We start from the raw sequence: 228,433 nt of genomic DNA on the forward strand, positions 1-228,433 counted from the left end.
TTCTCGTCCGAGGGCGCCATCACCACCAGGTTCGGCACGCAGCGCAGGTAGGCGAGGTCGAAGGCGCCCTGGTGCGTCTTGCCGTCGGCCCCCACCAGCCCCCCGCGGTCGAGCGCGAACGTCACCGGCAGCTTCTGCAGCGCCACGTCGTGGATGATCTGGTCGTAGGCGCGCTGCAGGAAGGTCGAGTAGAGGGCCACCACCGGCTTGAGCCCCTCGCACGCCAGCCCGGCCGCGAAGGTCACCGCGTGCTGCTCGGCGATCCCGACGTCGTAGGTCCGGTCCGGGAAGCGCTGCTTCGCCTTGATGAGCCCGGTCCCCTCCAGCATGGCGGCGGTGATGGCCACCACCCGCCCGTCGCGCTCCATCTGCTCGCACAGCGCCTCGGCGAAGAGGTCGGTGTAGCTCTTCACCGCCGCCTTCTTGGCCGTGGACTTCCCGGTCGCGACGTCGAAGAAGGAGAGCCCGTGGCCGCGGGTGGCGAGGTCCTTCTCGGCCGGCTGGTACCCCTTGCCCTTGGTGGTGATGGCGTGCACCAGCACCGGCCCCTCGCAGCTCTGGACCTTCTTGAAGGTCTCGACCAGCCCCACCACGTCGTGCCCGTCCACCGGCCCCACGTACTGGAAGCCCATCCCCTCGAACAGGATGCCGGGCGACACGAGCGCCTTGGTGGCGTTGATGGCGTGCCGGATGACCTTGATGGCGTCGGGGCCCTTCGGGACCTGGCGCAGGATCTCCTTCACCGTGCGGCGCCAGTGGTTGAAGGTGCGGGAGGCGAACTTCTTCGTGAACCACTCGGAGAGCGCGCCCACGTTGGGCGAGATCGACATCTCGTTGTCGTTCAGGACCACGAGCAGGTCGCGCGCGAGGTAGCCGGCCTGGTTCAGGCCCTCGAAGGCGATCCCGCCGGTGAGCGCGCCGTCGCCGACGAGCGCCACCACCTTCCCCGCCTCGTTGTGCAGCCGCCGGCCCTCGATCATCCCGAGCGCGGCGGAGATGGCGGTCGAGGCGTGGCCGACGCCGAACGCGTCGTGCTCCGACTCGTGCCGCTCGGGGAACCCGGCCAGCCCGCCCTCGGTGCGGATGGTCCGGAACTGGTCGCGCCGCCCGGTGAGCAGCTTGTGGGCGTAGGCCTGGTGCCCCACGTCGAAGACGAGCCGGTCGAGCGGCGAGCTGTAGACGTAGTGCAGCGCCACCACCAGCTCCACCGCGCCGAGCGACGAGCCGAGGTGGCCGCCGTTCTTGGCGCAGGTCGCGACGATCTCGTCGCGGATCTCCTGGCAGACCTTGGGCAGGTCCTCGGGCTTGAGCCGCTTGAGGTCGAGGGGCGAGTCGATCCGGTCGAGCAGTCTGGGCATGGTCCCTCTCCGCGGCTCCCGCGCGCGGCCGGCCAGCGGCGGCGCCTCGCACCTGGCCGAGGTGACGGCGGGTCCCGGGTTTTAGCACGGCGGGGGCGGCGCGCTCACGCCTCGGCGGGGACGTGCGCTCGCCGGCCCGGCGGGGGGGCCGGTGCGCGCCCCCCCGCCTACGCCGGGGCGGTCAGCTGGACCGCCCCGCGCCCGGCGAGGATCTCCCGGATGCGCCCGACCAGCCGGTCCATGTCGAGCGGCTTCGAGAAGTAGTCGATGGCCCCGGCCTCGATCCCGGCGCGCTCGTCCTCGACGCTCTTGCGGGCGGACACGAAGATGACCGGGATGTCGTGGAAGGTCTCGTTCTTCTTGATGGCCCGGCACAGCTCGAAGCCGTCGATCCAGCTCATCATCACGTCGAGCAGGATCACGTCGGGCCGGTCCACGTGCATGGCGGAGATGAGCCGGAGCCCGTTCGCCGCCTGGCCGACGTCGAAGCCCTCGAGCTCCAGGGCGAGCGTGAGCATCTCGCGGGTGTCGCGGTCGTCGTCGACGATGATGACCTTGGGCTTGCGGGGCCGATCGTCGTCGTTCATTCACGGGCCCTTGCTGGCGTCGGGATCGAACGGGACCTCGTCCTGAGAGCCGTCCGCGTTCCGGACCAGCATCTCGATGCGCCGCTCCGCCTCGTCGAGCTTGCGGGTCGCCTCGTGCGCCAGCTTCACGCCCTCGGCGAACTTCTCGATGGAGGCCTCCAGGCTGAGGCCGCCCGCCTCGAGATCGCCCACCACGCGCTCGAGGCGCGACACGACCGCGTCGTAGGCCTCGGAGGAAGCGGGGGGCTCGGCGGGGGCGGCGCGATCGCCGGCGGGGGTCGTGCGGTCTGCCACCCGCTCTACCTAACAACCTCGGCCGGACCGATCAACCGCCACCCGGGCCCTCCCCGGGACGAGGCCCCCCGCGCGCCGGGAGCGGGTCGGCCCCGCGGTCGCGCTCCTCCACGCGGACGTCCAGCCACCCCCGGGCGAGCGCGAGACGCAGCGCGTCGCCCGGCGCGACGCCGGCGCTCGAGCGCACCAGCGTCCCGTCGCCGGCGAGGGCGAGCGCGAAGCCGCGCTCGAGCAGCTTCGCGACGTTGGCGGGCTCGAGCCGCGCCTGCAGGCGCTCCACCCGCAGCCGCTCGCGCGGGAAGGTGCTGGCCTGCCAGCGGCCGAGCCGCCGCGCCGCGTCCTCCGCCCGGCGCAGGAGCGCACGCACCCGCGCCCGCGGCTCGGCGCGCCCCAGCCGCCCGCGCAGCTCGCTCACCTGGACCGCGAAGGCGCGCGCGCGCGCCCGGGCGGCGGTCTCGGCGCGGTGCTGCAGGTCGTCGAGCCGGTGCCGCTGCTGCGAGAGGACGTGCTTCGGGTCGGCCAGCTCCGCCCGCAGCGCGCGCAGCTCGCGCCGGCGCGCCCCGACCGCCTCGCCGACGCAGCGCTGGAGGCGGGCGCGCAGGGCGGCGACGCGCTCCTCCAGCTCGGCCTTGACCGGCGCAACGAGCTGCGCGGCGTGGGTGGGAGTGGCGGCGCGCACGTCGGCGACGAGATCGGCCACCGTGAAGTCCACCTCGTGGCCGACCGCGCTCACCACCGGCACCGGGCACGCCGCGAGGGCGCGCGCCAGGCGCTCGTCGTTGAAGGCCGCCAGGTCGTCCTGCGAGCCGCCGCCGCGGGTCACCACCACCACGTCGCAGCCGGCGCGGCAGAGCCCGCGCACCGCCGAGGCGACCTGCGCCGCCGCGCCCTCGCCCTGCACCCGGCACGGCGCCACCAGCACCGGCAAGGTGGGGTACCGCCCGTGCAGCACCCGCAGGAAGTCGCGCAGGGCGGCGCCGGTAGGGCTGGTCGCCACCCCCACCCGCCGCGGCAGGAACGGCAGCCGGCGCTTGCGGGCGGGGTCGAGGAGGCCGTCCTGCTGCAGCCGCTCCTTGATCTGCTTCAGGAGCAGCGCCTGGGCGCCCGCGCCGCGCGGCTCGAGCTCCTGCAGGACGAGCTGGTACTTGCCGTGCGGCGGGTAGATCTCGATGAAGCCCCGCGCCAGTATCTGGAGCCCGTCCTCGAGCGCGAACGGGACGCGCCGCGCCTGCGAGGCCCACAGCACCGCGCCGATCGACGCCTCGTCGTCCTTGAGCGCGAAGTAGACGTGGCCGCTCGACTGGCGGCGCAGGTTCGAGATCTCGCCCGCCACCCACACGTCCTTGAAGCGGGGCTCGACCTGGGCCCGGAGCAGCCGGGTCAGCTCGCCGACGCCCATCGGGCGCGGGCGGACCTGCGCGAAGAGATCGCCGGTCTCGCCGGGCCGCTGCGCCATGGCTCAGGGCCTCTAGGCGGCGCGCTGGGGAGCCGCCAGCGCCGCCCTCGCGATCTCCGCCAGCGCGGCCACGAACTCCGGCCGCGTCCCGACCGCCTTGGCCCGGGCGTACGCGACCGCGCCGCCCTCGGCCGCCGCCTCCCGGGCCAGGATGTCGAGGTCGTAGAGCGTCTCGAGGTGCTCGGAGACGAACGCGACCGGCACGGTCACCACCGCCCGCCCCCGCGCGCCGCGCCGGAGGAACTCGACCGTGTCCGGCCCCAGCCACTTCGTCGGGCCGATGCGGCTCTGGTAGGTGACCTGCCAGCGGTCCGCCGGGAGCCCGCAGCGCTCGGCCACGCCGCGCGCCGAGGCCTCCACGTACTGCGGGTAGGGGTCGCCCTTCTCGACCTCGCTGAGGGGGAGGCCGTGGGCGCTGAAGATCACCAGCGCCTCGGCGCGCGCGCCCTCGGGCAGCTCCGCCAGCGCGTCCCGGACGGTGCCGGCGCACGCCTCGAGCCAGCCCGGGTGGTCGTGCCAGGTGCAGACCTCGACCAGCGGCTTCTCCCCGGGCCACACGCGGCGCAGCTCGGCCAGCGAGCTCCGGGTGGTGGCGTTCGCCCACTGCGGGTAGAGCGGCAGCGCCAGCGCGCGCTCCGCCCCGGCCGCCAGCGCCTCGCGGACGGCCTCGCCCGTGGCGGGGTGGCCGCAGCGCATGGCGAGGTGGCAGGAGTAGTCCGGGCCCAGCGCGGCCGCGAGCGCTCGCGCCTGCTCCTCGGTCCGCTCCACCAGCGGCGAGCGGCCGCCGATGAGCTGGTACTTCTCCGCCGAGGACGGGGCGCGGCGGTTCGCGATGAGCCAGGCCAGCGGCCGGCGCAGCGGCCCGAGGCCCCGGGGGAGCACGTCGAGGAAGAGCTCGTAGAGATACGGCTCCACCTCCGCCAGGCTGCGCGGGCCCCCCAGGTTCATGAGGAAGACGGCCGTCTTCATCGGCTACACCGTGCGCGAGAACTGCTTCTTCTTCCCGCCCTCCTGGTCGAGGTAGGCGTCGAACAGCATCGCCACGTTGCGGACCAGGAGCTGCCCGAGCGGCAGCACGCGCAGCACCTCGCCGTCGAAGGTGACGAGGCCGTCCTGCACCAGCTCCTCGACGCCCTTCTGGAGGGAGGCCTCGACGGCGGCCCGCCCCTGCGGCCCGAACCTCTGCGCCACCTCGCCGAGGTCGAGCCGGAGCAGGCACATCACCCGGTTGATGACGAAGCGCCGCATGACGTCGTCGTCGGTGACGCTGGCGCCGCGCTCGATCGGGAGCTGGCCGGCGGCGACCTGATCGCCCCAGTCCTTCAGGCGGTGCGCGTTCTGCGCGTAGGCGCCGCCCAGGTCGGAGATGGAGCTCATCCCGAAGGCGATGGTGTCCGAGGCCGGACGGACGGTGTAGCCCTGGAAGTTGCGGGTGAGGTACCCCTCGCGCTGCGCCTTGGCCAGCTCGTCCGACTCGAGCGCGAAGTGGTCGAGGCCGATGAGCCGGTAGCCGCCCTTCGTGAACGCCTCCACCGCCGCCAGGAAGAGCTCGACGCGCTGCTCGGTCTTGGGCAGCGCCTCCTGCGGGAGCAGCCGCTGGTGCGGCTTCGACCACGGCACGTAGGCGAACCCGAACACCGCCATCCGGTCGGGGTGGATGGCGAGGATGCGCTCGAGGGTGTGCGTCCAGGTGGCGGGCGTCTGGTAGGGCAGCCCGTAGATGAGGTCGAGGTTCACGCCCCGGAAGCCGAGCTTGCGCGCGTGCTCGACGAGGTCGTTCGTCTCCTTCTCGCCCTGGATGCGGCCGACCACCTCCTGCACCCGGCCGTCGAAGTCCTGCACGCCCATGGAGACGCGGTTGAAGCCGAGCCCGGCCAGCGTGTCGAGCTGCTCCTTGGCGGTGATGGCCGGGTCGATCTCGATCGCCTTCTCGGCGTCGGCGGTGAACTCGAAGTGGCGCGCCAGGATGCCGTGGCAGCGGGTGAGCTGCTTCGAGTCGAGGAAGGTGGGCGTGCCGCCGCCCCAGTGCAGCTGCGACACCGCCCGGCGGTGGGGCAGCCGGGCCGCGACCAGCGCCACCTCCTGCTCGAGCAGGTCGAGGTAGGAGTCGGCGCGGCTCCGGTCGTGCGTGGCCACCACGTTGCAGCCGCAGAAGCGGCACATCTCGCGGCAGAACGGCAGGTGGACGTAGACCGAGAGCGGCCCCACGTCGGCGTCGGCCCGGGCGAGGTGCTGCGCGTAGCGCTCGGCCTTGAAGGCGTCCGACCACTCGGGCGCCGTCGGGTAGCTCGTGTAGCGCGGCCCCGGCCGGTCGTACTTCTTGATGAGCTGGAACGACGGGATCTGGATCACGCGCGCGCTCCTACGGCCGGAAGGCGTGGACCGCCTCGACGAGCGCCTGGACGTTCTCCGGCGGCGTCGGGGGCTGGATGCCGTGGCCGAGGTTGAAGATGTAACCGGGCTGGTGCCCGACCGCCTCGAGCAGCCGGCGGGCGCGCGCCACGAGCGTCTCCTTCGGCCCGAGCAGGAGCGTCGAGTCGAGGTTGCCCTGCAGGGCGACCTCCGGCGGGAGCTGCCGCCGCGCCTCCTCGAGCGGGATGCGCCAGTCGACCGAGACGACGTCGTAGCCGAGCTTCCCGAGCTGGGCCAGGTGCGTGGACATCCCGGTCGCGAAGAAGATGGTGGGGACGCCGGTCTTGCGGAGCGCCGCCGCGATGCGCGCCAGGTAGGGGAAGCTGAACTCCTCCAGGTCCTCGCGCCCCAGCTCGCCGAGCCAGCTCTCGAAGATCTGCACCGCCTGGGCGCCCGCCGCGACCTGCGCCTCGAGCTGCACGATGGCGGCCTGGGTCAGCTTCTCGAAGAGCGCGTGCGCGCTCCTCGGGTCGGCGTAGAGCATGGTCTTGAGGCGGGTGAAGCCCTGGCTGCCGCCCTCGACCGCGTAGCTCGCGACCGTGAAGGGCCCGCCCACGAAGCCGATGAGCGGGACGCGGTCGGCGAGCACGCGGCGGATGGCGCGGACGCCGTCGAGCACGTAGCGCAGGTCCTTCTCGGGCTCCGGCACCCGGAGCGCGTCCACGTCGGCGCGCGTCTTCACCGGGTTCGCGATCTTGGGGCCGCCGTCGCCCTTCCCCTTCTCGCCCTTCTCGAACGAGAGGTCGAGCCCCATGGCCGGCAGCGCGATGAGGATGTCGGAGAAGAGGATGGCGGCGTCGAGCCCGTGCTCGTCGATGGGCGCCGCCGTGACCTGCGCGATGAGCTCCGGCGAGCGGCAGAGCTCGAGGAAGCTCACCTTGGCGCGGACCGCGCGGTAGCTGGCCTGGTACCGGCCGGCCTGGCGCATGAGCCACACGGGGATGCGATCGACCGGCTCGCGCCGGCACGCCTTCAGGAATCGATGCTGGAGAGGTGCCATGGGGGTCGCGCATCTTACCCGACAGGGAGGCGAAGCGCACACGCGCGCTGTCGCCGCAGGCGGCCGCGGAGGAGGCGGCCCGGCGAGCGCATGCTACACTCGCGCCGCCCCGCTCACCCCGAGGTGCGCCTTGGCGTTCCGCCCGACCCTGCCGCAGCTCCTGGCCGCCCTCGCCTCCGCCGGCACCCTCGCCACCGGCTACGCCTTCCTCGCGCCCGCCGGTCCGCCGGGGCCGGAGGGCCCCCGCGGCGAGGCGGGCCCCGCCGGCGCGCCCGGCGCGCAGGGGCCCGCCGGTCCGCAGGGCCCCGAGGGCCCGCGCGGCCCCGCCGGCGCCCCCGGCCCGAGCGCCGCGTTCAAGGACGCCGCCACGGCGGAGTGGGTCATGCCCGGCGCCGGCGCCGGCGAGGTGACCTCGCTCCTCACCCTCCGCTTCCGCGCCCCGTCGGACGGCTTCGCGTACGTCTCCGGCACCGGCTACTGCAACGTGCCCCCCGACGGCGGCGCCACGCACTACGCCGTGTACGTCGCGGATCGCGCCGACGCCGCGCACGACGGGGCGCTCGCCGGCGCGTCGTTCGTCCGGTTCCCGCAGGGCGCGACCCTGGCGCAGGTCCCCTTCGCCGCCAGCCGCGTGCTGCCGGTCCACGCCGGCCCGAACGCCGCGTACCTCCTGTTCCAGAACTTCAGCGGGCTCGCGGGCTACAGCTGCCAGGCGCAGCTCGTGGCGTTCTTCACGGCGACGCGGCTGCCCTGAGCCGCGCCGCGCCGGGGACCGGCGCGGCCCTCCGCCGCGGTGAGCCCGACGCAACTCCTCCCCGGCTCTCGGGTTGGAGCAGCGAGCCGCCCTCGCACGGAGCTTCATGTCAGGTCCCGCGTCCCCGGCCAGCCAGGCCCGCCGCCCCGCGCCCGCCCGCCACCCCCGCGTCGGGAGCGCGGCGGCGCTCCTGGCGCTCGCCGCGGCCGCCCTCCTCTGCCCGGCCCAGGCGACCGCGGGCGGTCGCGATGAGGCGGCGGCGCGGGACGAGCAGGAGCCGCCGTTCTCGCGCGGCGTCGTGTCGCTCTCGACCGAAGGCGAGGGCCTGCGCGAGGGCGGCGGGGGCGCGTCGTGGCGGGAGGGCTCCCTCTCGGCGCGCGGGAGCGCGACGCTCCTGCGGCGGGTGACGCTCGACGCCGAGGGGGTGCGGGCGTGGGGCCTGGTCGGCCAGGCGGAGGCCCGGGTGTTCGCGACCGACCTGGCGGTCGTGGACGGCGCCGCCCGGTTCGTGCGCCTCGGCGCGTCGCTCGCCGCCTTCCACCTGTCGTCGAGCCGGAACCTCTACTGGCTCCAGGTCGGCGCGTTCACCGCCGAGCAGGCCGCGCTGCTCGGGGATCCCCAGCTCCACCCGCAGGTCGTGGCGCTCGGGACGGCCCGGGCGAGCGACACCCTCACGCTGCGGTACGGCGCGGCGTACACCTACGACCTGGGGCGGGGCCTGCCGCTCCCGCTCCTCGGGCTCGACTGGCGCTGGGCTCCCCGGTGGCGGCTGGACCTGCTGCTGCCGGTGACGGCGCGGGTCGGCTGGAGGGCGAGCGACCGGCTCACGCTCGGCCTCGGGACGGGGGTGACCGGGGACTACTTCCGGTATCGCGCGGTGGACCCCTCGGGCGCGCGCAGCGAGCAGGCGCTCCGGATCGCCCGGCTCAGGCTCGGCGCCCAGGCCCGCTACGCCGGCGGACCGGGGACGGTCTTCGGCCTGGGGCTGGGCGTCGAGGGCGCCTCGATCGACACCGGCTTCTCCACGGAGCACGCCACCGGCGTCTACCTGCAGGCTTCGATCGCGTTCGGCGGCGGGGCCGGGCTCCCGGCGGGCGCGCCGGCGGCGGACTGAGCGCTCAGCCCGCCAGCGCGGCGGCCGCGGCGGCGGCCGTCACGCCCGCGACGCGCACCGTCTTGCGCCGGCCGGTGTCGCCGCGGACGAGGGTCACGTCCGCCTTCCTCACCCGGAGCGCGCCGGCGAGGAACTCCACCAGGGCCGCGTTCGCCTCGCCGTCCACCGGCGGCGCGGCGAGCTGGAGCTTGAGCCGGCCGTCGTGCTCGCCGACGGCGCGGGTGCGCGAGGCGCGCGGCTGGACCAGCAGGTCCAGCTCGGCGCCCCCGGCGACGTCGCGCGCCCAGGCCACCACGCTCACCTCACGCCGACGAGGGCGATGCCCGCCCGGTCGGCCCGGCGGACCATCTCCTCGCGGTCCATGACGAGCGTCGCGCCCGCCTCGACCGCCAGCACGCGCGCCTTCACCTCGCGCATGACCTCGACCGTGTCCGGGCCGACCGCGGGCAGGTCGAAGCGGCGGTCCTGCTGGGGCTTCACCGCCTTCGCCACCACCGCCCCCTCCGCCAGCCCGCCGCCGCGGCGCACGCAGGCGTCGGTGCCCTCCAGCGCCTCCACCGCCAGGGCCACGCCGTCCTTCACCACCACCGTCTGGCCCAGGTCGAGCCGGCCGATGCCGCGCGCCAGCTCGAGCCCGTAGCGCGCGTCGCGCCACTCGTCCTCCGAGGGGGCGCGCTTCCCGAGGACGCCCTCCGGGGCCACCCGGTCGGCCAGGAGCGGGGCCGGGTCGACCACCGGCAGGCCCTGCTCCTCGAACCAGCGCGCGATGGCGCGGAGCAGGTTGTCGTCGGAGCGCACCGCCACCTGCGCCAGGATCTTGAGGCCCGCCGCGTCCAGCCAGGCGTCGCGGAAGAAGCGCACCTTGGCCACGCCGCCGAGCATCACCACCTCGGTCGCGCCGCCCTGCTTCAGGGCGGCGGCGATCTTGCCGAACTCGCCCAGCTTGACCCAGGTGAGCGCGTCGACCGCCTGCTCCAGCTCGGGCGAGGTCTGGCGCACGAAGCCGGTGGCGACCACCCGGTGCCCCGCGCGCCGGGCGCTCTCGGCGAGGAGGAGCGGGAAGCGGCCGCCGCCGGCGAGGAGACCGATGGTCGACACGGGACGAGACTCTACCGGACCAGCCCCCGCTCGCCCACCCCGTCCAGGAACGCGAGGAGGTGGTCGATCTCGGGGTGGCCCCCGTGCTCGGCGCGGAGCTGCTGGCAAGCCTCGCGCAGCCCGAGCTTCTGGCGGAAGACGAGCCGGTAGGCGTCCTTCACCCGGCCGAGCTGCTCCTCGGAGAAGCCGCTGCGCTGCAGGCCGGTCGTGTTGACGCCGCTGACGCAGGCCCGATCGCCCTGGACCATGCAGTAGGGCGCGACGTCCTGGACGATCACCGAGCCCGCGGCCGAGAAGGCGAAGCGGCCGATGCGCGTGAACTGGTGGACCCCGGAGAGGCCGCCCAGGATGACGTGATCCTCGAGCGTCACGTGGCCCGCCAGCGGCACCGAGTTGGCGAGGATGCAGCGGTCGCCCACGGTGCAGTCGTGGGCGACGTGGCTGCTCGCCATGAACAGGCAGTCGCTCCCGATGCGCGTCACGCCGCCGCCGCCGGTCGTCCCGACGTGCACGGTGACGAACTCGCGGAACTGGTTGCGGTCGCCGATGACGATCCGGGTCCGCTCGCCGCGGTACTTGAGGTCCTGCGGGATCTGGCCCAGCACCGCGTGCGGGAAGACGCGGTTGCCCGCGCCGAGCTCGGTGTCGCCCTCGATGACCGCGTGCGCCCCGACGGTCGTCCCCGGCCCGAGCTTCACCTCCGGGCCGATGACGGCGTACGGGCCGATCTCGCAGCTCGGATCGAGGCGGGCGCCGGCGGCGACGATCGCGGTGGGGTGGATGGCCATGGCGGCTCGCGCGCCGGTCAGGTGCCGGCGTCCGCCAGCATGGCCATGAACTCGCCCTCGGCGACCACCTGCCCGTCCACCTTGGCCTCGCCGCGCACCTTGATGATGGTGCCCTTGTTCTTCAGCATCTCGCAGTGCAGCTCGAGCCGGTCGCCCGGCACCACCGGCTTGCGGAAGCGCGCGCCGTCGATGGCCATGAAGTAGATGACCTTCCCGGCCCGCTGCTCCTCCGGCATCGTGGTGAGCGTCATGAGCGCGGAGGCCTGCGCCAGCGCCTCCAGGATGAGCACGCCCGGCATGACCGGGTGGCCGGGGAAGTGGCCCACGAAGAAGGGCTCGTTGGCGGTCACGCACTTCACGCCCACCACGCGCTTGTTCGGCTCCAGCTCGACGATGCGGTCGACGAGCAGGAAGGGGTAGCGGTGGGGGAGCAGCTTCTCGATCTGCTGCACGTTCAGGACGACGCTCATCGGGGGACGGCCTCCAGCTCAGCGAGCTTCTTCTCCAGCTCCCGCACGCGCTTCGCCAGCTCGGGGAGGCGCGAGAGCGTCGCCTCGATGCGCAGCGCCAGGCCGCGGGAGCGGGCCGGGCTGCCGAGCACCATCTCGCCGGCGGGGACGTCGTTCGTCACGCCCGACTGCGCCAGCAGCTTCGCGCCGGCGCCGATCTCGACGTGCCCGACCACCCCCACCTGCCCGGCCGCGACCACCCCGGCCCCGAGCTTCGAGGAGCCGGAGATGCCGACCTGGGAGACCAGGATGGAGAGCGGCCCGATCTCGACGTTGTGCGCCACCTGGACCAGGTTGTCGATCTTCACCCCGCGGCCGATGCGGGTCACGCCCAGCGTGCCCCGGTCGACGCAGGTGTTGGCCCCGAGCTCCACGTCGTCCTCCACCACCACCGTGCCGGTCTGCGGCACCTTGTAGTGGCGCGGGCCCGAGCCCGCCTCGCCCTCGGGGTCGAACGCGAAGCCGAAGCCGTCCGAGCCCACCACGCAGCCGGGCTCGAGCACCACCCGCTCGCCCAGCCGGCAGCGGTCGCGCACCACCGCGTTCGGCCACAGCACGCAGTCGGCGCCCAGCCGCGCCCCCTCCCCCACGTACGCCCCGGGGTAGAGGATGCAGCGGGGCCCGACCACCGCGTCGGCGCCGACGAAGGCGAACGGCATGAGCTCGGCGCTCGGGTCGACATGGGCCGAGGGGTGGATGAAGGCCTGCTCGGCCGCGAACGGCACCGCCTGCGCCGGCGGGTGGAAGAGCGTCGCCACCTTGGCGAAGGCCAGGTAGGCGTTCTTCACCCGCAGCACCGTGCGGCCGGAGGGGACCGCCTCGTCCGGCTCCACCAGCACCGCGCCGGCCCGCGACGCCTCGAAGGCGTGGCGGTACTTCTTGTTCGCGAAGAAGGAGAGGTCGGACGGACCGGCCTCCTCGAGCGGCATGAGCCGGGCGACCACCAGCGCGCCGTCGCCCTCGACGGCGCCGCCCACCCGCTCCGCCAGCTCGCGGAGGGTGAAGGTCACTTCCCGTCCTTCTTGGCGGCCGGCTTCTTCTCGGCCTTCTTCTCCCCGCCGTTCTTGGCGGGCGCCGCGCCGGGCTTGTGGCGGGCGTTGTACTTGCGCACGAGCTCGTTGGTGAGGTCGAGCGAGGGGTCGGCGTAGACCAGCGCCTCCGAGCCCACCACCGCCGCGACGCCCTCCTGCTCGGCGATCTCGCGCACCAGCGCGTGCATCTTGTCGAAGATGCCGCGGGTCGCCTCGCGCTCGCGCTCGGAGAGCTCCTTCTGCAGCTGCACGAAGAAGCTCTGCAGCTCCATGCCCTTGCGCTCGAGCTCGCCCTGCTTCTGCTTGCGGGCCTCGTCGCTCATCACCGAGGCCTGCTTCTCGAAGTCCTGCCGCAGCCGGTCGAACTCGACCTTCTTCTCGTCGAGCAGCTTCTGCTTCTGGTCGAACTCGCGCTTCAGGCTGTCCTTCGCGATCTTGCCCTCGTCCACGCTGTTGAGGGCGCGCTGGAGGTCGACGAAGGCGATGCGGCCCTCCGCGCGGGCGCGGGCGGGCAGGGCGCCGAGCGCGAGCACGGCGACGAGGGAGAGGGCGGCGTTGCGCATGGCGTGGTTCCTCGCGGCTTGTGGCTAGAAGAAGTTGCCGATGGTGAACTGGAAGTCGAGCGGCGAGTCGATCGCGATCCCCGTGACCGGGTCCTTGCGCGGGTTGAGCGGGATGCCCCACTCGAACCGCAGCGGCCCGATGGGGCTGAACCAGCGGAACCCGAACCCGACCGACTTGAACATCGAGAGCGCCAGCCCGGGGTGATCGGGGTCGGACAGGAACTGGCCCGGCTTGTAGGCGTTCCCCATGTCGTAGAACACGACGCCCCGGATGCCCACCTTCTCGAAGATGGGGAACTCGAGCTCGAGGTTGATGGTGACCTGCTTGTTGCCGCCGCCGGCGAAGTCGAACAGCTCGGCGTCCGGGCGGGGCTGCGAGCCGGCCCGGGTGCTGGGCGAGATGGAGAGCAGCCGGTAGCCGCGCACCGAGTTGATGCCGCCCAGGTAGTAGAACTCGGAGATGGGGACGGGGTGCGCGTCGTCCCAGGGCTGGATGTAGCCGGCCGAGAGCTTGCCGCGCGCGACGACGCCCCAGAACAGCGGGTGGTAGTAGCGCGAGTCGAGCGTGTAGCGGGTGAACAGGTTCACCTGCTGGCCGAAGAGGTAGCTCGGCGCCAGCGCCGGCGGCGCGGCCTCGGCCGACAAGGCGTGGAAGAAGCCCCGGGTCGGGAAGAGCCGGTTGTCGCGCTTGTCCCACTGCAGCGAGAGGCGGAGCGCGCTGGTCGTCCCGGAGCGGAACCGGTTGAACAGCAGCATGTCGGTGGTGGTCGGGGTGACCGTCACGAACTCGTTCGTGTAGGTCGCGAAGAGGCGCATGTCCTCCAGCTGCTCCGCCCACTTCCACCACTGCGCCAGCCCGTTCAGCTCGTAGCCCCAGGTGAGCGAGCCGCCGATCGCCTTGCGCGCGAAGGTCGAGTAGTACCCCTCGGTCGCGTACAGGTCGAAGGCGAAGGTCCACTTGGTGTCGAGGAAGTACGGCTCGACGAACTGGATCTGGCCGAGCTGGCGGATCGACGAGTACTGCACCTGCAGGGAGAGCGTCTGCCCCCACCCGAAGAAGTTGTTCTGGGTGATCTGGCCGGTGAGGATGAGGTTCTCGTACGAGGAGAACCCGGCGCCGATCTGGAACGTCCCGGTGGAGCGCTCCTTGACCGTCACCTTGGCGACCAGCTTGTCGTCGGCGCTGCCCTTCTCGGTCGTGATGTTGACCGTCTCGAAGTAGCCGAGCGCGGTGACGCGGTTCTTGGACGCGGTGAGCAGGCTCTGGTTGTAGAGCTCGCCCTCGTACACGCGCAGCTCGCGCCGGATCACCTTGTCGCGCGTCTTGGCGTTGCCGGAGATCTCGATCCGCTCGAAGTAGGTCTTCTTGCCCGGCTGGACGTCGTAGGTGAGGTCGACGATGCGGGTGGCCGGGTCGACCTTCGTCTCCGGGTTCACGTTGGCGTAGGCGTAGCCCTCGTCCTTGTAGAGGTCGGCCACCGCGAACAGGTCCTTCGCCACCTTGGAGCGGGCGAAGATCTCGCCGGGCTGCACCTGGATGCGCTGGAACAGCTCCGGCTTCTCGTGGAGCAGCTCGCCCGAGAAGTCGATCTGCCCGACCCGGTACTGCTCCCCCTCCTCGATGCGCAGCGTGATGTAGAGGAAGCGCTTGTCGGGGCTGAGGGACACCGAGGGCTTGCCGATCTTCGCGTACAGGTAGCCCTTGTCCCCGTAGACGAACTGGATCGCCTGCAGGTCGCGCTGGAACGCCTCCTCGCGGTAGGTGCCGGCGCTGCTGATGAAGGAGAGGAAGCCGCCCTCCTTCGTCTGCATGACCTCGGTGAGCTCGTCCTTCGAGACGTGCGCGTTGCCGAGGATCTGGAGCTCCTTCACCTGGACCTTGGCGTGCTCGTTCACCTGGAACACGACCGAGACCTGGTTGTCGGGCTGATCCTCGAGCTTGTAGGCGACCTCCGCCAGGTAGAAGCCCTTCTCGACGTACTTCTCCTGGATCTTCTTGGCGCTCTTCTTGACGACGTTGAGGTCGAGGATGGCGAACGGCTTCACCTCGTTCGCCTCCTTGAGGTCGTCGCTGGAGAGCTCCTCGTTGCCGGTGATGCGGGTGTCCTTCACCGCCGGCCGCTCGGTGACCCGCACCACGACGGTCGGCTTCTCCGGGTCGCCGCGCCGCTCGATGGCGACGTCGGCGAAGAAGCCGAGCTTCATGACCGCCCGGACGTCGGCGTCGATCTTCTTGGGATCGAGCGGCTGGCCGGGCTGGGTGGAGAGCGCGTTCTTGACCGCGTCCGACTCGACGCGCCGGTTGCCTTCGACGGTCACGTCGCGGACGACGGGCGCTTCGTCGGCCAGCGCCGAGGCGCCGAGCGAGAGCCACAGCGCGAGGGCGAGGATGGAGAGCCGCGTCACGAGGGGGCGCAATGTATTTCAGAGGGCCGACAGGCAGCAAGGACGATGCGGCCCCGGGGGACCTACACGGCCGGCGCCGCGGCCGGCCCCTGCACGATCCGGCCCGCCGACAGGCGCAGCCGCCGCGGCAGAGCGTCGGCCAGCTGCTCGTTGTGGGTCACGATCACCATGGTGATGCCGAGCCGCGCGTTCAGGTCGGCCAGCAGCCGGTGGATGCCCTCGGCGGTGGCCGGGTCGAGGTTCCCGGTCGGCTCGTCGGCCAGGAGGAGCCGCGGCTTCAGGCAGAGCGCGCGCGCCAGCGCCACCCGCTGCTGCTCCCCGCCGGAGAGCTCCCCCGGCCGGTGGTCGGTGCGGTCGCCGAGGCCGACCAGGTCGAGCATCTCCAGCGCCGCCCGGCGCGCCTCCGCGCGCGGCGCCCGGCGGATGAGCGCCGGCATGGTGGCGTTCTCGAGGGCGGTGAACTCGGGCAGGAGGTGGTGGCTCTGGAAGATGAAGCCGACCGCCTCGTTCCGGAACGCCGCCAGGCCGGCCTCGTCGCGGCCGAAGATCGCCTCGCCCTCGAAGCGCACCTCCCCCGCGGTCGGCACGTCGAGCGCGCCGAGCACGTTGAGGAAGGTGCTCTTGCCCGAGCCCGACGGCCCGGTGAGCGCCACCATCTCGCCCGGCAGGATGTCGAGGTCCACGCCCCGCAGGACCTCGACCCGCCGCGGCGGCCGGCCGGCGTGCTCCGGCGCCATGAGGTAGGTCTTGACCAGCCCGCGCACCTCCAGCATCGGCATCACTCGGCCCTCAGCCCTTCCACCGGCTCGAGGCGCGAGGCCTTGGAGGCGGGGTAGATGGTGGCGAGGTACGAGAGCGCCAGCGCCAGCAGGGCCACCAGCAGGAACTCGACCGGGTTCATGCGCACCGGCAGGTTCGAGATGTAGTAGACCTCCGGGTCGAGCGGGATGCCGACCTTGTCGATGAGGAGGCAGGTCCCGAGGCCGAGCAGGAGGCCGAAGCCGGTGCCGACGGCGCCGATGACGAGCCCCTCGGCCACGAAGACCTTCATCACGCTCGGCCGCCCCGCGCCCATCGACTTCAGCACCGCGATCTCGCGGCGCTTGTCGAGCACCTGCATGATGAGGGTGGCGACGATGGTGAAGGTGGCGACCAGCACGATGAAGCCCAGGATCACCGCCATCACCACCTTCTCCATCATGAGCGCGGAGAAGAGGTTGCGGTTGAGCTCGCCCCAGTCGCGGACGCGGTAGGGGTACCCCTCCAGCGCCGCCAGCACCCGGCGCAGGATGGGGCGCGCCTCGTCGACGTCGCGCACCTTGAGCTCGAACCCGTGCACCGAGTCCCCCAGCCCGAAGAACCGCTGCGCCTCGGCCAGGTCGACGTAGGCGAACTTGGAGTCGTACTCGTACATCCCGCTGTAGAAGATGGCCGCCACCTTGAACGGCCGGCTCTTCGGCTGCGGCCCGGAGGGCCCCAGGTCGCCGAGCGGCGAGATCACGTTCACCACGTCGCCCACGTAGACGCGCAGCCCCCGCGCCAGCTCGCGGCCCAGCACGATCCCGGGGAGCGGCCTCGCCGCCGGCCCGGCCCCCTGCGGCGCCTCCGGCGGGGCGGCCTTGGGCGGCGGCGCCTTCGGCTCCTTCCCCGGGGGCGCGTCCTTGAAGAACGCCTCGGGGTTCGAGCGGTACTCGGGCGCCGGCGGGATCTGCTCCGGGTGGAGGAGCCAGTCGAGCTTCCCGTCGTCCACGGTGCGCGGGAGCTCGAGCACGGTGCCGACCGTGCGCGGGTCGATGCCCTCGAGCAGGGTGCCGGACAGGTTCTGGCCGGCCGAGACCATGACCTCGCTGTAGATGAACGGGGTGGCGCCGGTGACGCCGGTCACCGCCAGCACCTGCTCCCGGACCTGCCGCCACTCGGTGAAGTCGCCGTTGCCGTACTTCGTGAGCATGCCGTGGCTGCGGGTGCCCAGGATCTTGCCCTTGAGGTCGGCCTCGAACCCGCTCATCACCGACAGCACCACCGTGAGCGCCCACACGCCGATGGCGACGCCGCCGATCGAGATGAGGGTCATGAGCAGCGTGGCCGGCATGCGCGGCCGCCACACCAGCTCCCCGCTCCGCGCCGCGCGCCGCTCGCGGGCCGCGCGCCGGGCCGCGCGCACCAGCAGCACGAGGAGCCCGGGGACGACCCCGGTCACCACCAGCAGGAACCCCGCGAGCAGCGTGCGCGGCGAGAGCCGCAGGTGGCTCTTCGCCACGAACAGCTCGTAGGACATCGACGCGTCGAGCCGCCCGGAGCCGAAGAGGAGGAAGCCGAGCGACGCGCCCACGAAGGTCGCGGCGCCGGAGAGGAGCGCCGACAGGAGCAGCCCCAGCACCACCACCAGCGTGCCCTGCGCCTCCCAGGCCGAGAGCACGAGCCCGGTCGCGCGCAGCCGCGGCACCGCCAGGAGGACCGGCCCGAAGAAGAGCGCGAGCAGGACCAGCACCGCCGCCCCGATCTCGTAGAACCCGATGCGCCGCCCCGCAGCGGCCGCCGCCAGCCCGAACCCAACCGCCACCACCGCGCCGGCCAGGATGGCGAGCCCGGCCGCGAGGCCGGTGGCGAGCCCGAGGCGGTCGGAGAGCGCCACGTCCGCCACCGCCGCCACCAGCGGCGCCAGCAGGACGCCGGCGGCCGCGAGGCCGAAGGTCGGGGCGGAGAAGGCGCGCGCCAGGCGCACCGGCGGGCGCGCCGCCGGGGCGGGCGGGGCCTCGGGCGGCTCGGGGCTGGGGCGGGGCGAGGCGGTCACGGGCGCCCGCCCCTAGTCGCGGCTCTTGAGGAGGGGGAAGAGGATGACGTCGCGGATGGAGGCCGAGTCGGTGAGGAGCATGGCCAGGCGGTCGATGCCGATGCCCTCGCCGGCGGTGGGCGGCATGCCGTGCTCGAGGGCGCGCACGAAGTCCTCGTCGTACGGCATCGCCTCCTCGTCCCCGGCGGCCTTGGCCTTCATCTGCGCCTCGAAGCGGGCGCGCTGGTCCATGGGGTCGTTGAGCTCGCTGAAGGCGTTGGCGAGCTCCATCCCGCCCACGAACAGCTCGAACCGGTCCACCAGGCGCGGGTCGGCGTCGCGGCGCCGCGAGAGCGGGCTCGTCTCGAGCGGGAAGTCCACCACGAAGGCCGGGCGGTCCCTCGGCAGCTCGCGCTCGGCGAAGACCTCGAAGGCGATGGCGAGGATCTCGCCCGGCGAGCGGCGCGCGGCCTGCTCGAGCTTCCAGGCGCCCTCGGAGTCGTTCTCGCGGCTGGCGGCGCGCGCCACCGCCTCGGCGAGGCCGCGGCCGGCCAGCGCGTCGTCCGGCGACAGCCCCAGCGCGCGCGCGCCCTCCTCCAGCATCGAGACGCGCGGGTACGGCGGGGTGAGGTCGATGCGCTGCCCCTGGAACGAGATGATCGGCCCGCCGGTCACCTCCACCGCCAGCCGGTGGAAGAGCTCCTCGGTGAGGCGCATGAGGTCGAGGTGCGTGGCGTACGCCTGGTAGAACTCGATCGACGTGAACTCGGGGTTGTGGCGGCGGTCGATGCCCTCGTTGCGCCAGATGCGCCCGATCTCGTAGACGCGCTCCAGGCCGCCCACCACCAGGCGCTTGAGGTGCAGCTCGGTCGCGATGCGGAGCTTGAGGTCGAGGTCGAGCGCGTTGTGGTGCGTCTCGAACGGCCGCGCCGCCGCGCCGCCCGCCTCCTCCGGCTTGTGGAGGGTGGGCGTCTCGACCTCGAGGTAGCCGCGCTCGTCGAGGAAGCGGCGGATGGTCGAGACGATGCGGGCGCGCTTCACGAAGGTCTCGCGCACGCCGGGCGTGGCGACCAAGTCGACGTAGCGGCGGCGGTAGCGCTCCTCCACGTCGGAGAGGCCGTGCCACTTCTCGGGCAGCGGGCGGACCGCCTTGGTGAGGATGGTGAAGCGGTGCGCCTCGACCGTGAGCTCGCCGGTCTTGGTGCGGGTGGCCGGCCCCTCCGCCGCGACGAGGTCGCCCACGTCGAGCAGCTTGAAGACCTCGAAGCCCTGGTCGCCGACCTTGTCCTTCTTCACCCAGACCTGCAGCTCTCCCGAGCGGTCGCGCAGGCGCAGGAAGGCCGCCTTGCCGAAGCTGCGGACCGCCAGCACGCGGCCGGCGACGGACCAGCTGCCGGGGTCCTTCGCGATCTCCTCCGCCGGCTGGTCGCCGTAGCGCCGGAGGACGTCCTCCGCCAGGTGGGCCGGCGCGTGGCCGTTCCCGAAGGGGTTGACGCCGAGCTTCTTCAGCTCCTCGGCCTTGCGGACGCGCTGCGCGACGATCTCGCGCTCGGTGGAACCCAGCTCCTCTGCCATGGTCTCGGGCCTCGGCCCCCGGCAGAACCGGAGGAAATTCGGGGACGGGGAACGTAGCCCGCGCCCGGGGGGCGGTCAACGACGGCCTACCCCTCACGGAGCCCGGTACACCCGGTAGTCGATCTCCGGGAAGATGTTGTCCTTCCCCTCCACGTACCCGAGCCAGCTCGCGTCGAGCTGCCCGGAGCGGACCTGGTCGTGCAGCCGGTTGAACCGCAGCAGGTGCTCCTTGGTGCGGCGGATGGCGTACTCCACCATGGTCCCGGTCTTCATGATGAAGGCCCAGTCGGACGACTGCGCCAGCAGGAGCTCCCGGGCGGCCTGGTCGAGCGCGCGCCGGGTGAGCCCCTCCGCCTCCGGGTAGTCGCGGGCGAGCGCGATCATGCGCTCCGCGGCCTTGTGCAGGTGGCGGTAGATCCAGTCGTTCGAGCCGTCGAGCCACACCCCGGCGTAGCCGCCCGCGCCCCACGAGCAGAGCGGCGGCGTCGCCACCTGCTGCTCCGGGTTCTCGCGCAGGTACTCGCCGGGCGTGGCGAGCCGGAAGGTGCGCTGGTCGAAGGCGACCTTGCGGATGAGGAAGTCGATGAAGGTGGGGCCCTCGTGCCACCAGTGCCCGTACAGCTCCGCGTCGTACGGCGACACGACGATGGGGCGGGTGCCGCCCATCCGCGAGGAGAGGTGCTCGATCTGCCGCTCGCGGTTGAAGGTGAAGTTGCCGGCGTGCACCGCCGCCCGTTCGCGCGCCCGCGCCGGGTCGTAGGGCTGCTTGTGCGCAGTCTTGCCGGTGATGCGGAAGTACTTGATGCCGACGTTCTTCCGCTGCCCGGTCGGCTGCACGTACTCCTTCACGTAGTCGAAGTCGAGGTCCCAGCCGACGTCGCGGTAGAACTCGCGGTAGTCGGGGTCGCCCGGGTAGCCCGACTCGGCGCTCCACACCTGCATCGACGACTCCGGGTCGCGCGCGAACGCGGCCGGGCCGGACGGCGTGTAGATGGGCGCGTAGACGCCGTAGCGCGGTCGCGGGGTGGCGTCGGTGACGCCGTGGGTGTCGACGAAGAAGAAGCGGATGTTCTGCTCCGCCAGCAGCCGGTCGAGGCCGGGGTAGTAGCCGCACTCCGGGAGCCAGATCCCGGCCGGATCGCGCCCGAAGTGGCGGCGGTGGTGCGCCACCGCCACCGCGAGCTGGGCCCGCACCGCCTCCGGGTACATCTGCATCAGCGGCAGGAAGCCGTGGGTCGCGCCGCAGGTGCAGAGCTCGAGCCGGCCGGCGTCCTCCAGCCGGCGGAAGGCGCCCACCAGGTCCCGGTGGTAGCGCTCCTGGAACATCCCCGAGAGCTCGCGGAACTCGCGCTGGTAGTGGAGCGCGAGCGGGTGGAAGGTCGGGTCGCCGCGGGTGCGGTGGACCTCCTTGTCGGCGAGCTCGCACAGCTTCTCCATCCGCCGCGCGTAGCGCGTCATGAGCAGTTCGTCGCGCAGCATGGCGACGAGCGGCGGCGACATGGTGAGCGAGACGCGGAAGGGGATCCCCTCGTCCGTGGCGCGGTCGAAGACGCGCAGGAGCGGGAGGTAGGTCTCGGTGATCGCCTCGTACAGCCAGTCCTCCTCCAGGAAGTCCTCATACTCCGGGTGACGTACGAAGGGGAGGTGGGCGTGCAGGTGGAGCGAGAGGTAGCCGAGGACGTCGTGGGCCATCTAGGGGCCCTCCCCGCCGCCGTTCCCCCACGGCGAAGCCGGTGACGAGGGCGGCGCGGACGGCGAGGAGGCGGGCGAGAAGGGCCGCCCGCCCATGCCGCCCGCGCTCCCGCCCCAGACGCGGCCGGCGAACCGCGACCAGTCCGACAGCCGCCCCAGCTGCTGGCGGACGTCCTCCGGGAACGGCCCCCCCGCGCGCGGCTCGCGGAGCGGCCGCTGCAGGGGCTCGCTCCACAGGATGCGCATGAACCGGTCGTCGATGATGGGCGAGGGGCCGACCGTCGGCAGCATCATCTCGTTCGAGGCGCGCGGGACGAGCCGGTCCCGGCCCTGCCGGTCGACGAGGTGGATCTCGGCCCGGTAGACGCGCCCGGGCTCGAGGTCGTGGAGGTAGTAGCTGCGCGACTCGAGCGCGAAGTCGACCACCCGCACCCGCGTCCACCCGCCCTCCGGCTCGCGCGCGAAGAGCCAGAGCTGGGGCCGTCCGCCGTCGAGCCCCTCCCAGGCGGCGCGGAGCGTGTCCTGGGCGTGGTCCCAGTAGAGGAACAGCGTCTTCGGGTCGCGCGGCAGCGCGATGAGCGCGTCGTCCCCGTAGCCGCCCGGCAGCTCGCCCAGGTCCTCGCGGTAGGGCGCGGCGGCGGCGCGCCGCGCGCCGGCGGCCCTCGGCGCCCGCGCTGGCGGCTCCTGCTCGAGCGTGCGCTCGGTGAGCGGGTGCGGGGCGCCGTGGGCCGCGTCCTCCCCCGCGACCCGCGCCACCATGAACCCCTCGGGATCGGGCTCCGGGGTGCGCGCGGCCGCCGGCGCAGGCGGCCGCCGGGTGGGCCGCTCGCGCGCGCGCTCCGCCGGCGGCTTGCGCGAGGCGGCCTTGGCCCGGGCGGGGGCGCGCTTCGGCTCGCGCACCGCCTCGACCGCCCGGCTGGTCGCGCGCACGGCCCGGCTCGTCGCCTCCTTGAGCTTCCCGGCAGCCCTCCCGGCGGCGCCCGCGACCCTCTTCTCCGCGGCCTGCAGCGCCTCGATGAGCTCGCTCTTCGTCTTGAGCTTCGAGTGCCCGCGGCCGAGCGCCTTGCGGGCCAGGTCCCGGAGGGCCTGCACCGTCATGTTCTTGAGTTCTGCCATGGCTTTCTCATGGTTGAAGCAGCCGCGCTCTGGAGCGTCAAGGGACTAAGGAGGGCGCGCGCGCCGGCGCGCTCCGGGTTGGCCCGGGGCGAATTCTGCTAAGCTTGGAGATCGCGAAGTGCGGGGGAAGATCGCGTGGTTCCGACCCAGGCCGACGACGGACCGCCTTGCGCGCTCTGCGGGGGCGACCACCCCCGGGCGGCGTGCCCCTCGGCCGCGCGACCCGTCGCGCATACGCTCGGGCTCGACGAGCCCCTGCCGGTCGTACCCGATCCGCTCCTCGGCACGATGGTCGGGAGCTTCCGGGTCCAGCGCCTGCTCGGCCGCGGGGGCATGGGGACCGTGTACCTCGCCGAGCACCCGGTCATCGGCAGCAAGGTGGCCATCAAGTTCCTGCACGAGTCGATGTGCGCCAACCCCGAGCTGGTGGGGCGGTTCTACGACGAGGCGCGCGCCGTGAACCTCATCGGGCACGAGAACATCGTCGCCATCTTCGATCTCGCGCTGCTGCCGCCCTCCCGCTACTACATCATCATGGAGTACCTGGATGGTGCGCCCTTCTCGGCGCTCCTCCGGGCGAGCCGCGTCGATCCGGCCATCTCGCTCGACGTCCTCCTGCAGCTGGCCGACGCGCTCCGGGCCGCCCACGACCGCGGGGTGGTCCACCGCGACCTCAAGCCCGAGAACGTGTTCCTCGTCCGCCGCCGCGGGCGCGCGCACTTCGTGAAGCTGATGGACTTCGGCATCGCCAAGCTGGCCGACCGCCAGACCGGCGCCCGGACCGCGGCCGGCGTCATCGTGGGCACGCCCGAGTACATGGCCCCCGAGCAGTGCGAGAACGGGCGCATCGACCGGCGCACCGACGTGTACGCGCTGGGCATGATGGCCTACGAGGCGGCCACCGGGCGGCTGCCCTTCACGGGCCAAGGCATCCCCCACATCTTGCTCGCGCAGCTCCGGCAGCTGCCGAGGCCTCCGCGCGAGGTGGACCCGACCATCTCGCCGGCGCTCGAGGCCGTCATCCTGAAGGCGCTCCAGAAGGACCCCGCCGACCGGTTCCAGGACATGGCGGCGTTCGCGGCCGCGCTGGAGGAGGTGCGCCGCGGCCCCGAGCGCGCCGCGGCGCGCCCACCCGGAGCGCCCGCGGCTCGGGCCCTCGCGCCCCAGCTGGACGTCGCCGGCCCCGGCGGCTACCACCGCCGGCTGCGCCCCTCCGAGGCGGCGCGCGGGGGGTTGTTCTTCCCCGAGGAAGGCACGCTGCCGCCGCTCTTCTCCCGGCTGGCCGTGGACGTCCCGGCCGCCGGGGGCCGCCCGGTGCGGGTCGAGGGCGAGGTGGTGCGCCACGTGTCGGCCGCCGAGGCCGCGAGGTGGCAGATGCAGCCCGGGTTCGCGCTCCAGCTCGGCGCCCTCCCCGGCGACGCCCAGGCCGCGGTCGACGCCCTGGCGGCGCAGCTCGCCTCGCGCCCCGCGCTGACGCCGCAGCCGACCGAGGTGCCCGCCCCCCTCGCCCTCGACGCCATCGCGAAGCGCGCCGCCGGCGGGCCGTACGAGCTCCTCGGCGCGCGCCCCGAGGACGGCTTCCCGGAGATCCGCGAGCGCGCCCGCGCCGTGCGGCGCCAGCTCGAGGCGCTGCAGCAGAACCTGACCTCGGGCACGCGGGCCACCCGCGTCCCGATCCTCCTCGCCCAGGTCGACGCCGCCGCGGCGCTCCTCGGCTCGCCGGGCGAGCGGCTCATGCTGGACGCCCGGCGCGGCAACTTCCACGGGGTGGCGCACTGCGTGACGGCCGGCACCCCCCCGCCGGTGCTGGAGGCGCGGCGCCAGGCGATGCTCTCGGAGGACCCGCGCCGGGCGGACGAGGCGCAGCGGCACCTGGCCCGGGCCCGGGTGGCGGAGAAGCTCGGGAACGTCGCCGCGGCGCTGGCCGAGTACGAGGCCGCCCTGCGCAGCGACCCCCTCGACCTCGAGCTGCACCGGCCGTACTGGGACCTCCGGCGGCGCCTCGAGCCGCGGTAGCCTTTCCTTTCCCCGCCGCGCCGCTCGCGTACAATCCCCGGTGGTGCCCTCCGCCGCGCTCGCCGTGCTGGCCCTCTCGCTCGCCGCCGCCGCGGAGGGCGTCGCCCCGCCGCCGGCCGCCGCCCCTGGCCCCGCGCCCGTCTCCCCCACCGCGCCGGCCAGCGCCCCCCGTCCCCCTCCCCTCTCCGGGGAAGAGGGCCAGGGAGAGGGGGCCGCCCCCGCGGGCCCGCTCGCGTCCCGCCGGTACGTGGTCGAGCAGATCCGGTTCGAGGGCCTCACCCGCACCCGCCCCTCCGAGGTCCGGCGCCACCTCTCGATCGCCGAGGGCGAGCTCCTCGACGACCAGGCGGTGCTGCTGTCGCGGCTGCGGCTCCTCCAGCTCGGGTGGTTCTCGCGCGTCGAGACGCGCGTCGAGCGGGGCCGCGAGCGCGGGCTGGTGACGCTGGTCTTCGACTTCACCGAGCGCAACACGCTCATGATCACGGACTTCGTGCTCGGCTCGACCGGGCCCCAGCCGCTCTACGGCGGCCTGGGCGTGTCGCAGGGCAACTTCCTCGGGCTGGGGCTCGCGCTGGGCGGCGCCTTCGTCTACGGCGGGACCCCCGCCGATCAGCCGCTCGCGCCGGCCCGCTTCGCGCTCCGCGGGTCGTTCTTCGACCCCGATCTCGACCTCGGCGGGCTGCCGCTCGTGTTCGGGGTCTCGGCGCTCGCGCTGCACGGCGAGGAGCTCGCCTGCGGCGATCCCGAGTGCAGCGCCTACCAGGGGCGTTACGGGTCCGCGCCGCGGCTGCGCTACGACCGGCTCGGCGGCGAGCTCACCTTCGGCCTGCGGCCCGGCCCGTTCGAGCGGCTGCTGGCGGGTTACCGGGTGGAGCGCGTCGGGTCCTCGCGGCTGTCGGGCGCGGGCGGCGACCCCATCAGCCTCGCCCCGTACACCGCCGCCGCGCTCGCCCACCCGGGCCGGTCCTGGGTCTCGGCCCTCACCGCCACCTACGACCGCGACACGCGCAACGACCTCTTCTTCCCCACCGACGGCTCGCGCCTGGCGGTGAACATCGTCCTCGGGACCGAGGCCCTCGGCGGCGACTACGAGTACAGCCGCTACCTCATCCAGCTCGAGAGCGACCACGCGCTGCCGCGCGGGCACGGGCTGCGCCTCCTCGCCGCCGCCGGCGCGGTGCAGGGCGACGCGCCCTTCTTCGACCGCTTCTACGCCGCCGACTTCGCCTACTTCTCCATCGGCCCGGCCCTCGGGCGGGCGCTCGAGCTCAACTTCTCCACCGACGCGCGCTACGACGCCTACCTCGCCCTCGCCGGCGCCGAGTACGGCGTGCCGCTGTGGGGGGACGGCGCCTTCTTCCACCGGGGCTACCTGGCCCTGGGCGGCCGCTGGGTCTACACCGCGGCGCGGGCGCGGGCGGGGCGCACGCGCGCCTCGAGCACCCCGTTCTCGGGCGACGTGGCGCTCCGGCTCGACACCCCGGTCGGCAGCTTCAACGTCTCGCTCGGCTACGCGCTCGACAACTTCCTGTGAAGCTCGCCCGCCCCTCGCTCGCGCTCCTCGCCGCCCTCGCCGCCGCCGCGGCCGGCGCCCACGACGCGCCGCGCTCGCTGCCGACCGCGCTCGCCGCGGAGGGGGGGCGGCTGGTCGCCACCGTCGACCTCGGGGCCGCCTACCCACCGGACCTCCGCAAGCGGCTCTCGAGCGGTCTCACCAACGTCATCGCGCTGCACGCGGCGCTCCTGCCCGAGCCGGGCGGCGATCCGGCTGCGCTCTTCGGGCGCACCGTCGACGTGCTCTACGACGTCTGGGAGGAGCGCTGGACCGCCACCGTGAGGGACCCCTCCGCGCCGCAGGGACGGACGCGGACCTTCCAGCGCTGGGAGGACCTCCGCGCCTTCCTGCGCGAGGCGCGCGGGCTCGACCTGGGCCCCGCCGCCGAGCTCGGCGCCGGGAGATGGGTGGTGCAGACGCGCCTCGAGCTCAACCCCGTGTCGAAGGAGCTGCTCGACCGGACCCGCGAGTTCATCGCCAACCCGGCCGCCGCCGGGCGCAGCGGGGCCCCGTCGCGCAGCGTCCTCGGCGCCATGGCGAGCTACCTGCTGCGCGGGGCCGATCCCGGCTCCGACGTCCACCTCTTCCGCTCGGCACCCTTCACCGCGCAGGACGTGAGGCCGCGGTGAGGCTCGCCCGCCTGCGCCCGTCGCGCTTCGAGCTCAAGATCGCCGCCGCGCTGGTGCTGGCGGCGCTGGTGCCGCTCGGCGCCGCGCTCTGGCTCGCCCGCACCCTGACCGCCGAGAACCTCGCGCTGGCGCTCAACCCCCGGGTGGTGGCGCGGCTCGAGGCGACGCCGGCCCTGTACGGCGACCTCTTCCAGGCGCGCAAGCAGCTCTACGCCGAGCAGGCGCGCGAGGTGCTGCGGCGGCTGCCCGGCGACCCGGCGCGGCTCCGCGCGTACCTCGCCGCCGCGGTGGCGCGCACCCCGCGCCTCCGGCGCGCCGCGGTGCTCGACGCGAGCGGCGCGGTGCTCGCCGAGGCGGAGGCGACCGGGCCCAACCCCGACGGCGAGTGGCGCCCCGCGCCGGCCCGGGTGGCGGTGCCCGACCCGGAGCGGCTGCGCCTGCCCCCGGGGGCGACGCTCGAGTGCACCTTCGCGGTCGAGGCGCGCTTCTTCGCCGACCTGTCGGAGGCGCGCGACCTGGGCGAGGTGTACCACTCGGCCGACGCGCTCCGCGCCGACATCCAGCGCAGCTACGTGCGCGCCTTCGCCGCGCTGCTCGGGGCCTGGGCCCTGGCGGCCGGGCTCGCCGGGGCGCTGCTGGCGCGGCGCACCACCCGCCGCCTCTCGGAGCTGCTGCGGGCGGTGAGCGACCTGGCCCGGGGGGACCTCTCGGTCCAGGTCGACCCGGGCCGGGCGCACGACGAGGTGGCCTCGCTGGCGCGCGCGTTCAACCGCATGGTGCGCGAGGTGCGGGAGAGCCGCGATCGCCTGGTGTACCTCGAGAAGATCTCCGGCTGGCAGGAGGTGGCGCGCCGGCTCGCCCACGAGATCAAGAACCCGCTCACGCCCATCCAGCTCGCCTTCCAGCAGCTCGAGGCCGCATACGCCGCCAGCGACGCCCGGACGCCCAAGTTCACCCGGCTGCTGGCGGACGCGGGCGACATCGTGCGCGAGGAGGTCGGCACGCTGCAGCGGCTGGTGCAGGAGTTCTCGGACTTCGCCAAGCTGCCGGAGGTGCGCACCGAGCCGGCCGAGCTGGGCGCCTTCGTGGAGGAGTTCGTGCGCACGAGCCCGCAGCTCGCGGCCGAGGCGGAGCTGCTGGTGGCGCGCGGCGGCGACTGCCCGGTCGCGCTCGACCGGGCGCTCATGCGGCGGGTGCTCACGAACCTGGTCCGGAACGCCGTCGAGGCCTCGCGCCCGGAGCGGGCGCGGGTGCACCTCGGCGTGGCGCGCACCCGCGACCGCGCCGTGCTCACGGTGGCGGACGAGGGTCCCGGCATCCCGGAGGAGGTGCGCGTCCGGATCTTCGACCCTTACTTCACCACGCGTCACGAGGGCACCGGCCTCGGGCTCGCCATCGTGAAGAAGATCGTGCTCCAGCACGGCGGCGAGATCGCCGCCGGGGCGCACCCCGGCGGCGGCGCCTCCTTCGCCATCGCCCTCCCGCTGGCCGGCCCGCCCCCCGCCCCGCCCGCGTCCACCTGACGCCCGTGTCGCAGGCGCTCGCACCTCCCGCGGGCCCGCCGGCCGTGCTATGAGCCGCGCCCTTCCGAGGAGGACGCCATGGCTGAAGCCGCCCGCAAGACCGACGCCGCGACCGCCCCGACCCCGGCCCCGGCCGCGGTCCCCGCCCACAAGGACCGCTGGACGCAGTGGGTGGCGCTCACCACCACCGTGCTGGCCGTCTGCGCCGCCATCAGCGCGCTCAAGGGCGGCGGCTACTCGACCCGCGTGCAGCTCTCGACGACCCAGGAGGCGAACCTCTGGTCGTACTTCCAGTCGAAGAGCATCAAGCAGCACGCCGTCGAGCTCCACCGGGACGACCTCGAGCTGGCGCGCCTCGAGGCGCGCACCCCCGAGGCCCAGCGCCTCGCCGGCGAGCGCCTCGAGCGCGCCCGCGCCGACGCCGCCCGCTACGACCGCGAGAAGAACGAGATCAAGGCGCAGGCCGAGGCGGTGCAGCGGAGCGAGGACGGCCTGAAGCGCCACGGCGCCGCGTTCGGCCTGGCGGTGATGCTGCTCCAGATCGCCATCATGCTGTCCTCGATCGGCGCGCTGATGAAGAAGCCGCTCATGTGGGCGATGGGGCTCGCGTTCGGGGCGGTCGGGCTCGTGTACATGGCGAACGGGTTCCTGCTGTTCTTCTGAAGGCGGGCGCCGGAGACGAGGGGCCCTGACTTTCGCCGTGGCCTCCCGCGGCGCGCGCGTTTAGGATCGCGGGCCATGGCCCTCCCCCTCCACGACAGAGTCGCCTTCGTCACCGGCGCCACCTCCGGCTTCGGCCGCGCCATCGCCGAGCGCTTCGCGAAGGACGGCGCGCGCGTCGTCGTCACCGGCCGCCGCGCCGACCGGCTCCAGGAGCTCGCGCGCGCGCTCGGCGAGCGCGCCCACGCGGTCGTCCTCGACGTGCGGGATCGCCGCGCGGTCGAGGCCGCCGTGGCGGGGCTGCCCGGCCCCTTCGCGGAGGTGGACGTGCTCGTCAACAACGCCGGCCTGGCGCTCGGGCTCGAGCCCGCGCAGCGCGCCTCGCTCGACGAGTGGGACACGATGATCGACACGAACTGCCGCGGGCTCGTCACCTGCACCCGCGCCCTCCTGCCCGGGATGGTGGCGCGCCGGCGCGGGCACGTCGTCAACATCGGGTCGGTCGCCGCGAGCTACCCCTACCCCGGCGGCAACGTCTACGGCGCCACCAAGGCCTTCGTGCACCAGTTCTCGCAGAACCTGAAGGCCGACCTGCTCGGCACCGGGCTGCGCGTCACCGTGCTCGAGCCGGGCATGGCCGACACCGAGTTCTCGCTGGTCCGCCTCAAGGACCAGGGCAAGGCGAAGGCCGTCTACCAGGGGATGCAGCCGCTCACCGCCGAGGACGTCGCCGAGACCGTCGCCTGGTGCGTCACCCGGCCGCCGCACTTCAACGTCAACGTGGTCGAGATGATGCCCACCGACCAGGCGTTCAGCGCCTTCTCCGTCCACCGGAAGTAGCCGGCCCCCGCGGCGGGCGACCCCACCGGGCGTGGCGGGACGCCGCAGGGCGGCGCATCCATGCGGCCACGTTCACTGGAGGACTCATGAGGCGTTCCCTCGCAGCGCTGTTCGTGATGTGCGCCGTCCCGCTCGCCGCCGCCGCGCAGGGCGCCCCCGCCGGGAAGACGCAGGTCACCTGGTACGGCCACGCCGCCTTCGTGGTGAAGACGCCGAAGGGGACGGTGCTCGCCATCGACCCGTGGTTCTCGAACCCGTCGAACAAGGACGGCAAGGTCGCGCCTCCCGAGAAGGTCGACTTCATCCTCGTGACGCACGGTCACGCGGACCACGTCGGCGACGCGGTGGCGCTGGCGCAGAAGACCAAGGCCAAGTTCGTGGGCGCCTTCGAGCTGGCCCAGGCGCTCGCCGGCGCCGGGTACCCGGCCGACCAGGCGACGACGGCCACCGCCGGCAACATGGGCGGGACGATCGATCTCACCGACGAGGTGTCGGTCACGCTCGTCCCGGCGGTCCACAGCTCCGGGTTCAAGGCCGGGAACGAGGGCGCCGCGCAGTACGCCGGGAACCCGGTCGGCTTCATGATCCACGTGAAGGGCGGGCCGACCATCTACCACACCGGCGACACCGCCCCCGTCTCCGACATCCAGTACCCGGCGAAGCGCTGGGCGCCCGTCGACCTCATGCTGGCCTGCATCGGCGGCCACTTCACCATGGACCCCACCGGCGCCGCGCTCATGGCGAGCTGGGTCAACCCGAAGCAGCTCGTGCCCATGCACTTCGGCACCTTCCCGCTCCTCAAGGGCACGCCCGCCGAGCTGCAGCAGGCGCTGCAGCAGCGCGGCGTGAAGACGAAGATGGTCGAGATGAAGGTCGGGGAGACGCGCGCGTTCTGAAGCCGGCGGGCGAGATCCCGTATATTCCGGGGATGGACCCGGCCCGCCCCACCCTCCTCGTCGTCGACGACGAGAAGAACATCCGCCGCACGCTGCGCATGGTCCTCGAGCCCGAGGGCTACGCGGTGGCCGAGGCGGAGACCGCCGAGGAGGCGCTCCAGCTCCTCGAGGCGGAGCCGGTGGACCTCGGCATCTTCGACGTCCGGCTCCCCGGGATGGACGGGCTGGCGCTCCTGTCGCGGGCGCGCGAGCTGTGGCGCGACCTGCCCGTCATCGTGATCAGCGGCCACGCCGAGACCCCCGACGTCGTCGAGGCCATGCGCCGCGGCGCGCTCGACTTCTTCTCCAAGCCGGTGGACCGCGACCGGGTGCTGGTGAGCGTGAAGAACGCGCTGGCGCGCCGCTCGCTCGAGGAGCGGGTGAAGGACCTCTCCGCCCGCGAGCGGCGCTTCGGCGACGAGATGCTGGGCGACAGCCCCGCCCTGCGGCGGCTGCGCGAGGACATCGCCAAGGTCGCGCCGACCAACGGACGCGTGCTCATCCTGGGGGAGTCCGGGACCGGCAAGGAGCTCATCGCGCACGAGATCCACCGTCAGTCGAAGCGGGCCGCCGGCCCCTTCGTCAAGGTGAACTGCGCCGCCATCCCCTCGGAGCTCATCGAGAGCGAGCTCTTCGGGCACGAGAAGGGCAGCTTCTCCGGCGCCGCCGCCCGGCGCCGCGGCCAGTTCGAGGTGGCGCACGGCGGCACGCTCTTCCTGGACGAGATCGGGGACATGAGCGCCTCGGCCCAGGCCAAGGTGCTGCGGGCGCTGCAGACCGGCGAGGTGACGCGGGTCGGCTCGGAGCGCGCCTTCACCGTCGACGTGCGCGTCCTCGCGGCGACCAACAAGGACCTCGAGGCCGAGGTGCGGGAGGGGACCTTCCGCGAGGACCTCTTCTTCCGGCTCAACGTCGTGCCGCTCCGCGCGCCGCCGCTGCGCGACCGGCTGGAGGACGTGCCGGCGCTCGCCGAGCGCTTCCTGCAGCTCGCCATGCGCGAGAACGGCATGCGCCCGAAGCCCATCGACCCCGCCGTCTACGAGCGCCTGGCGCGCCACCGGTGGCCGGGGAACGTCCGCGAGCTGCGCAACGTGTGCGAGCGGATGGCCATCATGAGCGGCGACCGCGTCACCCCGGCCGACGTCCCGGAGGTGGCCGCGGCGCGCCCGGCGCCGCCGCCCGGCGAGGGCGCCGACCTCTCGCGGTACGGCGAGGTGCCGCTCAAGGAGCTCCGGGACCTGGTCGAGCGCGACTACATCCTGAAGAAGCTCGAGGAGCACGACTGGAACATCACCCAGGCCGCGCAGGCGCTGGGGGTCGAGCGCACCAACCTCCACAAGAAGATCAGGCAACACGGGCTCTCCCGCGCCGGCCGGTCCCCTCCCGAGGACGAGCCGGAGTGACGCGGCCGGGCCGCCAGCACGGGCCCGCGACGAATCGCCCCGTCGAGTGAACGGGTGGGGGCGCCGCGGCCCCACCGCGGCGCGCCAGGCCGGGGGCCGACCCGGGGCCCGCCCCGACCCGTCGCGGCGCGCGCCCGACTCCTCTAGCATCGCCGGCCCGTGGCCCCTTACACCACCGAGGCGACCTCTCCGGAGCGGCGCGGGTTCATGCTGCTCCTGGGCGCCACGAACGCGGTCCTGCTGGTCCTGGACGTCCTCCGCGGGCCGCCCGAGCTCGGGCTGCTCCTCGCCGGCCGCCTGCTGCTCATGGCGGTGCTCCTCGGCGCCCCGCTCGCGCTCGGCCGGGCCAGCGGCGCGGCCGCGGGCGCGGTGGCCACGGTGGGTGGCGTCGTCGCCGCCGCCGGCTTCGCGGCCGTGGCGCGCGCGACCGGGGGCGGCGCGGGGCCGTACCTGGTGGTGCTCCCCATCCTGCCGATCGTGTACCTGCTGGCGGTCCCCGACGTGCCCTGGGCGGCGCTGTCGACCGGCCTCCTGGGCGGGACCCTCGCCATCGCCATCGTGTGGTCGGAGGGGGCGCGCGGGGCGCGGCTCGCCACGGCCGTGGCGCTGAACGCGTTCGGGACGGCATACGCCACCGCGGGCGCGGCGCTCAACCGCCACCTGCGGCGGCGCGAGGCGGCGGCGCGCGAGGAGCTGGGCCGCAGCGAGGCGCGCCGGGTCCAGGCGGAGCGGATGACCTTGCTCGGGCGGGTGGTGGCGGGCGTGGCGCACGCCTTCAACAACCCGCTGGCGGCGCTCTCGGCCGACCTGCGCTGGCTCGAGCGCGTCGCCCGGGGCGCCCCCGAACCCGACGCGGCCGAGGTGGACGAGGTGGCCGGGGATGCCCGGAGCGCGCTCGAGCGCCTGCGCCGCATCGTCCTCGACCTGGGCGCGCTGGCGCGCGAGGGGCGCGGCGCCCGCGAGGCGCTCGAGCTGGCCGAGCTGGTCGCGCACGCGGCGCGGCTGGCCGCGCTGCGCGGCGTGGCGGCCGACGCCGCCGCCGTCCCTGCGGGGCTGCGGGTCCTCGGCGAGCGCGACTCGCTGGTCCAGGCGCTGGCCGGGGTCCTCATCTCGTGCTCGGAGGGCGGCGCCCGGGGCGGCGCGGCGCTGCGCCTGTCCGCCGCGGCCCGGGACGGCGCCCTCGAGCTGCGCATCGACGGCGCGGGGCGCGGCGTGCTGCTCCACGACGACGTCCTCCTGGTGGTCGCGCGCGAGCGCCTCTCCTCGCTCGGCGGCGGCCTGGAGGCCCGGCGCGACGAGGGCGGCGAGGGGATCGTGGTGCACCTCCCGCCGGCCGCGGCGGAACCGCCCCCGGCCCGCTGATAGGATGGGGCGGATGAACGCCCCCGCGCCCGTCCCCCCGGTCGAGCCCGCGCCCTTCCGCGCCGAGGCGGCCGCCCGCGAGCGGCTGGCGCGCCTCGCCGCCCGCGCCACCCCCGCCACGCTCGAGCGCCTCACGGCGCTGTGCGCGCGCGCCGCCGACCCGGACCTGGCGCTGGCCGGCGTCGAGCGCTACGCCGACGCCGCCGGGGCGCTGCCGGACGCGCCGGCGCTGCTCGAGGCGCTCGTGCTCGTCTGCGGGGCGTCGCGGATGGTGGCGAGCCTGCTCGCGCGCGAGCCCGCCCTGCTCCGGCGCGCGGCCGGCTCACGCCGGCTCGACGCCCCGCGCGGCGAGGACGAGCTCCGGCGCCTGCTGGCGCGCGCCGCGGCCCGGCTCGACCCGGACGACGTCCCGGGGCTGCACCGGCTGCTCCGGCGCGTCCGCACCCGCGAGGTGGTCCGGATCGCGCTGCGCGACCTCCGCCGCGCGCGCATGAGCGAGGTGACCGGCGAGCTGTCGGCGCTCGCCACCGCCTGCCTGGACGCCGCCATCCGGTTCCACGACCGGCGGCTCCGCGCGCGCCACGGCGCCCCGGAGGGCCTCGAGGACCGCGAGCCCGGCGCCGGCTTCTGCGCCCTCGCCATGGGGAAGCTCGGCGCCCGCGAGCTCAACTTCTCCTCCGACGTGGACGTCATCTACGTCTACGGCCCGGACGGCACCACCGCGGGGGGCGTCACCCACTTCGCCCACTACGCGAAGCTCGCCGAGCTCGTCACCGAGGCGCTCGCCAAGCCCACCGACGACGGGTTCGTGTTCCGGGTCGACCTGAACCTGCGGCCGGACGGCCGCAGCGGCCCCATCGTGAACAGCGTCCGCGCCGCCGAGCTCTACTACCAGTCGTTCGGGCGGTCGTGGGAGCGGAACGCGCTCGTCAAGGCGCGGCCCGCCGCCGGCGACGTGGCGGTGGGGGAGGAGCTGCTCCGGTGGCTCGAGCCGTTCGTCTGGCGCCGCTCGCTCGACCTCGAGATCGTGGCCGAGATCCAGGCCATGAAGGCGCGCATCGACGCGCGCGCCGGCGCCGAGGGGCGCGACAACCTCAAGCTCGGCAAGGGCGGGATCCGCGAGGTCGAGTTCTTCGTCTCGGCGCTCCAGCTGCTCCACGGCGGGAAGTCGCGCGAGCTGCGCGAGCGGGCGGTGCTGCCCGCCCTCGACCGGCTGCTCTTCGCCGGGGTGGTGCCCGCGCGGGAGCGCGACGCGCTGGCGGACGCGTACCTCTTCCTGCGCCGCGCCGAGCACCGGGTGCAGATGGAGGACGGGCGGCAGACGCACGCCCTGCCCCCGCCCGAGGAGCGGGCGTGGCTGGCGCGGGCGATGGGGTACTCCAGCCTGCAGCGGTTCGAGGAGCAGCTGGCGGCGCACCGCGAGCGGGTGGCCGCGCTGTTCGCGGACGTGCTCGGGCGCGGCGCGGAGGAGGTGAAGCTCGACCCCGAGCTCTCGCTCCTCGCCGACCCGACCGTGCCCGACGAGCGCCGGGTCGAGATCGCGCTCCGCCGCGGGCTCTCCGACCCCGACCGCGCCCTGGCCGCGCTCGACGCCCTGGGCCGCCGCCGCACCCCATTCGCCCACTCGGGCGATCCGGTCGCCGCCGTCGCGCTCCTGCAGGAGGCGCTCGCGACGCCCGACCCCGACCAGGCGCTGGGCTTCCTGGCCGACTTCGCCGCCGCCCTCCCCAACGCCGAGCCCTACTTCCGGCTCCTTTCGCAGAACCACCGGGTGGCGCGGCTGCTCCTGTCGCTGTTCGGCACCTCCGACTTCCTCTCCAAGCGCTTCCTGCGCCACCCCGAGCTGCTCGACGCGCTCCTGCGCGAGGACTCGGTGGTGCTGGCGAAGGGGCGGGACGCCTTCCAGCTCGAGCTCGAGGCGCGGCTCGCGCCGCTGGCGCGCCCGGCCGAGGGCCTCGACCAGAGCCTCGAGGACCAGCTGGGCGAGCTGCGCCGCTACAAGAACGAGGAGGTCCTGCGCATCGCGGTGCACGACATCGCCGGCGCCCTCCCGCTGGCCGGGGTGGCGGCCCAGCTCTCCGACCTGGCCGAGGTGTCGCTCGAGCGGTGCCTCGCGCTCGCCGAGCAGGAGGCGCGCGAGAAGGGGCGGCTGCCGCAGCACCGCCTGTGCGTCATCGCCATGGGGAAGCTGGGCGGGCGCGAGCTCGGCTACCACTCCGACCTCGACCTCGTCTTCCTCTACCGCTCGCCCCCGGGCGACGAGGCGGCGCCGCACTCCTCGCACGGCGACTACGCGCGGCTGGCCCAGCGGCTCATGTCGTTCCTGCAGATGCCCCTGCGCGAGGGCTTCCTGTGGAAGATCGACACCCGGCTCCGCCCCTCCGGCAACCAGGGGGCGCTCGTCACCAGCGCGGCTGGCTTCGCCCGGTACCACGTCGGCGGCGAGGGCGTGGCGCCGGTGCGCAGCCAGCTCTGGGAGCGGCAGGCGCTGCTCCGGGCGCGCTTCGTCGCCGGCGACGCGGCGCTGTTCGAGGAGGTGCAGGCCCGGGTGCTCGTGCCGGCGCTGTGGAGCCGCCCCGCCGACCCGGCCCAGCTCGCCCACGAGATCCGGCGCATGCGCGAGCGGATCGAGGCCGAGATCGGGAAGGAGGCGGAGCGCGGCCCGAACCCGAAGTCCGGCCGCGGCGGCCTCATCGACGTGGAGTTCGCCGCCCAGTTCCTCCAGCTCGCGCACGGCCACGCCCACCCGTCGGTGCGGACGCCCTCGACCCCGGTCGCGCTGCGGCGCCTGCGCGAGGCGGGCCTCCTCGCCGACGCCGAGCACCAGGCGCTCGCCAGCGGCTACGAGTTCCTGCGCCGGCTCGACCTCCGCCTCCGCATCGTCCACGACTACACGGTGGACCACCTGCCGCAGGGCCGCGGGCTCGTCCAGCTGGCGCGCCGGCTCGGCTACTACGGCGAGGACCCCTCCGCCCGCTTCCAGGCCGAGTACCGCCGGGTCACGGCCGAGGTGCGCGCCGCCTTCGACGAGGTGGTGCGGTAGCTCGGGAGGGTGGGGCCCACCGCAGGTGGGGAGGGGCGAAGCCCCTCTCAGGCGGGGCAGGCGCGCGCAGCGCGCCGCAGGGTCCCGCCGAGCAGGGGTGGGGCCCCGGCCAGCTTTGCTGGACGGGGCGGGGGCGCAGCCCCCGCTACAACTGTATCTGCCCGCCCATCTCGACGACGCGGTTCGGCGGCAGGCCGAAGAAGGCGCTGGCGGTGATGGAGTTGCGGGCCATGATGATGAAGAGGCGCTTGCGCCAGTGCGGCAGGCGCGACGGGCCGGTGGGGAGCAGCGTGTCCCGGCCGAGGTAGTAGGTCGTCTCCATCGTGGTGTCGCGCAGCGGCGGCCCGGGGATGGAGGACGGCGGGAGGGCGGCCAGCATCGCGGGGACGCGCGGCGTCTGCATGAACCCGTAGCGCGCCACCACCTGCACGAACCCGGCGCGGAGCACGCGCACGGTGGCGCGCGCCTGGGACGGCACCGTCGGGATGTCCTCGGTCAGGATGGAGACGAGCAGCACGCGCTCGTGCAGCACCTTGTTGTGCTTGAGGTGGTGCAACAGGACCGGCGGGACCGATCCCAGGTTGGAGGTCATGAAGACGGCGGTGCCCGGCACGCGGTGCGGCCCGCGGCGCTCGAGGTCGTCGAGGAACAGCTCGAGCGGCAGCCCCGCCTCGCGGAGCTGCTCGGAGAGCGCGCTCCGGCCGCGCTTCCAGGTGGACATGAGCGTGAAGACCAGCGCCGCCGCCGCCAGCGGGAACCAGCCGCCCTCCTCGATCTTGACCAGGTTGGAGGCGAAGAAGGCGAGGTCCACCGTCAGGAACACCGCCGTGAGCGGCCACGCCACCCGGCGGCGCCAATGCCAGAGGTCGCGCATCACCCGGTGAAAGAGGAGCGTGGTGATGGCCATGGTGCCGGTCACCGCGATGCCGTAGGCGGAGGCGAGCGCGGAGGAGGAGCGGAAGCCCAGGACGAGCGCCAGGCACGCCACCGCCAGGGCCCCGTTCACCTCCGGCACGTAGATCTGGCCGAACTCGGTGCGCGAGGTGTGGCGGATGGTGAAGCGCGGCGAGTAGCCGAGCTGCACCGCCTGGTTCGAGAGGGAGAAGGCCCCGGAGATGAGCGCCTGCGACGCGACGATGGCCGCAGCCGCCGCGACGGCGATCATGGGGTAGAGCGCCCACTCCGGCACGAGCAGGTAGAACGGGTTGCGGGCCGCCGTCGGGTCGCGGAGCAGCAGCGCGCCCTGGCCGAAGTAGTTGAGGACCAGCGCCGGCATCGCCACGCACAGCCAGGCGGTGCGGATGGGCTTCGCCCCGAAGTGGCCCATGTCGGCGTAGAGCGCCTCGCCGCCGGTGATGACGAGCACCACCCCGCCCAGCACCAGGAACCCGTGGGTGCGGTGCTCGACCAGGAAGCGCAGCGCGTGGTGCGGCGAGACGGCGGCGAGCACGCCCAGGTCGCCGGCCACGGCGCGCGCGCCGAGGAGGGCGATGGCCACCAGCCACAGCAGCATGATGGGCCCGAAGACCAGCCCCACCGTGGCGGTGCCGCGCCGCTGGAACGCGAACAGCCCGACCAGGATCGCGACCGTGAGCGGCACGACCAGGTGCTCGAGGGTGGGCGCGGCGACGGCGAGGCCCTCCACCGCCGACAGCACGCTGATGGCCGGCGTGATGACCCCGTCGCCGTAGAGGAGCGCCGCGCCGAAGAGGCCGAGCAGGAGCAGCACCTGGCGGCCGCGCCGCGTGGTCTCGCGCTGCCCGACGAGGGCCATGAGCGCCAGGATCCCGCCCTCCCCCCGGTTGTCGGCCCGCATCACGAACGTGAGGTACTTGAACGTGACGACGAACGTCATCGCCCAGAACACGAGCGAGAGGACGCCGAGCACGTTGGCGGGCGTCGGCGGGACCCCGTGGGGGCCGGTGAAGCACTCCTTGAGCGCGTACAGCGGGCTCGTGCCGATGTCGCCGAAGACGACGCCCAGGGCGGTGAGCGACAGCAAGGCGAGGGCGCGCCCGCGCGGCGAGTGCGGCGGCAGCGGGTGGGTGCCGGTCTGGCCCTGGGGGACGAGCGCGGGCGAGGGCGCGGGGGAGGTGTCGGGACGAGCCATTCGAGCGAGCCGCCGGGAGCCTAAGCGCGATGGCCGTTCGCGTCGAGGACCGCGTGCTCGCGCTGGCAGGTAGGCGTGGCCGGGGAGCGAGCACCCGCCTGCTCGAAGTCCTGGCATCGCCGACCCACCTGGGCTAAGAGTCCGCCCGCGCCGGCGGGGGGACCCGCCGTGTTCGCTGCTGTCCGGCTCGAGAAGGCAGAACGTACGCTCGGAGCGCGCAGGCACGACGCTTGCGACGGGCGCGCGCCGTGTCCGGCGCGACGTCCAGGACAGGAGACCGCTTGGATCCCCACGGCAAGGGCAGCCCTCCGCTCGCGACGCCCCCTCCCGCGCCGCGCGTGTCGCGCCTGCGGCGGGTGCTGCTCGGCGCGCCCCGCAACGTCCAGGATCCGAACGTCTACCACTCCATCTCGCTGGTGGCGTTCCTGGCCTGGGTCGGCCTCGGGGCCGACGGGCTCTCCTCCTCCGCCTACGGTCCCGACGAGGCGTTCCGGGCGCTGGGCGAGCACCACGAGCTGGCGGTGGCGCTGGCGCTCGCGACCGCGCTCACCGTCATCGTCATCTCGGTCGCGTACTCGCAGATCATCAAGCGCTTCCCCTTCGGCGGCGGCGGCTACGTGGTGGCGAGCCGGCTGCTGGGGGCGCGCTGGGGCGTGGTCTCCGGCTCGGCCCTGCTGGTCGACTACATCCTCACCATCTCGGTGTCGATCGCGAGCGGCGCCGACCAGGTCTTCTCGGTCCTGCCCCCCGGCTGGGCGCAGTCCAAGCTCCTCGTCGAGGCGGTGGTCATCGGCCTCCTGGTGCTGCTCAACCTGCGGGGCGTGAAGGAGTCGGTGACCGTCCTCACGCCCATCTTCCTCGTGTTCCTGCTCACCCACATCTTCCTCATCGTGGGGGGCGTGGCCGGGCACGCGGTGGAGCTGCCGCGCGTGACGGCCGAGGTGCACCAGGGGTTCTCGAGCGGCCTCGCCACCCTCGGGCTGGCCGGGATGTTCGGCATCTTCGTCCGCGCCTACTCGATGGGCGCCGGCACGTACACCGGCATCGAGGCGGTCTCGAACGGGCTCCAGATCATGCGCGAGCCGAAGGTGGAGACCGCCCGGCGGACGATGGTCTACATGTCCGTCTCGCTGGCGCTGACCGCCGGCGGGATCCTCCTGCTCTACATGCTGTTCCACGTGGTGCCGGAGGGCGACAAGACGATGAACGCCCTGCTGCTGGAGAGGTTCGCCGGCGGCTTCCGGCCGGGCGGGCTCCCCGTCGGCACCGGGTACGTGTGGGTCACGCTGGGCGCGGAGGCCGCGCTGCTGTTCGTGGCGGCGCAGGCCGGCTTCATCGACGGGCCGCGCGTCATGGCGAACATGGCGCACGACTCCTGGCTGCCGCACCGCTTCGGCCAGCTCTCCGACCGCCTCACCATGCAGGACGGCGTGCTGCTCATGGGCGGCGCCTCCATCGCCACGCTCCTCTACACGCACGGCAACATCACCGCGCTCGTGACGATGTACTCCATCAACGTCTTCGTCACCTTCTCGCTCTCGCAGATCGCGATGCTGCGCTACTGGCTGGAGCGCCGCCGCGAGGGCGGGTTCAAGCGGGGCGCGGTCGTCCACGGGGCGGCCCTCCTGCTCTGCCTCGCCATCCTCGCCGGCACCGTCTACGAGAAGTTCGGCCAGGGCGGCTGGATCACGCTGGCGGTGACCGGCGTCGTGATCGCGCTCTGCTTCACGATCCGCCGCCACTACCGGCGCGTGCAGGACAACCTGAAGCGGCTCGACGAGATCATGAACGCCCTGCCTGCCCACCCGGTCGGCGAGCACCGGAAGCTCGACCCCAAGCTCCCCACCGCCGTGCTGCTCGTGGGCGCCTACTCCGGGCTCGGCATCCACCAGCTCCTCACCATCCAGCGGCTCTTCCCCTCCCACTACAAGAACTTCGTGTTCCTGTCGGTGGGCGTCATCGACTCCGCCACCATGAAGGGCGTGGAGGAGGTGGAGGCCATCCGCGCCCAGACCGAGCAGAGCCTGCGGCGCTACGTCGACCTGGCGCGGCGGCTCGGGCTCGCCGCGGACTACCGGATGGCGATCGGCACCGAGGCGGTGGCCGAGGCCGAGCGCCTCTGCCTCGAGGTCGGGCGGGAGTTCTCGCGCGCCATCTTCTTCGCCGGGAAGCTCGTCTTCGAGCAGGAGCGCTGGTACCAGCGGCTCCTCCACAACGAGACCGCCTACCAGCTCCAGCGGCGCCTCCAGTTCGCCGGGCTGAACGCCATGGTGCTCCCGGTGCGGGTGATGGAGCCGGCGCGCGCGGCGTGAGGCGCCCCCCGCGGCCGCGCTCCGGGCGCCCGGCCGCCGTTGAATCGTCCGTCCGGTTGCGGCATGTTCGTCGGATGGACAAGGCGAACAAGATCTGGCTCGACGGGAAGCTCGTCGCGTGGGACGACGCGAAGGTCCACGTGCTCACGCACGCGCTGCACTACGGGGTGGGCGTGTTCGAGGGCATCCGCGCCTACAAGACGGCGGGCGGGCGCTCGGCCGTGTTCCGGCTCCGGGAGCACATGCAGCGGCTCTACGACTCCGCGCACGTGCTGCTGATGGAGATCCCCTACCCCATCGAGCGGCTGCACGAGGCCTGCCTCGAGACGCTACGGGCCAACGGCCAGGCGGAGGGCTACATCCGGCCGCTCGCCTTCTTCGGCTACGGCAGCATGGGCGTCGGGGCGGTGAACCCGGTCCAGGTCACGATCGCGAGCTGGCCCTGGGGCGCGTACCTCTCGGACGAGGGCCTGAAGCGCGGCATCCGGGCCAAGGTCTCCTCGTTCAACCGGCTCCACGTCAACGTGAACATGGTCCGCGCCAAGGTGAGCGGGCAGTACGTGAACTCGTTCCTGGCCAACCGGGAGGCGACCCTGTCCGGGTTCGACGAGGCCATCCTGCTCGACACCGACGGCTACGTCGCCGAGGGCTCGGGCGAGAACCTCTACATCGTGAAGGACGGCACGATCTTCACGCCGCCGCTCTCCTCGCCGGTGCTGGCCGGCATCACCCGCGACTCGGTGCTCCGGATCGCGAAGGACCAGGGCATCCCGGTGTGCGAGCAGAAGTTCACCCGCGACACGATGTACCTGGCCGACGAGCTCTTCATGACCGGCACCGCGGCCGAGGTGACGCCGGTGCGCGAGGTGGACCACCGGCGCATCGGCCGGGGCGAGCCGGGGCCGGTGACGAAGAAGATCCAGGAGGAGTACTTCAAGGCCGTCCACGGCGAGACGCCGAAGTACGAGAGCTGGCTCACGTACTACTGACGCGGCGCCCGCGAGCGCCCGCAGGCTCCCCAGGAAGATTTCGGCCGCCCGGTTGTTCTACGCGGCGGCCGAAATCGTTGACCTTTCCCGCGCGTTTCGGCTACATCGCGCACCCGCGCCGGACCCAGACGAGGAGCACATGCGGAGCCGCTATCTCGACATCGACGATCGCACCCAGGACCTCGCGGAGCTGCTCCGCGATCGGCCCGCGATCGCACAGGATTTCACCCGGATGTACGAGCTGTCGTGGATTTACCACGACAGCGCGCTGGAGGGCGTCGTCTACAGCGGGCAGGAGATCGAGGTCGCGCTCGCCGGCCAGATGCTGGCCGAGGCCGGCAGCATGGCGATGTTCCGGGACATCCGGAACGCCAAGGCGGCGGTGGAGGTGGTCCGGGCCGAGGCCTCGGCCAAGAAGCTCAAGATCACGCTCCCGCTGGTGAAGCAGCTCAACGCCGCCCTGCACGCCGGCAACGAGGCGCGCGCCAACGCCGACTTCCGCAAGGACATCCCGCTGCACCGGGCCTACTTCCACGAGATCGTCCAGCCGGCGCAGATCCCGGCGCAGCTGGCGGCGGTGCTGGAGCTGTGCGAGACGGCGGACTTCAAGGCCGCCCACCCCATCCAGCGCGCGTCGAGGCTGCAGCACGGGTTCATGCACGTCTACCCGTACACCGAGGGCTCGGGCCGCATCGCGCGCCTCCTCGCGAACCTCATCCTGCTCCACGAGGGCTACCAGCCCTGCGTCATCCACACCATCGACCGGCAGCGCTACTACGAGTCGCTGAAGCTCGCCGAGCCGGCGCTGCGGGAGCTCATGATGGACTCGATGGAGAACGCGCTCACGAGCGCCGAGAAGTACTGCCGCGAGGCGGCGGCGGCCCACCGCAAGCTCGCCCGCTGATCCGGGCCCCGCCCCGTCCCTCGACCCCAGGTCACCCGGCCCGCCGACGCCCCGACAGGGTGTAGGCGGGCGTGGCCAGGTCGCGACCTCCTATTGTATAGAAGGCCGCTTCCATGATCCTGGGTGCCCACGAAGGCGTAGCTGGTGGTGTCTCGACCGCGTTCGCCCGGGCCGAGGCCGACGGGGCGGAGTGCCTCCAGATCTTCACCCGGAACGTCCGCGGGTGGGCGGCGAAGCCGCTCGAGCCCGACGAGGTGGCGCGCTTCCGCGCGGAGTCCAGGCGCACCGGGTTCCCGGTGGCCGCCCACTCCACCTACCTCGTGAACCTCTGCTGCGCCGACGCCGACATCCGCCGGAAGAGCTGGGACGCGCTCGCGGACGAGCTCGCGCGCTGCGAGCAGCTCGGCATCCGCTGGCTCGTCTTCCACCCCGGGAGCCACGCCGACGAGGCGGAGGGGATCCGGACGGTGGCCGAGGGCATGGCCAGCGCGCTCGAGCGCTCCCCGGGGAAGGCGCGGCTCCTCGTCGAGACCACCGCCGGGCAGGGCTCGAACCTCGGCTGGCGCTTCGAGCAGGTGGCCGCCATCCGCGCCGCCGTGCCCGCCGCGCTGCGCCGCCGGGTGGGGGTCTGCGTCGACACCTGCCACCTCCACGCCGCCGGGTACGACCTCGCCACCCCGGAGGGCTACGAGGCCACCCTGGCCGAGCTCGACCGGACCATCGGCCTCGCGCGGGTGGAGGCGTTCCACCTCAACGACTGCAAGAAGCCGCGCGGCTGCCGCGTCGACCGTCACGAGCACATCGGCCAGGGCACGCTCGGCCTCGAAGCCTTCCGGCGCCTCGTCAACGACCGGCGCTTCGCCGAGGTCCCGGCCTTCCTGGAGACGGAGCTGCGGTTCAAGGAGAACCTGGCCGTGCTCCGCTCGCTCCTCCGATGAAGCCCTCCCCTCGCGGGCCCCTCCCGCCCCACCACGACGTGCGCGCCCGCCACGCCGCCGCGCTCCACCGGGCGCCGCGGATGGCGGTGCTGCGGTCGAAGCTGACCGGCGAGGTGCGGCCGGGCGCCGACCCGCACCGCGTGAAGCTGGAGCGGCTGGTCCACTACGCGAAGGGCCACGCCCGGGCGCTCGTGCTCACGCACGACAACCCCGACCCGGACTCGATCGCCTCGGCGGTGGCGCTCGCCCACCTGCTGCGCCAGCTCGCGGGGGTGGAGGCGATCGTCGCCTACGGCGGGATCGTGGGGCGCGCCGAGAACCGGGCGCTCATCCGCGTGCTGAAGCTGCCGGTGGTGCCCATCTCGCGCGTCGTCTTCGACGACCACGACCTCATCTGCATGGTCGACACGCAGCCCGAGCAGGGGAACCACTCCCTGCCGGCGCGCCACTTCCCGGACGTGGTCATCGACCACCACCCCGAGCGGCCCGAGACGCGGCTCGCGCCCATCGCCGACGTGGGGGAGCAGGTCGGCGCGACGAGCACGGTGATGGTGGAGTACTTCCGCGCGAGCGGGCTCCCCATGCCGCCGCAGCTCGCGACGGCGCTCTACTACGGGGTGAAGGCCGACACGCGCGACCTCGGCCGCCAGACCACGAAGGCCGACGTCGACGCCTACCTGTGGCTCTTCCCGATGGTCGACAAGGAGGCGCTGGGCGAGATCGAGCACCCGCGCCTGCCGCTCGAGTACTTCCAGCTCTACCACGCGGCCATCGAGCGGGCGCTCGTCTACGAGCACGCGGTGGTGTGCGACCTCGTCGAGGTGTACGCGCCGGACATGGTGGCGGAGGTGGCCGAGCGCTTCATGTTCCTCGAGGACGTGAAGTGGTCGGTGGCCTTCGGCGAGTACCAGGGGCAGCTCTACTTCTCGCTCCGCACCAGCGACCGGCGCATGAACGCGGGGCGGCTCATCCGCGACGTCATCGAGGAGAAGGGCGGCTCGGCCGGCGGGCACGGCTCGATGGCGGGCGCCCGCATCCCCCTGAGCGGCATGGGCCCGCTGGCGCGCGCCCGCTTCAAGGCGGAGCTGGTGCAGCGCTTCCTCAGGGAGTTCGGCGTGCGCGCGCGCAAGGGCCGGCGCATGGTCTAGCGGCATGCACTACCTCGACCACAACGCCATCACCCCCATGCGCCCCGAGGCGAAGGCGGCCGTGACCGCCGCGCTCGAGGTCTTCGGCAACCCCTCCTCGGTCCACGCCCCCGGCCGCGCGGCGCGCGACCTGCTCGACCGGGCCCGCGAGCAGGTGGCGGCGGCGCTCGGCGCGCGCCCGCCGGACGTGGTCTTCACCTCCGGCGCGACCGAGTCCGCGGCGCTCGCCCTGCGCGGCGCGCTCGGCGCCGCCCCGGCCGGCCGGGACGAGCTCGTGGTCACGGCGGTCGAGCACCCCTGCGTCCTCTCGCTCGCCGAGGCGCTGCGCGCCGCCGGCCGTCCCGTGACGGTGCTGCCGGTGGACGCCCGCGGGCTCCCCGACCTCGCCGCCGCCGACCAGGCGATCGGGCCGCGCACGGCGCTCGTCTGCGCGATGGTGGCGAACAACGAGACGGGCGTCCTGCTCCCGGTGCGGGAGCTGGCCGCGCTGGCGCACGACCGCGGGGCGCTCTTCTTCACCGACGCGGTCCAGGCGGTGGGCAAGATCGAGGTCGACGTGCGCACGCTCGGCGCAGACCTGCTGGCGCTCACCGGGCAGAAATTCGGCGGCCCGCGCGGCGCCGGCGCGCTGTGGGTGAAGAGCGGGCTCAGGCTCGCGCCGCTCTTCGGCGGGACCCAGGAGCGCGGGCGGCGCGCGGGGACCGAGAACCTGCCCGGCCTGGCCGGCCTGGGCGCGGCCCTCGAGGCCGCCGTCGCGCGCCGCGACGGCGAGCAGCGCCGCGCCGGCGCGCTCCGCGACCGGCTGGAGGCGGGGCTCCTCGCCGCGGTCCCGGGCGCGCGCGTGAACGGGGCCGGGGCGCCGCGCCTCCCGGGCACCCTCTCCGTCACCCTGCCCGGCGCCGACGCCGAGGCGCTCCTCATCGCGCTCGACCTGGAGGGCCTGTGCGCCAGCGCCGGGAGCGCCTGCCACTCCGGCTCGACGAAGCCGTCGTCGGTGCTCGCCGCGATGGGCCTGTCGGTCGAGGAGGCGCGCGCGACCCTGCGCCTGTCCCTCGGCTGGACCAGCGACGCCGCCGACGTGGACGCCGCGCTCGAGGCCATCCCCCGCCTCGCCGCCCGGGTCCGGGCCGAGATCCACGCCGCCTAGGGCGGCGCCGCTCGGCGCGGCACGACCCCGCGCACCAGCGCCGCGATGGCGAGCGGCGTGCCGATGGAAGGGTCGTAGAGGCTCGCCAGCGCGTCGCCGAGGGCGGCGGCGCTCTTCGGGCGATCGCCCGGGGCCGGGGCCAGCGCCTGCGCCACCAGCGCGTCGACCGCCCCCGGGACCTCGGGGCGCGAGGACGACGGGGCGCGGCGGGGCCCCGCGACGAGCTCCTGCAGCACCGCCTCCGCCTCGCTCCCGGGGAAGGCGGGCGCGCCCGTCAGGAGCTCGAACAGCACCGCGCCGAGCCCGAAGACGTCCGCCGCCGGCCCGACCGGCCCGCCGCGCAGGAGCTCGGGCGCGAGGTAGCGCACCTTGCCGAAGGCGGCGCGCTCCGCCCCCTCGCCGGCGACCCGCGCGACCCCGAAGTCGCCCAGCTTCACCTCCCCGGTGCGCGACACGAACACGTTGGAGGGCGAGACGTCGCAGTGGACGATCCCGAGCGGCTCGCCGCGGGCGTCCCGGGCCGCGTGTGCGGCCGCGAGGGCCTCGGCCACGGCGTGCGCGACGAAGAGCGCGAAGTCCACCGGCAGCCGCAGCGCGCGGGCGTTGCACGCGGCGAGCAGGCGCGCCAGGTCGCACCCGTCCACGTACTCCATGACCAGGTAGGCCGTGCCGCCCTCGGCGCCGGCGGCGAGCACCTCGACGATGCCGGGGTGCGAGAGCCGCCGCGCCAGCTCGGCCTCGCGCGCGAAGAGCGCCAGCTGGGCGGCGTCGCGCGCCAGCGCCGGCAGGAGCCGCTTGATGGCGACGGCGCGCCCGGCGCGCGGCCCCCCCACCTCGCGCCCGAGGAACACCTCGGCCATCCCCCCGCGGCCGATGCGCCGCTCGACCTCGTAGCCGCCGATCATCATCGCCGTGATTCCAGCCACTTGGCGCCGGTTCCGGGGCGCGCCGGGCCCTCGGGCCGCGCCCCGCCATCCCGCCCTTCCGCCTTGACATCCTCGCTAGCGACCGCTACCATCTACCCATAATCTCGCGTGATTGCGAGAACTTAGCTCTTTGACCGTTCTTGATCTGCCCCCTGCCGGGTTCGTGCTTCGGCTTCGCGTCGTTTGGGCCGACTTTGAAAAAAGCGGAGCGCCCGCCCACGTTCATGCGCAAGCTCCCACGTTTCGAGGGAGAAGCCTACGGATGCTGGGATCAACGGGTGCCCCACCTGTGAAATACAGGTCCAAGCAACCGAGCCACACGGCCTTCGCGGGGGGCTTTTTTTGTCCACCACCACCCTGAAGCCGAAAGGCCTGCTCCGCGAGGAGCTGGTCGCGGCGCGCCTGCGCCTCGCGCCCGAGACCCGGGCCGCGCGCTCGGCGCGCATCGCCGCCCGCGTGCTGGCCCTCGACGCGTTCGAGCGCGCCGGCACGGTCGCCCTGTACGCGGCCCTCGGCGCCGAGGTCGATCCGGCCGGCGTCGCGGCCGAGGCGGCCGCGCGCGGCAAGCGCCTCGCCTACCCCCGCTTCATCCTCGGCGAGCACGCGCTCCGGTTCGCGCGCTGCGAGCCCGGGGCGCTCGTGCCCGGCCCGCACCGGACGCTCGAACCGCCCCCCGGCGCCGAGCTGCTCGATCCCGGCGCGCTCGACCTCGTGCTCGTGCCCGGCGTGGGCTTCGACGCCGCCGGCCGCCGGCTCGGCCGCGGGCGGGGGCACTACGACGCCACGCTCGCCGCGCTCGGCCCGGCCGCGGTGAAGCTCGGGCTCGCCTTCGAGGTGCAGCTCGTCGCCGCCGTGCCGGAGGAGGCGCACGACGTCGCGCTCGACGGCGTGGTGACGGAGGCGCGGGTGCTGTGGCGGCCGCGTTGACAGGGCGCGCCGACTCGGGCATCCAACCCCCACCTTGAAAGTCCTCTTCCTGGGCGACGTGTTCGGCAAGCCCGGCCGGCTGGCGGTGAGTCACTTCGTCCCGAAGCTCATCGCGGCGCACGGGATCGACCTGGTGGTCGCCAACTCCGAGAACAGCGCCGGCGGCGCGGGCGTCACCCCCGAGAGCGCCGACGAGCTGCTCGCCTGCGAGGTGGATCTCCTCACCGGCGGCAACCACATCTGGTCGAAGCGCGAGCTCGTGCCGTACCTCGAGAAGCCCGGCTCGCGCCAGCTCCGGCCCGCCAACTACCCGCCCGGCTCGCCCGGCCGCGGCCGCGCCGTCATCCAGACCCCCGACGGCCGCCGGCTGGGCGTCATCAACCTCGAGGGGCGGGTCTTCATGAAGACGCTGGACGACCCGTTCCGCGCCGCCGAGGAGGAGCTCGCCGCGCTGAAGAAGGAGGGCGTCACGGCGGTGCTGGTGGACATGCACTGCGAGGCCACCAGCGAGAAGAACGCCATGGGGCACTTCCTCGACGGCCGCGTCTCGGCGGTGCTGGGGACCCACACGCACGTGCAGACCGCCGACGAGCGGGTGCTGCCCGGCGGGACCGCCTTCATCACCGACGTCGGGATGTGCGGGCCCTGGGACTCGGTCATCGGGGTGAAGAAGGACCTCGTGCTGCAGCGCTTCCTCACCCAGCGCCCGGTCGGCTTCGAGCCGGCGCGCCGCGAGACCTACCTGCAGGGCGCGCTGGTGGACATCGACGAGGCGAGCGGGAAGGCGCGCTCGATCGTCCGCGTCCAGGAGCGGCTGCCGGACTAGCGGATCACTCCGCGACGATCAGCGCGTAGCTCTTCCTGCCCTTCTGCAGGAGCAGGTACTTCCCGGCGAGCAGGTCGGCGGCCGCGAGCTTGCGGTCGGCGGCGGTCAGGACCTCGCCGTCGAGCGAGAAGCCCTTGCCCTGGATGCCCCGCCGGGCGTCGCCCTTCGACGAGGCGAGGCCGGTCTTCACGAGCGCGTCGGCCGCGGTCAGCGCCTCGAGCTCGGCGCGCGGCACCCGGGCGGCGGGGATCTCCTGCGCCAGCACCGCGAACGCCTCGGCCCCGGCGGCGCGCAGGTCGGTGCCGCCGAAGAGCAGCCGGGTCGCCTCGGCGACGCTCCGGGTGGTGTCGGCGCCGTGGATGCGCGTCGTCATCTCCTCGGCCAGCCGCCGCTGCGCGGTGCGCTTGCCGGGGTCCTTCCCGTGCTCCTCCGTGAGGGCCGCGATCTCCTCCATGGGGAAGAAGGTGAAGTAGCGGAGCCAGCGCTCGACGTCGCGGTCGTCGCTGCCCATCCAGAACTGGTAGAACTTGTAGGGCGAGGTCTTCTTCGGATCGAGGTAGACCGCTCCCTCCTCGCTCTTGCCGAACTTGGCGCCCGCGGCGGTGGTGAGGAGCGGCAGCACCAGCGCGTGCGCGGCGCCGCCCTCCTTGCGCGAGATGAGCTCGGCGCCGGCGGTGATGTTGCCCCACTGGTCGCTGCCGCCCATCTGCAGCTCGCAGCGCTCGGTCTTCCAGAGGTGCCAGAAGTCGTACGCCTGGATGAGCATGTACGTGAACTCGGTGAAGGAGATGCCCGCCTCCATCCGGTTCTTCACCGAGTCCTTCTGCAGCATGTAGTTGACGGTGAAGTGCCGGCCGGCGTCGCGCAGGAACTCCATCAGCCCGAGCGGCCGCAGCCAGTCGGCGTTGTTGCGCACCCGGGCCGCGCGCTCGCCGTCGAAGCGCAGGAAGCGCTCGAGCTGCGCCCGCTGGCAGGCGACGTTGTGGTCGATCTGCTCGACCGTGAGCACCGGCCGCTCGGCCCGCTTCCCGCTCGGATCGCCCACCATGCCGGTGCCGCCGCCCACCACGACGATGGGCGTCCCGCCGCAGCGCTGCAGCCAGGCGAGCGCCATCACCGGCACGAGGTTCCCGACGTGGAGCGAGTCGGCGGTGGGGTCGAAGCCGACGTAGCCGGTGATGGGACCCTGCGCGAGGCGCGCCTCCAGCCCGGGGGTGACGTCCTGCAGGAAGTCGCGCGCGCGGAGCTCCTCGATGAGCGTGGCCATGGCGGGGCAGCTTATCCGCTCCGGCCGCGGGCGACCAAGGCCAGAGCGCGCAGAAGGCGAGGCCCGGGGCCCCGACCTGCGGGACCCCGGGCCGACGCTGCCCTGGCTTCAGCCGGCTACTTCTGGCACTCGACCTCGACCGGGATGACGAGGTAGTTCACCGCCGGGACGCCGTTGGAGATGACCGCGGCGTCGGTGATGGTGAAGCGGAAGAAGAACGTCTCGCTGAAGTTCTTGAGGCCCACGTCCGTGAAGCACTTGAGGACGCCCAGGCCCGAGGAGTCACCCGGCGACTTCCAGCTGAACGCGCCGGTGGTGTTCGACTTGGGGCCGACGAAGGTCCCGAGGCTGATCGGGTCGAGGTCGAGGCCGATGAGCTCGATGGCGAACTCCAGCGGGACGGTGGGCGCCGGGTTGCGCGAGAGCGCGTTGATCTGGAAGCCGACCGTGTCGCCAGCGCCCACGCTGCCGGCGGTCGCGTAGGCGAGCGTGATGTCGGGGCCGAAGGCGACCGGGTTCACCTTGACGACGGTGAGGCCGATGGTGCCGGACTTCGCGCCGCCGATGAAGCCGGGGCCGCCGTTGGGATCGGCGCGGTAGTCGTCGACCGTCAGCGTCACCGTGCAGAGCTTCGAGGACTCGGTCTGGCCGAAGACGACGGCCGGGATGAAGTCGAAGCTGAGCTCGGCGTCGCGGTCGCAGTCGAGCTCGGGCACGTTCTGGGGGAAGCTCAGCGTCGAGCCGCCGACGCTCCTGAACTCGCCGGCGCAGTCGCTCTTGAGCGTGTAGTGGAGCGCGTCGCGGTCGAAGTCGTGCACCTTGGCCCAGATGCGCGCCGGCTGCCCGGGCACCACCTGGCCGCCGTTGCTGCCGCCGCCGAGCTGCGTCTCGATGGAGAGGACGTCAGGCCAGTGGTTGAGGTCGCCGAAGAACTTCACGATGCGCTTCGCGTCGTTGGGGTCGGCGACGGTGACGTCCACGCTGAGCTTCGTGTCGCTGTGGTCGACCTCGGCCAGCGGGCCCGTCCCTTTGTGCGAGTCCTCGATGGTCAGCGAGAGGGTCGCCTTGCCCTGGAACCCGACGGTCGGGATCCACACGATGGCCGGGAGGTTGCCGCCGGCCGGCACGTCGTACCAGTGCCCGTCGAGCCCGGGCGCCCCGAAGATCTGCTCGATCACGTTGTCGTCCCAGTCGAGCTTGTAGAACGTCCCGCCCTTGCCGCCGTCGTCGAGCTTGTACTTGATGGGATCGCCGTTCGGGTCGATCGCCTTCGCGTTCAGGATGATGATGGAGTCGGTGTCGTCCATGAAGGTCGGCCGCGGGTCCTCCAGGAACTTGAAGCCCTTGAGCGTGTCGACGCTGTTGTCGGAGATCGTGAGCCCCAGGATCTGCGGCGCCTGGTTGTCGTAGGTGGTGAACTTGTCCTGCTGCTGCAGGACCAGGATGACCTGCGGGTTCGACTCGCCCTTCGTGAACTTCCGGGTGAGGTCCGCCTTGAAGGTCACGTCGCCCACCGCGCCGCCCTGGTGCTCGGTCGCGTGCCCGCTGAACTTGCAGTCCACGTTGACCGGGACCGCCGCGAAGGTCGCCTCGAAGTACTTGGTGGTCTTGTCGGTCTCGAAGGGCCCGTTGACACCCTGCACCAGCTTGAGGTCGGTGGCCTTGTACGTCCCGCAGTCGACCGAGACGTAGAAGTCCGCGTTCGCGAGCGTGGTGATCGCGTTCGCGTTCACGCGGAGCTTGACCGAGGACGTCGCCTGGGTCTGGGATGACCCGCCACCGCACGCCGCCAGGCCAGTCGCGGCCAGCAGCCCTGCTGCCCACTTCAGATATTGCCTCATCGCGCTCCCCCATCGCCGGGATCTCCGGCTTTGTGAACTGCACCGATCGACGACACCGCGACGAACCTAGGGGTTGCTTCACACCCAGTGGTTCACTGTGCGTCGCTCGGTGTCGATGTCGTGCATTTGGCGCTGATGTGACCGCTTCATCAACGCCCGGCGAGGGTTGCGGCGACCTGCCTTTCTTGACGATGGGTGATATCAGCGCGCGGAGATGCCGAGCGCGCGGGACACGGCGGGGGAGCGCGCGTGACCCGGATCACGAATCTGGCGCGGCGAAGCTGATCGCGATCAGGAACGGCAGCCGAGCTCGGGTCAGGGTGCTCTGAAACCCCGACCCAAGAGATACACCTCGTAGCTGCTCTCGCGCGTCGCCTGCGGGCGGGCGATGTGCACGTCGTCGAAGAGCGCGGCCACCTCGCCCTTGAAGACCTGGAAGTCGCCACCCATGAACACCTTCGTCACGAAGGCGCCGCCCGGGCGCAGCGTCTCGCGCGCGATGCCGAGCGCCATCCGGCAGAGCTCGAGCGAGCGCGCCTCGTCGGTCACCTTCACGCCGATGGTCTTCGGCGCCATGTCGCTCGCCACCAGGTCGAAGAGCCCGGGGTGCAGCGCGCGGATGCGGTCGAGCGCGTCCGGCGCGAGCAGGTCGACCACCGCCGTCTTCACCCAGCGCTTGCCGAGGTTGCGGATCGGCTCCAGGTCGACGCCGATCGCCACGCCCTTCTCGCCGACCGCGTCCGCCAGCACCTGCAGGAAGCCGCCCGGGGCCGCGCCGAGGTCGAGCACCGCCTGCCCCGGGGCGAGCAGGCGGTGCCGCTTCACGATCTCGTCGATCTTGAAGGCGGAGCGCGCCCGGAGCCCCTCGGCCTTGGCCTTGCGGTAGTAAAAATCCTTCGGGTCGTAAGGCTTGGCCATGGTCCTCGGGCGCCGGTTGTCCGGGCGCGGTCGGGGCACTATCCTGGCGCCGTCTTCCCCGTCAAGCGCATGATCTCCGGAAAGGCGCTCCTCGTGTCGGTCCCGCTCGTCGTGGCGGGGGGGTTCCTCATGGCCGGCGCCCACCTGCGCGTCGGCGCGCTGCGCAGCGAGCTCTCGACCACCGACGCGCAGGGCCGGGCCGAGGGCGAGTCCTACCTGCGCACGCTGCAGGGCGCTCACGCGCAGCGGCAGCTCGACCTCCTCACCCACCGGCACGAGGTGGCGCTCCGGCTGGCGTCGGCGCGCCGCGACCGGCTGCTCGGGCTCGTGACGGCGCTGGGGGGCCTGCTCGCCTTCGCCATCGTCCGGGCGGTCCAGCGGGTCGGTCTGGAGATCGAGGAGGCCGGGCGCCTGCCCGCCGCGACTGGCGCGACCGGCCCGGACGCCCCGCCGGACGAGCGCGCCGCCACCCGGAGCCGGGGCTGAGCGCATCGCGGCGCCTCGCCCGCGCTGCGGGAAGATCGCCGCCCCGTCCCTGTGTTTCAAGGAAAGCACGCGCCGGCAGGCCCGGCCCGGCCCGCCTTGACTTCGCTCCAGGCGCGGTGGATAAGCGAAGCCCTACACCCCCTGTCCGGCAGGGCCCGAGGAGAGACGAGACCGATGGCGACGACGATCACCGAGGAGTGCATCAACTGCGGCGCCTGCGAGCCCGAGTGCCCGAACGGCGCCATCAGCCAGGGTGACGACATCTACGTCATCGACGCGAAGCTCTGCACCGAGTGCGTCGGCTTCCACGACGAGGAGGCCTGCGCCGCGGTGTGCCCGGTCGACTGCTGCATCCCCGATCCGAAGAACACCGAGACCGAGGCGCAGCTCTACGGCCGGCTCGCCACCATCCACCCGGACAAGAGCTTCCCCCCGCTGGCCGAGCTGCCGGCGAGCCTGTCGCGGTTCCGCAAGACCGCGTAGCGCCTCGCGCCCGGCGAACCCAGAATGCCCCGTGCGCCTCGGCGGCGCCCGGGGCATTTTCGTGTCCGCCGCCGTGGTCGGGCGGCGGCGGAGGAAGGCATGGGGACGCTCACCGGAGGCCAGCTCGTCGCGCGGATGCTGAGGCGGGAGGGCGTCACCACCGCCTTCACGCTCTCCGGCCTGCACGTCGCGCCCATCTACGTGGGCTGCGTGGACGAGGGCATCCAGCTCGTCGACACGCGGCACGAGCAGGCTGCCGCCCACGCGGCCGACGCCTGGGCCCGCCTCACCCGCCGCCTGGGCGCCTGCATCGTCACCGCCGGCCCCGGCGTCACCGGCACCGTCACCGCGGTCGCCAACGCCTGGGCCGCCAGCGTGCCCCTGCTCGTGCTGGGCGGCGCCGCGCCCACCTTCAACCAGGGGCGCGGCTCGCTGCAGGAGATGCCGCAGACCCAGCTCTTCGCCGGCATCACCAAGTGGTCGGACCGCGTCCCCTCCCCCGAGCTCGTCCCGAGCTTCCTCGCGCGCGCCTTCCGCGTCGCCCGCGCCGGGCGGCCCGGGCCGGTGTTCCTCGAGATCCCGTGGGACGTGCTCTCGAACGGCGCCGACGAGGAGCTGGCGGCGCAGGCCAGCGGCTACCGCACCGCGGCGCGCTCGCCGGGGGATCCGGAGCAGCTCGACGCGGCGCAGGCGCTCCTCGCGCGCGCCGAGCGGCCGGTGCTGGTGGGCGGCTCGTCCATCTGGTGGGACGGCGCGGTGGAGGCGCTCGCCGCCCTGGCGGACGCGACCGGCGTCCCCGTGTACCTGAACGGCATGGGCCGGGGCTGCCTGCCTCCCGGCCACCCCTCGTTCTTCCAGGGCTCGCGCAAGGAGGCGCTGGCCCAGGCCGACGTCGTGCTGGTGGTGGGCACCCCGCTCGACTTCCGGGTGGGCTACGGCACCGCGCCGACGTTCGCGGCCGACGCCAAGGTCATCCAGGTGGACGGGGACGCGGCCGAGATCGGCCGCAACCGCCCCATCGACGTGGGGATCGTCGGCGACTCGCGGAGCGTCCTGCAGCAGCTCGCCAGCGGCGCGCGGCGCTGGGGCGGCGACGCCTGGCGGAAGAGGCTGCGCGCGGTCGAGGAGGAGCGCGCCGCCCGCCAGCGGCGCTTCGAGGAGAGCGACCAGCGCCCCATCCACCACTTCCGGCTCGCCCGCGCCCTCGACACCGTCGCCGGGCGGAGCGACGTGACCTACGTCGGCGACGGCGGCAACGTGGTGGCGGTGGCGGCCAAGGTGCTGCGCGTGCCCAGGCCCGGCCGCTGGCTCGATCCGGGCCCCCTCGGCTGCCTGGGCGTCGGGGCGCCGTTCGCCATCGCCGCCAAGCTCCTCGCCCCCGAGCGGCCGGTGTGCGTCGTCCAGGGCGACGGCGCGTTCGGCCTGAACGGCATGGACTACGAGACCGCCGTCCGGTTCAAGCTGCCGATGGTGGTGGTGGTGGGGAACGACGCCGCCTGGGGGCAGATCCTCATCCCGCAGCGGAACCTCTACGGCGAGGACCGCTCGCCCGCCACCCGGCTCGCGCCCACCCGCTACGACCGGCTGGTGGAGGCGATGGGCGGCCGCGGCGAGCACGTCGACGACCCGAAGGACCTCATCCCCGCCCTGGAGCGCGCCTTCGCCTCCGGAACCGTCTACTGTGTGGACGTCGCCATCGACCCCGAGGCCGCCGCCGCCGCCGGCGCGGCCGGCTACGCCGTCTAGGAGGAGCGCCCATGAACCGCTTGCCCAGGCTGGACCGCGCGAAGGCCTGCGTCCTCGTCGTGGACGTGCAGGAGAAGCTCACCCCCGTGATGTGGAACTTCGCGCCGGTGGAGAAGTACTGCCGCGCGATGATCCTGGCCGGACGCGACCTCGGCCTGCCGGTGCTCGCCACCGAGCAGTACCCGAAGGGCCTCGGCGCCACCATCCCGTCCCTGCGCGAGGCGCTCGGCGCCGCCCCGCTCATCAAGATGAACTTCTCGTGCGGCGCAGACCCCGAGTTCATGCGCGCCCTCGAGGCGACCGGCCGCCGCCAGGTGATCATGGTCGGCATCGAGTCGCACGTCTGCGTCTTCCAGACCGCGCGCGACCTCCTGGAGCGCGGCTACGAGGTGTTCATCTGCGCCGACGCGGTGACGAGCCGGTTCGAGGAGCACCGCCGGGTGGCCCTGGACCAGCTCGCCGCCATGGGCGCCGTCGTCACCAGCGCGGAGACCTGCATCTTCGACCTCCTCCACGCCTGCGGGACGCCGGAGTTCAAGCGGGTGAGCCCGCTGGTGCGGTGAGCCTGAACGGTCGGGAGATGGGTCACAGTCGGGCCGGGCACCTGGGGTAACGGTCCGGCGAGGAGGGCCGCGGCACGGCGCGCCGCGCGTCAGCGCTCCGACGATCGCGGCCCGCTCCACGGCTGCCCCTTCAGGAACCACCGGAGCTCGTCCGGCGCCCGGCCGACCACGCGCAGGTAGCCGCCGTGGATGCAGCGCAGGTGGTGGAAGGCGCAGAGGCCGACCTGGTTGTCGAGCTCGTCGCCGCCGCCGTGCGAGCGGAAGAGCACGTGGTGCGCCTGGGTCGCGCGGTGACTGCAGCCGGGCACCTGGCACCAGCCGTCCCGGTCTCGCACCTTGCGCGAGCGCGACCGCGACCGCTTCACCGAGCCTCTCCAGGTGGCGATGAAGTGCCGCGCGATGGTGGCGAGGCACGCCCCGAGCCCCAGCTGGGCTCCGGCGCGCTCGCGGACCACCTGGACGGCGGCGGCGAGGAGCGCGGCGATGCGGAGCGGCAGTGGGACCGCAAGGCTCCGGCGCGCACGCATCTGCCTCTCGGCCTCGCCCTCCAGCTCCCGCCGCAGGGCGACGCACGTGAGCGCCTGCGCGCGGGGGATCCACCGGGCGATCTCCGGCTCCGGTAGCCGTGACAGGAGCCGGAGCTTCTCGAAGGGGAGCCCCTGGCGGTGCGCGTCCTGGAGCGCGGGTGACAACCACCGCCGCTCCTCGGTCCGGGCACGTTGCTCGACCGCGCGCGATGCGAGGCCGAGCCGCTCCTCGCAGTAGTGCTTGAAGCTCGTGAACCCGAGGAGCTGGTAGGCCTTGCCCTTGCGGATGGCCGCCGCGCAGTAGCCGAGGATGTCGTCCCAGGCCGAGCGCGCCCGGGCGAGCTGGCGCAAGACCCTGTCGATCTCCTGCGCGGAGTCGATCTCGCTGAAGCGCACGTCAGGCGCCGGCACCTCGGCCAGCCGCCGCAGCGCCGCCCAGCGCTCGGTTTCGTCCTCCAGGGCCGCGCGCCGGGCCGCGTCCGCAGGCTCGGTCCGGAGGGCGCCGCCGAGCGTGCGCGCCGGGTCGGGCTCGACGTCGGTGGGATGTTCGCCCAGGTACTCCTGGGCGAGGACCTCCAGCCGCTCCACGCGGCCCAGCTCCGGCGCGAGCTCTCCGGCGAGCGCGAGCGCCTCGTCCACCGCCTCGCGCTCGTCCGGGCGGAGCTGCGCGCCAAGCGGGAGCCAGGGCTCGTCCTCCTCCTCGCCGGCCGCGCCGGCGCGGCGGACTGCCGCCTCGAGCTGGCGGACCGTCAGGTGCTCGGCCCGCTCCACCCAGGCCGCCTCCGCCTCGCCCACCGCGACGCCGAGGATCGTCTGCGCCGCCCGCAGCCGGACGCGCCCCGCGCGCATCGCCTCGCGCAAGAGCGGCCGCGTGCGGAGCTCGCGGCCCAGGCGGGCCAGCGCCTGCGCGGCTCGCTTGCGCAGGCCGAGCACCTCGCGCGCGTAGTCGTCGAGGTGGGACGCGAGCTGGGCGAGGCGGTCGCCCCGCCGGAGCGCATCGAGCCCCTCGGCGATGGAGACCTCAAGGGCTCCCTGATACCGCGCGGCCCAGGCGAGGAGCCCCTCGCACTGGTCCGCGTCGAGCTCGCCGCCCCGGAACAGCTCGTACAGCTCGCCCGGCGTGAAGGGGTCGAGCGCGAGCCGGGGCGGGGCGTACGTCGCCGCGAACGACCCCGCTCGCGAGGTCGGGCGTTCGACCACGGCGGCGAGGCCAGAGCTTGCGAGCGCCTGCTCCACAGGACGAGGTCGTATCACGGATAGTCGTGCTGAACATCCGTCCAGATGGGGCGTGAGCGACGCCAGCCGCGGACGCGTGGCCGGGCGCGCGGCGCACCCGGCCGGTCCGCGGACGCAGGGAGCCGGGTCGGGCGCCGTCTTCACGGCACCGTGCGCTGCCCGAGAGGTGGCCGCGAGCGCCGGAGCGCGGGCCCCGGTTCTGCCCGGAACGCCGTTGACCCCGCCAGCGGCCGATGTTACCTATCCCTCCCCGCAGTTCCCGGGGCGTAGCGCAGCCTGGTAGCGCACTTGCTTGGGGTGCAAGTGGTCGCTGGTTCAAATCCAGTCGCCCCGACCATCTGAAGGCCGCAGAGTCGCTCGGGAAACCGGCGGTCCTGCGGCCTTCGTCTTTCGAGCCTCCGAGCGATCCCACCACCGGCTCACGAAGCCGCGCGACCGAGACTTCGCCAGCCGAGATGATCCGGTCGGCGCTCGCTTCGCTCGCCGTCGTCCGGCGCGAGCCCGGCGATGCCGGTGGCCAGGAAGGCCGTCACGTTGAGCTTCTGCCACACCGCGAGATCGTCCAGGACGAGGATCGCAACCTTCGTTTCGAACATCGAGTGTTCCTGGCTGACTTGGTTGGCCGGCGTTGCTGGCCCGGGCGCGGGTCGCCCGGTCTCGGGACCACTGCGTCGCAGCCCGCCAGCGCTTCATAGGGCGCCGCCTCATCCCGTGCATCCCCTCCGGACCAGGGTGGTGCCGAACGAGAGGCGAGCCCGATCATCGATTGCTCAGATCGGTCACGGGTTGAGCAGCAGGTGCGCCCACCTGCCTTCGTCCGCCGTTCCATGGCCCGGGCTTCGACGGCGCGGCCGACGGCGATCTCGACCGAGCGCCTCGGGCACGCACCGTGCAAACCGCCTGTCGGACGTCCTCTGCAGCGGTGCGTCGACAGGAGGCGGCGCGATGCGCGCCATGAGCAGTCGCAGCCGCGTGACGAGGGTCCTCGCCGCGCTGATGGGCCTCGTCGCGCTGGCCTGCGCTCCCATGCGCGGTGCACGAGCCGAAGATCCGGGACCTGCGAATGCAATCGACCGTGCGTGGAGGATGACCTCCTTGACGCTCGGGACCGGCAACGATCTCTTCGGGCTGCCGAGCTCCAGTCTCAGCGACGACGACGGGTTCACCGCCAGCCTGCGGGTCGCGGCGGAGCTCTCGGATGCGTACCGCGAGAGGCTACGCATCGACGCCAGCGTGCAGATGATCACCGAGCGCGGAGGGCTCGACCGCGTCGACGAGGGCAGGTTCTACGCGTCCTGGGAACGGTTGCTGGGCTCCCCGGCGGGACATGCGTTGACGCTCGGCTGGACGCTCGGGGTCGACGTCATCGGCAACCTCGGTGGGAGCGAGATCCAGGACTGGACGCACCGGTCGCTTGGCCTCCGCCGGCGCCTCGCCGGGACAGGGCCGAACGAGCTGCAGTTCCGGTACCCCGGCGGCTACGACGTCCTCGCGCTCGTCGGCGGGCTCGCGCGGGCCTCCCATCCGCTCGCTGCAGGGTGGTCGCTGAGGGGAGGCGTGGAGGGCCTGGTCGGCGCCGGGACGGGAGTGTTCAGCGAGCTGCACCCGTTCGTCGCGATCGGGTTCACCGTGCGACCCGTGGACCTCGAGCTCCGGGAAGGCGCGGGCATCTACGCGACGAACATCCGCTCTCTCACGATGAAGGGTGGGTACGTGACCGGCGTCCTGCAGAACCAGCCCTCCGCGCGGATCACGGTCGCCGGTCCGCGCTGGCTCGGGTCGTTCGTGTCCTTCGAGTGGGAGCTGAACCACGGCGACTCGCATCAGCACGTGGGCGAGATCCTCGTCGGCAAGCGGTTCTGAGCGCTCGGCACCGGTAGCGCCGGCTCACGCGCTACGCGAGCCGCCGAGCGGGCGGCCGTGCATTCCGGCAAGACTCGGGCAGGCCGATCGCCCTCGACACGGTGAGTGCACGACGTACACTGTGCGTCCGCCAAAAGTCTGGCGCCAATAGTGACCTAGCGTGTACCTTGGCGCCCTCACTCAGGGGGGGGCCACATGACCGCTTCGCGCCGGATCCCGGCAGCCAGTCTCGTCACCATCGTCGTCTGTGGCGCGCTCGCCTGCGGCCCGCAGCGGCCCACGGACGGCACCGCCGGCCACCGTGCGCCCGGGGCCTCGACGGCACTCCAGAACAGCACCGCCACGGGCGCCATGACCTCGCAGCACGTGCGCGGCGCGGGCGCGCGCCTCGCCGACGGGCGGGTGGTGGTGACCGGCGGCTGGTCTCCGGCGAGCACCGCGATGGACGTCTTCGACCCGGTGAGCGGGACGTGGGCGGCGGGGCCCCCCTCGCCGGGCGGCCGCGACGACCACTTCGCGCTCGCGCTCGGCGACGGCCGGGTGGCGCTGGCGGGCGGCACGGCCTCGAGCGTCGACGTCTTCGATCCCGCGAGCGGCACCTGGGCCCACCTCGCCGACGCCTACCGCCAGTACAGCGCGGCGGCGCTCCTCGAGGACGGGCGCGTGCTCGTGGTGGGCGGATACGACGGGGTGATCTCGGACCTGGCCTCGGTCGCGATCTTCGACCCGGTGCTCGGGACGCTCCAGCCGACCGGCTCGCTGCAGACCTCCCGCGACGCCCACCGCGTGGTGGCGCTGGCGGACGGCCGGGCCCTCGTCCTCGGTGGCCGGCACGCCTCGACCGATCTTGCCAGCACCGAGCTTTACGATCCGCAGACCGGCACCTTCTCTCCCGGCGCGCCGATGTCCACCCCGCGCATGACGCCGGCCGTCGTCCGCCTGGCCGACGGGAGGGTCCTGGTCGCCGGCGGATGGCACGGCGCGGAGCTCGCGTCGGCCGAGATCTACGACCCCGCCGCCAACACCTGGACGCCGACCGGATCGATGCTGCATGCCCGGCAGCTCCATCAGGCCGTCCTGCTCCCCGACGGCCGCGTGGCCGTGGTGGGAGGCGTGGTCGCGGGCGCCATCTCCACCGCCGACGTCGAGGTCTTCGACCCCGCCACGGGGACCTTCGCGCTCGGCGCGTCGCTCATGCAGGCCCGGTACTACGAGACGTCGGTGCTGCTCGCGACCGGTCAGCTCCTCGCCGCGGGCGGCGAGGGCTCCGGCACCTACCTCACATCTGCCGAGATCGTCGACCTGGGGCCGTGCACGCCCACGACCTGCGCCGCGGCCGGGAAGACCTGCGGCGCGATCCCGGACGGCTGCGGCGGGACGCTCGCTTGCGGCAGCTGCGCCGCCGGCGAGACCTGCACCGCCAACGTCTGCGGCGTGTGCGCGCCGGCCACCTGCGGCTCCCTGGGCGCCAGCTGCGGGGCGGCGTCGGACGGCTGCGGCGGCACCCTGCAGTGCGGCACCTGCGGCGCCGGCCAGGCCTGCGTGAGCGGCGCCTGCGTCTGCACCCCGACCACCTGCGCCGCGCAGGGGAAGACCTGCGGCACCCTGCCCGACGGCTGCGGCGGGACGCTGAGCTGCGGCAGCTGTGGCGCGGGGACGGCTTGCAGCGCCAGCAACGTCTGCGTCGCGCTGCCCGGCAACGCCACCTTCGACGCGGCGTTCGGGGCACCGCGCTGCGCGGCACCCGGCGCGAGCAGCTGCGGCTCCGGCTCGCTGCTCGTCGGCCGCGCCGCCCTGGGCCCCGAGCTCCACGCCCCGAACACCATCGACGGCTGCGCCGACCGCACCGCGGGCACCTTCCACTCCGACGAATCGCTGGACGCGCTCCGCGTCTCCACGCTCGACGGCGCCCCGTTCGCCGCCGGCAGCGCGGTCCGCCTCGAGGCGGACGTGTGGGCGTACACCGGCTACTCCTCGGACGCGCTCGACCTCTACGTCGCCGCCGACGCCACCAAGCCCGCCTGGAAGCTCGTGACGACGATCGTCCCGAGCAAGGCCGGCGCCCAGACGCTCTCGACCACGACCACCCTGCCGCGCGGCGGGACGGTGCAGGCGGTGCGGGGCGTCTTCCGGTTCGGCGGGAGCGCGCTGCCGTGCAGCACGGGTTCTTACGACGACCACGACGACCTGCTCTTCCCGGTCGTGCAGCCGCCGGACACGACGCCGCCGACCGTGACGCTCACGGCGCCGGCGGCGACCTACCTGGCGGGCACGATCACCCTCCAGGCGACCGCCAGCGACGACGTCGGCGTGGTGCGGGTGGCGTTCCTCGACGGGACGATGGAGGTCGCCAGCGCCGTCGCGCCGCCCTGGCAGGCCTCCTGGAACACCACCGGGGTGGCGAACGGCGCGCGCACCTTGAGCGCGGTAGCGTACGACGCGGCCGGCAACTCCGCGTCGGCCTCGCGGCAGGTCGTCGTCGACAACGCCAAGCCCACTGCGCAGCTCGTGAGCCCGGCGGCAGGCGCGACCGTGTCGGGCACGGTGACCATCGCCGCCGACGCGACCGACAACGAGGCCGTGGTGAAGGTCGCCTTCTACGACGGCACGGTGCTCGTCGGGACGCGCACCGCGAGCCCGTGGAGCGTGAGCTGGTCGGCCGCCTCGGCCGCGAGCGGCAGCCACGCGCTGACGGCGCAGGCGTTCGACGCCGCCGGAAACGTCGGCGTGAGCCCGGCGGTCACCGTGACCGTCGCCGGGGGGTCCGCAGGGACGGGGGTGGCGACCTTCGACTCCGTCCGCCGGGTCCCGCTCTGCGCCAGCGTCGGCGTGAGCTGTGACTCGGGCACGCTGCTCAACGGCCGGGCCGGGCTCGGTCCCGAGGTCAACGCCCCCAACACCCTGGGCGGCTCGTGCGGCGACGGGACGTCCGGCACCTACCACGTCGACGAGTCGCTGGACCGCCTCAAGATCTCCACGCTGGACGGCGGACCGCTCGCCGCCGGCAAGACCGTCCGCGTGGACGCGACGGTCTGGGTGTGGGGCGCGTCCTCGGACTGGCTCGACCTCTACTACGCGGCGAGCGCAGACAGCCCGACCTGGACGTTCATCAAGACCATCGCCCCGACCGCCTCGGGCCTGCAGACTCTGAGCACGACGTACGTGCTACCGAGCGGCGCCGTCCAGGCCATCCGGGGCGTCTTCCGCTACGGCGGCTCGGCCGCCAGCTGCGCCGCCGGGTCGTACAACGACGTGGACGATCTCGCCTTCGCGGTGCAGTGAGCGTCGCCAGCCGACTGACTTCCAGCCCCCCCGAACCAGCGCGCGCAGGCGGCCGGTTCGGGGGGCAGGTTCTCGGAGGCGCGGCGCATCGCGACGTCAAGGTCGAGGCGCCGCCCGGGGCCGCACCGAGATCAGCTTCTCGATCTCCGCGACGACCTCTCCCTGCTGGTCGACGATCGCCACGCTGAACGTCGTCTCGACCTTGCCCTGGGCTTCGACGGCGCGGCGGATCTCCACGATGCGCTCGGGCGGGACCTCGAACCGTGCGCGGACGGTGCCCCGGCCCGGACGTCGGAAGCGGATGCTCGCCGCCTTGTCCCAGACCGTGTACCCCGGACCGAGCAGCTCGATGAGGATGAGCATGTAGAAGGGGTCAGCCATGGCGAAGAGCGACCCGCCGAAGTGCGTCCCGACGTAGTTCTGGTTCCAGCGGTGGAGGCGCATCCGCACCTCGATGGCGTGGAAGTCGTCGGCCACGTGCGTCACCCGGACGCCCGCGCCCAGGTACGGCGGGTACAGGTTCACGAGGACCTGGAACCGGAGGCGCCGCCAGCCAGCCATCGCCATGGGATCGGTGCTCCTGCCTGACCGGGGGACTGGCCACGGCCGGCTTCGTGGACGACCTCCGAGTCTACAGCGCTCGCCCGAGCGAGGTGTGGCGCGGGGTGGTCGAGGGTGTGGCGCCGGATGACCGCCCGCGGTCGTGCCCACGCAGGCCCTCTGTCCGCTCGCGGCGCCGCCGGCCGTCAGCCCCCGGGCGGTCGGTTTCGCAGGTGGACGAACACCAAGTACGTGACGGAGTCCCACGTGTTGTGGATCCCGGCGAAGAGCAGGACGAGCGCCCCGCCGCCGCTCGCGAACATGCCCGCCCGCGGGTGGACGACCGCCAGGAGCGCCGCGGCGATGAGCGCGGCGTACGCCAGGGCGGGCAGCGCGACGAAGAAGGTCCAGTCCTCCAGCTCCGGGCGATACGCTCCTTGCCTCCGCATCCGCCGGGCCACGAACGCGACGTACGCGACGCCCAGCGCGCCGGTGATCCCCCACGCGGCCGCCATCGGCGCCATCGCGTGCCAGGGCACCCGCACGAGGAGCGACAGGAGCAACGCGGCGCTGAAGTGGACGATGGTCGGGGAGGAGAAGGCGCCTTGCGCATCGGCGGCGCCGCGCGTGGGCCGGTTCGCGATCAGCGTGATGACGACGAACTGAAGCCCGATCAGCGCGCCGGCGGCGCCGCCGAGGATGACATAGAAGGTGTCCCACTCCGCCAGTTCCTGCATGCGTCCTCTCCGGGGCTCCAGCCCGCCTCACCGCGTCCGGGTCAGGGGCGTAACTGCTCCTCGTCGGAGCGCCACCCCGACCGCGGCCCGGCCCCCGGTATAGTGCTCCCCCATGGACGGCCCCGCCCCGCCCCCTGCCGCGCGCTCGCGATGGGGCGTCGTCCTCGCGCTCGGGACGTCGCAGACGCTCGCGTGGGCCTCGAGCTACTACCTGCCGGCGATCCTCGCGGACCCGATCGCCGCCAGCCTCGGGATCAGGCGCACCTGGGTGTTCGGCGCGTTCTCGATGTCGCTGCTCATCTGCGCTCTGCTCGCGCCGCGCGTCGGCCGGTTCATCGATCGGCGCGGCGGCCGGGGGGTGCTGGCGCTCTCGGCCATCGTGCTGGCGGCCGGCCTGCTCGCGCTGGCCGCGGCGCGGGGACCCGCCATGCTGTTCGCGGCCTGGGCCGTGCTCGGCGCCGGCATGGCGCTCGGCCTCTACGACGCCGCGTTCGCGACGCTGACGACGATCTACGGCGCCGGGGCGCGCGGGCCCATCACCGGAATCACGCTCCTCGCGGGCTTCGCGTCCACCGTGAGCTGGCCGCTGTCCTCGGCGCTCGAGCACGCGATCGGCTGGCGCGCGACCTGCGCCGTCTGGGCCGGGCTGAACCTCGCCCTGAGCCTCCCGCTCCTCCGGGTCGCGCTCCCCGCGCCGGCGCGGCTGGCGCACCTCCGGCGCGCCGCGAGCGCGCGGGTCGGGTGGACTCCGCGCCGGGAGATGCTCCTCCTCGCGTACGCCTTCGCCGCGACGTGGTTCGTCACCGGGGCGATGGTGGCGCACCTCCCGCGGTTGCTCGAGCGCGCCGGCGCCACCACGGCGCAGGCGATCGCCGCGGCCGCGCTGATGGGGCCGGCGCAGGTCGGCGCGAGGGTCGCCGAGTTCCTCGTCCTGCGCCGCGCCCACCCGCTCGCCTCGGCGCGGGTCGCGACGACGCTGCACCCGCTCGGCGCGGCGGCCCTCGGCCTCGCGGGGACGGCGGCGATCGCTCCCTTCGCGATCCTGTACGGAGCCGGGAACGGGCTGCTGACGATCGCCCGCGGCACCGTCCCGCTGGCCGTCTTCGGCGCCGAGGGTTACGGCGAGCGGACCGGCCTGCTCAACGCGCCCGCGCGCGCGGTGCAGGCGCTCGCGCCATTCGCGTTCGGGCTCCTCGTCGAGCCGCTGGGCGTCTCGGCGCTGTACGTCTCCGCCGGGCTCTGCCTCTCTGCCCTCGTGGCGCTCGGGTTCGTGCAGTCCGCGCCCGCGCGGCCGCGAACGTCGGGGGCGTGAGGGCTCGACGCTGAGGCCCCTCGCGCCCCGACCCGGATCGCCTCCCACCCATTCATTCTCGCGCCCTCCGCCGCGTCTTTTCATTGGGCCGCAGCGCCTTCGTCGGCCGTGCGGCGGGTACGCGCCGTGCTCCACCGCCCGGGCGCATGGCGCACCCTCGCATCCTCGGGATCCTCGCAGCCGCCGCGCTCCGTCTCGCTCCCGGCGGCGCCGCTCGAGCGGCTCCGCCGCGGACGGGGTCCGGCTCTCCGGCCGACGAGGTCGTGGCGTGGCTGGGCGCGAGCGGCTTCCGCGTCGAGTCGCGGACCGGCACGCGCGTCTCGTTGAGCGGGACGGCGGGGCAGGTCGCCGCCGCCTTCCGCACCGAGCTGCGCCGGTACGAGCAGGCCGGGCAGCTGCGGATGGCCAACGCGACCGAGCTCGACCTCCGGAAGCGGCGCCACCTCGTCGGGCCGCGCTCCAGGGTCGCGCCTCCAAACCACCAGGCGGACCCAGAGTCGACCGAGCCCCAATGGCGTGCGGCGTCCTACCTGCCGCACCCGGTGCCGCGCCGCGCCGCACCGCCCATCCCCCAACGCGCGCTACAAGCCTGCATGCTTCCTGGTGCCGCAGCGTGTCGAGGGGCGACCGCCTCCGAGCCCGCGCGACCAGTCGCGACGTCGGCCGACCCATCGGTGCGGCTGATGCACTCGCGCAGCTGACGGGGCGAGGCCGCGTATCGGTCTCGAGCGTCACATCGCTGGAACGGTCGCACCACCTGCGAGAGGACGATTCATGTTCCGAGTCAAGACCCGGACCAAGCTCCTCGTAGCCTTCGCCCTCGTGGCGCTCGGCTCGGTCGTCGTCGGGGCGTTCGCGCTGTCCTCCAGTGGCCAGCTGGTCGACGCCAACGCCAAGGTCACGAAGCAGGTGCTGCCCTCGTTGCGCGGCCTGGGCCAGCTCGACGAGGGCATCACGGCGATGCGGTACCACACCACCAAGGCCATCGCCGGGACGCTGCAGGGGGATCAGCAGAAGCTGGAGGCCTCCTGGGCGCAGTTCGAGGAGGTCCGGAAGCACGTCGAGGAGGGGATGGCGATCTACGCGGGGTTGCCGAGGTCCCCGGAGGAGGACGCGCTGTGGAGCAAGATCGTCCCGGGCTATCAGGCCTTCCTCGCCGAGTCCGCCAAGATCTGGGAGGCCATCCGCGCGGGCGAGGGCGTCAAGGCGGACGGGATGCAGAACAGCGGGCACGCGAGGTTGCAGGCCGAGCTCGTCGGGCCCATCGCCGGGCTCGTGGCGCTCGATGGCTCGCTCGCCGCCAGCGTCAACGAGAGCAGCGACGCGACCGCGCGCGCGACCCGGCGCCTCCTCCTGGCGGTCATCGCCGCCACCCTCCTCGCCGGAGTCGGGTTCGGGACCTATCTCGCACTCTCCGTCAGCCGGCCGCTCGAGTTCCTGGTGCTCGAATCGCGACGCCTGCGCGACGCGGTGGAGCAGGGTCGGCTCGGGACGCGAGGCGACGTCGGCCAGGTGAGCGAGGAGTTCCGCCCGATCGTCGAGGGCATCAACGCGACCATGGACGCGTTCGTGACGCCCATCCGGATCACGGCCGAGTACATCGCCCGCATCTCCAAGGGGGACGTGCCCCCCAAGATCACGGACGAGTACCGAGGTGACTTCAGCGCCATCAAGGACAACCTGAACACCTGCGTGGACGCGGTGAAGGCGCTCGTCAGCGACGCCGACGCGCTGGTGACGGCCGCCCTCGCGGGCCAGCTCCGGACCCGGGCGGACGAGTCGAGGCACCACGGTGACTTCCGGAAGATCATCGAAGGCGTGAACGCCACGCTGGACGCGGTGATCAGGCCGATCGACGAGGCGGCGCAGGTGCTCGATCGGCTCGCCCAGCGCGACCTCCGGGCGCGCGCCGTCGGCGAGTACCAGGGCGACCACGCGCGCATCAAGGTCGCGCTCAACGCGACGGCGGAGGCGCTGCACGCGTCGCTGGCGCAGGTGGCGCAGGCGGCGAGCCAGGTGTCCGCCGCCGCCGGGCAGATCGCGTCGTCGAGCCAGGCCGTGGCGAGCGGCGCCTCCGAGCAGGCGTCCGCGATCGAGGAGACCTCCTCGAGTCTCGAGTCGATGTCCACCATGACCAGGCTGTCGGCCGAGAACGCGTCGCAGGCGGATGGGCTCGCTCAGAAGGCGAAGTCCGCCGCGACCGAGGGGACCGCGGCCCTGACGCAGATGACCGGCGCCATGGCGAAGATCAAGGCCTCGGCGGAGGGCACCTCGCAGATCATCAAGGACATCAACGAGATCGCCTTTCAGACCAACCTGCTCGCGCTCAACGCCGCGGTGGAGGCGGCGCGCGCCGGCGAGGCCGGCCGCGGCTTCGCGGTCGTGGCCGAGGAGGTTCGCTCGCTCGCGCTGCGCTCGAAGGAGGCGGCGACGCGGACCGAGGGCCTCATCCGCCAGTCGGTGCGGGAGGCGATCGAGGGCGAGACGACCGCGCGGCACGTGGGCGAGACGCTCGCGGTCATCGGCGGCACGGTGTCGAAGGTGACCGACATCGTGGTGGAGATCGCGGCGTCGGTGAAGGAGCAGGCGGCCGGCATCGAGCAGGTGAACAGGGCCGTCGCGCAGATGGGGCACGTCACGCAGCAGAACGCGGCCAGCTCCGAGGAGTCGTCCTCCGCTGCGGCCGAGCTGAGCGGCCACGCCCAGCAGCTCTCGGCGATGATCGGGAGCTTCCGCCTCGAGGGCGAGGCCGATGACGGGCCGGTGACGGGCCGGCGACGCCCACGATCTCGTAGTTCCTCGAAGAACGCAGGGCTGACCCAGGGAGACCCATCATGACGTGTCGTTCGAGAACCCTCGCCGCTGCTTGCCTGTCGCTCACCCTCCTTGCGGCCGGCACCACGGCGCGCGCCGCCGAACCGGTCAAGGTTCGCCTCACCCTCGACTGGAAGTTCGAGGGGCCCGCCGCGCTGTTCCTGCTCGCCAGCCGAGCGGGCTACTTCGCGGCCGAGGGACTGGACGTGACGATCGACCCTGGCAACGGCTCGGCCGGAGCGGTCAACCGCGTGGCCAGCGGCGCGTACGACCTCGGCGTCGCCGACCTGAACGCGCTCATCGACTACGACGTCAAGAACCCCGGGCAGGCGATGAAGGGGGTCTACATGGTCTACAACCATGCGCCCTACGCCATCATCGCCCTCAAGAAGTCCGGGATCGCGAAGCCCGCCGACCTCGCCGGCCGCAAGCTCGGAGCGCCGGGCTTCGACGCCGCGCGCAAGACCTGGCCGGCGTTCGCCCAGCACGCGAAGGTCCCCAAGGACGGCGTCAGCTGGATCAGCATGGACGCGCCGCTCCGCGAGCCGATGCTGGTCAAGGGCCAGGTCGACGCGATCTCCGGGTTCGCCTTCACCAGCCTGCTCAACCTGGGGCACGCCGGCGTCCCCGCCAGCGAGCTCGTGGTGTTCAACTACTCCGACTTCGGCGTCAAGCTGTACGGGAACGCGGTCATCGTCAGCCCCAGGTTCGCCGCCGCCCACCCGGAGCAGGTGAAGGCCTTCCTCCGGGCGCTGAACCGGTCGATCAAGGCGGTCGTCGCCGATCCGGCCGCGGGCATCAAGGCCGTCAAGGCGGCCGATCCCTCGCTCGACGAGGAGCTCGAGCAGAAGCGCCTCGGGATCGCGCTGAAGCAGAGCGTCCTCACCCCCGACGTGCGGGCCGACGGCCTGGGAGCGGTCCGCGAGGCGCGGCTCAAGGCGGCGATCGACGAGGTCGTCTCCTCCTTCGGTCTCGCCGCGACGCCCAAGACCTCGGACATCTTCGACGCGGCGTTCTTGCCCGCGAAGCCCGAGCGCCTCGCCGGGCACTAGGGTCCTGAGGTCCACCGACGGGGGGCCAGCGCCACGTGGCGCTGGCTCCTCGCCTCGTGATCTCGGTACGCCCCCAGCTCACTCACTCGACCTCTTTGAAGTCGTAAGCCCCTCCGGCCTGGATCAGCAGGTATCGCAGCGGCCTGTCCGTCGTGTTCACGACGCGGTGCACCCGCCCTGGCGCGATGTCCTGCCGCTCGCCGGGCGCCAGCGCGACGACGCCGCCGGGATCGCGCAGGCCGACCTCGAGGCCGGGCTCCAGGCAGAACACGTGGTCGGTGACCGCGGTGTGGAAGTGCCAGGGCGTGCCCTGGTGCGGCCCCAGGGTGTTCACCCGCACCTGGACCGACTCGGTCCGGGCGAGCCACTCGACGTCGGCGAAGTCCGGCATGGCTGACCCCTATCCTCCTGGCCCGTCCGCGGCGCGTCCCGCTCAGGCCTGCTTCGCGAACCTCGGCAGCCCGCCGCGCAGGGTCTCGAGCAGCTCGTCGCGGAGCGGGTCGCGGACGTCCTTCGCCCAGGCGGCGGCGAGGGGCAGCCGGTTCTTCCGGCCGGCGTCCTCGAGCATCACGTAGCGCACGCCCTGGGTCATCATCCGCGAGGTCCAGCGGGGCACGATGGCGAGGCCGATCCCGGCCGCCACCAGGTTCACGATGGTGTGCTTCTCCTCGGCCACCTGCGCGACGCGGGCGGTGAGCCCGGCCTCGGCGAAGAGCTTCATCGTCAGGTCGTGGCTGTGGGGTCGGGACCGCCGCTCGGGGACGATGAACGGCTCGCCGGCCAGCTCCTCACCCGCGCCGGGGTCACCCGGATCATGCGCTTCGCCTTCGCGCTCGCCCGCTCACGGCCGCGGAAGCTCCTGACGGTGGTGACCAAGTCGAACGCGCAGCGCCACGGGGGACGCCTCCCTCCACACGCCCGATCTCGGAGGGAAGGCGAACACGCGGCAGGTCACCGAGGCGGTGAAGGCCGCGCTGCGCGCCGAGGCGCGCTAGCCCAAGTCAAAGGGCCCTGGAGCGCTCGGCCCTCCGCGCGCTCCGGGGCCCTTCCGCCAGCCGCCCGCGCTAGTAGCCCGGGGTCCTGCCGCCCCCCTGCGAAGGCGTCTGCTCCGGCGGCGGCTGCGAGGTGCCGGAGGACCCGCTGCTGCTCGAGCCCGTACCGGTGCTCCCGCTGCTCCCGGTGCTCGAGTCTCCCGTCGCTCCTGCCTTGCTCACGCTGATGGTGACGGCCGTCGGCCCGTTCACCGAAGGCTCGTAGGCCACGCGAGCTTGCTGGCCTTCCTGGATCTGGTCCGCCGTGCTGGTCCGGCCGTGGATCTTCACCTGCGTCGAGTCGTTGATCCGGATCCGCATCGCCTGCCCGCTGGGAGGCTGCACGACCACCTCGTCCGGCCTGACCTGGGTGACGAGCCCCGCCGCCACCTGCTGCCCCTTGGAGACGTCCTGGGTCTGCTGGGACAGCGCGCTCGCGGCCCGCTGCTGCTGCTGCTGCGCCTGCTGCGTCGCCTGCTTGCTCTCCTGGTTCGCCTGGAGCTGGAGCTGCTCGGCCTTCGCCTGCTCCTGCCGCGCCGTCTCCTGGTCCTGGCGCAGCTTCTCCTGGTCGTTGCGGACGCGCGCCTGCGCCTCGGCGGACTTCTGCGACTGCTCCGTCGCGGCCTTCTGCGACTCCGCCGCCCGCTTCAGGGCCTGCTCGGAGGCCTGCTGAGAGGACGCGACCTCTCGCGTCGTGGGGTTGGGGCTCTCGCTCGCTTGTTTCGACGTGCTCGCGCAGGCTCCGATGGCGAGCAGCCCTGCGCAGGGCAGTACGTATCTGACGTTCATGGTCGTTCTCCCGTGCCTGAAAGGTGATGCACGAGGCGCCGAAGCTGCAACGGCGACGCCGTTGTCCTTCATCAAGAGCTCGGTCGCACCGCTCGTGTACGGTGCGCGCACGATGGCCTCCGGGGCCGCGGGAGGAGGAGCTCCATGCGCTGGAACGGACAGGTGAAGAGCCTCGCGAGAACCGTCGGAGCCGTCGCCCTCGTCCTCGCCGCGGGCGCGCATCGCCTCGCGCGGGCGGACGAGCTCGCGGCGTCCGTGCCCGCGGGCGGGCTGCCCCCTTCCCCCGCGATCGTCGACGCCGGCCCGGGGGACTCCCAGCGAATCCTCGGGCTCACGCTCCAGGCCGGCCCGTTCGCCGGCTTCGGCGCCGGGCTGCAGGTCGGCACGCCGGACGTCGGCGTGCGCGCCGCGGTGGGCTGGACGCCGCTCCTGCTCGTCAGCACCGGCTCCTCGGACCTCCACTTCTACAGCACGCTCCAGGTGTCCCCGGATCTCTACGTCCGCCTCCTGAGCCTCCGGACGACGACGCACCTCGGCGCTCAGATGGGCTACCGCTACAGCTCGGCGCTGGGCCACGGGCTCGCCGTCGGCGGCTACCTGCAGTTCGCGCTCTACCGCGCGGTCGACGGCCTCGTCACCGGGGGCCTCCTCCTCTATCCCGACGGGGAAGCGCACCTGCGAAGCGCTGAGCACCTGTCGAGCAGCACCGGATTCTCGTTCCCCGGCCCGAACGCGAGCCTCGGCATCAGCCTCGGCCTCGCGTTCTTCCCCTGAGCGCGCCCCCCCAGGTCACCACGCGCAGCGCGACAGCGCGTCCGCGGCGGGGGCCCGGGACGGCAGGGCGCCGGAGGGCCGCACCGCCCGCAGCGCGCCCGCGCCGTCGTACCAGCCCACTTCCACGGCTCCGTCTTCGAAACGGACGGTCAGCTTCACCACCCGCTCGCCGTCGAGCAGCGCCACCCGCTCCAGCGTTCTCCCATCGCAGGTGAGCCGCCGCCTCTCCTCACGGAGCTCGCCAGCCGCGGCGCGGCGCTCGACGTCTTCGGCGACCGCCGGCGACGCGCCAGCGGCGTGGGCCTCGACCTCGGCCTCCGCCGGTGCAGCGCGGCGCGCGGCCTCCGGGGCGCGCAGCGCCGCCGCGCGCTCCGGCGCGGCGGCGAAGGCCGGCACGGGGGGGCGCGCGGCCGGAGCCGGTGCCGCAGCAGGCGCGGCGCCGCGCTCCGCCCTGGCGAGATCCTGCTGGGAAGCCCTCGGCCGCGCGGCGGCCGCGGGGCCCGGCAGCCGCTTCGCAGCCGGCGGCCGCGCAGCGGCCGGCCCCGGCGCGAGGCTCGGCGCCGGCGCGGGACCGGGCACGGGCGCGGGCGGCCCCGGGGCGACGCGCGGAGCGACGTCCTCCATCGGCACCAGGTCGCCCTGCTCGGGAATCGCATCGCCGCCCGGCCAGGCCGGACGCTGGCCGCTCCACCGCAGCGTCACCCCCACCGCCAGCGCGACCACCGCCACGGAAGCCGCGAGGGCATAGGCGCGCGCTCGCGCCGGCCGCCCGACCGGCGCGACCGCGCGGCGCGCCGCCGCCACGAGCTCGGCCCGGCCGCGCGCCGGGACGGGCTCGGGGGCGAGCCGGGCGGCCAGCCGCCGCGCCGCGAGCAGCTCCGCCAGCTCGGCGGCGCAGCGCGGGCACCCGGCGGCGTGCAGCTCCACCTCGCGCGCCTCGCCGGGCGTGAGCTCGCCGTACGCCACGTCGAGCAGGAGCGGCTGGGCCTGGTCGTGGTTCACGGCGCCGTGCCCTCCAGCGCCGGCTCGCCCCCCGCGGTGACGCCCATCGCGGCCAGCGTCCGCCGGAGCCCCTCCAGCGCGTAGCGCATCCGGCTCTTCACGGTCGGCACGGGGGCCCCCGTGATCTCGGCGATCTCGGCGAAGCCGACCCCTTCGTACTCCCGCAGCAGGAACACCTCCCGCTGCTCCGCCGGGAGCTCGGCGATCGCCCGCTCCAGCGCCGGCTGCAGGAGCAGGTCGAGCGCGGCTTCCTCCGGCGACCGCCCGGGCGCGGGGAGGTCCGCGAAGGATCGGTCCCCGCGGGCGTCGTCGAGGGAGGCGTGGCGGCGGTGCGTCATGCGACGGGCCTCGTCGGCGGCGAGGTTCCGCGCCACCGCGTAGAGCCAGGTCCTGAACCTCGCGCGCTCCTCCCAGCGCGGCGCCGCTCCGAGGAAGCGCATCCAGCACTCCTGCGTGAGGTCCTCCGCCCGCGCGCGGTCGCGGACGAACCGGGCGAGGAACCGGTACACGCCGGCGCGGTGCCGGTCCACCAGCGCCTCGAACGCCGCGACGTCGCCTCGCTGATAACGCAGCACGAGCGCCTCGTCGGTGTCCTGTGGCACCTGTCGTCCCGGTCCTTCCCCGCTGGTCCTGGAACGCGCCAGCGCGGAGGAGGATCTACGCCATCTTAGCTCGGCCCTGCGCGGGGCGGCAGATCCGCCGGCGGGCCCGTGCGTTCGAGCGAGGAGGAGGAACCACGCATGCATCCCATGACCGTCGCCGCCGCGCTCGCCGCGCTCACCTGGCTCACCCCCACCGCCGGCCTGGCGCGCGCGCCCGCCGCGCGCTCCGGGCCCTTCCGGCTGGAGGTCCTCGACGCCGGCGGACGCCCGCTGCCGGCGTTCTCCCAGGGCGGCCGGACCTACGTCCTCGGCGCGCTCGGCGAGCGCTACCTGCTCCGGGTGCGCAACGGCGGGCCTCGCCGCGTGGAGGCGGTGGTCTCGGTGGACGGCCGCGACGTCGTCGACGGCGGCCCCGCCGGCTGGGAGAAGCGCGGGTACCTCATCGACGCCGGCGCCGAGGTCACGCTCGACGGGTTCCGCCTGTCGCGGGCGACCGTGGCCGCCTTCCGGTTCAGCAGCGTGCCGCGTTCCTATGCCGCGCTCATGGGCGATGCGCGCGACGTGGGCGTCATCGGCGTGGCCGTGTTCATCGAGCGCGAGCGCCCGCCGCGGCTGGCTCGACCGCTGCGGGAGCTGGAGTCGCGCCCCGGGCTGGCGCCGGCCCCCCGCGGCGCCGGGAGCGACGCAGGAGCCTCCGCAGCCCCCGGCGAGCGGAGCGCGCGCCGGCCCGGGCTCGGCACGGCCTTCGGAGAGGAGCGCGACTCGCCCGTGCAGCTCGTCGCGTTCGAGCGCGCCTCGTCGCGTCCCGCGACCATGCTCTCCGTGCGCTACGACGATCGCGTGGGGCTCCTCGCGGCCGGGGTCGAGCTCGACGGCCGTTGGACCCGGCGCGAGGAGGCGCGGCTGCGCGAGGAGGCCGAGCCGTTCCGCCGCAGCGGCGGCTTCGCCCAGCCGCCGCCGGGCTGGAGCTCCGAGCGGTAGCCCTTGGATCCCCGACACGCTCGCGCTCGCCCGGCCGCTCGCGCCCAGTGCGCGCCCCGACGATGCCACGTGCTACCTTTGAGGTGCGGCGCCGCGCTGGGCGGCCCGCGGCCGGGGGGCCCATGGCGCACCAGGGAGAGCGAGCCACGCTGCAGGTGCCCGGGCCGCCCGAGGCTGCTCCCGTGCTGCGGCGCGACGCCGAGGCGCTCCTCCGGCTCGTCGTCGAGAGCACGCCGGGCGCCATCGCCATCTTCGACCGTCACATGCGCTACCTCGCGGTCAGCCGCCGCTGGCAGGAGGCGTACCGGCTCCGCGGCGAGGACGTGCTCGGCCGCTCCCACTACGAGGTGTTCCCCGAGCTCCCGGAGCGCTGGAAGGAGGTCCATCGCCGCTGCCTGGCGGGCGCCGTCGAGTCGTGCGACGAGGACCCCTTCGTGCGTGCCGACGGCCGGCTCGACTGGGTCAAGTGGGAGATCCGCCCCTGGTACGACGCCGCCGGCGAGATCGGCGGCCTCGTGCTGCTGAGCGAGGTGGTGACGGGGCGGAAGCTGGCCGAAGAGGCGCTCCGCCGCAAGCACCGCGCGCTCCTCATGCTGACGCGCTGCACCGAGGCGATGCTCCGCGCCGAGACCGAGGAGGCGCTGTACGCCGAGGTCTGTCGCGTCATCGTGGAGACCGGCGGCTACCCGATGTGCTGGGTGGGCGCTCCCCAGGAGGACGAGCGCAGGTCCGTCGTCCCCGTCGCCAGCGCGGGCGACGCGGGCGACTACCTGGCCACCGTCGACGTGGTGTGGGCCGACGTCGAGCGCGGCCGCGGGCCCACCGGCACGGCGCTGCGGACCCTGCGGCCGGTGGTCGGGGTCGACTTCGTCGCCGACCCGGCCCTCGCGCCCTGGCGCGAGTCGGCCCTGCGCCACGGGCTCCGCTGCTCGTCGGCCCTGCCGCTCGTCTGGGAGGGCGAGCGGCTGGGGGTCCTCACGATGTACTCGGGGGAGGCGCGCGCCTTCGACGAGGCGGAGATCCAGTTCCTCTCCCAGCTCGCCGACGACCTCGCCTACGGCGTGCACGCGCTCCAGGAACGGGCGCGGCGCGTCGAGGCCGAGCGGCAGCGCGCGGAGGCGCTGGAGCAGCTCGCCGCCGAGAAGGAGCGGCTCCGCCAGTCCCAGAAGCTCGAGAGCGTCGGGCGGCTGGCGGGCGGCGTCGCGCACGACTTCAACAACCTCCTCACCGTCATCCTGAGCTGCAGCGAGGCGCTCCGGCGCGACCTCTCCCACGGCCAGCCGCCCGATCCGGAGGACGTGGCCGAGATCCACGCCGCGGGCGAGCGGGCGCGCGACCTCACCCGCCAGCTGCTCACCTTCGCGCGCAAGCAGGTCATCGCCCCCGCGCCGCTCGACCTCAACGCGGTGGTGCGCGGCAGCGAGCGGCTGCTGCGGCGCGTCCTCGGCGAGCAGGTCGAGCTGCACGTGGCGCTCGAGCCGGCGCCGTGGACGGTCCTCTGCGACGCGGCGCAGATGGAGCAGGTGATCCTGAACCTGGCGGTGAACGCCCGCGACGCGATGCCGGACGGCGGCCAGCTCTCCCTCGCGACCGCGAACGTCACCGTCGCGCCGGGAGGCGGGGCCGGCGAGCCCGCCCTGGCGCCCGGCGAGTGGGTCCGCCTCTCCGTGCGCGACGCCGGGCACGGGATGACCGCCGAGGTGAAGGCGCACCTGTTCGAGCCCTTCTTCACCACCAAGCGGCAGGGCCAGGGGACGGGGCTCGGGCTCGCCACGGTCTACGGCATCGTGGAGCAGAGCGGCGGCGCGATCCGCGTCGAGAGCGAGCCCGGGCTCGGTACCACCTTCGAGCTCTGGTTTCCGCGCGCGCGCGCCGCCGCCGCCGCCGCCGCGCCGGCGGCTGCTCCGGCGGCCTCGCCGGGCGCGGCGGGGGTGCGCGGCTCCGAGACGATCCTGGTGGTGGAGGACGACGCGCAGGTGCGCGAGGTCACGGCGCGGGCGCTGCGCGCGGGCGGCTACCGGGTGCTGGTCGAGGGCAGCGCCGGGGCCGCGCTCGAGGCCGCGGCGCGGGCGCAGGGCCGGATCGACCTGGTCGTCACCGACGTCGTCATGCCCGACGTCGACGGCCGCGCGCTGGCCGAGGCGCTGCGCGCCCACCACGGCGTGCGGCGCGTCCTCTTCGTGTCGGGCTACACCCGCGAGCTCATCGACCACGGGTGCGTGCTCGACCGCGGGATCGAGTTCTTGCCCAAGCCGTTCACCGCGGCCACGCTCCTCGGGCGAGTCCGGAGCCTGCTGGACGCCTGAGCCGGCGGCCGGGCGGGCGTCAGGCGCCGGCGAGGGCCTGGTGCAGCGCCTCCGCGAGCTGCTCGGCGGTGTAGGGCTTCGCGACCACGCCGCGGAAGCCGTGCCGGCGGTAGTCGCTCATCACCGGATCGCTCGAGTAACCGCTCGACACCACCGCGCGGACGCCCGGGTCGAGCGCGAGGAGCTGCCGGAGCGTCTCCTGGCCGCCGAGCCCGCCGGGGAGCGTGAGATCCATCACCACCGCCGCGAAGCGCTCGCCCGACCGGAGCGCGCTCGTGTAGAGCCTGAGCGCCTCCGCGCCGTCGCCGGCGGCCGCCGGCTCGTAGCCGAGGTGGCGCAGCATCCGCAGCGCGATCCGCCGCACCGACTCCTCGTCGTCCACCACCAGCACCCGCCCGCGGCCCTGGCGCGGCGAGCCCGGCGCGGGCCCCGCCGGGGCGGCCCCCGACGCCGCCGGCACGAAGACGTGGAAGGTCGCCCCGGCGCCCGGCGCCGACTCCGCCGTGACGTGCCCCCCGTGCCGCTTCACGATCGAGTAGACCGTCGCCAGCCCGAGGCCGGTGCCGCTGGCCTTGGTCGTGAAGTAGGGATCGAAGATCTTGCCGAGGTGCTCCGGAGGGACGCCCACGCCCGTGTCGCGGACGGTGAACTCGACGTAGCGCCCGGGCTCGAGGGGCGGGCGCGCCCCGGCCGCGACGTCCAGCTCGGCCGCGCCGATCGCGACCGTGCCGCCGCCCGGCATGGCCTGCACGGCGTTGAGGATGAGGTTGTGGACCACCTGGTCCATCTGGCCGGGATCCACCTCCACCGCCGGGAGGTCCGGCGGCAGCGCGAGCTCGCACCGCACGCTCGAGCCGTGCAGCACGAAGCGCGCCGAGGTCTCGATGATCTCCGCGATCGAGGCGGACTGCTTCACCGGCGCGCCGCCCCGCGAGAACGTGAGCAGCTGCTTCGACAGCGCGGCCGCGCGCATCGCGGCGGCCTCGATCTCGTCCACCTCCTCGCGGAAGCGGGTCGGGGCTCCGTCGAGCTTCATGACGGAGACGTTGCCGACGATGGCGGCCAGGATGTTGTTGAGGTCGTGGGCGATGCCGCCCGCCAGCAGCCCGAGCGACTCGAGCTTCTCCATCTTGGCGAGCTCCGCCTCCAGCTTCTGCTTCTCGGTGACGTCGCGGAAGACGAGCACCGCGCCGATCACGCCCCCGGCCTGGTCGCGGATGGGCGCCGCGCTGTCCGCCACCGCGCGCCGCGTGCCGTCGCGGGCCAGCAGGACCGCGCGATCGGGCAGCGCGGCGCTCCCTCCGTGCCGGACGATCCGGGCGACGAGGCTGCCCGCCGCGGGGTCGTGCGCCCCCTCCACGCGGAAGATCTCGTCGATGGGGCGCCCTCGCGCCTCGTCCTGCCGCCAGCCGGTGAGCTGCTCCGCCGCGGCGTTGACGAGCACGACCCGGCCCTCCACGTCGGTCGTGATGACCCCGTCGCCGATGCTGCGGAGGGTGACCGCGAGCCGCTCCGTCTCGGCCGCGAGCGCCTCCTCGCGGGCGCGGATGCGGGCGGTCATGTCGTCGAAGGTGGCCGCCAGCCTCCCGATCTCGTCGCGCGTCCGCACCTCGGCCCGCGCCGCGAGATCGCCCGCGGCCACCCGCCGCGCCGCGGCGGTGAGCCGCGCGATGGGGCCCGCCAGCCGGGAGGCGGACATCATCGCGAACAGGGCCGCCGCCAGCGCGAGCGGGAGGGCGAAGGTCAGGGAGCGCCGCGTCTGCTCGCGCACCGGCTCGAGGAACGCCTCCTCGGGCTGGAAGGCCGCGATGCGCCAGGGTCGCGTCGCCAGCAGCACGACGGCGCCGGCGCTCCGCCCGCCGCCCGCCTTCGCGGTGAAGTGGAGCTCGGGCCCGGCCGCCTCATCCAGCTCGGGCACCAGCGGGAGCGCCGCCTCCGAGCGCTCCGCCAGCGCGCGCGGGAGCCTGTGCTCCGCCGCCAGCGCGGCCACGCGCGCCGGCGGCAGCGGCGTGGCGAGGCGATAGGCGAGCTCGGTCGTGTCGCCGTGCGCGAGCCGCAGGCCGTTCTCGTCCACCAGCATCGCGAACGATCCGGGCCCGAGCGTCCCGCTCGCCCGGGCGACGAGGCGCTGCAGGACCGTCGCGCTGAAGCGCAGCCGGAGGACGCCGACCGGCTGCGCGGCGCGGTTCTCGACCGGGGCGCTGAAGTCGAGGTAGGCCGCGTCGCCCTCCGTGAACACGACCGAGGAGGCGTAGGCGAGCCCCGTCTCCAGCGCGCCGCGGAACGACTCCCCGCCGGACGGCGCTCCGGCCGGCGCGTCGCCGGCCGGGTCGGCCGAGTCGGCCACCACCCGGCCGCGCAGATCGAGGAGCGCGCAGGAGGCGATGAAGGTCCGGTCGCGGTGGGTGAGCGAAGCGAGGACCCGCAGGACCTGATCGCGCGCGGCGCCCTGCCGGCGCTCCGGGGGCGCCGTCAGGTACTCGACGAGGTCGGGCAGCCTCGCCTCGGTGGCGACCACGCCGAGGTTCGACGACACGAACGCGTCCAGGCCGATGGCGGTCTGGGACGCGGACGCGTGGAGCGAGCGGTACGCGGAGGCGGTCACCGCGCTCTCCAGCGCGCGCAGGTCGAGGTCCACGACCAGCGCGAGCGGGGCCAGCGTCACCACCAGGAAGCCGAGCAGCAGCCGGACGCGGATGGACGCGAGCCAGGGGCCGGCCAGCGCCTCGGCGCTCCCCCGCATCAGCGCGCCTCCGCGACGGCGCGCTCGGTGAGCCGCGCCAGGCGGGCGAGGGTCGCCCGGATGCTCTGCTGCCGCGTCACCATCTTCCCGAGCTCGATGGAGTAGTCGAAGCTCAGGGTCGCCCAGCCGGGGAAGTGCGGCTCCGTGCCCATGCGCCGCTCGATGGCGTCGCGCGTGACCTCGAAGTGCCGGGTGGTCCCGACGCCGACGACCGCCTTCTCGCGCACGCGCGGGTCCTCGTAGTTGCTCCGGCGGATGGGGCTTCCCCCGCCGCCCAGCACGCAGGCGCGCGCGGTCACGTCGCGGCTGGTGGCCCACTGCAGGAAGATCCAGGCCGCCTCCGGGTGGCGGCTGTAGCGCGACACCGCGAGGCAGCTCCCACCCTGGTGGCTGACGCCAGGGGTCTCTCCGAAGCTGCAGTCGGCGGCCGGCCGGAGCGCGAGCTCGCGCGGGCAGGGGGCGGCCTCGGCGAGCCCGACGATCTTCGACCAGCGCGGGTCGTCGAGCTTCGAGAACTGCTCGCTCCAGGAGATGTAGAGCCCGGCCCCCCCCTCCGCGAAGGAGGCGGCCTCCTCATCCCACCCCCAGCTCGTCACGCCGGGCGGCATGTACCTCCCGAGCTCCAGCATGTACGCCATGGCCGCCTCGGCGCGCTCGTCGGCGATGGCGGGCCGGCCGTCCCGTCCGAGGATCGACCCGCCGTGGCCCCACAGCCACGCCGTCATGTTGCACTCGAGCGCGATCATCTCGGGGGTCCACTGCGCGGTGGTGCCGTAGACGCGCGGGGCCCGGGCGCGGTGGACGGCGCGCACGGTCTCGAGGTACCCCGCCATCGTCGTCGGCACCGGGAGCCCGAGCTCCCCGAGCACGTCGCGCCGGTACATCATGATGAAGATGGGGATGTCGTACGGGATGCCCATGAGCCGGCCCCGGTACGTCGCCACCCCGTCGACCAGGGTCGGGAGGATGTCGTCGAACCGGTAGTCCGGATAGGCGAGGTCCGTCCGCGCGAGCAGCGCGCGGTGGTCGAGCGTGTCGTCCACGAACCGCCCGAGCCAGCCCTGGTCCAGGTAGAAGACGTCGTGCGTGCCCGCCCGTCGGGCGGTGTCCGCGCTGATGGTGGCGAGCGCGCGGTAGAGCGGGAGCTGCTCCCACACGACGTGGATCCCGGTGAGCTGCTCGAACTCCTCCTTCATGATCTCGCGCGTGGCGACCGAGGGCGGGGTGTCCTCGGTGACGACGCGCAAAGTCGTCCCCGCGAAGGAGCGCCCCACCTCGGTGAGGAACTGGCGCTGCGCCCCGGGCTCCAGCGCCGAGCCGGCGCCGGCGGTGGCGCGGACCGCGCCGGCATCCGGGGCGGTGCCGGTCCGGGAGCGGCAGGCGAACGGGCTCGCGGCTCCGAACGCGAACCCCGCCCTGGCGCACAGCGTCAGGAACTGGCGGCGGCCCATCCTGCCGCGCTCGACCTCGCGCGCGGCCTCCGCCACCGCCAGACGTGCGCGCCCGTCGTCGTTCATGCGGTCCCAGGAGCCTCGCGGGTGAACGGCTTACCGGTGAACCTGGGCGAAGCTACCACGCAGCGACGGGCGCGCCCCTGACGGCCATCACCCCGGGCGGCGGAGCCCCGGCGAGACGACCAGCCGCTCGACGAGGCCGAAGCCGGCCTCCACCGCGAGCGCGAGCAGCGCGGCCGGCACGGCGCCCTCCAGGATGAGCGGCACCGAGTCGAGCCGCAGGCCGGTCAGGATGGGCTGACCGTAGCCGCCCGCGCCGATGAGCGCGCCCAGGGTCGCCGTCCCCACCGCGATCACCGCCGAGGTCTTCACGCCGGCCAGGATCGCCGGGAGGGCGAGCGGCAGCTCCACGCGACCCAGCCTCGCCCGCCGCGGCAGCCCGAGCGCCTCGGCCGACTCGCGCAGCTCCGGCGGGATACCCACGAGGCCCGCGTGCGTGTTCCGGACGATGGGGAGCAGCCCGTACAGGAACAGCGCCGCCACCGCGGGGCGCGCCCCGATGCCGAGGAGCGGGATCATGAACACGAGCAGCGCCAGGGAGGGGATGGTCTGCACGAGCCCGACCGCCCCCAGCACGAGCCGCCCCAGCCGGCGGCGGCGCGCGGCCGCCACGCCGAGCGGGACGGCGACCACCACCGCGGCGGCGAGCGACACCCCCACCAGCGTGAGGTGCTCGCCGGTCCGCCGCGCCACCCGCCGGGTGAGGCCGTCCCGCGGGGGCGCCCACGCGGCGCCGAGCGCCTCTCGCAGGAAGCTCGCCGCCACCGCCTCCGAGGGGACGCCCTCGAGCTGGACGCGCCCGTCGAGCCGCCGCATCAGCTCCAGCGGGAGCCGGCCCTCCAGCCGGCGCAGCGCGGCGACCGCGGCCGGCGCCCGCGCCTCGAGGTCGGCCCGGTAGAGGTACACCGCCTCGTACCGCGGGAACGCGTGCCGGTCGTCGGCGAGCAGGACCAGGTCGCGCTGCTCGAGCTCCGGGTCGGTGGTGTAGGCGTCGGTGGCGTCGATCTGGCCGGCGGCCAGCGCGCGGTAGGCCACGTCGTGGTCGAGGCCGCGCACGGCGCGCTGCGGCAGCGCGTAGCGGTCGCGCAGCGCCGGCCAGCCGTCGCCGCGGTCGAGGAACTCGTTGGTGAAGGCGAGGCGCAGCTCGGGGTGGCGGGCCAGGTCGGAGACCGAGCGCAGGCCGAGCGCGGCCGCCCGGTCGCGGCGCACGGCGATGGCGTAGCTGTCCTCGAACCCGAGCGAGCGCGTGAGCTCCACCCCGCGCGCCGCCAGCGCCCGCCGCAGCGCCGCCTCGTCCACCGGGCCGGGCAGCCCGAGCAGCTCCCGCCAGGCGGTGCCGGTGTACTCGGGGTAGAGGTCGACGTCGCCGCGCTGCAGCGCCGACCAGAGGATGCGCGTGCCGCCGAGCGCGCTGCGGTGGACGGCGGCCACGCCGCTCGCGGCGAGGAGCCCGGTCGCGACGTCGCCCAGCAGCACGGACTCGGTGAACTTCTTGGAGCCGACGCGCACGGTCGGCGGCGCGGCCAGGAGCGCCAGCGCCACGAGGAGGGCGCCGGCGCTCACCGCGGCTCCGGCAGCGAGAGCCCGCGCTGGGCGCGCAGGAAGCGGATGACGAACGGGTCGGCCGGCGCGGCCAGCAGCTCGGGCAGCGCGCCCTCCTGCAGCACGCGGCCATCCCGCATCAGCACGAGGTGACGGGCGAAGAAGACCGCCTCGGCGAGGTCGTGGGTGACGAGCAGCACGGTCTTGCGCAGCCCCGCGAAGACGCCCTCCAGGTCGCCCTGCAGGTCGGCGCGGGTGAGCGGGTCGAGCGCGCCGAGCGGCTCGTCGAGGAGCAGCACCGCCGGGTCGAGCATGAGCGCGCGCATGAGCCCGACCCGCTGCGCCTGGCCGCCGGAGAGCTGCCCGGGGTACCGCGCCAGGGCGTCGTCGTCGAGCCGCGCCAGCCCGGCCAGCTCGCGCACCCGCGCGGCGACGCGCTCGCGCGGCCAGCCGAGGTGGCGCGCCACCAGGGCGGCGTTGTCGCGGGCGGTGAGGTGCGGGAAGAGCCCGCCTCCCTGCACCACGTACCCGATGCGGCGGCGCAGCGCGTCGTCTGCCGGCCCGATGGGCCGCCCCTGGAAGAGGACCTCGCCGCCGTCGGGCCGCGCGAGCCCCAGGAGCATCCGCAGCAGCGTCGACTTGCCGGCGCCGCTCGGCCCCACCAGCGCCACCGTCGTCCCCTCCCCCACCGCCAGCGAGACCGGGCCGACGGTGACGCCCTCGCGGTGGCGCTTCCACGCGGCGCGCAGCTCCAGCGCCGGCGCGACGCCCCCCGCGCCCCGGTCCCCGTCCGCCGCTCGCTCCACGCGCGCCCCTCCGCCCGGCGATCTCACCGGGCCGGGGGGCGCGCGCAACGCGACGGCGGGTGCACCACGCCCGGCGGCACGCTATCGTGGCGCCCGCGCAGCGGCGCCGCCAGGAGGATCGATGAAGCTCGCCACCTTCCGCCAGGACGGGCCACCCCGGGTCGGCGTGGTCGATCCCTCCGGCGGCCGGATCTGGCCGGCCGACGAGCTCGCCGGCGAGCCCGTGGGGGACATGCTGCAGCTCATCCGCGCCTGGCCGCGGCTGCGCGAGCGGCTCGCCCCGCGCGGGCCGGGGCTCGACCTCGCGCGCGTCGCGCTGGAGGCGCCCATCCCGCGGCCACCGCGCAACGTGCTCTGCGTCGGCAAGAACTACCGCGCCCACGCGCACGAGTTCACGCGCAGCGGCTACGACTCGAGCGCCAAGGGCGCGGCCGACGCGGTGCCCACCGCGCCCGTGATCTTCACCAAGGCGCCCGAGACGGTGATCGGCCCCGGCCGGCCCATCCCCTACCCCGAGGGCGTGAGCGAGCAGGTGGACTACGAGGCGGAGCTGGCGGTGGTGGTCGGCGCCGGCGGGCGCGGCCTCCGGCGCGAGGACGCCCTCGGCCACGTCTTCGGCTACACCATCGTGGACGACGTCACCGCGCGCGACCTGCAGGCGCGGCACAAGCAGTGGTTCCTGGGGAAGTCGCTCGACGGGTTCTGCCCGATGGGCCCCTGGATCGTCACCGCCGACGAGCTCGACCCGGCCGCCGGGGTCGAGGTCCGCTGCTGGGTGAACGGCGAGCTGCGCCAGGAGGGGAACACCCGCGACCTCGTGTTCGACGTCCCCACCCTGCTCGCCACGATCTCGGCCGGCCTCACCCTGCAGCCCGGCGACGTGCTCGCCACCGGCACGCCGGCCGGGGTGGGCGTCGGCTTCGACCCGCCGCGCTTCCTGCGCCGCGGCGACCGGGTGCGGATAGCGATCGCCGGGATCGGGGTGCTGGAGAACGAGGTCGGCTAGGGCGCGCGCGGGGCGGGCGCGCCGCCGGCCGCCAGCTGCTCGAGCTCGGGGCCCGAGACGCGCATCGTGATCCACTCGCCGAGCCGCTTCGCCCCGAGCGCCTCGTAGAACTCGAGCGCCGGGGTGTTCCAGTCGAGCACCTGCCACTGGAAGCGGCCGCACCCCTCGGCCACCGCCAGCCGCGCCAGGTGCACGAGCAGCGCCTTGCCGAGCCCGCGGCCGCGGAACGCGGGGCGGACGAAGAGGTCCTCCAGGTACAGCCCGGGCCGGCCCTGCCAGGTGGAGTAGTTGAAGAACCAGAAGGCGAAGCCGGCCACCTGGCCGTCCCACTCCGCCAGCTCGACGAAGAAGCGCGGGGCGCCGGAGAAGCCGTCGCGCAGCAGGTCCTCGGCGGTGGCGGTGGCCTGGTGGGGCTCGCGCTCGTACTCGGCGAGGTCGCGGATGAGGGCGAGGATCTCGGGCACGTCGGCGGCCACGGCGCGGCGGAGGCGGAGCATCCGGCCATGGTACCAGCCCCGCTACAGCAGCGTGGGCTGCGCGGGCGGCGGCGGCGCCGCGAACGGCGCCAGCGGCTCGCGGTAGCGGGCCGCCAGCTCGGGCGGCACCTCGACCGGGCGCCCCTCCACCAGCGAGGCCAGCATGGCGGCGTTCGCGACCGCCTGGCCGCGGAAGTGGTTGTTCGTCACCACGTAGACGTCCTCGACGCCGGGCGCCTCGGCCAGCGCGCGCGTCCGCTCCGCCCAGGGCCGCAGCTCCTCGGCCGAGTAGAGGTAGTCGTAGCGCGCGTCGCGGCCGGCGCCCTCGCGGAACCAGTCCTGGTAGTTGCGGCCGTGCACGCGGACGTAGCCCACCGCCGCCGTCGCCACCGCGCTCGGCCGCAGGGAGCTGCGGAAGAGCGGCTGGTCGACGTTGACGAAGCCCACCCCGCGCTCGGCCAGCTCGGCGTAGGTCTCGGGGACGTTCCAGGAGGCGTGGCGCACCTCCACCACCAGCGGCAGCCCCGCCAGCGCGCGGGCGAGGTCGCGCAGCCACTCCAGCGCCGCTGCGTCGCGCCGGAAGGACCAGGGGAACTGCGCCAGCACCGCGCCGAGCCGCCGCTCCGCCGCCAGCGCGTCGAGGGCGGCGCGCGCCTGGCGCACCTCCTCGGCCCCGTAGGCCTCGCGCTCGTGGGTGAGCCGCTGCCACAGCTTGGCGGTGAACCGGAAGCGCGGGCGGTCCACCACGCGCTCGCACCAGGCGCGCGCCACCTCCGGGCGCTGCGGACGGTAGAAGGTGGAGTTCACCTCGACCGCGTCGAAGAACCGGGCGAGGTGCGCGAGCGGGTCGAAGCCGCGCGGCGCCGGCTTCGGGTAGACTATGCCCTTCCAGTCGGGGTAGTCCCAGCCCGCGGGGCCGAAGCGGATCACGCGGGTGAGTTAGGCGCCGGGGGGACGGCCCGCAACCTCACCGGGGCGGCCCGGGCCATCGCCCCGCGCCTATACTGACGGCATGAGCTCGCCCGACCGCGACATCTTCACCGAGCCCGAGATGGATCCGGTGACCCTCCGCCACCTCGGCCCGCTCGCGGCGCTGGCGGGGGTCTGGGAGGGCGCCGGCCTCGACACGCACCCCGTCCGCGAGGGCAGCGCCGACGACGCTTACCTGGAGCGGATGGAGCTCCAGCCCATCGACCCTCAGCCCAACGGCCCCCAGCTGCTCTACGGGCTCCGCTACCACCTCCACATCCGGAAGCCAGGGGAGGCGGTCACGTTCCACGACCAAGTCGGCTACTGGTTGTGGGAGCCGGCCACGAACACCGTCATGCAGTCGCTCACCATCCCCCGCGGACAGGTCGCACTGGCGGGCGGGCGGGCCGAGCCTGACGCGCGGCGCTTCACCGTCCGCGCCGAACTCGGCTCGCGCACGTTCGGCATCTGCTCCGGCCCCTTCCTCGACGAGGCGTTCCGGACGCTGGCGTACACGGCGACGCTCGCCGTGAACGACGACGGGACGCTCACCTACGAGCTCGACACCGTGCTGCAGGTCGCCGGAAGGGCCGAGCCGTTCCACCACACCGACCGCAACACGCTGCGGAAGGTGGCCGAGCCGTCGCCCAACCCGGCCGCGCGCGTGGCCGCGGAGGGCTGACGCGCCCTTCAGCGCGCGAGGGCCGTCGGCCCGCCCGCGACCGGCTGCGCGCAGGCGCGGCAACGCGTCGCCGCCGCGGGCAGCACCTCGAGGCACTGCGGGCAGGTCTGCGTCGGGGCCGGCGCAGGCTTCGCCTCGCGCAGGAACGCCTTCACGATCGCGAACACGACCGCCGCCACGATGACGAAGTCGAGCAGCCGCCCGGCGAAGTCGCCCACCAGGAACGGCCCCAGCTTCACCTGCCGCCAGTCGCCGCCCGGGGAGACGAGCCCGACGATGGGCATGATGAAGTCGTCCACCAGGCCCGACACGATCCGCCCGAACGCGGCGCCGATCACGACGCCGACCGCGAGGGCGAGGGCGTTCTGCTTGAGGAGGAAGTCGCGGAACTCCCCGGCGAGGTTTTTCACCATGAGCGCGTTCTAGACACGCCGGGCGAGCGCACGCCAGGCCCCGGCTCGGGTGAGACCCCATCGCCTCCGGGCCGTCGCACCCGCAAAGGGGGGAGGCGACGGCTCAGGGCCCCGGCGAGGAGGCGGAACTGCTTCGCCGTCGGCCGTTCGCGTGCGACCCTCTCCGTCGAATGGCCGGCTCTCACCCTCGCCCGGCCCGCCACTGACCACCCGACGGAGCGACCATGACCAAGGCCACCAGCCCGGATGACCGCGCCGAGCTCCTGCGAGCGCTCGACAAGGAGGAGCTCGTCCGGATCGTCCTCGACGACGCGAAGAACTGGCTCGCGCACGACGGGCTGTGGTTCCAGGCGGTCGAGGCCGCCCACGGGATGGAGGCCGCGATCGCGGCCGACCGGGCCGCGTGGGAGCGGTTCACGGTGGTCGAGGCGAGGCGGATCATGGACCGCCTGGGGATGCAGCCCGGCGGCGGCATCCCCGCGCTGCTGGAGTGCCTGAAGCACCGCCTGTACGCGCGGCTCAACACGCAGGAGGTGATCGAGGCCACCGCCGAGCGGGCCGTGTTCGCCATGCGCGACTGCCGGGTCCAGTCGGCGCGGAAGAGGAAGGGGCTCCCCGACTTCCCCTGCAAGAGCGTCGGGCTCGTGGAGTACGCCGAGTTTGCGAAGACCGTGGACGCGCGGATCCGCACGCGCTGCCTCGCGTGTCCGCCCGACGCTCACGCCGACGACGTGTGGTGCGCCTGGGAGTTCACCCTCCCGGGCGAAGCGCCCTAGAACGGGTGCGCGAACAGCCCCGAGCGCAGCTTGGGCTCGAACCAGGTGCTCTTCGGCGGCATGAGCAGGCCCGCGTCCGAGACCGCCATGAGCTGCTCGATGCGGGTCGGGAAGAGGTGCAGCGCGAGCGACCAGCCCTCGGCGGCGACCCGCTTCTCGAGCTCCTTCGCCCCGCGGATGCCGCCCACGAAGTCCACGTTCGTGTCGCGCCGCGGGTCGGTGATGCCGAAGATGGGCCCCAGGATCTGGTCCTGGGCGATGGAGCAGTCGAGCGACGCCACCGGGTCCCGGGCGTCGTAGGTGCCGGGGCGGACGCGCGCCCGCCACCACCGGCCGCCGCAGTAGACGCCGAAGGAGAGCGGGCCGTCCGGCTCGGGCCGCGGCGCCGGCTCGAGGTCCAGGCGCTCGCGCAGCGCGGCGAGCAGCGCCTCGGGGGTGCGGCCCTGCGGATCGCGCGCCAGCCGGTTGTAGGCCAGGATCTGCATCTGGTCGTGGGGGAACACCACCGCCAGGAAGCCGTCGTGCTCGCCCGGCTGGCCCACCCGCTGCGCGTGGACCCGCGCCGCGGCGGCCGAGCGGTGGTGCCCGTCGGCCACGTAGAGCACCGGCACCTTGCGGAAGGCCGCCTCGAGCCGCGCCCCCGCCTCGGGCGGCGCCACCCACAGCCGGTGCTCGACCCCGTCCGGCGTCACGAGGTCGTACTCCGGCGCGCCGCGCTTCACCGCCTCCACCTCGCGGTCGATCTCCTGCCGCGCCAGGTAGGTGAGGAACACCGGCTCGTCGTGCGCGCCGAGGACGTCGATGTGGCGGGTGCGGTCGTCCTCCTTGTCGGCGCGCGTCTTCTCGTGCTTCTTGATGACGTCGGCGACGTACTCCTCGACCGAGGCGCAGGCGACGAGGCCCGTCTGCCGGTGCGTGCCCATCTTCTGCGCGTAGACGTAGAGGCGCGGCTCGCGCTCCTGCCGCAGCACCCCGCGCGCGACGAGCTCGTCGAGGTTCCGCCGCGCCTGCGCGTACACCTCGGGGGCGTGCTCGTCGGTGCCGGGGGGCAGGTCGATCTCGGGGCGCGACACCCGGAGGAAGCTGTCGGCGTTGCCGCGCGCCAGCTCGCGCGCCTCGGCCGTGCTCACCACGTCGTACGGTGGCGAGGCGACGCGGACGGCGTTCTCGGGGGTCGGGCGCAGCGCGCGGAAGGGGCGGAGGATGGCCATCTCGGCTCCGGGCTCGGGGGAGCGGATCTCTTAGCACCGGCGGCGATCGCGCGTGCTTACCTTTTCGGCGACCGGGCGCGCTGCGCGCCCTGGAGGGGGACGCATGACACGGCTCACGAAGGCGCTGGCGGTGGGGTTCGCGCTGGCGCTCGCCGCGCCGGCCGCCGCGGCGACGGACGAGGACGCGAAGGACACCGCCATCGAGAAGAAGAGCGACGCGAAGCGCAGCCTGCGCCACGCGAAGGCGCGCGCCACGGGGGAGTCCTCGGGCGAGGAGCGCGCCGCCAACGCGGAGGACGCCGCCAAGGGGGCCGCCGCCAAGACGAGGAAGGGCGCGCGCAAGGCGGGACGCAAGGTGAAGGCCGAGGTCCACGACGCGACGAAGTGACCCCCCCGCCCGTCCCCGCCCGTGACCTCGCCCCGGGTGAAAGCCCACCCCGGGGCGGCTCCGCGCCAGTCCGCGGGCCGGCCCCGATATCGAGCGGGAGCGGCGTAGACCCGCGACCGAACGCGCACCGTCCCGGCGCCGCGCGGCGCCCGTCGCCCGCGCGGCGCGGTCTGCGCGTTGCACGGCTCCAGCTCGTCACCGGAGGGCGGGGCTCACATGGACGCAGCGTTGCAGACACGCATCCTCGCATGTCCGACGCTGCCGAGCATCCCGGCGGTCGCGCTCGAGGTCGTGCGCACCTGCCAGGAGGACGAGGTCGATCTGCGCCGGCTGGTCGGGGTCCTGGAGAAGGACCCCGCGCTGACGGCCAAGATCCTGCGCCTGGCGAACTCCGCCTCGCTGGCGGCGCGCAGCCAGGTCACCACCCTCTCCCGCGCGCTCACGCTGCTCGGCACGAACTCCGTCCTCACCCTCGCCCTGAGCTTCACGCTGGTCTCGTCGCGCCGGCGCGGGGTCAGCGACGGCTTCGACCACGACCGCCACTGGCGCCGCGCGCTCATGGCCGCCGCCAGCGCCCGCGCCCTCGCCGCCGGGCGGGACGTGGACCGCGAGGAGCTGTTCCTGTGCGCGCTCCTGCAGGACCTCGGCATGCTGGCGCTGGCCGAGGCCGTGCCCGAGGACTACGGCCTCATCGTCGCCGCGAGCGAGGGCGACCACGCGCGCCTGGTCGAGCTCGAGCGCGAGGCGCTCGGCACCGACCACGCGGAGGTCACGGCGTTCCTGGCGGCGCGCTGGGACCTGCCCGAGCTGGTCGTCGAGACCGGCCGCGGCTCGCACGACCCCGCCCTGGCCCGCGCCGGGCGCCCCGAGGTGGTCGACGCGGTCGGCTGCGTGCACCTCTCCGGGCTGATGGCGGACGTCTTCGACGGCGCGGAGCCGGCCCGCGCCCACGCCGCGGGCGCGCGGCTGCTCGGCCTCTCGCCGGACGCCCTCCACGCGGCGCTCGCCTCCGCCGGCGAGGCGCTCCCCGAGGTCACCTCCGTCTTCGAGGTCTCGCTCACCGATGCGGCCCAGGTCGAGGACGTGCTCCGGCGCGCGCAGCAGGCGCTGCTGCGCGTCCGCGCGCTGGCGGAGGCCTGACCGCATGCCGCACGGCATCCACGCAGGGTGGGTCTCGCAGGAGGCCACGCCATGAGCACCGCCGCCGCCGCCGAGCCGGACGAGCTGGAGCGCCGCATCCTCTCCTGCCCCCGCCTCCCCTCGCTGCCCGCCGTCGCGCTGGAGGTGCTGCGCCTGTGCCACGAGGAGGAGATCGACCTGTGGCGGATCACCGACGCGCTCTCGAGCGACCCGGCGCTGGCGGCCCGCGTGCTGCGCGCGGCCAACGCGGCGACGCTGGCGGTGCGCGGCAAGGTCGGGACGCTCACGCGGGCGGTGCCCATCCTCGGCTCGGACGCGGTCGTCGCCATCGCGCTCTCCTTCTCGCTGGTGCGCGGCCGGCGTCGCGACGACCGCGGCCTCGACCGGAGCGCCCTCTGGCGCCGCGCGGTGTTCGCGGCGCTGGCGAGCCGTACCCTGGCGGAGGGCAGCGCGGGCGCCGCCGATCCGGAGGAGGCGTTCCTGGCGGCGCTGCTGCAGGACCTCGGCATGCTGGCGCTGGCCGAGGTGTTCCCGGCCGAGTACGGCGCGGTCTGCGCGCGGGCGGCGGGCGACCACGAGGCGCAGGCGCGGCTCGAGCGCGACGCCTTCGGGACGGACCACGCCGCGGTCGGCGCGCTGCTCGCCGGCGCCTGGCGCCTGCCGGACGCGCTGCGGCGCGCGGTCGCCGGGAGCCACGCCGGTCCGCCGCCGGGCGCGGCGCCGGCCGAGGAGGGCCTGCTCCGCTGCGTCGCGCTCTCCGGCCACCTCGCCGACGTGTGGGTCGCGCCCGGCGAGGCCGCGCTGCGCCCCGCGCTCGAGGCCGCCCGCGCGCGGCTCGGCTTCGCCGAGGTGGACCTCGAGGCGGTGCTCGGCCGGATGGCGCTGCTCATCCCGGAGACGGCCAGCGACTTCGACATCGACCTCCTCGAGCCGGCCCGGGTCGAGGCCGTGCTGGCCGAGGCGCGCCGGCTGCCGGCCGCGCTCGGCCTCGCCCCCGCCGCCCGCGAGGCGGCCGCCCGGGTCGAGCGCGGCGCGGCGCTCGACGGCGCGCTGCGGCTCGCCTTCGACTTCGCGCGCGGGCACGGGGAGTGGCTGGCGCTGGTCGAGGTGTCGCCGGACGCGCCGCTCCCGGCCGAGCGCGCCACCGCGCTGGTGGGCCTGCTCCGGCGGTGCGTGCGCTCCACCGACCTGGTGGGGTCCATCGAGGGCGACCGGGTGCTCCTGCTCCTGCCGCAGACCGACCTCGCCGCCGCCACCCTGGTGGCGGGGCGGCTCCTCGCGCGCATCTCGGCCGGCGGGCCCCAGCTCTCGCTCAGCGCGGGCGTCGCCGCGGCCGCGCCGGATGGCCGGAGCACGCTCGCCGAGCTCCGCGCCGCGGCGGCGGCCGGCGCCGCCACCGCGCACGGGCGCGGGGGCGGGCAGGTGGCCGCGGCGGACCCGGCGGGCGCGGAGGCGAAGCGGTGAGGCGCTCCGCGGCGCTGAGGTTCTGCGGCGCGCTCGCGCTGGCGGCGCTCACCGGCGCCGCGGCGGCGCGCGGCCGCGGCTGGGAGCTGGCGGTGGCCGCGGCGCTCCTCGCCGCCTACGTCGCCACGATGGGGCGCGCCATCGGCGGCGCCCTGCGGGCCGAGTCGGCGCTGCGCGACGAGCTGCGCTCGACGGTGGCGGCCCGCACCGAGGAGCTGGAGCGGCGCGGCGCCGAGCTGGCGCGCTCGGTGCGGCAGCTCGAGGTGGCCCGCACGCACCTCGGGGTCACGGACCGGCTGGCCGCGGTAGGCCGCCTCGCCGGCGGCGTGGCGCACGAGGTGAACAACCCGCTCGCCATCGCGCTCACCAACATCGGCTGGGTGCGCGAGCACCTCGCCGCCGCGCTCGCCGGCGGCGGCGACGGCTCCGCCGCGCCCGCGCCGGAGGAGCTCGTCACCGCGCTGCAGGAGGCGGAGGAGGCGAGCCAGCGCGTCGCGCGCACCGTCCGCGACCTGCAGGACTTCGCCCAGGAGCGAACGGGCGGCCCGGCCGCGGCCGACCTCGTCCTGGTGCTCCAGCACGTCGAGCGGCTGGTCGCGCCCGAGGTGCGCGCCCGCGGCCGGCTCTCGGTCGAGCTGCCGCGCGAGCCGCTGTGGGTGCCGGCGGCGCCGTCGCGGCTGGGGCAGCTCTTCGCCCACCTGCTCCTCCACGCGGCGCGCGCCATCCCCCCCGGCGAGCGCGGCGAGGTGCGGCTCACCGCGCGGCGGCAGGGCGAGACGGCGGTGGTGGAGGTGCAGGACGACGGCCCGTCGCTCGATCCCGAGGCGCTCGCCCACGTCTTCGACCCGTTCTACGACGCGTGGAGCGGCGGCGAGTCGAGCGGCCTCGGCCTGGCGGTCTGCCACGGGCTCACCGGCGCGCTCGGGGGCGAGATCACCGCCGAGCGCGGCGCCCGCGGCGGCACCGCCTACCGGGTGCGGCTGCCGGTGCTCGCGAACCAGGCCCGGCTGGCGATCCGGCCGCCCGACCCGAGCCGCCCGCGCGTGCTCGTGGTGGACGACGAGCCGCTCGTGTGCGCCTCGCTCTACCGGCTCCTGTCGCGGCGCTTCGACGTGGTCCCGCAGACGAGCCCGCGGCAGGCGCTGTCCTTGCTGCGCGCCGGCGAGCGGTTCGACGCCGTGCTGTGCGACCTCATGATGCCCGAGCTGAGCGGCCCGGCGTTCCACCAGGAGCTGGCGCGGGCGCGGCCGGAGCTGGCGCAGCGGGTGGTGTTCCTCACCGGCGGCGCGTTCACCGAGGGCACGCTGGCGTTCCTCGAGGCGACCGACCTGCCGCGCCTGCAGAAGCCGTGCGACGCCGCCGAGCTGGTCCGGGTGCTCTCCTCCCGCTGCCCGGGGCCGACCGCGCGCGCCTCCTGACTCAGCCTGCCCGCGTCCCGCGTCCCGCGCGGGCGCGGGCGCCGCGCCGGCTCCGGATCTAGGATGGCGCCGAAGTGACCCGCTCGCTCCCCCTCGCCCTCGCCGCCGCGCTCGCGACCGCCGCCTGCCGCACCGCGCCCGCGCCGGCCGCGCCGGCAGCGTGGGAGCTCGAGAGCCCGCTCCAGCCGCTCGCGCCCCCGCCGCCGGGCGTCCCGTTCGACCTGGCGCGCGCCCGCGGCGTGCGGGTGACGCCGGAGAAGGTGCGCCTCGGCCGCTGGCTCTTCTTCGACCCCCGCCTCTCGCGCGGGGGTACCGTCGCGTGCGCCACCTGCCACGACCCGCGCCACGCCTTCTCGGAGCTGCGCCCGCACTCCACCGGCGTCGAGGGCCGGCAGGGCACGCGCAAGGCGCCGCCGCTCGTCAACGTCGCGTTCCCGCTGTACGAGGCCTGGTTCTGGGACGGCCGGGCCGCCTCGCTGGCCGAGCAGGCGAAGGGCCCGCTCGTGAACCCGGTCGAGATGGACAACACGCTCGAGGCGGTCGTGGCCACGGTGGCGGCCGTGCCCGGCTACCGCCGCGCCTTCCGCGAGGCGTACGGGGACGGGCGGCTCGACATCGACCGGATCGCCGACGCGCTCGCCGCCTACCAGGCGACGCGGCGGTCCGGCGGCTCCGCCTACGATCGCTACCAGGCCGGCGACGACGGGGCGCTCTCCGAGGAGGCGCGGCGGGGCATGGAGGTCTTCTTCGGGCGGGGGCGGTGCAACGCCTGCCACGCCGGGCCGAACCTCACCGACGGCAAGTTCCACAACGTCGGGATCGGCTTCGACCCCGGCCCGGACGCGGTGCGGCTCGGGTTCCAGGACGCCGGACGCTACGCCGTGACGGGCGACCCGCGCGACGTCGGCGCCTTCAAGACCCCCACCCTGCGCGAGGTGGCGCGTCACCCGCCGTACATGCACGACGGCTCCTCGCCCGACCTGCGCGACGCGGTGCTCCGGTACTTCGAGATCGCGGACAACCCCTGGCTCGATCCGGCCATGCGCGAGGTGAGGATCTTCCCCTTCGACGTGCGCCCGCTGGTGGCGTTCCTGGAGGCGCTCGACGGGACCGGCTTCGAGGACGAGCCGCCCCGCAGCTTCCCGCGCTGACCGGATGGGGTGTCAGGGGGCTCTGGCACGCTGTCTCCCGTGAGACGCTACGTCGCGCTCGATCTCGAGACGGTGCCGGACGAGGAGCTCGTCTCCGCGGTGGACGGCGAGCCGTCCCGGCCCTACGCCGACAAGCTGGGCCGGCTCCTCGCCGCCCGCAAGGCGCAGAGCGGCGGCCGCAGCGACTTCCTGCCCCTGCCCTACCACCGGCCGGTGGTGGCCTGCGCCATCGAGGGGGTCGAGCGCGACGGCGCCCTCCTCGTGGCGGACGTGAGCTGCTGGACCGACCGGCGCGAGCCGGAGGAGCGGTTCCTGGCGCGCGCGTTCGCCGGCCTTCAAGGCCGGACGCTCGTCACCTTCCACGGCCGCGGCTTCGACCTGCCGGTGCTGGAGCTGCGCGCGCTCAAGCTCGGGCTGTCCTTCCCGGCCTGGTTCTCGGCCGGCCGGCAGGCCGGGAGCGAAGCCCACCAGGACCTCTTCGACCTGCTCACCGCGGGCGGCAGCACGCCCGCCGCTCCGCTCGACCTCTACGCCAAGCTGGTCGGGCTCCCCGGCAAGGAGAGCGTGGCCGGCAAGGACGTCTCGCTCCTGTACGCCCAGGGCGCGCTCGACCGCATCGCCGGGTACTGCATGACCGACGTCGTGCAGACCTGGCTGCTCTTCCTCCGGTACCGGCTGCTCGAGGGGTCGCTCACGCCGTCCGGCTACACGCTCAGCGTCGCCTCCTGCCGCGAGGACCTGCCGGCCCTCTTCGCGGCCCGGCTCGACCCGGCCGCCCGCGCCTACCTGTCGGGCTTCCTCGACCGGTGTGCGCGCTTCTTCGACGACCTGCCCGCGCTCCAGCTGCGGCAGGCGCTCTGACCGGCGGCGGGCGTGGAGCCCGCGGCGGTGCCCCGGGGTCGGCCCAACCCTACGAAGAACTCCGTGCTGGCGCGGGGTTGGGGCTGGCACCCGGTTCGCAATACGGCGCTGCGTGCGCCCCGCCGCCCACCACACCGCGCTCGCCGCCGCCATCCGGTCCCTCGCCTCGGAGAAGAGCCCGGGGTGCCTGCTCGACGCGCAGGGCACCTTCCTCTTCGTCAACGAGGCCTGGGAGCGCCACGCCGCCGAGAACGGCGGCGGGCCGGGCTGCTTCGGCGAGGCGCTCATCGGCACGCGCTGGCTCGATCACATCCACGGCGACGAGGTGCGCCAGCGCTACGCGGCGCTGCTCCAGCGGGCGCTCGACGCGAGCGTCCCGCGCCCGAGGACGGTGACGCAGGTGAGCGAGTGCAACACCCCCTCCATCGCCGCGCTGCTCTCGACCCGGCTCGACGCCGTGCTCGAGGGCGGGGAGGCGGTCGGGGTGCGGGTGGTGCACGCGCTGGTGCGGGAGCGCCCGATCGGCGAGGTCTACGAGGTGGTTTACCGGCCCCTCGCGGCCTACCGCGACGCGGAGGGCCGGCTCACCCAGTGCTCCTGCTGCCGGCGCCTGCGCGACCCCGGGGCGCCCGAGCAGTGGGACCTCGTGCTCGAGGGGCTGGCCCGGCCGGCGCCGGCCGCCCAGGCGCTCTGCGGCTACTGCGCGGAGCTGCATGTGGGCGGCGGCGCCGCGTGACCCGCTAGGCGGACTTCTTCGCGCGGCGCTTGCGCTTCACGCTCAGCGTGCGCTTGCGGGTGGCCTGCGCGCGCTTCGTCTTCGAGCGGTTCGAGACCTTGCGCTTGCTGCGATTCCCCTTCGGCGTCGGCATGTTCGTCAGCTCCTCGGTGTGGTGAGCGGGCGAGTCTAGCCGCCGCCCGCGATGGGTCAACTACTCGAGCCAGTCCTTCTCCTTCAGCTTCCGCGGCAGGTACTCCTCCGTGATGAAGCTGATCCCGCGCCGGGAGAGCGCCTCGAGCTCGAACTTCACGCCCGCGCGCACCATCTCCTGGATCTCCCGCTGCCACTGCTTGGCCTGGAACCAGGGGTACCCCAGCATCTGCTTCGCCCGCGCCTCGTCGCCCTCGTCCATCTTGATGGCGACGTTCGAGGGCAGCTGGTACGCCTCCTTGTCGAACGAGCTGAGGCCGATGAAGCGCGCGTCGGGCACCGCCATCCGCATCGACTCGTACGCCAGGTTGATCGAGCCCTGCTTCATCACCGAGTAGATGTAGAAGCCCCAGGGATCGTTGTCGACGAGCACGTAGACCGGCAGCTTCAGCTCGCTGTGCAGCCGCTGCACCAGGCGCCGGACGCCGCGCGGCGGCTGCCCCCCGCCCTGCAGGATGATGCACCGCTCGCGCTTCCAGAACTTGTCCTCGTTGAAGCGCGTCCAGACCGCGTCCTTCTCGATGAGCAGGATGTACTTCGCCTCGTGGCGGACGAACTGGATGACGTTCTCCTCCACGATCGAGGGCACCGCCCAGCCCCCCGAGCCCATCCGGCGCAGGTCGATGGTGTCGCCCGAGTCGCGGATGGTGATGGGCCCCACCATCGAGCCCTTGCGCGAGGCGAACAGGTGCAGCTCCTCGCGGAGCGCGTCCACCGCCACCTCGAGGTCCTCGATGATGGGATCCGACTCGTCCTGCTCCTCGAAGGTGTTCTGCTTGGTCTCGCCGATGGTGTGCTTGGTGATGTAGTAGAGGTCGCGGATGCTGGTGGTCTTGCCGGCGTCGATGAGCTCCTTGCAGGCGTCCGAGACGAGGAACGTCTGCATGAACTTCTTCGCCATGGCGACGTTGAAGAAGTAGCGCCGCTGCTTCTGGTTCCCGAGCTCCACCAGCCGCCGCTTCTCGTTGAACTTCACGTTGGCGAGCGAGCGGATGGGGATCTCGACGAAGGGGTTCTGCCCGCCCTTCACCGAGCGCATGACCGTCTCGGCCAGCTTCTCGATCTTGTGCGCCGTCTGCTTCGAAACCGCGTCGAGCCTGGCCATCGCTTACTCCGCCTCCTCGCGCCCGCCGCGCCGCGGCTTCTTGGTGAGCTTCTTGCTCTGCGCCTCCAGGGCCGCGTCCTGCTCCTCGAGGTCGGCCTCGGTCACCTGGTTCGCCACCCGCAGGAAGTCCCGCTTGATGGCGTCGCGCGACTTGCCGCTGATCTTGTGGAGCGCCGCCGCCACCTCCTCGATGTAGAGCTCGAAGATGCTCCGGCGCTGCGCCTGGTAGTCGGCGTGCTTCTGCTTGCGGATGTGGGTGGCGAGCTTGCGGCCGCACTCCTGCGCCGCGAGCTGGATCTCCCGGATGATCTCGGGGTAGTGCGCCACCGCCTCCTTCGACTCGCTGGTGAAGGGCACCCACACGCTGGCGATGTGGACGAGGAGCGCCATGGGCCCCACCGGCAGGGAGGCCTTCGGCTGGGAGAGGAGGTAGTTCCGCCAGTCGGTCTTGACGATGGCCTCGGTCACGCCGCAGGCGCCGCGCTGGAAGAGCAGCGGCACCCGGTTCGCGAACCGGAACAGCTCGATGGTCTTGTCGGCCGGCCAGGAGCCGCCGTAGGCGAGCCCGACCTCCACCTGGAAGGGGTTGCCGCGGTACACCTTGGGGGGACGGGTGACGGTGGCGATGAAGTAGTTGTGCCCCTTGATCTTCTCGACCCCCTCCTCGGGCGGCGCGTCGGGGACGACCGGCGCCTCGGCCTTGGCCGCCTTCTCCTTCTTCGAGGCCTTCTTCTTCCCGGCCTGGTCGAGGTCGAGCTGGGTCTCCTCCTCCGGCCCCTCCGTCTCGATCACGTTGAGGAAGCTGACGAGCCCCCGCCGCATGAGCGCGTCGCCGATGGGCGACAGGCAGTTCGTGGGCGGCGCCATGATCTTGGTGGCGCCGATGGCCTTGTGCAGCTTCTCCGCGAGCGCCCGGTCCTCGGCCAGGTCGCGCGGCCGCACCCGCCCCTTGAAGGCGCACCGCTTCAGGATCTCGTCCGCGACCGGCGGCGACACGCGCGAGAAGGCGGCCTGCAGGAAGCCCTTCACGTCGTGGCTCTTCGACTCGGCCGCCATGAGCATGAGCGCGCCGAGCTCCACGCCGTGCGGGTGCGGCTTGATCTCGAGCGCCTCCTTGGGCAGCTCCTCGGTGGCGCGGGGGAAGGCGAGCGGCTCCTGCTTCGGGCGCAGGTAGCGCACGGTGGCGTGCGGGTTCGCGAGCGCGGTGTGCTCGACGTAGCGGTTCACGAACCGCTGCCCCTGCTGCCAGTTGGCGACGATCTCGAGCTCGACCCGCGTGCCGTGCTCCTGGGTCCACTCCGCGAGCTCCCGCTCGTCGGTGACCACCGGGTTGTTCTTCCGGGTGTCGATCTGGATCTCGAAGAACTGGGCCGGCTTGCCGCGGGCGGTGCGGGTGGTGACGCGGATGGGCGCGCCGGTGGTGAGCTGCGCGTACATGGCGGCGGCGCTGATGCCGATGCCCTGCTGCCCGCGCGACTGCTTCAGCCGGTGGAACTTGGAGCCGTAGAGGAGCTTCCCGAAGATCTTGGGCGCCTGCGCCTTGACGATGCCGGGGCCGTTGTCCTCGATGGCCACCACGAAGCGCCCCTCGCCCTTGGTGAGGTCGCCGTCCTTCGACGCCTCCCAGGCGAGGTCGCGCACCTCGACGGTGATCTCGGGGAGGATGCCCGCCTCCTCGCAGGCGTCGAGCGAGTTGTCGACCGCCTCCTTGATGGTGGTGAGCAGCGCCTTCGACGGGTTGTCGAAGCCGAGCAGGTGCCGGTTCTTGGTGAAGAACTCGGAGATCGAGATCTCGCGCTGCTTCTGCGCCATCTGCTCGGCGGTGGCGCGCCGCTTCGGCGCCCGCGCCTCGCGCGGCCGCTCCCCCGCGTCGTCGGGCACCGGCACCACCACGGCCGCCGCCGGCGCCGCCGGGGGCGCCGCCACCTTGGCCGGAGCGCGCCGGGGCTTCGCCGTCTGCTCCGTCCGCACCAGCTCGAGCTGCGCTGCGCCCTTCCCCTTCACCTTCGCCGCCATCCCAGATCTCCTGGCGATATCGCCGCCTTGGCTTTAGCACGGCCCGCCGCCGCCGGGTAGAAAGCGGGCGGCCGGGGGGTCGGCGGAGACACCGTTTGACGAGGGGCCGGCGCTGGCTATGTTGCGCGCATGGCCTGGTCCGAATCGACACCCGTGCGCGGTCTCCCCAAGCCTTCCGCTGGCGTGGGGCGCAACTACCTCAAGACCGCCATGCTGATGGCGTTCCTCATCGCGGTGCTCGCCATCGGCGGCCAGGCGTGGGGCGGCTCCGGCGGCATGCTGCTCTTCGGCTCCATCGGCCTCGCCATCAACTTCTTCTCCTACTGGTTCTCGGATCGCCTGGCGCTCATGGCGCACCGGGCGCAGCCGGTCACGCGCGAGCAGCTCCCGCAGCTCTACGAGATCGTCGAGCGGCTGACGCAGAAGGCCGGCCTGCCCATGCCGAAGCTCTACGTCATCCCGTCGGAGACGCCCAACGCCTTCGCCACCGGCCGCAACCCCTCCCACGCCGCGGTCGCCGTCACCGAGGGCATCATGCGGATCCTCGACTGGCGCGAGCTCGAGGGCGTGCTGGCCCACGAGCTGTCGCACGTGAAGAACCGCGACATCCTCATCTCCACCATCGCCGCGGCGGTGGCCGGCCTCATCAGCTCGCTCGGCCACATGATCCAGTGGGGCGCCATGTTCGGCGGCCTGTCGCGCCGCGACGACGAGGGGCGCGGCGGCGGCCTCGAGATGCTGGCCTGGGCCATCCTCGCGCCCATCATGGCGATGATCATCCAGCTCGCCGTCTCGCGCTCGCGCGAGTACGGCGCCGACGCCTCGGGCGCCGCCCTCATCGGCGACCCCGACCCCCTCGCCGACGCGCTGCTCAAGCTCGAGCGCGGCAACGAGGCCATCCCCTACCAGTACGGCGGGCCGGCCACGGCGCACCTCTTCATCGTCCAGCCCTTCAGCGGGGCCGGCGGCGCCATCATGAACCTGCTCTCGACGCACCCGCCGCTCGAGGAGCGGGTGCGCCGGCTGCGCGAGATGAAGCGCGGCGTGCGGTACGCCTGACGAACCGCCGGGCTCGGCCCGGCGGAATGGGTCCCTAGAGGCTGCAGCTCGTCCCGGAGCCGATGGTCACGGTGCCGCTGTAGGTGTTGTCCGCGATGAGCCGCAGCGGCACGGACCCGGTGGTGCCCGCGGGGATGGTGAGCGAGCAGGTCGCGTGCGGCGAGGTGACGTCGCAGCCGGCGGCGATGTTGCACCCCGCCTGCTCCTGGCACTGCTGCACGGTCGGCGCGATCTCGACCTCGTTGTTCACGAACTCCGCCTGGCAGCTCGGCGAGGTGTCGGTGCACTTCCCGCAGAGCGCCACGCTGACGGTCACCGTCTGCCCGGCGGCGAGGTTGCAGCTCGGCGAGCCGGTGTTCTGCGGCGTCGCGGCGGTGGAGGTGCACGCGGTCCCCCCGCACGCGGCGAGGAGGGCGACGGGGGCGAGCGCGAGGACGAGCAGGAGCCGCTTCATGGTCATCTCCAGGGTGGGTGAGCGGACCGACGCGCGGGCCGGCCCGGAATTCACGCCTCCATCTTGCCCCAGCCGCCGCCGGGCGCCAGCGGCTCGTGCCCGGGCCCTCCCGGGCGGGGCACCTTGTCAGGGTGAGGCGGGTGCGATTGGATCCCGGCCGTGAGGGAGGTGACGCTCATCGCGGTGGCCGGCGCCGGCGAGGACGGCTGCCAGCTCGCGCGCGAGGCCGCGCTGGCGGGGGTCACGGTGCGGCTCTACCACCCGGACTCCGCCGCCCTCGAGGGCGCGCAGGCGCGCATCCGCCGCGAGGTGGAGGCCGCGCTCGCCTCCGGCGCCATCGGCCCCGCCGACAAGCAGCGGGCGCTGGACGGGATCCTCGCCACCTCCGATCTCGACGAGGCGGCGACGCACGCCGACCTCGCCGTCGAGACCGACGCCGAGAGCGAGGAGGCGCGCCGGGCGATCGTCCTCCGGCTGGGCGAGGCGTGCCGGGCGAGCACCCTCGTCGCCACCTGCGGCGGGCAGCCCGACGCGCTCATGGACTGGCTGCCGCAGCCAGGGCGGCTGGTGGGGCTGCGCCTCCGGCCGGCCGCGGTGGTGCCGGGCGTCGAGACCACGCCCGAGGTGCGCGAGCTCGCCGAGCGCTTCGCCCGGCGGCTCGCCGGGCCGGTGGCGCCGCCGCCCGGGCCGCGCTAGGAGTGGCCGACGGAGGTCTCGATGACCATGTCGCTCCTCGCCCTGCTGCTCGGCTCGGCCCCGCTGAAGGTGGGCGACCACGCCCCCGCCTTCACCCTGAGCGACACGACCGGCCGCCAGGTGACGCTCTCGCGCGAGCTCGCCCGCGGCCCGGTGGTGCTGTTCTTCTTCCCCAAGGCGTTCACCCCTGGTTGAACGAAGCAGGCCACAGCGTACCGGGACCGGTATGCCGACGTCGCGAAGAAGGGGGCGCAGGTGTTCGGGATCTCCACCGACGACCTCGAGACGCTGAAGAAGTTCAAGGAGAAGGTGGGCGCGCCCTACGCGCTCCTCTCCGACCCGGGCGGCCAGGTGGCGAGCCAGTACGTGGGGCTCATGCCGGTGGTGAAGCTGGCGAACCGCGCCAACGTGGTGGTGGGCGCCGACGGCGTCGTGAAGGAGCTCGTGACCGGGTCGGACGCCATCGATCCCTCCACGGCCATCGCCGCTTGCCCGGCGGGGGGTGGCAGCTGATCCGGCTCCCCGCCCGCCTGCGCGCCGCGCTGGAGCGGCACCTCTTCGGCCTCACCGCCGACGAGATCCGCTACACGTTCGAGGACGTGCGCCAGGAGCTGCGCGCGACCCGGGCCGAGCTGCGCGACGAGCTGGCGGCGATCCGGCGCGACCTCGACCGGCTCGCGGGGAAGGCCGACCCGATCTCCGCCGCGAGGAGCGAGGGGGACGAGACGGTCGGGACTTCGTGACCGATCGAGGCGATCGGGTGGGGAGCAGGTCCAGCGGCACCGCGACCGCGACCTCGACCGCGACCTCGACGTGCGGAAGACGACGCCCGCCAGCGGGCGGCGGGGTGGCCCTCCGAAGGAGCGGAGGCCGACCTGCGTGAGACTCCCGCCCGCCGTACGGCCGCCAGCAACGCCGGTGCCGCGCCGGCGCGCGGACCTCGTGCGCCGTGTCGGCGCGGCACGATGCGTTGCCCGGCCTCCGCGCGTTTCTGAACCGGCCGCCGTACCTACCCGGCAGGTCGTCCGGAGCGACGCCGGAGGGCCACCCCGCCGCCCGCTCGGAACCGCGGCCAGGGTACGAGGTCCTCGCGCCGGCGCAGCCGCTCAGCGACCCGCCATCCGCAGCCCCGGGGCTCTCCCTCCCGCCGGCTCCCGCTCCGCGACGAGCACTCGCCGCACGACCGCCTCACCGCCCTCGGTCTCGAGGCGCTCGCCCTCGTTCCAGTGGGCGCGCCGGAGGTAGCCGAGCCCCACCCGCCCCTCGGGCGTCTCGACCGCGCTCGTCACGGCGCCCACCTCCTGGCCGCCCGCCCGGAGCGCGGCGCCCGGGCCCGCGCCGGCCGGGAGCGCGAGCTGGACCAGCCCGCGCTGGATCTGCCCGCGGAAGGTGCCGCGGAGCACGATCTCCTGCCCCAGGTAGCACCCCTTGTCGAAGGCGACCGCGCTCGCGGTGAGGGCCGCCTCCATCACCAGCCGCGCCGGGTCGATGTCGGCGCCCTGGCGCGGGACGCCGCCCAGCACGCGCAGCACCTCGAGGTCCTCCGCCCCGAGCGGTGTCGCTCCGGCGGCGACCAGCGCCTCGCGCAGCCCCTCCGCCTCGGCGGCCGGCAGCGCCACGTCGAGCGCCGGCGCGCCCCGGCGCGGGTGCTCGAAGGCGGCCACCTGGGGCGCGCGCGCCCGCGCCAGCGCGACGCCCTCCGGCCCCAGCGCCGGCACCACCCGCAGGGCCGCCGAGAGGTCCTCGAGCTTCACGTCGTCGCGGAGCACGTAGCGGGCGAGGTGGGCGCGGAGCGGCTCCGCCACCTCGGGCTCGACCTCGAGCAGGAGGTCGCCCGGGCGCACCGCCAGCAGCGCGTCGCCGATGACGTGCGCCTTCCCGTCCAGGAACGCGAGGTGCGCCACCGCCCCGGGCTGGAGCGCCTTCACGCTCTGGGTGGAGAGGCGGTGCACGAACTCGAGCCGCTGGCGGCCGGTGAGCCGGAGGAGGCCGCGGGCGAGCGCGGGCCCCACGGCGGCGCCGCTCCGGGCGGCGGCGAGGCGATCGGCGAGGGAGCTCATGCCCCGGTCTTAGCGCCGGCCGCCGCTCGTTTCAGCCGCACCGCCGACCAGCGCGCCGCTTCGCGCACCCCCTCGTGCGCGCTCGCCAGGTGCGCCTCCACCGCGGGGAGCCGCCGCGCGTCGCCGGCGTGGCCCGCCGCCAGCACCGCGTTCCGCACCAGCCCCTCGTAGCGAGCGCGGGCGAGCGCGGTGCCGTAGAAGCGGCGCTGGTACTCCTCGAAGGTGAGCGCCAGGAGCGCGTCGAGGTCGAGGCCGCGCTGCCCGTCGCGGGCGCGCAGCTCCGGGTCGCAGCGCGCCTCGGCGCCGCGGTTCCAGGGGCAGACCGTCTGGCAGTCGTCGCAGCCGAAGGCCCACGGCCCGAGCCGGGCGGCCACCTCCTCCGGGATGGGGCCGCGCCGCTCGATGGTCTGGAACGAGAGGCACAGGCGCGCGTCCACGAACCCCGGCGCCGCGATGGCGCCGGTGGGGCAGGCCGGGAGGCACGCCGCGCACGAGCCGCAGCGCTCCGGGTGCGGCGCGTCGGGCTCGAGCGCGCGGTCGAGGAGGACGGTCGCGAGCAGCACCCAGCTCCCGAAGCGCGGCGTGATGAGGCAGCCGTTCTTGCCCACCCACCCGAGCCCCGCCCGCTCGGCCCACGCCTTCTCCATCACCGGCGCGAGGTCGGAGCTCTGGTAGGTGCGCACCTCGGGGTCGCGCGCGCGGAGCCGCGCCACGAGGTCCTTGAGCTTCCGCTTCATGACGCCGTGGTAGTCGCGCCCGCGGGCGTAGCGCGCCACGCGCCCCTCGGCCGGCTCCGGGGCGCCGTCCGGCTCGAGGTAGGAGAGCGCCAGCGCCACGACGCTCTTCACCCCGGGCAACAGCCGCGCCGGGTCGAGCCGCTCCGCGCGCTGGGTGCGGAGCCAGACCATGTCGGCCTCGGCGCCACAGGCGAGCATCCGGTCGAGCGCGGCCGGATCGAGCGGCCCGGCGGGCGCGACGCCGGCCTGGTGGAAGCCGGCCGCGAGGGCCGCTTCCTTCACGAAGGCGGAGTCGAGCGGAGCCACTCAGGCCGCGGTGACCGCCTTGCCCTTGCCGGCCGGCGTCCGGCGGGGCGCGGGCGGCACCACCTGGCGCACCAGCGCCCCGACGATCCACCCGGCCAGCGAGCCGGCCAGCCCGCCCAGCACCACGCCGCCGACCGACGGGCCGACGGCGGCCGCCGGGGTGGCGTTGTAGGTGACGAGCAGCGCGAAGGCGAGCGCCATCCCCGCCGCCACCGACAGGTTGTTGCGCTGGCCGAGCCGCGCGTCGGCGGCGCAGGCGAGCAGGAGCGCCAGGCCCGCCAGGATCCACGGGCCGCCCGCGAACGGGATGGGCTCGCGGAAGACTGCCACCGCCAGCCGGCTGCCGAGCTGGCCCTGCAGCCGCTCCAGCTCGAGGGCGCTGGCGCCTGCGGGGAGGTCCGCCGGGTAGTAGTCGGCGGTGTGGTCGTGCGCGACGCGGGCGCGCGTGCCGCGGCCCACGCGCGCGTAGCCGTAGGTCCGCTCCAGCTTGCCTTCCACCGGCTCCTTGGTGCCGCCGAGGGTGAACGTCACCGAAGGCTCGCCGCGCTCGGGCAGCTTGCCCGAGACGAGGAGCCGGACCGCGCCCGCGGCCGCGGGCGGCACAGCGATCTTGTCGCCCACCTGGCCCACGTCGCCGGCGAAGAGCGGCTCGCCCGGGCGGACCGTGCGGAGCGCCGGCAGGAGCGTCGCGACCAGCGTGGCGATCGCGGCCGCGGCGGCGAGGCCGCGCGCCAGGGGCTCGCGGCGGGCGTCGAGCGCGGGCCGGACCAGGAAGACCGCCGCCAGCGCCGCCACCACCAGCACCACCAGGGTGGCGGTCGCCTCCTCGCCGGCGAAGCCGGCCAGGTAGAGCCCGCCCACGGCGGCGACCGCCGCCAGCGCGGCCACCGGGAGGATCCAGCTGGAGAGCGCCTCGTCGAGCCAGAGGGAGAAGGTGCTGGGTGCGCGGTCGGCCATGGAGGGTCCTCGAGAGAGCTCGGCACCATAACCCAGCTCGTCCGAATTTTTGACGCGGATCCGATATCGACGCATACCGATCGTCATGGCCCGACGCCTCGATCTGCACGACTGGGACGACCTCCCCGGCACCGCCGAGCGCGGGCCCGCCTGGACCCTCGTCCAGGGCGACTGCCTGGAGGCGCTGGAGCGCCTGCCCCCCGGCTCGGTGGACCTGGTGTTCGCCGATCCCCCGTACCACCTGTCGAACGGCGGCAGCACCTGCAAGAGCGGCCGCCGCGCCAGCGTGGACAAGGGCGCGTGGGACCGCTCGGGCGGCGTGAGCGAGGACCACGCGTTCCAGGCGCGGTGGCTCGGGGCGTGCCGCCGCGTGCTGAAGCCGTCCGGCACGATCTGGGTCTCCGGCACGCAGCACGTCATCTTCTCGGTCGGCTACGCCATGCAGGAGCTCGGCTTCCACCTGCTCAACACCGTCACCTGGTACAAGCCGAACGCCTCGCCCAACCTGGCCTGCCGCTTCTTCACCCACTCCACCGAGATCCTGCTCTGGGCGAGCCCGCAGCGGCTCCGCCCGCTCGCGCACCGCTTCAACTACCGCGAGATGAAGGCGCAGAACGGCGGCAAGCAGATGCGCGACCTGTGGGCCATCGCCGAGCGCCCGGAGCCGGGCGGCGAGCAGGTGATCTGGTCGCTCCCGACGCCCGCACCCCGCGAGAAGGTGCACGGCCGCCACCCGACGCAGAAGCCGCTCGGTCTCCTCGACCGCGTCATCGCGGCCAGCGCGCGCCCCGGCGACCTGGTGCTGGACCCGTTCTGCGGCTCCGGCACCACCGGTGTGGCGGCGGTGCGGGCCGGCTGCCGCTTCCTCGGGCTCGAGCGTGACCCCGAGTACGTGGACCTCGCCGCGCGGCGCCTCCGCTCCCCCGACTAGGGGTGCGCGCCCCGGCGCGCCCCAAGGGGAACGCCCGCCCGCCCGCCTGGACGTATCGCGGGAGAGCAGCGGTGGCTAGTTTGCATGCGTGACAGCCCACGCGCTGCGGACGGTCGAGGCCTTGCTCCCGCTGGGCGGGGTCGTCCTCTTCCTCCTCGCCACCATGGCGGCCTTCGCCGGCCGCTGCGCCACGGTCGGCCGCCCGCGGACGCCGTACATCGAGGCGCGGAGCGCGGCGCCGATCTGGAAGTGGTGGATGGAGTGGTGGGTCTGGCTGTGGGGGCCGGTCGAGCGCGCCTGCCTCAAGCTCGGCGTCACCCCCAACGCCATCACCCTCGCCAGCACCGTGCTCACGGGCGGCGCGGCGGCGCTGCTCGCGCTCGGACACCTCTCCGTCGGCGGCTGGCTCTACCTCTTCGCGGCCAGCCTCGACCTCGTGGACGGCCGGGTGGCGCGCGCGCAGGGCAGCGCGTCGAAGGCGGGCGCCTTCCTCGACTCGACGCTCGACCGCGTCGCCGAGCTGCTGGTGTTCGGGGGGCTCTCGATCTACTTCCGCGAGGGACCCGGCCTGTACGCGGCGCTCACCGCGGCAGGCTCCTCGGTGATGGTCTCGTACGCCCGCGCGCGCGGCGAGGCGCTCGGGGCGGGCGCCGAGGTCAAGGTGGGCGGGATGCAGCGCGCGGAGCGCGTGGTGCTGACCGGCCTCCCCTGCGCGCTCTCGCCCCTCTTCGACGCGGCGTTCGGCCCGCCGGGGGGCGAGGTGGTGGTGGGGAGCGCGCTCGCCCTGCTGGGCCTCGTCACCGCGGTCACCGCCGCCCGCCGCGGCCACGCCATCTGGCGCGCGCTGCGCGGCCTCGAGCCGCAGGCGGCGCGCCCGGCCGGGAACGTGCGGTGGCTCGAGAACGTGCGCTGGCTGGAGACGGCGCGGCGGCGGCAGCAGCGGCTCGGGCGCTGACGGCGCGGCGGCGGGCCGGCGCACATTGATCCGGTCGCGCGCCGGCGGTAAGCCCTCTGGATGACCAGCTACCGCGATCTCCTCGCCGCCGCCCGCGCGGCCGTGCGCGAGGTCTCGCCGGAGGAGGTGCAGGGCCGCGTCGCCACGGGCGCGCCGCCCCTCCTGCTCGACGTGCGCGAGGCGGACGAGTGGAGCGGCGGGCACCTCCCCGGCGCGCGCCACCTCCCGCGCGGCCACCTCGAGGCACGGGTGGAGGCGCTCGTCCCCGACCGCGGGGCGGAGCTCGTCCTCTACTGCGCCGCCGGCCACCGCTCGGCCCTCGCGGCGCGCACGCTCGCGGAGATGGGCTACCAGCGCGTCGCTTCGATGGCCGGCGGCTACGGGCGCTGGCACGACCTGGGCTTCCCCACCGTGAAGCCGGACGTGCTCGAGGCGGAGCAGAAGGAGCGCTACCGGCGGCACCTCGTCATCCCGGAGGTGGGCGAGGAGGGGCAGGCGCGGCTCCTCGCGGCCAAGGTGCTCCTGCTCGGCGCCGGCGGCCTCGGCTCGCCCGCCGCGCTCTACCTGGCCGCGGCGGGGGTGGGCACGCTCGGGATCGTGGACTCGGACGTGGTGGAGCTCTCGAACCTGCAGCGTCAGGTGCTCCACTCGACCCGCACCCTGGGCCTGCCCAAGACCGCCTCGGCGGCCGAGGCGATCCGCGCCCTCAACCCCGGCGTGAAGGTGATCCCGTTCCAGGAGCGGCTCACCAGCCAGAACGTCCAGCGCATCCTCGACGGCTTCGACGTGGTGGTGGACGGGGGCGACAACTTCCCCACCCGCTACCTGCTGAACGACGCGTGCGTGCTCGCGGGCGTGCCCTGCGTGCACGGCTCGGTGTACCGGTTCGAGGGCCAGGTGACGACGCTCTGGCCCGGCCGCGGCCCGTGCTACCGGTGCCTCTACCCGGAGCCGCCGCCCGCCGACCTCGCCCCCTCCTGCGCCGAGGCGGGCGTGCTCGGGGTCCTGCCCGGGATCGTCGGCCTCTTGCAGGCGAACGAGGTGCTGAAGCTCCTGCTCGGCCAGGGCGCCCCGCTGGTGGGGCGGCTGCTCGCGTTCGACGGGCTCGAGACGCGCTTCCACGAGCTCAAGCTGCGCCGCGATCCGGCCTGCCCGGTCTGCCGGCCGGGCGCCCTGGTCACGCTCACGGACGAGGCGCCCGCGTGCTCCGGCGAAGTCGTTGCTGCCCCAGAACGCGCGTGGTAAGGGGGATCTCGTGAAAGGCCCACCCGCGCGGCACGAGGAGCCCAAGGAGCAGCTCCCGGCCGTCGAAGGCGTCATCACCGATGCCGGCGAGCTCGAGCCCGGCGACCGCGTCGTCTACCCGAACCAGGGCGTCTGCCGCATCACCGGGATCGAGAAGAAGGAGATCGCCGGGCAGAAGCTCGAGCTGGTCCGGATGGAGCGCGAGGAGGACGGCGCGGCCGTCCTGGTGCCGAAGGGCAAGGTCCCGACCATCGGGCTGCGCAAGGTGGCGAGCGGCGACCAGATCGAGGGCGTCTTCCACTACCTGGCCGCGCAGTACGACGACCCCGAGCTCGACTGGAAGGTGCGCCACCGCGATAACGCCGACCGGCTCATCGCGGGCGGCGTGCTGGGCGTGGCCGAGGTGGTGAAGGGGCTTCACTCCCTGTCGCGCATCCGGCCGCTCCCGGCCAAGGAGCGCGAGCAGTACGACAACGCGCGCCACCTGCTGGTGCACGAGGTGGCGGTGTCGCTGGCGGTCGAGCCCGGCCTGGCCGAGGACTACATCGACTACGCGCTCATGCCGCCGCCGGGCGTCACCTTCAAGCTGAAGCCGCCGCCGAAGCCGGTGGAGCTGCCGGCCCGCCCGCGCCGCAAGGTGGTCCGGACCGACGACGAGGACCTGGGCCTCGACGACCTCGGCCTGGGCGATCTGGGGCTCGGCGAGGGCGAGCGCCCCGCCGGCGAGGAGGCGGCGCCGGGCGCCGAGGAGGCCGCCGCGCTGCCGGGCGTCCCCTCTCCCGACGACATCCCGCTGCCCGACACCGAGAGCGACCTCGAGCCTGAGTCCGCCGAGGAGGGCGAGGTGGAGGGCGAGGAGGCGGCCGGCGGCGAGGAGCCGCTGGAGGCCGACGAGGAGCCCGCGCCCGCGCCCCGCAAGAAGGGCGCACCGGCACCCGCCAAGAAGCCCGAGCCCGTCCCGCCCAAGGCGGCGCGGAGCAAGCCCGCCGCCGCGAAGAAGCCGGCGCCGGCGCCGAAGAAGCCCGCCAAGCCGGCCAGGCCGGCCGCGGCCGCGCGCCCGAAGGCCGCGCCGAAGAAGCTCGAGAAGAAGAAGCCCGCCGCGAAGGCGCCCGCGAAGAAGCCGGCGCGAGGGGGCAAGAAGAAGTGATCCGGATCGTGACGCTCTCGCCGTTCGACCCGGGCGACATCGCCCTGCTCGCCAAGACCCTGTTCACCGCCTTCGGCCTCGGCACCGAGTACGCCGGGGAGCGGCCGCTGCCGCCCGAGGCGGAGCAGGACGACGGCCGGTACGACGCGGTGAAGCTCGTGGCCGAGGTGAACCCGGTCAAGACGTTCGCCGACGACAAGGTGCTGTTCCTCACCGACGCCGAGCTCTCCATGCGGAAGGGGCCGCTCGGCGAGCCGCCCTGCTGGTGCTTCGCGCAGTACGGGGGCGAGAAGGCGGTGGTCTCCACCTCGCGCTTCCCCGAGCGCGGCGTGAGCGAGGCCTCCATCGAGGCGTGGCGCAAGCGGCTGGCGCGCGAGTCCATCCACGCCGTCGGGCACCTGTGGGACCTGCACCACTGCTACGACGCGCGCTGCGCGATGCACCCCTCGTGGTCGCCCTCGCTGCCGGCCAGCCCCGAGGCCGAGCTCTGCTCGTTCGATCGCGACAAGAGCGAGCGGAAGGTCCGGCTGGCGAAGACGTGACCGCGTGACGGCGGCGCCGCCGGCCGGGGCCGCCCGCCCCGCCGCTCGCGCGGTGGCGGCGCTCTTCGCGGCGGGCGTGGCGGCGCTCTCGCTGTACGGGCTGGGGTTCCTGGCGGCGCTGCCGGGTCGATTGCCCTCCCCCTCCGACTGGCGCGCGCTCGAGGTACGCCTCGCGCGCGACGCACGCCCCGGCGACGCGGTGGCGCTCGCGCCGTGGTGGGCCGAGCGCGCGCGGGCGGTGGCGCCCGCGGGCCTCCCGGTGCTCGCCTTCCCCCGGCTCGAGGGCGAGGACCTGCCGGGCGTGCGGCGCGTCTGGCTGGTGTCGCTGCCGGGTGCGCCCGGCGGCGCGGGCCAGGTCGAGCAGGACCTCGCCCGGCGCGGCGTGCGCGCGGAGGCGGAGCGGCTCGGCGGCCTCGCGCTGGCGCGGTTCGACCTGGCGGCGCCGGTGCTGCCCCTGTTCCGGCTCTCGGAGCGGCTCGACGGTGCGTCCGCGTCGTTCGGCGGGCGCGCCTGCCTGCGCGAGCCCGGCGGCGGCTGGCGCTGCGCCGGCCGCGGTGGCCCGCGCGCCCGCGCCGAGGTGCGCGAGGTGGACCTGCTGCCGCGCGCCTGCCTCGTCGTGGAGCCGCCGCCGGCCGGCGGTCCGCTCACCCTCTCCTTCCCCGCCGTGCCGCTCGGGCGCACGCTCCGGATCTTCGCCGGCGCCGTGGGAGAGCCGGCGCTCGAGGGGGACCCGCCGGTCGAGGTGAAGGTCGCGCTCGACGGGCGGGAGGCCGCGGTGGCGCGGGAGCGGGGCGGCGACCCCGGCTGGCACCCCGCCGACCTCGACACCGCGGCCGAGGCCGGCCGGACCGCGGCGCTCACGGTCACCGTCCGCGCAGCGCGCGGCGGCGCGCGCCCGCTGTGCCTCGAGGCGTACGCGCTGCCATGAGGCACCTCCTCCCGCTCGCCTGGGCCGCGCTCACCTTCGCGGTGCTCGCCGCCACGGCACCGGCGCAGGGGATCGGGCGCGACGAGAGCGTGTACCTGGTGGCCGGCGAGTCCTACGCCGCGTTCTGGGGCGGGCTCCTCCGCTCGCCGCGGGCCGCGCTGGCGACGCGCGACCGCGCCTTCGCGGTGAACCACGAGCACCCCCCGCTCGCGAAGGAGCTCTACGGCGCCACCCACGCGCTCTTCACGGAGCGGCTGGGCTGGACGAGCCACCTGCAGGGCGCGCGGCTCGGCGCCTGCGCCTTCGGCGCGCTGCTCTCGGCGCTGCTCGCCTCGATCGGGCTCGAGCTCGCCGGGCTCGCGGGCGGGCTCCTCGCGCCGGCGCTCTTCTGGGCGGTGCCGCGGCACTTCTACCACGGCCACCCCGCCGCCCTGGACCTGCCCATCACGGCGCTGTGGCTGGCGGTGGTGCTCGCCTACCGCCGGAGCCTCTCGCCCGCGCCGACCCGCGCGGCGAAATTCGGCCGGGCGGCGATCGCCGGGCTCGCCTTCGGCGCCGCGGTCGCGACCAAGCACAACGCCTGGTTCCTGCCGCCGCTCCTCCTCGCGCACTGGGCGCTCTCGCGGGCGCTGGCGCGCCGCCGCGGCGAGCCGTTCGGCCCGCTGCCGCTCGCCTTCCCCGCCATGGCGATCCTGGGGCCGGCGGTGCTCCTCGCCTCCTGGCCCTGGCTCTGGCGCGACGGCTGGGCGCGGCTCGGCGCCTACCTGGCGTTCCACCTCCAGCACGAGAACTACAGCTGGCTCTACCTGGGCCGCATCCTGCGCGAGCCCCCCTTCCCCGTCGCCTACCCCTTCGTCGTGACGGCGCTCACCGTGCCGGCCGCGGTGCTGCTCGTCTACTGCGGCGGCTTCCTGCACGCGCTCGGGCGGCTGGTGGCCGAGCGGCGGACGCGCGCGGCCTCGGACGAGCTCCTCTGGCTCCTCCAGGCCGCCTTCTCCATCGCGCTCATCGCCTGGCCGACGGTGCCGATCTTCGGCGGCGTGAAGCACTGGCTGCCCTCGATGCCCTTCCTGGCGCTGCTCGGCGCGCGCGCGCTCGCCGCCGCCGGCCGCGCCCTGTGGCCCGCCCGCGCCGGCGCCGTCACCGCCGCGCTGGGCCTCGCGGCGCTCGCGCCCGGCGCGTGGGCGGTCGCCCACCTCCACCCGTACGGCACCGCCGCCTACAACGAGCTGGCGGGCGGCGCGCCCGGCGCGGCCACCCTCGGGATGCAGCGGCAGTACTGGGGCGACGCGCCGGTGGGCCTCCTCGCGGCCATCGACGCGCACGCCGCGCCGGGCGCGCGCATCTGGTGGCAGGAGACCACCGCGCTCGCCGTGCGCGCCTACCAGCGCGACGGGCGGCTCCGGGCCGACCTGCGCTGGGCGAGCGGGCCGGAGGAGGCGGACCTCTCGCTGTGGCAGTTCCACCAGGAGTTCCGGGACAAGGAGTACCGGACCTGGACCGCCTTCGGGGACGCGCGCCCGGTGGAGGTGCTCGCGCTCGACGAGGTGCCGCTCGCGACCGTCTACGCGCGCCCGGGGGCGTGGCGCTGACCCCCGGGCCGCGCCGTCAGCGGCTCGCCATGAGCGCGTCGGGGAGCGCGGTGGCGATCCCGGGGAAGACGCAGACCAGCACCACCGCCACCACCATGAGGCCGACGAACGGCACCACGCCCCACACCACCTCGCCGAGCGGGATGTCGGGCGCCACGTTCTTGATGACGAAGATGTTGAGCCCCACCGGCGGGTGGATGAGCCCCATCTCCATCACCACCGTCATGACCACCCCGAACCAGACCAGGTCGAAGCCGGCCGCCCGGAGCGGCGGCAGGATGATGGGCGCGGTCATGAGGATGATCGACACCGGCGGCAGGAAGAACCCGAGCACCACCACGAAGACCAGGATGGCGGCGAGGAGCAGCCAGCGCGAGAGGTGCATGGCCACGATCCACTCCGCGGCCGACTGGCTGATCCGCAGGTAGCTCATGACGTAGGAGTAGAGGAGCGACATGCCGATGATGAACAAGAGCATGGTCGACTCCCGGAGCGTCCCGGTCAGGATCGGCTTCACGTCGCGCGGCCGCCAGACGCGGTAGATGATGGCGATGAGCGAGAGCGCCAGGATGGCCCCCAGCCCGGCGGTCTCGGAGGGCGTGGCATACCCGCCGTAGAGCGCCACCATCACGCCGATGAGCAGGAGCACGAACGGCACGACCTTCGGCAGCATGCGCGTCTTCTCGCGCAGCGTGAGCTCGGGCTCCTCCTCCAGCGCGGGCTCCGCCAGGCGGCGGGCGGCCCGGTCGCGCTGGAAGCGGAAGGCGGTGTAGGCGGAGAAGAGCACGACCAGCAAGAGGCCCGGCCCGACCCCGGCCAGGAAGAGCCGCCCGAGCGACTGCTCCGAGGCGACCGCGAACAGGATCATGGTGATGGAGGGCGGGAGCAGGATGCCGAGGGTCCCGCCGGCGGCGATGATGCCGGTCGCCAGCCGGGGCGAGTAGCCGCGGGCGCGCATCTCCGGGATCCCGGCGCTGCCGATGGCGGAGGCGGTGGCCGGGCTCGAGCCGGCCATGGCGGCGAAGAGCGCGCAGGCGAAGACGTTGGCGATGCCGAGGCCGCCTGGGATCTTCCGCATCCAGGCGTGGATGGCCGAGTAGAGGTCCGCGCCGGCGCGCGACTTGCCGATGGCGGCGCCCTTCAGGATGAAGAGCGGGATGGAGAGCAGCGTGATGCTCGACATCTCCTCGTAGACGTTCTGGGTGACGGTGTCGAGCGCGGCGCCCGGCATGAAGAAGTACATGAACGTCACCGCCACCGCGCCGAGCGCGAAGGCGATGGGGATCCCGGAGAACATCACGACCAGGGTGGCGGCCCCGTAGAGCGCGCCGACGACCGAGACGCTCATCGGGCCACCTCCGCCCGCGCGAAGTGCTGCAGGAGCTGCACCAGGAGCTGCAGCGCCACCAGCGTCATCCCGACCGCCATGAACGAGTAGGGGATCCACAGCGGCGGCGCCCAGCTCGAGGACGAGGTCTGGCCCTCCGCGACCGCCTCGTGGAGGAGCGTCCACGACTTCCAGGAGAAGAAGGCGCAGAAGAGGAGCGAGATGAGGTCGGCCACGGCGCGGCGCCAGCGCTCCACCCGGGGCGGCAGCAGCGACGCCAGGGCGGCGATGCCGACGTGCCCGCGGTAGGACTGCACGTAGGCGCCGCAGAGGAAGGTGGCCGCCACCATCAGGAACACCGACGCCTCGTCCTGCCAGTCGGTGGGGATCTTGAAGAAGTAGCGGGTGAGGACGCTCCCGGTGAGCACGCCGGCCGCGCCGAGCAGGGCCAGCATCGAGACCCCCAGCAGCCCACGGTTGATCGCGTCGAGCGCGCGGCCCGCGAGGGCGAGCGCGCCCGTCCGCCGGAGGGCGACCGGCGCGGGGGCGGCGTGCGGCGCCAGCTCGGCGCCGGGGAGCGCGCTCACAGGGTCTTCTCCGCCAGCGCGAGGAGCTTCGCGCAGCGGTCGTTCCGCGCCGCGAAGTCCTTCCAGGCGGTGGCGCGGGCGATGTCCTGCCAGCGGCGGACGGTCGCCTCGGAGAGGTCGTGCGTCTGGGCGCCGGCCTTCTGGTAGGCCACCGCCACCTGCTGGTCGTCGGCCTTCGCCATCTCGGTGGCGAAGGTCTCCAGCTCGGCCCCGAGCTGCATCACCGTCGCCTGCACGTCCTTGGGCAGCCGCTCGAAGATCGCCCGCGACATGATGAGCGGCTCGAGCATGAACCAGTAGGCCTTGCCGCGGCCGGTGACGAGCTGCTTCGAGACCTCCTCCAGCCGGAAGGACATGAGGCTCGTCGAGGAGGTCATGGCGGCGTCGAGGGCGCCGGTCTGCATGGCGGCGTAGATCTCGTTCGAGGGCAGGGAGAGCACGGTCGCGCCGGCGGTCTTGAGGACCATGTCCATCTCGCGGCTGCCGCCGCGGACCTTCTGCGCCCTCGCGTCGTCCGGCTCGACGATGGCCTTGCTGCGGCAGGCGACGCCGCCCGCCTGCCAGATCCAGCTCACCATCAGGACGCCCTTGTCGGCGAGCAGGTCGGAGAAGTACTTGCCGACCTCCGAGCGCTTCCAGGCCATCCCCTGCTCGTACGAGGTCACCACGCCCGGCATGAGGCCGATGTTGAGCTCCGGCAGCTCGCCGCCGGCGTAGGAGATCGGCACGAGCGACAGGTCGAGGGCGCCCTTGCGGACGGCGCTGAACTGGGCGTTCGTCTTCATGAGCGAGGAGCCGGGGTAGACGGTGGCCGCGACCGCCCCGCCGGTGCGCTGCGCGAGCTCGGCGGCGAACTTCCGGCACAGGCGGTCGCGGAAGTCGCCCTCGGTGAGCGTGCCCCCCGGGAACTGGTGCGAGATCTTGAGGTCGATCTTGCCGGCCGCGCCGGCGCGCCGGGCGAAGGCCGCCGCGAGGGGGGCGCCGGCGAGGCCGAGCAGGAGCTGCCTACGCGTCATGAGAGCGTTCATGGAATCGTCTCCTCACCGATCAGCGCGGGTCGTCTTGGAAGCGAGAGGGGGGTAGCTCGTCCTGTACGCTGTATACAATGCTGGCTGAATCGTCAAACGCCCCGGCGGGGCTCCTGCGGGTGGCCCATCGCGTCATGAGCTAGCATTTTCAGTCCTGAAACGACTGTGCACCCGCCGGTTGACGCTTCGCTTCGCCATTGTATACAGTATCCACAATGCACGAACTCGCTTCGAGGCTGGACTCGGGGGGGTCACCGGCGCCCGCGGTGCCGGGCACGGCGGGCGCGCCTCGCCGGTCGTGGCGCACGCTCGCCGACGACAAGGCGCGGCGCCTGGCGCGGATCGCCTCGTTCGCCGACGGCAAGGTGCTGCGGCGGGAGCGCACCGTGGAGGCGCTCGAGGCGCTCCTCGCGCCGGGCGACCGCGTGGTGCTGGAGGGGGACAACCAGAAGCAGGCCGACTTCCTCTCCCGCTCCCTGGCGCAGCTCGACCCCGCGCGCGTGCACGACCTGCACCTGCTCATCTCGAGCATCACCCGGCCCGAGCACCTGGCGCTGTTCGAGCGCGGCCTGGCCCGCCGGGTGGACTTCGCGTTCGCCGGCCCGCAGAGCCTGCGGGTGGCGCAGCTGCTCGAGGACGGCCGGCTCGAGATCGGGGCCATCCACACCTACGTCGAGCTCTACGCGCGGATGTTCATCGACCTCTCGCCGCGCGTGGCGCTCGTCTGCGCCGAGAAGGCGGACGCGAGCGGCAACCTCTACACCGGCCCCAACACCGAGGACACGCCCACCATCGTGGAGGCGGCCGCCTTCCGGCAGGGGCTCGTCATCGCCCAGGTGAACGAGCTCTCCGACGAGCTCCCGCGGGTCGACATCCCCGGCTCGTGGGTGGACCTCGTCGTGCAGGCGGACCGGCCCTACGCGGTCGAGCCGCTCTTCACCCGCGACCCGCGCCAGATCGACGAGCTGCAGATCCTGATGGCGATGATGGTGATCCGCGGCGTGTACGAGCGCCACGGCGTCACCTCGCTCAACCACGGGATCGGGTTCGACACGGCCGCCATCGAGCTCCTCCTGCCCACCTACGGCGAGGCGCTCGGGCTCAAGGGGAAGATCTGCCGGAACTGGGCGCTCAATCCGCACCCCACCCTCATCCCGGCCATCGAGGCGGGCTGGGTGGAGAGCGTCCACTGCTTCGGCAGCGAGGTGGGGATGGAGGAGTACGTCCGCGCCCGGCCGGACGTCTTCTTCACCGGGCACGACGGGAGCCTGCGCTCGAACCGGGTGCTGTGCCAGCTCGCCGGGCAGTACGGGGTGGACCTCTTCGTCGGCTCGACGCTGCAGATGGACCGCGACGCGAACTCCTCCACCGTGACGCTCGGGCGCCTGGCCGGCTTCGGCGGCGCGCCGAACATGGGGCACGACCCCCGCGGCCGGCGACACAGCACGCCCGCCTGGCTCGACCTGGCGCAGGGCGAGGGCGAGGTGGTGCGCGGCCGCAAGCTCGTGGTGCAGCTCGCCGAGACCTTCCAGCGCGGCGGGCAGCCGGTGTTCGTCGACAGCCTCGACGCGGTGGCGGTGGGCAAGGCGAGCGGCATGCCCATCGCGCCGGTCATGATCTACGGCGACGACGTCTCGCACGTCGTGACCGAGGAGGGCGTGGCCTACCTGTACCGCGCCGGCGGCCCCGAGGAGCGGCGCGCCGCGCTGGCGGCGGTGGCGGGGGCGACGCCGGTCGGCCGCGCGGCCGATCCGCGCCGGACCGCCTCGCTCCGCGCCCGCGGCCTGGTGGCCCTGCCGGAGGACCTCGGGGTGCGGCGGCGCGAGGCGCGGCGCTCACTCCTCGCCGCGCGGAGCATCGAGGACCTCGTGACGTGGTCGGGGGGCCTCTACCAGCCGCCCGCACGGTTCCGGAGCTGGTGAGCGCGTGCCGCCTCTCGCAGCCGCCGCGCGCCTCGACGCGAGCCCCGTCCCGGACCGCCTGGCGGCGCTGGCGGTGCGCGCGCTGGTCGAGGAGGCCGAGCTCACGCCCAAGCCGGCGCTGGTGGACCGGCGCGGCCGGGGGGCGCACCACGACCTCGACCTCGCGCTCATGCGGCGCTCGGCCGAGGCGCTCCGCGGCGCCTTCGCGGCCATGGCGGAGGCGGCGGCCGGGGCGCCCGCCGGCCTCGCGCTGCGGGAGCGGCTCGGCGCGCTGGGGCGCGCCGGCGAGCGCGCCATGCTCGCCGCCACCGGGGGCGTCAACACGCACCGGGGCGCGCTGTGGGCGCTGGGCCTGCTCGTCGCGGCGGCCTCGCAGGAGGGCGGCGCCGGCGCGCCGGCGGCCCTCGGCGCCCGCGCCGCCATGCTGGCGCGGCTCCCCGACCGCTTCGCCCCCGCCGCCGGCTCCCACGGCTCGCTCGCCTGCCTGCGCTTCCGCGTGGCCGGCGCGCGGGGCGAGGCGCGCGCCGGCTTCCCGCACGCCGTGGCGGTGGGCTGGCCAGCGCTGCGCGAGGCGCGTGCGCGCGGGGCCGGCGAGGAGGCCGCCCGCCTCGACGCGCTCCTCGCCATCATGGCCCGCCTCGACGACACCTGCCTCCTCCACCGTGCCGGGCTGCGCGGGCTCCACGCCGCCCAGCGCGGCGCGGCCGCCGCGCTCGCCGCTGGCGGGGCGGGGACGCCGGAGGGGCGCCGGGCCCTCCTCGCGCTCGACGCCGCGCTGCTCGCGCTGCGGGCCTCGCCCGGCGGGAGCGCCGATCTGCTCGCGGCGGTGCTGTTCCTCGACGCGCTGGGCGGCGAGCCGCCGCCCGGGAGGTGACGATGGAGACGCTGGAGTTCCGCTACCCCGGCGCCGAGCCGGTCCCGCGCCGCGCCCACGTGGGCGTGGTCGCGTCGGGCGACCTCGAGGTCCTCTTCGAGCCGCGCCCCGGCGCCGAGGCGCTGGTGCGGGTCCGGACCAGCGTCGACGGCTACCGCGCCGTCTGGCAGAGCGTCCTCGACCGCTTCTTCGCGCGCCACCCGGCCGCGGCCGCGGTCGAGATCAACGACTTCGGCGCCACGCCGGGCATGGTGACCCTGCGCCTCGAGCAGGCGCTCGAGGAGAGCGCGTCATGAGCGGCGCCCTCCCCGCCGCCCTGGCGCGGCAGAGCTTCATCGAGCTCACGGCGCGCGAGCGCGCCCGCGCGCTGCTCGACCCGGGCAGCTTCCGCGAGCTCCTCGGCCCCTTCGACCGGCTCGCCTCGCCCTGGCTGGAGCAGCAGGGGGTGGTCCCGCAGGAGGACGACGGCGTCGTGCTGGCGCGCGGCCTCCTCGGCGGCGCGCCGGCGGTGGTGATGGCCGTCGAGAGCGGCTTCCAGGGCGGGAGCGTGGGCGAGGTGGGCGGCGCGAAGATCGCCGCCGCGCTCGAGGCGGCGCTGCGCGACCGGCAGCGCGGCGTCCCCATCCGCCCGGTGCTGGTCCTCGAGACGGGCGGCGTGCGGCTGCAGGAGGCGAACCTGGGGCTGGCGGCGGTGGCCGAGATCCACGCCGCGCTGGTGGCGCTGCGGCGCGAGGCGCCGGTGGTGGGCGTGGTGAGCGGGATGGTGGGCTGCTTCGGCGGGATGTCGATCGCGGCCGGGCTGTGCAGCCACCTCGTCGTCCTGCGCCAGGCGCGCCTCGGGCTGAACGGCCCCGAGGTGGTGGAGCAGGAGGCGGGGCTCGACGAGCTCGACGCGGCGGACCGCCCGCTGGTGTGGAGCCTGGTGGGCGGCGAGCAGCGGTACCTGACCGGCCTCGCCGACGCGCTCGTCGAGGACGACGCCGGCGCGGTGAGCGGCGCGGTCCGCCGCGCCTTCGCCGTCCCCGCGCCCGCCGCGGCCCGGAGCGAGCGGGTGGGGCTGTTCCTGGATCGGCTGGCGGCGATCGACCCGGCGGCGCCGCCCGGCGCGGCGGCGCTCCGGTACGCGTGGGGAGGCCGGCGATGAGCGGAGCGGCAGGGGTGAGCCGAGGCGCGGCCTGGCTCGCGGCGCTGGCGGGCGGAGACGGGCTCGTGCCCGGCGGGCCCGCCTCGGTGCGGATGAGGGACGCGCCGCTCGGCGACGAGCCGGCGCGCTTCCTGGCGGTCGTGCCCGATCCCGAGGGCCGCTTCCCCCGCGCGCGCGGCGGCGAGGTGGGGCTCGAGGAGGGGTGGGCGCTCGCCCGCCACGTCCGCGCCGCGATCGAGGCGGATGCTGCCGGTCCGCGGCGGGCGCTGGTGGCGGTGGTGGACGTCCCGAGCCAGGCCTACGGCCGGCTGGAGGAGCTGCTCGGGCTGCACCTCGCCTGCGCCGCGGCGGTGGACGCCTACGCCTCGGCGCGGCTCGCCGGCCACCCGGTGGTGGCGCTCCTCGTCGGCCGCGCCATGTCCGGGGGCTTCCTGGCCCACGGCTACCAGGCGAACCGGATCGTGGCGCTCGACGACGCCGGGGTGCAGGTGCACGCGATGGGCAAGAGCTCCGCGGCGCGCGTCACCCGGCGCACGGTGGCGGAGGTGGAGGCGCTGGGCGAGAAGGTCCTGCCCATGGCCTACGGCGTGCGCGCGCTGGCGCAGCTCGGCCTCGTGCACCGCCTCATCGAAGGGGTGAGCGCCGACGCGCCGTCCGGCCACGACGTGGCGCGGGTGCGCCGGGAGATCGCGGCCGCCGTGGCCGACGCGCGCTCCGGCCCGCGCGACCTCTCGCCCCGCCTCGCATCGCCCGCCGCCCGGGCGCGGCGCGCGGCGTCGATCGAGGTCCGCCGCAGGCTGGCCGAGCAGTGGGACGGCTGACGGCCGGCGACTTCCCAGCGACCGTGCCCGCCCCCTGCCCCGCCGGCGCGCCGCGCCCCCACGACCTCCTCGCCCTCGCCGGGCCGGAGGCGCTCGCCTTGGACGGGCCGCTGCCGGAGTGGGCGCGGGAGAGCCTCTCGCGCGCGCCGTGGGTGGTGGCGCGCCGGGCGGCGCCGGAGCGGGGCCGCTGGCCGGTGGGCGTGCGGGGCGCGCGGCGCGAGGAGCGGCTCGCGGCCTGGGTCGCCGAGGCGTCCGTCCTCCGGCGGCTCTCCCCCGAGGACCTCGCCGCGGCCCGCGGCTGGCGGGCGCCGGCCCGGCGCAGGTGGCCGTTCACGCCGGCGCTGGAGCTGGCGGAGGAGGCGCTCGCGCGCGCCGGGCTGGCCTGGGGCCCCGCCGGCAGCGTCGGCTTCGAGCTCGCCACCGGCGCCGCGGCGGCGGGCGCCGCGAGCGACCTCGACCTCGTGGTGCGCGCCCCCGCCCCGCTCCCGCGCGAGCTCGCGCGCGAGCTCTGGGGGCGGCTCGCCGCGAGCCCGGTCCGCATCGACGCGCAGGTCGAGACGCCGGCCGGCGCCTTCGCGCTCGCGGAGTACGCCGCGGACACCGCGGCGGTCGCGCTCCGCACCGCCGCCGGGCCGCGCCGCGTCGCCGATCCCTGGCGTGAGGGAAGCGCGCGGTGAGGAGCGCGCTCCTCTTCCCGGGGCAAGGGGCGCAGCGGCCGGGCTTCCTGTCCGCCCTGCCCCCGCATCCGGCCGTCGCGCGCACGCTCGACGAGGTGAGTGCCGCGCTCGGCGGCGGGGTGCGCGCGCTCGACCGGGCGGACGCCCTCGCCTCCACGGTGGCGGTGCAGCTCACCCTCTTCGCGGCCGGCGCGGCCTTCGCGCGGGCCCTGTCCGAGGCGGGAGCCGAGCCGGACGCGGTCGCCGGCCTCTCGCTCGGCGCCTTCACCGCCGCCGTGGCCTCGGGCGCGCTCGGGCTCACGGACGCCGCGCGGCTGGTGCGGCTCCGCGCGACGGCCATGGAGGAGGCGTTCCCGGAGGGCCACGGGCTGGCGGCGGTGGTGGGCCTGGGCGAGCCGCAGGTCGCGCAGCTCGCGGCCGAGGCGCGCGCCCGCGCCGGTCCGGTGTTCGTGGCCAACGTGAACGCGCCGGCGCAGCTCGTCCTGGCCGGCGCGCGGCCGGCGCTGGAGGAGGCGCTCCGCCTCGCCCGGGAGGCCGGCGCGCGGCGGGCGGAGCTGCTCGAGGTGAAGGTCCCCTCGCACTGCCCCCTCCTCGACGGCGTGTCCGCGCGGCTGGCGGAGGCGCTGCGCGAGGTGCCGCTCGCGGCGCCGCGCATCCCCTACGTCACGAACGTCCGCGCGCGGCTCGCGCGCGGGGCGGAGGACGTGCGCGACGACCTGGCGCGCAACGCCGCCGTGCCGGTGCGCTGGCACGACGCGACCGTGCTGCTCCACGAGCTGGGGGTGCGGCTCTTCGTGGAGGCGCCGCCCGGCCACACCCTCTCCGACCTGGCCGCGGCCGCCTTCCCCGAGGCGCGGGCGCTCGCGGCGGAGGGCGCGTCGATCGCGGCGCTGGCGGCGCGGCTCCGGCGCGCCCGGGAGGGCTGAGCCCGGCGGCGGGCGCGCCCGCCTCGGAGTTGCGTCCGGGTACAACGTTGTACCTGGATACAATTGACAGGCCGGTTCTATCCGGGTACCAAGCCCGGCGTGACCGACGACTGCCTACGCGCTTCCAAGCAGGGGGCATAGCCGTGGACGCTCCCTCGCGCCCTCCGCGCGTCTTCCACGCCGACGGGCCGGACGGGCTCCGGCTCCCGCTCATCGACCTCGATCACCCGGACTTCCGCGTGGCGCTCGACCCGCAGGCGCTGGAGCGCCTCGGCGAGGACTTCATCGCGGAGCGGACGCACGCGCAGGGTTCGCTCGTCCGGAGGCTCTTCGACCGGTTCCTGCTCCCACGGCTCCTGCGCCGATCTCGAATTGGAAGGGGGCTCGTGCGCGCCCGCGGCGAGGTCCTCGACGGCCTCACGACCTACCTCCTGAAGCTGGGCCCCGCGCACCTCGACGCGCCGTGGGCCACCGAGCTGGATCGGCGCATCGGCGGGAGCTTCGCCGGCCTCTCCCTGAGGCTCCGCATGCAGGACGTCGCCGAGCTGCTCGAGGCCGCGCTGGCGCCGCGGCTCCGGGAGGACCCTGACCGGCCGCTCTGGCTGGTGTCGCTCGCCGGCGGTCCGGCGATGGACTGTCTCAACGCGCTGCTGCGGCTGGCGCGCGCCGATCCTCCCCTGCTGAAGGGCCGCCCTGTCCGTGTGCTCGTCCTGGAGCCCGATCGCTCGCTAGCGGAGTTCGGCGGCGCGGCGCTGCGCGCATGGCGCGCGCCGGGCGGGCCCCTGGACGGCCTCGGCATCGACCTTCGACACGCGCCCTACGACTGGGCCGACGCGTCGGGCCTCGACGGCGCGCTGTCGGAGATCCCCGCCGCGGCGCTGCTCGCCCTCTCGGCGGAGGGCGGCCTGTTCGACTACGCCGACGACGCGTGCGTCGCGACCCACCTGCGCGCGATGCGGGCCCGCTGCCGGCTCGACACGGCGGTCTGCGGGACCCTCAACTCGCCCGGCCGCGCCGGCGCGCTCCTCCACCGCGGCAGCCCGGCGGCGGTGCGCCCTCGCAGCCTCGAGGCGCTCCGGACGCTGGCCGCCAGCTCGGGCTGGGCCGTGGCCGACGCGCGCGAGCGGCTGCTGAACACGGCGTTCACGCTGAAGCAGGCGGGAGGCTGATCCGGCACCTCGTCAGCCCTGGCCGGGCGCTCCCGCGGCGCTAGGAGCCCGTCCGCCCGCCCCCGGCGCCGGCCTGCTCCTTGGGCGGGGCCATCGCCTTCACGAGGTCGGCGAACCGGTTTCCCTGGATGGCCACGTGCGCGCGCAGGCGGCTCGCCGCCAGCTCGCCGTCGCCGCGCAGGATGGCCTCCACCACCTGCGCGTGCTCCTCGAACGAGGACGACATCCGGCCCGGCACCCGGAGCTGCAGGCGCCGGTAGGGGCGGAGCCGCCGGTGGAGCTGGGTGGCCTGCTCGCAGAGGAAGCCGTTGTGGCAGCTCGCGTAGATGGCGAGGTGGAACCGCTCGTTCAGCCGGTAGTAGGCGTCGGGGTCGTCCGCCCGCAGCGCCTCCTCGCAGGCGCGGTGCGCCGCCTCCAGCGCGGCGCGGTCCGGCTCGGTGCTGTGGGTGGCTGCGAGCCGCGCGCAGACCGCCTCCAGCTCGGCCATGACGTCGAACATCTCGCGCAGCCGCTCGGGTGGGATCTGCGCCACCACCGACCCGCGCCGCGGCCTCGTGTCGACGAAGCCCGCCGAGGCGAGCTGGATGAGCGCCTCGCGGATGGGGGTGCGCGACACGCCGAAGGTGCTCGCGAGCTCCATCTCGTCGAGGCGCGCGCCGGGCGGGTACTCGCCGACCACGATGCGCTCCTCGATCCGCTCCCGAAGCTGCTCCGAGAGCTTCATCCCGATGGGCTGATTCATTGAGGTTTCGGCGGGCGGCATAGGCTAGGTATACAGCATACAATCCCTGCCGCGCCCGGGGTCCGAATGGGGCTGCGTCACGGCGCCGCGCTGGCCGCCGCCGCCCGGAACTTGAGCTCGAGCACCGTCCCGCCCGAGGCGGCCGCGCGCGCCGAGCAAGAGCCGCCCTGCCGCTCGACGAGCGCCGCCGCCACGGCGAGGCCGCGCGCGCCCGCCGCCGGGGCGACGCCGCTCGGGAGCTTCAGCGCCAGGTGCCGGAGCGCGGGGTCCGCCGCGGGCTGCGGGACGTCGTCCTCGACCTCGATCACCACCGCCTCGCCGCTGCGCGCCGCCCGGACCTGCAGCGGCGCGCGCCGGCGGCCCGCCGCCGCGATGGCGCGCGCCCCGCGCGCGAGCACGTGGAGGAGCGCCTCGGTGAGCGCCCCCTGGTTGGCGAGCGCGTAGAGGCCCGGCGGCACGTCCACCAGCACCTGCGCGTGCGCGACGATCTCGGCGCGGCCGATGCGGAGCGCCGCCTGCACCGCCTCGGAGACGTCGGCCGGCGCCAGGGCCGCGGGGTCGGCGCGGAGCACCGAGCGCAGGTCGCGCGCCAGCACCTTGAGCCGCTCCGCCGCCGCCGAGGCCTCGTCGGCGGACTCGCGCGCCTGCTCGAGCGCCCGCCACGAGCCGCCGAGCGGCGTGCGCGCCGCGGCGTCGAGCCCGTCGGCCACGCCGGACATCGCGGAGAGGATCACCGCCACCGGGTTCGCGATCTCGTGCGCGAGGCCCCCCGCCAGCCGGCCCAGCTCGGCCGAGCGGCCCAGCTCGTCCGCCTCGCGCGCCGCCGCCCGCGCCATCACCCGATCGACCGCGCGCGCGACGGCGTCGCGGAGCGCCCCCGCCTCCACCGGGGCGGCGAGCAGATCGGCGGCGCCCTGGCGGAGCGCGCGGACCGCCGCCGGGAGCTCGTCCGCGCCGGCCACCACCACGAACTCGAGGTCGCGGTGCCGGCGGCGCGCCTCCATGGCCCAGCTCGCGTTGCCCGAGAAGTCCGCCAGCTCGACCACCGCCACGTCGAGGCGCTCCAGCTCGGCGGCGCCAGCGGCCGGGCCCAGCGTGACCTCGACCCCGGCTTCACGCAGGGTCTCGGCCAGCCCGTCGCTCCGCTCCGGTCCCCCCAGCGAGAGGAGCACGCTGGCGATGCGCTCGCCCAAGAGGCCTCCCCCGAGCGGCGCGCCAGCCGACCGTGCGCCGCCCTCCCACCTCGAACCTTGAAGGCAGAGGCGCCAGGAGGCACTCCCCCGGAGAAGGGAGGCGACGAATGGCCACAGCCCCGACCGGTGCCGTCCCCGCCAGCCCCTGCCGCACGAGGCGACGCCGCTTGACTCCGGACCCCCAGATCTTACTAATGACGGCAGGTTCGCAGTCTTCAAGGGGGCGAACTGGCTTCGACGGAGGATGGACTGCGTCTGGTGCGCGCCGTGGTTGGTCACGAGGCCACGTAAAAACGAGACCAAGCAGAAACGCGAACGAGCCGATGGCTCTCGCGGCCTAAAGTGCCGCGCGTCCCCCCGTGAGCGTCGGGTAACGGGTCAGGACGTCAGCTCCGACTGGACCTGGGCGGGAAGCGAGCCGCCTTGCCTGGGTCGAGACCAAAGGGCGAGGACGTGAGCGGTAGGAGGCCCGGGGCCAGCCGTTCACGTATTCACTCCGGGATACGCGCGTAGAACCTCTCGTAGAAAGTCTTTCGGACCCGGGTTCGATTCCCGGCGCCTCCACCACCTAACTACCGGATCGCACTCGATTTACCCTCCGGGGGGCGGGTGCGCCTCCAACCCGACGAGCACCTCCGACGGTGGCCGGTCGAGCAGCCGGATCGCGTCGTCCTTCGCCTCGGGCGTGAGGTGCCTGTACCGCTGGGTCACGCCGAGCGTCGTAGGGCCGGCGAGCGCCTGGATCGCGGTCGGCGTCGCGCCCCGCATCGCGAGGTGCGAGCAGAACGTGTGCCTGAGGACGTGCACACGGTCCGTGACTTCGAGGCCCGCGCGCTTCTGCGCCCGCTCCATCCAGCGCCGGACGATCTTGTTCGTCGGCGTGGAGCCGTCGTTGGCGTAGAGCACCCTCGGCCCGCGCAGATGCCGGTGTGTCCGGAGCGCCGCCGCGAGCGCCTCGGTGAGCGGGACGTAGCGGTCACGCCCGCCCTTCGGAACGGTGACCTTGCCGTTCCACTCGCTCCGCCGGACGTGAAGCCGCTTCCGGCCGAGATCAACGTCGCTCCATTCGAGCGCGATGATCTCGCCACGCCGCAGCCCGGCGTGTACCAGGTGGCTCGTAGCCAACGCAGACACTGCGCGAACGCTCCCGCAGATCGGCGCTACGAAGAAGGCGGCACACCGCAGGATCGCTCGACGAGGGATAGCAGCAAACTTGCGGCTGAGGCGCACTGCCGGTCTACTTCGGTGTCGAGCCGCTGCGCTAAAGGTACAACACGCACAGACACCGGGGGGGGGAGACTCAGTGCCCGAGACCTTCGATACATGGATGGGCTCTCAGCCACAATGGCTCCAGAGCGCCGCAGCAGACCTCCTGGCGAGCCAGAAGAGTCCAGACGAAGAGCGGATCACAAAGTTTGCAGATCTGTGCCTCCTTGAGGCGGCCGGATCGAAGGTCGACTTCCCGGCTTTTCCGGCGAACGCTTTCGACCCAGCATCACAGGGAGTCCAGGTACGCCTGAAGCGGATCGAGTCTGTGGCCGGCGTGAATGCGCTTGACCCAACCGCAAAGCTCGACTTCGCCCCCGCAGACCTTGCGATCGTGTACGGGCATAACGGCACCGGAAAGTCGGGTTTCGCGAAGCTGACAAAACACGCCGCCAGCTCTCGCGTCAGCTCGACGCTACTGACCAACGTCTTCACCGCCGAGCAGCCGGACACCAGTGCCGACTTCGTTCTTGAGCGCGACGGCGCAGAAACGAAGGTGAGCTGGAAGGCAACTGCGGGTCCCCTCCCAGAGATGAAGCAACTGCACGTCTTCGATGCGGATGTCGCTCGCTTCTACGTGACAGAGAAGGCGGAAGCGAGCTACGAGCCGCGGCGCCTGCGGTTTCTGACGGGGCTTGTAGACGTCTGCGACCGAGTGAGGGCAGAGCTGCAGCGGCGTAAGGGCAACCTAGTGTCCGCGCTCCCTGCCATTCCCGTGGCAGTGAAGCCGACACAGGCAGGGACCTACGTTGCCAACCTGAAACCATCGCTGACAGCGGACGCCGTTCAACTCAGGCTCAAGCGCTCGGCCACCCATGACGAACGCGTGAAGAGCATTCAGCAGGCGCTGGCGGCGCCGGACCCAGCAACCAGGACTGCGCAGATAGACGCTACGCTGACAACCCTCAAGAACCTAGCAGAGAAGGTAGATGCCATCGCGCTGGCTCTAGCCGACGAGCAAGCCAGCACATTGCTCAAGACAGCTAGTGCGGCTCAGAGCTTGCGCAAGGCGGCGCAGGCGTTCGCATCGAAGACGTTCGACCAAGCCGGCCTCCCGGGGGTTGGAGGGGAACCGTGGAGACTGATGTGGGAGGCTGCGCGAACCTACTCCAACACGGTAGCGTATCCGGAGCACACGTTCCCGTATTTAGAGGGAGACGGGTTGTGCCCGCTGTGCCAGCAGTCCTTCTCCCAACATGCACGTAGCCGGATCATCAGCTTCGAAGCCTTTGTGCGAGGTGAGGTGGAGGCCCAAGCACGTGCAGCCGAACACCTTCACCAGCAACTGCTTGAAGCACTCCCGTCGATCCCGAAGCCGGACGATTGGGCTGCACACTTTTCGCAGATCCCAGACTGCGGGCCAGCAACGGAGGTGTTTCGAAGCGCGGCCACCGCTAGGGTGAATGCACTCGCGGCGGCATCCGGTCCCGCGAGCGTCCCCGCCCTCGACAGCAGCACTATCAAGACGGCACTGGAAGCTCGGCGGCTGACACTGCAGAACGAACGCGAGCTGCTGCAGAGTGCTCAGAATGAGGGCGAGCGAGCCAAGCTCGAAGCCGAACTGGCAGAACTGAAGGCGCTGGATTGGTGCAGTGAGAACTTGGCCGCGCTCCTCAGCGAGCTCAATCGACTCAAGCAAGTCGCGGCAGTCGATGCAGCCGCCAAGCTAACCAACACCGCCCCGCTCACGAAGAAGAAGAACGAACTCGCCGAAGAGGAGCTGATCGGCGGCTATCGCAACCGCTTCGAAAAGGAACTGGTGGCGCTAGGGGCGCAGCGACTCCAGGTGGCGCCCGTTGAGGCTGGGAAGCTCAAGGGCCGAATCACTTTTAGCTTAGCGATCGTTGGCGCCAAGAAGCCTGCTCAGCCTGGACAGGTACTTAGCGAAGGAGAGGCTCGCGTCGTAGCACTTGCAGCGTTCCTCGCGGACGTGACCGTTGCGGGAGCGCGCACCCCGTTCGTTTTCGATGATCCCGTGTCGTCCCTCGATATCGAATTCGAGGAACGGGTCGCAGAGCGACTCGTAGCGTTGTCGAAGACACGACAGGTGATCGTGTTCACCCATCGGCTATCTCTAGTCACGCTTCTGAAAGAAGCGGCGAAGAAGGAGAGCACTGCGGCGAAGCAGATCGAGAGTGGGAAGGCAGTGGAGCTCAAAGAGCTGTCGCTCCGTCGCTTGGAAGGCCGCATCGGTCTGGTAACCGAGACCAATGTGCTCGAAAGCAGGGTCGACAAGGCCCTCAACGATCTAATCGGCAGGCGCCTGGCGGAGGCCAAGAAGCGCGCCGAAGCCGGAGACGTTGAGTCGTACTCGGCATTCATGAAGGGATGCTGCAGCGACCTGCGGATTCTGACCGAACGAACGATCGAGGAGGAGCTGCTCGGCGGCGTGGTCCTTCGCTTCCGCCGCGCGCTCGTAACCAAAGACAAGCTAACCCTGCTGGCGAAGATCACGGTCGAAGACTGCGCGCTGCTCGATAAACTCATGACGCGCTTGTCATCCTTCGAGCACTCTCAACCGCCAGAGCTGGCAGCCGGGTTGCCGAAATTCGATGAGGTGCTCGCGGATGCGAACGCCCTGAAGTCCTGGGTGGCTGCGTTCCGTGCGCGCACGGTGCCTGCTACGAAGAGCTGAAGCGCTGATGTCCGGGGCGCACTTGCCTGCACGTTTGTGACGCGGGCGTCGGAGTATAAAACGGCAACACTGACCTGAGGTTCGTCGGAGACCCCTATGGCCGCCCGCTCCGCGCGCAAGAGCCAGAAGTCAGCGCGCCCGGATACATTCGAGTTCGACGTTGCTCTGTCATTCGCCGGCGAGGACCGCCACTACGTCGAGAAGGTTGCGAGAGACCTTCGCACCATGGGGTTCAAGGTCTTCTACGATAAGTACGAACAAATCACGCTCTGGGGCAAGGACCTGTACGTTCACCTCAGCGAGATCTACTCCCGACGAGCCAGGTACTCCGTTCTGTTCATCTCGCGGCACTACGCGAGGAAAGTCTGGACGAACCACGAACGCAGAGCGGCTCAGTCGCGGGCATTCTCGGAAAGCAGTGAAACGATTCTTCCGGCGCGGTTCGACGCAACAGAAATTCCCGGCCTCTTGCCGACCGTCGGATATGTGAGCCTGCAGAACCTGCCGGCACTTGAGCTCGCGCGCATGATCCGGGACAAGATCGGGCGTTTCGAACGTGCCGAATTCCTGCCGACGCTCCCTGATCGCGTGATCGAATGGCTGCTGGCCGGAGACGATCCCGAGCACAACGGATACCTACGCGCGTTCCGAAAGTTCCTTCACAAGGAGGCCGAAGGAAACGCGGAAACAGCGGTGCATCTTATCGAGGCGGCCGTTCGCGATGCGTTCGCCCAGCTCCGACTCATGAGAGAAGAGGAACGGAAGGCACTTGGCCTGCTGCTCTACCACGCCTGTCCCGCTAGCCTTCCCCGGAACTTGCACATCGACCTGGAGCTTCTCTGCCGCCTAACTGGGCTTGACGAGCGGACCCTCCTGGGTCAATTCGAGCGCCTAGACTGCCTCGGGTTCAACGCCAAGACTGCCTACCATAAGACACATTCCCGCAAGGCAGTTCGCAAGAAGTACAACGTTCTCGAACTCGAGTTCAGGCCGGCGAAGAGCGAACTCATCGGCAACTGGACAATGGCCTTGGACGCGATTGCCTATTGTATCGCGAAAGATTTCTGCTCGCAGCACTTCCTCTCGTCATTCGTGCGTCTCGATTTTTCGTCGCTAAGCAACGCGACAAGACTCCCAGAGCGTATCGACGAGCACCCGACCGCCAAGCTTGAAGGAGCGAGCAGAGCTCCACGACGACCGGGTAAGTCGCGCGAACCCCGAGAAGGTGGGCGGAGACGTTGAGTCGCGTGCCCCACAGTCCGACCGAGGGGGCTCGAAGGCCCGATGGATGCTGGCCCCTAGGAGCGCACCGTCGCAGACACCGACGGGCACGGCATCGAGGGAGACCGGACAGCAGAACCGCGCTCGCCTCCAACCCCGCCTCCACGACTCCGGGCGATTCCTGTCAGGTCGCGTCGGCTCGCGTTGGAGGCGGAGGCGCCGGAACCGGCTGGGGCACAGCGGCTTCGATGAAAATGGCGTGCGTCATCAGACGTTTACGTCACCATGCCCCGGCAGGTTCCGATTCCCGGCGCCTCCACTTCACGTCTCCGGAAACGGAGGCTTTTTCTTTTCCCGGCCTTGGTCTCGCGTGGTCTCCGGGGCTTGGTCTCCACCCACTCGCAGTTCAACTCGGGCAGGATGAGCATGTGACCGACACCTCGAAGCCCCTCCGGTACATCGACGGCTGGTACACCGATGACCCCGACGAGTTCCGCTTCTACACGCGCGACGCTCGGCGCTGGTCGTACCGCGCTCAACTTGCCACCGATGCCCGAAGCTGGAAGGCGTGGGCGTGGTGGTGCATGGCCCTTCTGCCCACCGGCCTCGGGGCGCTCCGCAGTTCGCCGTCACTTACGATTGGCGGGTTGCTGTGGGGCGCCGTCGTTCTCCAGAAGTACGTCCACATGCTCCGAACCATCGTGCGGGGCTACCAGCATTCCGTCCTCCTCGACGGTGTCGTTCCCACCTTCGACCGCCGCCATCCTCTGCGTCGTTCTCTGCTGACTGGCGAACTCCGACATGGGGACAAGGCAGTCCAAGAGCGGGTGGTTGCCATACTTCCCGAGTGGGCCGCGAAATCGCACGCGGGTCGCGATGGTTCGCTGCGCGTGCTCGTCGCGCACTCACCGTCCGCAGAGTACAGCCCCGTCATCGGAATCCGGCCCGCCCATGAACCGGAAGGCGTGGGCCGGCCGAATGAGGCGGTTCGGTAACTGCTGGCGGGAGCCAAGGTGGCGACGAAGAAGTTCTCCAAACGCACGGCCACTCCGAAGCCGGGCCGGAGGACCGAGAACCTCGGATGTCTGGTCCTTCTCGCCATCCCGAGCGCCTTCGCTGTCGGAGCCTGGAGAGCGGGTAACTCGGTCGCGGCCGCTCTGTTGGCGGCGTTGGCAGTACCCGCTGTCGCGTACCGGATCTGGGGACGCCTCTTGGTCGCGCTGGCACTCATGCAGTGGCGCGGCCAGGCATCGAGGGGGTTCTGGTCCTATCGGACTTGCCATTACCAGCTTGACCGCCAACACCGAACCGGTTGACGCTCGCGGCACGTCATCTGCACGCGCAGAGAGAGAGCGATTGCATGATCGCCATTAGGGTCACAGTCGAGCGATTCACGGACGGAGCTCAGCCGGGCTGGGTACTGTGCCGGCTTGTCGACGCTTCGGGCACGCATCACCTGTTCGAGGAGAAGGTGCCCGTCGTGAGCCGCGATCATCTGGCCGCCGACAGCGCGTACCCGTGCGCTGCGTTCATCGACTGTACCGTCGTCGGTTCGCGACGCGCAGACGACGGCCGTGAACTCGTGGAAGTGGACACGGCATCGCCGTGGAGCATCCAGTCCACAGCGGGCGCAACTCGGTTTGTGGTCTTTCGAGAGCAGCTGACCGACTCCAACCCGTAACCGCCTGGCGGCGATGCCGTGGGCGCGGCGCGTACCGTCAAGACGGCCTCGCTCGGGCGGTTACCTCGACGGCGTCGCTTGCGCGTTCGACCGGCGGCATCCGCTGAGCCGTTCAGTTCTGGCTGGCGAACTTCGGCACGAGGACCAGAGGGTCCGAGAGCGCGTGACCGCCATGCTGCCAGACTGAGCGGTGAAGTCGCTCGCCCGACCGGACGGTTCGCTCCTCGTGCTCGTAGCCCATTCACCGACAACCGAGTTCAGCCCGGTCATCGCAATCCGGTTGGAACTGCCGTTCTACTGCTGGCGCCGGTGGCGCCAGCGGTTGCGTACTGGCTGTGGGGACGCCTCTTGGTCGCACTCGCCCTCTTGCGATGGCGCGGCCACGGCATCGAGAACCCGCCGGCGTGCTATGCCTCGCCCCCCATGCTCTTCGCCTTCCTCACCACCCTCTGCTGGTCGACGAGCTCCGTCGCCGCGCGGCGCCTGGTGGAGGCGCTCGGCACGCTGACCGCCAACCTGGTGCGCCTCGCGCTGGCCGCGGTCCTCCTGGCGGTTCTCGCCTTCACGGTGGGGCGCGGGCTCGAGGGGGCGGGGATCTGGTGGTTCGCGGCGAGCGGCGTGATCGGCTTCGGCCTCGGCGACCTGGGGCTCTACTTCGCGCTCTCCACCCTCGGCTCGCGCCTCACCGTCCTCATGACACAGACCCTGGCCGCCCCCATCGGTGCGCTGGTGGAGTGGCTCTGGCTGGGCACCTCGCTCGCGCCGGCGGAGCTCGCCTGCGGGGCCGGGGTGCTGGGAGGCGTGGCGCTGGCGCTGGTCCCTTCCGACAACCCGCACGTCGCCCCCGGGAATCTGCGGCGCGGCCTGGCCTGGGGCCTGCTCGCCGCGAGCGGCCAGGGGGTCGGGGCGGTCGTCTCCCGGCGGGCCTTCGAGCTCTCGGCGGCGGGTGGCCTGCGCGTCGATGGCCTCACCGCCGCCTTCCAGCGGATCCTGGGCGGCCTGGTCGTGGGGCTGCTCGCCTGGCTCCTCTGGCGCGCCCGGGCCGGGAAGGACGCCGCGGCCGGCGCGCTCGACGCTCCCCGCCCCCGCGCGCCGATCCCCGCCGGGCGGCTCGCGGCCCTCATCCTCGCGGTGGTGCTCCTCGGTCCGGTGGTCGGCGTGGCCTGCTACCAGGCGGCCCTCTCCTCGGCGCCGAGCGGCGTGGTGCTGCCCATCGTGGCGCTCTGCCCGGTGGTGATCATCCCCTTCAGCGCCCGCTTCGAGGGTGATCGGCCGGCGCTCCGCTCGCTCGTCGGCGCCGCGCTGGCGGTGGCGAGCGCCATCGCGCTGGCGACGGTGCGGCGCTGAGGAGGAGCTGGCCGCCAAACGCTTTCCGCCGCGTCGACGCCGACACGTCGGCGTGGGTGCCTGACAGAACCGTCTACGGGGCCCGCAGTCAACGCGTGCGTGAGGTCCGCGCCTTTCTCGCGGGACTCGCGCGACCGACCTTCGCGCCGTCCGCCGGTCCAGCGCCGTACCGCTTCAGCTTTCGCTTGAGCGTGGCGAGGCCGATCCCGAGGTCGGCGGCGGCGCGGGTCCGGTTGCCGCCGACGCTCTCGACGGCGGCGAGGATGTACTCGCGCTCGACGTCCTCGAGCGCCCTGGTCCGAGCGGTGACCCGGGGGCGCGGCATCGCGGCGCGCAGCTCCTCCGGGAGGTCCTCGATCTCGATCCGGCTCCCCTGGCTCAGCGCCACCGCGTGCTCGACCGCGTTCTGCAGCTCACGGACGTTGCCGGGCCACTCGTACCGGACGAGCTGGTCGGCGGCGCGCGGCGTGAACCCGGTGATCTTGCGCCCCATCCGGCGGGACGTGTCGGCGAGGAACACGCGGCCGAGCGGCAACACGTCCTCGGGCCGCTCCCGGAGCGGCGGGACGCGCAGCTCGATGACGCGCAGCCGATAGTAGAGGTCCTGGCGGAACGCCTTCGCGGCGACATCCGCCGCGAGGTCCCGGTTCGTCGCGGCCACGACGCGGACGTCCACCGGCCGCGGCCGGTTCTCGCCCACGCGCCGGACCTCGCGCTCCTGCAGGACCCGCAGCAGCTTCACCTGCATCCCCGGCGAGATCTCCCCGATCTCGTCCAGGAACAGGGTCCCGCCGTTCGCCGACTCGAACAGGCCGGCGTGCTCCCGGTCGGCGCCCGTGAACGCCCCGCGGGCGTGGCCGAAGAGCTCGCTCTCGAGCAGCGTCTCCGTCACCGCGCCGCAGTTCACCGCCACGAACGGGCGGCCAGCCCGCGGCGACGCGTCGTGGATGATGCGCGCGAGCCGCTCCTTCCCGACGCCGCTCTCGCCGGTGACGAGCGCGGTCGACCCCACCTTGGCGACGCGCAGCGCGAGATCGACCACGCGGTGCATCGCCTCGCTCTTCACGACGAGCCCCGCGCGCTCCTCGACGCCCGGCGCGATCCGGGCCAGCTCCTGCCGGCGCGCCTTCAGCCGGCGCTCCGCCGCGCGCAGCGCCGCCGTCGCTCCTTCCAGCGCCGCGTCGACGCTCTCCTTGCGGTAGGCGGCGAGCTGCGGCTCCACCTCCGGCCCCCACTCCTCCTTCAGCCGGCCGACGAGGTGACAGGTCGCGTCGCCCTTGCCGCGGCACCGGTCCTCGAGGCAGTAGACCTCGCGCCCGTTGGCGAAGGACAGGTAGCCGCTCGCGAACCCGGCCAGTGTCCAGCACACGGGCTCGTCGGCCTGCCCGAGGTGGAGCAGGTGCTGCTCCGCCTCGTACGACTCGTGCCAGATGGACTCGACGAAGGGCTCGGGCGACGACGCCAGGCTCGGCGCCGGCTGCTCGATCACCACGGACCCGTTGAGCATGTGCAGGCGGCCGCCCGCGACGCGCCACTCTCGCTCGCTCTGCCACGGGAACCCGGAGCGCATGCTCTCGGCGGTTCGCCACCCGTGCGCGTACCCGAACCTGGTGAGGACGCCCCGCGCCGCCGTGAGGCCGACGCTGTCGATGAGCTCCTTGCGGAGCAGCCCGAGCGCGACGGCGTCGAGGATGAGCGCGCGTTCACCGCCGAAGCGGATGATCCCGCCCTTCGACTCGAACGAGAGCAGCTCACGAAGGTCGAGGTCCTCGGCACGCACGTGCGCCTCCGCGTCGGCTCTTCCCGTCCTGATCGAACTGAGCCGGACCGTCTCATAATGAGCCACCGCGCCGAACGCCCCCGATCGTGAATGCCCCTGATCCCGGGTGATTACCCGACGCCCGCCGCTGGCCCGCGCGCTGCACACCTCTTCGCCGAGAGACGAAACCCGAACTCCCGGAGACGAACATGGCGAACGAGAGCTGGCAGGTCGATGGCGCGCACTCCTCGGTGAACCTCACCGTGCGGCACATGGTGATCTCGAAGGTGCGGGGGCACTTCGCGAAGTGGAGCGCGAAGCTGGCGCTCGACACGGCAGACCTGGCGCGGTCGTCGGTCGAGGTCGCGATCGACGCCGCGAGCATCGACACGGGCGTCGCCGACCGCGACCAGCACCTCAGGTCCCCCGACTTCCTCGACGCCCAGAAGTACCCGGCGCTCACGTACAAGAGCCGCCGCGTCGAGGTCCTCTCGCCCGAGCGCCTGCGCATCGTCGGCGACCTCACCATCCGCAACGTCACCCGCGAGGTCGCGCTCGAGGTCGAGTACGGCGGGCAGGGCAAGGACCCCTGGGGCAACCAGCGCGCCGGCTTCACCGCGACCGCCTCGCTCAACCGCAAGGACTTCGGCCTCACCTGGAACCAGGCGCTCGAGACGGGCGGCGTGCTCGTCGCGGACCGCGTCGACGTCGAGATCGAGCTGCAGGCCATCAAGCAGGCGGCCGCGCAGGTCGGGTAGCGGAGCCACCGGTGACCCTCTGCCCCCAGCTCCGGCGCCTCTCGGCCGAGCACGCGCGCTGGCTCGCGGACGTCGCGGGGCGGGCGGGCGCCGGGGAAGAGGACCGCACCTCGCGGCTGCTGGCGCTCTGGGACCTCGAGGTGCTCCCGCACTGCCGCGCCGAGGAGGAGGTGCTCATCCCCGAGCTCGCCAGGCGGCTCTCGGAGGCGGACGCCGCCATCGTGTTCACGCTCAGCGACCACGTGGCGCTCCGGCGCCTCGCTCGCGAGCTCCGGGAGGCCCGCGGCGGAGCGCGCGCAGCAGCGCGCGCCGCGCTGGAGAAGAAGCTCGAGGAGCACGCGCGGTTCGAGGAATCGACGCTGTTCCCCGCCGTCCAGGAGGCCCTCGGCTGCGACCGCATCGCCGGGCTCGCGCCCGACCTCGCCGCCGCCGCCGAGGCCTCGAGACCGCGACCGACCTCGTCGGCCGCTCACGCAGCATCCACCGCAAAGAAGGGAAGGAAGCCATGAAGAAGCTGAACCGCATCACGCTGCTCACCGGCGCGGCCCTCGCCGCGCTCCTCGCGGCGGCGCCCGCACAGGCCGCGGAGAACGCCTGGCCCGGCACCAAGGTCGGGGAGCCCACCCCGAAGCCGAAGGGAGTCCCCGCCGCGCTCGCGAAGAACCTCGCGAACTTCGACGACCTCGACTTCCGCGTCTACACCGGCCAGCAGTGGCAGGACCTGCACAAGAGCCACACCAAGGACGTGGTCGTGCACTGGCCAGACGGCCACCAGACGAAGGGCCTCGAGAAGCACATCGAGGACCTGAAGTACATGTGGACCTTCGCGCCCGACAACCGGATCAAGGAGCACCCGGTGCGCTTCGGCACCCCGGACGGCGAATGGACGGCCGTGACCGGCTGGCTCGAGGGGACCTTCACGAAGCCGATGGTGCTGCCCGACGGGAAGACCCTCCAGCCGACGGGCAAGGCCTACCGCATCCCGATGGCGACCATCGGCCACTGGAACAAGGACGGCATCATGTTCGAGGAGTACCTGTTCTGGGACAACGGCGAGTTCATGAAGCAGATCGGGCTTGCGCAGTAGCAGCGCGGACGCTGCCGCTGCGTGCCGCCTGGAATCTCGTCGCGAGGCACGGGTGACCACCGGGGAAGCACCGCGGACGCGCGGGCCGTGGCTGGCGGCGGCGCGCGCGTCCGCCGCTCGCGATCGACCGCTCAGACGTTCTCGACCAGCCGCTGCGTGAGGTCGTCGATGCCCTTCTGCGTGGCCTCGAGGAGCATCGGGTAGAGGTGGTCGAGAACTTGTACCCGCCCGCGGGGACGAAGGTGATCGTGAGGTAGCTCGGATCCTTCTCCGGCAGCGCGCGGTACGTTTTTGACCTGGGGTGAGCTTGAGAATCGGGGCCCAGCGACTAGACTGCCGCGCCTGGAAGGAGGTGAACAGCATGCGCTCCGTCGAAGCACGCAGCCCGCTCCAGCGCTGAGGCCGAAAGGCCGGGAGGCCGGCGGCTTCCCCGACACAGCCCCGACGTCCACACACCGCGCCCCGAGCCGCGCTCGGAGGGAGCACGCATGCACGCACCGTCGTTCCGCGAGAAGTACCTCGTTCGCTTCTGGTCCCCCACCCCCGCCGTCGCCGTGGCGGGGGTGCTCTCCGCCTACTACTTCGGCGTCACCGGCACGTTCTGGGCGGTCACCGGCGAGTTCACACGCTGGGGCGGCCACCTGATGCAGCTCGCCGGCGCCCACCCCGAGCGCTGGGGGTACTTCCGCGCCATCGGCCTGCAGGGGCTGCCCTGGGATCGGGTCGACGGCTGGGTGGTCCTCGGGATGTTCGCCGGCGCGTTGGCCGCCGCGCTGTGGGCCAACAACGTGAAGCTGCGCGCGCCACGCCACGGCGTTCGGTGGGTCCAGGGCTTCCTGGGCGGGTTCGTGGCCGGCTTCGGGGCTCGGCTCGCCATGGGCTGCAACCTGGCCGCCTTCTTCACCGGCATCCCGCAGTTCTCGCTCCACGCCTGGATGTTCACCGTCGCCACCGCCGCCGGGAGCTGGGCCGGGGTCCGCGTCGCGCTCCACCCGGTCTTCCGCGCTCCGGTGAGGGTGGAGAAGGTGACCGCCGCGGCGCAGGTGCGCGCACCCGCCGCGGGACGACGCTTCTGGCTCGGTGCGCTGCTCTTCGCCGCCTTCGCCGGCGTGGCGCTGGTGGTGGCGACCCGCCAGCTCAAGCTCGGCCTGGCGGGCCTGTTCGGGCTCGCGTTCGGCCTGCTCATCGAGCGGGCGCAGATCTGCTTCACCGCCGCCTTCCGCGACCTCTGGATCACGGGCCGCACGCTGATGGCCAAGGCGATCCTCGCCGGGATGGCGGCGAGCGCCGTCGGCACCTTCAGCTACGTCCTGCTCGGCGTCGCCCCCAAGATCTTCTGGGCCGGCCCCAACGCGCTGGTGGGCGGGTTCCTGTTCGGGCTCGGCATCGTGGTGGCGGGCGGCTGCGAGACCGGCTGGATGTATCGCGCGGTGGAGGGGCAGGTGCACTTCTGGGTGGTGGGCGTGGGCAACATCGCCGGCGCCACCGTGCTCGCCTGGCTCTGGGATCGGGTCGCGCCGGCGCTGGCGCTCGCCTACCCCAAGGTGAACCTGCTGCAGGCGCTCGGCCCGGTCGGCGGGCTCGCCATCACGTACGCCGGCCTGCTCACCTCGTTCCTGCTCCTCGTCTGGTGGGAGCGCCGATTCTTGACGCGCGCTGGCGGCGAGCGCGCCCGCTCCACCTCACCCGCGGCCGCCACGGGGGTGCTCGGATGAGCCCGCTGACTCCGGGGGAGCTCGACCTCCTCGTCCCCACCCACCGGCTCGACATGCACGGCGAGCCCTGCCCCTACCCGGCGGTCGCCACCCTGGAAGCACTGCCGCAGCTCGCGCCCGGTGACGTGCTGGAGGTGATCAGCGACTGCGCGCAGTCGGTGAACACCATCCCCCACGACGCCCGGAACCACGGCTACGAGTACCTGGGGATGAGACAGGACGGCCCGACGCTGCGCTACTACATCCGAGTGCCAGCCCAGCCGCGGCCGTGAGCGCGACGGCCGGGGGCGGCGCCGGCAGCCACGCCGCCCTCGGCCTCACTCGAGGCGCACTCACTTCGGCAAAGGATCGACTGGCCAGGTGCGGGCGAGACACCCCGCCGTCTTCGCGGCGGTGGCCCCTGCGGGTCTGCCGGTTGCGCGCGCCTCGATGCGGGGAAATGACAGGGCGCTCCGGAGGAGTGCCCATGCACGGGACCAAGTGGGTGATCGCCGCCTTCCTCGCGCTCGCCGGCGCGACCGCGCGCGCCGAGGTGAAGACGAAGGTGATCGACTACCGCCAGGGCGACACGGCGCTGGAGGGATTCCTCGCCTGGGACGACGCCGCCCAGGGGAGCCGGCCGGGCGTCCTCGTCATCCACGAGGCGTGGGGGGAGAACCAGCACGCCCGCGACCAGGCGGTGCGGCTCGCCAGGGCGGGCTACGTCGGCTTCGCGCTCGACATGTACGGCAAGGGCAAGGTGACGAAGCACCTGGAGGACGCCAAGGCGTTCATGGCGGAGGCCTCGAAGGACCCCGCGGTGGTCCGGGCGCGCTTCGAGGCGGCGAGGAAGCTCCTCCAGGCGCAGCCGCAGGTGGACCCGAAGAAGATCGGCGCCGTCGGCTACTGCTTCGGCGGCAACGTCGCGCTGAACATGGCGCGCGCCGGCGAGGATCTCGCCGCGGTGGCGACCTTCCACGCCGCGATCCCGTCGGCGGACCAGCCCGTGCCGGGCAAGGTGAAGCCCCGCATCCTCATCAACACGGGCGGCGACGATCCGCTGGTCCCGAAGTCGCAGATCGACGCGTTCGTCAAGGAGCTGAAGGACGCCGGCGCGGACATCAGCGTCATCACCTATCCGCACGCGAAGCACAGCTTCACCAACCCCGAGGCCGCCCAGGCGGGGATGGACGCGCTCGGCTACGACGCCGACGCCGACCGGAAGTCATGGGAGGCGTCCATGAAGATGTTCCAGGCAGCGTTCAAGGGCTGAGGCCGCTCACGCGCCGGCCGGCAGCGCGCGCCCGTTGATGGCCGCCCAGGCCCGGGCTGCCGCCGGTAGCGGCAGGGCCGGGAGGCCGGCGAGGCCGGGCAGCCGCGCCCAGGCGCCGGGCGCCTCGACCGGCGCCGTCGCCTTTCCGGCCGGCGTGAAGCGCGTGAGCTTGAACTCGCGGAAGGAGACCACCTCGTCCTCGTGGCAGCGGACGAGGACCATGGAGTTCGTGACCCACGTCTCGCCGGCGCGGTGGTGGCGCTGGTAGGCGACCTCGCGATCCGCCCGCGACTGCGGCCGCAGCCAGAAGCGGCAGAACGGCTTCCAGCTGCCCTCGAGCGCGCGCTCGAGGAGCCAGACCCCGGCGTCGGCCGGGTCGGACTTGAACCGGAAGCCGAGGCCCGCCCGCCGGACCTCGAACGCGCGGTCGAGCGGGATGGGCTCGAGGAGCGGCGAGCCCTCCCCGACGTCGAGCAGCCAGCGCGCGCCGCCGGCCTCCACCAGCAGCGCCTGGTGCGAGCCCGGAAACGAGATCTCGCCGGCGATGGGCGTGACGGGGTACCCGAGCTCGGCGAGGAGCAGCCCGAACGCCTCGGTGTGCTCGAAGCAGACGCCGCCCGCGCGGCGCTGCTCCCACGCGGCGAGGAGCGCCTCGGGGTCGAGCGGCGGCACCGGCCCCGCCCCGGCGGCCTGGCGCCGGAGGAGCGACCCCGAGTTCTCGAAGGGCACCGTCAGCACCTGCGCCCGGACGAGCTGCCGGAGCTGCTCGAGGCTCGGCGCCGCGTGCTCGACGCCGAGCAGCGCGAGGTAGCGGCTAACCCAGGTCGGGGAAGGGGCAGGCATGGTGGACGCTGCGTCGAGACTATCTTCAAGTCTGGCCCGAGGCGAGCCTCGCCGCCGCCGGGCTTGCTGGAGCGCCGCGCGACACCCGCGCACGGCAGCGACGCCCGCCGCGTGTTAGGTTCCGTTCATGCCCTTCGACTCCGCCCGCTTCCCCGCTCGCGAACAGGTGCTCGTCCGCGCCGGCTCCGACGTCGAGCGCCGCTTCATGGCGTCCGTCTACCGCTGGATGACGCTCGGCCTCGGCCTCACCGCGCTCGTCGCCTACTCGGTGGCGGGCTCGGAGGACGCGCTCCGGTTCGTGATCGGGAACCGCTTCGTGTTCTTCGGCCTCCTCATCGCGGAGCTCGGGCTGGTCATCGCCATCTCGGCGGCGGTGAACCGGCTCTCCGCCGCGGCTGCCGGTGGCCTCTTCCTCGTCTACTCCGCCCTCAACGGCGCGACCTTGTCGGTCGTCCTCCTCGCCTACACCGGCAGCTCGGTCGCGCTGGCTTTCGTGACCACCGCCGGGACGTTCGGCGCCATGAGCGTGTTCGGCACGGTCACGCGCCGGGATCTCTCGAGCTGGAGCAGCTTCCTCTTCATGGGCCTCATCGGCATCGTCATCGCGAGCGTGGTGAACATCTTCCTGCACTCGAGCGCGATGTCGTTCGTCATCTCGTGCGCGGCGGTCGTCGTCTTCACCGGCCTCGCCGCCTACGACACCCAGAAGCTCCGGGCGCTGGCGCGCGCGGGCGGCGGGAGCGCGGCGATGCCGGTCAACGGCGCCCTCGCCCTGTACCTCGACTTCGTGAACCTGTTCCTGGCGCTCCTGCGACTGCTGGGCAACCGGCGGAGCTGAGCACGCAGGAGCTACATGGCCGGCACGGGCTGGCGTTTCGGAGCGTACGAGCTCGACCTGGCGCGCCGCGAGCTGCGTGTCGAAGGGGAGCCGCGGCCGCTCCAGCCGCAGGTCTTCGCGGTGCTCGCCTATCTCGTCCGGAACCGGCATCGCGTCGTCCCCAAGGATGAGATCCTGCGGGAGCTCTGGCCGGACGCGGTCGTCACGGACGCATCGCTCCAGCGCGCGGTGAGCCTCGCGCGCCGCGCGTTCCGTCCGGCAGATCGCGGGCTGCTGCGCACCCACGCGCGGCAGGGATACCGGTTCGTGGGCGAGCTCGCGGAGGTCGACCCGGACCCGGCCGACGCAGCCGCGGAGGCGCCCCCGAAGTACGTCCGCTCCGGCGACGTCCACATCGCGTACCGCACGGTCGGGCGGGGTCCCCTCGACATCGTCCTGGTGCTCGGGTGGGCGCTCGGCATGCGCACCGCGCTCGAGCTGCGGGGGGTATCCGACCTCGTCCGCACGCTCTCCGCGCGCGCCCGGGTGCTCCTGTTCGACAAGCGCGGGACGGGCGCGAGCGACCGCGTGAAGGCGCTGCCGCAGCTGCCGCAGCGCGTGGAGGACCTCGAGGCCGTCCTCGACGCAGTGCGGTCTCCCGGGGCTGTGCTGGTCGGGTTCTCGGAGGGAGGTCCGCTCGCGCTCACCTTTGCCGTGACGCGGCCGATCCGCGTGCGCGGCCTCGCCCTCGTCGGCGCCTTTGCCCGCATGTCGGCCGCGCCGGACCACGCTGCCGGCTGGAGCGACGTCGAGGTCGCAACGCTTCGCGCGTACATCGCGAGCGGCTGGGGCTCCGGCGCGACGATGCGCGCGTTCGTCCCCGCCCGCCACCTCACCCCGCCGCTGCGCGCCTGGGCGGCCCGGGCCGAGCAGGAGGGCGCGAGCCCAGGCGCGGCCCTCGAGCTCCTGGAGATGAACATCGGGATCGACGTCCGGCCGCTGCTACCGCGCGTGCGGACGCCGTCCGTCGTGCTGCACGCGACCGGCGACCGCGTCGTACGCGTCGGGAACGGGCGCGCGCTCGCTGCCGCGATCCCGGGCGCGCGTCTCGTCGAGCCCCCCGGCGAGGATCACGCGTTCCTGTTCGGCGGCCGCCCGACCCTCGAGCGTGAGCTCGTGGCGCTCCTCGAGCGGGCGGCCGCCCGGCCCCATGCGGCGCTCACCTGACCGCGACTGCCGCGATCTGCGGCCGGATCGGCAGAAAGACCGTGCGCAGCGTGAACGGCGTGATCTCGACGGCGGCAAACCCGGCGTCCCGCAAGAGCTCGGCCACGTCGCGCTGGGTGTCGCAGCCCTCGAAGAACCACCGCCACGGCCGCTTCACGAGCCGCTGCACGCGCGCTACCCAGCTCCCCTCCGGCGCCGCCACGTGCTCCACGCACCAGAAGCGGCCATCGGGGCGGAGCACGCGCCGGACCTCCGCGAGCGCGCGCTCCGGATCGGTCACGGTGCAGAGCACGAGGCTCGAGATCACCGCGTCTACGCTCCCGTCCGGCACCGGCAGGCGCTCCGCGACCGCGGCGCGGACGTCCACCGTGACGCGGTGCCGAGCCGCCGCCGCCCGCAGGTTCGCGTGCATGTGCACGTTCGGCTCGACCGCGATGACGTGCGTTCCCGCGTCGAGGTAACGAAAGTTGCCGCCGTCCCCGGGCCCGATCTCGAGGACTGTGCGCGGCAGTCCTCCGAAGAGCTCGCGCTTGATGTGCCGGTACTTCCGGTGGACATAGCCGTCCATCGCGCGGAAGAACCACGCGTTCATCCGGTCGCGGATGGGGTGACCGAGCATCTCGCTCGCGCTCCCGGTGTCCGTCAGGTGCAGGTACATGTCCGTCCTCCTCGTGCGCACGTCGGCGTCACGGGCGAGAACGTACGCAGGGCGTTCCTCCCGCGTCCTGACCAAACCCTGATCCCGCGCCGCCGAGTCCGTCCCGCGGGCGCGCTCCTGCACGAGGGCTCTCAGTCGTCCTCGTCTGGCCACAGGGAGGGCCAGCGCCAGTGCATCCTCCGCGCCGCACCTTCCGGCGACCGGGCGGGTACACTCTTCGTGGAGGAGCCATGCCCGGGTGGCGAGTCCCGTTCTTCCCTGGCGCTCCCGCGGCTCCTGGGCAACCGGCGGAGCTGAGCGGCAGCTGACGCCGGCGTCGTTGCCCTCGCGGCGCTGCGCGCGTTCAACGCCTGCGGGCGCGCAGGAGCCCGTACACGTACAGCGCCAAGAAGGCCGCGGCGCACGCCGTGCCGAGCCCGACGTACGCTCCCGTGATCCGGTGCAGGCTCCACCCGTGGACCTGCATGAGGGCGCTCGGGTCGGACAGCCCCACGCCCTCGATCTCTCCCAGCGGAGCGGCGTCCGGGTCGGAGCGCGCGCCCAGCCACGTGCGGAACGCGTCGACGAAGCTCGCCGCGCCGATGGCGAGGAATCCCCAGCGGAGCGCGCCCTGGCGGATGCGGCTCTCCGGAGGCACGTAGATCGTCGACATGAGCAGCGTCCCCAGGACGAGCGCTCCTCCATCACCGGCGAACGTGATGAACGCGCGGGCCGGCCTCGCCGGGAGCAGCACGCAGACCAGCTGCGCCACGAGCCCGGCTGCCCCGGTCACGATGAGGCTCGGAGACCGCGCCGCCCACCCGCGCCAGGCGACGTACGCGAAGGACGCAGCGACCACCAGGACGACGAGGGCATGTCGGCTGTCCGAGATGGGGGTACGCCAGGGGCCAGGGAAGGCCAGGTGGCCGCAGAGCCAGGCCGCCGCCGCGTGTCCCAGCTCGTGCACCCACATCGACAGGAACGTCCGGACCAGCATGTGACCGGTCGGGGATGAGACGAGGAGCCACGACACGAGCAGCGCCACCGGAGGACCGATGGCGCGGAGCGTGAGCTCGGTGCGCGCGTCATCGGCCGCTCCGCCCCAGACCACTTGCGTGCCTGGCGTCGATGCCAGCGCCGCCGTCGAAGGCGCGTCCGCCGTGCGCAGGTCGACGCCGGCGGGGGTCCCGGAAGCTGGCGCGCGCCGGTGCGCCCGAGCGTAGATGACGCCACAGCGCGGGCACTCCGGACCGTCCACGCGGGGAGCATCGCAGTGCGGGCACGCGGCGGGGTTCATCTCGGCCAGTGTAGCCCGTGCGTCCCGAAGACGTGACAGGGGCCTCGGTCATGCCCCGGAACCACCTGACCCGGCTCGTCCGGGCACATCACCTGGAGAGGAACTTCAAGAGCGCGTCCATCGTCTCCTTCGGGCGCTCCTCCATCACCCAGTGCCCGGTCTCCGGCAGGACGACCGCCGTCGCGTCGACCGCGACGGCCTTGGCCTGCTCGGCCAGGGCGGCTCCATTCGCCTTCTCGCCACCGAGGGCGAGCACCGGCATCGGCAGCTTCGTCCGGGCGAGCTCCTCGAAGTCCTTCGCCGTCTGGGGGAACGAGACGAAGTACGCCCAGCCCGCCCGCATCCGCCCCGGCCGAGCGTAGGCGGCGGCGTAGGCCGCCCGATCGCCCTCGCCGATCGAGCGCCGCTTGTCGGCGGCGAAGTCGTTCCAGAAGTGCTCGAAGTAGATGCGCTCGCGCCCCTTCACGAGGGCCTCCGGCGTCGGGCCGCTGAACCGGAAGTGCCAGATGGCCGGGTCGTCGTAGATGGCGCGCCACCCCTCGACCCCGGGGAGGAAGGCGTCCATCAGCACGAGCTTCTCGACCTCGGCGGGGTACTGCGCCGCGTACGCGTATGCCACCATGAGCCCGATGTCGTGGCCCACGACCCTCGCCTTCTCGACGCCGAGCGCCCGGGCGAGCGCGTGGACGCGGACGGCGGCGGTCTTCATGTCCAACCCGTCCTTCGGGATCTCCGAGTCGCCGATCCCCGGCAGGTCGGGCGCGATGACTTTGAAGTTCTCGGCGAGCCGCGGGATGAGCGGCCTCCACATCCGCGACGTCTCCGCGTAGCCGTGCAGCAGGATCACGGTCGGGCCGTGCCCGGCCGTGAGGTAGTGGAGCCTCAACCCCTCGATCTGCGCCGACCGCGATGCGACCCCGCTTCCGGGCACCGCGCGCCCATCCGAGCTCGCGCTCAGCGCGGCGAGCGGCACGAGCGCGCAGCACCGGATGAGCCAACCGTGAATGCCCTTCATCGTTCCCCCTGCGCCGCCCCGGTTCGCTCGAGCAGACGGAGCGGCGCCGCGCACCGAGGGCGTCCAGCGCGTGCCGCTCCGGTGGCTCCTGTGGGCCCGCGCCTACGACTCCGCGCCGCCAGGATGGGTAGCCGTCCCTGCGTGGGGTCAGCGACTGTTCTCCGCCGCTGGGGCACGTCACCCGAGGCTGTCGCCCTGGCGCGAGGGCCTCGCGCCGCACGCGGGGGCGCCGCGAAGGGCGCCGCCGCTCACGGTTGCCTGACGATGTCGACCGAGATCTCCACCGCCGGAATCGGCCCTCGGTTCTCGAGCCAGTGGGTGGTGTGCCGGTCCTCGGGCCAGCCCGCCCCCGGCCCGTAGTCCGTGGCGACGCCATCTCGGTGATCGGTGATCGTGCCTTGCAGGATGTAGACGGCGCCGGGTCGGTCCTTGTGGTCGTGAACCGGGCCGAAGACGCCTCCCGGCTCGATCGTCACCATGCGCATTCGCAGCTGGCGCCCTGCCATGCCCTCGATCTCGGGACCCAGGTCGATGGTCGAGATCATCTTGACCGCCACTCCCTTCGTCTCGGGCGCCACGCGCTCCTCGCTCATCGTGCTTCCCTCCAGGGTACGTGAGACCTCTCCGGCGTACCTGGCATAGCCGCCGGCGACGCCGCTGGCGCCCCTCAGCCTCCTTCCGAGCCGCTCACGGCGAAGTTGCGCGCGCCACCCCGGCGCGAAATGACAGGACGCTCCGGGGGAACGCATGCACGGGATGAAGTGCCGGCATGGACGCGCTCGCCTACGACGCCGACGCCGACGCCGACCGGAAGTCATGGGACGCCTCCATGAAGCTGTTCAGGGAGGCGTTCGAGGATTGACGGGGCCGGCGCCGCGATGACGAACGCGATCGAGACGGTGGGGCTCTCGAAGCACTTCGGTCCGACCCGGGCGCTCGACGGCGTGGACCTCCGCATCCGCCAGGGCACCGTCTACGGCCTGCTCGGCCCGAACGGCGCCGGGAAGACGACGACCATCCGCATCCTCGCCACCCTGCTGCGGCCGACCGCCGGCCGCGCCGCCGTCCTCGGGCACGACGTGGTGAGCGAGGCGAGCGAGGTCCGCAGGAAGGTGAGCCTGACGGGGCAGTTCGCCTCGGTGGACGAGGATCTGACGGGCCAGGAGAACCTCGTGCTCGTCGGCCGGCTGCTCGGGCTGTCGTGGCGCGACGCGCGGCGCCGCGCGTCGGAGCTGCTGGAGGCCTTCGAGCTCGCGGCCGCCGCCGGGCGGCAGGTGCGGACCTACTCCGGGGGGGAGCGGCGGCGCATGGACATCGCGGCGAGCCTCGTCGCGATCCCGGAGATCCTCTTCCTCGACGAGCCCACGACCGGGCTCGACCCGCGGAGCCGCGCGCAGGTCTGGGAGCTCGTGCGCCGCATCGCCGCCGAGGGCACGACGGTGCTCCTCACGACGCAGTACCTCGACGAGGCGGACCGACTCGCCGAGCGGATGGCGGTCGTCGATCACGGCCGCGTGATCGCAGAGGGCACGAGCCGGGAGCTGAAGGCGTCGGTCGGCTCGAACTCGCTCCACGTGCGCCTCGTCGAGCCCGGCCAGCGCGGCGAGGCGCAGCAGCTCGTCACCCGGGTGCTCGGCGGCGGGGTGCTGCCGGCGTCGGACCCCGCGGAGATCGCCGCGCGCCTCGAGACGGCCGCGCAGGCCGCGGCGGTCCTCTCTGCGCTGAGCGAGCGCAGCATCGAGGTTGCGCAGCTCTCGGTGGGGAGCCCCAGCCTCGACGAGGTCTTCCTCGCGCTCACCGGTCGGGCGGCGGGCCCGGCGCAGGGGGAGCCGGAGCGATGAACGGGCCCCACGAGGTCCTCGCGATCCGCGCGCGGCCGCGCCCGGCCTCGGCTCCGTCCGCGGTGCTGACGCTCGCGTGGCGGGCGCTGCTGAAGATCAAGCACGTCCCCTTCCAGCTCTTCGACGTGACCGTCACGCCGATCATGTTCACGCTGCTCTTCACGTTCATCTTCGGCGGGGCGCTCGCCGGGACCCCACGCCAGTACGTGCAGTACCTCCTGCCCGGCGTCCTCGTCCAGACGGTGCTCTTCATCACCGTCTACACGGGCGTGGGGCTGAACTCGGACATCCACAAGGGCCTCTACGACCGGTTCCGCTCGCTCCCGATGTGGCAGCCGGCGCCGCTGCTCGGCGCGCTGGCCGGCGACGTGTTCCGGTACTCGATCGCGTCGGCGCTGATCCTGGTCGTGGGGTTCATCCTGGGGTTCCGGCCGCAGGGCGGCGCGGCGGGCGTCCTCCTCGCGATCGCGCTGGTCCTGACCTTCAGCTTCGCGCTCTCGTGGCCGTGGATCATCGTGGGGATGCTCGTCCGGACGCCCGAGTCGGTCATGACCACGAGCTTCCTCTTCCTGATGCCGCTCACGTTCGCGAGCGACATCTTCGTCGACCTCGGGACGATGCCAGGTTGGCTCCGGGCGGCCGTCGCGCGCAATCCGGTGACGCACCTGGCCCGCGCGTCCCGCCACCTGATGCACGGGCAGCCGGCCGGCGGCGACGTGCTCTGGACGCTCCTCGCGTCGACGCTGATCGTGGTCGTCGCGTCGCCCATCGCGATGCGGCTCTACCGCAAGGAGCGCTGAGCCGCACCCAGGCGCGGCCAGGGTCCTTCCCAGACCTCGCTCAGATGCGCTCGGGCACGGCCACCGTCCGCTCGTCGCGGACGTTCCCGGTGTTGAGCGTGCTGGCGGGCTCGAACAGGAGCACCTCGACCTCGTCTTCGGCCACGGGTCGGTGCTCCGTGCCGCGAGGCACCACGAGCAGCTCTCCAGCCTGGAGCTCGACCACCCGATCCCTGAACTCCAACCGCAGGCTGCCGCGGACCACCAGGAACATCTCGTCTTCACGCTCGTGGTGATGCCACACGAAGGGGCCCCGGAGCTTCACGACCTTCACGTGCTGCCCGTTCAGCTCCGCCACCACGCGCGGCTTCCAGAGGTCCTGGAACCGCGCCAGCTTCTCGGCGACGTTCACCTTCTCCATGCCCTCGAGCTAGCGCCGTCGGCTCCCAGGCGCCACCGCCGGGCGCCACGATGCGCGCTCAGTGCGGCAGCTTCGCCGCCAGGACGTCCGCCCGGTCGATGGTGGGCGGGGCCGCGAACAGCTCGCCGCCCTTGCTCTTCAGGGCCGCCGCCACCTGGCCGGCGAGGTGCGCCTGCCGCCCCGCCTCGTTGGGGAACGCGTCGAAGATGCCGAAGGAGGTCGGGCCGAGGCGAAGCGCGAACCAGGCCTGGGTGTCTCGCTCGCTCTCCACCACCGGCAGGGCGTCCTTCAGGAACTTCGTGACGGCCTCCTCCTTCCCCGCCTTCGCCTCCAGCCGTACGTAGAGCGCTTCCGTGACCATGGGGTGCACCTCCGTCCGCTGACGTTGGGGCTGCTCGCCGCGAACCGCACGGCGGTCACGCTGCGGCCCTTCCGGCCCACGCACGGCTGGCCTTCGCCCGGACGAGCCGCCTACCCCGCCTGCATCCACCGCTTCAGCGCCGGGACCGTGCGCTTTCCCCACGCGCGGCTGGCGCGCTCCTCGAGGAACGCCGCGACGAGCGCGTCCACGAAGCGCGAGAGCTGCGCCGCGAGGGACAGCCGCTCGAGCATCCGGTCGTCGCCCTCCTCCGCCATCAGCTCCGGCAGCTTCGCCGCGCGGACGTCGAGGTGCTCGGCGTCGAGCGTCGCCTCGTAGACCTTCTGGGCGTCGTCCTCGCCGTGCGTGAAGCGGAGCCGCGCCTGGTGCACGAGCAGCCCCGCGTCGAGCGCGCGCCGGACCTGCGCCGCGTAGGGCGCCTCGGCGCCGCGCGCGGTGAGCTCCGTCACCTCGCCCGCGATCCCGCGCAGCGTGATGCGGCCGGTGAAGAGGACCACCAGCCCCGCCCCCTCCACCTGCACGAGCGGATCGCCCGACTCCGACCGCCAGAGCAGCCAGGTGAGCAGCTCGCGCCCCAGCCAGGTCCGGCCGCGGAGGACCTCGTCGCGCGCCTTGTCCCGCTCGATCTCGACCGCGTCGCGCTGGTCCGCGTCGGTCGCCGCGCCGTCCACGCCGGCGTCGCCGCGCAGGAAGGCGGCCTCCGCGCGCGCCGCATCACGCTTCGCCACGCGACACCCCCTCACCCTGCAGGCCTACGAGCGCCGCCGTCGGGCCGAGCGCGGCCTCCGGCAGCTTGGCGCGCGACGCGGTGGCGCCGACGGACACCGGGTGGAGCGTCACGCCGAAGACCTCCTCCATGGCCGCGGTGATCTCGTCCACCGTCTTCCGCGAGGTGACCCAGATCGCGACCTCGCCGGTCTCCAGGTTCCAGCTCACGTCGGCGACCCTCGAGGACGGCTCCACCCGCTGCCGCAGCAGCTGCCGCGCCTCCTCCTTGCGGACGGCCTTCTCGCGGCGGCCCGGCGGCCGGCCGTGCTCGGCCGCGAACGCCGCGGCCCAGCGATCGACCTCCGCCTTGAGCGCCTTGGCCGGCACCTTGAGCTGGTCGATGCGCCACGCGAACAGGGCGTGCTCACCCTCGAACAGCCCGGCCTCGAAGCCGGTGGCGTCGTGGTCCGCCAGCTCCACGAACCCGGCGGCCCGGTCCAGCTCCGGCTTGCGCGCCTCGAGCGGCGTGAAAGCCCGCTTCCGCAGGCCGCGGACGAGCCACCGCTTCGCGTCGGCGCGCGCGCCGGCGGGCTCGGAGCTGAAGCGCGCGAAGGTGACCGCACCACTCTGGACGGGCATGGGGCGCGCACCATGGTTCGAGAGGCGCCCCGGCGTCAAGCCGGGTTAGCCTCTCGGCACCCATGGCACCCCGCCCCACCCTCACCGCCGCCCAGGCCCGCGCGCTCCACCTCGCCGCCCAGGGGCTGCTCACGCCGCCGGCCCGCGCGGCTCGCCGCGAGGACGTGCTCGCCGCGGTGCGGCGCATGGCGCTCCTCCAGCTCGACACCATCCACGTCGTGGCCCGCAGCCACCACCTGGTGCTGCACGCCCGGCTCGGCGAAGCCTACCGACCCGAGTGGCTCGACGAGCTGCTGGCGGAGGCGGCGCTCTTCGAGACCTGGGCCCACGAGGCCTGCCTGGCGCCGGTGGAGGAGCACGGGCTGCACCGGCGGGTGCTGGCGACGAGCCAGCACTGGTTCGTCAAGCGGGCGCGCAAGCTCCTCGCCGACGAGCGCGAGGGGATGGCGGCCCTGCTCGAGGAGGTGCGCCGGCGCGGGCCGGTCAAGACCTCGGACTTCGCGAGCGCGCGGCCGCGCCACGGCGGCTGGTGGGGGTGGAAGAAGGAGAAGGCGTGGCTCGAGGCGTGGCTCGCGCTCGGCGAGCTGATGGTCGCGCGGCGCGAGCGGTTCCAGCGCGTCTACGACCTCGCGGAGCGGGTGCTGCCCGCCGCGGCGCGACGCGAGCCGCCGGACGAGGCCGCCGCGCGGCAGGCGGTGATCGAGCAGTCGGTGCGGGCGCTGGGCGTGACCCAGGCCCGCTGGATCCACGACTACTTCCGCACCCGGCCCCGGCTCACGCCGGAGGACCTCCGCCCGCTGGTCGAGGCGGGCCGGCTGCTCGAGGTCCGCGTCCGGGGCTGGGCGGCGCCCGGCTTCGTCCACCGCGACCACGCGCCGCTCCTGCGCCGCGCCGCGGGCGGGGAGCTCGCGGCCACGCACACCGCGCTCCTCTCGCCCTTCGACCCGGTGGTGTGGGACCGCGAGCGCGCGCTCGCCATGTTCGGCTTCGACTACCGGCTGGAGTGCTACGTGCCGGCCCGCAAGCGGCGCCATGGCTACTTCGTCCTGCCCATCCTGCGGCGCGGGGCGCTGGTCGGCCGGCTCGACGCCAAGGCTCACCGGGTCCGCGGCGTCTTCGAGGTGAAGGCGCTGCACCTCGAGCCGGGGGTCGCGGCCGGCCCGGCGCTGCTCGGCGACCTGGCGGCCGCGCTCACCGCCAGCGCCCGCTGGCACGGCACGCCCCAGGTCCGGTTGGGGCGGCGGGTGGCGCCGCCGCTGCGGGCGGCGCTCGGGGCGAGGCTGGCGGAGGTCCCGTCCCCGGGGGCGGGAGGCCGCGAGCGCCCTGCAAAACTCGCCCGTCCGGTGTAGAATGGAGGCCGGTGTCTTACCGGCGGCCTCGGTCCAAGGGGCCGTTTACTTTTTTCACACGTACTTTCAGGGAGTTGAATGAGCGAGAAGGAAGCTGGCATCGAGGTGCAGGGCCGGGTCGAGGAGTCGAGCGGCGGCATGTACCGCGTGAAGATCGACCAGGGCCCCGTCGTCCTGGCGTACCCGTCCGGCAAGATGAAGCGGTTCCACATCCGCATCATCACGGGCGACCGGGTGAAGGTGGAGCTCTCGCCGTACGACCTGACGCGCGGCCGCATCACCTACCGCGACAAGTAGCGCGGAGCGCGGGCGCCCCGCGCGCCCTCGTCAGCCCTGAGCCCTGCTGGACCCGAGCACGCGGCTCAGCACCCGCCGCAGGTCCTCGGCCAGGTAGGGCTTCACCAGCACGCCGCGGAAGCCGTGGTCGGCGTGATGCGCCATCACCGGGTCGGTCGAGTAGCCCGACGAGACGATGGCCACCACGCCCGGATCGAGCGCGCGGAGCTTCGCGATGGCCTCCTTCCCGCCCATGCCGCCGGGGATGGTGAGGTCCATCAGCACGGCCGCGAAGGGGCGACCCTCCTCCTGCGCCCGGGCGTATTGCGCGAGCGCCTCCTGCCCGTCGCGCGCCCCCACCACCTCGTAGTCGAGCGGCCGCAGCGTCCGCGCCACCAGCGCCCGGATGGCGTCCTCGTCGTCCATCACGAGCACGCGCCGGCCGCCGGCAGGCGCGGGGGGCTCCGCCGCGGCGGCCTCGAGCGGCTCCGCCGCCGCGTCGCTGGCGGGGAGGTACACGTGGAACGCCGCCCCCTCGCCCGGCCGCGACGCCGCCTCGATGTGCCCGTCGTGCTTGAGGACGATGGAGTGGCAGATGGAGAGCCCGAGGCCGTTCCCCTCGGCCTTGGTGGTGAAGAACGGGTCGAAGATGCGGGGCAGCACCTCCGGGGCGATCCCGGGGCCCTGGTCCTGGACCGTGAGGCGCACGTACCGTCCAGGCGGGAGCGCGAACGGGTTCACCGCCGGCACGGCGCAGGGCGCGCCCGAGATGCGGAGCGTCCCGCCGGAGGCCATGGCCTGGATGCCGTTCAGCACCAGGTTCTGCACCACCTGCCCGATCTGCCCCGCGTCCACCACCGCCGCGAGCCCGGGGGCGAGGTCGAACTGGCACGCCGTGCCCGAGCCGTGCGCCGCGAAGCGGGCGGTCTCCTCGACGAGCTCCGCCAGGTCCACCTGCTCCTTGACCGGCGCGCCGCCCCTCGCGAACGTGAGCAGCTGCTGCGTCAGGGAGCGCGCGCGCAGCGAGGCCCCCTCGGCGTCCGCCAGCGCCTCCGCCACCTCCGGCGGCCCGGCCACCGCCTCGCGCGCGTACGAGAGGTTGCCGAAGATGCTGGTGAGCAGGTTGTTGAAGTCGTGGGCGATCCCGCCCGCCAGCACCGCCAGCGACTCCACCCGCTGCACGCGAGCCAGCTCCTGCTCCGCGCGCTCCTGGACGGTGATGTCGCGGAAGACCAGCACCGCGCCGATGATGCGGCTGTCGCGGTCCCGGATGGGCGAGCCGCTGTCGGCGATGACGCACGAGCGCCCGTCCCGACGGAGGAGCGAGGTGTGGTTGGCGAGCTCGACGATCCTGCCGGTCGCGAGCGCCTTCGCGATCGGGTTCTCGACCGGCGCCCCCGTCTCGGAGTGGACGATCCGGAAGACCTCCGCCAGCGGCCTCCCCTCCGCCTCCGCGGCGGTCCAGCCGGTCAGCCGCTCCGCCACGCTGTTGAGGAGCACCACCCGCTGCTCGAGATCGGTGGCGATGACGCCGTCGCCGATGCTCCGCAGCGTGACCGCCAGCCGCTCCTTCTCCTGCGCCAGCGCCTCCTCCGCCAGCTTGCGCGTGTGGATGTCCTGGTAGCTGCCGCGCAGGCCGAGCGGCTGCCCCGCCGCGTCCACCACCGGCTTGCAGCGGTGCTCGATCCAGCGCGCCTGCCCGTCGGGCCGCACGAGCCTGAACGTGAGCTGCGTCGGCCCCGGCCGCGCCTTCACCTCGCGCTCGTGCGCCTCCACCACCGCCCGGTCGTCCGGGTGGACCAGCCGGCGCAGCAGGCCGGGGTCCGCCAGGAACTCTTCGGCGGTGTGCCCGCTGATGGCGAAGCAGGACGGCGACACGTAGCTCGGGCGGCCGTCCGTCCCGGCCCAGAACTCCCAGTCGTGCGTGTTGTCCGCCACCACCCGGTAGCGCTGCTCGCTCGCGCGCAGCCGCTCGGTCCGCTCCACCAGGAGCCGCTCGTACTGGAGCCGCTGCCGCCAGGCCCGGTGGACGAACCAGGCGCCGGCGATGGTCCCGCACCAGAACAAGACCACGAGCCCGCCGGCCAGCTGGGACTGCCGGCGCCAGGCGGCGAGGTAGTCCGCGGGCGCGAGCCCGACCAGCACGTAGAACGGGTAGCGCGACAGCTTGCGGAAGGCGAACGAGCGATCGAAGCCGTCGGCGCCCGCGCGCGCGTCGTAGGTCCCGTGGGCGAGGCCGGCGTCCACCACGCGCCGCAGCTCGGGCGAGACGCTGGTGCTGCCGAACTCGACGTGGTCGCCGGGGGGGCCGCTGCGCGCCACCAGGCTCAGGTCCCGGGCGCGCACCGACACCGAGCCGTGCGGGCCGACGTCGAGGGTGGAGAGGAGGACGGAGAGGCGCTCCAGGGCGAAGGTGCCCGCCACCGCTCCGGCGAAGCGCCCGTCGGGCGAGGCGAGCTGGCGCGCCACGGCCAGGATCTGCCGGCCGCTGAGCCGCCCCAGGTACGGCTTGGTGACGAACGTGCCCGCCGGGGCGCCGGCCTGGAGCGGGCCGAAGAACTCCCGGTCGGCGAGGCTCACGCCCACGCCGGCGAGGGCCTTCGGCGCGCCGTGCCGGATCACCCCGGCGCCGTCGGTGATCCGCAGGCCGGCGAGGTCGGGGACGCGCGCCCGCTCGCGCTCGAGGAACGCGTCGAGCGCCGGACCGGCGCGCTCGGCCTCCGGCGTCCGCTCCCACTCGTCCGCGGCCGCGTGGACCGCCAGCTCGATCTTGTCGAGGGCGGCGGTGAGGTCGTCGTCGAGCAGGTGCGCCAGGTTCCCGGCCGACGCCAGCGCCGCCGCGCGCTGCTGCGCCAGCTCCTGCCGGAGGGGATAGGCGACCAGCGCCGCGACGCACAGATCGATGGCCAGCACGCCCGCGGCGAGCCGCCACGCCAAGGAGCGCGCGCTCGTGCTCGCTCGTAGCTCGCCGTTGCTCATCGAACGCGCCCCGCGCCGCGCCAGGCCGCCAGGTCCTGCCACCGCTCGAACCGCCTCGATCCGCCCACGGGGCCTCTCTCGCTCCCCGCGAGGAGGCCTCTATACGCCCCCGCGCCCCGGACGGATGTGCCTTGTCCATGGCGCAACGCCGGCAGCCGGCCGGCGCGCGCTGGGCCGGGCGGAGGTCAGGTGGCCGTCACGCCCTGCAGCATCCAGCCGCCGTCGGGCTCCCCGTCCGGCCGATCCCACCGATCCGTCACGAGGAGCCACTCGAGGGCGAGCCGCCGGTTCATCGCCGAGTACCCGGTGGCTCGGACGCCGGGGCGGAGCGGCTTCAGGAGGAGGCCCGAGCGGAAGGCGTGACCCTCCAGGCAACGGAACAGGTCGCACGCCGCGATGAGCTCCGCCTCCCCTCGCAGCCCGGGCAGCTCGAGCTGCGGCGCGGCCTGCGGCTGCCTCGGATCGGGGAACCAGGTCGCCAGCTCGTCGGAGCAACACTCCAGCGGGTCGAGCGCCGGCGCGCGCCCCGCCGCCCACGCCAGCGCCCACAGCGCCTCCACCCGATGCATGAGGCGCACGCCAAGGTCGCGATCGGAGCGGGCCACCAGCTGGCGCTCGCCCGGCGAGAGGTGGAGCCCCAGGCCGGCGCGCTCCACCCAGCCCTGCGTCGCCTTGCGCGTCATGCCGCGGTAGGCGAGGACCAGCGCCGTGTGGATGCACAGCATGCGCGCCCGAACCTCAGGGAGCGTGCGGCGGACGCGCGCGCCCTCGAGCAGCGGGACCGCCGGGAGGTCGCGGAAGCCGAGCGCGGCGAGGCGCTCCAGGGTCGCGCGGCGGACGTCTTCGGGCGAGGCGCTCATGCCGCGGAGTATCCCACGGCCTCGAGCGCGGCGGCGGCGCCCCGCCCTGCGCCGCCGCGGCCGCCGGCCGCCCCCGGCCGAGCCTCCCTGGGCCGGCGGGGGCGGGACGGCTCACGCTGCCGTTCAACGCGCCGTGTCGGCCGGCGCGGCGCCCTCGGTGGTGGTCGTGGTGGTGTGCTTGCGGACCGCCTTCTTGTGGTGGCGCGCCTCCTTCTTGGCCGCCTTCGCGTCCGCCTTCGCCTCGGCCTTGGCGGCCTTCGCGTCCGCCTTGGCGGCGTCCGCGCTGGCGTCGGCCTGCGCCTTCATCCTGTCCTTCTCCGCGTCGGCGTGGGCCTTCTTGCGCTGCGCGTCGGCCTCGGCCCGATCCTTCACCGCCTCCGCGCGGTCCTTGGCCGGTTGCGCTTCGTCGGCCGCGCGCGCCTGCGTGAGCGGTGCGGCGAGGAGCGCGAGCGCCATCCAGTGAGCCTTCTGCATGGTGAGTTCCCCCTTCGTGAGCGGCGGGCGCCTCTCGCCCGCGGCCGGCAGACGTCCAGGTGAAAAGCTATTCATTCCGCGCAGCGGGGAGGGCGGGCCAGGGCTCGCCGGGCCGCCGGTGGAGGGGGCGATCGGCGCGCCTCTCCGAGGGGCGCCCGCGCGGCGGCGCTCTCCAGGTGACGCTGCGTCCGTGGCCTGCTAGCGTCCGGAGGCTCGCACGGATCCGCGAGCAGCGGGGGCTGCGTGCCTGAGAGGCCCGACGAGGCGGCGGCGACCGGCGGCCTCGATCGCGTCGACGCGCTCGTCCGCGCCGAGTGCGTCCGCGCGCTCTTCGAGCGGAACGCGGTCGCGCAGGCGACCGTCTTCCTGAACTCCGCGATCGTGCTCGTGGTGCTGTGGGGTCACGCTCCCTCCGTGCGGCTCCTCGCGTGGGCTGGAGCGCTGTGGCTCGTCGCGGGGGGCCGGCTCGCGATCGGCGCCGCTTTCCTCGCCGCGCCCGCGCCGGTGGACGCGGAGCGGTGGGCGCGGCGGGCGGTCGCCGGAGCGGCCCTCAACGGCGCGCTGTGGGGCGCGGCCCCGGTCGCCCTCCTCGGCCCCGGCAGCTCGCTCGCGCACCTCGTCTTCCTCGCCTTCGTGCTCGGGGGCATGGCCGCGGGCGCCGCGCTCAGCAGCTCCAGCCGGCCCGCCGCCTTCCTCGCCTTCACCGTCCCGGCGCTCCTGCCCGTGCTCCTGCTGCTGCTCTCGGGCGGGGACCGGCTCCGCGTCGGGATGGGGATCCTGGTCGCGGTCTTCGGGGCGGCGGCCACGGCCATCTCGCGATCGGCGGGGCGGGCGCTGGCCGACGCGGTGCGGCTCCGGTTCGCGAACGCGGAGCTGGCCCAAGGGCTCGCCGAGCTCAACGCGGCCCTCGAGGCGCGGGTGGCGGAGCGCAACGCCCAGCTCGACGCCTCCCGCGCGCGGGAGCGCGAGGCGGAGGGGCAGCTCGCGAGCGCGGCCCGGCTGGCCATGCTGGGGACGCTCGCGGCCGGGGTGGCGCACGAGATCAACAACCCCCTCACCTACCTCCGGTCCAACCTGAGCTTCGTGCGCGAGGAGTGGGCCCGGGCCCGCGCCGACGCCGAGGCGCAGGCCGCGCTCGACGAGGCGCTCGCCGACGCCAGCGAGGGCGTGGAGCGCGTGCGCGAGATCGTCCGCCACCTCATGGCGCTCTCCTGGTTCGAGGCGCCCGGCGGCGCGCAGGAGGTGGATCTGCACGGCGCGCTCGACCTGTGCCTCGACATGGCCCGCCCGGAGCTCCAGCCCCGCGCCGCCATCCAGCGCTCGTACGGGGCGATCCCTCCGGTGCTGGGCGATCGGACGCGCCTCGTGCAGGTGTTCCTGAACCTCCTCCTCCACGCGGCGCACGCCGTGCCGCCCGGCGACCCGGCCCACCACGAGGTGCGCGTCGCCACGCGCCTCGACGCCGTGAGCCGGCGGGTGGTGGTGGAGGTCTCGGACACGGGCCTCGGGATCCCCGAGGCGAGCCTGGAGCGGATCTGGAATCCCTTCTTCACGGCGCCGGCCGAGCGCGGCATCGGGCTCGGGCTCTCCATGTGCCAGGGCCTGGTGAGCGCGCTCGGCGGGACCATCTCGGTGCGCAGCCAGGAGGGCGCGGGCAGCACCTTCACGGTGTCGCTCAAGGCGGCGGAGGGCGCCCCCGCCGGCGCGCGGCGCGGCGCCGGGTGAGGGCGGCCGAGCGCGGGCGCGGCACCCATTCGAGCCTCGCTCCGCGCGGGCTCGCGCCGCCGCGCTCGCCTCGAGGACGGCGTATCCTGGCCGCCACCCGGGCCCCTCGCCCGCCAAGGAGAGCGCGATGGCCTTGAAGGAGCTGCTCGTGCACGTGGACTCCGGCGCGCGCACGACCGAGCGCCGCGACCTCGCCTTCCTCCTCGCGCGGAGGTTCGGCGCGCAGGTGAGCGGCTGGTTCGCCGAGAACGAGGCCCTGGGCGCGAGCCTGGTGGGGCGCCGCGGCCGGAGCGACATGGATCGCGCCGCGGAGGCGGCGCGGCTCGCGTTCGAGGCGAGCGCCCGAGCGGCGGGCCTCGAGGCGGGGTGGTGGCGGCTCGAGCCCGGCGAGCCCCGGCACCTCATCGACCACACCACCATCCGCTGCCGCTACACCGACCTCGCGATCTTCGGCCAGCACGACGACCGGGAGTCCTGGGTCCCGGAGGAGCTCGTCGAGGAGGTCGTGGTGGGCTGCGGGCGGCCCGCCCTCGTCGTCCCCGCGTTCGGGCGCTTCCCCGACGTGGGGAAGCGGGTGGTGGTCGCCTGGGACGGGAGCCGCGAGGCCGCGCGCGCCCTGCACGACGGCCTGCCGCTCATGCGCGAGGCGCAGAGCGTGACCCTCCTCGCCTTCCAGAGGCCCAGCGCCGGCCCGCCGGGACCGCTCCCGCACCTCGACGTCGCGGCGCACCTGGCCGCGCACGGCGTGACCGCCCGCTACGAGCGCGTCTTCGTGGGCGAGCTGGGGCCCACCGACACGCTGCTCAACCGCTGCGCCGAGGTCGGCGCCGACCTGATCGTCATGGGCGCCCGCCCGCAGCGCGGGCTCCCGCTGCAGGACGGCGGCAGCCTGCGCGAGCTCCTGCGGCAGATGACGGCGCCGGTCCTGCTCTCGCACTGACCGGAGCGCGCCGCCCGCGCTTGCCCCACGCCCGCGCGCGTGCGAAGGTCCGCGGCGCTTCGAGCGGCGGCGCGGCCACGCCCGCCCGGCCGCTCGCCTCAGCCAAGGAGCCGCCAGATGAAGAGGATCCTCCTCGCCGCGCTGTGCCTCGCGGCCGTCCACGGAAACGCGCTCGCGGCCGACAGCTCGCTCGCCGCCGTGAAGGCGAAGGGCAAGCTCGTCCTCGGCCTCGACGACTCCTTCCCGCCCATGGGCTTCCGCAACGACGACAACCAGATCGTCGGCTACGACATCGACCTGGCCCGGGACGTCGCCCGGCGGCTCGGGGTCGAGCTCGTCCCGCAGCCCATCGACTGGAACGCCAAGGAGCAGGAGCTCAACACCGGCAAGATCGACTGCATCTGGAACGGCTTCACCATCACCGACGAGCGCAAGCAGGCGATGGCCTTCACCCAGCCCTACCTGCGCAACGCGCAGGTGGTGGTGGTGAAGAAGGGCTCGCCCTACTCCACCCTCGCCAGCCTCAAGGGCAAGAAGGTGGGCCTCCAGGCCGGCTCCTCGGCCGCGGGCGCGCTCGAGGCCGCCACCGCCTTCCGCGGCTCGCTGGCGCAGGTGGTGGAGTTCAAGGACAACCTCACCGCCCTCATGGACCTCGAGGCGCGCGGCGTCGACGCGGTGGTGATGGATCTCATCGTCGCCGAGGACAACATCAAGCGCTCCGGGAAGGCCTACCGCGTCCTGCAGGAGTCGCTGGCGCCCGAGGTCTTCGGGGTCGGGTTCCGCAAGAACGACCTCGCCCTCCGCGACGCCGTCCAGGGCGCGCTCCAGGCGATGGCCGCCGACGGCACCCTCGCCAAGGTCACCACCAAGTGGTTCGGCAAGGACATCTCGGTCGTCGGGAAGAAGTGAGCCCGGGGAAGCCGCCTCGATGCTGAAGCTCCTGGGGGCGATGCTCGAGGGGTCCGTCGTCTCCCTCGAGATCTTCTTCCTCACCCTGCTCTTCGCGCTGCCCCTGGCGCTGCCGATCGCGCTCGGCCGCATGTCGGCGAGCGCGATCGTGCGCGGCCCGGTGCACGTCTACACGCTGGTGATGCGCGGGACGCCGCTCATCCTCCAGATCATCTTCGTCTACTTCGCCCCGTACTACCTGTTCGACGCCTCGTACGACCGGTTCACCGCGGTGATCGTCGCCTTCACCATCAACTACGCGGCGTACTTCGCCGAGATCTACCGCGGCGGAATCCAGTCGATCCCGAAGGGCCAGTACGAGGCGGCCAAGGTGCTCGGCTTCGGGCGCGCCGACACGTTCTTCCGGATCGTCCTGCCCCAGGTCGTGAAGCGGATCCTGCCCGCCAGCGCCAACGAGGTGATCACGCTGGTGAAGGACACCGCGCTGGCGCAGACCATCGGCGTGGCGGAGCTGTTCCGGGTGGCGCAGAACGCCTCGGCGCGGCAGTTCTCCACCACGCCCATCTTCGTCGCCGGCGCGTTCTACTTCGTGCTGAACTGGGCGGTCTCCGAGCTGTTCCTCCGCCTGGAGCGGCGCCTGGCGTACTACAGCTGAGGAGCCCGGCGCACATGGACGTCGTCACCGTCGAGCACCTCTCGAAGTCGTACGGCGACCTCCAGGTCCTGTCGGACATCTCCTTCTCGGTGCGCGAGGGGGAGGTGCTGGCGATCATCGGGCCGTCCGGCTCGGGGAAGTCCACCCTGCTGCGCGCCGTCACCCACCTCGAGCCTGCCACCGGCGGGAGCATCGCCGTCTGCGGGACCCGCATCCTCGACGGCGGCGTCTACGCGGACCCGGCCACCCTGCGCGCCGCGCTCCTGAAGCTCGGGCTGGTGTTCCAGGACTTCAACCTGTTCCCCCACTTCTCGGTGCTGCGCAACATCACCGAGGCGCAGGTGCGGGTGCTGCGGCGCGGGAAGGACGAGGCGCGGGCGGTCGCGCTGGCGCTGCTCGACAAGATGGGGCTCGCCGACAAGGCGGCCGCCTACCCCTGCGAGCTCTCCGGCGGCCAGAAGCAGCGCGTCTCCATCGCCCGGGCGCTCGCGCTCGACCCGAAGGTCCTGCTCTTCGACGAGCCGACCAGCGCGCTCGATCCCGAGCTGACAGGCGAGATCCTCAAGGTCATGCGCACCCTGGCCGCCGAGAAGAGGACGATGGTGGTGGTCACCCACGAGATGGGCTTCGCCCGCGAGGTCGCCGATCGCGCCATGCTCATGGACGCGGGCGTCATCGTGGAGGAGGGACCGGCCCGGGAGCTCATCGACAACCCCAGGAACGAGCGCACCCGGGCGTTCCTGAAGCGCTTCTCCCGGGGCGGCTCCAGCTAGGCGCCTGCGCCTCCGCCGCTCACCTCGAGTACCCGTAGCTCCCGGTCCGGATCCGGACCAGACGCCCGCCCTCGAGCTCCACGTAGCGCACGAAGCTGCTCGGGCCGAAGTCGTACGTCCACACCTCGATCACGGTCTCCCGCCGGCGCAGGTCGCGGAAGACCGGTTCGCCGCACTTCGCCAGCACGTCGAAGGTCCGGTCGCCGAGCCGCAGCGCGTCGGAGGCACAGCGCGCCCGGGGGATCGCGGCGGCGTCCCTCGGCGCCCCCCTCGGCGGTTCCGGGAGCTCGTAGCCGTAGCCTCCCCGCTCGATGGCGAGGACCTTCCCTCCCCTCAGCTTCACCACGTGGATGAAGCGCTGCGGGCCGAAGTTGTACGTCCACCACTCGAGCAGCAAGCTGAGATCCCCGCTCGCGGTGACGAGGATGGGCTCCGCCTCCTGCAGCGCCGGCGGTCCGCACTTGGCGAGGAGGTCGAGCCGCGAGTCTCCGGCCGACACGATGCCGCCGGCGCAGTCGATCGAGTCCGCCGACGCCGCGGCGCTCCCGAGGGCCAGGGCGGCGGAGATCACCCAGCGGACGGCCCTGCTCCGGTTCGGCGCGAGCCGTCGCGGGGCGGCGCGCAGCACACGGTTCCCCATGGATCCCCCCTGCGCTCCTCGAGCGGAGCCGCCGGGAAGAGTACCGCACGCTCGGTGATTCGAGCGTTGACGCTCCGCGAAGAAACGTGAAGCCCGGGTCCGTGCGCCCCCTGCCGGGCACCGGCGAACCTGCCCGGAGCGCCGGGCGGGACGGGCTGGGCGGAGACCGTCGCACACGGGCGCCCGTACGGCGCGCGCGGCTTTGTGATATCTCCGGGCGCGGTGCGAGGCCTTCCGGGCGGCCCGCCGGCCGTCCTTGAATCCGCCGCCGGCCCGGCCGTCAGGAAACCACCCCGCCCGGTGCGCGGCGGGCCGACACCGGGCCACGACCTCGCACCACGATGGCCCGAACCGCTCGCGACCCGATGACCATGCGACTCCTGCCGCTCTGCGCCCTCCTCGCGCTCCTCGCCTCGCCCGCGCGCGCCGCGGCCGACGAGGCCGCCGAGCTCACCGTGCTCAGCTACCACGAGGTCGCGGACGCCGCCCAGGCGCGGGTGCCGTCGTACGCGGTGACGCCGACCAACTTCGTCCGGCAGATGGACTGGCTGCGCAACCACGGCTACCGCTTCGTGGCGGTGGACGACGTGCTCGCCGCCCGCGCCGGGAAGCGGCCGCTGCCCCCCAAGGCGGTGCTCGTCACCTTCGACGACGGCTACCAGTCGGTCTACGAGCACGCGTGGCCGGTGCTGAAGCTGTTCCGCATCCCCGCGGTGATGAACGTCGTGGCGGGCTGGCTGGAGGAGAAGGAGAAGGTCCACTTCGACGGCCGCGACCTGCCGCGGCGGGACTTCATGTCCTGGGCCGCGCTCCGCGAGATGGCCGAGAGCGGGCTGGTCGAGATCGGCAGCCACTCCTTCGACCTGCACCGCGGGCTCCAGGGGAACCCGCAGGGGAACGTGGAGCCGGCCGGCACCGTCCGCCGCTACGACCCGGCGACGAGGCGCTACGAGGACGAGGCGGCCTACCGCAAGCGCATCCAGTCCGACCTCGAGCGCGGCAGCGCCCTCATCCGCCGCCACACCGGGCGGGCGCCGCGCGTCATCGCCTGGCCGTACGGGCGCTACAACACCATCACCCGCGAGGTCGCCCAGCGGCTCGGCATGCCCATCGGCCTCACCCTCGAGGACGGCGCCAACGTGCGCGACACGCCGCTGTGGGGGCTGCGGCGCATCCTGGTCGAGAGCGGCATGCGGCTGTGGGACCTCGAGCGCGAGATCGCGACCCGCGAGCAGAACCTCTCGGACAACGACCGCCCGCAGAAGACGATGCACGTCGATCTCGACTACCTGTACGACCCGGATCCCGCCCAGCAGGACCGGAACCTCGGCCACCTGCTCGACCGCATCGAGAAGATGGGCGTGAACACCGTCTACCTGCAGGCGTTCTCCGATCCGGACGGCAACGGCTCCGCCAACGCCGTCTACTTCCCCTGCCGCCGCGTCCCCATGCGCGCCGACCTCTTCAACCGGGTGGCCTGGCAGATCCGGACCCGCACCGCGGTGCGGCGGCTGTACGCCTGGATGCCGGCCCTCGCCTGGGAGCTGCCCGCGAGCGATCCCGCCGCCGGGGATCGGGTGACGGCGGTCGCCGGCGACCGCACCGACCGCGTGAACATGGGGTACCTGCGGCTCTCGCCCTTCTCGGCCCGCGCCCGCCAGGCCGTGCGCGAGATCTACGAGGACCTGGCGCGGTCGGCGCGGTTCGACGGGCTCCTCTTCCACGACGACCTGACGCTCTCGGACTACGAGGACGCCAGCCCGGCCGCCCTCGCCGCCTACCGCGCCTGGGGGCTGCCCGGCTCGGTGGAGGAGATCCGCAAGAGCGACGACCTCCTCGGCCGGTGGACCATCCTCAAGATCAACGCGCTCGACGACTTCGCCCTGGAGCTGGCCGCGATCGTCCGGGCGGAGCACCCCGCGCTCAAGACCGCGCGGAACCTCTACGCGCAGGTGGCCCTCAACCCCAAGGCGGAGGTCTGGTACTCGCAGTCCCTCGACAACTCCGTCGCGCGCTACGACTTCACCGCCGTCATGGCCATGCCGTACATGGAGAAGGCTCGCGACCACGCGGCCTTCTTCCACGACCTGGTCCGGGCGGCGGACGACCGCGGCGCCCTGCGCAAGGTGGTGTTCGAGCTGCAGGCGGTGGACTGGCGGGAGGACAACCGGCTCATCCCGACCGAGGAGCTGGCCGACCGCATCCGCGACCTCTACCGCCTCGGCGCGACGCACGTCGGCTACTATCCCGACGCGCTGTTCCGCGACCACCCGGTGCCCGGCGTCATGAAGGCCGCGTTCGACGCCGCGCCCAACGCCGTCCAGGCGCGCTGAGGAGGGCCGCCGCGTGACCGCCGTCGAGACGCTGTGGAACGGCCTCGTGGCGTTCGTCTTCTATTACCCGCTCTTCATGTCGTTCCTGTGGATGACGGGCGCCGCGCTGTTCTGGTGGCGCTTCGAGCGCCACGAGGCCCCCTGGGATCGGCCGGTGCCGCTGCGCGGCGCGCCGCCGGTGAGCGTCCTCATCCCATGCTTCAACGAGGCCGACAACGCCGAGGAGACCCTCGGGCACGCGCTCGCGATCGACCACCCCGAGTTCGAGGTGGTGGCCATCGACGACGGCAGCACCGACGGCACCCCCGCCATCCTGGACCGCCTGGCGGCGCGCCACCCGCGGCTGCGCGTGGTGCACCTGGCGGAGAACCAGGGCAAGGCGATGGCGCTGCAGGCGGGCGCCCTCCTGGCGCGCCACGAGATCCTCGTCTGCATCGACGGCGACGCGCTCCTCGACCGGCACGCCGCGCACTGGCTCGTGCGCCACTTCGTGGAGTGCCCCGAGGTCGCGGCGGTGACCGGCAACCCGCGCATCCGCAACCGCTCGACCCTGCTCGGGCGCGTGCAGGTGGGGGAGTTCTCGTCCCTGGTCGGCATCATCAAGCGGGCGCAGCGCTTCTTCGGCCGGATCTTCACCGTCAGCGGGGTCATCACTGCCTTCCGGAAGTCCGCCGTGCACGGGGTCGGCTACTGGAGCGCCGACGTGCTCACCGAGGACATCGACATCACCTGGAAGCTGCACCGCGCGGGCTGGGACGTCCGGTTCGAGCCGAACGCGCTCACCTGGATCCTCATGCCCGAGACGCTGCGCGGGCTGTGGAAGCAGCGGCTCCGGTGGGCGATGGGCGGCGCGCAGGTCCTGCTCAAGAACCTGGACGCGCTGATCCGGCCGGGGCAGCGCTTCCTGTGGCCGCTCCTGCTCGAGATGTGCGCCAGCCTCACCTGGGCCTACGCCATGCTACTCCTGGCGGTGATGTGGCTGCTCGGGTTGGCGCTGCCCGCCGGCCTCATGCCGGACGTCGGCTCGCCGCTCAGCCCCCAGGGCTGCGGCGTGCTCCTGGGCGCCACCTGCCTCCTGCAGTTCGCCTTCAGCGCGTGGCTCGACGGCCGCCACGACCGCGGGCTCGCGCGGAACCTGTTCTGGATGATCTGGTTTCCCGTGGCGTTCTGGGCGATCAGCTGCGCCGCGACGGTGGCGGCCTACCCGAAGGTCATCGCCCGCGGCCGGGGAGCGCGGGCGAGGTGGGTCAGTCCGGACCGCGGCATCCGGCCCGACTGACTCGTTCGCGTGAATACCGGGCGGGCGCTGGCCGTCCAGCCACTGGACCGGGCAGCCAGGTTCGGGTACACCGCCTGCACCCGAACGAGCACCCGCGGTGGGTTCACTCGACTCGCCCGGCGCCAGACACGACCATGAGCTGCTCACTCATCATCGACGCACGCCGCCAGCTCCGGTGGCACGAGCGCCTGCTCTCGGACGCCTCCACGGCGATCCTCTGGAGCGGCTGGCTGTGGCTGTGCCTGCCGCTGCTCCGCGCCTACGCCTCGCTCGCCCAGCTCGGTCCCCGCCTCAGCCCGGCGCTCCCGGACCTCCTCGCGCTCGGCTCGGAGGACGTCCTCGGGCAGTCGGTGGTGGCGCTCATCGGCGCCTCGGGCACCCTCATGGCGTGGAACCGCCTCCCGGCGCGGCGCGCGCGCGCGGCGCCGGCGCTGTCGCCTCGCGAGCAGGCGCAGTACTTCGAGCTGCCCGAGCAGGAGCTCCGGGCCGGGCGCGAGGCCGCGGTGGTGGTGGTGCACCACGACGCGCAGGGCCGCATCGTCCGGCTGGAGCAGCGCGCGCTCTGCGCGCACGCCGAGGATCGGGCGGCGTAGCCCGGCAACGCGGCCGGCGCAGTCCGCGAAGTCAAGAGGCGGGCCCGATCGCACCGCGGACCGGCCGTCCGCTTCGTCGTCAAATGTTTTTCCCGGCCGCCGGGGTCGCGCTGTCCCGCTCTCCCAGGACACCGTCGTTCACCGAGCGTCCGCGCGACCCCGTCTTGGTCGAGCGCCCGAGCGAGCGGACGATCAACGGTCGTGCATGCCACTGCCTGACTGCTGCCAGGAGCCTTTCGGCGCGGGACCCGAGCGCTGCAGCGCCTGCAGCCACCAGGTGACGAGCGAGGGGCTCCGCACCTGCACGCGGTTCGCGGCCCAGAGCCCCGCCATGCAGGCCGTGCTGCGCCGGGCGCGAGCCATCGCGCAGTCGAGCGCCCCGGTGGTGCTCCTGGGCGAGACCGGGACGGGCAAGGAGGTGTTCGCCCGCGCCCTGCACCACGGCGGCGCGCGCGCCGCGCGGCCGTTCGTCCCGGTGAACTGCGGCGCCATCCCGGGGGAGCTGCTCGAGAGCGAGCTCCTCGGGCACGTGCGCGGCGCCTTCAGCGGCGCGGTCGCGGACAAGGCGGGCCTCTTCGAGGCGGCCGCGGGTGGGACGCTGCTGCTCGACGAGGTCGGCGACCTCCCGCTCTCACTCCAGGTCAAGCTCCTGCGCGTGCTGCAGGACGGCGAGGTGCGCCGCGTCGGCTCGAACCACTCGCTCGCGCTCGACGTCCGCGTCATCGCCGCCACGCACAAGGACCTGGGCGCGCTGGTGGAGCGGGGGCTGTTCCGCGAGGACCTCTACTACCGGCTCAAGGTGCTCACGCTGCGGCTGCCCCCGCTCCGCGAGCGCCTGGCGGACATCCTGCCCCTGGCCCGCCACTTCCTCGCCCTGGAGCGCACGCCGCCACGCCGGCTCACGCCGGCCGCGGAGGAGCTCTTGCTCGAGTACCGCTGGCCCGGGAACCTCCGCGAGCTGTCGAACGCCATGCGGTGCGCCTCCGCGGTCGCGGAGGGCGCCGCCCTCGAGCCGGAGCACCTCCCCGAGGAGCTCCTCCGCGCGCCCACCCGTCTGGCCCCGGCCGCCCCGCTCCGCACGCTCGCGCAGGTCGAGCGGGAGCACGTGCTCGCGGTGCTGGCCGCGTGCGGCGGGGTGCAGGCGGAGGCGGCCCGGATCCTCGGCATCGGCCGGAACACCCTCTGGCGCAAGCTGCGGGAGTACGGCGAGGCCGTCGCCCTGAGCTCGTGAGGCGGCGCCCGCGCGCGCGCTGGATCAGTCCTCCTGGTCGGCCCGCCGGGCCGTGGCTTCCTTGAACTCCTCCCACGATCGCTCGAACTCCTGCACCAGCCGCGGCCGGTGCCCGGCGGGCGCGCGGACGAGCTCGTCGAGGAGCCGGTAGAGATCGGCCCGCAGCAGGTCGAGCCCCACCGGGCGCACCTCCGCCGCGGGCGGCTGCGCGGGCGGCTGCGCGGACGGGGGCCGCGGGCCGCGGGGCGGCGGTCGCCGGTGGTGCCAGTGGAGCTGGGCCATGGTTCCTCCGTGCCCGCGGACGAAGCATGCGGTGTGCCGCGATCACCGGACACGCCGGCGCACGTCCCGCGCGCGCTTCTCCGCGGGCCGCGCCGGCGCCGGTGTTCCACGCGCTCCAGCCTGGAACACCACTCGACGCTCCGTCCGTGCCGGCGGCGGCGCCGCGCGTGCCTTGGCGGCCGTCGATTGGCGCGCGATTGCGCGCGCGCGCCGCGGCCCGAGGCGTGGCACCTGCGATGCACCGCAGCTCGAGCATCCGAGGAGCCGAACCCATGCGCACCACGCACCCCCGCACGTTCCTGGCGCTCGCCGTCGCCCTCTCCGCCGCCTCCGCCCACGCCCAGTCGTTCCGCGTGCAGTGCCCGGCCACGACCGACCTGCACCCCAACGGCAGCAGCGTCGACCCCGCGCACCCGGGCCTCATCAAGTGCCAGCACGTCGGCGGCGGCGACGGGTACGCCACGATGGCCGACGGCCACCAGATCTACCTCTTCGCCTTCAGCCCGCTCTCCGGCCTGAAGGACATCCAGGCCGGCCTTCCCGGCACGCAGACCGCGGACGTGTTCAACGGCGGGTACGTGGGGCCGAACTACTCCTCGATGGGCGCCAGCGGCCCCAACGCCGCGCCTGCCCCCAACAACGGGGCCATCACCGAGCCGGCCGGCATCATGGACCTGGGCGTGCTCGCCGGGAACGCGCCGGCGCCGCTCATGGCGATCGACGAGGACGACGAGCTCTTCCTCACGCTCAGCAACCCCGGCATGATCATGCGGCCGGATCTCTTCGAGCAGCACACCGTCCACTTCCACGGCTACCCCAACGCCTCCGCCTTCTTCGACGGCGTGCCCGACGCCTCGGTGGCGATCAACATCGCCGGGAGCTTCACCTACTACTACACGGCCCCCGACGCGGGGACGTACTTCTGGCACTGCCACATCACCCCGCCCGAGCACCTGCAGATGGGCATGGTGGGCCAGCTCTACGTGCGCCCGCGCCAGAACCGCCTGACCTCCTCGGACGACCTGGGCGCGGCGCTGCAGGCCGCGAACCGGCGGGCGGCGGTGGACCCGCTCGCCAGCGGGCGCTCGTGCAGCGACATCCTCTGCACCGGCCAGACCCCACTGCCGAGCGGCGCCGCGCCCACCGGCGCGACCGGCATCACCGGCGGCGGCCGCTACGCCTACAACGACGGCGACGGCTCCACCCGCTACGACGTCGAGTACCCGATCCAGCTCATGGGGTTCGACCCCAACTTCCACTACGTCGGCATGACCTTCAACCCGGAGGCCTTCGCCGACATGAAGGACAAGTACTTCCTCCTGAGCGGCCGCGGCTATCCGGACACCGTCAACGCCGGGCCCATCTCCACCCTCTCCTCCGACGGCGTCGCGCGCCCCTCCCAGCCGCTGCCCAGCCTCATCACCATCGCCAAGTCCGCGGGCCAGACGCGGGCGCTGCTGCGCCTGTCGATGCTCAGCGTGACCGAGCACGTGACCCTCGGGACGGTGGGGATCCCGATGAAGGTCATCGCGCAGAACGCCCGCCTGCTGCGCGACCTGGCCGGGGGCGACACCACCTTCCTGACCAACTCCATCACCCTCGGCGGCGGCGAGTCGGCCGACGTCATCCTCGACGTGAGCGACCCGCGGTACACGCCGGGTCAGACCTTCTTCCTCTACAGCACCAACCTCGACCACCTGTCGAACGACGCCGAGAACTTCGGCGGGATGATGACCGAGATCCGGATCAACTAGGACCCGCCATGACGCCCTCCTCGACGAAGCAGAGCCGCGGCTCCGCCCTGGTGCTCCTCGCCTCGCTCGCGCTGGCCGGCCTGGTGCCGGCGCACGGCGCGCGGGCGGCGGTCCCGGGCATCACCGGCCCGTCGTTCAACCTGGTCGCGAGCGCCGACTTCATCAGCCAGCCCGACGGCGCGTCGATCTACTCCTGGGGCTACGGCTGCGATCCGGCCAGCGCGCCCTCCTTCGCGCCGTTCCCGGGCAACTGCCCCGAGATGCAGCTGCCGGGGCCGACCCTGATCGTCACCGAGGGCCAGGTGGTGACGGTCACGCTGCGGAACAACCTGCCCCCCGCCGCGGGCAACACCTCGATCCTGTTCCCGGGCTTCCAGGTGACCACGCAGGGCACCGGCGTGGCCGGGCGCTTCACCCAGGAGGCCGCCAGCGGCGGCGGCTCGGTCACCTACACCTTCACGGCGACCACCCCCGGCACGCACGCCTACTACAGCGGCACGCAGGCCGACCTGCAGGTGGAGATGGGGCTCTTCGGCGCGCTGGTGGTGCTGCCGGCGGCGCCGCCCGCGGGCTGCGCCCGGCGCCCGTTCTCGCTGGCGGCCTCGGCCTACGACCACCCCTCGACCTGCTACGACCGCGAGTACATGTTCCAGCTCAGCGAGCTCGACTCGCGCATCCACGACCGGGCGCTGGCGCAGGTGCAGGCCTGCGCGGCGGCCCCCTGTCCTCCCATCGTCGCCGTCACCGAGCCCTACCGGCCCAACTACTTCCTCCTCAACGGGCGCTCGATGCCCGACGACATGGACACCCCCTACGCGCCCGGGTACGTCCACCAGCCGTACAACGCCAACCCGCACATGCACCCCGGCGAGAAGGTCCTCATGCGGATCATCGGCCAGGGGCGCTGGCAGCATCCGTTCCACTTCCACGGCAACCACGCGCGCGTGCTGGCGCGCGACGGCAACCTGCTCCTGAGCGCGGTCGACGGGAGCTCGCTGGCCGGCCCGCTGCTGTTCACGACCCCCACCGTCTCCGGCCAGACGCAGGACCAGATCTTCACCTGGACCGGCAAGGGCCTGAACTGGGACGTGTACAACCACCGCGCCGGCGACGGCAGCCGGTGCACCCCGGACGCGAGCGGCTACCACGCCGTCGCCACCGACCCGAACTACGGCGAGTGGTGCGCCGACCACCTGAAGCCGATCCCGGCCAACCCGCCCGACCCCAACATCGTCGCCATCGGGCAGTGGTACGGCGGCACCCCTTACCTCGGCCTGCAGACCACCGGCGGCTTCACGAGCACCAACGAGCCGCCCGGCACGCTCAACCAGAACCCGCAGGCCGGCTACGCGTACATGTGGCACTCGCACAACGAGCGCGAGATCACGACCAACGACGTGTTCCCCGGCGGGATCATGTCGATGCTGCTGATCGATCCCCCGGCGTGGTTCATCGACGAGACGCTCTGAAGGCGGCGGGTCATCCCATGCGAACCCATCTCTCCCTGCGCAATCGCTGCTCCTCGCTGGCCGTCCTCGCCCTCCTGCTCGCCGCCGGCGCGGCGTGCGGCTCGAAGAGCCGCGCCGCCCGCGCCACGGCGGCCACCGCCCGCGGCCGCGCGACGCCGCTCACCAACGTGGCCGGCACGCCCATCCACCTCACCGCGCGGCGCATGACCACCACCCTGCGCGACGGCACGCCTTCGCCGATGTGGGGCTTCTGCGAGACGAGCGCCTGCCCCGCGAGCGGCGCCTGGGCCCCGGGCCCGACCATCTACGCCCGGGCGGGCGACGCGCTGCAGATCGACCTCACGAACGAGCTGCCGGTGCCGACCTCGCTGGTGGTGCTGGGGCAGCTCGGCGGCGGCCTCGGCTCGCCGCAGAAGATGGACAGCCCGGCGCACCCGGGCCAGGCGTTCACGACCTTCCCCGGCAACGCGCCGGCGCCCATCCCCTTCGTGCCGCCGGTCCAGGGGCAGCGGGTCCGCTCCTTCGGCGCCGAGGTGCCCGCCGCCACCACCAGCATCCTGACCTGGTCGAGCCTGCGGCCGGGGACCTACCTCTACGAGACGGGCACGCTCCCGTCGCTCCAGGTGCCGATGGGCCTGTACGGCCTGCTCGTCGTGACCACCGCCCCGTCGGGCTCGGGCGGGAGCTTCACGCCCGGCACGGCGTACCCCGGCGTGAGCTACGACGACGACGCGGCGCTCCTGTTCAGCGAGATCGACCCGGCGCAGAACGCCGCGGTCGACGCCGCCGCCGTCGCCGGGACCGACCTCAACCGCCGCTTCGACGACCCGGCCTGCTCCGCCGCCTCGCCCTGCTACCCGGCGGCCGTGAACTACACGCCGACCTACTTCCTCATCAACGGGCAGCCGTTCGACGAGACGGCCCCCCAGGGCTCCGCGTTCACGGTCGGAGACACCGCCGCCTACCGTAGCGGCAACGTCCTGCTGCGGCTCGCGAACGCGGGCTCGCGCACCCACGTCCCGACCGTCGTCGGGCTGAAGCTGGCGCTGGTGGGCGAGGACGGGAACCTCGCGCCCGGGAACCCCAAGGTCCAGGACGTGGCCCTGCTCACCGCCGGCAAGACCTACGACGTGGTGGTGAAGCCACCGGCGGCCGCCGGCGGGGCGTCCTACGCCGCCGGCACCTACCCGGTGTTCGACCGCGCGCTGAGCCTCGGCACCGCCAACCACCCCGACGGCGGCATGCAGGGCTTCCTGCTGGTGAACCACGCGGCCGCCCCGACCGTCACCTCGCTCGTCGACGGCGTCTCGGTGACCGTCCCGGTGGCGGGCGCGCCGGGGAACCTGCCCACGGCCGTCACGCCCGCCGCCAACCCGGACAGCTTCAACGTCCCGTACGGCCGTAGCTTCAGCGCCAGCGTGACGGCCAACGACGTCGCCATCACCCGCGTGGCGCTGGGGAGCGGCCCGAGCCACGGCCTCCTCGCCCTCGCGCCGGACGGCGGCTTCACCTACACGCCCTCCTCCGGCTTCAGCGGCGCCGACCAGTTCACCTACGTGGGCAACGGCGTGCCCGCGCTGACGGCGACGGTGACGCTGAACGTCGCCGCGAAGCTCACCGGCGACGCGAACCGCCCGGTCGCGGCCCCCGACAGCTACACCAGCAGCCTCGCCACCAAGCTCAGCGTCCCCCGGCCCGGCGTGCTGGCGAACGACGCCGATCCCAACGGGTTCCCGCTCACCGCGGGCGGGGTGAGCGGCAGCACCTGCGACTCCGTCGCGCTCGCGCCGGACGGCTCGTTCAGCGTCACCGTCGCAGGGACGCCGCCCCCGCCCTCCTGCCAGTTCTCCTACACCGCGACCAACTCCCAGCAGACCTCGAGCGCCCCCGCCCTGGTGACGGTGAGCTTCGGCCTCGCCGGCGGGGTGTCGGGGCTGGCCGTCTCGGTGGTGGACGCCGCCAGCGGCGCGGCCATCCCCGACTACCGCTGGACCCTGCAGGAGGACCTCACCTTCAAGCACGACCCGAGCGGCACCCCGGCGCTCAGCACGCGCACCATCGGCACGAGCTTCCACCGGAGCCACATGCCCATCGTGGCGACCGGCTGCGTCGGCCCGGTGAGCTGCGGCAGCGGCCAGTCCGCCGGCGGCGTCACGATCTCGGACGCCGACGCCCTGGCGCGCCAGACGACGCCGGACCAGGTCGTGCTCGATCCGACCAAGAGCTACTACCTCTCGATCCTCCCCGGGGACGGCAGCCCCCCGGGCCACGCCATGGGCGGCGGCCAGGTCACGCTCGCTCACGGCGCCTGGGCGAAGCTCACCGTCAAGCTCCAGGCGACGCCGCTCGTGCCGGCGCAGCTCAGCGTCTACATCTACGAGGACAGCGCCCCGACGAACGGCCAGAACGAGGACACCGAGAGCGGCCTCGGCGGCTTCAACATCATCCTCGTGGATCCGGCCGGCCGCACCGGCGATCCGGCGGGCCAGCAGACCTACGACGCCTTCAACATGCCGCTCTCGAACGCGCTCCTCGGCACGCCGGGCTGCCCGGACGAGCAGAACCCCGGCACGAACGGCACCGGGACGTCGGCGGCGGGCAACCTCGTCGGCGCCGTCTACACCTGCCCCAACGATCCGAACGCCGGCACCCCGGCGGCCAATCCGGCCCGGTACGCGCTCGCCGGGCACGCGCTCATCAAGAACCTCACCCCGGCCCGCTACGACGTCATCGCGCACCCCGGCGCGGCCCGCGAGGGCGCGGGCGAGGTGTGGTGGCAGACCGAGACGCTGGAGGGCACGCCCGCCCAGGACGCGTTCGTCGGCATCAACGAGCCGGTCTACTTCCAGGAGTTCGGCCCGCCCGGCCCGCACACCACCGTCGGCTTCGTGAACCCGGCGCGCGTCGCGAGCTACGCCGCCGCCCACGGCCTGACGGGCAGCCACGTCGTCACCGGCAAGGTGACGAACCAGCACATGTCCCGCCCCTCCGACGTGACGCTGTGGGACTCGGGCTCCTACGACCTCCTGTCCTCCACGACCTGTCGGGTGGTGCTCAACTCCCAGGCCGGGAACGGGCCGGCCATCGCCGCCGCCCAGTGCAACCCCGACGGCACCTTCACGCTGAGCGGCGTCGCGGCCGGCGAGTACGACCTGGCGGTCTTCGACCAGTGGCTCGACCAGATCATCCAGAACGTGGCGGTGAGCGTCCCGGCCGCGGTGGCGACCGTCGCCCTCGGCGATCTGCCGGTGCTGAGCTGGTTCACGCAGTACGACCAGAACATCTTCATGGACACCAACGGGAACGGGAAGTACGACCCCGGCGAGCCCGGGATCTCCAACGTCCCGCTCACCGTGCGCTACCGCAACGGCGCGCCCTCGAACGTCACGCTCAGCGACAGCAACGGGAACGGCATCCTGGTCGAGCTCTTCCCGCTCTTCAACTGGTACGTCGCCGAGGCCGACACCACGCGCTACAAGCAGACGGGCGTCCACGTGGTCGTCGACGGCGGCGGCAAGCCGGACGCGAGCGGCCCCGGCGCCGGCCTGTGGACCTCCACCTACGCCAACCCCGACGACGGCTCGACCGAGCGGACGGAGCAGCCCGGCGCGCTCAGCTACGGCCTGCAGGGCTTCATCAGCCAGCGGAACCGCGTCGACTGGGGCCGCGCGCCCTACGCGAAGGGGGAGAACGGCGGGATCGTCGGGACGGTCGTCTACTCCTCCACCCGTCCCTTCGACGACATGCGCTTCAACGTGCAGACCATCTGGGAGCCGCTCGTCCCGCGCGTCCCGGTGAACCTGTACCAGAAGCGCACGCTGCCCGACGGCACCGAGGCGCTGACGCTCGTCGACTCGACCACCACCTCCAGCTTCGACGACTACGTGAACCGGGTGTACGGCGCCGACGGCGGCCAGTACCTCCTCGGCTCCGACGGCAAGCTCCGCGATCCCGACAGCGGCGCCCCCGCGCCCGCCGCGGCCTACCCGGCCGGCCGGCAGGTCAACCTGCAGTGCCCGGGGCAGGTCGCCACCGATCCCTTCGTCGGCTATACGCTGGGCGCCGGCGACCGCCAGCGCTGCTACGACGGCTGGCACGCCTGGAACCAGGTGCAGGCCGCGCCCTACGACGGCCGCTACACCTTCCCCAGCCCGGCGTACGCCGCCGCCCACCCGCTGACCGCGGCGCAGCGCGCCGCCGGTCAGACGCTGGTGAGCCTGCCGACCGGCACCTACGTGGTCGAGATCGTCCCGCCGCCCGGCTACCAGATCGTCAAGGAGGAGGACAAGAACATCCTCATCGGCGACACCTTCGTGGCGCCCGCCACCCAGCAGTTCGGCGCCCTCGCCAGCGTCTTCATCCTGCCCGACCAGGCCACCCTCGGGAACGCCAACCCGAACAACCCGGGCACCGGCGACCCCGGCTTCCAGAGCAACCCGACCACGAACCTCGGCGTCTACGGCCTGTCGAACGCCACCACCTTCCCCGAGTGCGTGGGCAACCTCCACCGCGTGCCGGACTTCCTGAGCCTCTACCCGCAGGCGCAGCAGGTCGCGCCGTTCGCCGGGATGGACCGGCCGCTCTGCGACCGCAAGCAGGTGGTCCTCAACGACCAGATGCAGGCGAGCGCGTACTTCTTCGTCTTCACCGAGGTGCCCGCCGCCTCGAACAACACCGGCATCATCCTCGACGACGCGTCCTCCGAGTTCAACGCGGTGTCGCCGGACTTCGGCGAGAAGGCCTCCGTGCCCTTCGTGCCGGTGTCGATCAAGGACTTCACCGGCCTCGAGATCAGCCGCACCTACAGCGACCAGTGGGGCGCGTACAACATGATGACGCCCTCGAGCTGGCTGGTGAACCCGCCCACGCCGTCCGGCTACGGGCCGAACATGCTGGTCACCTGCATCAACGACCCGGGGCCCATCGCCGATCCCGCCACCGGCCAGCTCGTGACCGACCCGCACTACAACCCGGCCTACAGCAACTTCTGCTACACGAACCCGTACATGCCGGGGCAGACCACCTACCTCGACACCCCGGTGCTGCCCATCGCCGCCTTCGCCGCCGGCTACAACCCGGCCGACTGCGCCCTGCCCGACGGCGCGCCCGCCATCCAGCGCGTGGACAGCAGCGCCGGCTTCGGGCCCTGGCTGCCCACCGCAGGCGGCACCCTGACCATCACCGCCCAGGGCGACCAGCAGGTGCCGAACCCGGCCTACGCCGGCCCGTTCGCCGCGGGCGGGCTCGCCAGCCAGACCACGATCGCGCGCCACTACGGCTTCGGCGACGCGCGCGGCACGCTCAAGATCGGCGACGTCGACCTCACCAGCCGGGTGACGGGCTGGACCGACGCGGCCATCACCGTGGCCGTGCCGGCCCACACGCCGAGCGGCGAGCTCGCCATCACCACCGCCGCCGGGAAGGCCTCCGTGGACACGGTCACCGTCACCCTCGAGGACCGCGCGCCGACGCGCGTGTCGAGCGGCATGGCCATCCAGGACGCCATCGACCTCGCCAACCCGGGCGAGCTGATCCTGGTCGACGCCGGCACCTACAGCGAGCTGCTCATCATGTGGAAGCCGGTGCGCCTGCAGGGCGTCGGCGCCGGCGCGGTGATCGTCAACGCCGCCAAGTACCCGACGAGCAAGCTCGCGGCCTGGCGGCCGCGCATCAACGCCCTCTTCGCCATCGACCCCGTCACCGGCAACCAGCTCGGCCCGTCGCAGGTCGATCCGCTCCCGAGCCAGGAGATCACGGGCGGCGTGGTCCTGCTCGAGCCCTCCGTGCTCGGCTCCGAGGAGGGCGCCGGCATCACCGTGCTCGCTAAGAACCTCCCCGCCTCGGCCTGCGGCGTCACCGGCTCGCCCGGCTGGGACAGCAACTTCCGCTGCGCCCCCTCGCGCATCGACGGGATCGCCGTCACGGGCGGCGACGCCGGCGGCGGCATCTACGTGAACGGCTGGGCGCACGACCTCGAGATCTCGAACAACCGCGTCTACGGCAACGCCGGCGCCTACCACGGCGGCATCCGGGTGGGCGTGCCCTACCTCGAGCTGGAGAGCCTGCCGACCGGGCCCAGGGGGGAGGTCCTCCTCGACGGGCAGCGGATCGCCGGGTTCGGGTACGACGAGCACGTGCGGATCCACCACAACGCGATCACCAAGAACGGCACCGTCGAGGCGCCGGCCGGCAGCGGCGGCGCGGGCGGCGGGGTGTCGATCTGCACCGGCACCGACCACTACAGCGTCGACCACAACTTCGTCTGCGGCAACTACGGCGGCTCGGACGGCGGCGGCATCGGCCACCTCGGCTTCAGCCAGGGCGGCCTCATCGCCTACAACCAGATCCTCTTCAACCAGAGCTTCCAGCAGACGAGCTCCACCCACGGCGGCGGCATCGCGGTGGCAGGCGAGCCCCCGGTGGCGGGCGCGGTGTCGCTTGGCACGGGGGACCTCACCATCGACGCCAACCTCATCCGCGGCAACTTCGCCGAGGGTGGCCAGGGCGGCGGCATCCGGCTGCAGCAGGTGAACGGCGCGGACGTGAGCGCCTTCGGGCAGCCGGCGCGCTGGCACAAGGTGACGCTCTCCAACAACATGATCGTCGACAACGTCGCCGGCTGGGCGGGCGGCGGCGTCTCGCTGGCCGACGCGGTGAACGTCTCCATCGTCAACAACACGGTCGCGTCGAACGACAGCGCCGGCATCGCGGGCGTGGTGCTGGCCGGCGGGGTGGCCCTCCCCGGCGCGACCCCGGGCACGGCCGGCGCGGGCCGGCCCAGCCCCTCGGGCATCGTCTCGGAGCGCACCAGCGCGGCGCTGCTGTCGCAGTTCAGGAACGCCGGCCAGCGGACCGCCAACGCCATCTCGCGGCCGGAGCTCGTGAACGACATCGTCTGGCGGAACCGCTCGTTCTACTACTCCGGGGACGGCCGGCTCTGCGTGGGCAACAGCCTGGCCGCCACCGCGGGCGCGTGCACGACGCTGCCGGATCAGGCCACGAGCGGGCAGTGCCCGGCGGGCGCCGCGTACTGGGACCTCGGGGTCCTCGGCGACGCGAGCGCGGTCCCCGGCGCGGTCCACCTCGACCCGTCCTACTCCATCCTGACCAGCCTGGCCGGCTACGGCGGGGTGGGCAACAAGGCCTCCGACCCGCAGCTCGTGCAGCCGTACTGCAACGGCTCGCGCGCGGTCCCGGAGCTGGCGAGCGTCATCAACCCGCCCAGCCCGAAGAACCTCCAGGTGGCGGCCACCGTGGACGAGGGCAACAACTACGTCAACCTGCGGTACGGACCGCTGTACCTCGCGAACCCGGTCACCGGGGCAGCCGTCGGCGACGATCACCTCGGGGGCGCGGTGGTCTCCGCGGGCGTGGTCACCGGCTCGACCTCTCCCGCCTTCAACGCCGGCACCGCGACCGACGCGCCGGACCACGACTTCGACGGCCAGCCGCGCCCGCTCGCCGGCGCGTACGACATCGGCGCCGACGAGTTCCTCGTGCCGTCGCCCATCCTGGCGGTGAGCCCGAGCCCGCTCTCCTTCTCGGCGGTGTCGGTCAACACCACCCGCACCCTCTCGGTGACGGTCTCGAACGCGGCGGCGGCGACCGCCAACCTCGTCCTGGGGGCGCCCACGCTGACCGCCGGGACCTCCGGCAGCAGCCAGCCGGCCCGCTACAGCCTCGGCACCACCTGCCCCTCCGGCGGCGCGGGCCTCGCGCCCGGCGCCTCGTGCGCCATCGCGGTGACCTTCGCGCCCACCGCGGTCACCCTGCCCTCGACCCAGACCGCCACGCTCCGCGTGGTCGCGACCAACGCCCCCTCCACCACCGTGGCGCTCTCCGGCACGGGCGTCGTCCCCGTGTACCGCATCACGCCGGGGCCGCTCACCGGCCACGGCTTCGGCAACCAGGCGGTGGGGACCGCGAGCGCGCCCTTCCAGCTCACGGTCACGAACGGCGGCTCATTCCCGCTGGCGGGGGGCGAGCTGTGGCTGACCGGCGACCCGCTCCTGACCGGCACCTACGCCGGCCAGTTCCGGGGCGCCTTCCGGGCGGGCGACACCTGCACCGCCACCACCCACCTCGCCGCCGGCGCCTCGTGCACCTTCAGCGTGGCCTTCGCGCCCACCTCCGCGGGGGCGAAGGGGACGAGCGCGCTCAACGCCGGCGCGCGGGTGGACGTGGCGCACGCGCCCGGCGCCGTGAACGGCGGCGGCGCAGGCTCGCCGGTGTGGGGCACCGGCGTCGCCACCACCGCCCTCGCCGCCCCCGCGCGCTGAGCTCGACCATGCGCGGCGTGGCGACACGAGCCCTCGGGGCGGCGCTGCGGGCGTCCCTGCTCGCAGCGGCCCTCGCCGGCGCCGCGGCGCAGGCCGGGGAACCGGCGGCGGGCGCCCCACCTGCCGGCGGGCAGGCCCGGCCGCGCCCTCCGCGGGCGACCGCCGCGGCCGAGGCGGCGAGGTGGCACGCCCGCCACGGCCACTACTTCGAGCGCAACTGGGGGGTCGACGTGGTCGGCGTCCGGCGCGTCTCGTCCGGCTACATGCTGCGGTTCAATTACCGCGTGGTCGATCCGGGCCGGGCGGCGGCGCTGACCGACCGCAAGGTGCGGCCGTACCTCATCGACGAGGCGACGCACACCGCGCTCGCGGTCCCGGCGATGGAGAACGTCGGCGAGCTGCGCCAGGTGGCCCCCCTCGAGCCGAACCGCACCTACTTCATGATCTTCGGCAACCCGGGCGGATTGGTGCGCAAAGGCGGGCACGTCACGCTCGTGATTGGTAATTTCCGAGCGGAAGGATTGGTCGTCGATTAGCAATCGATCGCAACGCCGCGCGGGCCGCCCACTCCGGGCCCGCGTATCGGGAGGAGCCTCCTCATGACGAGCCGCGTCCGGCCTGCCCCACCCCACGCGCCCTTCGCCGCGGCCCTCGCGCTCGCGCTGGCGCTCGCCGGCTGCCACCGCGCCAGCCCCGCCGAGCGCGCGGCGCGCCCGATCCTGGAGAAGAACGCGGCGGCGCGCGGCGGCGCCGCGGCCTGGCGCGCGGTCGAGTCCCTGGCGATGTCGGGCAAGCTCGAGGCAGGGCGGCCGCGCGACCCGGTCAAGCTGGCGGCGAGCTACCTCCGGCAGCTCCGCCAGACCAAGGGGGAGCTGCGGCGGGCCGCGGTCCAGGCCCGGGCGGCGGAGCCGGAGCAGCCCGTGCAGCTCCCCTTCGCGATGGAGCTGAAGCGGCCGCACAAGACTCGCCTGGAGATCGCCTTCCAGGGCCAGACCGCGGTCCAGGTGTTCGACGGCAGCCAGGGCCGGAAGCTGCGGCCGTTCCTCGGGCGCCGCGAGGTGGAGCCGTTCAGCGCCGAGGAGCTGCGGCTCGCCTCGCAGCAGGCCGAGCTCGACGGGCCCCTCCTCGAGGCCGCGGCCCGCGGGCACCGGGTGGCGCTGGTCGGCGAGGAGCAGGTCGAGGGGCGCGACGCGTACCGGCTCGCCATCACCTCGGCCGAGGGGCAGGTGCGGCAGGTCTGGGTGGACGCGCAGACCTTCCTCGACGTGAAGGTCGACGGCGCCCGCCGCCTCGACGGAAAGAGCCGGGCGGTCTCGACCTACCTCCGCGACTACCGCCCGGTGCACGGGCTCATGATCCCGCACCTCCTCGAGACCGTCGTCGAGGGCGTCGAAGGCTCGGAGAAGATCACGATCGAGCGCGTCTTCCTGAACCCAGAGCTCGACGACGCCCGCTTCACCACGCCCCAGTGAGCCCGCCGCGCGCCCCTCGCCGCCGAGGCGGGGAGCCCGTTCACCCGCAGCCCCGAGAGGTCGCCGTGCACCCCACCCCGAGCCCGACCCACCCCGCGCTGGCGCTGGCCCTCGCCGGCGCGCTCGCCCTCCTCCCCGGCGCCGCGCGGGCGGAGGACGCCCCCGATCCGCACGCCCACCACCACCACGCGGCGGGCGCGATGAAGCGAGCGACGCGCTCCACGGCCGAGTACGCGCTGCCCTCCGTTCCGCTGGTGCGCGACGACGGCCGGACCGTGACGCTGCCCGGCGAGCTCACCGACGGGGCCCCGGTGGTGCTCGACTTCATCTTCACCTCCTGCACCAGCATCTGCCCGGTGATGAGCCGGATCTTCGCGCAGCTCCAGGATCGGCTCGCGGGCGAGCGGGTGCACCTCGTCTCCATCTCCATCGACCCCGAGCAGGACACGCCGGAGCGGCTGGCGGAGTACGCCCGGCGGTTCCACGCCGGCCCGGGCTGGCGCCACTACACCGGCACCGCGCAGGCGAGCCTCGCCGTGCAGCGCGCGTTCGAGGCGTACCGCGGCGACAAGATGGACCACACCCCGGTCACCTTCCTGCGCGCCGCGCCGGGCCGGCCCTGGGTGCGGATCGACGGCTTCGCCTCGGCGGACGAGCTGGCCCACGAGCTCCACGAGCTGGTCGCCACGCGGTGAGCGCCCTCGGCCTCGCGGCGCTCCTGGCGCTCGCGCTGGCGCCGCAGGCGGCGCCGGCCGGCCCGGCGGCGGGCGCCGGCGAGCGGCTGTATCGCGAGGGGGTGCTGCCCTCGGGCCGCGCGCTGCGCGGCGAGCGCGAGGGCGGGGTGGGGGTGGAGGGCGCCGCCGCCGCCTGCGCGACCTGCCACCGCCGCAGCGGGCTGGGGAGCTGGGAGGGCCAGATCGTCATCCCGCCCATCATCGGCCGCTACCTCTTCCGCCCGGGCGCGCGGAACGTGGAGGACCCCGACCTACCGCACGTGCAGGGCTACGTCCCGCACCGCGAGCCCTACACCGACGCCACGCTGGCGCGCGCCATCCGCGACGGCGTGGACCAGCAGGGCCGGCGGCTCAGCTACCTCATGCCGCGCTACGCGCTCGACGGGGCGACCATGGCGTCGCTCGTCGCCTACCTCAGGCGGCTCACCAGCGAGCCGGTACCGGGGGTGACGCGCGACACGCTCCACTTCGCGACCGTCGTCACGCCCGACGCCGATCCGGCGGGGCGCCAGGGCATGCTCGACGTGCTCCGGCAGTTCTTCGCCGACAAGAACGCCGGCTACCGCGGCGAGAGCCCGCCCCTGCAGTCGACCCGCGGGGTGATGTACCGGGTGACGCGCAAGTGGCAGCTCCACGTGTGGGAGCTCTCGGGCCCGCCGGACGGGTGGGAGGCGCAGCTGCGGGAGCGGCTCGCCGCGACCCCCGTCTTCGCGGTGATCTCCGGGATCGGGGGCAAGACCTGGGCCCCCGTGCACCGCTTCTGCGAGCGCGCCGCCCTCCCGTGCCTGTTGCCCAACGTCGAGCTGCCGGTCGCCGCGGAGCGGGACTTCTACCCGGTCTACTTCTCGCGCGGCGTGCTGCTGGAGGCGCGCCTCATGGCGCGGCAGGTCCGGGAGGACCGCGAGCGGCTGGACCTGCGCCGGCTGGTGCAGGTGGTGCGGCAGGGGGACGTCGGGGAGGAGGCGGCGCGGGAGCTCCAGGCGGCGCTCGCGCCGACCGGGCTGGCGTTCGCCACGCGGGTGCTCGGGGCCGGCCAGGAGCCGGGGACGCTGGCGGCGGCCCTGGCGGACGCGGGCGCGCACGACGCGGTCGCGCTGTGGCTGCGGCCCGGGGACCTGGCGGCGCTGCCCGCCGCCCCGGGCGCGGGCGCCGTCTACGCGTCCGGCCTCATGGGCCAGCTCGAGCGCGCACCGCTCCCGGCCGCCTGGCGCGGGGCGGCGCGGCTGACCTACCCCTTCGACCTGCCCGAGCAGCGGAAGGTGCGCATGAACTTCCCGCTCGGCTGGTTCACCGTCCGGCACATCCCGGTGGTGGCGGAGCGGGTGCAGACCGACACCTACCTCGCCTGCGTGATCCTGTCGGAGACCCTCGGCCACATGCTCGACAGCTTCGTGCGCGACTACCTGGTGGAGCGGGTGGAGGTGATGCTGAGCCACCGGCTCGTGAACGGGTACTACCCGCGGCTCGGGCTCGGGCCCGGGCAGCGCTTCGCCTCCAAGGGCGGGTACCTGGTGCGGTTCGCCCAGCCCGAGGGGACGCGCGTGGTCGCCGCGAGCGCCTGGGTCGTCCCCTGAAGAGGACGGAGCCCCGCGCCCTGGCCTCGCTGGCCGCGCGGCGCCCGCCGCCCGTCCGAAACATCGCCCCTCGCGCTTCCCCAGGAAGGTAGGATGCTGGGCTCGAGCCGCGGACGGAGCTCAGATGACCGAGAGAGTCGGGCCAGCGACCCGCGGCGAGGGTCCGGCCGGCGCGCCGCCGGCGGCGGCGTCGAGGCCTCGCGAGCTCGGCTGGGCCGTGGCGTCCGCCAGCGGGGCGGCCCTCCTCCTCGGGCTCTTCTTCTTCGGCGCGTGGTTCGCGGGGCTTCCGGCCCGCTGGTCGGCCACCGGCGCCATCACGATGAAGACGAACGCCGCGCTCGGCGTCGCGCTGGCCGGGTTCGCGCTGCTCCTGCTCGGCCCTCGCGAGGCGGCGGGCGGGAGGCGCTGGGCGGGGACGGCGGCCGCCGCCGTCGTGCTGATCACCGGCGCGGCCACCCTCGCGGAGCACCTCCTCCAGTGTGACCTCGGGGTGGATCAGCTCCTCGCCTCCGAGCTCCCCGGAGCGGCCGCCACGGTGAGCCCCAACCGCATGGGGCCGCCCGCCTCCGCGAGCCTCGCGCTCCTCGGGGCCGGCCTCCTCGCGCTCGGCTGGAGGCGGGTCCGCTTCATCGCGCCGTACCTCGGGCTGGCGACGTGCTTCGTCAACCTGGTCCCGGCCGTCGGGTACCTCTTCGGCATCGGCGCGTTCTACGGCCACGCCCCGCTGACCGGCATCGCCTGGCCCACTGTGCTCGCGCTGCTCACGCTGGGCTTCGGTCTGGTGCTGGCGGGCCGCGGTGACGGGCCGGCGGCCCTGCTGCTCCGGGAAGACGAGGGCGGCGCCTTCCTGCGGCGCGTGCTCCCCTGGACCCTGCTCGTCCCGCTGGCCCTCGGCCTCCTCGCCGTCGAGGGTGAGCGGCGCGGCCTGTACGGCGTCGCGACCGGCGACGGCGCCCTGGTCCTCGCGCTGGTGTTCTTCTTCTCGGTCTTCCTGTGGCGCAGCGCCGGCCGGGTGAGCCGCGCCGCCGCCGCGCAGCGGTCCCTCGCCCGGTTCCCGGAGGAGAACCCCGACCCCGTCCTGCGCGTCGACGGCGGGCTCACCGTGCTGTACGCGAACCAGGCGGCGCGGGCGCGGCTGCGACCGCTCCAGGTCGAGGTGGGGCGCACGGCACCGCCCGAGCTCGCCGCGCTGGCCGGGCGCGCCCTCGCCGAGGGGCGGCGGCTCGAGACGGAGGTGCGGTGCGGCGACGCGCTCTTCTCGATGAGCGTGGTGCCGGTCGGAGCCGAGGTGAACCTGTACGGCCAGGACGTCACCGCCCGCAAGGCGATGGAGGAGGAGCTCCGGGAGGCCGACCGCCGCAAGACGGAGTTCCTGGCCGTCCTCTCGCACGAGCTGCGCAACCCGCTCGCCCCCATCCGCAACGGCGTCTACGTGCTGGAGCACGCGGCGCCGGGATCGGAGCAGGCGAGGCGTGCGCAGCAGGTGATCGGCCGCCAGACCGGGCACCTCGCCCGCCTTGTCGACGACCTGCTGGACGTCACGCGCATCTCGCGCGGCAAGATCGACCTCCGGCGCGAGCCGCTCGACCTCCGCGAGGTGGTCCGGGCGACGGTCGAGGACCAGCGCGCCCTCTACGCGCGGGGCGGCATCGCCCTGCACCTCGAGGAGGGCGCGGACGCGGTCCGGGTGGAGGCCGACCGGACCCGGCTCGCGCAGGTGCTCGGGAACCTGCTCAACAACGCCCTCAAGTTCACGCCGGCGGGCGGCGCGGTGGCGGTGCGCCTCGAGGTCCAGGACGGGCGAGCGGTGCTACGGGTCCAGGACGACGGACAGGGCATCGACCCGGCGCACGTGGAGCGGATGTTCGAGCCCTTCGCGCAGGCGGACCACGGGCTCGCCAGGACCCTGGGCGGGCTCGGCCTCGGGCTGGCGCTGGTGAAGAGCCTGGTCGAGCTGCACGGCGGCGCCGTGCGGGCGCGCAGCGAGGGGCCCGGGCAAGGGGCGGAGTTCGTGGTCTCGCTGCCGCTCGCGGCCGGCGGCGGCCCCGCGAGCGCGCCCGCCGCGGGCGCGGGCGCCCGGAGGCGACTCGTGCTCGTCATCGACGACAACGCGGACGCCGGCCAGACCCTGGCCGACCTCCTGGAGCTGGAGGGCCACGCCGTCCACCTCGCGTGCGACGGGCGGTCCGGGGTGGCCCTCGCCCGCGAGCTGCGCCCCGACGTCGTCCTGTGCGACATCGGGCTCCCCGACCTGGACGGCTACGAGGTGGCGCGGACGCTGCGGCGCGAGGAGGCGCTGCGGTCGACCCGGCTCGTCGCCCTCACCGGCTACGCCCAGCCGGAGGACCGCGCCCGCGCGGCCGAGGCCGGGTTCGACGCCCACCTCGCCAAGCCGCCGCGGCTCGAGGCGCTGGCGAAGCTCCTCGGCGCAGACGGTGACTGACCCGGGGCCGGCGCGAGGCCGGCCTCAGGGAGGGTCGCGCGCCGCCAGCCGCGCGGCGAGCGGGGCCAGCAGCGCGCGCGCCCCCAGCGCCTCGCACCACGCCTCGAAGCGGGCGCGGGGGATCCCCCGCCAGCGCAGGTCCTCGAGCGACTCCGCCAGCGGGACGTCCCGCACCAGCGTCGCCAGGCGCCGGTAGAGCCCCGCCGCCTCGCGCTCCGCCTCGAGCTGCCGCGCGAGCTGCGCCGCGCCCCGGACGCCGGCGGGCCAGGCCGCGGGATCGCGCGGGATGTGCTCGAGGTGGAGGTGCTCCGCCAGCAGGGCCGAGGCGGTCCGCTCGCCGAAGCCGGCCAGGCCGGGGATCCCGTCGGCGTCGTCGCCGACCAGCGCCAGCCAGTCGGGGACGCTCTCGGGCCGGATCCCGCGCCGGGCGAGCAGCGCCGCCTCGTCGAGCACGCGCCGGCGGATGCGGTCGACCTGCACCACCCGCTGCCCCGCCAGGCACTGCCCCAGGTCCTTGTCCGGCGTGAGGATCCGCACCTGCGCCGCGGCCTCGCCGAACCGCGCCGCGCCGGTGGCGAGGGCGTCGTCCGCCTCGACCTCGCGCATCGACCACACCACCACCCCGAGCGCCCGGGTGGCCTCCTCCGCGGCGTCGAACTGCGCCCGGAGCTCCGGCGGGACGCCCTCGTCCGACTTGTAGCCGGGCCAGAGCTCGTTCCGGAAGGAGCGGATGGGGTTGTCGAACGCCACCGCCAGGTGCGTGACCGCCTCGCCCTCGTCGTGGAGGAGCGCCAGGAGCGACGCGGCCAGCCCCACGGTGGCCTTCGCGTCCCAGCCGCCCGGCGCGCGGTGTGGGGGCCGCTTGGCGTGGTGGGCCCGGAACAGCTCGAAGGTGCCGTCGACCAGGTGCAGGCGCATCGGCCCCTGGCTCACGCGCTCGGCCAGGCCTTCAGGGTGAGGAGCACGCGCGGGGCGCCCTCCGCGGTCGCGGGCGGCCACGCCTCGCTCCGCACGAGCTCGTACAGCCCGCGCCCGGCCACGTACAGCACGTCGCCGGCGTCGGAGAGGGCGCCCTCCACCACCTGCACGGTGATCACGTCGCCGCGCGTGGACACCAGCACCACCTCCAGGTCCGGCACCTCGAGCTGCTCGAGGGCCACGCGGGCGGCGATGTCGGGGCCGACGCCCCGGTCGAACGTCCACACCTTCAGGGCGTCGTTGAGCACGCTCCCTCCCTTAACCCCGGGCGCGCCGGGCGGCCCGGCTCGTTCACGGCGCGGGGGCGTCCAGCGCCCGCCTCACGGCGGCGAGGAGCGCGGCCGGCGTGAACGGCTTCGGCAGGAAGGGGGCGCTGGCGGGGAGCTCGGCGCCGAGCGCGTCGCCGGTGTAGCCGGACATGAAGGCGAGGCGCACCCCCGGCCGCAGGGCGCCCACGCGGCGCGCGAGCGCGGGCCCGTTCTCGTCCGGCAGCAGCACGTCGGTCAGGAGTAGGTCGATGGGGCGGGGGTGCTCGGCGGCGATCGCCAGCGCGGCGGCCGCTGCGGACGCGTCGAGCACGGTGTAGCCGCGCTGCTGCAGCGCGCGGCGGGCGACCGCGCGCAGGGCGTCGTCGTCCTCCACGAGCAGGATGGTCTCGTGGCCGCCGGAGCCGCCCCCGGCGGCCGGGGTGACCGCCGGCGCCGCGGCGCACGGACCGTCGTGGTGCGGCAGGTAGACGATGAACTCCGACCCCTCGCCCGGCGCGGAGCGGACGCGGATGGCCCCGCCGCTCTGCGCGACGATGCCGTAGACGGTCGAGAGGCCGAGGCCGGTCCCCTTCCCCGCCGCCTTGGTGGTGAAGAACGGCTCGAAGATGCGGGCCTGGAGCTCGGCGTCCATCCCGGCGCCGGAGTCCTTCACCGACAGCACCGAGAGCGGGCCCGCCGGCAGCCCGGGGTCGTGGCCGCTCGCCGGGACGGCCCCCTCGCGCTCGCTCACGGTGATGGTGAGCCGGCCGCCGCCGGGCATCGCGTCCCGGGCGTTCACCGCCAGGTTCACGATCACCTGCTCGAGCTGCCCGGGGTCCGCGGAGGCGCCGCCGCGCGCCTCGAGCACCACCTCGAGCGCCACCGCCTCGCCGAGCAGGCGCCGCAGCATCTTCTCCAGGCCGCGCACCACGTCCGCGAGCGCGATGGGCTGGGGCGCGAGCCGCTGGCGGCGGCTGAAGGCGAGGAGCTGCCGGGTGAGGGCGGCCGCGCGTTCGCTGGCCGCCACGATCTCCGCCGCGTCCTGGCGCGCGGGGTGTCCGTCCGGCAGCTCGCCCTCGATCATCCGGGCGCACGACAGGATGGCGGTGAGCAGGTTGTTGAAGTCGTGGGCCACGCCGCCGGCGAGCTGGCCGACCGCCTCCAGCTTCTGCGCGTGGCGGAGCTGCTCCTCCAGCCGGCCCCGCTCGGCCTCCTGCCGCTGGAGCGAGTCGGCCATCTCGTCGAACGCCCGGATGAGCTCGCCGAGCTCCTCCTGGCCCGGCACGAGCCCGGTGCGCGCCCCGGCGTCGCCCGCCGAGAGGCGCCGCGCGGCCGCGATGAGCGCCTTGAGCTTGCGCACCAGGAGGAGCTCGCCGGCCCAGCTCGCCGCGAGGAGCGTCAGCGCCGCCACCAGCCCGAACGCGAGCAGGCTGAGCGCGGTGATCCGGTTCACCGGCGCGAGCACGGCGGCGGTGGGGAGCGCCGCCACGACCTGGATCACGGGCTCGCTGCCGCTCCCGAAGACGGTCTGGAGCGCGTGGATGCGGGGGACCCCGTCCACCCCGGGGAAGTCGAGCGGCGCGCGCGCGCGGGCGAGGAGCGCCAGGCGAGCCGCGTCGTAGGGCTGCCCCGCGCGCTCGGGGTGGCCGCGTGCCGTGATGATGACGCCCCGGCGGTCGAGCACCTGGACGTCGGCCCCCTCCGGCAGCGCCAGCGCGTCGAGGCGCCGCTGCAGGTAGCCGACGTCGAGCGAGGCGAAGGCGACCGCCCGCAGCGCCCCGTCGGCGCCGAACACCGCCTGGCCGAACCCGAGCGAGCCGGCGCCGACGATCCGCGAGACGACGTACTCCCCGACGCCGAAGTCGCGGGTGGCCAGCGCCTCGCGGAAGAAGCGGCGGTCCCCCAGGTTGACCGGCCCCCGCTGCGGCGCGGCGCTGCAGAAGACGTCCCCGTCGAGGTCGATGGCGCCGATGTTGAGGTGGATGGGGTCGCGGGCGAGCAGCGGCGCGAGCTGCGCGCTGCAGCTCGGATCCCGGGAGACCACCCGGTCCATCCGGGAGACCGCCAGCAGCAGCCCCCGCGCGCCGTCCGCGGGCCGCTGGTGGATCTCCGAGACCAGCCGGGCGAGCTGGTCCGCCTCGGCGCGGGCGTCGCTGACGAGGAGCCGCCGGTGCGCGAGGGAGGCGAAGGCGAGCACGCCCAGCGCCGGCAGGAGCGCGACCACCACCAGCGCGAGCAGCCTGAGGCGGAGACTGGAGAGCACGCGGGGCTTCCCCCTGGAGACGACGCCCGTGTCCCCGAGGCGGGGAACGCTACCCTTACCGCAGGCGCCCAACCCCGGGTATCCCGTATTTCGGCGCGCACCCAGGGCCCGCCCGCCGCCCGGGTCCGCGCCGCCTCCGGCGGCGGAGCGCGCCCGCGAGCGTCCCCTCCGACGCCGATTGCGCCCCCCGGGGGTGTCGAGCTAGCTTTGCGCCTTTCCGCCCATCTCCGCCGCCCTGGCACGGCGCCCCGTGCAGCCCTGCCTCCGGCCCCAGCGGACTCGAACGTGATCACCCCCCGCCTCCAGCTCGAACACATCACGAAGCGGTACGGCGCGGTGGTCGCGAACGCCGACGTGGCGCTCACCGTGCAGCCCGGCGAGATCCACTCGGTCCTGGGCGAGAACGGCGCCGGCAAGTCCACGCTGATGAAGATCATCTACGGCGTGGCCCGGCCGGACAGCGGCGAGATCCGCTGGAACGGCGCGCCGGTCCACATCCGCACTCCGCACCAGGCGCGCGAGCTCGGCATCGCGATGGTGTTCCAGCACTTCTCGCTCTTCGAGACGCTCACGGTGGCGGAGAACGTGTGGCTGGGCCTCTCCCGCAAGGTGAAGCTGCGGGAGGTCACGGCGGGCATCCGCGCCAAGGCCGCCGAGTACGGGCTGGAGCTGGACCCGCTCCGCCCGGTGCACACCCTCTCCGTCGGCGAGCGCCAGCGGGTCGAGATCGTCCGCGCCCTCCTCGCGAACCCGCAGCTCCTCATCCTGGACGAGCCGACCTCGGTCCTCACGCCGAACGCGGTGGAGGCGCTCTTCGTCACGCTGCGGCAGCTCGCCTCGACCGGCTGCTCCATCCTCTACATCAGCCACAAGCTCGACGAGATCCGCGCCCTCTGCCACCGCTGCACGGTGCTGCGCGGGGGCCGCGTCTCGGGCACCTGCGACCCGACCCAGGAGACGACCGCCAGCCTGTCGCGGCTCATGATCGGCGCCGATCCCCCGCGGCTGCTGCGCCGGGCGCCGAAGCTGGGCCAGCTCGCGCTCCACGTGCGCGAGCTGAGCCTCCCGCCGCACGACCGGTTCGGCGTGCCGCTCGAGCGCGTCTCGCTCGACGTGCGCGAGGGCGAGGTGGTGGGGATCGCCGGGGTCTCCGGCAACGGGCAGCAGGAGCTCCTGGCGGCCCTCTCCGGCGAGGATCCCCGCGCCGAGGTGGACGCGGTGCAGCTCTTCGGCCGCGGCATCGGGCGCCTGCGCGCCGGGCAGCGGCGGCGGCTCGGGCTGCACTTCGTCCCGGAGGAGCGGCTCGGGCGCGGGGCGGTCCCGCTGCTCTCGCTCGCCCACAACCTGCTCCTCACCCGCCGCGAGTCGCTCCGCGCGCTCGGCTGGATCGACCGGGGGGCGCTGCGCGAGCAGGCGGTGGGCATCATGGACCGGTTCGGGGTGAAGGCCTCCGGGCCGGCGGCGACCGCCAAGAGCCTCTCGGGCGGGAACCTCCAGAAGTACATCGTGGGCCGCGAGATCGACGCCGTCCCCAAGGTGCTCATCGTCTCCCAGCCGACCTGGGGAGTGGACGTGGGCGCCGCGGCGCAGATCCGGACCGAGCTCGTGGCGCTGCGCGACGACGGGTGCGCGGTGCTCGTCATCTCGGAGGAGCTCGAGGAGCTGTTCGCGGTGACCGACCGGCTGTACGTCATGGCGAAGGGGCGCCTCTCCCCCTCCGTCCCCACCTCCGAGGCGACGGTGGAGCAGATCGGGACCTGGATGAGCGGCCTCTGGTCGCCGCCCGCGGACGGGACGGCGTCGTCCACCACCGGGGAGTCGCGATGACGCTGAGGCTCGAGCCCCGGACCGTCCCCTCGCCGTGGATGGGCATCCTCTCGCCGGTGATCGCCCTGGTGGTCACCGTCCTGGCGGGCGGCACCCTCTTCTTCGCGCTCGGGAAGGACCCCGGCAGCGTGCTCTCGGTGTTCCTGCTCGAGCCCTTCCACGGCGTGCGCGCCCTGACCGAGCTCGGGCTCAAGGCCACCCCGCTCATCCTGTGCTCGGTGGGCCTGGCGCTGTGCTTCCGCTCCAACATCTGGAACATCGGCGCGGAGGGCCAGTTCCTCGTCGGCGCCATCACCGGCGGCGGCCTGGCCCTGTGGGTGACCGCCGCGCGGGTGCCGCTGTCCCCGTGGGCGTTCTTCCCGCTCGTCGTCCTGGCGGGCGCGGCGGGCGGCGCGGCCTGGGCGGCGATCGTCGCCTTCCTGCGCGACCGGTTCCACGCGAACGAGATCCTCGTCAGCCTGATGCTCGTCTACATCGCGAACCTGCTCCTCAACTGGCTCGTCTTCGGGCCGTGGAAGGACCCGAAGGGCTTCAACTTCCCGCAGACGATGAGCTTCTCCGCCGCGACCGCGCTGCCGCGCGTCTTCCCCGGCCTGCGGCTGCACTGGGGCGTCGCGGTGGCGCTCCTGGCGGCGTTCGCCATGTGGCTGTTCGTCTTCCGCACCTACCGCGGGATGCAGCTCCAGGTGGGCGGCCCCGCCCCGGCGGCGGCGCGCTACGCGGGGTTCTCGTCCCGCGCGGCGCTGTGGACGGCGCTCCTCATCTCGGGCGCGCTGGCCGGCATCGCCGGCGCTTTCGAGGTGGCGGGCCCCATGGGCCAGCTCACCCCGTACGTCTCGAACGGCTACGGGTTCACCGCCATCATCGTCGCCTTCGTGGGGCGGCTCCACCCGCTCGGCTGCGTGCTCGGCAGCGTGCTGCTCTCCATGATCCTCATCGGCGGCGAGCTGGCCCAGTCGCGCGTCGGCCTGCCCTCCGCCGTGAGCGGCGTGTTCCAGGGCGTGCTCCTCCTCGCCCTCCTCGGCTGCGACACGCTCACCCTCTACCGCCCGCGCTGGAGCTCCTCGCGATGAACGAGCTCGCCCTCCTCGTCGGCGCCACGCTGAGCGCCGGGACGCCCCTCGCCATCGCCGGGATGGGCCTGCTCGTGAACGAGCGCGTCGGCGTCCTCAACCTCGGCGCCGAGGGCACGATGCTGGTCGCCGCGGTGTCGGGGTTCGCGGTCGCCTTCCACACCGGCAACACGGCGCTCGCGCTCGCCGCCGGGGCGCTCGCCGGCGCGGCGCTGGCCGCCCTGTTCGGCTGGCTCGTCATCTGGCTCAACACGAACCAGTACGCCACCGGCCTCGCGGTGAGCCTGTTCGGCGCGGGCTTCTCCGCCTTCGTCGGGATCGACTACGTCGGCCGCCAGCTCGTGCAGCACGGGGCGCCCTCGATCCCGGTGCTGCGCGACCTCCCCTTCCTCGGGCCGGCGCTCTTCCAGCAGCACCCGGTGGTCTACCTGACCATGCTGCTCGCGCCGCTCACGGCCCTCTTCCTCTACCGGACGCGCGCCGGGCTCGTCCTGCGGTCCATCGGCGAAGCCCCCGACGCCGCGCACGCGCTCGGCTACCCGGTGCGGCGGATCCGGCTGGCGGCCGTCATGGTGGGGGGCGCGCTGTGCGGCGTCTCCGGCGCCTACCTCTCCGTCGTCTACACGCCGCTGTGGGTCGAGGGGATGGTGGCGGGGCGCGGCTGGATCGCGCTCGCCCTGACGGTGTTCGCCACCTGGCGCCCGGCGCGCATCCTCCTCGGCGCCTATCTCTTCGGCGGGGCGACCATGCTCCAGTTCCACCTCCAGGCACAGGGCGTGCAGGTGGCCAGTCAGTTCATGACGATGCTGCCGTACGCGGCTACCATCGTCGTCCTCGTGCTGATTTCCCGCAACGCGGCCTGGATCCGGCTCAACATGCCGGCCTCGCTCGGCAAGCCGTTCTTCCCCGGCTCATAGCAGCGCGCCAACCCGGCCAGCGCACCTGGCCTCAACCAAGGAGCACCGCACCCATGGAGAAGCGACCGCTCACACACCTCGCGCTCGGCGCCCTCGTCGCCCTGGCGAGCCTCACGGCCTGCAAGGACGAGAAGGCCGCCGCCCCCGCCCCGGCCCCCGCCGCCGCTCCGGCGCCGGCCGCCGCCGCGCCGCTCAAGGCGGCCTTCATCTACGTCGGCCCGGTCGGCGACGCCGGCTGGAGCTTCGCCCAGGACCAGGGCCGCAAGGAGGCCGCCGCCAAGTTCGGCGACAAGGTGGTGACCAGCTACGTCGAGAAGGTGCCCGAGGGCCCCGACGCCGAGCGCGTCATCCGCGACCTGGTCGCCCAGGGCAACAAGATGATCTTCGCCACCTCGTTCGGCTACATGGACGCGATGGTGAAGGTCGCCAAGGACTTCCCGGACGTCTACTTCGAGCACGCCACCGGCTACCAGACCGCGCCCAACCTGCGCGTGTACGAGGGCCGCTTCTACGAGGGCGCCTACCTGGCGGGCATCGTGGCCGGCAAGATGACGAAGACCAACACCCTCGGCTTCGTGGCCTCCTTCCCCATCCCCGAGGTGCTCCGCAACATCAACGCCTACACGCTCGGCGCCCAGAGCGTGAACCCCAAGGTGAAGACCAAGGTGGTGTGGGTGAACGCCTGGTTCGACCCGCCCAAGGAGACCGAGGCGGCGCAGTCGCTCATGAACCAGGGCGCCGACATCCTGCTCCAGAACACCGACTCGACCGCGGTGCTGCAGGCCGCCGAGCGCGCGGGCAAGTACGCCTTCGGCTGGGACAGCGACATGAGCGCGTTCGCGCCCAAGGCGCACCTCGGCTCCTGCGTGCTGCGCTGGGGCGTCTACTACGAGAAGGCGTTCCGCGACGCGCTCGACAAGACCTGGAAGCCCGAGGTCACGAAGTGGGGCGTCAAGGAGGGCATGACCGACTTCGTCAAGGTCGCCGACTTCCTGCCGGCCGACGTGAAGAAGGCGGTCGAGGACGCCAAGGAGGGCCTGAAGAACGGCACCGTCAGCGTCTTCAAGGGCCCCATCGTCGACAACACCGGCAAGGAAGTGCTGGCCAAGGACGCGCCCGCCGACGACAAGTGGCGCGGCGAGGTGGCCTTCTACGTGAAGGGCGTCGAGGGCAAGGTCCCGTCGGGCAAGTGACCTGACCTGCCGCACCGGGGGCCGGGAGCGGGCCGCGCAGGCGGCCCCCCCGGCCCTTGGCCTATCCGCCGGCGACGAGCGCCAGCGCCAGCTCGCCGTGGCGCCGCACCACCGGGTCGAGGTCGAACGAGGTGAGCCGCCCCTGGCGCACCCGCACCTGGCCGTCGACGACGGTGTAGGCCGCGCCGGGCGAGGCGCACAGGAGCAGCGCGCCCACCGGGTCGTGCACGGCGGCGCCCGAGAAGGCGACGCCGCCGAGGTCGAAGAGCGCCAGGTCTGCGCACATCCCGGGCGCGAGGTGCCCGATGTCCGGGCGGCCGAGCACCTGCGCGCCGCCGCGGGTGGCGAGCGCCAGCGCGTCGCGGACGGTCATGGCGGCCGGGCCGCGGTCGCAGCCGAACGGCTCGAGCGCGAGGCCCACCCGCTGCAGGAGCAGCGCCTGCCGCGCCTCCGCCACCATCTGCGCCCCGTCGTTGCTGGCGCTCCCGTCGACGCCCAGGCCCACCCGCACCCCCGCCCGGCGCATGGCGAGCACCGGCGCGATCCCGCTCGCGAGCCGCATGTTGCTCGACGGACAGTGCGCGACCCCGGTGCCGGTGGCCGCGAAGCGCGCCAGGCCGGCCGCGTCGAGCTTCACGCAGTGGGCGTGCCAGACGTCCTCGCCCAGCCACCCCAGCTCCTCGGCGTACTCGGCCGGCGTGCAGCCGAACTTCTCGCGGGTGTAGGCGACGTCGTGGTCGTTCTCGGCGAGGTGCGTGTGCAGCCGCACGCCGTGCTTGCGCGCCAGCGCCGCCGAGTCGCGCATGAGCTCCCGGCTCACCGAGAAGGGCGAGCAGGGCGCGACCGCGATCTGGAGCATCGCCCCGCGGGCGCGGTCGTGGTACCGCCCGATGAGCCGCTCCGTCTCCCGCAGGACGTCGTCCGGGCGCTCCACCACCTCGTCGGGCGGGAGCCCGCCCTGACTCCGCCCCACCGTCATCGAGCCGCGGGTGGCGGTGAAGCGCATGCCGGCGGCCCGGGCGCCCTCGATGCTGTCGTCCAGCCGGACGCCGTTCGGGTAGATGTAGAGGTGGTCGCTGGTGGTGGTGCAGCCGGACAGCAGCAGCTCGGCCATCGCCACCTGGGTGGCGACGCGGATCATCTCCGGCGTGAGCCGCGCCCAGATCGGATAGAGGCCCGAGAGCCAGGAGAACAGCTCGGCGTCCTGCACCGCCCGCACCGCGCGCGTGAGCGACTGGCACATGTGGTGGTGCGTGTTGACGAGGCCCGGCAGGACCAGGTGGCCGCGCGCGTCGATGACCTCGTCGGCGGTGCGCGGCAGGCTGGCGGCCGGCCCGACCGCCTCGATCACGCCGTCGCGGGCGAGGAGCGAGGCGTCCGTGAGCTCGCGGCGCGCGTCGTCGAAGGTGGCGATGACGGCGGCGTCGCGGATGAGGAGGGTCTTCGAGGTCACGGGAGCGTGCGGTCCGGGGGGAGGCGTGTGGTAGCTTCCCGCGGATATTAGCATCCAGGCGCAACCGCCTCCGCGCGACCGGAGCTCGACCCCACCCGATGAGCACGCCCACCAGCCCCTCCTCCGCCGCCGACGCCGCCTTCCTGCGCCGCGCCTTCGAGGTGGCGCGCCGCGCGCGCGAGCACGGCAACCACCCCTTCGGCGCCCTCCTGGTCGGCCCGGGCGGCGAGGTGCTCCTGGAGAGCGAGAACGGCTACCTGCCCGATCGCGACATGACCGCCCACGCCGAGCGGCTCCTCGCCACCCGCGCCTCGCGCGCCTGGCGGCCCGACGTCCTGGCCCGCTGCACCCTCTACAGCTCGGCCGAGCCGTGCGCGATGTGCGCCGCCGCCGCGTACTGGGCCGGAGTCGGGCGGGTCGTCTACGCGCTCTCCGAGCGCCGCCTCAAGGAGGTGACCGGCGCCCACCCCGAGAACCCGACCCTCGACCTGCCTTGCCGCGCGGTGTTCGCGGCGGGCCAGCGGCCGGTCGAGGTGGTGGGGCCGCTGCTCGAGGACGAGGGCGCGGCGCTCCACGCCGGCGCGTGGGCGCGCACGCCCTGACCGCCCCTCTCCCCACTCCCGCCCGAGGATCTCCGCATGTCCACCGAGCCCAAGCCCCCCGCCACCGCCAACCCGTACCGGGACGAGATCGTCATCTCGTGGCCCGAGCTGCACCGCGACGCGCGCTACCTCTCCCACGTGCTGCACCAGCTCGGCGAGTGGAAGGGGATCATCGCCATCACCCGCGGCGGGCTCGTGCCGGCGGCGCTGGTGGCGCGCGAGCTCGACATCCGCCTCATCGACACGGTGTGCGTGGTGAGCTACGGCGCGGCCGAGGGCGGCGGCGCCGAGCAGCGCCAGGGCGAGCTGCGCTGGCTGAAGACCGTCTCCGGCGACGGCGCCGGCTGGCTCCTCATCGACGACCTGGTCGACACCGGCCGCACCGCCAAGGCGGTCCGGGAGACCTTGCCCAAGGCGCACTTCGCCGCGCTCTACGCCAAGCCGCTCGGGCGGCCGGTGGTGGACACCTTCGTGAAGGAGTTCAAGCAGGAGAAGTGGATCTACTTCCCGTGGGACATCGACTACCAGTTCGTCTCGCCCATCAAGAGCCGTCGCGGGAAGTGAGCGTCGCGGCCGTCCTCCTGGCGGCCGGCGCCTCCTCCCGCCTGGGCGAGAACAAGCTGCTCGCGCCCTTCGCCGGCGAGCCGCTGCTGCGGCGCGCGGCGCGCGCGGCGCTCGACGCCCGCCTCGACCCGGTGCTGGTGGTGGTCGGCCACGAGGCGGCGCGCGCCGAGGAGGCGCTCGCCGGCCTGGCCTGCCGGGCGGTGCCGAACCCGCGCCACGCCGCCGGGATGAACACCTCGCTCGACGCCGGGCTGGCGGCGGTCCCGCCGGACGCCGAGGCGGCGGTGGTGCTGCTCGCGGACATGCCCTTCGTCGGCGCCGGGATGATCCAGGCGCTGGTGGCGCGCTTCCGCGAGACCGGCGCGCCGCTCGTGGCCTCCCGCTACGGCGCGGTGCTCGCGCCGCCGACCCTCTACGCCCGCGCGCTCTTCCCCGAGCTGCGCGGAGGCGCGGGCGACGGGCGGGGCCGCGAGGTGACGCGCCGCCACCTCGCCGAGGCGGCCTTCGCCGACTGGCCGGCCGAGGCGCTCGCCGACGTGGACGTGGCGGAGGATCTGGCGGCGGCGCGGGCGCGGCTGGGCGAGGAGGAGCCCCGGTGAGCGAGCAGGCGGAGGTGCTGGAGCGGCTGGCGGCCTGGGCGGACGCGGGGCTGGGCGTGGCGCTGGCAGCGGTGATGCGCACCTGGGGCTCGGCGCCGCGCCGGCCGGGCAGCCTGCTGGGTGTGAACGCCCGCGGGGAGTTCGTGGGCTCGGTCTCGGGCGGCTGCGTCGAGGCGGCCGTCATCGAGGCCGCGCTGGAGGTCATCGCCGGCGGAGGACCGCCGCGCGTCCTCGACTACCGGGTGACGGACGAGCGGGCCTGGCAGGTCGGGCTCGCCTGCGGCGGCGCGCTGCAGGTGTACGTCGAGCGGCCCGGGCGAGAGCTCGTGCGCGAGCTGCTCGCCGCGCTCGCGGCGAAGGAGCCGGTGGTGCTCGCGACGGAGGTCGCCACCGGCGCGCCGCGCCTCGTCCGGCCGCACGCCCCCGACCCCGGCCTCGACCCCGCGCTAGCGCAGGCGGCGCGCGAGGCGTCGCTGCGCGATCGCACCGGGGTGGTGGAGACGCCCGGCGGGGCGCTCTTCCTGCGCGCGTTCAATCCGCCGGTGCGCGTCGTCCTGGTGGGCGCGGTGCAGATCGCGCAGGCGCTCGCGCCGATGGCGCGCCTCGCCGGCTACGACGTGCTCGTGATCGACCCCCGCCGCGCCTTCGCCACCGAGGAGCGCTTCCCCGGGACGGCGCTGGCCGTCGAGTGGCCGGACGCCGCGCTCGCGCGCGCCGGCCTCGACCGGCACACGGCGGTGGTCACGCTCACCCACGACCCCAAGCTCGACGACCCCGCGCTCGCCGCCGCCCTGCGATCCGAGGCGTTCTACGTGGGCTGCCTGGGGAGCGCGCGCACCCAGGCCGGACGCCTGGAGCGGCTCGCGGCCATGGGGTTCGGCCCGGGCGACCTGGCGCGGCTGCGCGGTCCCGTCGGGCTCCCCATCGGCGCGGTATCCCCCGGCGAGATCGCGGTCTCCATCCTGGCGCAGCTCGTGGCGGCGCTGCGGCGGCCGGAGCCTCCGGCGACGTAGCGCGTGCGCGACAGGCACGGGGGATCGTCCGCGAGGCAGCGGTTCCGAGCGGGCGTCGGGGTGGCCCTCCGGCGTCGCTCCGGACGACCTTCCGGCCTGGTACGGCGGCCGGCCGAGAAACGCTCGAGGCCGAGCAACGCAACGTGCCACGCCGGCGTGGCGCACGAGGTCCTCGCGTCGGCGTGGCACCGGCGTTGCTGGCGGCGGTACGGCGGGCGGGAGCCTCACGCAGGTCGCCTACGCTCCTTCGGAGGGCCACCCCGCCGCCCGTCCGCGGCCGGTTCCGTCCGCAGGGCGGTCGCGGGGCGGGGCGGGCGCGGGCGCGGGCGCGGGCGCGATCGAGGTCGCGGTCGCGGTCGCGGTCGCGGTCGAGGTCGAGGTCGAGGTCGTCGCAGTCGCGGTCGAGTAGGGCGCGGGCCTTCAGGCAGGCTGCGCCAGCGCCGCGCTCACGTAGTTCACGGCGCCGGGGGCGGTCACGCCGGCCCGCAGGAGCTCCATGATCCGGAGCGGCGCGAGGTCCACCGGGCCCGCGGCCTGGCCCTCGGCGGTGCGGGCCGGATCGGCGAGGTCGAGGGCGAGGTCGAAGCCGTCGCCGCGGTAGCGCACCCGCGCCCCGCCGCTCTCGACCACGTAGGCGCGGCCGCCGAGGCGGCCGTGCATGCGGAGGCCGCCCGGCATCGGTTCGAGCGCGAAGCCGTCGAGGCCGGCGGCGGCCTCCCAGGCGGCCACGCTGCCGAAGAAGCGCGGCTTCACGACGTAGGGGCCGCCGTCCTCCGGGCACATGACGTCGCAGTTCCCGCATTCGTTGCAGGCGTCGGCGAAGTTCGCGATCTGCCGCGGCTTCGCGAGCGAGAGGACTCCGGCCGGCTCGGCCCGGAAGCCGCCCGCGATCGGCACGAGCCGCTCGAGCGCCACCTCGCCGCGCGGGACCGGGATGGTGAAGTTCGCGTCGTTGGGGCAGACCGGGATGCACTTGTCGCAGGTGAGGCAGTCGAAGAGCGCGAGCTGGCTGCCGACCTTCTTCGGCGGGGTGCTGTTCCGCGGCAGCGCGTAGCGGGGGTCCGCGAGCACGCGCTCGCAGTAGGTCTCGGTGTCGAGGAGCCGCGCCGCGGAGACCCAGCGCGGGAAGCCCTCCCCGGCCGCGGCGCGGAGGTCCGCGCCGCTCGCGAGCGCGGTGCGGCAGGCCGCAGCGGCCTCGGCCGGGAGCCCTGCCTGCGCCAGCGCCGCGGCGGCATGCCCGTAGGCGAGGAGGGTGAAGGTGTCGAGATCGCGCGCCCCCACCGCGTCCATCCGGCGCGAGAGCTCCGCGAAGTAGCCCCGGGCGCGGCCGTACCCGGCCGGCTTCAGGAGGTCGCTGCAGACGCTCACGGGCTTGAGGCCCAGGGCGACCGCGTCGGCGAAGTTGCCGGCGTCGATCCCGGCCGAGAAGGAGATGGGGAAGCGGTCGCCGAAGGCGCGGCGGAAGCGACGCACGAGCGCCATCGCCAGCACGTGCAGCGGCGGGCCGGAGAGGTACATCTCCTTCTCGGTCGGCGGGAAGAAGCTGCGGTGGTTCCGGACGAGCAGCGTGTTGGTGAACTTCACGCCGAAGCCGCGGCCGGCCTCCGCCGCGACCGCCCCGAGCCGCTCCACGAACCCCACCACCTGCTCCCACTTCGCGTCCTTCTCGAACGCGCCCTCCGGCACCACCAGCTCCCGGTAGCCGAGCCGCTCGTGGAGGATGGAGCTCACGCCCTCCTCACCGAGGAGGGTGGGGTTGAGCTTCACCACCACGTGCAGCCCCACCTCCCGCAGGAGGAAGGCCGCGATGCGCTCGATCTCGTCCGGCGGGCAGCCGTGGAAGGTGGAGAGGGTGAGGGTGTCCGAGACGCGGGTGGTGAAGGGCAGGTCGCGCAGGTGCGCCCACGGCGCGGGGATCTGCGCGCGCAGCCGCTCCACGATGGGGCGGGCGTCGAGGAGGCCCGCCATGAAGGCGCGCACCCGCTCCGAGCGGATGCCCGCCAGGTCGTAGCCGACGCTCATGTCGAAGACGGTGTCGCCGAAGCCGGGCGCCATCCCCGAGGCCTTCAGCAGCTCGATGAGCATCGACGCCTTCACGTACTCCTCGAGCGACTGCTCGAGCGACAGCTCCTGCGACCACTCCACGTTGAAGCCGACGGTATGCAGGTCGATGCAAGGCCGGGGGATGACGAGGTCGTCCTTCACCTGGACGGTCTTGAGCTCCAGCACGCGGCTGCCGGCGAGCCAGGCGAGGACGAGGTTCTGGGCGAGCTGGGTATGGGGGCCGGCCGCGGGCCCGAACGGGCTCGAGGCGCGGTGGCCGTGGATGGACACCGACAGGTCGCGCGCCGGGTCGCCCAGGACGAAGCGCGCCGCGGGGAGGTCGAAGGCGGCCTGCTTCTCGGCGAGCTCGCGGAAGAGGCGCGCGACCAGCACGCCGAACGGGATGGGGGTCAGCTCGGCCATGCTCGATCGGTCGAAAGGGTGAGCGGCGATCCTGCCGCAGCACCCTCTGCCGAAGCAACTGGACTCATCGCGTCCGATTGATCGGCGCGCGCGGCTGCGTTACCGTCCAGAGCGTAACCGCCCCGTTCGACGCGCCTTTTTCACGAGGAGCGCGCGCCGGGGCGCCCCGCCCCCGGGGCCGCCGCCACGAGAGGCCGCACGCCGATGAAGACGATCCGGTTCACGCTCAACGGGCAGGCTCGCCAGGCCGAGGTGCACCCGGGCCAGTCGCTGCTCGAGGTGCTGCGGCAGGGGTTCAAGATCTGCTCCGTGAAGGACGGCTGCGCGCCGCAGGGCCAGTGCGGCGCCTGCCTCGCGCTCGTCGACGGCGCGCCGAAGAACTCGTGCGCCGTCCCCGCCGAGAAGGTGGACGGAAAGTCGATCCTGACGCTGGAGGGCGTCCCCGACGCGGAGCGGAAGCTGTACGCCGACGCGTTCCAGGTCGCGGCCGGCGTGCAGTGCGGCTTCTGCACGCCCGGGCTCACCCTGCGCATCAAGTGGCTCACCGACCCGGAGCGCCTGCTCTCGCGCGCCGAGATCGCGAAGGCGCTCGACGGTCACCTCTGCCGCTGCACCGGCTACGTGAAGATCATCGACGCGGTGGAGCTCATCCACGCCGCGAAGCGCGGCGGCCCGCGGCCGGTGCCGGTCGCGGACGGCGGAGTGGGCCAGCCGCTCCAGCGCTACCAGGGCGGCGAGCTGGCGCTCGGCGCCCGCCCCTTCGTCGCCGACCTCGACGTCCCCGGGCTCCTGCACGGGGTGGTGGTGCTGTCCCAGCACGCGCGCGCCAGGGTGCTCCGCGTCGACACCTCGCGGGCGCGGGCGGCGCCGGGCGTGGTGGCGGTGGCCACGGCGAAGGACGTCCGCGGCGACCGCTGGGTCGGGATGCTGTACCAGGACTGGCCCTGCTTCGTGGCCGAGGGCGAGGAGGTCCGCGCCGTCGGCGACGTGCTGGCGGCGGTGGCGGCCGAGAGCCCCCGCGCCGCGCGCGAGGCGGCGAAGCTCGTCGAGGTGGAGTACGAGCCCTTGCCGCCGGTGCTCGACCCCGCCGAGGCGGTGAAGCCGGGCGCGCCGCAGGTGAACCCGAAGCACGCCAACATCCTCTCGTTCACGCGCTACGCGCGGGGCGACGTGGACGCCGCCCTGGCCGCCTCCGCCCACGTGGTGAGCGGCACCTGGAGCACCCAGCGCATCGAGCACCTCTTCCTCGAGCCCGAGGCGGCGCTGGCGGTGCCGCTCCCCGACGGCCGGCTCCACCTCTACTCGCAGGGGCAGGGCATCTTCGACGACCGGCGCCAGGTGGCCTCGGTGCTGGGCGAGCCCGAGGAGCGGGTCTTCGTGGAGCTGGTGCCGAACGGCGGCGCCTTCGGCGGCAAGGAGGACATGAGCATCCAGGCGCAGACGGCGGTGCTGGCGCGCCTCACCGGACGGCCGGTCCGGGTGACGCTCAACCGCGAGGAGTCGATCCGGCTCCACCCGAAGCGCCACCCCATCACCATGAGCTACACCGTCGGCTGCGACGCCGCCGGCAAGCTCACCGCCGCCCGGGTGCGGCTCCTCGGCGACTCGGGCGCCTACGCCTCGGTGGGCGGCAAGGTGCTGGAGCGCGCCGCCGGCCACGCCTGCGGGCCGTACGCGGTCCCGGCGGTCGACGTGGAGGCGACGGCGGCCTACACCAACAACCCGCCCTGCGGCGCTATGCGCGGCTTCGGCGTGAACCAGACCAGCTTCGCCATGGAGGGCTGCCTCGACCTCCTCGCCGCCAAGGCCGGCCTCGACGGCTGGGAGATGCGCTGGCGCAACGCGCTGCGGCTGGGGGACACCTTCACCACCGGCCAGGTGCTGGAGAAGTCGGTCGGGCTCGAGCGCACCCTGCTGGCGGTGAAGGACGCCTACTACGCCGCCCGCGCCGCGGGCCGGGCGGTGGGGGTCGCCTGCGGGGTGAAGAACTCCGGCATCGGCAACGGCGTGGTGGAGCAGGGCAAGTGCCGGCTGGTGGTGGAGCCGGGCGGCACCGTCGCGCTCCACGCCGGCTTCACCGAGATGGGCCAGGGCCTGCTCACCGTGCTCACCCAGTGCGCGGTGGAGGTGACCGGGCTGCCGGCCGCGACCTTCCGGCCGCGGGTGGACACGAAGTTCGAGCTCGGCGCCGGCCAGACCACCGGCTCGCGCGCCACGCTCCTCGGCGGCCGCGCCGCGGTGGACGCGGCGGCGAAGCTGCGCGCCGACCTCGACCGCGGGATGACGCTCTCCGACCTCGCCGGCCGCGAGTACGTGGGCCAGGTGGTCATCGACGACACCACCGCGCCGGGCGAGACGAAGCACGGGAAGATCAAGACCCACACCTCCTTCGGCTGGGCCACCCAGATGGTGGTGCTCGACGCGGCCGGCAAGCTGGAGAAGGTGGTGGCCGCCCACGACGTGGGGCGCGCCATCAACCCGCAGCAGTGCGAGGCGCAGATCGAGGGCTCGGTGCACATGGGCCTCGGCTACGCGCTCACCGAGGAGCTGCCCTGCCAGGACGGCATGCCGGTGACCTTCCGGCTGCGCGACATCGGCGTCCTGCGCGCGCAGCACATGCCGGAGGTGGAGGTGATCCTGGTCGAGGACCCCGAGCCGGAGGGGCCGTTCGGCGCCAAGGGCGTGGGCGAGATCGGGCTCGTGCCCACCGCCGGCGCGGTGGCGGCGGCGCTCGAGGCGTTCGACGGCGTGCGCCGGACGCGCCTGCCCATGAAGGACTCGCCGGCCGCCCGCGCCATCAACGTGGGGCGCATCCCGGACCAGGAGCGCGAGCGCTGGCACTAGGCGCCGACGGAGGAACCGCATGACGAACGACCCGAGGATCGACGGCGAGCGCCTCTCGCGGCGCCTGGCGGAGCTGGCCCGGCACGGCGCGCTCCCCGGCGGCGGCGTGTGCCGGCTCGCGCTCACCGACGAGGACAAGGCGGGCCGCGACCAGGTGGTGCGCTGGATGCGCGAGCTGGGGCTCACCGTCACCGTCGACGGCATCGGCAACGCGGTCGGGATCCGGAAGGGCCAGGAGGACGGCCCGCCCGTCATGGTGGGGAGCCACATCGACACCGTCCGCACCGGCGGGCCCTACGACGGCAACCTGGGCGTCATGGCCGGGCTCGAGGTGGTCGCGGCGCTGAACGACGCGAAGGTCGTCACGCGACGGCCGCTGGCGGTGGCCTTCTTCACCAACGAGGAGGGCTCGCGCTTCCAGCCGGACATGATGGGGAGCCTGGTGTACGCCGGCGCCCTGCCGCTCGAGCGGGCGCTCGCCACGGTGGGCATCGACGGCACGACGGTGCGGGAGAACCTGGCGCGCATCGGCTACGCCGGGGACGGCCCGCTGGGCGGGCCCGGCAAGGTCCACGCCTACGTCGAGCTGCACGTGGAGCAGGGCCCGGTGCTCGAGGAGGAGGGCTTCACCATCGGCGCGGTGGAGGGGGTGCAGGGCATCTCCTGGACCGAGCTCACCCTCACCGGCCAGTCGAACCACGCCGGCACCACGCCCATGCGGCTCCGCCACGACGCGGGCTACGTCGCGGCGGAGATCGCCGTCTTCGCCCGCCGGCTGGCGCGCGAGCTCGGCGGCCACCAGGTGGCGACGGTGGGGGCGCTCACGCTCTTCCCGAACCTCGTCAACGTGGTGGCGAACCGGGTGGTGATGACGGTGGACCTGCGCAACACCGACGAGGCGCGGCTCCAGGAGGCGGAGCGCCGCCTGTTCGCCTTCGTCGAGGAGACCGCCGCGGCCGAGGGGGTGAAGGTCGCGCGCCGCTCGCTGGCGCGGTTCAAGCCGGTGGCCTTCGCGCCGGCGCTGGTGGCGCGGGTGGAGGCGATCGCGAAGGAGCTGCGCCTGTCCGTGAAGCGCCTGCCGAGCGGGGCCGGGCACGACGCGCAGATCCTGGCCGCCGTCTGCCCCGCCTGCATGATCTTCGTCCCGAGCGTGAAGGGCGTGAGCCACAACGTGGAGGAGTTCACGAAGCCGGCCGACCTCGCCGCCGGGGCCGAGGTGCTGCTCCGGCTCGTCCTCGAGCTGGCGCGGTGAGCCGCCAGCTCGTCCGCGACGCGCTCCTCGTCCTCGGCGACGGCCAGACCGCGCCGTTCGCCGGCGACGCCCTCCTCGACGGCGACCGCGTGGCGCGGCTGGGCTCGGTCTCGCGCTCGGAGGCGCTCGGCGCCGAGGTGATCGAGGCGCGCGGCCGCGCGCTCGCGCCGAGCTTCGTCGACACCCACAACCACGGCGCGCTGGGCGGCACGGCGCTGGGCGAGCACGGGCTCCCCCGCGCCTGCGAGCTCGCGCTGCGCGGCGGGGTGACGAAGCGCATCTGCGGGGTGGACGGGCTCTCGCCGGCCCCGGTGACCGAGGCGCAGCGCTCGCAGTACGCCGCGCAGCTGAAGCCGCTCGACGGCGCCGTCGACGGGCCCTGGACCTGGAGCTCGGTGGCCGAGTTCCTCGCCTGGCACCGCGGCCGGTCCGTCACCGACCTGGGCCTCCACCTGGGCCACTCGGCGGTGCGGCGGGTGGTGATGCACAACCTGGCCCGCGTCGCCACCGACGCGGAGATCGCCGCCATGGCCGAGGTGGTGCGGCGGGAGGCGCCCGCCACGCTCGGCCTCTCCACCGGCCTCGTCTACAACCCGGCCGTCTACTGCGACCAGCGCGAGCTGACGGCGCTCGTCCGCGCCTTCAACGAGGTGAAGCCGGGCGCGCTCTTCCCGCACCTGCGCTCCGAGAGCGACAACGTGGTGGCGAGCCTCAAGGAGGTCGTCGCGGCGGCGGTGGACGGGGGCGGCGGGTACTGCAACGAGCACTCGAAGATCGCGGGCGCCGACAACTACGCCAAGATCGGGGAGCTCGAGGCCGTGCTGCGCGACGCCGCCTCGCTCGTCCCGACCATGGAGAACATGTACCCGTACACCGCCGGCTCGACCACCGGCGACGCGATCTTCCCGCCCGAGGCGCGGGCCGGCTCGCGCGGCGAGTTCCTGGCGCGGCTCCGCGACCCGGGGGCGCGGCGCGCGCTGGCGGACAAGATGCGCCACGACTCCCGCAGCTGGGACAACTTCATCCACTTCTGCGGCGGCCTGGGTGGCATCCAGCTCGCCGGGGTGAAGCCCGGCGTGGGCGACGCGTTCCTGGGCAAGCGCCTCGCGGACGTGGCGCGCGCCGCCGGGGCCGCCGACCCCGCCTCGGACGCGGCCTACGAGGCGGTGTTCGACTTCTTCGTCGCGAACGAGGGCGAGGTGGCCATCATCAGCCACTACGGGAACGAGGCCACCGTCGAGCGGTTCTTCCGCCGGCCCACCATGGCGCTCTGCACCGACGGCCTCATGCCCGGGCCCGGGCAGAAGCCGCACCCGCGGGCGCTCGGCGCCTTCCCCAGGGCGCTGCGCATGGGGCGGGAGCTGGGGATCCCGCTCGAGCAGCTGGTCTGGCGGCTCGCCACCCTCCCCTGCCGCTTCCTCCACCTGCCGGATCCGGCGCTCCGCGAGGGCGCCGACGCGTCGCTCGTGCTCTTCGACCCGGCGACGGTGGGCGAGCGGAACGACTACCTCGACCCGCTCGTCCCGCCGGCCGGCATCGACGCCGTGTGGGTCCACGGCCACCGCGTCCTCGACCACGGCACGTTCACGGTGCCGCGGCCGTTCCCCGGGCGCGTGCTCGCGAGCCCGGTCCGCGCGGGCTGAAGGCCGCGAGCGATCGAAGCTCCGCGACGACCTCTCCCGACCTCCGCCGCCACGCGCCCATCTGCATACCCGATGTGCGCGGAGCCGCGGTGAGCCGCGGTCGCACCTTTCACCCTACGTCGAGATCGTCCTGTTCACGCTGGGTTGAGGTACCGCGTTCGCCTGACGCTCATTTGCCTGTCAGCCGTTCACGGGACGGAGTAGCGTCACCCTCCGTTCAGCTCACCCCGGAGGACTCCATGAGAGTGATCCTCGCCTTGGCCCTGGTCCCCTCGTTCGCGCTCGCCTCGATCCCGGCGGCGGACGGCACGTTCACCGGCTGCGTCCAGGAGCACGCGCACGAGCTCCGGCTCATCGACGCCAGCCGCGAGAGCTGCCGGAGGCGCGAGCTCGAGGTGAGGTGGAACACGAAGGCTCCGGCCAGCGCCTCGGCCTCCATGACGGCGATCCCGCTCCCGGTCGGCGACCCGGCCTGCCCGGCGGGCGGGACCAAGTTCGTCGTTCAGGGCGCGACGGCCTACGCCTGCAACGGCGCGGCGGGGCCGCAGGGCTCGACGGGGCCGCAGGGTCCGCAGGGCATGATGGGCTTCATGGGCCCCGGCGGCCCCCCCGGCCCGATGGGCCCGAGCGGTCTGCCCGGTCCGACCGGCGCCGCCGGCCCCGTGGGCCCGACCGGCGCGATGGGCCCGCAGGGACCGCAGGGCCCGATGGGAATCCCGGGCCCGATGGGCCCCTCCGGCGTGGACGGCCTGCCGGGGCTCCAGGGGCCGCAGGGGGCGACGGGGCCCGCGGGGCCGCAGGGCGCGACCGGCGCGGCGGGGCCGCAGGGTGCGCAGGGCGCGCGGGGCGAAGTCGGCCCAGTGGGGCCGCAGGGCCCGGCTGGCCCACAGGGTTCCGCCGGCCAGTCGGTGACGCTCACGCCGCTGGCGACCGGTGACGTGAACTGTCCGAACGGTGGCGCCGCCCTCGACGCCGGCGGCTCGACGGCCTACGTGTGCAGCGCGGCGCAGACCCCGCCGCCGCTCGTGGACGCGGCGGCGATCCAGCAGATCACCAGCTGGGCGGGGCTGGCCTCGAACACGCCGTGGTCGCTCTGCTACAAGGCCACCCGGGACAACGTGGGCTTCTCCTTCGGGACGTCCAGCGCGCTTGCGTTCCACAACCGGTGCGACCGGCGCGGGCGCACCTTCTTCGTCGCGAAGAGCACGACGGGAGCCCTCTTCGGCGGATACACCTCGCTCCCCTGGGGCGAAAAGGCCTGCGACTGGAAGCCGGATTCGTCGGCCTTCCTCTTCTCGCTCACGAACGCGTTCAAGCACGGGCTCGTCAGCAGCACCTCGGGGTACGCCGTCTACGACTGCGTGAACTACGGCCCCGGGTTCGGGGGCGGCCAGGACTTCCTCACCAACCTGAAGGACCAGGTGGGCCTGGCGCTCGGGCGTACCTACGCGTGCCGGGTCGGGGCCGCCGCCTCGGCCCAGTGCGACGCGGACTACGCCGGGGCGACGTACCCCGTGCTCACGGATCTCGAGGTCTACGCGGCGCCTTAGCTCGGGAGCCGCCGGCGTAGTAAATCCTCCACGGGCCACCGGCGGCCCGTGGAGGACCGCTACCCGATCGCGCCCTGGTACACCGGCCCGAACGGCGCCCGCGGCAGGTATCTCCCGGAGCCGGCCTCCGCCCGCAGGTCCCCGTCGGCCCAGACGTGCCGCCCGCGCGCGAGGGTGTGGACCACCACGCCGCGCACCTCCCGGCCCTCCCAGACGGAGAAGTCGGTCCGCTGGTGCTGGGTGCGGGCCGAGAGCGTCTTCGTCCGCGCCGGATCGAGCACCACCACGTCGGCGTCGGCGCCCACCTCGAGCGAGCCCTTCCGCGGCCAGAGGTTGAAGGCGCGCGCCGCGTTCGAGGACGTGAGCGCGACGAACCGCTCCGGCGTGAGGCGCCCGCCGTTCACGCCGAGGTGCCACAGCACGTGCAGGCGATCTTCCACCCCGCCGCAGCCGTTCGGGATGCGGGTGAAGCGGTCGGCGCCGGCGCGCTTCTGGGCGGTCGTGAAGCAGCAGTGGTCCGTGCCGGTGGTGCTGAGCGCGCCCGCCTCGAGCGCCCGCCAGAGCGCCTCCTGGTGCCCCTTCGGCCGGTAGGGCGGGCTCATGACGTGCCCAGCGGCGACGTCGAAGTCGGGGTCCGCGTAGACCGAGTCGTCGATGGCGAGGAAGCCGGGCAAGGTCTCGCCGACGATCTTCACGCCGCGCTGCCGCGCCCGGCCGATGGCCTCGGCAGCCTCGGCGGCCGAGACGTGCACGACGTAGAGCGGCACGCCGACCACCTCCGCCATGGTCACCGCGCGCAGGGTGGCCTCGCCCTCCAGCTGCGGCGGCCGCGAGAGCGGGTGGCCCTCGGGCCCGGTGACGCCGCGCGCCAGGAGCTCCTGCTGGAGATACGCGATGAGCTCGCCGTTCTCGGCGTGGACCTGCGGCAGCGCGCCGAGCTCGCGGCAGCGGACGAAGCCCTCGACGATCTGCTCGTCGGGGAGCATGAGCCCGCCCTTGTAGGCGAGGAAGAACTTGTAGCTCGTGACGCCGTGCTCGCGGACGAGCGGCGCCATCTCGGCCGCGAAGCGCTCGCCCCACCACGACACCGTCATGTGGAGCCCGTAGTCGACGGTAGAGCGCGCCGCCCACGCCTGCCACTGCGCGAGCGCCTCGAGCGGGGACTGGCCGCGCTCGGGCCCGACGAAGTCGAGCAGCGTGGTCGTCCCGCCCGCGGCGGCGGCCGCCGTCCCGGAGAGGAAGTCGTCCGCGACCACCGTGCCCATGGTCGGCAGCTGCAGGTGCGTATGGGGATCGACCCCGCCCGGCAGGACGAAGCAGCCGCCCGCGTCGACGATCTCGGCGCCCGGCGACGCCTCGAGCGCCTCGCCCACCGCCGCCACCCGCCCGTCCCGGCACAGCACGTCGGCCCGCCGCTGGCCCGCCTCCGTCACCACCGTCCCGCCGCGAACCAGGGTCTCCGCCATGGCCGGCATTGAAGCACGCGGCGCGTCACGGAGGTCAAGCGCGGGCTCGCGGCGAGGCCCCGGCGTGGCGCCGGCGGACGCTTGAACGGGCCCGGGCTTCCGCTGATACTGGGTCGTTGACTTCATCGCTCGTCATCGGCCCGGACCGCGCCGGGCGCACCGTCGCGATCGCCGGAGGTCTCGTCGTCGCCGCCGCGCCGGAGGGCGCGCGCCGCCTGCCCTGCCCGGACGGAGAGATCGGGCCGGGCGCGGTCTGCGCCCACACGCACCTCTACAGCGGGCTGGCGCGCCACGGCATGCCGCCCCCGGTCCCGCCGCCGCGGACGTTCCTCGAGATCCTCGAGCGGGTGTGGTGGCGGCTCGACCGCGCGCTCGACGCCGACGCGCTGCGGGCGGGCGCGCGCGACTACCTCGCCCGCGCGCTCCTCGCCGGCACCACGGCGGTGGTGGATCACCACGAGTCGCCCCGCTTCATCGAGGGATCGCTCGCTCTCCTGGCCGAGGAGTGCCAGCGGCTCGGGATGCGGGCCCTCCTCTGCTACGGGGCGACCGAGCGCAACTCCGGGCCGGACGAGGCGCGGCGGGGCCTCGACGAGTGCCGGCGCGTCCCCGCAGGGCCGCTCGTGCGCGGGCTGGTGGGGCTCCACGCGAGCTTCACGGTCTCGGACGCCACGGTCCGCGCCGCCGGCGAGCTCGCGCGCGAGCTCGGCACGGCCCTGCACGTCCACGTGGCCGAGGACGGCGCCGACGTGGCCGACGCGCGGGCGCGCGGCGCCGAGGGCCCGCTGCAGCGCCTCGCGGCGCTCGGCGCGCTCGCGCCGGGGTCCATCCTCGCCCACGGCGTCCACCTCGGGCCGGACGAGGTCGCCCTGGCCGACGCGCGCGGCTGCTGGTTCGTCCAGAACCCGCGCTCCAACGAGGCGAACCGCGTCGGCTATCCGCGCGCCCTGCGGCACGCGCGGCGGGTCGCGCTCGGCACCGACGGCTTCGAGGCGGACATGGCGGTGGAGGAGGCGGCGCTCTTCCGGCTCGCCGCCGCCGCGGACGACCCGGGCCCGGCGGGCCGGCTCGCCGCCGGCCACGCGCTCGTGGCCGAGCGCTTCGGCGCGGCGCCGGAGCCGCTCGCCCCCGGGAGCCTCGGCGACGCGGTGGTGCGGGAGCGCGGCCGGGTCCGCCACGCGGTCGTGGGCGGGCGGGTGGTGGTGGAGGACGGCCGGCTGGCCTCGGAGGACCTGGAGCTCATCTCGGCGACCGCGCAGCGCGAGGCGGCGCGCCTCTGGCAGCGCATGGCGAAGATCTGACTGGACCGGCGGCGGGCACGCCCCGCCCCGCGGGAAGGAAGGCACGATGGCGCGGCTGGGGCTCGAGAAGACGGTGGTGGACGAGGACGTGTACGCGCGCACGCTGGGGCGCTTCCGCGAGGCCGGCGTGGTCCTGCCGACGCTCGGCCAGCTGCGCGATCCCGGCACCATCCCGGCCGCGATCCGCGCCCGGCTGGGCGCGGTCGACCCCGACAGCCCGCACCCGCTCAACCTGTTCCGGGTGCACTGGTTCAACGACGCCACCCGCCGCGGGATCGCCGCCGTCCCCGAGCACCTCGAGCTGCCCTCCGCGCTCACGGGGGTGAAGGCGCGCGTCGTGCTCGCGCTCGGCAACCGCTTCCCCATGATCCACGCCCACAAGGTGCTGGCCGCCTACGGGTGCCTCGTGCCGCGGGTGGTGACCGGGCAGTTCGACCCCACCCGGCACCGCGCGGTGTGGCCCTCCACCGGCAACTACTGCCGCGGCGGGGTCGCCATCTCGCGCATCCTGGGCTGCCGCGGCGTGGCCGTGCTGCCCGAGAACATGAGCCAGGAGCGGTTCGACTGGCTCGACCGGTGGGTGGGCGATCCCGGCGACGTCGTCCGGACGCCCGGGTCCGAGAGCAACGTGAAGGAGATCTACGACACCTGCGCGGCGCTCGACCGCGACCCGGCCAACATCATCTTCAACCAGTTCTGCGAGTTCGGGAACTACCTCGTCCACCGCACCTGCACCGGGCCGGCGCTGGAGAAGATCTTCGGCGCGCTCGCCGCGGGCCGGCCCGGCGCGAAGCTCGCCGCCTACGTCTCCGCCTCCGGCTCCGGCGGCACCCTCGCCGCCGGCGATCACCTGAAGGAGCGGCTCGGGGCGAAGATCGTCGCGGTCGAGGCGCTCGAGTGCCCGACGCTGCTCTACAACGGCTTCGGCGAGCACAACATCCAGGGCATCGGCGACAAGCACCTCCCCTACATCCACAACGTGATGAACACCGACTTCGTGGCGGGCGTGAGCGACCAGCTCACCGACACGCTGCTCGTGCTCTTCAACACCGACGAGGGGCGGCGCTACCTGGTGGAGCGGCGCGGCCTCGCCCCTGCGTTCGTGGCGCGGCTCGGGGACCTCGGACTCTCGTCCATCTGCAACCTGCTCGCGGCCGTCAAGACGGCCAAGTACCTCGACCTCGGCCCGGACGACGTCGTCCTCACCGTCGCCACCGACGGCGCCGCCATGTACGGCAGCGAGGTGGCCAAGGTCACCGCCCGCGACTTCGGCGGCCGGTTCGACGCCGTGTCGGCCGGCGAGACGTTCGGCCGCGCGCTGGCGGGCGCCGCCACGGACCACCTGCTCGAGCTCTCGCACCTCGACCGCAAGCGCATCTTCAACCTCGGCTACTTCACCTGGGTCGAGCAGCAGGGCGTCTCGGTGGAGGAGTTCGTGGCGCGCGCGCGTCAGTCGTTCTGGGACGGGCTCCTCGAGCTCGTGCCGGCCTGGGACGCCATGATCGCCGAGTTCAACGCGAAGAGCGGCGCGGGCGCGCGCGCCGCATGACGCGCGGGGAGGTCCGCTTCGTGTGTCACGGCTGCGGGGCGGCGGTCGACGCCGCCCGCGCGCTGCCGTTCCGCTGCCCGAACGCAGGCGCCCCGGGCGACGACACCGACCACCTCCTCGTGCCCGAGGACGCCCCCGGCCCCTTCCCGGCCGGCGGCGAGCCGGACCCCTTCCTGCGCTACCGCGCGCTGCTCTCGCCCTACCGGCTGGCGCGCGCCGCGGGCCTGCCCGACGCCGCCTGGGCGGAGCTCGCCGGCGGCCTCGACGCGGCGCTCGCCCGCGTGGACGGCCGCGGGTTCCGGCTGACGCCGCTCGGCGCCGAGCCCGCGCTGGCGCGCGCGGCGGGGCTCCGGGGCGAGCTGTGGGTGAAGGACGAGACCGGCAACGTCTCCGGCTCGCACAAGGCGCGCCACCTCATGTTGGTCATGCTCCACCTGCGGGTGGTGGAGGCGGCGCGGCTGCCGGCCGGCGACGGCCTGCGCGGGCGCCGGCTCGCCATCGCCTCCTGCGGCAACGCCGCCCTGGCGGCGGCGGTCGTCGCGCGCGCAGCGGACTGGCCGCTCGAGGTCTTCATCCCGCCCGACGCGAGCGGGACCGTGACCGCGCGCCTGCGCGAGCTGGGGGCGGCCGTCGCCGTCTGCCCGCGCCGCCCCGGCGAGGCGGGCGACCCGTGCTTCCTGCGCTTCCGCGAGGCGGTCCAGGCGGGCGCGATCCCCTTCGGCGTGCAGGGTCCGGAGAACGGGCTCGCCATCGAGGGCGGCCGCACCCTCGCCTACGAGCTCGCCGATCAGCTCCGCGCCGCGGGCGCGCCCCCGGTGACGCTCTTCGTGCAGGTCGGGGGCGGCGCGCTCGCGAGCGCGCTCGGCCAGGGGTTCGCGACGGCGGCGCGCCTCGGCGCGCTCGCGCGGCCCCCGCGCCTCGTGGCCGTGCAGGCGGCCGGCTGCGCGCCGCTCGCCCGCGCGTGGGAGCGGCTCGGACCCTCGCCGCTCGGCGCGGCGGCGCGCGCGCGCTCCCGCTTCATGTGGCCCTGGGAGGAGACCCCCGCGAGCGTGGCGCACGGCATCCTCGACGACGAGACCTACGACTGGTGGGCCACCGCGGAGGCGATGCGCGCCACCGGCGGCGCGCCGGTGGTGGTGAGCGAGGAGGCGCTCCGGCGCGCGCACGCGCTCGCCCGGGCGCACACCGCCGTCGCGGCCTCCGCCACCGGGACCGCGGGGCTCGCCGGCGCCCTCGCCGCGCCACCGGAGGGCGCGGCGCTGGTCGTCTTCTCCGGCGTGGAGCGCTGAGCAGGGAGCCATGAGCGACCGCATCCGCTTCGTCCTCGATGGGAAGGTCCGGGAGCTCGCCGGGGTGGACCCCACCCTCACCGTCCTCCGCTGGCTGCGCGAGGTCGAGCACCGCACCGGGACGAAGGAGGGGTGCGCCGAAGGGGACTGCGGCGCCTGCACGGTGGTGCTCGCCGACCTCCGCGCCGGCGAGGTGCGCTACCGCGCCGTGAACGCCTGCCTCCTCTTCCTCCCCGCGCTCGACGGGAAGGCGCTCCTCACGGTCGAGGACGCCCGGGGCGCGGACGGCGGGCTCCACCCCGTGCAGGAGGCGATGGTGGCGTGCCACGCCTCGCAGTGCGGCTTCTGCACGCCGGGCTTCGTCATGTCGCTCGTCGCGCTGTACGAGAGCGAGCCCGCGCCGTCGCGCCGCAGGCTCGACGACGTCCTCGCCGGGAACCTCTGCCGCTGCACCGGCTACCGCCCCATCGTCGCCGCCGCTCGGCAGGCGTACGCCTCGGGCGAGCGCTCCGCCCTGGCGGCCCAGCAGGCGCAGCTCGCCGCCCTGCTCGCGTCCGTCCGGCGCGAGGGCACCCTCGCCCTCGAGCACGGCGGGCGGCGGTTCTTCGCCCCGCGCACCCTCGCCGCGCTCGCCGAGATCCTGGAGCGCCACCCGGGCGCGCGCCTCGTCGCCGGGGGCACCGACGCCGGGCTGTGGGTGACGAAGCAGCACCGGACCCTCGAGACGCTCGTCTCGCTCGCCTCGGTCGAGGAGCTCCTCCGGGTGACCGTGACCGACACGCACCTCGAGCTCGGTGCAGCGGTGACCTACGCCGACGCCCACGCGGTGCTCGCGGCCCACCACCCCGATCTCGGCGAGCTCGTCCGGCGCATCGGCTCGCAGCAGATCCGGAACATGGGCACCCTCGCCGGCAACGTGGCGAACGCCTCGCCCATCGGCGACACCCTCCCCGCGCTCCTGGCGCTCGACGCCACCCTCGTGCTCCAGCGGGGCGGCGCCCGCCGCGAGCTCCCGCTCGACGGCTTCTTCACCGGGTACCGCCAGACGGCGCTCCGCCCGGGCGAGCTCATCGCCGCCATCCGGCTGCCGGCGCGCTCGCCGGACCGGGCGTTCCGCGCCTACAAGGTCTCGAAGCGCTTCGACCAGGACATCTCGGCGGTGTGCGGCGCCTTCGCGGTGACGCTCGCCGGCGACCGCGTGCGCGACGTGCGCCTCTGCTACGGCGGGGCCGCCGCGACGCCGCTGCGGGCCCGCGCCGCGGAGCGCGCGCTCCTCGGCCGCCCGTGGGACGAGGCGGCGGTGGCCGCCGCCCTGCCGGTGCTGGACGGCGAGCTCGCCCCCATCTCCGACGCGCGCGCCACCGCCGGCTACCGGCGCCTGGTGGCGAAGAACCTGCTCCGCAAGTTCCAGCTCGAGACCGCCCCCGGCCGCGCCGCGCCGCCGGCCGGGACGCGCGTCCTGGCCGCGCCGGAGGAGGCATGAGGCGCGCCCGCGAGAGCAGGCCGGAGGCGGCGGGCGCGGTCGGCGCGCCGCTCGGCCACGACAGCGCGCGGCGGCACGTGACGGGCGAGGCGCGCTACGTCGACGACTTGCCCGAGCCGCGCGACCTCCTGCACGCCTTCCTGCGCCTCTCCGAGCGGGCGCACGCGCGGGTGACCCGGCTCGACGTGACCGGGGTGGCCGCCGCGCCCGGGGTGGCGGCGGTCCTCACCGCGCGGGACCTGCCGGCCGAGAACGACATCGGGCCGGTGCTGCCGGGCGACAAGGTCTTCGCCGACGGGCTCGTCGAGTACTGGGGCCAGTCGCTCTTCGCGGTGGCGGCGGAGACCCTCGACCAGGCGCGGGCGGCGGCCTCCCGCGCCGGGATCGCCTACGAGGACCTGCCGGCCGTCCTCACCGTCGAGGAGGCGCTGGCGCGCAGGTCCTTCGTGCTGCCGACCCAGGTGCTGCGGCGCGGCGCCTCCGCCGCCGCCCGCGCGCGCGCGCCGCACCGGCTCTCCGGCCGGCTCGCCATCGGCGGCCAGGAGCACTTCTACCTCGAGGGCCAGGTGGCGATGGCGCTGCCGCGCGAGGGCGGCACCTTCCTGGTCCACAGCTCGACCCAGCACCCGAGCGAGGTGCAGCACCTGGTGGCGAAGGTGCTCGGGATCCCGGCCAGCGCGGTGACGGTGGAGGTGCGCCGCATGGGCGGCGCGTTCGGCGGCAAGGAGACGCAGGCGGCGCCGGTCGCCTGCGTGGCGGCGCTGCTCGCCTGGCGCACCGGCCGCCCGGTGAAGCTCCGGCTCGACCGCGACGACGACATGATCTTCACCGGCAAGCGCCACGACTTCCTCGCCGAGTACGAGGTCGGCTTCGACGGCGAGGGGCGGATCCGCGGCCTCGACCTCACGTTGGCGTCGCGCTGCGGCTTCTCGCCGGACCTGTCGGGCGCCATCAACGATCGCGCCATGCTGCACGCGGACAACTGCTACCACCTGCAGGACGTCACCATCACCTCGCACCGGTGCAAGACGAACACCGTCTCCAACACCGCCTTCCGCGGCTTCGGCGGGCCGCAGGGGATGATGGCGATCGAGCAGATCGTGGACGAGATCGCGCGGGCGCTCGCGCTCGATCCGCTGGAAGTTCGCCGCCGCAACTTCTACGGCCGCGGCGAGCGGGACGAGACGCCCTACGGGATGAAGGTCGAGGACCACCTCCTGCCGGAGCTGGTGGCCGAGCTCGAGCGGAGCTCGGACTACCCGGCGCGGCGGCGCGCCATCGCCCGCTTCAACGCGCAGAGCCCGTGGCAGAAGCGCGGGATCGCGCTCACCCCGGTGAAGTTCGGCATCTCCTTCACCGCCACCGAGATGAACCAGGCCGGCGCCCTGGTCCACGTGTACACGGACGGCAGCGTCCACCTGAACCACGGCGGCACCGAGATGGGCCAGGGGCTCTTCATCAAGGTGGCGCAGGTGGTCGCCGACGAGCTCGGCGTGGGCGTGGACCGGGTCCAGATCACGGCCACCACCACCGACCAGGTGCCGAACACCTCCCCCACCGCGGCCTCCTCCGGCAGCGACCTCAACGGCCAGGCGGCCCGGGCGGCCGCGCGCACCATCAAGAAGCGGCTCGCCGCCTGCGCCGCGGCCGCGCTCGGCGGGAAGCCGGAGGAGGTCGTCTTCGCCGGCGGCCAGGCGCGGCTCGGCCGGCGGGCGCTCGGCTTCGCCGAGCTGGCGGCGCTCGCCCACCGCGAGCGCGTCTCGCTCTCGGCCACCGGCTACTACCGCACCCCCAAGCTCCACTACGACCGGCGGCGGCAGCGGGGGCGCCCCTTCTACTACTTCGCCTGGGGGGCGGCCGTGGCCGAGGTCCAGATCGACACGCTCACCGGCGAGTACCGGGTGCTCCGCGCCGACCTCCTCCACGACTGCGGCAGCTCGATCAACCCGGCTGTCGACCTGGGCCAGGTCGAGGGCGGGTTCGTGCAGGGCATGGGCTGGCTCACCACCGAGGAGCTGTGGTGGGACGCGGCGGGGCGGCTCGGCACGCACGCACCGTCGACCTACAAGATCCCCGCCTGCGGCGACGTGCCGGAAGACTTCCGGGTGACGCTGCTCCACGCCCCCAACCGGGAGGCGTCGGTCCACCGCTCCAAGGCCGTCGGCGAGCCGCCCCTCATGCTCGGCATCTCGGTGTTCCACGCGCTGAAGGACGCCGTGGCCGCGGTGGGGGACCACCGCCTCTCCCCGCGGCTCGACGCGCCGGCCACCCCGGAGCGCGTGCTGCTCGCGGTGGAGGAGCTGCGGGCGCGGCGGGCGCCGGCGGAGCTCGAGGAGGCGGCCGAGTGACGGGCTGGGTCGCGGCGCTGGCGGAGCTCGCGGCGGCGGAGCGGCCGGCCGCGCTGGTCACCCTCCTGCGCGTGGCCGGCTCGACCCCGCGCGAGCCGGGCGCGAAGCTGGTGGTGACCGCGGAGGCGCTCCACGGCACCATCGGCGGCGGGCACCTCGAGCTCACCGCGGTGGAGACCGCCCGCGAGCTGCTGGCGGCCGCGGCCCGCGACCCCGGCGCGGCCGGCCCCCTCGTCCGCGAGCTCCAGCTCGGGCCCACGCTCGGCCAGTGCTGCGGCGGCGTGGCGACGCTCCTCTTCGAGCTCGTCCTGCCGCCCCCGTGGCAGGTGGCGGTGTTCGGGGCCGGCCACGTGGGCAAGGCGCTCGTGAAGCTGCTCGCGGACCTGCCCTGCCGCGTGAGCTGGGTCGACGCGCGCGAGGGCGAGTTCCCGGCCGCCCTGCCCGCCAGCGTCCGGCGCGTGGTGACCGACGCGCCCGAGGACGCGCTGGCCGCGCTCCCCGCGGGCGCGGACGTGGTGGTCATGACGCACAGCCACGCGCTCGACTTCCAGCTGGTGGAGGCAGCGCTGCGGCGCGGCGACCTGGGCTACGTCGGCCTCATCGGCTCTCGCACCAAGCGCGCCCGGTTCGTGAGCCGGCTCGCCAGCCGGGGCCGGACCGAGGCGGAGCTCGCGCGGCTCACCTGCCCCATCGGCCTGCCGGGGGTCGGCGGCAAGCTGCCCGCCGAGATCGCCCTCGCCGCGGCGGCGCAGCTCCTCCAGCGGAGGACCGCGGCGGCAGCGTGCCTCGAGAGCGAGCAGGCCCCTGCCCGTTCCGGAGGCAGCCACCAGGGCTGAGCCCCCGCTCCGGCGGCCCCCGCCTGGTCCCCCCTTTGCAGCTCCGCTAGAGTTCCACGCCTCCGCCCCCTCACCAGGAGCCGCCCATGAGGAACACGCTGTTCGCGCTCGCCGCGCTGCTCTTCGCGTTCGACGCCTCGGCCGCCGCGCCCAGGGCCAAGGTCCGCATCGCCCTCATCGTCGAGTCCACGGTGGACGACAAGGGCTGGTGCCAGTCCATGCACGACGCCATCACGGCGGTGCAGAAGAAGTACGGCCCGGCCGCGGTCGAGTACAGCTACAGCGAGAAGATGAAGCCGGTGGACGCCGGCTCGGCGGCGCGCCAGTACGCCTCGAAGGGCTTCGACATCGTCATCTGCCACGGGGCCCAGTACAAGAACCTGGTCCTCGAGATGGCGGACGAGTTCCCGAAGACCACCTTCGCGTTCGGCACGAGCGCCGAGGTCGGCCCGAAGAACGTCTTCACCTACATGCCCCAGAGCGAGGAGACCGGGTACCTGAACGGCCTCATCGCCGGCCTGGCCACCAAGGCCAACGTGGTGGGCGTGGTCGGCCCCGTCGACGGCGGCGATGCCGCCCGCTACGACCGCGGGTTCGTGCTGGGCGTCCGGGCGGTGAACCCCAAGGCCGAGGTCAAGGTCGCGCACACCGGCAGCTTCGGGGACTTCGTGAAGGCCTCCGAGCTCGCCCACACCCAGGTCAAGGCGGGCGCCGACGTCCTCACCGGCTCGTCGCAGCAGGCGCTCGGCGCGCTGCGGGCGGTGGCCACCTACCACGACAAGCCGATCTGGTGGCTCGGGCAGGACGTCGCCCAGCTCGCGACCCCCGAGCGGAGCAAGGTCGTCGCGGCCTGCAGCTACGACTATGTCCCGGTGATCGAGACGCTCGTCGCGAAGCGCCAGGCGGGCGTGCTCGGCGGCGAGAACCTGCCCCTCAACTTCAAGAACGGCGGGTTCGTCTTCAAGTACAACGACGCCGTGGGGCCGGTCCTCACGAAGGAGATCCGGGGCAAGGTGGACGCCGCCCGGGCGAGCCTCGCCGCCGGCAAGCTCCCGCTCGACTGGAAGAGCGTCAAGTTCTGATGCGGCCAGCGCCCACGCACGCCCCCGGGCCGGCGCGCGAGGCGCGCGAGGCGCGGGGGCGCGCCGCCGCGCCGTCCTCTTCCTCGGCCGGGGACGCCGCTCCGGGCGCCCTGGCGTCGGGGCCCATCGGCGAGCTCAGGCTGGAGGGGATCACCAAGCGCTTCCCGGGCGTGGTCGCCTGCGACGGGATCTCGCTCGCGGTGCGGTGCGGGGAGCCGCTCGCGCTGGTGGGCGAGAACGGCGCCGGCAAGTCGACGCTCATGAACATCCTGGCCGGGCTCTACCAGCCGGACGAGGGGCGCATCCTCCTCGACGGCGAGCCGGTCCACTTCCGCTCCCCCGCCGACGCGTACGCCCGCGGCGTGGGGATGGTGCACCAGAACTTCATGCTGGTGCCGAACATGACGGTGGCCGAGAACGTCGCGCTGGGGATGAGATCGCTCCACGACGGGCTGCGGCTCGACCTGGCCCTGGCGCGCCGCCGGGTGGCGGAGGTGGCCGAGCACCACGAGCTGCCGGTGAACCCCGACGCCCAGGTGTGGCAGCTCTCGGTGGGCGAGCAGCAGCGCGTCGAGCTCGTGAAGACGCTCTGCCTCGGCGCGCGGCTCCTCATCCTCGACGAGCCCACCTCCGCGCTCACCCCGCAGGAGACCGACGACCTCCTGACCCGGCTGAAGCGGATGACGGCCGAGCTGTCCATCATCTTCATCAGCCACAAGCTCCAGGAGGTGAAGGCGCTCTCCGACCGCGTCACAATCCTCCGGCACGGCGCGGTGGTCTTCAACGGCCACACCGCCGATCACTCCACCGCCGAGCTGGCGGCGCTCATGACCGGCCGCGAGGTCACGGTCCCGCGCAACGCCGGCGGCGCCGCGACCGGACCGCCCATCCTGGCGGTGCGCGGGCTGCGCGTGCGGGGCGACCGCGGCCACCTCGCCCTCGACGGCCTCGACCTCGAGCTGCGGGCGGGGGAGATCCTGGGGCTGGCGGGGGTGTCGGGCAACGGCCAGCGCGAGCTCGCCGACGCGCTGGCGGGGCTGCGCCCGGCCGAGGCCGGGACCATCCACCTCGACGGTCAGGACCTCACCGGCTGCGGGCCGAGGGAGGTCATCGCCCGCGGCATGGGCTACGTCCCGGAGGACCGGCACCACGAGGGCATCGTCCCCTCCTTCTCCATCGCCGAGAACCTCGTCCTGAAGGACTTCGCCACCGGCCGCTTCAGCCGGGGGCCCCTGCTCCGGCTGGGCGAGATCGCGCGCCACGCGCGCGCGCTCCGCGAGCGCTTCGACATCCGCTGCTCCTCCACCGGGGTCGCCGCCGGCTCGCTCTCGGGCGGCAACATCCAGAAGGTCATCCTGGCGCGCGAGCTGGCGCGCCGGCCGCGTGCCCTGGTGGCCGTGTACCCCACCCGCGGCGTGGACCTGGGCGCGAGCGAGTTCATCCACCGCCAGCTCCTGGCGCTGCGCGAGGCCTCGGCCGGCATCCTGCTCGTCTCGGAGGAGCTGGAGGAGATCCTGAACCTCGCCGACCGCGTGGCCGTCATCTGCAAGGGGCGGATCCTGGCCGTGCTCCCGGCGCGCGAGGCGACGCGGGAGCAGCTGGGCCTGCTCATGGCCGGGGTGGCGCGTGCCTAGGTTCCGGCTCTTGTACGCGGGCGCGGTGGTGCTCCTGGCCGCGCTGGCGGCGGCGGGCGCGGGCGCGCTCGTCCTCGCCGCCATCGGGAAGAGCCCCTGGGCGACCTACGCGGTCATCCTGACCGGGCCGCTGCAGGACCTGTTCGGCGCGACCGAGATCCTGGTCCGCGCGGTGCCGCTCATCCTGGTGGCGCTCGGCATCGCGATCTCCTTCCGGAGCGGGATCCTCAACATCGGCGCCGAGGGGCAGCTCATGGTGGGCGTCCTCGCGGCCACGGCGGTGGCGCTGGCGCTGCCGGGCCTCCCCCGGCCCGCGCTCCTGCCGCTGTGCCTGGCGGCCGGCGCCGCGAGCGGCGCGCTCTGGGGCGGGATCGCCGGGGTGCTGCGGGCGTGGCTCGGGGTGAACGAGATCCTGAGCACGGTGATGCTCAACTACATCGCCGCCCAGCTCTACACCTTCCTCCTGCGCGGGCCGATGATCGACCCGGACGAGCTCATGACCGGCTCGGGCACGCCGCAGTCGGTGCGGCTCCCGCGGTCCGCCTGGCTCGACCGGCTCGTGCCCGGGACGCGGCTCCACGCCGGGCTCCTGCTCGCGCTCGCCCTCGCGGCCTGCGTCTGGCTGCTCCTGTGGCGGACGACGCTCGGCTACCGGATGCGCGCGGCCGGGGCAGGGAGCAAGGCGGCGCGGTACGCCGGCATCCGGGTCGAGCGCTCGCTCCTGGTGGCGATGCTGTTCGCCGGGGGCTTCGCGGGGCTCGCGGGGGCGGTCGAGGTGCTGGGGGTCCACCACCGCGCCATCGAGGGCATCTCCTCCGGGTACGGCTTCGCCGGGATCGTGGTGGCGCTCTTCGGCGGGCTCCACCCGGCCGGCATCGTACCGGCGGCGGTGTTCTTCGGGCTGCTCCTCGTCGGCGCCGACATGACCCAGCGCTCCGCCGGCGTGCCCGCCAACATGATCCTGGTGCTGCAGGGCGTGATCATCCTCGCCATCGTCTCGGCGCGCATGGCGCTGCGAGACGCCTACGCGCAGGAGCGCGCGGCCCGGCTCGTGCGCCGGCTCTTCCCCGCGCGCGGCGCGACGCCGGCGCGCGCGGCCCCGGGCGACCCCGCGCCATGAGCCTCGCGCACCTGCTCCAGGACGTCCTCTCGCTGGGGGTGTTCTTCTCGGTGGCGCTGCTGCTCGCGGCGCTGGGGGAGATGTTCAACCAGCGCGCCGGGGTCTTCAACCTCGGGTGCGAGGGCATCATGTGCATGGGGGCGTTCCTCGCCTTCCTGCCGCCCTACCTCGTGCGCACCGGCCCGCTCGCGCCCTGGGCGAACCTCGCCGGCTTCGCCCTCGCGATGGCAGCCGGGGTGCTGCTCGGGCTCCTCTTCGCCGTCGTCACCGTGACCTTCCGCGCCTCGCAGGGCATCGCCGGCATCGGCCTGCAGATGCTGGGCTGGGGCGTGGCGGGCACCCTCTTCCGCAGCCACATCGGCGGCGTCACGGGCGTCGAGGGCGTGGCGGCCTGGCGCGTCCCGGGGCTCTCCCGGCTGCCGCTCCTGGGGCCGGTGCTCTTCAACCAGAACCCGCTCGTCTACGCCGCGTTCCTGGCGGTGCCGGCGAGCTGGTACCTGCTCCACCGCACGCCCTGGGGCCTGCGGGTCCGCGCCGTCGGCACGCACCCGCGCGCGGCGGACTCCATGGGCATCAGCGTCGTGCGAGTGCGGTACCAGGCGCTCGCGCTGGGCGGCGCGATGGCGGGCCTCGGCGGCGCCTACCTGTCGCTCTGCCAGGCGAAGATGTTCGCGGACGACCTCGTCGCCGGGCGCGGCTTCATCGCGGTGGCCCTGGTGTACTTCGGGCGCTGGAGCCCCTGGGGCATCGTCGGCGGAGCCCTGCTCTTCAGCCTGGCGCAGGCCTTCCAGCTCTCGCTCCAGGTGGGCGGGATCAAGTTTCCCTACGAGTTCGCGGTGATGCTGCCGTACGCGCTCGTGATCGTGGTCCTCGCCCTGGCGCGGCGGTCGCGGGTGGTCGGGCCGGCCGCGCTCGGCAAGCCCTACGACCGCGAGCTGCGCGTCTGATCGCGGGATTCACTTCGCGTCGAGCACCGGCGGGCTGCGCGGCGGGGCGGCAGCCATCGCCGCCGCGGCCGGGGGCGCGGCGCCGGGCCGAGCCGCCGCGGCCGGCTCGGGCACCCCCGCGCCGCCGACCCTCCCGGCGAGCTCGCGCAGGGTCACGTTGAGCGGCGAGCCGCGCCGCTCCTCCTCGGCCGCGTCGAGCACCTGCCGCAGCCCCGGCTCGAGGTGCCGCTCCACCTCGGCCCGGACCCGCTCCGCCTGCGCCTCGCGCCGGAGCGCGTCCCGGACGTCGCTGACGCGGATCCGGTCGAGGTCCCGGGTCGGGAGGTAGCGGACGCCTCGCCCGGAGGCGGCCTGCGCCAGGAGGCCCGCGCGCACCAGCGCGTCCAGGATCTCCTGCACGGTGAGGGCGGGGACGTGGACGAGCTCCGCCAGCGCGGCCGGCTCGCTCGCCGGGGCGCCGGACAGGAAGTCCCGCGCGACGTGGGCGGCGACGACCACCGCCAGCGTCTCCCGGAGCTCCTGGTCGGCGTGACGCGCGCGGAAGCGCTGCCGGACGAGCCGCTCGTTCTGGTGGCTCGCGGCGACCTGCGCCCCCACCAGCACCACCACCCACGAGACGTAGGTCCAGACCAGGAAGATCGGGATCGCGCTCAGCACCGAGTAGAGCGCGTTGTAGCTCGACACGCCCACCTGCAGCCGCACGTACAGCACCAGCGCGAGCTGCCAGAGGACCGCGGCCACCGCCGCCCCCAGGGCGGCCGACAGCGGCCGGATCCGCACGTTGGGGAGGATGATGTAGATGACGAAGAACGCGACCGCGACCACCGCGAGCGAGGTGAACTGCAGCAGGAAGTCGATGACCCCGCCGAGGTCGAGCGCGTCGCGCAGGAAGAGCACGAAGCGCGAGCTCTGCGCCGCGGTCGCCACCGCCCCCGCCGCCACCACCAGGAGCGGGGTGGTGACGAGGAGGGTCACGTAGTCCGTCACCTGGCGCAGGAACGAGCGCCGGGTGGTGGCGCCCCAGATCTCGTTCAGCGTGTCCTCGACGCTCGAGAGGAGGCTCACGCAGGTGTAGACGAGGATGACGAGCCCCAGCGCGCCCAGCGTCGACACGTTGGTGTGGTCGACGAACTGGAGGATCCGCTCCAGCGAGCCGAGCAGCGCCGGGTTGCCGCCGAAGGTCTGGTGGAGGTACGGCCGCACCGTCGTCTCGATGAAGCTGGCGTACGCCCCGAACCCCTTGAGGAGCGCGAAGGCGAAGGCGAGGAACGGCACGACCGAGAGGACGCTGTAGTACGTCAGCGCCGCGGCGCGGACGGTGAGGCGGCTGACGAAGAAGCCGCGGACCGTCGAGTAGCCGACGCGGCTCGCCCGGTACAGCAGCGCCTGGCCACGCTTGAGATCCGCCACGCGGACCGCCCAGATCTCCTCGGCGAAGAAGTCGCGCAGGCGCTCGCGCCAGGGCTGACCCGGGGCGGACGGCGCGTTCGCGCGTCGCATGCTCTTCCCGTACCGCCCGGGCGCGGTGGCCGCACGGTGCGTGCACCGGCCACGAAGGGGCGGCCGCCGTCCCGGCCGGCGGCCCGGCGCCCCGCGACCGCGCAGGCGGCCGGGCGATCCCTCGCCGCATGAGGCGCGGCGCGAAAGGCCCCCACGCGCGTCGCCTCGCGTGCGACAACCCTGGTGGCGGCGGGCGCCGGGCCGGCACGGCCCGGGCCGCGCGGCCCCCGGGAGCTCGCCTTGACCTTCTCGCCGCGCGTCCCCCACCTCTTTCCGCGGAAGACCCTGGCGCGGCTCCTCGCGCCCACCTACGCGGCCGCCATGAGCGTCGACGAGGAGGAGGCGCACGAGCGGCTCCTCCAGGCCCTGGAGGCGCCGGGCGTCGTCGAGGCGCTGCAGCGCGGGGTGTCCGCCGCGCTCGAGCTGAAGCAGGGGCCCCGCACCCCCGCCGACAAGCTCCTCGACAAGGTCTCGAAGGGGATCGAGAAGCACGGCGGCCACGTGCGGCCCGCCGAGAGCACCCCGGCCGTCTCGGCGGTGCTGGTCCGGCTCAACCTGGAGCTCGGGCTCGCGCCCGAGCCGATGCGCGCCACGCTCGCCACGCCGCGTGGCGCCGCCGCGCTGGAGCAGGGGCTGGCCTCCCTCGGGGCGCACCTCGTGAAGGAGCTGCTCCGGTAGCGGTGCGGCCCTCCGCTCGTTCACTCGCGCCAGGCGCGCGGGATGGACGCGGAAGACGCCTGCCGCTCGAGGTCCTGGAGCGCGTCGCGCGCCTTCGCGAGCCGGCCCTCCACCTCGGCGAGCTGGCGGCGCGGATCCTTCGGGTCGCTCGTCGGGACCGAGTTCGCGACGGCCTCCTTCAGCTGCTCCCGCCGGGCCTCGAGCGCGCCGACCTCGCGCCGGAGTCGGCGGAACGCGCCGCGCCAGTCCGCCTCGGCGCGCGCCTCCTCCTGCTCCTCGCTGGCGCGGCGCGCCCGGCCCTGCGCCGCCGCGAAGCGCACGCTCGCCTCGAGGTCGCTGGGCTTCGGCATGCGGATGGGGGAGTCCGCCTCGTCTCCACCGCGGACCACCAGCACCGCCGAGGCGGGCACCTCGGCGAGCGCGCAGCGTCCGAGGTCGAGGGGCAAGGTCCCGGCGTAGACGTCGCGCAGCGTGTGGTTCTCGGAGGCCCAGACCAGCCGCGGCTGGTCCGGCGCGTCGCGGAGCGCCTTCTCGAGCGCGTCCTCGACCTTCTCCCACCCCGTCACGGACCCCTCGGCGGTGCAGAGCGTCTTGCCACCCGCCTGGACGTCGACCGTGACCGCGAGGCGGCTCGGGCCGCTGGGCCACCGCCGCAGCACCATGGCGTGGAGGCCCCCCTCTCCGGTGCCCACCGCGACGATCGCCGGCTGCTGGTACTTCCGGCGGTACCGCTCGACCTCGGCGGCGTCCTCGCGCTGCACCTGGTCGAGCGTCGCCTGCCAGCGCGCCTGCGCCTCCGGGGTCGCCGGCGACAGCCCCGCCGCGAACGGGCGGAGGTACTCGATCGGCAGCGCGAGCCCGATGCCGTCTGCGCCGGTCACCTTCATCGAGACGATGCCCACCGCCCTGCCGCGGCCGTCGAGCAGCGGACCGCCACTGTTGCCCGGGTTCACGCTGGCGTTCACCTGGACGTAGGCGTGCCCGAGCAGGTTGCGGCCGACGAAGCTCACCTTCCCCTCGTGCACGGTGAAGGCGAGGCCGTGCGGGTTGCCGACCAGCACGATGCCGTCCCCCGGCACGAGCGCGGTGGAGTCCCCCAGCTCGAGCGGCTTCGCCCCGGCGCCCGGAACCTCGATCACCGCCAGGTCGAGGCGCTTCTCGAGGACGACCGTCTTCCCGACCAGCTCGCTCCCGTCCTGGAACCGCAGCCGGAGCGGCGTGTCCTTGTCGCACACCACGTGGGCGTTCGTGGCCGCGCGCTCCGGGGCCACGAAGAAGGCGGTGCCGAGGTTCCCGCCGCAGGAGACCTCGGCGACGCTCCCGAGCACCCGCTGCGCGAGCTCCTGGGTGGTGAGCGCTCCCGCGGGCGCCGCGGATGGCGGAATCGGGGCGGCCGCCGCCGGCCGCCCCGCGGCAGGATCGCCCGGCGACGCGTCGGCCTGGGGCAGCGCGGGCGTCGCGGCCGGGGGCGCGGCCGACCGGGGCGCGCGCGAGGAGAAGAGGAGCGCCCCCGCCAGCACGAGCGCCGCCGCGCCGCCCGCGATGGCCGCGATCGCCGCGGACGGGAAGGCGCGGCCGGGCCGCGGGCCGGCGGGCCGGGCGCTCGCCCCGATCCCGTGGCGCCCCAGCACGTCGATGGCGGCCCGGGCCGCCGACCTCGGGAGGGCCACCGCCAGGGGCACCGCGGGGCTCGCGAGGGCTCGCTTCAGCTCCGAGAAGCTGCCGCCGGGTAGGCCCAGCGCCGCGAGCCCTCGCGCCGCCAGGAAGCGCGCGCGCTCCTCCGGCACCGGAGCGTCGAGCCAGAGGTCCACCCGCAGGTTCGCGCCGCAGCGCGTGCACCCGGAGTCGGAGTCGCTCTGCTGGCCGCAGGCGTGGCAGAGGTCGAGCTGCGGAGCGCTGGCGGTCATCGAGATCCCCTGCGTTCGAGCGAGCGGCGCGGAGGAGTGTACGTGATCGTCGCGCCGGGGCGCGGGCGCGCCTGGCCCCGGCTCGCCGCCGGGCGCCGACCTTTCTCGACACCCGCGCACCTCGGATCGCGAGCCGCGGCGCGGCGCGGGTGGCGCGCCCGGTGCAACGCCCCTGCGCATCGACCTCCGCGACGTCCACCTGCGCGCCCGCGCCGCCTTCCACGGCCTCGCCCTCGGCGACGCGCTGGGCGCGACCGTCGAGTTCCTCCTCCCGCACGAGATCCGGGCCCTCCACGGCGTCCACCGCGAGGTGGTCGGGGGCGGGTGGCTGCGGCTCCGGCCGGGCGCGGTCACCGACGACACCGAGCTGTCGCTCTGCGTCGCGCGCGCGCTCGTCGAGCGCGGCGAGCTCTCGCGCCGCGCCATCGCCGAGCGCTTCGCCGCCTGGCTCACCGGGCGGCCGACCGACGTCGGCAACACCTGCCGCCGCGGGATCCGGTCCTACCTCCTCGACGGCACGCTCGAGGTCCCCCCCAGCGCCGGCGACGCCGGCAACGGCGCCGCCATGCGCATGCTCCCGGTGGCGCTCTTCACCCTGGGCGACGACGCGCTCCTCGCCCGCTGCGCGGTGGCGCAGGCCCACCTCACCCACCACCACCCGCTCTCCGACGCGGCCTGCCTCCTGCTCGGCCGGCTCGTGCACGCCGCCTGCCGGGGGGAGCCGCTCGCCGCCCTGCGCGCCCTCGTCGGCCGGACCGTCGCGGAGCACCCCGCCTTCCGATTCGAGCCCTACCCCGGGCTCGCCAGCGGCTACGTGGTCGACACGCTCCAGACCGTCTTCCACCACCTCTTCTCCACCCGCAGCTTCGAGGAGACGCTCGTCGCCACGGTGAACCAGGGGGGCGACGCAGACACGACCGGCGCCATCGCCGGCATGATCGCGGGGGCGCTCCACGGCCCGG

197 protein-coding genes, 1 tRNA gene and 2 other RNA genes (1 of these 200 cut by a window edge) are annotated in these 228,433 nt (G+C 74.1%); 123 read left to right on the top strand and 77 right to left on the bottom strand.

The features are described 5' to 3' along the window. From dxs to hemE, 7 genes are all read right to left on the bottom strand, one after another. Positions 1-1,358 (bottom strand): 1-deoxy-D-xylulose-5-phosphate synthase (gene dxs, locus HWY08_RS17385; protein ID WP_176067572.1); only part of this gene is annotated, 1,358 nt, incomplete at its 3' end. 167 nt (positions 1,359-1,525) lie between these two features. Then, complete coding sequence (locus tag HWY08_RS17390; RefSeq protein WP_176067573.1) at positions 1,526-1,945, bottom strand: response regulator; 420 nt, start codon at positions 1,943-1,945, stop codon at positions 1,526-1,528. Further along, the gene (gene xseB, locus HWY08_RS17395; RefSeq protein ID WP_176067574.1) at positions 1,946-2,239 is read right to left on the bottom strand and encodes an exodeoxyribonuclease VII small subunit; all 294 of its coding nucleotides are present in this window, start codon (positions 2,237-2,239) and stop codon (positions 1,946-1,948) included. Positions 2,240-2,270: 31 nt separating this feature from the next. Continuing rightward, entirely contained in the window at positions 2,271-3,695 is a 1,425-nt protein-coding gene (gene xseA / locus HWY08_RS17400) for an exodeoxyribonuclease VII large subunit (RefSeq protein ID WP_176067575.1), read from the bottom strand. A gap of 12 nt (positions 3,696-3,707) precedes the next feature. Continuing rightward, entirely contained in the window at positions 3,708-4,664 is a 957-nt protein-coding gene (hemH, locus tag HWY08_RS17405) for a ferrochelatase (protein ID WP_176067576.1), read from the bottom strand. 3 nt (positions 4,665-4,667) lie between these two features. Then, positions 4,668-6,047 carry an oxygen-independent coproporphyrinogen III oxidase gene (gene hemN / locus HWY08_RS17410; protein ID WP_176067578.1) on the bottom strand — a complete coding sequence of 460 codons (1,380 nt, stop codon included), beginning with the start codon at positions 6,045-6,047 and terminating at the stop codon, positions 4,668-4,670. A gap of 10 nt (positions 6,048-6,057) precedes the next feature. Further along, on the bottom strand, positions 6,058-7,107 hold the full coding sequence (hemE, locus tag HWY08_RS17415; RefSeq protein ID WP_176067580.1) for a uroporphyrinogen decarboxylase: 1,050 nt from the start codon (positions 7,105-7,107) through the stop codon (positions 6,058-6,060). A gap of 130 nt (positions 7,108-7,237) precedes the next feature. Between hemE and HWY08_RS17420 the strand changes: the two genes are divergently transcribed. Further along, positions 7,238-7,861, top strand: a complete 624-nt coding sequence (locus HWY08_RS17420) for a collagen-like protein (RefSeq protein ID WP_176067582.1) — start codon at positions 7,238-7,240, stop codon at positions 7,859-7,861. 106 nt (positions 7,862-7,967) lie between these two features. Further along, a complete protein-coding gene (locus HWY08_RS17425) occupies positions 7,968-8,975 on the top strand; it encodes a hypothetical protein (protein WP_176067584.1) in 1,008 nt (335 codons plus the stop codon). A 4-nt stretch (positions 8,976-8,979) separates the two neighbouring features. On the opposite strand, the gene HWY08_RS17430 is transcribed toward HWY08_RS17425, so the two are convergent. From HWY08_RS17430 to HWY08_RS17485, 12 genes are all read right to left on the bottom strand, one after another. Further along, a complete protein-coding gene (locus tag HWY08_RS17430; protein ID WP_176067586.1) occupies positions 8,980-9,267 on the bottom strand; it encodes a DUF167 domain-containing protein in 288 nt (95 codons plus the stop codon). Positions 9,268-9,272: 5 nt separating this feature from the next. Then, a complete protein-coding gene (locus HWY08_RS17435) occupies positions 9,273-10,073 on the bottom strand; it encodes an LpxI family protein (RefSeq protein ID WP_176067588.1) in 801 nt (266 codons plus the stop codon). 11 nt (positions 10,074-10,084) lie between these two features. Continuing rightward, positions 10,085-10,861, bottom strand: a complete 777-nt coding sequence (gene lpxA, locus HWY08_RS17440; protein WP_176067590.1) for an acyl-ACP--UDP-N-acetylglucosamine O-acyltransferase — start codon at positions 10,859-10,861, stop codon at positions 10,085-10,087. Between the two features lie 17 nt (positions 10,862-10,878). Continuing rightward, positions 10,879-11,319 (bottom strand): 3-hydroxyacyl-ACP dehydratase FabZ, encoded by a 441-nt coding sequence (gene fabZ, locus HWY08_RS17445; RefSeq protein ID WP_176068045.1) that lies wholly within the window; start codon positions 11,317-11,319, stop codon positions 10,879-10,881. A gap of 8 nt (positions 11,320-11,327) precedes the next feature. Beyond that, positions 11,328-12,380 (bottom strand): UDP-3-O-(3-hydroxymyristoyl)glucosamine N-acyltransferase, encoded by a 1,053-nt coding sequence (lpxD, locus tag HWY08_RS17450; RefSeq protein ID WP_176067593.1) that lies wholly within the window; start codon positions 12,378-12,380, stop codon positions 11,328-11,330. After that, positions 12,377-12,964 carry an OmpH/Skp family outer membrane protein gene (locus HWY08_RS17455; protein WP_176067595.1) on the bottom strand — a complete coding sequence of 196 codons (588 nt, stop codon included), beginning with the start codon at positions 12,962-12,964 and terminating at the stop codon, positions 12,377-12,379. Before HWY08_RS17455 ends, lpxD begins: the two co-directional genes overlap by 4 nt. A gap of 24 nt (positions 12,965-12,988) precedes the next feature. Then, the gene (gene bamA / locus HWY08_RS17460; RefSeq protein ID WP_176067597.1) at positions 12,989-15,370 is read right to left on the bottom strand and encodes an outer membrane protein assembly factor BamA; all 2,382 of its coding nucleotides are present in this window, start codon (positions 15,368-15,370) and stop codon (positions 12,989-12,991) included. Between the two features lie 62 nt (positions 15,371-15,432). Next, entirely contained in the window at positions 15,433-16,149 is a 717-nt protein-coding gene (locus HWY08_RS17465; RefSeq protein ID WP_176067599.1) for an ABC transporter ATP-binding protein, read from the bottom strand. Further along, entirely contained in the window at positions 16,149-18,164 is a 2,016-nt protein-coding gene (locus HWY08_RS17470; RefSeq protein ID WP_176067601.1) for an FtsX-like permease family protein, read from the bottom strand. Before HWY08_RS17470 ends, HWY08_RS17465 begins: the two co-directional genes overlap by 1 nt. A 12-nt stretch (positions 18,165-18,176) precedes the next feature. Next, positions 18,177-19,718, bottom strand: a complete 1,542-nt coding sequence (gene lysS, locus HWY08_RS17475; RefSeq protein ID WP_176067603.1) for a lysine--tRNA ligase — start codon at positions 19,716-19,718, stop codon at positions 18,177-18,179. Positions 19,719-19,811: 93 nt separating this feature from the next. Continuing rightward, the gene (locus HWY08_RS17480) at positions 19,812-21,410 is read right to left on the bottom strand and encodes a glycoside hydrolase family 57 protein (protein ID WP_176067605.1); all 1,599 of its coding nucleotides are present in this window, start codon (positions 21,408-21,410) and stop codon (positions 19,812-19,814) included. Continuing rightward, entirely contained in the window at positions 21,411-22,526 is a 1,116-nt protein-coding gene (locus HWY08_RS17485) for a DUF4912 domain-containing protein (protein ID WP_176067607.1), read from the bottom strand. A 288-nt stretch (positions 22,527-22,814) separates the two neighbouring features. On the opposite strand from HWY08_RS17485, the gene HWY08_RS17490 reads away from it, so the two are divergent. The 10 genes from HWY08_RS17490 to glnE all read left to right on the top strand — a co-directional run bounded on the left by HWY08_RS17490 (position 22,815) and on the right by glnE (position 36,492). Next, a complete protein-coding gene (locus tag HWY08_RS17490; protein ID WP_176067609.1) occupies positions 22,815-24,542 on the top strand; it encodes a serine/threonine-protein kinase in 1,728 nt (575 codons plus the stop codon). Between the two features lie 43 nt (positions 24,543-24,585). Further along, positions 24,586-26,076, top strand: a complete 1,491-nt coding sequence (locus tag HWY08_RS17495; RefSeq protein WP_176067611.1) for a BamA/TamA family outer membrane protein — start codon at positions 24,586-24,588, stop codon at positions 26,074-26,076. Further along, on the top strand, positions 26,073-26,726 hold the full coding sequence (locus HWY08_RS17500) for a hypothetical protein (protein WP_176067613.1): 654 nt from the start codon (positions 26,073-26,075) through the stop codon (positions 26,724-26,726). Before HWY08_RS17495 ends, HWY08_RS17500 begins: the two co-directional genes overlap by 4 nt. Next, positions 26,723-28,249 carry a sensor histidine kinase gene (locus tag HWY08_RS17505; protein WP_176067615.1) on the top strand — a complete coding sequence of 509 codons (1,527 nt, stop codon included), beginning with the start codon at positions 26,723-26,725 and terminating at the stop codon, positions 28,247-28,249. Before HWY08_RS17500 ends, HWY08_RS17505 begins: the two co-directional genes overlap by 4 nt. Before the next feature lie 78 nt (positions 28,250-28,327). Further along, the gene (locus HWY08_RS17510) at positions 28,328-28,912 is read left to right on the top strand and encodes a DUF4337 domain-containing protein (RefSeq protein WP_176067617.1); all 585 of its coding nucleotides are present in this window, start codon (positions 28,328-28,330) and stop codon (positions 28,910-28,912) included. Between the two features lie 75 nt (positions 28,913-28,987). After that, complete coding sequence (locus tag HWY08_RS17515) at positions 28,988-29,749, top strand: SDR family NAD(P)-dependent oxidoreductase (RefSeq protein WP_176067619.1); 762 nt, start codon at positions 28,988-28,990, stop codon at positions 29,747-29,749. A gap of 86 nt (positions 29,750-29,835) precedes the next feature. Beyond that, on the top strand, positions 29,836-30,645 hold the full coding sequence (locus HWY08_RS17520) for a metal-dependent hydrolase (RefSeq protein ID WP_176067621.1): 810 nt from the start codon (positions 29,836-29,838) through the stop codon (positions 30,643-30,645). Positions 30,646-30,677: 32 nt separating this feature from the next. Further along, complete coding sequence (locus HWY08_RS17525) at positions 30,678-32,087, top strand: sigma-54-dependent transcriptional regulator (protein ID WP_176067623.1); 1,410 nt, start codon at positions 30,678-30,680, stop codon at positions 32,085-32,087. A gap of 159 nt (positions 32,088-32,246) precedes the next feature. Further along, positions 32,247-33,449, top strand: a complete 1,203-nt coding sequence (locus HWY08_RS17530; protein ID WP_176067625.1) for a sensor histidine kinase — start codon at positions 32,247-32,249, stop codon at positions 33,447-33,449. A 13-nt stretch (positions 33,450-33,462) separates the two neighbouring features. After that, a complete protein-coding gene (gene glnE, locus HWY08_RS17535; protein ID WP_235969690.1) occupies positions 33,463-36,492 on the top strand; it encodes a bifunctional [glutamate--ammonia ligase]-adenylyl-L-tyrosine phosphorylase/[glutamate--ammonia-ligase] adenylyltransferase in 3,030 nt (1,009 codons plus the stop codon). Positions 36,493-36,637: 145 nt separating this feature from the next. Here the strand turns inward: glnE and HWY08_RS17540 are convergent, their stop codons facing one another. Further along, complete coding sequence (locus HWY08_RS17540) at positions 36,638-38,602, bottom strand: potassium transporter Kup (protein WP_176067629.1); 1,965 nt, start codon at positions 38,600-38,602, stop codon at positions 36,638-36,640. Positions 38,603-38,883: 281 nt separating this feature from the next. Here HWY08_RS17540 and HWY08_RS17545 point away from each other — a divergent pair, with 281 nt between their 5' ends. The 6 genes from HWY08_RS17545 (at position 38,884) to HWY08_RS17570 (ending at position 46,040) form a co-directional block, all read left to right on the top strand. Then, entirely contained in the window at positions 38,884-40,914 is a 2,031-nt protein-coding gene (locus HWY08_RS17545) for an APC family permease (protein ID WP_176067631.1), read from the top strand. 74 nt (positions 40,915-40,988) lie between these two features. Further along, positions 40,989-41,903: a branched-chain amino acid transaminase gene (locus HWY08_RS17550; RefSeq protein WP_176067633.1), complete on the top strand. Its 915-nt coding sequence runs from the start codon at positions 40,989-40,991 to the stop codon at positions 41,901-41,903. Between the two features lie 139 nt (positions 41,904-42,042). Then, complete coding sequence (locus HWY08_RS17555) at positions 42,043-42,807, top strand: Fic family protein (RefSeq protein ID WP_176067635.1); 765 nt, start codon at positions 42,043-42,045, stop codon at positions 42,805-42,807. 113 nt (positions 42,808-42,920) lie between these two features. After that, positions 42,921-43,745: a deoxyribonuclease IV gene (locus HWY08_RS17560; protein ID WP_176067637.1), complete on the top strand. Its 825-nt coding sequence runs from the start codon at positions 42,921-42,923 to the stop codon at positions 43,743-43,745. An 80-nt stretch (positions 43,746-43,825) separates the two neighbouring features. After that, complete coding sequence (locus HWY08_RS17565) at positions 43,826-44,893, top strand: DHH family phosphoesterase (RefSeq protein WP_176068047.1); 1,068 nt, start codon at positions 43,826-43,828, stop codon at positions 44,891-44,893. A 4-nt stretch (positions 44,894-44,897) separates the two neighbouring features. Then, positions 44,898-46,040, top strand: coding sequence for a cysteine desulfurase family protein (locus HWY08_RS17570; protein ID WP_176067639.1), 1,143 nt, complete (start codon positions 44,898-44,900; stop codon positions 46,038-46,040). On the opposite strand, the gene HWY08_RS17575 is transcribed toward HWY08_RS17570, so the two are convergent. Further along, positions 46,037-46,966, bottom strand: a complete 930-nt coding sequence (locus tag HWY08_RS17575; RefSeq protein WP_235969691.1) for a serine/threonine-protein kinase — start codon at positions 46,964-46,966, stop codon at positions 46,037-46,039. The genes HWY08_RS17570 and HWY08_RS17575 overlap by 4 nt on opposite strands. 146 nt (positions 46,967-47,112) lie before the next feature. On the opposite strand from HWY08_RS17575, the gene ssrS reads away from it, so the two are divergent. The 3 genes from ssrS (at position 47,113) to HWY08_RS17590 (ending at position 48,719) form a co-directional block, all read left to right on the top strand. Next, positions 47,113-47,305, top strand: a non-coding RNA gene (gene ssrS, locus HWY08_RS17580) — 6S RNA. Between the two features lie 3 nt (positions 47,306-47,308). Beyond that, complete coding sequence (locus HWY08_RS17585) at positions 47,309-47,893, top strand: 5-formyltetrahydrofolate cyclo-ligase (RefSeq protein ID WP_176067641.1); 585 nt, start codon at positions 47,309-47,311, stop codon at positions 47,891-47,893. A 34-nt stretch (positions 47,894-47,927) separates the two neighbouring features. Further along, positions 47,928-48,719 (top strand): TIGR00282 family metallophosphoesterase, encoded by a 792-nt coding sequence (locus HWY08_RS17590; RefSeq protein WP_176067643.1) that lies wholly within the window; start codon positions 47,928-47,930, stop codon positions 48,717-48,719. A gap of 4 nt (positions 48,720-48,723) precedes the next feature. Here HWY08_RS17590 and tyrS read toward each other — a convergent pair whose 3' ends face one another. The 3 genes from tyrS to HWY08_RS17605 all read right to left on the bottom strand — a co-directional run bounded on the left by tyrS (position 48,724) and on the right by HWY08_RS17605 (position 52,745). Beyond that, complete coding sequence (tyrS, locus tag HWY08_RS17595; protein WP_176067645.1) at positions 48,724-49,986, bottom strand: tyrosine--tRNA ligase; 1,263 nt, start codon at positions 49,984-49,986, stop codon at positions 48,724-48,726. Positions 49,987-50,102: 116 nt separating this feature from the next. Then, positions 50,103-51,719, bottom strand: a complete 1,617-nt coding sequence (locus tag HWY08_RS17600; RefSeq protein WP_176067647.1) for a hypothetical protein — start codon at positions 51,717-51,719, stop codon at positions 50,103-50,105. Between the two features lie 423 nt (positions 51,720-52,142). Further along, positions 52,143-52,745 carry an SAM-dependent methyltransferase gene (locus tag HWY08_RS17605; protein WP_176067649.1) on the bottom strand — a complete coding sequence of 201 codons (603 nt, stop codon included), beginning with the start codon at positions 52,743-52,745 and terminating at the stop codon, positions 52,143-52,145. A 69-nt stretch (positions 52,746-52,814) separates the two neighbouring features. On the opposite strand from HWY08_RS17605, the gene HWY08_RS17610 reads away from it, so the two are divergent. The 4 genes from HWY08_RS17610 to HWY08_RS17625 all read left to right on the top strand — a co-directional run bounded on the left by HWY08_RS17610 (position 52,815) and on the right by HWY08_RS17625 (position 56,023). Beyond that, positions 52,815-53,231 (top strand): hypothetical protein, encoded by a 417-nt coding sequence (locus HWY08_RS17610; protein ID WP_176067651.1) that lies wholly within the window; start codon positions 52,815-52,817, stop codon positions 53,229-53,231. A 174-nt stretch (positions 53,232-53,405) separates the two neighbouring features. Beyond that, a complete protein-coding gene (locus HWY08_RS17615; RefSeq protein ID WP_176067654.1) occupies positions 53,406-53,714 on the top strand; it encodes a YfhL family 4Fe-4S dicluster ferredoxin in 309 nt (102 codons plus the stop codon). A 99-nt stretch (positions 53,715-53,813) separates the two neighbouring features. Continuing rightward, the gene (locus HWY08_RS17620) at positions 53,814-55,460 is read left to right on the top strand and encodes a thiamine pyrophosphate-binding protein (RefSeq protein ID WP_176067656.1); all 1,647 of its coding nucleotides are present in this window, start codon (positions 53,814-53,816) and stop codon (positions 55,458-55,460) included. An 11-nt stretch (positions 55,461-55,471) separates the two neighbouring features. Continuing rightward, positions 55,472-56,023, top strand: a complete 552-nt coding sequence (locus HWY08_RS17625) for a hydrolase (protein ID WP_176067658.1) — start codon at positions 55,472-55,474, stop codon at positions 56,021-56,023. Between the two features lie 89 nt (positions 56,024-56,112). Here the strand turns inward: HWY08_RS17625 and HWY08_RS17630 are convergent, their stop codons facing one another. After that, entirely contained in the window at positions 56,113-57,750 is a 1,638-nt protein-coding gene (locus HWY08_RS17630; protein ID WP_235969692.1) for an HNH endonuclease signature motif containing protein, read from the bottom strand. Positions 57,751-58,046: 296 nt separating this feature from the next. Between HWY08_RS17630 and HWY08_RS17635 the strand changes: the two genes are divergently transcribed. Next, a tRNA-Pro gene (locus HWY08_RS17635) sits at positions 58,047-58,123 on the top strand. A gap of 82 nt (positions 58,124-58,205) precedes the next feature. Here the strand turns inward: HWY08_RS17635 and HWY08_RS21660 are convergent. Then, a complete protein-coding gene (locus HWY08_RS21660) occupies positions 58,206-58,382 on the bottom strand; it encodes a DUF2000 family protein (RefSeq protein WP_209005177.1) in 177 nt (58 codons plus the stop codon). 499 nt (positions 58,383-58,881) lie between these two features. Here HWY08_RS21660 and HWY08_RS17645 point away from each other — a divergent pair, with 499 nt between their 5' ends. Continuing rightward, positions 58,882-59,649 (top strand): hypothetical protein, encoded by a 768-nt coding sequence (locus HWY08_RS17645; protein ID WP_176067661.1) that lies wholly within the window; start codon positions 58,882-58,884, stop codon positions 59,647-59,649. A gap of 195 nt (positions 59,650-59,844) precedes the next feature. Continuing rightward, entirely contained in the window at positions 59,845-62,931 is a 3,087-nt protein-coding gene (locus tag HWY08_RS17650) for an Ig-like domain-containing protein (protein WP_176067663.1), read from the top strand. 96 nt (positions 62,932-63,027) lie between these two features. On the opposite strand, the gene HWY08_RS17655 is transcribed toward HWY08_RS17650, so the two are convergent. Together HWY08_RS17655 and HWY08_RS17660 are read right to left on the bottom strand one after the other, a co-directional pair. Beyond that, positions 63,028-63,498, bottom strand: coding sequence for a DUF4442 domain-containing protein (locus HWY08_RS17655; RefSeq protein WP_176067665.1), 471 nt, complete (start codon positions 63,496-63,498; stop codon positions 63,028-63,030). A 179-nt stretch (positions 63,499-63,677) separates the two neighbouring features. Further along, positions 63,678-64,208 (bottom strand): hypothetical protein, encoded by a 531-nt coding sequence (locus HWY08_RS17660; protein WP_176067667.1) that lies wholly within the window; start codon positions 64,206-64,208, stop codon positions 63,678-63,680. A 112-nt stretch (positions 64,209-64,320) separates the two neighbouring features. Between HWY08_RS17660 and HWY08_RS17665 the strand changes: the two genes are divergently transcribed. The 4 genes from HWY08_RS17665 to HWY08_RS17680 all read left to right on the top strand — a co-directional run bounded on the left by HWY08_RS17665 (position 64,321) and on the right by HWY08_RS17680 (position 69,386). Continuing rightward, positions 64,321-65,520: an MFS transporter gene (locus HWY08_RS17665; protein ID WP_176067670.1), complete on the top strand. Its 1,200-nt coding sequence runs from the start codon at positions 64,321-64,323 to the stop codon at positions 65,518-65,520. Between the two features lie 146 nt (positions 65,521-65,666). Further along, complete coding sequence (locus HWY08_RS22210; protein WP_371869349.1) at positions 65,667-66,221, top strand: protease pro-enzyme activation domain-containing protein; 555 nt, start codon at positions 65,667-65,669, stop codon at positions 66,219-66,221. Between the two features lie 73 nt (positions 66,222-66,294). After that, positions 66,295-68,358, top strand: coding sequence for a HAMP domain-containing methyl-accepting chemotaxis protein (locus HWY08_RS17675; RefSeq protein WP_176067673.1), 2,064 nt, complete (start codon positions 66,295-66,297; stop codon positions 68,356-68,358). Then, positions 68,355-69,386, top strand: coding sequence for an ABC transporter substrate-binding protein (locus tag HWY08_RS17680; protein ID WP_176067675.1), 1,032 nt, complete (start codon positions 68,355-68,357; stop codon positions 69,384-69,386). The genes HWY08_RS17675 and HWY08_RS17680 overlap by 4 nt, the downstream gene beginning before the upstream one ends. Before the next feature lie 82 nt (positions 69,387-69,468). Here HWY08_RS17680 and HWY08_RS17685 read toward each other — a convergent pair whose 3' ends face one another. The 3 genes from HWY08_RS17685 to HWY08_RS17700 all read right to left on the bottom strand — a co-directional run bounded on the left by HWY08_RS17685 (position 69,469) and on the right by HWY08_RS17700 (position 71,206). Next, positions 69,469-69,777, bottom strand: a complete 309-nt coding sequence (locus HWY08_RS17685) for a cupin domain-containing protein (protein ID WP_176067677.1) — start codon at positions 69,775-69,777, stop codon at positions 69,469-69,471. 42 nt (positions 69,778-69,819) lie between these two features. After that, positions 69,820-70,170, bottom strand: coding sequence for a LysR family substrate-binding domain-containing protein (locus HWY08_RS17690; RefSeq protein WP_176068050.1), 351 nt, complete (start codon positions 70,168-70,170; stop codon positions 69,820-69,822). 280 nt (positions 70,171-70,450) lie between these two features. After that, positions 70,451-71,206, bottom strand: a complete 756-nt coding sequence (locus HWY08_RS17700; RefSeq protein WP_176067679.1) for a hypothetical protein — start codon at positions 71,204-71,206, stop codon at positions 70,451-70,453. Between the two features lie 144 nt (positions 71,207-71,350). On the opposite strand from HWY08_RS17700, the gene HWY08_RS17705 reads away from it, so the two are divergent. Next, on the top strand, positions 71,351-71,980 hold the full coding sequence (locus tag HWY08_RS17705) for a hypothetical protein (protein ID WP_176067681.1): 630 nt from the start codon (positions 71,351-71,353) through the stop codon (positions 71,978-71,980). Positions 71,981-71,995: 15 nt separating this feature from the next. Here the strand turns inward: HWY08_RS17705 and HWY08_RS17710 are convergent, their stop codons facing one another. Together HWY08_RS17710 and HWY08_RS17715 are read right to left on the bottom strand one after the other, a co-directional pair. Then, complete coding sequence (locus HWY08_RS17710; protein WP_176067683.1) at positions 71,996-72,982, bottom strand: zf-HC2 domain-containing protein; 987 nt, start codon at positions 72,980-72,982, stop codon at positions 71,996-71,998. Continuing rightward, positions 72,979-73,584, bottom strand: coding sequence for an RNA polymerase sigma factor (locus HWY08_RS17715; protein ID WP_235969693.1), 606 nt, complete (start codon positions 73,582-73,584; stop codon positions 72,979-72,981). The genes HWY08_RS17710 and HWY08_RS17715 overlap by 4 nt, the downstream gene beginning before the upstream one ends. 138 nt (positions 73,585-73,722) lie before the next feature. On the opposite strand from HWY08_RS17715, the gene HWY08_RS17720 reads away from it, so the two are divergent. Beyond that, positions 73,723-74,565 (top strand): hypothetical protein, encoded by an 843-nt coding sequence (locus HWY08_RS17720; RefSeq protein ID WP_176067687.1) that lies wholly within the window; start codon positions 73,723-73,725, stop codon positions 74,563-74,565. 122 nt (positions 74,566-74,687) lie between these two features. Beyond that, positions 74,688-76,871 carry an ATP-binding protein gene (locus HWY08_RS17725; protein WP_176067689.1) on the top strand — a complete coding sequence of 728 codons (2,184 nt, stop codon included), beginning with the start codon at positions 74,688-74,690 and terminating at the stop codon, positions 76,869-76,871. Positions 76,872-76,890: 19 nt separating this feature from the next. On the opposite strand, the gene HWY08_RS17730 is transcribed toward HWY08_RS17725, so the two are convergent. From HWY08_RS17730 to HWY08_RS17745, 4 genes are all read right to left on the bottom strand, one after another. Next, positions 76,891-79,614: a hybrid sensor histidine kinase/response regulator gene (locus HWY08_RS17730; RefSeq protein ID WP_176067690.1), complete on the bottom strand. Its 2,724-nt coding sequence runs from the start codon at positions 79,612-79,614 to the stop codon at positions 76,891-76,893. Beyond that, a complete protein-coding gene (locus tag HWY08_RS17735; protein WP_176067692.1) occupies positions 79,614-81,131 on the bottom strand; it encodes an ABC transporter substrate-binding protein in 1,518 nt (505 codons plus the stop codon). The genes HWY08_RS17730 and HWY08_RS17735 overlap by 1 nt, the downstream gene beginning before the upstream one ends. 87 nt (positions 81,132-81,218) lie before the next feature. Next, positions 81,219-82,691, bottom strand: coding sequence for a glycine betaine ABC transporter substrate-binding protein (locus HWY08_RS17740; RefSeq protein WP_176067694.1), 1,473 nt, complete (start codon positions 82,689-82,691; stop codon positions 81,219-81,221). Next, entirely contained in the window at positions 82,688-83,476 is a 789-nt protein-coding gene (locus tag HWY08_RS17745) for an ATP-binding cassette domain-containing protein (protein ID WP_371869350.1), read from the bottom strand. The genes HWY08_RS17740 and HWY08_RS17745 overlap by 4 nt, the downstream gene beginning before the upstream one ends. A gap of 121 nt (positions 83,477-83,597) precedes the next feature. Between HWY08_RS17745 and HWY08_RS17750 the strand changes: the two genes are divergently transcribed. Continuing rightward, on the top strand, positions 83,598-84,482 hold the full coding sequence (locus HWY08_RS17750; RefSeq protein ID WP_176067696.1) for a fumarylacetoacetate hydrolase family protein: 885 nt from the start codon (positions 83,598-83,600) through the stop codon (positions 84,480-84,482). Here HWY08_RS17750 and HWY08_RS17755 read toward each other — a convergent pair. Next, entirely contained in the window at positions 84,479-84,979 is a 501-nt protein-coding gene (locus HWY08_RS17755) for a GNAT family N-acetyltransferase (protein ID WP_176067698.1), read from the bottom strand. The two genes, HWY08_RS17750 and HWY08_RS17755, sit on opposite strands and share 4 nt — an antisense overlap. A 21-nt stretch (positions 84,980-85,000) precedes the next feature. After that, positions 85,001-85,888, bottom strand: coding sequence for a DUF72 domain-containing protein (locus HWY08_RS17760; RefSeq protein ID WP_176067700.1), 888 nt, complete (start codon positions 85,886-85,888; stop codon positions 85,001-85,003). Between the two features lie 82 nt (positions 85,889-85,970). On the opposite strand from HWY08_RS17760, the gene HWY08_RS17765 reads away from it, so the two are divergent. Continuing rightward, complete coding sequence (locus HWY08_RS17765) at positions 85,971-86,609, top strand: FABP family protein (RefSeq protein WP_176067702.1); 639 nt, start codon at positions 85,971-85,973, stop codon at positions 86,607-86,609. A gap of 8 nt (positions 86,610-86,617) precedes the next feature. On the opposite strand, the gene HWY08_RS17770 is transcribed toward HWY08_RS17765, so the two are convergent. After that, a complete protein-coding gene (locus HWY08_RS17770; RefSeq protein ID WP_176067704.1) occupies positions 86,618-87,022 on the bottom strand; it encodes a large conductance mechanosensitive channel protein MscL in 405 nt (134 codons plus the stop codon). Positions 87,023-87,246: 224 nt separating this feature from the next. On the opposite strand from HWY08_RS17770, the gene HWY08_RS17775 reads away from it, so the two are divergent. After that, positions 87,247-87,798, top strand: coding sequence for a DUF6125 family protein (locus HWY08_RS17775; protein WP_176067706.1), 552 nt, complete (start codon positions 87,247-87,249; stop codon positions 87,796-87,798). Here the strand turns inward: HWY08_RS17775 and HWY08_RS17780 are convergent. Beyond that, positions 87,795-89,009 (bottom strand): DUF1015 domain-containing protein, encoded by a 1,215-nt coding sequence (locus HWY08_RS17780; RefSeq protein ID WP_176067708.1) that lies wholly within the window; start codon positions 89,007-89,009, stop codon positions 87,795-87,797. The genes HWY08_RS17775 and HWY08_RS17780 overlap by 4 nt on opposite strands. A 103-nt stretch (positions 89,010-89,112) precedes the next feature. Between HWY08_RS17780 and HWY08_RS17785 the strand changes: the two genes are divergently transcribed. The 7 genes from HWY08_RS17785 (at position 89,113) to HWY08_RS17815 (ending at position 96,167) form a co-directional block, all read left to right on the top strand. After that, the gene (locus HWY08_RS17785) at positions 89,113-89,397 is read left to right on the top strand and encodes a hypothetical protein (RefSeq protein ID WP_176067710.1); all 285 of its coding nucleotides are present in this window, start codon (positions 89,113-89,115) and stop codon (positions 89,395-89,397) included. 216 nt (positions 89,398-89,613) lie between these two features. Next, entirely contained in the window at positions 89,614-90,537 is a 924-nt protein-coding gene (locus HWY08_RS17790) for an HDOD domain-containing protein (RefSeq protein WP_176067712.1), read from the top strand. Positions 90,538-90,588: 51 nt separating this feature from the next. Next, complete coding sequence (locus HWY08_RS17795; protein WP_176067714.1) at positions 90,589-92,001, top strand: HDOD domain-containing protein; 1,413 nt, start codon at positions 90,589-90,591, stop codon at positions 91,999-92,001. Further along, the gene (locus tag HWY08_RS17800) at positions 91,998-93,419 is read left to right on the top strand and encodes an ATP-binding protein (RefSeq protein WP_176067716.1); all 1,422 of its coding nucleotides are present in this window, start codon (positions 91,998-92,000) and stop codon (positions 93,417-93,419) included. The genes HWY08_RS17795 and HWY08_RS17800 overlap by 4 nt, the downstream gene beginning before the upstream one ends. A gap of 74 nt (positions 93,420-93,493) precedes the next feature. Beyond that, positions 93,494-94,570 carry a cytochrome-c peroxidase gene (locus HWY08_RS17805; RefSeq protein ID WP_176067719.1) on the top strand — a complete coding sequence of 359 codons (1,077 nt, stop codon included), beginning with the start codon at positions 93,494-93,496 and terminating at the stop codon, positions 94,568-94,570. 39 nt (positions 94,571-94,609) lie between these two features. Further along, a complete protein-coding gene (locus HWY08_RS17810; protein ID WP_176067721.1) occupies positions 94,610-95,431 on the top strand; it encodes a 3'-5' exonuclease in 822 nt (273 codons plus the stop codon). 112 nt (positions 95,432-95,543) lie between these two features. Continuing rightward, positions 95,544-96,167 (top strand): PAS domain-containing protein, encoded by a 624-nt coding sequence (locus HWY08_RS17815; RefSeq protein ID WP_176067723.1) that lies wholly within the window; start codon positions 95,544-95,546, stop codon positions 96,165-96,167. 4 nt (positions 96,168-96,171) lie between these two features. Here HWY08_RS17815 and HWY08_RS22060 read toward each other — a convergent pair whose 3' ends face one another. From HWY08_RS22060 to HWY08_RS17825, 3 genes are read right to left on the bottom strand one after another with little or no spacing between them, the layout of a single operon-like run. Further along, positions 96,172-96,300 (bottom strand): hypothetical protein, encoded by a 129-nt coding sequence (locus tag HWY08_RS22060; RefSeq protein ID WP_255499705.1) that lies wholly within the window; start codon positions 96,298-96,300, stop codon positions 96,172-96,174. Positions 96,301-96,360: 60 nt separating this feature from the next. After that, entirely contained in the window at positions 96,361-97,464 is a 1,104-nt protein-coding gene (locus tag HWY08_RS17820; protein WP_176067725.1) for a DNA topoisomerase IV subunit A, read from the bottom strand. Between the two features lie 3 nt (positions 97,465-97,467). After that, entirely contained in the window at positions 97,468-99,480 is a 2,013-nt protein-coding gene (locus HWY08_RS17825; protein ID WP_176067727.1) for a DNA topoisomerase VI subunit B, read from the bottom strand. A 129-nt stretch (positions 99,481-99,609) separates the two neighbouring features. On the opposite strand from HWY08_RS17825, the gene HWY08_RS17830 reads away from it, so the two are divergent. Continuing rightward, positions 99,610-100,539, top strand: coding sequence for a zinc metalloprotease HtpX (locus HWY08_RS17830; protein ID WP_176067729.1), 930 nt, complete (start codon positions 99,610-99,612; stop codon positions 100,537-100,539). 34 nt (positions 100,540-100,573) lie between these two features. Here the strand turns inward: HWY08_RS17830 and HWY08_RS17835 are convergent, their stop codons facing one another. After that, positions 100,574-100,993: a hypothetical protein gene (locus HWY08_RS17835; RefSeq protein ID WP_176067731.1), complete on the bottom strand. Its 420-nt coding sequence runs from the start codon at positions 100,991-100,993 to the stop codon at positions 100,574-100,576. Between the two features lie 159 nt (positions 100,994-101,152). Here HWY08_RS17835 and HWY08_RS17840 point away from each other — a divergent pair, with 159 nt between their 5' ends. From HWY08_RS17840 to HWY08_RS17850, 3 genes are read left to right on the top strand one after another with little or no spacing between them, the layout of a single operon-like run. Next, positions 101,153-101,689: a 3-hydroxyacyl-CoA dehydrogenase NAD-binding domain-containing protein gene (locus HWY08_RS17840; protein WP_176067733.1), complete on the top strand. Its 537-nt coding sequence runs from the start codon at positions 101,153-101,155 to the stop codon at positions 101,687-101,689. A gap of 27 nt (positions 101,690-101,716) precedes the next feature. Next, positions 101,717-102,202: a peroxiredoxin gene (locus HWY08_RS17845; protein WP_235969702.1), complete on the top strand. Its 486-nt coding sequence runs from the start codon at positions 101,717-101,719 to the stop codon at positions 102,200-102,202. Further along, positions 102,178-102,432 (top strand): hypothetical protein, encoded by a 255-nt coding sequence (locus tag HWY08_RS17850; RefSeq protein ID WP_176067571.1) that lies wholly within the window; start codon positions 102,178-102,180, stop codon positions 102,430-102,432. Before HWY08_RS17845 ends, HWY08_RS17850 begins: the two co-directional genes overlap by 25 nt. 363 nt (positions 102,433-102,795) lie before the next feature. Here HWY08_RS17850 and ygfZ read toward each other — a convergent pair whose 3' ends face one another. Genes ygfZ through HWY08_RS17865 form a run of 3 tightly spaced genes read right to left on the bottom strand, consistent with a single transcriptional unit; the run spans position 102,796 to position 105,749 of the window. Then, on the bottom strand, positions 102,796-103,749 hold the full coding sequence (gene ygfZ, locus HWY08_RS17855; protein ID WP_176067738.1) for a CAF17-like 4Fe-4S cluster assembly/insertion protein YgfZ: 954 nt from the start codon (positions 103,747-103,749) through the stop codon (positions 102,796-102,798). Continuing rightward, complete coding sequence (gene queG / locus HWY08_RS17860) at positions 103,746-104,792, bottom strand: tRNA epoxyqueuosine(34) reductase QueG (protein WP_176067740.1); 1,047 nt, start codon at positions 104,790-104,792, stop codon at positions 103,746-103,748. Before queG ends, ygfZ begins: the two co-directional genes overlap by 4 nt. Next, positions 104,793-105,749, bottom strand: coding sequence for a hypothetical protein (locus HWY08_RS17865; protein ID WP_176067742.1), 957 nt, complete (start codon positions 105,747-105,749; stop codon positions 104,793-104,795). Between the two features lie 85 nt (positions 105,750-105,834). Here HWY08_RS17865 and HWY08_RS17870 point away from each other — a divergent pair, with 85 nt between their 5' ends. The 7 genes from HWY08_RS17870 (at position 105,835) to HWY08_RS17900 (ending at position 113,089) form a co-directional block, all read left to right on the top strand. Continuing rightward, the gene (locus tag HWY08_RS17870) at positions 105,835-106,680 is read left to right on the top strand and encodes a DNA-methyltransferase (RefSeq protein ID WP_176067744.1); all 846 of its coding nucleotides are present in this window, start codon (positions 105,835-105,837) and stop codon (positions 106,678-106,680) included. 88 nt (positions 106,681-106,768) lie between these two features. Then, a complete protein-coding gene (locus tag HWY08_RS17875) occupies positions 106,769-107,635 on the top strand; it encodes a CDP-alcohol phosphatidyltransferase family protein (protein WP_235969694.1) in 867 nt (288 codons plus the stop codon). A gap of 60 nt (positions 107,636-107,695) precedes the next feature. After that, positions 107,696-108,880, top strand: a complete 1,185-nt coding sequence (moeB, locus tag HWY08_RS17880; protein ID WP_176067746.1) for a molybdopterin-synthase adenylyltransferase MoeB — start codon at positions 107,696-107,698, stop codon at positions 108,878-108,880. Between the two features lie 10 nt (positions 108,881-108,890). Beyond that, entirely contained in the window at positions 108,891-110,027 is a 1,137-nt protein-coding gene (locus HWY08_RS17885; protein ID WP_176067748.1) for a CarD family transcriptional regulator, read from the top strand. Next, a complete protein-coding gene (locus HWY08_RS17890; RefSeq protein ID WP_176067750.1) occupies positions 110,024-110,569 on the top strand; it encodes an archaemetzincin in 546 nt (181 codons plus the stop codon). Before HWY08_RS17885 ends, HWY08_RS17890 begins: the two co-directional genes overlap by 4 nt. A gap of 4 nt (positions 110,570-110,573) precedes the next feature. Further along, complete coding sequence (locus HWY08_RS17895) at positions 110,574-111,497, top strand: hypothetical protein (RefSeq protein WP_176067752.1); 924 nt, start codon at positions 110,574-110,576, stop codon at positions 111,495-111,497. After that, on the top strand, positions 111,494-113,089 hold the full coding sequence (locus HWY08_RS17900; protein ID WP_176067754.1) for a glycosyltransferase family protein: 1,596 nt from the start codon (positions 111,494-111,496) through the stop codon (positions 113,087-113,089). The genes HWY08_RS17895 and HWY08_RS17900 overlap by 4 nt, the downstream gene beginning before the upstream one ends. 16 nt (positions 113,090-113,105) lie before the next feature. Here HWY08_RS17900 and HWY08_RS17905 read toward each other — a convergent pair whose 3' ends face one another. The 3 genes from HWY08_RS17905 to dctP are packed head-to-tail and all read right to left on the bottom strand — an operon-like array spanning position 113,106 to position 116,031. After that, positions 113,106-114,437 carry a TRAP transporter large permease gene (locus tag HWY08_RS17905; RefSeq protein ID WP_176067756.1) on the bottom strand — a complete coding sequence of 444 codons (1,332 nt, stop codon included), beginning with the start codon at positions 114,435-114,437 and terminating at the stop codon, positions 113,106-113,108. After that, entirely contained in the window at positions 114,434-115,003 is a 570-nt protein-coding gene (locus HWY08_RS17910) for a TRAP transporter small permease (RefSeq protein ID WP_209005178.1), read from the bottom strand. The genes HWY08_RS17905 and HWY08_RS17910 overlap by 4 nt, the downstream gene beginning before the upstream one ends. After that, positions 115,000-116,031 (bottom strand): TRAP transporter substrate-binding protein DctP, encoded by a 1,032-nt coding sequence (gene dctP / locus HWY08_RS17915; protein WP_176067758.1) that lies wholly within the window; start codon positions 116,029-116,031, stop codon positions 115,000-115,002. Before dctP ends, HWY08_RS17910 begins: the two co-directional genes overlap by 4 nt. A gap of 215 nt (positions 116,032-116,246) precedes the next feature. Between dctP and mdcA the strand changes: the two genes are divergently transcribed. The 8 genes from mdcA (at position 116,247) to HWY08_RS17955 (ending at position 123,564) form a co-directional block, all read left to right on the top strand. Further along, positions 116,247-117,953: a malonate decarboxylase subunit alpha gene (gene mdcA, locus HWY08_RS17920; RefSeq protein WP_176067760.1), complete on the top strand. Its 1,707-nt coding sequence runs from the start codon at positions 116,247-116,249 to the stop codon at positions 117,951-117,953. A gap of 4 nt (positions 117,954-117,957) precedes the next feature. Continuing rightward, positions 117,958-118,827, top strand: a complete 870-nt coding sequence (locus tag HWY08_RS17925) for a triphosphoribosyl-dephospho-CoA synthase (protein ID WP_176067761.1) — start codon at positions 117,958-117,960, stop codon at positions 118,825-118,827. A 2-nt stretch (positions 118,828-118,829) separates the two neighbouring features. Further along, positions 118,830-119,123, top strand: coding sequence for a malonate decarboxylase subunit delta (locus HWY08_RS17930; protein ID WP_176067762.1), 294 nt, complete (start codon positions 118,830-118,832; stop codon positions 119,121-119,123). Further along, a complete protein-coding gene (locus tag HWY08_RS17935; protein ID WP_176067763.1) occupies positions 119,120-119,971 on the top strand; it encodes a biotin-independent malonate decarboxylase subunit beta in 852 nt (283 codons plus the stop codon). The genes HWY08_RS17930 and HWY08_RS17935 overlap by 4 nt, the downstream gene beginning before the upstream one ends. 14 nt (positions 119,972-119,985) lie before the next feature. Then, on the top strand, positions 119,986-120,792 hold the full coding sequence (gene mdcE / locus HWY08_RS17940) for a biotin-independent malonate decarboxylase subunit gamma (protein ID WP_209005179.1): 807 nt from the start codon (positions 119,986-119,988) through the stop codon (positions 120,790-120,792). A gap of 23 nt (positions 120,793-120,815) precedes the next feature. After that, the gene (locus HWY08_RS17945; protein ID WP_176067765.1) at positions 120,816-121,469 is read left to right on the top strand and encodes a malonate decarboxylase holo-ACP synthase; all 654 of its coding nucleotides are present in this window, start codon (positions 120,816-120,818) and stop codon (positions 121,467-121,469) included. Next, positions 121,466-122,395, top strand: a complete 930-nt coding sequence (gene mdcH, locus HWY08_RS17950; protein WP_176067766.1) for a malonate decarboxylase subunit epsilon — start codon at positions 121,466-121,468, stop codon at positions 122,393-122,395. Before HWY08_RS17945 ends, mdcH begins: the two co-directional genes overlap by 4 nt. Positions 122,396-122,538: 143 nt before the next feature. Continuing rightward, positions 122,539-123,564 carry a hypothetical protein gene (locus HWY08_RS17955; RefSeq protein ID WP_176067767.1) on the top strand — a complete coding sequence of 342 codons (1,026 nt, stop codon included), beginning with the start codon at positions 122,539-122,541 and terminating at the stop codon, positions 123,562-123,564. A gap of 40 nt (positions 123,565-123,604) precedes the next feature. Here HWY08_RS17955 and HWY08_RS17960 read toward each other — a convergent pair whose 3' ends face one another. Together HWY08_RS17960 and HWY08_RS17965 are read right to left on the bottom strand one after the other, a co-directional pair. Beyond that, the gene (locus HWY08_RS17960) at positions 123,605-124,306 is read right to left on the bottom strand and encodes a GntR family transcriptional regulator (protein ID WP_209005180.1); all 702 of its coding nucleotides are present in this window, start codon (positions 124,304-124,306) and stop codon (positions 123,605-123,607) included. Positions 124,307-124,383: 77 nt separating this feature from the next. Further along, entirely contained in the window at positions 124,384-125,499 is a 1,116-nt protein-coding gene (locus HWY08_RS17965) for a sensor histidine kinase (RefSeq protein WP_176067769.1), read from the bottom strand. A 219-nt stretch (positions 125,500-125,718) separates the two neighbouring features. Here HWY08_RS17965 and ssrA point away from each other — a divergent pair. Beyond that, positions 125,719-126,066: a transfer-messenger RNA gene (gene ssrA / locus HWY08_RS17970) on the top strand. 24 nt (positions 126,067-126,090) lie between these two features. On the opposite strand, the gene HWY08_RS17975 is transcribed toward ssrA, so the two are convergent. After that, the gene (locus tag HWY08_RS17975; RefSeq protein WP_235969695.1) at positions 126,091-126,729 is read right to left on the bottom strand and encodes a tyrosine-type recombinase/integrase; all 639 of its coding nucleotides are present in this window, start codon (positions 126,727-126,729) and stop codon (positions 126,091-126,093) included. A 73-nt stretch (positions 126,730-126,802) separates the two neighbouring features. Here HWY08_RS17975 and HWY08_RS17980 point away from each other — a divergent pair, with 73 nt between their 5' ends. The 5 genes from HWY08_RS17980 (at position 126,803) to HWY08_RS18000 (ending at position 133,649) form a co-directional block, all read left to right on the top strand. Further along, entirely contained in the window at positions 126,803-129,400 is a 2,598-nt protein-coding gene (locus HWY08_RS17980; RefSeq protein ID WP_176067771.1) for an AAA family ATPase, read from the top strand. Between the two features lie 96 nt (positions 129,401-129,496). Beyond that, complete coding sequence (locus HWY08_RS17985) at positions 129,497-130,642, top strand: toll/interleukin-1 receptor domain-containing protein (RefSeq protein WP_176067772.1); 1,146 nt, start codon at positions 129,497-129,499, stop codon at positions 130,640-130,642. Between the two features lie 407 nt (positions 130,643-131,049). Next, on the top strand, positions 131,050-131,616 hold the full coding sequence (locus tag HWY08_RS17990; protein WP_176067773.1) for a hypothetical protein: 567 nt from the start codon (positions 131,050-131,052) through the stop codon (positions 131,614-131,616). A 365-nt stretch (positions 131,617-131,981) separates the two neighbouring features. Next, positions 131,982-132,302 (top strand): hypothetical protein, encoded by a 321-nt coding sequence (locus tag HWY08_RS17995; protein WP_176067774.1) that lies wholly within the window; start codon positions 131,982-131,984, stop codon positions 132,300-132,302. A gap of 423 nt (positions 132,303-132,725) precedes the next feature. After that, positions 132,726-133,649 carry an EamA family transporter gene (locus HWY08_RS18000; RefSeq protein WP_176067775.1) on the top strand — a complete coding sequence of 308 codons (924 nt, stop codon included), beginning with the start codon at positions 132,726-132,728 and terminating at the stop codon, positions 133,647-133,649. An 88-nt stretch (positions 133,650-133,737) separates the two neighbouring features. On the opposite strand, the gene HWY08_RS18005 is transcribed toward HWY08_RS18000, so the two are convergent. Beyond that, positions 133,738-135,429 carry a sigma-54-dependent Fis family transcriptional regulator gene (locus HWY08_RS18005; protein WP_176067776.1) on the bottom strand — a complete coding sequence of 564 codons (1,692 nt, stop codon included), beginning with the start codon at positions 135,427-135,429 and terminating at the stop codon, positions 133,738-133,740. 188 nt (positions 135,430-135,617) lie between these two features. On the opposite strand from HWY08_RS18005, the gene HWY08_RS18010 reads away from it, so the two are divergent. The 6 genes from HWY08_RS18010 to HWY08_RS18035 all read left to right on the top strand — a co-directional run bounded on the left by HWY08_RS18010 (position 135,618) and on the right by HWY08_RS18035 (position 140,220). Continuing rightward, a complete protein-coding gene (locus HWY08_RS18010; protein ID WP_176067777.1) occupies positions 135,618-136,166 on the top strand; it encodes a YceI family protein in 549 nt (182 codons plus the stop codon). An 11-nt stretch (positions 136,167-136,177) separates the two neighbouring features. Beyond that, complete coding sequence (locus tag HWY08_RS18015; protein ID WP_176067778.1) at positions 136,178-136,675, top strand: hemerythrin domain-containing protein; 498 nt, start codon at positions 136,178-136,180, stop codon at positions 136,673-136,675. Next, complete coding sequence (locus HWY08_RS18020) at positions 136,672-137,253, top strand: ester cyclase (protein WP_176067780.1); 582 nt, start codon at positions 136,672-136,674, stop codon at positions 137,251-137,253. Before HWY08_RS18015 ends, HWY08_RS18020 begins: the two co-directional genes overlap by 4 nt. A 488-nt stretch (positions 137,254-137,741) precedes the next feature. After that, positions 137,742-138,968, top strand: a complete 1,227-nt coding sequence (gene yedE, locus HWY08_RS18025) for a selenium metabolism membrane protein YedE/FdhT (RefSeq protein WP_176067783.1) — start codon at positions 137,742-137,744, stop codon at positions 138,966-138,968. After that, a complete protein-coding gene (yedF, locus tag HWY08_RS18030) occupies positions 138,965-139,240 on the top strand; it encodes a sulfurtransferase-like selenium metabolism protein YedF (protein WP_176067785.1) in 276 nt (91 codons plus the stop codon). The genes yedE and yedF overlap by 4 nt, the downstream gene beginning before the upstream one ends. Positions 139,241-139,434: 194 nt before the next feature. Beyond that, entirely contained in the window at positions 139,435-140,220 is a 786-nt protein-coding gene (locus HWY08_RS18035; RefSeq protein ID WP_176067787.1) for a dienelactone hydrolase family protein, read from the top strand. 6 nt (positions 140,221-140,226) lie between these two features. On the opposite strand, the gene HWY08_RS18040 is transcribed toward HWY08_RS18035, so the two are convergent. Then, entirely contained in the window at positions 140,227-141,063 is an 837-nt protein-coding gene (locus HWY08_RS18040) for an arylamine N-acetyltransferase family protein (RefSeq protein ID WP_176067789.1), read from the bottom strand. Between the two features lie 127 nt (positions 141,064-141,190). Between HWY08_RS18040 and HWY08_RS18045 the strand changes: the two genes are divergently transcribed. Then, positions 141,191-141,901: a Bax inhibitor-1/YccA family protein gene (locus tag HWY08_RS18045; RefSeq protein WP_176067791.1), complete on the top strand. Its 711-nt coding sequence runs from the start codon at positions 141,191-141,193 to the stop codon at positions 141,899-141,901. Between the two features lie 15 nt (positions 141,902-141,916). Further along, positions 141,917-143,107 carry an alpha/beta hydrolase gene (locus HWY08_RS18050; protein WP_176067793.1) on the top strand — a complete coding sequence of 397 codons (1,191 nt, stop codon included), beginning with the start codon at positions 141,917-141,919 and terminating at the stop codon, positions 143,105-143,107. Here the strand turns inward: HWY08_RS18050 and HWY08_RS18055 are convergent. The 4 genes from HWY08_RS18055 to HWY08_RS18070 form a co-directional block, all read right to left on the bottom strand. After that, on the bottom strand, positions 143,100-143,765 hold the full coding sequence (locus HWY08_RS18055; RefSeq protein WP_176067795.1) for a class I SAM-dependent methyltransferase: 666 nt from the start codon (positions 143,763-143,765) through the stop codon (positions 143,100-143,102). The genes HWY08_RS18050 and HWY08_RS18055 overlap by 8 nt on opposite strands. Positions 143,766-144,108: 343 nt before the next feature. Further along, positions 144,109-145,041: a hypothetical protein gene (locus HWY08_RS18060; protein ID WP_176067798.1), complete on the bottom strand. Its 933-nt coding sequence runs from the start codon at positions 145,039-145,041 to the stop codon at positions 144,109-144,111. A gap of 88 nt (positions 145,042-145,129) precedes the next feature. Further along, positions 145,130-145,927, bottom strand: a complete 798-nt coding sequence (locus HWY08_RS18065) for an alpha/beta fold hydrolase (protein WP_235969696.1) — start codon at positions 145,925-145,927, stop codon at positions 145,130-145,132. A gap of 377 nt (positions 145,928-146,304) precedes the next feature. After that, positions 146,305-146,649: a cupin domain-containing protein gene (locus HWY08_RS18070; protein ID WP_176067802.1), complete on the bottom strand. Its 345-nt coding sequence runs from the start codon at positions 146,647-146,649 to the stop codon at positions 146,305-146,307. Between the two features lie 285 nt (positions 146,650-146,934). Between HWY08_RS18070 and HWY08_RS18075 the strand changes: the two genes are divergently transcribed. After that, positions 146,935-147,897, top strand: a complete 963-nt coding sequence (locus tag HWY08_RS18075; protein WP_176067804.1) for an ATP-binding cassette domain-containing protein — start codon at positions 146,935-146,937, stop codon at positions 147,895-147,897. Beyond that, complete coding sequence (locus HWY08_RS18080) at positions 147,894-148,697, top strand: ABC transporter permease (RefSeq protein WP_176067806.1); 804 nt, start codon at positions 147,894-147,896, stop codon at positions 148,695-148,697. The genes HWY08_RS18075 and HWY08_RS18080 overlap by 4 nt, the downstream gene beginning before the upstream one ends. 40 nt (positions 148,698-148,737) lie before the next feature. Here the strand turns inward: HWY08_RS18080 and HWY08_RS18085 are convergent, their stop codons facing one another. From HWY08_RS18085 to rdgC, 4 genes are all read right to left on the bottom strand, one after another. Next, on the bottom strand, positions 148,738-149,097 hold the full coding sequence (locus tag HWY08_RS18085; RefSeq protein WP_176067808.1) for a cupin domain-containing protein: 360 nt from the start codon (positions 149,095-149,097) through the stop codon (positions 148,738-148,740). A 58-nt stretch (positions 149,098-149,155) separates the two neighbouring features. After that, a complete protein-coding gene (locus HWY08_RS18090; RefSeq protein WP_176067810.1) occupies positions 149,156-149,458 on the bottom strand; it encodes a putative quinol monooxygenase in 303 nt (100 codons plus the stop codon). A gap of 110 nt (positions 149,459-149,568) precedes the next feature. Continuing rightward, positions 149,569-150,204, bottom strand: a complete 636-nt coding sequence (locus HWY08_RS18095) for a hypothetical protein (RefSeq protein ID WP_176067812.1) — start codon at positions 150,202-150,204, stop codon at positions 149,569-149,571. Continuing rightward, positions 150,191-150,823, bottom strand: coding sequence for a recombination-associated protein RdgC (gene rdgC, locus HWY08_RS18100; protein ID WP_176067814.1), 633 nt, complete (start codon positions 150,821-150,823; stop codon positions 150,191-150,193). The genes HWY08_RS18095 and rdgC overlap by 14 nt, the downstream gene beginning before the upstream one ends. Before the next feature lie 62 nt (positions 150,824-150,885). Between rdgC and HWY08_RS18105 the strand changes: the two genes are divergently transcribed. Both HWY08_RS18105 and infA read left to right on the top strand, forming a co-directional pair. Continuing rightward, a complete protein-coding gene (locus HWY08_RS18105) occupies positions 150,886-152,172 on the top strand; it encodes a winged helix-turn-helix domain-containing protein (protein ID WP_176067816.1) in 1,287 nt (428 codons plus the stop codon). Between the two features lie 78 nt (positions 152,173-152,250). Then, on the top strand, positions 152,251-152,469 hold the full coding sequence (gene infA / locus HWY08_RS18110) for a translation initiation factor IF-1 (RefSeq protein ID WP_176067818.1): 219 nt from the start codon (positions 152,251-152,253) through the stop codon (positions 152,467-152,469). 30 nt (positions 152,470-152,499) lie between these two features. Here infA and HWY08_RS18115 read toward each other — a convergent pair whose 3' ends face one another. The 3 genes from HWY08_RS18115 to HWY08_RS18125 all read right to left on the bottom strand — a co-directional run bounded on the left by HWY08_RS18115 (position 152,500) and on the right by HWY08_RS18125 (position 156,761). Further along, a complete protein-coding gene (locus HWY08_RS18115; protein ID WP_176067820.1) occupies positions 152,500-155,385 on the bottom strand; it encodes a PAS domain S-box protein in 2,886 nt (961 codons plus the stop codon). A 227-nt stretch (positions 155,386-155,612) separates the two neighbouring features. After that, positions 155,613-156,287 (bottom strand): DUF4272 domain-containing protein, encoded by a 675-nt coding sequence (locus HWY08_RS18120; RefSeq protein WP_176067822.1) that lies wholly within the window; start codon positions 156,285-156,287, stop codon positions 155,613-155,615. Positions 156,288-156,410: 123 nt separating this feature from the next. After that, a complete protein-coding gene (locus tag HWY08_RS18125) occupies positions 156,411-156,761 on the bottom strand; it encodes a hypothetical protein (protein WP_176067824.1) in 351 nt (116 codons plus the stop codon). 243 nt (positions 156,762-157,004) lie between these two features. Here HWY08_RS18125 and HWY08_RS18130 point away from each other — a divergent pair, with 243 nt between their 5' ends. The 5 genes from HWY08_RS18130 to HWY08_RS18150 all read left to right on the top strand — a co-directional run bounded on the left by HWY08_RS18130 (position 157,005) and on the right by HWY08_RS18150 (position 161,763). Then, complete coding sequence (locus tag HWY08_RS18130; protein WP_176067826.1) at positions 157,005-158,486, top strand: sensor histidine kinase; 1,482 nt, start codon at positions 157,005-157,007, stop codon at positions 158,484-158,486. 127 nt (positions 158,487-158,613) lie between these two features. After that, the gene (locus HWY08_RS18135) at positions 158,614-159,426 is read left to right on the top strand and encodes a universal stress protein (RefSeq protein ID WP_176067828.1); all 813 of its coding nucleotides are present in this window, start codon (positions 158,614-158,616) and stop codon (positions 159,424-159,426) included. A 117-nt stretch (positions 159,427-159,543) separates the two neighbouring features. Beyond that, complete coding sequence (locus HWY08_RS18140; protein WP_176067830.1) at positions 159,544-160,335, top strand: amino acid ABC transporter substrate-binding protein; 792 nt, start codon at positions 159,544-159,546, stop codon at positions 160,333-160,335. A 19-nt stretch (positions 160,336-160,354) separates the two neighbouring features. Continuing rightward, the gene (locus tag HWY08_RS18145; RefSeq protein WP_176067832.1) at positions 160,355-160,990 is read left to right on the top strand and encodes an amino acid ABC transporter permease; all 636 of its coding nucleotides are present in this window, start codon (positions 160,355-160,357) and stop codon (positions 160,988-160,990) included. 14 nt (positions 160,991-161,004) lie between these two features. After that, positions 161,005-161,763 carry an amino acid ABC transporter ATP-binding protein gene (locus HWY08_RS18150; RefSeq protein ID WP_176067834.1) on the top strand — a complete coding sequence of 253 codons (759 nt, stop codon included), beginning with the start codon at positions 161,005-161,007 and terminating at the stop codon, positions 161,761-161,763. A 19-nt stretch (positions 161,764-161,782) separates the two neighbouring features. Here the strand turns inward: HWY08_RS18150 and HWY08_RS18155 are convergent, their stop codons facing one another. Further along, positions 161,783-162,403: a DUF2845 domain-containing protein gene (locus HWY08_RS18155; RefSeq protein ID WP_176067836.1), complete on the bottom strand. Its 621-nt coding sequence runs from the start codon at positions 162,401-162,403 to the stop codon at positions 161,783-161,785. A 365-nt stretch (positions 162,404-162,768) separates the two neighbouring features. Here HWY08_RS18155 and pgaB point away from each other — a divergent pair, with 365 nt between their 5' ends. From pgaB to HWY08_RS18175, 4 genes are all read left to right on the top strand, one after another. Then, positions 162,769-164,736, top strand: coding sequence for a poly-beta-1,6-N-acetyl-D-glucosamine N-deacetylase PgaB (pgaB, locus tag HWY08_RS18160; protein ID WP_176067838.1), 1,968 nt, complete (start codon positions 162,769-162,771; stop codon positions 164,734-164,736). A gap of 13 nt (positions 164,737-164,749) precedes the next feature. Further along, on the top strand, positions 164,750-166,015 hold the full coding sequence (pgaC, locus tag HWY08_RS18165; RefSeq protein ID WP_176067840.1) for a poly-beta-1,6-N-acetyl-D-glucosamine synthase: 1,266 nt from the start codon (positions 164,750-164,752) through the stop codon (positions 166,013-166,015). Positions 166,016-166,149: 134 nt separating this feature from the next. Next, positions 166,150-166,608 carry a poly-beta-1,6-N-acetyl-D-glucosamine biosynthesis protein PgaD gene (pgaD, locus tag HWY08_RS18170; protein WP_176067842.1) on the top strand — a complete coding sequence of 153 codons (459 nt, stop codon included), beginning with the start codon at positions 166,150-166,152 and terminating at the stop codon, positions 166,606-166,608. Between the two features lie 205 nt (positions 166,609-166,813). After that, positions 166,814-167,839 carry a sigma-54 interaction domain-containing protein gene (locus HWY08_RS18175; RefSeq protein WP_176067844.1) on the top strand — a complete coding sequence of 342 codons (1,026 nt, stop codon included), beginning with the start codon at positions 166,814-166,816 and terminating at the stop codon, positions 167,837-167,839. Between the two features lie 24 nt (positions 167,840-167,863). Here the strand turns inward: HWY08_RS18175 and HWY08_RS18180 are convergent, their stop codons facing one another. Then, positions 167,864-168,121, bottom strand: a complete 258-nt coding sequence (locus HWY08_RS18180; RefSeq protein WP_176067846.1) for a hypothetical protein — start codon at positions 168,119-168,121, stop codon at positions 167,864-167,866. Between the two features lie 272 nt (positions 168,122-168,393). Between HWY08_RS18180 and HWY08_RS18185 the strand changes: the two genes are divergently transcribed. The 8 genes from HWY08_RS18185 to HWY08_RS21955 all read left to right on the top strand — a co-directional run bounded on the left by HWY08_RS18185 (position 168,394) and on the right by HWY08_RS21955 (position 185,846). Beyond that, on the top strand, positions 168,394-169,875 hold the full coding sequence (locus HWY08_RS18185) for a multicopper oxidase domain-containing protein (RefSeq protein WP_176067847.1): 1,482 nt from the start codon (positions 168,394-168,396) through the stop codon (positions 169,873-169,875). Between the two features lie 8 nt (positions 169,876-169,883). Beyond that, complete coding sequence (locus tag HWY08_RS18190) at positions 169,884-171,344, top strand: multicopper oxidase family protein (RefSeq protein ID WP_176067849.1); 1,461 nt, start codon at positions 169,884-169,886, stop codon at positions 171,342-171,344. Between the two features lie 17 nt (positions 171,345-171,361). Beyond that, entirely contained in the window at positions 171,362-179,623 is an 8,262-nt protein-coding gene (locus tag HWY08_RS18195) for a choice-of-anchor D domain-containing protein (RefSeq protein ID WP_176067851.1), read from the top strand. A gap of 17 nt (positions 179,624-179,640) precedes the next feature. Continuing rightward, entirely contained in the window at positions 179,641-180,159 is a 519-nt protein-coding gene (locus HWY08_RS18200; protein WP_176067853.1) for a hypothetical protein, read from the top strand. Between the two features lie 63 nt (positions 180,160-180,222). Beyond that, positions 180,223-181,095 (top strand): LolA-like protein, encoded by an 873-nt coding sequence (locus HWY08_RS18205; protein ID WP_176067855.1) that lies wholly within the window; start codon positions 180,223-180,225, stop codon positions 181,093-181,095. A 65-nt stretch (positions 181,096-181,160) separates the two neighbouring features. Then, a complete protein-coding gene (locus HWY08_RS18210; protein ID WP_209005181.1) occupies positions 181,161-181,790 on the top strand; it encodes an SCO family protein in 630 nt (209 codons plus the stop codon). After that, the gene (locus HWY08_RS18215; protein WP_209005182.1) at positions 181,787-183,403 is read left to right on the top strand and encodes a c-type cytochrome; all 1,617 of its coding nucleotides are present in this window, start codon (positions 181,787-181,789) and stop codon (positions 183,401-183,403) included. Before HWY08_RS18210 ends, HWY08_RS18215 begins: the two co-directional genes overlap by 4 nt. A 124-nt stretch (positions 183,404-183,527) precedes the next feature. Then, entirely contained in the window at positions 183,528-185,846 is a 2,319-nt protein-coding gene (locus HWY08_RS21955; protein ID WP_235969697.1) for a hybrid sensor histidine kinase/response regulator, read from the top strand. A 24-nt stretch (positions 185,847-185,870) separates the two neighbouring features. On the opposite strand, the gene HWY08_RS18225 is transcribed toward HWY08_RS21955, so the two are convergent. The 3 genes from HWY08_RS18225 to HWY08_RS18235 are packed head-to-tail and all read right to left on the bottom strand — an operon-like array spanning position 185,871 to position 189,335. Continuing rightward, positions 185,871-186,764, bottom strand: coding sequence for a 5'-3' exonuclease (locus HWY08_RS18225; RefSeq protein WP_176067857.1), 894 nt, complete (start codon positions 186,762-186,764; stop codon positions 185,871-185,873). Positions 186,765-186,775: 11 nt separating this feature from the next. Then, the gene (locus HWY08_RS18230) at positions 186,776-187,072 is read right to left on the bottom strand and encodes a hypothetical protein (protein WP_176067859.1); all 297 of its coding nucleotides are present in this window, start codon (positions 187,070-187,072) and stop codon (positions 186,776-186,778) included. Between the two features lie 43 nt (positions 187,073-187,115). Further along, positions 187,116-189,335 carry an ATP-binding protein gene (locus HWY08_RS18235; protein ID WP_176067861.1) on the bottom strand — a complete coding sequence of 740 codons (2,220 nt, stop codon included), beginning with the start codon at positions 189,333-189,335 and terminating at the stop codon, positions 187,116-187,118. A 285-nt stretch (positions 189,336-189,620) separates the two neighbouring features. Here HWY08_RS18235 and HWY08_RS18240 point away from each other — a divergent pair, with 285 nt between their 5' ends. From HWY08_RS18240 to HWY08_RS18255, 4 genes are read left to right on the top strand one after another with little or no spacing between them, the layout of a single operon-like run. Next, complete coding sequence (locus tag HWY08_RS18240) at positions 189,621-191,162, top strand: ABC transporter ATP-binding protein (protein WP_176067863.1); 1,542 nt, start codon at positions 189,621-189,623, stop codon at positions 191,160-191,162. Beyond that, positions 191,159-192,235, top strand: coding sequence for an ABC transporter permease (locus HWY08_RS18245; RefSeq protein ID WP_209005183.1), 1,077 nt, complete (start codon positions 191,159-191,161; stop codon positions 192,233-192,235). The genes HWY08_RS18240 and HWY08_RS18245 overlap by 4 nt, the downstream gene beginning before the upstream one ends. Further along, positions 192,232-193,152 (top strand): ABC transporter permease, encoded by a 921-nt coding sequence (locus HWY08_RS18250; RefSeq protein ID WP_176067865.1) that lies wholly within the window; start codon positions 192,232-192,234, stop codon positions 193,150-193,152. Before HWY08_RS18245 ends, HWY08_RS18250 begins: the two co-directional genes overlap by 4 nt. A 53-nt stretch (positions 193,153-193,205) precedes the next feature. Further along, on the top strand, positions 193,206-194,345 hold the full coding sequence (locus HWY08_RS18255) for a BMP family ABC transporter substrate-binding protein (RefSeq protein ID WP_176067867.1): 1,140 nt from the start codon (positions 193,206-193,208) through the stop codon (positions 194,343-194,345). A gap of 61 nt (positions 194,346-194,406) precedes the next feature. On the opposite strand, the gene HWY08_RS18260 is transcribed toward HWY08_RS18255, so the two are convergent. Further along, positions 194,407-195,798 carry an 8-oxoguanine deaminase gene (locus HWY08_RS18260; protein WP_209005184.1) on the bottom strand — a complete coding sequence of 464 codons (1,392 nt, stop codon included), beginning with the start codon at positions 195,796-195,798 and terminating at the stop codon, positions 194,407-194,409. A 98-nt stretch (positions 195,799-195,896) separates the two neighbouring features. Here HWY08_RS18260 and HWY08_RS18265 point away from each other — a divergent pair, with 98 nt between their 5' ends. The 4 genes from HWY08_RS18265 to HWY08_RS18280 are packed head-to-tail and all read left to right on the top strand — an operon-like array spanning position 195,897 to position 198,576. Next, the gene (locus HWY08_RS18265; RefSeq protein ID WP_176067872.1) at positions 195,897-196,400 is read left to right on the top strand and encodes a deaminase; all 504 of its coding nucleotides are present in this window, start codon (positions 195,897-195,899) and stop codon (positions 196,398-196,400) included. Positions 196,401-196,436: 36 nt separating this feature from the next. Beyond that, positions 196,437-196,964, top strand: coding sequence for a xanthine phosphoribosyltransferase (gene gpt / locus HWY08_RS18270; protein WP_176067874.1), 528 nt, complete (start codon positions 196,437-196,439; stop codon positions 196,962-196,964). Next, positions 196,961-197,563, top strand: a complete 603-nt coding sequence (locus HWY08_RS18275) for a nucleotidyltransferase family protein (protein ID WP_176067876.1) — start codon at positions 196,961-196,963, stop codon at positions 197,561-197,563. Before gpt ends, HWY08_RS18275 begins: the two co-directional genes overlap by 4 nt. Continuing rightward, positions 197,560-198,576, top strand: coding sequence for an XdhC family protein (locus HWY08_RS18280; RefSeq protein ID WP_235969698.1), 1,017 nt, complete (start codon positions 197,560-197,562; stop codon positions 198,574-198,576). Before HWY08_RS18275 ends, HWY08_RS18280 begins: the two co-directional genes overlap by 4 nt. A gap of 420 nt (positions 198,577-198,996) precedes the next feature. On the opposite strand, the gene HWY08_RS18285 is transcribed toward HWY08_RS18280, so the two are convergent. Next, positions 198,997-201,042 carry a glutamate synthase gene (locus HWY08_RS18285; RefSeq protein WP_176067878.1) on the bottom strand — a complete coding sequence of 682 codons (2,046 nt, stop codon included), beginning with the start codon at positions 201,040-201,042 and terminating at the stop codon, positions 198,997-198,999. Between the two features lie 204 nt (positions 201,043-201,246). Here HWY08_RS18285 and xdh point away from each other — a divergent pair, with 204 nt between their 5' ends. The 4 genes from xdh (at position 201,247) to HWY08_RS22105 (ending at position 208,331) form a co-directional block, all read left to right on the top strand. After that, positions 201,247-203,886: a selenium-dependent xanthine dehydrogenase gene (xdh, locus tag HWY08_RS18290; protein WP_176067880.1), complete on the top strand. Its 2,640-nt coding sequence runs from the start codon at positions 201,247-201,249 to the stop codon at positions 203,884-203,886. Positions 203,887-203,905: 19 nt separating this feature from the next. Next, positions 203,906-205,138 (top strand): Zn-dependent hydrolase, encoded by a 1,233-nt coding sequence (locus HWY08_RS18295; protein ID WP_176067882.1) that lies wholly within the window; start codon positions 203,906-203,908, stop codon positions 205,136-205,138. Beyond that, positions 205,135-206,781 carry an N-acyl-D-amino-acid deacylase family protein gene (locus HWY08_RS18300; RefSeq protein ID WP_176067883.1) on the top strand — a complete coding sequence of 549 codons (1,647 nt, stop codon included), beginning with the start codon at positions 205,135-205,137 and terminating at the stop codon, positions 206,779-206,781. The genes HWY08_RS18295 and HWY08_RS18300 overlap by 4 nt, the downstream gene beginning before the upstream one ends. A gap of 239 nt (positions 206,782-207,020) precedes the next feature. Further along, complete coding sequence (locus tag HWY08_RS22105) at positions 207,021-208,331, top strand: TLD domain-containing protein (RefSeq protein WP_176067885.1); 1,311 nt, start codon at positions 207,021-207,023, stop codon at positions 208,329-208,331. Between the two features lie 59 nt (positions 208,332-208,390). Here the strand turns inward: HWY08_RS22105 and hydA are convergent, their stop codons facing one another. Further along, positions 208,391-209,797, bottom strand: coding sequence for a dihydropyrimidinase (gene hydA, locus HWY08_RS18310; protein ID WP_176067887.1), 1,407 nt, complete (start codon positions 209,795-209,797; stop codon positions 208,391-208,393). Between the two features lie 116 nt (positions 209,798-209,913). On the opposite strand from hydA, the gene HWY08_RS18315 reads away from it, so the two are divergent. The 10 genes from HWY08_RS18315 to HWY08_RS18360 all read left to right on the top strand — a co-directional run bounded on the left by HWY08_RS18315 (position 209,914) and on the right by HWY08_RS18360 (position 223,386). Continuing rightward, positions 209,914-211,098: an amidohydrolase family protein gene (locus HWY08_RS18315; protein WP_176067889.1), complete on the top strand. Its 1,185-nt coding sequence runs from the start codon at positions 209,914-209,916 to the stop codon at positions 211,096-211,098. 46 nt (positions 211,099-211,144) lie between these two features. After that, positions 211,145-212,647, top strand: a complete 1,503-nt coding sequence (locus HWY08_RS18320) for a pyridoxal-phosphate dependent enzyme (protein ID WP_176067890.1) — start codon at positions 211,145-211,147, stop codon at positions 212,645-212,647. Next, the gene (locus HWY08_RS18325; protein ID WP_176067891.1) at positions 212,644-213,936 is read left to right on the top strand and encodes a pyridoxal-phosphate dependent enzyme; all 1,293 of its coding nucleotides are present in this window, start codon (positions 212,644-212,646) and stop codon (positions 213,934-213,936) included. Before HWY08_RS18320 ends, HWY08_RS18325 begins: the two co-directional genes overlap by 4 nt. Before the next feature lie 10 nt (positions 213,937-213,946). Next, a complete protein-coding gene (xdhA, locus tag HWY08_RS18330; RefSeq protein WP_176067892.1) occupies positions 213,947-215,419 on the top strand; it encodes a xanthine dehydrogenase small subunit in 1,473 nt (490 codons plus the stop codon). Continuing rightward, complete coding sequence (xdhB, locus tag HWY08_RS18335; protein ID WP_176067893.1) at positions 215,416-217,767, top strand: xanthine dehydrogenase molybdopterin binding subunit; 2,352 nt, start codon at positions 215,416-215,418, stop codon at positions 217,765-217,767. Before xdhA ends, xdhB begins: the two co-directional genes overlap by 4 nt. Further along, positions 217,764-218,603: a xanthine dehydrogenase accessory protein XdhC gene (gene xdhC / locus HWY08_RS18340; RefSeq protein WP_176067894.1), complete on the top strand. Its 840-nt coding sequence runs from the start codon at positions 217,764-217,766 to the stop codon at positions 218,601-218,603. The genes xdhB and xdhC overlap by 4 nt, the downstream gene beginning before the upstream one ends. 86 nt (positions 218,604-218,689) lie before the next feature. Then, positions 218,690-219,685, top strand: a complete 996-nt coding sequence (locus tag HWY08_RS18345) for a BMP family lipoprotein (RefSeq protein ID WP_176067895.1) — start codon at positions 218,690-218,692, stop codon at positions 219,683-219,685. Then, positions 219,685-221,319, top strand: coding sequence for an ABC transporter ATP-binding protein (locus HWY08_RS18350; protein WP_176067896.1), 1,635 nt, complete (start codon positions 219,685-219,687; stop codon positions 221,317-221,319). The genes HWY08_RS18345 and HWY08_RS18350 overlap by 1 nt, the downstream gene beginning before the upstream one ends. Positions 221,320-221,329: 10 nt before the next feature. Then, complete coding sequence (locus tag HWY08_RS18355; RefSeq protein ID WP_209005185.1) at positions 221,330-222,439, top strand: ABC transporter permease; 1,110 nt, start codon at positions 221,330-221,332, stop codon at positions 222,437-222,439. Continuing rightward, positions 222,436-223,386, top strand: coding sequence for an ABC transporter permease (locus HWY08_RS18360; RefSeq protein WP_176067898.1), 951 nt, complete (start codon positions 222,436-222,438; stop codon positions 223,384-223,386). Before HWY08_RS18355 ends, HWY08_RS18360 begins: the two co-directional genes overlap by 4 nt. A gap of 9 nt (positions 223,387-223,395) precedes the next feature. Here the strand turns inward: HWY08_RS18360 and HWY08_RS18365 are convergent, their stop codons facing one another. Further along, a complete protein-coding gene (locus HWY08_RS18365; RefSeq protein ID WP_176067900.1) occupies positions 223,396-224,886 on the bottom strand; it encodes a YihY/virulence factor BrkB family protein in 1,491 nt (496 codons plus the stop codon). 240 nt (positions 224,887-225,126) lie between these two features. Between HWY08_RS18365 and HWY08_RS18370 the strand changes: the two genes are divergently transcribed. Then, positions 225,127-225,564 (top strand): hypothetical protein, encoded by a 438-nt coding sequence (locus HWY08_RS18370; RefSeq protein ID WP_176067902.1) that lies wholly within the window; start codon positions 225,127-225,129, stop codon positions 225,562-225,564. Between the two features lie 20 nt (positions 225,565-225,584). Here HWY08_RS18370 and HWY08_RS18375 read toward each other — a convergent pair whose 3' ends face one another. Then, complete coding sequence (locus HWY08_RS18375) at positions 225,585-227,471, bottom strand: trypsin-like peptidase domain-containing protein (RefSeq protein WP_176067904.1); 1,887 nt, start codon at positions 227,469-227,471, stop codon at positions 225,585-225,587. Between the two features lie 199 nt (positions 227,472-227,670). Between HWY08_RS18375 and draG the strand changes: the two genes are divergently transcribed. After that, a protein-coding gene (gene draG, locus HWY08_RS18380) for an ADP-ribosyl-[dinitrogen reductase] hydrolase (RefSeq protein WP_235969704.1) crosses the window boundary here: on the top strand, positions 227,671-228,433 show its 5' portion. 125 nt of this gene lie beyond the right edge of the window; 763 of the gene's 888 nt are visible here — the first part of the coding sequence; it begins with the start codon at positions 227,671-227,673; the stop codon falls past the right edge of the window.

Origin of the sequence: Anaeromyxobacter diazotrophicus (assembly GCF_013340205.1) — a bacterium.
Taxonomy (GTDB): domain Bacteria; phylum Myxococcota; class Myxococcia; order Myxococcales; family Anaeromyxobacteraceae; genus Anaeromyxobacter_A; species Anaeromyxobacter_A diazotrophicus.

Bases quoted from the DNA above. Each gene is read 5' to 3' on its own strand.
- HWY08_RS17390 (WP_176067573.1), bottom strand. From the start codon at position 1,945: ATGAACGACGACGATCGGCCCCGCAAGCCCAAGGTCATCATCGTCGAC.
- xseA (WP_176067575.1), bottom strand. From the start codon at position 3,695: ATGGCGCAGCGGCCCGGCGAGACCGGCGATCTCTTCGCGCAGGTCCGC.
- hemH (WP_176067576.1), bottom strand. From the start codon at position 4,664: ATGAAGACGGCCGTCTTCCTCATGAACCTGGGGGGCCCGCGCAGCCTG.
- hemE (WP_176067580.1), bottom strand. From the start codon at position 7,107: ATGGCACCTCTCCAGCATCGATTCCTGAAGGCGTGCCGGCGCGAGCCG.
- HWY08_RS17425 (WP_176067584.1), top strand. From the start codon at position 7,968: ATGTCAGGTCCCGCGTCCCCGGCCAGCCAGGCCCGCCGCCCCGCGCCC.
- lpxA (WP_176067590.1), bottom strand. From the start codon at position 10,861: ATGGCCATCCACCCCACCGCGATCGTCGCCGCCGGCGCCCGCCTCGAT.
- HWY08_RS17455 (WP_176067595.1), bottom strand. From the start codon at position 12,964: ATGCGCAACGCCGCCCTCTCCCTCGTCGCCGTGCTCGCGCTCGGCGCC.
- HWY08_RS17465 (WP_176067599.1), bottom strand. From the start codon at position 16,149: ATGCCGATGCTGGAGGTGCGCGGGCTGGTCAAGACCTACCTCATGGCG.
- lysS (WP_176067603.1), bottom strand. From the start codon at position 19,718: ATGGCAGAGGAGCTGGGTTCCACCGAGCGCGAGATCGTCGCGCAGCGC.
- HWY08_RS17480 (WP_176067605.1), bottom strand. From the start codon at position 21,410: ATGGCCCACGACGTCCTCGGCTACCTCTCGCTCCACCTGCACGCCCAC.
- HWY08_RS17485 (WP_176067607.1), bottom strand. From the start codon at position 22,526: ATGGCAGAACTCAAGAACATGACGGTGCAGGCCCTCCGGGACCTGGCC.
- HWY08_RS17490 (WP_176067609.1), top strand. From the start codon at position 22,815: ATGGTCGGGAGCTTCCGGGTCCAGCGCCTGCTCGGCCGCGGGGGCATG.
- HWY08_RS17510 (WP_176067617.1), top strand. From the start codon at position 28,328: ATGGCTGAAGCCGCCCGCAAGACCGACGCCGCGACCGCCCCGACCCCG.
- HWY08_RS17515 (WP_176067619.1), top strand. From the start codon at position 28,988: ATGGCCCTCCCCCTCCACGACAGAGTCGCCTTCGTCACCGGCGCCACC.
- HWY08_RS17520 (WP_176067621.1), top strand. From the start codon at position 29,836: ATGAGGCGTTCCCTCGCAGCGCTGTTCGTGATGTGCGCCGTCCCGCTC.
- HWY08_RS17525 (WP_176067623.1), top strand. From the start codon at position 30,678: ATGGACCCGGCCCGCCCCACCCTCCTCGTCGTCGACGACGAGAAGAAC.
- glnE (WP_235969690.1), top strand. From the start codon at position 33,463: ATGAACGCCCCCGCGCCCGTCCCCCCGGTCGAGCCCGCGCCCTTCCGC.
- HWY08_RS17540 (WP_176067629.1), bottom strand. From the start codon at position 38,602: ATGGCTCGTCCCGACACCTCCCCCGCGCCCTCGCCCGCGCTCGTCCCC.
- HWY08_RS17550 (WP_176067633.1), top strand. From the start codon at position 40,989: ATGGACAAGGCGAACAAGATCTGGCTCGACGGGAAGCTCGTCGCGTGG.
- HWY08_RS17555 (WP_176067635.1), top strand. From the start codon at position 42,043: ATGCGGAGCCGCTATCTCGACATCGACGATCGCACCCAGGACCTCGCG.
- HWY08_RS17560 (WP_176067637.1), top strand. From the start codon at position 42,921: ATGATCCTGGGTGCCCACGAAGGCGTAGCTGGTGGTGTCTCGACCGCG.
- HWY08_RS17565 (WP_176068047.1), top strand. From the start codon at position 43,826: ATGGCGGTGCTGCGGTCGAAGCTGACCGGCGAGGTGCGGCCGGGCGCC.
- HWY08_RS17570 (WP_176067639.1), top strand. From the start codon at position 44,898: ATGCACTACCTCGACCACAACGCCATCACCCCCATGCGCCCCGAGGCG.
- tyrS (WP_176067645.1), bottom strand. From the start codon at position 49,986: ATGGCCACGCTCATCGAGGAGCTCCGCGCGCGCGACTTCCTGCAGGAC.
- HWY08_RS17605 (WP_176067649.1), bottom strand. From the start codon at position 52,745: ATGGCCAAGCCTTACGACCCGAAGGATTTTTACTACCGCAAGGCCAAG.
- HWY08_RS17610 (WP_176067651.1), top strand. From the start codon at position 52,815: ATGATCTCCGGAAAGGCGCTCCTCGTGTCGGTCCCGCTCGTCGTGGCG.
- HWY08_RS17615 (WP_176067654.1), top strand. From the start codon at position 53,406: ATGGCGACGACGATCACCGAGGAGTGCATCAACTGCGGCGCCTGCGAG.
- HWY08_RS17620 (WP_176067656.1), top strand. From the start codon at position 53,814: ATGGGGACGCTCACCGGAGGCCAGCTCGTCGCGCGGATGCTGAGGCGG.
- HWY08_RS17625 (WP_176067658.1), top strand. From the start codon at position 55,472: ATGAACCGCTTGCCCAGGCTGGACCGCGCGAAGGCCTGCGTCCTCGTC.
- HWY08_RS21660 (WP_209005177.1), bottom strand. From the start codon at position 58,382: ATGTTCGAAACGAAGGTTGCGATCCTCGTCCTGGACGATCTCGCGGTG.
- HWY08_RS17650 (WP_176067663.1), top strand. From the start codon at position 59,845: ATGACCGCTTCGCGCCGGATCCCGGCAGCCAGTCTCGTCACCATCGTC.
- HWY08_RS17655 (WP_176067665.1), bottom strand. From the start codon at position 63,498: ATGGCGATGGCTGGCTGGCGGCGCCTCCGGTTCCAGGTCCTCGTGAAC.
- HWY08_RS17660 (WP_176067667.1), bottom strand. From the start codon at position 64,208: ATGCAGGAACTGGCGGAGTGGGACACCTTCTATGTCATCCTCGGCGGC.
- HWY08_RS17665 (WP_176067670.1), top strand. From the start codon at position 64,321: ATGGACGGCCCCGCCCCGCCCCCTGCCGCGCGCTCGCGATGGGGCGTC.
- HWY08_RS22210 (WP_371869349.1), top strand. From the start codon at position 65,667: ATGGCGCACCCTCGCATCCTCGGGATCCTCGCAGCCGCCGCGCTCCGT.
- HWY08_RS17675 (WP_176067673.1), top strand. From the start codon at position 66,295: ATGTTCCGAGTCAAGACCCGGACCAAGCTCCTCGTAGCCTTCGCCCTC.
- HWY08_RS17680 (WP_176067675.1), top strand. From the start codon at position 68,355: ATGACGTGTCGTTCGAGAACCCTCGCCGCTGCTTGCCTGTCGCTCACC.
- HWY08_RS17685 (WP_176067677.1), bottom strand. From the start codon at position 69,777: ATGCCGGACTTCGCCGACGTCGAGTGGCTCGCCCGGACCGAGTCGGTC.
- HWY08_RS17700 (WP_176067679.1), bottom strand. From the start codon at position 71,206: ATGAACGTCAGATACGTACTGCCCTGCGCAGGGCTGCTCGCCATCGGA.
- HWY08_RS17705 (WP_176067681.1), top strand. From the start codon at position 71,351: ATGCGCTGGAACGGACAGGTGAAGAGCCTCGCGAGAACCGTCGGAGCC.
- HWY08_RS17720 (WP_176067687.1), top strand. From the start codon at position 73,723: ATGCATCCCATGACCGTCGCCGCCGCGCTCGCCGCGCTCACCTGGCTC.
- HWY08_RS17725 (WP_176067689.1), top strand. From the start codon at position 74,688: ATGGCGCACCAGGGAGAGCGAGCCACGCTGCAGGTGCCCGGGCCGCCC.
- HWY08_RS17730 (WP_176067690.1), bottom strand. From the start codon at position 79,614: ATGCGGGGGAGCGCCGAGGCGCTGGCCGGCCCCTGGCTCGCGTCCATC.
- HWY08_RS17735 (WP_176067692.1), bottom strand. From the start codon at position 81,131: ATGAACGACGACGGGCGCGCACGTCTGGCGGTGGCGGAGGCCGCGCGC.
- HWY08_RS17750 (WP_176067696.1), top strand. From the start codon at position 83,598: ATGAAGCTCGCCACCTTCCGCCAGGACGGGCCACCCCGGGTCGGCGTG.
- HWY08_RS17755 (WP_176067698.1), bottom strand. From the start codon at position 84,979: ATGCTCCGCCTCCGCCGCGCCGTGGCCGCCGACGTGCCCGAGATCCTC.
- HWY08_RS17765 (WP_176067702.1), top strand. From the start codon at position 85,971: ATGAGCTCGCCCGACCGCGACATCTTCACCGAGCCCGAGATGGATCCG.
- HWY08_RS17770 (WP_176067704.1), bottom strand. From the start codon at position 87,022: ATGGTGAAAAACCTCGCCGGGGAGTTCCGCGACTTCCTCCTCAAGCAG.
- HWY08_RS17775 (WP_176067706.1), top strand. From the start codon at position 87,247: ATGACCAAGGCCACCAGCCCGGATGACCGCGCCGAGCTCCTGCGAGCG.
- HWY08_RS17780 (WP_176067708.1), bottom strand. From the start codon at position 89,009: ATGGCCATCCTCCGCCCCTTCCGCGCGCTGCGCCCGACCCCCGAGAAC.
- HWY08_RS17785 (WP_176067710.1), top strand. From the start codon at position 89,113: ATGACACGGCTCACGAAGGCGCTGGCGGTGGGGTTCGCGCTGGCGCTC.
- HWY08_RS17790 (WP_176067712.1), top strand. From the start codon at position 89,614: ATGGACGCAGCGTTGCAGACACGCATCCTCGCATGTCCGACGCTGCCG.
- HWY08_RS17795 (WP_176067714.1), top strand. From the start codon at position 90,589: ATGAGCACCGCCGCCGCCGCCGAGCCGGACGAGCTGGAGCGCCGCATC.
- HWY08_RS22060 (WP_255499705.1), bottom strand. From the start codon at position 96,300: ATGCCGACGCCGAAGGGGAATCGCAGCAAGCGCAAGGTCTCGAACCGC.
- HWY08_RS17820 (WP_176067725.1), bottom strand. From the start codon at position 97,464: ATGGCCAGGCTCGACGCGGTTTCGAAGCAGACGGCGCACAAGATCGAG.
- HWY08_RS17825 (WP_176067727.1), bottom strand. From the start codon at position 99,480: ATGGCGGCGAAGGTGAAGGGGAAGGGCGCAGCGCAGCTCGAGCTGGTG.
- HWY08_RS17830 (WP_176067729.1), top strand. From the start codon at position 99,610: ATGGCCTGGTCCGAATCGACACCCGTGCGCGGTCTCCCCAAGCCTTCC.
- HWY08_RS17835 (WP_176067731.1), bottom strand. From the start codon at position 100,993: ATGAAGCGGCTCCTGCTCGTCCTCGCGCTCGCCCCCGTCGCCCTCCTC.
- ygfZ (WP_176067738.1), bottom strand. From the start codon at position 103,749: ATGAGCTCCCTCGCCGATCGCCTCGCCGCCGCCCGGAGCGGCGCCGCC.
- HWY08_RS17865 (WP_176067742.1), bottom strand. From the start codon at position 105,749: ATGGCCGACCGCGCACCCAGCACCTTCTCCCTCTGGCTCGACGAGGCG.
- HWY08_RS17870 (WP_176067744.1), top strand. From the start codon at position 105,835: ATGGCCCGACGCCTCGATCTGCACGACTGGGACGACCTCCCCGGCACC.
- moeB (WP_176067746.1), top strand. From the start codon at position 107,696: ATGACCAGCTACCGCGATCTCCTCGCCGCCGCCCGCGCGGCCGTGCGC.
- HWY08_RS17900 (WP_176067754.1), top strand. From the start codon at position 111,494: ATGAGGCACCTCCTCCCGCTCGCCTGGGCCGCGCTCACCTTCGCGGTG.
- HWY08_RS17905 (WP_176067756.1), bottom strand. From the start codon at position 114,437: ATGAGCGTCTCGGTCGTCGGCGCGCTCTACGGGGCCGCCACCCTGGTC.
- dctP (WP_176067758.1), bottom strand. From the start codon at position 116,031: ATGAACGCTCTCATGACGCGTAGGCAGCTCCTGCTCGGCCTCGCCGGC.
- mdcA (WP_176067760.1), top strand. From the start codon at position 116,247: ATGCACGAACTCGCTTCGAGGCTGGACTCGGGGGGGTCACCGGCGCCC.
- HWY08_RS17930 (WP_176067762.1), top strand. From the start codon at position 118,830: ATGGAGACGCTGGAGTTCCGCTACCCCGGCGCCGAGCCGGTCCCGCGC.
- HWY08_RS17935 (WP_176067763.1), top strand. From the start codon at position 119,120: ATGAGCGGCGCCCTCCCCGCCGCCCTGGCGCGGCAGAGCTTCATCGAG.
- HWY08_RS17960 (WP_209005180.1), bottom strand. From the start codon at position 124,306: ATGAATCAGCCCATCGGGATGAAGCTCTCGGAGCAGCTTCGGGAGCGG.
- HWY08_RS17985 (WP_176067772.1), top strand. From the start codon at position 129,497: ATGGCCGCCCGCTCCGCGCGCAAGAGCCAGAAGTCAGCGCGCCCGGAT.
- HWY08_RS17995 (WP_176067774.1), top strand. From the start codon at position 131,982: ATGATCGCCATTAGGGTCACAGTCGAGCGATTCACGGACGGAGCTCAG.
- HWY08_RS18000 (WP_176067775.1), top strand. From the start codon at position 132,726: ATGCTCTTCGCCTTCCTCACCACCCTCTGCTGGTCGACGAGCTCCGTC.
- HWY08_RS18010 (WP_176067777.1), top strand. From the start codon at position 135,618: ATGGCGAACGAGAGCTGGCAGGTCGATGGCGCGCACTCCTCGGTGAAC.
- HWY08_RS18020 (WP_176067780.1), top strand. From the start codon at position 136,672: ATGAAGAAGCTGAACCGCATCACGCTGCTCACCGGCGCGGCCCTCGCC.
- yedE (WP_176067783.1), top strand. From the start codon at position 137,742: ATGCACGCACCGTCGTTCCGCGAGAAGTACCTCGTTCGCTTCTGGTCC.
- yedF (WP_176067785.1), top strand. From the start codon at position 138,965: ATGAGCCCGCTGACTCCGGGGGAGCTCGACCTCCTCGTCCCCACCCAC.
- HWY08_RS18035 (WP_176067787.1), top strand. From the start codon at position 139,435: ATGCACGGGACCAAGTGGGTGATCGCCGCCTTCCTCGCGCTCGCCGGC.
- HWY08_RS18040 (WP_176067789.1), bottom strand. From the start codon at position 141,063: ATGCCTGCCCCTTCCCCGACCTGGGTTAGCCGCTACCTCGCGCTGCTC.
- HWY08_RS18045 (WP_176067791.1), top strand. From the start codon at position 141,191: ATGCCCTTCGACTCCGCCCGCTTCCCCGCTCGCGAACAGGTGCTCGTC.
- HWY08_RS18050 (WP_176067793.1), top strand. From the start codon at position 141,917: ATGGCCGGCACGGGCTGGCGTTTCGGAGCGTACGAGCTCGACCTGGCG.
- HWY08_RS18055 (WP_176067795.1), bottom strand. From the start codon at position 143,765: ATGTACCTGCACCTGACGGACACCGGGAGCGCGAGCGAGATGCTCGGT.
- HWY08_RS18060 (WP_176067798.1), bottom strand. From the start codon at position 145,041: ATGAACCCCGCCGCGTGCCCGCACTGCGATGCTCCCCGCGTGGACGGT.
- HWY08_RS18070 (WP_176067802.1), bottom strand. From the start codon at position 146,649: ATGAGCGAGGAGCGCGTGGCGCCCGAGACGAAGGGAGTGGCGGTCAAG.
- HWY08_RS18075 (WP_176067804.1), top strand. From the start codon at position 146,935: ATGACGAACGCGATCGAGACGGTGGGGCTCTCGAAGCACTTCGGTCCG.
- HWY08_RS18080 (WP_176067806.1), top strand. From the start codon at position 147,894: ATGAACGGGCCCCACGAGGTCCTCGCGATCCGCGCGCGGCCGCGCCCG.
- HWY08_RS18085 (WP_176067808.1), bottom strand. From the start codon at position 149,097: ATGGAGAAGGTGAACGTCGCCGAGAAGCTGGCGCGGTTCCAGGACCTC.
- HWY08_RS18090 (WP_176067810.1), bottom strand. From the start codon at position 149,458: ATGGTCACGGAAGCGCTCTACGTACGGCTGGAGGCGAAGGCGGGGAAG.
- rdgC (WP_176067814.1), bottom strand. From the start codon at position 150,823: ATGCCCGTCCAGAGTGGTGCGGTCACCTTCGCGCGCTTCAGCTCCGAG.
- HWY08_RS18105 (WP_176067816.1), top strand. From the start codon at position 150,886: ATGGCACCCCGCCCCACCCTCACCGCCGCCCAGGCCCGCGCGCTCCAC.
- infA (WP_176067818.1), top strand. From the start codon at position 152,251: ATGAGCGAGAAGGAAGCTGGCATCGAGGTGCAGGGCCGGGTCGAGGAG.
- HWY08_RS18120 (WP_176067822.1), bottom strand. From the start codon at position 156,287: ATGAGCGCCTCGCCCGAAGACGTCCGCCGCGCGACCCTGGAGCGCCTC.
- HWY08_RS18125 (WP_176067824.1), bottom strand. From the start codon at position 156,761: ATGCAGAAGGCTCACTGGATGGCGCTCGCGCTCCTCGCCGCACCGCTC.
- HWY08_RS18135 (WP_176067828.1), top strand. From the start codon at position 158,614: ATGGCCTTGAAGGAGCTGCTCGTGCACGTGGACTCCGGCGCGCGCACG.
- HWY08_RS18140 (WP_176067830.1), top strand. From the start codon at position 159,544: ATGAAGAGGATCCTCCTCGCCGCGCTGTGCCTCGCGGCCGTCCACGGA.
- HWY08_RS18145 (WP_176067832.1), top strand. From the start codon at position 160,355: ATGCTGAAGCTCCTGGGGGCGATGCTCGAGGGGTCCGTCGTCTCCCTC.
- HWY08_RS18150 (WP_176067834.1), top strand. From the start codon at position 161,005: ATGGACGTCGTCACCGTCGAGCACCTCTCGAAGTCGTACGGCGACCTC.
- HWY08_RS18155 (WP_176067836.1), bottom strand. From the start codon at position 162,403: ATGGGGAACCGTGTGCTGCGCGCCGCCCCGCGACGGCTCGCGCCGAAC.
- pgaB (WP_176067838.1), top strand. From the start codon at position 162,769: ATGACCATGCGACTCCTGCCGCTCTGCGCCCTCCTCGCGCTCCTCGCC.
- pgaD (WP_176067842.1), top strand. From the start codon at position 166,150: ATGAGCTGCTCACTCATCATCGACGCACGCCGCCAGCTCCGGTGGCAC.
- HWY08_RS18175 (WP_176067844.1), top strand. From the start codon at position 166,814: ATGCCACTGCCTGACTGCTGCCAGGAGCCTTTCGGCGCGGGACCCGAG.
- HWY08_RS18180 (WP_176067846.1), bottom strand. From the start codon at position 168,121: ATGGCCCAGCTCCACTGGCACCACCGGCGACCGCCGCCCCGCGGCCCG.
- HWY08_RS18185 (WP_176067847.1), top strand. From the start codon at position 168,394: ATGCGCACCACGCACCCCCGCACGTTCCTGGCGCTCGCCGTCGCCCTC.
- HWY08_RS18190 (WP_176067849.1), top strand. From the start codon at position 169,884: ATGACGCCCTCCTCGACGAAGCAGAGCCGCGGCTCCGCCCTGGTGCTC.
- HWY08_RS18195 (WP_176067851.1), top strand. From the start codon at position 171,362: ATGCGAACCCATCTCTCCCTGCGCAATCGCTGCTCCTCGCTGGCCGTC.
- HWY08_RS18205 (WP_176067855.1), top strand. From the start codon at position 180,223: ATGACGAGCCGCGTCCGGCCTGCCCCACCCCACGCGCCCTTCGCCGCG.
- HWY08_RS21955 (WP_235969697.1), top strand. From the start codon at position 183,528: ATGACCGAGAGAGTCGGGCCAGCGACCCGCGGCGAGGGTCCGGCCGGC.
- HWY08_RS18225 (WP_176067857.1), bottom strand. From the start codon at position 186,764: ATGCGCCTGCACCTGGTCGACGGCACCTTCGAGCTGTTCCGGGCCCAC.
- HWY08_RS18245 (WP_209005183.1), top strand. From the start codon at position 191,159: ATGACGCTGAGGCTCGAGCCCCGGACCGTCCCCTCGCCGTGGATGGGC.
- HWY08_RS18250 (WP_176067865.1), top strand. From the start codon at position 192,232: ATGAACGAGCTCGCCCTCCTCGTCGGCGCCACGCTGAGCGCCGGGACG.
- HWY08_RS18255 (WP_176067867.1), top strand. From the start codon at position 193,206: ATGGAGAAGCGACCGCTCACACACCTCGCGCTCGGCGCCCTCGTCGCC.
- HWY08_RS18265 (WP_176067872.1), top strand. From the start codon at position 195,897: ATGAGCACGCCCACCAGCCCCTCCTCCGCCGCCGACGCCGCCTTCCTG.
- gpt (WP_176067874.1), top strand. From the start codon at position 196,437: ATGTCCACCGAGCCCAAGCCCCCCGCCACCGCCAACCCGTACCGGGAC.
- HWY08_RS18285 (WP_176067878.1), bottom strand. From the start codon at position 201,042: ATGGCCGAGCTGACCCCCATCCCGTTCGGCGTGCTGGTCGCGCGCCTC.
- xdh (WP_176067880.1), top strand. From the start codon at position 201,247: ATGAAGACGATCCGGTTCACGCTCAACGGGCAGGCTCGCCAGGCCGAG.
- HWY08_RS18295 (WP_176067882.1), top strand. From the start codon at position 203,906: ATGACGAACGACCCGAGGATCGACGGCGAGCGCCTCTCGCGGCGCCTG.
- HWY08_RS22105 (WP_176067885.1), top strand. From the start codon at position 207,021: ATGAGAGTGATCCTCGCCTTGGCCCTGGTCCCCTCGTTCGCGCTCGCC.
- hydA (WP_176067887.1), bottom strand. From the start codon at position 209,797: ATGGCGGAGACCCTGGTTCGCGGCGGGACGGTGGTGACGGAGGCGGGC.
- HWY08_RS18320 (WP_176067890.1), top strand. From the start codon at position 211,145: ATGGCGCGGCTGGGGCTCGAGAAGACGGTGGTGGACGAGGACGTGTAC.
- HWY08_RS18325 (WP_176067891.1), top strand. From the start codon at position 212,644: ATGACGCGCGGGGAGGTCCGCTTCGTGTGTCACGGCTGCGGGGCGGCG.
- xdhA (WP_176067892.1), top strand. From the start codon at position 213,947: ATGAGCGACCGCATCCGCTTCGTCCTCGATGGGAAGGTCCGGGAGCTC.
- xdhB (WP_176067893.1), top strand. From the start codon at position 215,416: ATGAGGCGCGCCCGCGAGAGCAGGCCGGAGGCGGCGGGCGCGGTCGGC.
- HWY08_RS18345 (WP_176067895.1), top strand. From the start codon at position 218,690: ATGAGGAACACGCTGTTCGCGCTCGCCGCGCTGCTCTTCGCGTTCGAC.
- HWY08_RS18350 (WP_176067896.1), top strand. From the start codon at position 219,685: ATGCGGCCAGCGCCCACGCACGCCCCCGGGCCGGCGCGCGAGGCGCGC.
- HWY08_RS18360 (WP_176067898.1), top strand. From the start codon at position 222,436: ATGAGCCTCGCGCACCTGCTCCAGGACGTCCTCTCGCTGGGGGTGTTC.
- HWY08_RS18365 (WP_176067900.1), bottom strand. From the start codon at position 224,886: ATGCGACGCGCGAACGCGCCGTCCGCCCCGGGTCAGCCCTGGCGCGAG.
- HWY08_RS18375 (WP_176067904.1), bottom strand. From the start codon at position 227,471: ATGACCGCCAGCGCTCCGCAGCTCGACCTCTGCCACGCCTGCGGCCAG.